Source organism: Streptomyces sp. NPDC058812, assembly GCF_042744565.1.
Taxonomy (GTDB): domain Bacteria; phylum Actinomycetota; class Actinomycetes; order Streptomycetales; family Streptomycetaceae; genus Streptomyces; species Streptomyces thinghirensis.
The window spans coordinates 1-225,821 of the sequence record NZ_JBHYOB010000002.1 but is presented as its reverse complement, the minus strand read 5'-3'; the positions used below and the strand labels follow the sequence as shown (position 1 = coordinate 225,821).

Annotated in this window: 210 protein-coding genes and 7 pseudogenes (2 of these 217 only partly in view); 121 read left to right on the top strand and 96 right to left on the bottom strand. The window is 70.9% G+C overall.

Going from position 1 to position 225,821, the window contains the following annotated elements; genetic code table 11:
• A protein-coding gene (locus tag ACFW48_RS05085) for a hypothetical protein (RefSeq protein WP_386311110.1) crosses the window boundary here: on the top strand, nt 1-6 show its 3' portion. Its footprint begins 798 nt before the window's first position; only the last 6 of its 804 coding nucleotides appear in the window; the start codon falls outside the window, past its left edge; its stop codon occupies nt 4-6.
• Here the strand turns inward: ACFW48_RS05085 and ACFW48_RS05080 are convergent.
• From ACFW48_RS05080 to ACFW48_RS05060, 5 genes are all read right to left on the bottom strand, one after another.
• Nucleotides 1-1,285 carry the 5' portion of a DUF6986 family protein gene (locus tag ACFW48_RS05080; RefSeq protein WP_386310569.1) on the bottom strand. The gene continues 14 nt to the left of window position 1, outside the view, so only the first 1,285 of its 1,299 coding nucleotides appear in the window; it begins with the start codon at nt 1,283-1,285; the stop codon falls past the left edge of the window. The two genes, ACFW48_RS05085 and ACFW48_RS05080, sit on opposite strands and share 20 nt — an antisense overlap.
• Before the next feature lie 158 nt (nt 1,286-1,443).
• On the bottom strand, nt 1,444-2,406 hold the full coding sequence (locus ACFW48_RS05075; RefSeq protein WP_386310567.1) for an electron transfer flavoprotein subunit alpha/FixB family protein: 963 nt from the start codon (nt 2,404-2,406) through the stop codon (nt 1,444-1,446).
• A gap of 55 nt (nt 2,407-2,461) precedes the next feature.
• On the bottom strand, nt 2,462-3,250 hold the full coding sequence (locus ACFW48_RS05070) for an electron transfer flavoprotein subunit beta/FixA family protein (RefSeq protein ID WP_121750475.1): 789 nt from the start codon (nt 3,248-3,250) through the stop codon (nt 2,462-2,464).
• A gap of 220 nt (nt 3,251-3,470) precedes the next feature.
• Nucleotides 3,471-3,980, bottom strand: coding sequence for a flavin reductase family protein (locus tag ACFW48_RS05065; protein WP_386310565.1), 510 nt, complete (start codon nt 3,978-3,980; stop codon nt 3,471-3,473).
• 146 nt (nt 3,981-4,126) lie between these two features.
• Nucleotides 4,127-4,549, bottom strand: coding sequence for a TlpA family protein disulfide reductase (locus tag ACFW48_RS05060; protein ID WP_386310564.1), 423 nt, complete (start codon nt 4,547-4,549; stop codon nt 4,127-4,129).
• 263 nt (nt 4,550-4,812) lie between these two features.
• Between ACFW48_RS05060 and ACFW48_RS05055 the strand changes: the two genes are divergently transcribed.
• Complete coding sequence (locus ACFW48_RS05055; RefSeq protein WP_386310562.1) at nt 4,813-5,541, top strand: lysophospholipid acyltransferase family protein; 729 nt, start codon at nt 4,813-4,815, stop codon at nt 5,539-5,541.
• Between the two features lie 10 nt (nt 5,542-5,551).
• On the opposite strand, the gene ACFW48_RS05050 is transcribed toward ACFW48_RS05055, so the two are convergent.
• From ACFW48_RS05050 to ACFW48_RS05035, 4 genes are all read right to left on the bottom strand, one after another.
• Complete coding sequence (locus ACFW48_RS05050; RefSeq protein WP_386310560.1) at nt 5,552-6,124, bottom strand: transglutaminase family protein; 573 nt, start codon at nt 6,122-6,124, stop codon at nt 5,552-5,554.
• An 85-nt stretch (nt 6,125-6,209) separates the two neighbouring features.
• Complete coding sequence (locus tag ACFW48_RS05045; protein WP_386310558.1) at nt 6,210-7,280, bottom strand: threonine aldolase family protein; 1,071 nt, start codon at nt 7,278-7,280, stop codon at nt 6,210-6,212.
• Nucleotides 7,277-8,023, bottom strand: a complete 747-nt coding sequence (locus ACFW48_RS05040) for an SDR family NAD(P)-dependent oxidoreductase (protein ID WP_386310556.1) — start codon at nt 8,021-8,023, stop codon at nt 7,277-7,279. The genes ACFW48_RS05045 and ACFW48_RS05040 overlap by 4 nt, the downstream gene beginning before the upstream one ends.
• A 47-nt stretch (nt 8,024-8,070) precedes the next feature.
• On the bottom strand, nt 8,071-9,474 hold the full coding sequence (locus ACFW48_RS05035; RefSeq protein WP_386310554.1) for a DUF6421 family protein: 1,404 nt from the start codon (nt 9,472-9,474) through the stop codon (nt 8,071-8,073).
• Nucleotides 9,475-9,702: 228 nt separating this feature from the next.
• Between ACFW48_RS05035 and ACFW48_RS05030 the strand changes: the two genes are divergently transcribed.
• Nucleotides 9,703-10,386 carry a glycerophosphodiester phosphodiesterase gene (locus ACFW48_RS05030; RefSeq protein WP_386310552.1) on the top strand — a complete coding sequence of 228 codons (684 nt, stop codon included), beginning with the start codon at nt 9,703-9,705 and terminating at the stop codon, nt 10,384-10,386.
• A 19-nt stretch (nt 10,387-10,405) separates the two neighbouring features.
• Here the strand turns inward: ACFW48_RS05030 and ACFW48_RS05025 are convergent, their stop codons facing one another.
• The gene (locus ACFW48_RS05025; RefSeq protein ID WP_386310550.1) at nt 10,406-10,945 is read right to left on the bottom strand and encodes a GNAT family N-acetyltransferase; all 540 of its coding nucleotides are present in this window, start codon (nt 10,943-10,945) and stop codon (nt 10,406-10,408) included.
• Nucleotides 10,946-11,071: 126 nt separating this feature from the next.
• Between ACFW48_RS05025 and ACFW48_RS05020 the strand changes: the two genes are divergently transcribed.
• A complete protein-coding gene (locus ACFW48_RS05020; RefSeq protein WP_386310548.1) occupies nt 11,072-11,464 on the top strand; it encodes a VOC family protein in 393 nt (130 codons plus the stop codon).
• A gap of 102 nt (nt 11,465-11,566) precedes the next feature.
• Nucleotides 11,567-12,331, top strand: coding sequence for a VOC family protein (locus ACFW48_RS05015; protein WP_386310547.1), 765 nt, complete (start codon nt 11,567-11,569; stop codon nt 12,329-12,331).
• A 52-nt stretch (nt 12,332-12,383) separates the two neighbouring features.
• Here ACFW48_RS05015 and ACFW48_RS05010 read toward each other — a convergent pair whose 3' ends face one another.
• Nucleotides 12,384-12,941 carry a MarR family winged helix-turn-helix transcriptional regulator gene (locus ACFW48_RS05010; protein ID WP_386310545.1) on the bottom strand — a complete coding sequence of 186 codons (558 nt, stop codon included), beginning with the start codon at nt 12,939-12,941 and terminating at the stop codon, nt 12,384-12,386.
• Nucleotides 12,938-14,626: an FUSC family protein gene (locus ACFW48_RS05005; RefSeq protein WP_386310544.1), complete on the bottom strand. Its 1,689-nt coding sequence runs from the start codon at nt 14,624-14,626 to the stop codon at nt 12,938-12,940. Before ACFW48_RS05005 ends, ACFW48_RS05010 begins: the two co-directional genes overlap by 4 nt.
• A gap of 212 nt (nt 14,627-14,838) precedes the next feature.
• Between ACFW48_RS05005 and ACFW48_RS05000 the strand changes: the two genes are divergently transcribed.
• From ACFW48_RS05000 to ACFW48_RS04975, 6 genes are all read left to right on the top strand, one after another.
• Nucleotides 14,839-15,399 carry a DUF5134 domain-containing protein gene (locus ACFW48_RS05000; protein ID WP_386310542.1) on the top strand — a complete coding sequence of 187 codons (561 nt, stop codon included), beginning with the start codon at nt 14,839-14,841 and terminating at the stop codon, nt 15,397-15,399.
• 112 nt (nt 15,400-15,511) lie between these two features.
• Nucleotides 15,512-16,447, top strand: a complete 936-nt coding sequence (locus ACFW48_RS04995; protein WP_386310540.1) for a M56 family metallopeptidase — start codon at nt 15,512-15,514, stop codon at nt 16,445-16,447.
• Between the two features lie 64 nt (nt 16,448-16,511).
• Nucleotides 16,512-17,183 carry a phosphatase PAP2 family protein gene (locus ACFW48_RS04990; protein WP_386310538.1) on the top strand — a complete coding sequence of 224 codons (672 nt, stop codon included), beginning with the start codon at nt 16,512-16,514 and terminating at the stop codon, nt 17,181-17,183.
• The gene (locus ACFW48_RS04985) at nt 17,180-17,707 is read left to right on the top strand and encodes a hypothetical protein (protein WP_386310536.1); all 528 of its coding nucleotides are present in this window, start codon (nt 17,180-17,182) and stop codon (nt 17,705-17,707) included. The genes ACFW48_RS04990 and ACFW48_RS04985 overlap by 4 nt, the downstream gene beginning before the upstream one ends.
• A gap of 9 nt (nt 17,708-17,716) precedes the next feature.
• Nucleotides 17,717-18,448, top strand: coding sequence for an HAD family hydrolase (locus tag ACFW48_RS04980; RefSeq protein ID WP_386310534.1), 732 nt, complete (start codon nt 17,717-17,719; stop codon nt 18,446-18,448).
• A gap of 145 nt (nt 18,449-18,593) precedes the next feature.
• Nucleotides 18,594-19,268 carry a TetR/AcrR family transcriptional regulator gene (locus ACFW48_RS04975; RefSeq protein ID WP_386310532.1) on the top strand — a complete coding sequence of 225 codons (675 nt, stop codon included), beginning with the start codon at nt 18,594-18,596 and terminating at the stop codon, nt 19,266-19,268.
• On the opposite strand, the gene ACFW48_RS04970 is transcribed toward ACFW48_RS04975, so the two are convergent.
• Entirely contained in the window at nt 19,256-20,758 is a 1,503-nt protein-coding gene (locus ACFW48_RS04970) for an LVIVD repeat-containing protein (protein WP_386310531.1), read from the bottom strand. The two genes, ACFW48_RS04975 and ACFW48_RS04970, sit on opposite strands and share 13 nt — an antisense overlap.
• A gap of 191 nt (nt 20,759-20,949) precedes the next feature.
• Here ACFW48_RS04970 and ACFW48_RS04965 point away from each other — a divergent pair, with 191 nt between their 5' ends.
• Nucleotides 20,950-21,606 carry a DUF305 domain-containing protein gene (locus tag ACFW48_RS04965; protein WP_386310529.1) on the top strand — a complete coding sequence of 219 codons (657 nt, stop codon included), beginning with the start codon at nt 20,950-20,952 and terminating at the stop codon, nt 21,604-21,606.
• 18 nt (nt 21,607-21,624) lie between these two features.
• Here the strand turns inward: ACFW48_RS04965 and ACFW48_RS04960 are convergent, their stop codons facing one another.
• Nucleotides 21,625-22,080: a DUF6214 family protein gene (locus tag ACFW48_RS04960; RefSeq protein WP_386310527.1), complete on the bottom strand. Its 456-nt coding sequence runs from the start codon at nt 22,078-22,080 to the stop codon at nt 21,625-21,627.
• Between the two features lie 236 nt (nt 22,081-22,316).
• Here ACFW48_RS04960 and ACFW48_RS04955 point away from each other — a divergent pair, with 236 nt between their 5' ends.
• Nucleotides 22,317-23,690, top strand: coding sequence for an FAD-dependent oxidoreductase (locus ACFW48_RS04955; RefSeq protein ID WP_386310525.1), 1,374 nt, complete (start codon nt 22,317-22,319; stop codon nt 23,688-23,690).
• Nucleotides 23,691-23,706: 16 nt separating this feature from the next.
• Here the strand turns inward: ACFW48_RS04955 and ACFW48_RS04950 are convergent, their stop codons facing one another.
• Nucleotides 23,707-24,069: an ArsR/SmtB family transcription factor gene (locus ACFW48_RS04950; protein ID WP_386310524.1), complete on the bottom strand. Its 363-nt coding sequence runs from the start codon at nt 24,067-24,069 to the stop codon at nt 23,707-23,709.
• Nucleotides 24,070-24,221: 152 nt separating this feature from the next.
• Here ACFW48_RS04950 and ACFW48_RS04945 point away from each other — a divergent pair, with 152 nt between their 5' ends.
• Both ACFW48_RS04945 and ACFW48_RS04940 read left to right on the top strand, forming a co-directional pair.
• Complete coding sequence (locus ACFW48_RS04945; RefSeq protein WP_386310523.1) at nt 24,222-25,301, top strand: NADH:flavin oxidoreductase/NADH oxidase; 1,080 nt, start codon at nt 24,222-24,224, stop codon at nt 25,299-25,301.
• A gap of 201 nt (nt 25,302-25,502) precedes the next feature.
• The gene (locus tag ACFW48_RS04940; protein WP_386310521.1) at nt 25,503-26,306 is read left to right on the top strand and encodes a pectate lyase; all 804 of its coding nucleotides are present in this window, start codon (nt 25,503-25,505) and stop codon (nt 26,304-26,306) included.
• Between the two features lie 33 nt (nt 26,307-26,339).
• On the opposite strand, the gene ACFW48_RS04935 is transcribed toward ACFW48_RS04940, so the two are convergent.
• Complete coding sequence (locus tag ACFW48_RS04935; RefSeq protein WP_386311108.1) at nt 26,340-27,092, bottom strand: PaaX family transcriptional regulator C-terminal domain-containing protein; 753 nt, start codon at nt 27,090-27,092, stop codon at nt 26,340-26,342.
• Nucleotides 27,093-27,194: 102 nt separating this feature from the next.
• On the opposite strand from ACFW48_RS04935, the gene ACFW48_RS04930 reads away from it, so the two are divergent.
• From ACFW48_RS04930 to ACFW48_RS04910, 5 genes are all read left to right on the top strand, one after another.
• Nucleotides 27,195-28,877: a DNA alkylation response protein gene (locus tag ACFW48_RS04930; RefSeq protein WP_386310520.1), complete on the top strand. Its 1,683-nt coding sequence runs from the start codon at nt 27,195-27,197 to the stop codon at nt 28,875-28,877.
• 79 nt (nt 28,878-28,956) lie between these two features.
• The gene (locus ACFW48_RS04925; protein ID WP_386310519.1) at nt 28,957-30,111 is read left to right on the top strand and encodes a WD40/YVTN/BNR-like repeat-containing protein; all 1,155 of its coding nucleotides are present in this window, start codon (nt 28,957-28,959) and stop codon (nt 30,109-30,111) included.
• A 70-nt stretch (nt 30,112-30,181) separates the two neighbouring features.
• A complete protein-coding gene (locus tag ACFW48_RS04920; protein WP_386310517.1) occupies nt 30,182-30,859 on the top strand; it encodes a uracil-DNA glycosylase in 678 nt (225 codons plus the stop codon).
• Nucleotides 30,856-31,845, top strand: a complete 990-nt coding sequence (locus ACFW48_RS04915) for an N-acetylglucosamine kinase (RefSeq protein ID WP_386310516.1) — start codon at nt 30,856-30,858, stop codon at nt 31,843-31,845. The genes ACFW48_RS04920 and ACFW48_RS04915 overlap by 4 nt, the downstream gene beginning before the upstream one ends.
• A 135-nt stretch (nt 31,846-31,980) precedes the next feature.
• The gene (locus ACFW48_RS04910) at nt 31,981-32,904 is read left to right on the top strand and encodes a sirohydrochlorin chelatase (RefSeq protein WP_386310514.1); all 924 of its coding nucleotides are present in this window, start codon (nt 31,981-31,983) and stop codon (nt 32,902-32,904) included.
• Nucleotides 32,905-33,079: 175 nt separating this feature from the next.
• Here the strand turns inward: ACFW48_RS04910 and ACFW48_RS04905 are convergent, their stop codons facing one another.
• Both ACFW48_RS04905 and ACFW48_RS04900 read right to left on the bottom strand, forming a co-directional pair.
• Nucleotides 33,080-34,114 carry a lactonase family protein gene (locus ACFW48_RS04905; protein WP_386310512.1) on the bottom strand — a complete coding sequence of 345 codons (1,035 nt, stop codon included), beginning with the start codon at nt 34,112-34,114 and terminating at the stop codon, nt 33,080-33,082.
• Nucleotides 34,115-34,250: 136 nt separating this feature from the next.
• A complete protein-coding gene (locus ACFW48_RS04900; protein WP_386310510.1) occupies nt 34,251-35,741 on the bottom strand; it encodes an FUSC family protein in 1,491 nt (496 codons plus the stop codon).
• A 238-nt stretch (nt 35,742-35,979) separates the two neighbouring features.
• Here ACFW48_RS04900 and ACFW48_RS04895 point away from each other — a divergent pair, with 238 nt between their 5' ends.
• From ACFW48_RS04895 to ACFW48_RS04880, 4 genes are all read left to right on the top strand, one after another.
• On the top strand, nt 35,980-36,456 hold the full coding sequence (locus ACFW48_RS04895) for an Lrp/AsnC family transcriptional regulator (RefSeq protein WP_055420586.1): 477 nt from the start codon (nt 35,980-35,982) through the stop codon (nt 36,454-36,456).
• 38 nt (nt 36,457-36,494) lie between these two features.
• On the top strand, nt 36,495-37,220 hold the full coding sequence (locus tag ACFW48_RS04890; RefSeq protein ID WP_386310508.1) for an HAD family hydrolase: 726 nt from the start codon (nt 36,495-36,497) through the stop codon (nt 37,218-37,220).
• Nucleotides 37,221-37,302: 82 nt separating this feature from the next.
• A complete protein-coding gene (locus ACFW48_RS04885; protein WP_386310506.1) occupies nt 37,303-40,131 on the top strand; it encodes a beta-L-arabinofuranosidase domain-containing protein in 2,829 nt (942 codons plus the stop codon).
• Nucleotides 40,132-40,293: 162 nt separating this feature from the next.
• A complete protein-coding gene (locus ACFW48_RS04880; RefSeq protein WP_386310504.1) occupies nt 40,294-41,034 on the top strand; it encodes a DUF4142 domain-containing protein in 741 nt (246 codons plus the stop codon).
• Between the two features lie 21 nt (nt 41,035-41,055).
• On the opposite strand, the gene ACFW48_RS04875 is transcribed toward ACFW48_RS04880, so the two are convergent.
• A complete protein-coding gene (locus ACFW48_RS04875; RefSeq protein WP_386310503.1) occupies nt 41,056-41,859 on the bottom strand; it encodes a LysR substrate-binding domain-containing protein in 804 nt (267 codons plus the stop codon).
• 109 nt (nt 41,860-41,968) lie between these two features.
• Between ACFW48_RS04875 and ACFW48_RS04870 the strand changes: the two genes are divergently transcribed.
• A complete protein-coding gene (locus ACFW48_RS04870) occupies nt 41,969-42,367 on the top strand; it encodes a DUF5997 family protein (RefSeq protein WP_386310501.1) in 399 nt (132 codons plus the stop codon).
• Between the two features lie 43 nt (nt 42,368-42,410).
• Here ACFW48_RS04870 and ACFW48_RS04865 read toward each other — a convergent pair whose 3' ends face one another.
• From ACFW48_RS04865 to ACFW48_RS04855, 3 genes are all read right to left on the bottom strand, one after another.
• Entirely contained in the window at nt 42,411-42,938 is a 528-nt protein-coding gene (locus tag ACFW48_RS04865) for a DUF1360 domain-containing protein (protein ID WP_386310500.1), read from the bottom strand.
• Between the two features lie 86 nt (nt 42,939-43,024).
• Nucleotides 43,025-43,411 carry a DUF2267 domain-containing protein gene (locus ACFW48_RS04860; protein ID WP_386311107.1) on the bottom strand — a complete coding sequence of 129 codons (387 nt, stop codon included), beginning with the start codon at nt 43,409-43,411 and terminating at the stop codon, nt 43,025-43,027.
• Nucleotides 43,412-43,484: 73 nt separating this feature from the next.
• The gene (locus ACFW48_RS04855) at nt 43,485-44,564 is read right to left on the bottom strand and encodes a galactosyldiacylglycerol synthase (RefSeq protein WP_386311105.1); all 1,080 of its coding nucleotides are present in this window, start codon (nt 44,562-44,564) and stop codon (nt 43,485-43,487) included.
• Nucleotides 44,565-44,815: 251 nt separating this feature from the next.
• On the opposite strand from ACFW48_RS04855, the gene ACFW48_RS04850 reads away from it, so the two are divergent.
• From ACFW48_RS04850 to ACFW48_RS04835, 4 genes are all read left to right on the top strand, one after another.
• A complete protein-coding gene (locus ACFW48_RS04850) occupies nt 44,816-45,670 on the top strand; it encodes an SDR family NAD(P)-dependent oxidoreductase (protein ID WP_386310498.1) in 855 nt (284 codons plus the stop codon).
• Between the two features lie 27 nt (nt 45,671-45,697).
• Entirely contained in the window at nt 45,698-46,624 is a 927-nt protein-coding gene (locus ACFW48_RS04845; RefSeq protein WP_386310497.1) for a DMT family transporter, read from the top strand.
• A 41-nt stretch (nt 46,625-46,665) separates the two neighbouring features.
• Nucleotides 46,666-47,472, top strand: a complete 807-nt coding sequence (locus ACFW48_RS04840) for a polysaccharide deacetylase family protein (protein WP_386310495.1) — start codon at nt 46,666-46,668, stop codon at nt 47,470-47,472.
• Between the two features lie 271 nt (nt 47,473-47,743).
• Nucleotides 47,744-49,519, top strand: coding sequence for a glycoside hydrolase family 15 protein (locus ACFW48_RS04835; RefSeq protein ID WP_386310494.1), 1,776 nt, complete (start codon nt 47,744-47,746; stop codon nt 49,517-49,519).
• A gap of 775 nt (nt 49,520-50,294) precedes the next feature.
• Here the strand turns inward: ACFW48_RS04835 and ACFW48_RS04830 are convergent.
• Genes ACFW48_RS04830 through ACFW48_RS04815 form a run of 4 tightly spaced genes read right to left on the bottom strand, consistent with a single transcriptional unit; the run spans nt 50,295 to nt 55,153 of the window.
• Nucleotides 50,295-51,425, bottom strand: coding sequence for an XdhC family protein (locus ACFW48_RS04830; RefSeq protein WP_386310493.1), 1,131 nt, complete (start codon nt 51,423-51,425; stop codon nt 50,295-50,297).
• Nucleotides 51,418-53,568, bottom strand: a complete 2,151-nt coding sequence (locus tag ACFW48_RS04825) for a xanthine dehydrogenase family protein molybdopterin-binding subunit (RefSeq protein WP_386310491.1) — start codon at nt 53,566-53,568, stop codon at nt 51,418-51,420. Before ACFW48_RS04825 ends, ACFW48_RS04830 begins: the two co-directional genes overlap by 8 nt.
• Complete coding sequence (locus ACFW48_RS04820) at nt 53,565-54,557, bottom strand: FAD binding domain-containing protein (RefSeq protein WP_386310490.1); 993 nt, start codon at nt 54,555-54,557, stop codon at nt 53,565-53,567. Before ACFW48_RS04820 ends, ACFW48_RS04825 begins: the two co-directional genes overlap by 4 nt.
• On the bottom strand, nt 54,554-55,153 hold the full coding sequence (locus ACFW48_RS04815; protein ID WP_386310489.1) for a 2Fe-2S iron-sulfur cluster-binding protein: 600 nt from the start codon (nt 55,151-55,153) through the stop codon (nt 54,554-54,556). Before ACFW48_RS04815 ends, ACFW48_RS04820 begins: the two co-directional genes overlap by 4 nt.
• A gap of 278 nt (nt 55,154-55,431) precedes the next feature.
• Between ACFW48_RS04815 and ACFW48_RS04810 the strand changes: the two genes are divergently transcribed.
• Entirely contained in the window at nt 55,432-56,022 is a 591-nt protein-coding gene (locus tag ACFW48_RS04810; RefSeq protein ID WP_386310487.1) for a TetR/AcrR family transcriptional regulator, read from the top strand.
• On the opposite strand, the gene ACFW48_RS04805 is transcribed toward ACFW48_RS04810, so the two are convergent.
• Together ACFW48_RS04805 and ACFW48_RS04800 are read right to left on the bottom strand one after the other, a co-directional pair.
• Nucleotides 55,985-56,803 (bottom strand): response regulator, encoded by an 819-nt coding sequence (locus ACFW48_RS04805; RefSeq protein WP_386310486.1) that lies wholly within the window; start codon nt 56,801-56,803, stop codon nt 55,985-55,987. The genes ACFW48_RS04810 and ACFW48_RS04805 overlap by 38 nt on opposite strands.
• Nucleotides 56,800-58,446, bottom strand: a complete 1,647-nt coding sequence (locus ACFW48_RS04800) for an ATP-binding protein (RefSeq protein WP_386310484.1) — start codon at nt 58,444-58,446, stop codon at nt 56,800-56,802. Before ACFW48_RS04800 ends, ACFW48_RS04805 begins: the two co-directional genes overlap by 4 nt.
• A gap of 290 nt (nt 58,447-58,736) precedes the next feature.
• Here ACFW48_RS04800 and ACFW48_RS04795 point away from each other — a divergent pair, with 290 nt between their 5' ends.
• From ACFW48_RS04795 to ACFW48_RS04785, 3 genes are read left to right on the top strand one after another with little or no spacing between them, the layout of a single operon-like run.
• Nucleotides 58,737-59,723, top strand: a complete 987-nt coding sequence (locus ACFW48_RS04795; protein WP_386310483.1) for a Bug family tripartite tricarboxylate transporter substrate binding protein — start codon at nt 58,737-58,739, stop codon at nt 59,721-59,723.
• Nucleotides 59,720-60,304, top strand: coding sequence for a tripartite tricarboxylate transporter TctB family protein (locus tag ACFW48_RS04790; protein ID WP_386310482.1), 585 nt, complete (start codon nt 59,720-59,722; stop codon nt 60,302-60,304). Before ACFW48_RS04795 ends, ACFW48_RS04790 begins: the two co-directional genes overlap by 4 nt.
• A 1-nt stretch (nt 60,305) precedes the next feature.
• On the top strand, nt 60,306-61,805 hold the full coding sequence (locus ACFW48_RS04785; protein WP_386310480.1) for a tripartite tricarboxylate transporter permease: 1,500 nt from the start codon (nt 60,306-60,308) through the stop codon (nt 61,803-61,805).
• Nucleotides 61,806-62,025: 220 nt separating this feature from the next.
• On the opposite strand, the gene ACFW48_RS04780 is transcribed toward ACFW48_RS04785, so the two are convergent.
• Entirely contained in the window at nt 62,026-62,616 is a 591-nt protein-coding gene (locus ACFW48_RS04780) for a hypothetical protein (protein ID WP_386310479.1), read from the bottom strand.
• Between the two features lie 443 nt (nt 62,617-63,059).
• Here ACFW48_RS04780 and ACFW48_RS04775 point away from each other — a divergent pair, with 443 nt between their 5' ends.
• From ACFW48_RS04775 to ACFW48_RS04710, 14 genes and pseudogenes are all read left to right on the top strand, one after another.
• Complete coding sequence (locus tag ACFW48_RS04775) at nt 63,060-63,623, top strand: hypothetical protein (RefSeq protein ID WP_386310478.1); 564 nt, start codon at nt 63,060-63,062, stop codon at nt 63,621-63,623.
• 97 nt (nt 63,624-63,720) lie between these two features.
• Nucleotides 63,721-64,485 carry a hypothetical protein gene (locus ACFW48_RS04770; RefSeq protein ID WP_386310476.1) on the top strand — a complete coding sequence of 255 codons (765 nt, stop codon included), beginning with the start codon at nt 63,721-63,723 and terminating at the stop codon, nt 64,483-64,485.
• 25 nt (nt 64,486-64,510) lie between these two features.
• Nucleotides 64,511-65,008 carry a hypothetical protein gene (locus ACFW48_RS04765; RefSeq protein ID WP_386310475.1) on the top strand — a complete coding sequence of 166 codons (498 nt, stop codon included), beginning with the start codon at nt 64,511-64,513 and terminating at the stop codon, nt 65,006-65,008.
• A gap of 976 nt (nt 65,009-65,984) precedes the next feature.
• Entirely contained in the window at nt 65,985-66,650 is a 666-nt protein-coding gene (locus ACFW48_RS04760) for a hypothetical protein (protein ID WP_386310474.1), read from the top strand.
• Nucleotides 66,651-66,745: 95 nt separating this feature from the next.
• Nucleotides 66,746-68,534 (top strand): annotated as a pseudogene (locus ACFW48_RS04755) (type IV secretory system conjugative DNA transfer family protein).
• Nucleotides 68,531-68,761 carry a hypothetical protein gene (locus ACFW48_RS04750; protein ID WP_386310473.1) on the top strand — a complete coding sequence of 77 codons (231 nt, stop codon included), beginning with the start codon at nt 68,531-68,533 and terminating at the stop codon, nt 68,759-68,761. Before ACFW48_RS04755 ends, ACFW48_RS04750 begins: the two are co-directional and overlap by 4 nt.
• Nucleotides 68,758-69,942 carry a DnaB-like helicase N-terminal domain-containing protein gene (locus tag ACFW48_RS04745; RefSeq protein ID WP_386310471.1) on the top strand — a complete coding sequence of 395 codons (1,185 nt, stop codon included), beginning with the start codon at nt 68,758-68,760 and terminating at the stop codon, nt 69,940-69,942. The genes ACFW48_RS04750 and ACFW48_RS04745 overlap by 4 nt, the downstream gene beginning before the upstream one ends.
• Nucleotides 69,939-70,205 (top strand): annotated as a pseudogene (locus ACFW48_RS04740) (hypothetical protein); the annotation flags it as partial. The gene ACFW48_RS04745 and the pseudogene ACFW48_RS04740, both read left to right, overlap by 4 nt.
• Nucleotides 70,206-70,326: 121 nt before the next feature.
• The gene (locus ACFW48_RS04735) at nt 70,327-71,223 is read left to right on the top strand and encodes a DNA cytosine methyltransferase (protein WP_386311104.1); all 897 of its coding nucleotides are present in this window, start codon (nt 70,327-70,329) and stop codon (nt 71,221-71,223) included.
• A 93-nt stretch (nt 71,224-71,316) separates the two neighbouring features.
• Complete coding sequence (locus tag ACFW48_RS04730) at nt 71,317-71,916, top strand: DUF4913 domain-containing protein (protein ID WP_386310470.1); 600 nt, start codon at nt 71,317-71,319, stop codon at nt 71,914-71,916.
• Entirely contained in the window at nt 71,913-72,680 is a 768-nt protein-coding gene (locus tag ACFW48_RS04725; protein WP_386310469.1) for a glycosyl hydrolase, read from the top strand. Before ACFW48_RS04730 ends, ACFW48_RS04725 begins: the two co-directional genes overlap by 4 nt.
• On the top strand, nt 72,677-73,153 hold the full coding sequence (locus tag ACFW48_RS04720) for a hypothetical protein (RefSeq protein WP_386310467.1): 477 nt from the start codon (nt 72,677-72,679) through the stop codon (nt 73,151-73,153). Before ACFW48_RS04725 ends, ACFW48_RS04720 begins: the two co-directional genes overlap by 4 nt.
• Nucleotides 73,150-73,815 (top strand): hypothetical protein, encoded by a 666-nt coding sequence (locus ACFW48_RS04715; protein ID WP_386310466.1) that lies wholly within the window; start codon nt 73,150-73,152, stop codon nt 73,813-73,815. Before ACFW48_RS04720 ends, ACFW48_RS04715 begins: the two co-directional genes overlap by 4 nt.
• Nucleotides 73,812-74,564: a large ATP-binding protein gene (locus ACFW48_RS04710; protein WP_386310465.1), complete on the top strand. Its 753-nt coding sequence runs from the start codon at nt 73,812-73,814 to the stop codon at nt 74,562-74,564. Before ACFW48_RS04715 ends, ACFW48_RS04710 begins: the two co-directional genes overlap by 4 nt.
• Before the next feature lie 189 nt (nt 74,565-74,753).
• On the opposite strand, the gene ACFW48_RS04705 is transcribed toward ACFW48_RS04710, so the two are convergent.
• The 4 genes from ACFW48_RS04705 to dnaE form a co-directional block, all read right to left on the bottom strand.
• The gene (locus ACFW48_RS04705; RefSeq protein WP_386310463.1) at nt 74,754-75,908 is read right to left on the bottom strand and encodes an acyl-CoA dehydrogenase family protein; all 1,155 of its coding nucleotides are present in this window, start codon (nt 75,906-75,908) and stop codon (nt 74,754-74,756) included.
• A gap of 460 nt (nt 75,909-76,368) precedes the next feature.
• A complete protein-coding gene (locus ACFW48_RS04700) occupies nt 76,369-77,547 on the bottom strand; it encodes a MalY/PatB family protein (RefSeq protein WP_386310462.1) in 1,179 nt (392 codons plus the stop codon).
• Between the two features lie 187 nt (nt 77,548-77,734).
• Entirely contained in the window at nt 77,735-77,998 is a 264-nt protein-coding gene (locus ACFW48_RS04695; RefSeq protein ID WP_386310461.1) for an MbtH family protein, read from the bottom strand.
• A 301-nt stretch (nt 77,999-78,299) separates the two neighbouring features.
• Nucleotides 78,300-81,839 carry a DNA polymerase III subunit alpha gene (gene dnaE, locus ACFW48_RS04690; RefSeq protein ID WP_386310459.1) on the bottom strand — a complete coding sequence of 1,180 codons (3,540 nt, stop codon included), beginning with the start codon at nt 81,837-81,839 and terminating at the stop codon, nt 78,300-78,302.
• A 358-nt stretch (nt 81,840-82,197) separates the two neighbouring features.
• Between dnaE and ACFW48_RS04685 the strand changes: the two genes are divergently transcribed.
• Together ACFW48_RS04685 and ACFW48_RS04680 are read left to right on the top strand one after the other, a co-directional pair.
• Nucleotides 82,198-82,434 carry a hypothetical protein gene (locus ACFW48_RS04685; RefSeq protein WP_386310457.1) on the top strand — a complete coding sequence of 79 codons (237 nt, stop codon included), beginning with the start codon at nt 82,198-82,200 and terminating at the stop codon, nt 82,432-82,434.
• A 182-nt stretch (nt 82,435-82,616) separates the two neighbouring features.
• Complete coding sequence (locus tag ACFW48_RS04680) at nt 82,617-82,991, top strand: aminotransferase class I/II-fold pyridoxal phosphate-dependent enzyme (RefSeq protein ID WP_386310455.1); 375 nt, start codon at nt 82,617-82,619, stop codon at nt 82,989-82,991.
• Between the two features lie 4 nt (nt 82,992-82,995).
• Here the strand turns inward: ACFW48_RS04680 and ACFW48_RS04675 are convergent, their stop codons facing one another.
• Nucleotides 82,996-83,823: a transposase family protein gene (locus ACFW48_RS04675; RefSeq protein ID WP_386310453.1), complete on the bottom strand. Its 828-nt coding sequence runs from the start codon at nt 83,821-83,823 to the stop codon at nt 82,996-82,998.
• Nucleotides 83,824-84,989: 1,166 nt separating this feature from the next.
• A pseudogene (locus ACFW48_RS04670) lies at nt 84,990-85,709 on the bottom strand (transposase); the annotation flags it as partial.
• Nucleotides 85,710-85,781: 72 nt separating this feature from the next.
• On the opposite strand from ACFW48_RS04670, the gene ACFW48_RS04665 reads away from it, so the two are divergent.
• Nucleotides 85,782-85,907: a transposase gene (locus ACFW48_RS04665; protein ID WP_386310452.1), complete on the top strand. Its 126-nt coding sequence runs from the start codon at nt 85,782-85,784 to the stop codon at nt 85,905-85,907.
• A gap of 162 nt (nt 85,908-86,069) precedes the next feature.
• Here ACFW48_RS04665 and ACFW48_RS04660 read toward each other — a convergent pair.
• From ACFW48_RS04660 to ACFW48_RS04640, 5 genes are all read right to left on the bottom strand, one after another.
• A protein-coding gene (locus ACFW48_RS04660; RefSeq protein WP_386310451.1) for an IS5 family transposase occupies nt 86,070-86,914 on the bottom strand; the annotation gives its coding sequence in 2 pieces (ribosomal slippage) (nt 86,070-86,575 and nt 86,575-86,914; 846 coding nt in all).
• 413 nt (nt 86,915-87,327) lie between these two features.
• Entirely contained in the window at nt 87,328-88,551 is a 1,224-nt protein-coding gene (locus ACFW48_RS04655; RefSeq protein WP_386310449.1) for an aminotransferase class I/II-fold pyridoxal phosphate-dependent enzyme, read from the bottom strand.
• A gap of 22 nt (nt 88,552-88,573) precedes the next feature.
• The gene (locus ACFW48_RS04650) at nt 88,574-89,896 is read right to left on the bottom strand and encodes a hypothetical protein (RefSeq protein ID WP_386310448.1); all 1,323 of its coding nucleotides are present in this window, start codon (nt 89,894-89,896) and stop codon (nt 88,574-88,576) included.
• 45 nt (nt 89,897-89,941) lie between these two features.
• The gene (locus ACFW48_RS04645; protein WP_249954478.1) at nt 89,942-90,586 is read right to left on the bottom strand and encodes a hypothetical protein; all 645 of its coding nucleotides are present in this window, start codon (nt 90,584-90,586) and stop codon (nt 89,942-89,944) included.
• A gap of 21 nt (nt 90,587-90,607) precedes the next feature.
• Nucleotides 90,608-91,429, bottom strand: coding sequence for an aspartate 1-decarboxylase (locus ACFW48_RS04640; protein WP_386310446.1), 822 nt, complete (start codon nt 91,427-91,429; stop codon nt 90,608-90,610).
• A gap of 883 nt (nt 91,430-92,312) precedes the next feature.
• Here ACFW48_RS04640 and ltrA point away from each other — a divergent pair.
• Together ltrA and ACFW48_RS04630 are read left to right on the top strand one after the other, a co-directional pair.
• The gene (gene ltrA, locus ACFW48_RS04635) at nt 92,313-93,665 is read left to right on the top strand and encodes a group II intron reverse transcriptase/maturase (protein ID WP_386310444.1); all 1,353 of its coding nucleotides are present in this window, start codon (nt 92,313-92,315) and stop codon (nt 93,663-93,665) included.
• Between the two features lie 89 nt (nt 93,666-93,754).
• Nucleotides 93,755-95,062 carry a hypothetical protein gene (locus tag ACFW48_RS04630; protein WP_386310443.1) on the top strand — a complete coding sequence of 436 codons (1,308 nt, stop codon included), beginning with the start codon at nt 93,755-93,757 and terminating at the stop codon, nt 95,060-95,062.
• Here ACFW48_RS04630 and ACFW48_RS04625 read toward each other — a convergent pair.
• Nucleotides 95,059-95,703 (bottom strand): class I SAM-dependent methyltransferase, encoded by a 645-nt coding sequence (locus ACFW48_RS04625; protein WP_099970846.1) that lies wholly within the window; start codon nt 95,701-95,703, stop codon nt 95,059-95,061. The two genes, ACFW48_RS04630 and ACFW48_RS04625, sit on opposite strands and share 4 nt — an antisense overlap.
• 125 nt (nt 95,704-95,828) lie before the next feature.
• Between ACFW48_RS04625 and ACFW48_RS04620 the strand changes: the two genes are divergently transcribed.
• A complete protein-coding gene (locus tag ACFW48_RS04620) occupies nt 95,829-96,323 on the top strand; it encodes a hypothetical protein (RefSeq protein WP_249954481.1) in 495 nt (164 codons plus the stop codon).
• Between the two features lie 54 nt (nt 96,324-96,377).
• On the opposite strand, the gene ACFW48_RS04615 is transcribed toward ACFW48_RS04620, so the two are convergent.
• Nucleotides 96,378-97,088 carry a TylF/MycF/NovP-related O-methyltransferase gene (locus ACFW48_RS04615; RefSeq protein ID WP_386310441.1) on the bottom strand — a complete coding sequence of 237 codons (711 nt, stop codon included), beginning with the start codon at nt 97,086-97,088 and terminating at the stop codon, nt 96,378-96,380.
• Between the two features lie 257 nt (nt 97,089-97,345).
• A complete protein-coding gene (locus tag ACFW48_RS04610; protein WP_249954483.1) occupies nt 97,346-98,227 on the bottom strand; it encodes a methyltransferase domain-containing protein in 882 nt (293 codons plus the stop codon).
• Between the two features lie 250 nt (nt 98,228-98,477).
• Between ACFW48_RS04610 and ACFW48_RS04605 the strand changes: the two genes are divergently transcribed.
• From ACFW48_RS04605 to ACFW48_RS04560, 10 genes and pseudogenes are all read left to right on the top strand, one after another.
• Nucleotides 98,478-98,630 (top strand): hypothetical protein, encoded by a 153-nt coding sequence (locus ACFW48_RS04605; RefSeq protein ID WP_332425640.1) that lies wholly within the window; start codon nt 98,478-98,480, stop codon nt 98,628-98,630.
• 57 nt (nt 98,631-98,687) lie between these two features.
• Nucleotides 98,688-99,902, top strand: a complete 1,215-nt coding sequence (locus tag ACFW48_RS04600) for a cytochrome P450 (protein WP_180304072.1) — start codon at nt 98,688-98,690, stop codon at nt 99,900-99,902.
• A 47-nt stretch (nt 99,903-99,949) separates the two neighbouring features.
• Entirely contained in the window at nt 99,950-101,359 is a 1,410-nt protein-coding gene (locus ACFW48_RS04595; protein ID WP_386310440.1) for a serine hydrolase domain-containing protein, read from the top strand.
• Nucleotides 101,360-101,366: 7 nt separating this feature from the next.
• On the top strand, nt 101,367-104,600 hold the full coding sequence (locus tag ACFW48_RS04590; protein ID WP_386310438.1) for an amino acid adenylation domain-containing protein: 3,234 nt from the start codon (nt 101,367-101,369) through the stop codon (nt 104,598-104,600).
• Between the two features lie 41 nt (nt 104,601-104,641).
• Nucleotides 104,642-105,463: a tryptophan 2,3-dioxygenase gene (locus ACFW48_RS04585; protein ID WP_249954487.1), complete on the top strand. Its 822-nt coding sequence runs from the start codon at nt 104,642-104,644 to the stop codon at nt 105,461-105,463.
• Nucleotides 105,439-105,615: pseudogene (locus ACFW48_RS04580) on the top strand (hypothetical protein); the annotation flags it as partial. The gene ACFW48_RS04585 and the pseudogene ACFW48_RS04580, both read left to right, overlap by 25 nt.
• Nucleotides 105,616-105,692: 77 nt before the next feature.
• The gene (locus ACFW48_RS04575) at nt 105,693-106,118 is read left to right on the top strand and encodes a transposase (RefSeq protein WP_386310437.1); all 426 of its coding nucleotides are present in this window, start codon (nt 105,693-105,695) and stop codon (nt 106,116-106,118) included.
• Nucleotides 106,010-106,285 (top strand): transposase, encoded by a 276-nt coding sequence (locus tag ACFW48_RS04570; RefSeq protein ID WP_386311103.1) that lies wholly within the window; start codon nt 106,010-106,012, stop codon nt 106,283-106,285. Before ACFW48_RS04575 ends, ACFW48_RS04570 begins: the two co-directional genes overlap by 109 nt.
• A 371-nt stretch (nt 106,286-106,656) precedes the next feature.
• Nucleotides 106,657-107,322, top strand: a pseudogene (gene istA / locus ACFW48_RS04565) (IS21 family transposase); the annotation flags it as partial.
• 45 nt (nt 107,323-107,367) lie between these two features.
• Nucleotides 107,368-108,266: pseudogene (locus ACFW48_RS04560) on the top strand (IS701 family transposase); the annotation flags it as partial.
• A 267-nt stretch (nt 108,267-108,533) separates the two neighbouring features.
• Here the strand turns inward: ACFW48_RS04560 and ACFW48_RS04555 are convergent.
• Both ACFW48_RS04555 and ACFW48_RS04550 read right to left on the bottom strand, forming a co-directional pair.
• The gene (locus ACFW48_RS04555; protein ID WP_164612141.1) at nt 108,534-109,475 is read right to left on the bottom strand and encodes a hypothetical protein; all 942 of its coding nucleotides are present in this window, start codon (nt 109,473-109,475) and stop codon (nt 108,534-108,536) included.
• Nucleotides 109,472-111,187 carry a non-ribosomal peptide synthetase gene (locus ACFW48_RS04550; RefSeq protein WP_099965363.1) on the bottom strand — a complete coding sequence of 572 codons (1,716 nt, stop codon included), beginning with the start codon at nt 111,185-111,187 and terminating at the stop codon, nt 109,472-109,474. The genes ACFW48_RS04555 and ACFW48_RS04550 overlap by 4 nt, the downstream gene beginning before the upstream one ends.
• Nucleotides 111,188-112,314: 1,127 nt before the next feature.
• Here ACFW48_RS04550 and ACFW48_RS04545 point away from each other — a divergent pair.
• From ACFW48_RS04545 to ACFW48_RS04530, 4 genes are all read left to right on the top strand, one after another.
• Complete coding sequence (locus tag ACFW48_RS04545; protein ID WP_386310435.1) at nt 112,315-112,584, top strand: acyl carrier protein; 270 nt, start codon at nt 112,315-112,317, stop codon at nt 112,582-112,584.
• Nucleotides 112,581-113,735: an acyl-CoA dehydrogenase family protein gene (locus tag ACFW48_RS04540; protein ID WP_099965361.1), complete on the top strand. Its 1,155-nt coding sequence runs from the start codon at nt 112,581-112,583 to the stop codon at nt 113,733-113,735. Before ACFW48_RS04545 ends, ACFW48_RS04540 begins: the two co-directional genes overlap by 4 nt.
• Nucleotides 113,735-115,207: an AMP-binding protein gene (locus ACFW48_RS04535; protein ID WP_386310434.1), complete on the top strand. Its 1,473-nt coding sequence runs from the start codon at nt 113,735-113,737 to the stop codon at nt 115,205-115,207. Before ACFW48_RS04540 ends, ACFW48_RS04535 begins: the two co-directional genes overlap by 1 nt.
• A gap of 81 nt (nt 115,208-115,288) precedes the next feature.
• A complete protein-coding gene (locus ACFW48_RS04530) occupies nt 115,289-115,990 on the top strand; it encodes a methyltransferase (protein WP_386310432.1) in 702 nt (233 codons plus the stop codon).
• A gap of 62 nt (nt 115,991-116,052) precedes the next feature.
• On the opposite strand, the gene ACFW48_RS04525 is transcribed toward ACFW48_RS04530, so the two are convergent.
• The gene (locus ACFW48_RS04525) at nt 116,053-116,196 is read right to left on the bottom strand and encodes a hypothetical protein (RefSeq protein WP_386310431.1); all 144 of its coding nucleotides are present in this window, start codon (nt 116,194-116,196) and stop codon (nt 116,053-116,055) included.
• Between the two features lie 799 nt (nt 116,197-116,995).
• On the opposite strand from ACFW48_RS04525, the gene ACFW48_RS04520 reads away from it, so the two are divergent.
• Nucleotides 116,996-117,484 (top strand): hypothetical protein, encoded by a 489-nt coding sequence (locus ACFW48_RS04520; protein WP_386310430.1) that lies wholly within the window; start codon nt 116,996-116,998, stop codon nt 117,482-117,484.
• Between the two features lie 4 nt (nt 117,485-117,488).
• Here the strand turns inward: ACFW48_RS04520 and ACFW48_RS04515 are convergent, their stop codons facing one another.
• Nucleotides 117,489-117,752, bottom strand: coding sequence for a hypothetical protein (locus tag ACFW48_RS04515; RefSeq protein WP_386310428.1), 264 nt, complete (start codon nt 117,750-117,752; stop codon nt 117,489-117,491).
• Between the two features lie 218 nt (nt 117,753-117,970).
• Between ACFW48_RS04515 and ACFW48_RS04510 the strand changes: the two genes are divergently transcribed.
• Entirely contained in the window at nt 117,971-118,318 is a 348-nt protein-coding gene (locus ACFW48_RS04510) for a DUF317 domain-containing protein (protein WP_359901214.1), read from the top strand.
• Between the two features lie 125 nt (nt 118,319-118,443).
• On the top strand, nt 118,444-118,785 hold the full coding sequence (locus ACFW48_RS04505; RefSeq protein ID WP_386310427.1) for a MarR family transcriptional regulator: 342 nt from the start codon (nt 118,444-118,446) through the stop codon (nt 118,783-118,785).
• 51 nt (nt 118,786-118,836) lie between these two features.
• Here the strand turns inward: ACFW48_RS04505 and ACFW48_RS04500 are convergent, their stop codons facing one another.
• From ACFW48_RS04500 to ACFW48_RS04490, 3 genes are all read right to left on the bottom strand, one after another.
• Nucleotides 118,837-119,043, bottom strand: coding sequence for a hypothetical protein (locus ACFW48_RS04500; RefSeq protein ID WP_386310425.1), 207 nt, complete (start codon nt 119,041-119,043; stop codon nt 118,837-118,839).
• Between the two features lie 130 nt (nt 119,044-119,173).
• Nucleotides 119,174-119,605, bottom strand: coding sequence for a hypothetical protein (locus ACFW48_RS04495; protein WP_224354190.1), 432 nt, complete (start codon nt 119,603-119,605; stop codon nt 119,174-119,176).
• Nucleotides 119,606-119,739: 134 nt separating this feature from the next.
• Nucleotides 119,740-120,141: an ATP-binding protein gene (locus tag ACFW48_RS04490; protein ID WP_386311101.1), complete on the bottom strand. Its 402-nt coding sequence runs from the start codon at nt 120,139-120,141 to the stop codon at nt 119,740-119,742.
• Between the two features lie 248 nt (nt 120,142-120,389).
• Between ACFW48_RS04490 and ACFW48_RS04485 the strand changes: the two genes are divergently transcribed.
• Nucleotides 120,390-121,637, top strand: coding sequence for a helix-turn-helix domain-containing protein (locus tag ACFW48_RS04485; protein WP_386310424.1), 1,248 nt, complete (start codon nt 120,390-120,392; stop codon nt 121,635-121,637).
• A gap of 51 nt (nt 121,638-121,688) precedes the next feature.
• Here ACFW48_RS04485 and cutA read toward each other — a convergent pair whose 3' ends face one another.
• From cutA to ACFW48_RS04435, 10 genes are all read right to left on the bottom strand, one after another.
• Nucleotides 121,689-122,015, bottom strand: coding sequence for a divalent-cation tolerance protein CutA (cutA, locus tag ACFW48_RS04480; protein ID WP_386310422.1), 327 nt, complete (start codon nt 122,013-122,015; stop codon nt 121,689-121,691).
• A 222-nt stretch (nt 122,016-122,237) separates the two neighbouring features.
• Nucleotides 122,238-122,762, bottom strand: coding sequence for a hypothetical protein (locus tag ACFW48_RS04475; protein WP_386310421.1), 525 nt, complete (start codon nt 122,760-122,762; stop codon nt 122,238-122,240).
• Complete coding sequence (locus ACFW48_RS04470) at nt 122,759-123,304, bottom strand: hypothetical protein (RefSeq protein WP_382681695.1); 546 nt, start codon at nt 123,302-123,304, stop codon at nt 122,759-122,761. Before ACFW48_RS04470 ends, ACFW48_RS04475 begins: the two co-directional genes overlap by 4 nt.
• Nucleotides 123,289-124,293, bottom strand: a complete 1,005-nt coding sequence (locus tag ACFW48_RS04465) for a hypothetical protein (protein WP_386310419.1) — start codon at nt 124,291-124,293, stop codon at nt 123,289-123,291. Before ACFW48_RS04465 ends, ACFW48_RS04470 begins: the two co-directional genes overlap by 16 nt.
• A 151-nt stretch (nt 124,294-124,444) precedes the next feature.
• Nucleotides 124,445-125,470, bottom strand: a complete 1,026-nt coding sequence (locus tag ACFW48_RS04460; protein WP_386310418.1) for a DUF955 domain-containing protein — start codon at nt 125,468-125,470, stop codon at nt 124,445-124,447.
• Nucleotides 125,470-126,384: a hypothetical protein gene (locus ACFW48_RS04455; protein ID WP_386310417.1), complete on the bottom strand. Its 915-nt coding sequence runs from the start codon at nt 126,382-126,384 to the stop codon at nt 125,470-125,472. The genes ACFW48_RS04460 and ACFW48_RS04455 overlap by 1 nt, the downstream gene beginning before the upstream one ends.
• Before the next feature lie 66 nt (nt 126,385-126,450).
• Complete coding sequence (locus tag ACFW48_RS04450) at nt 126,451-127,392, bottom strand: hypothetical protein (RefSeq protein ID WP_386310415.1); 942 nt, start codon at nt 127,390-127,392, stop codon at nt 126,451-126,453.
• A 493-nt stretch (nt 127,393-127,885) separates the two neighbouring features.
• A complete protein-coding gene (locus ACFW48_RS04445; protein ID WP_386310414.1) occupies nt 127,886-128,548 on the bottom strand; it encodes a hypothetical protein in 663 nt (220 codons plus the stop codon).
• A 137-nt stretch (nt 128,549-128,685) separates the two neighbouring features.
• Nucleotides 128,686-130,209 carry a recombinase family protein gene (locus ACFW48_RS04440; protein ID WP_386310413.1) on the bottom strand — a complete coding sequence of 508 codons (1,524 nt, stop codon included), beginning with the start codon at nt 130,207-130,209 and terminating at the stop codon, nt 128,686-128,688.
• A gap of 98 nt (nt 130,210-130,307) precedes the next feature.
• Nucleotides 130,308-130,730, bottom strand: coding sequence for a YjbQ family protein (locus ACFW48_RS04435; protein WP_386310411.1), 423 nt, complete (start codon nt 130,728-130,730; stop codon nt 130,308-130,310).
• Between the two features lie 139 nt (nt 130,731-130,869).
• Here ACFW48_RS04435 and ACFW48_RS04430 point away from each other — a divergent pair, with 139 nt between their 5' ends.
• The gene (locus tag ACFW48_RS04430) at nt 130,870-131,949 is read left to right on the top strand and encodes an NAD(P)-binding domain-containing protein (RefSeq protein ID WP_386310409.1); all 1,080 of its coding nucleotides are present in this window, start codon (nt 130,870-130,872) and stop codon (nt 131,947-131,949) included.
• A 12-nt stretch (nt 131,950-131,961) separates the two neighbouring features.
• On the opposite strand, the gene mltG is transcribed toward ACFW48_RS04430, so the two are convergent.
• Nucleotides 131,962-132,828 (bottom strand): endolytic transglycosylase MltG, encoded by an 867-nt coding sequence (gene mltG / locus ACFW48_RS04425; RefSeq protein WP_386310407.1) that lies wholly within the window; start codon nt 132,826-132,828, stop codon nt 131,962-131,964.
• A 43-nt stretch (nt 132,829-132,871) separates the two neighbouring features.
• Nucleotides 132,872-134,674 carry an ABC transporter ATP-binding protein gene (locus ACFW48_RS04420; protein WP_386310405.1) on the bottom strand — a complete coding sequence of 601 codons (1,803 nt, stop codon included), beginning with the start codon at nt 134,672-134,674 and terminating at the stop codon, nt 132,872-132,874.
• A gap of 141 nt (nt 134,675-134,815) precedes the next feature.
• Between ACFW48_RS04420 and ACFW48_RS04415 the strand changes: the two genes are divergently transcribed.
• The gene (locus ACFW48_RS04415) at nt 134,816-135,277 is read left to right on the top strand and encodes a MarR family winged helix-turn-helix transcriptional regulator (RefSeq protein WP_386310403.1); all 462 of its coding nucleotides are present in this window, start codon (nt 134,816-134,818) and stop codon (nt 135,275-135,277) included.
• Between the two features lie 16 nt (nt 135,278-135,293).
• Here the strand turns inward: ACFW48_RS04415 and ACFW48_RS04410 are convergent, their stop codons facing one another.
• Nucleotides 135,294-136,052 carry a hypothetical protein gene (locus tag ACFW48_RS04410; RefSeq protein ID WP_386310401.1) on the bottom strand — a complete coding sequence of 253 codons (759 nt, stop codon included), beginning with the start codon at nt 136,050-136,052 and terminating at the stop codon, nt 135,294-135,296.
• A gap of 183 nt (nt 136,053-136,235) precedes the next feature.
• Here ACFW48_RS04410 and ACFW48_RS04405 point away from each other — a divergent pair, with 183 nt between their 5' ends.
• The 4 genes from ACFW48_RS04405 (at nt 136,236) to ACFW48_RS04390 (ending at nt 141,200) form a co-directional block, all read left to right on the top strand.
• Nucleotides 136,236-138,131 (top strand): ABC transporter ATP-binding protein, encoded by a 1,896-nt coding sequence (locus ACFW48_RS04405; RefSeq protein ID WP_386310399.1) that lies wholly within the window; start codon nt 136,236-136,238, stop codon nt 138,129-138,131.
• Nucleotides 138,128-139,909 carry an ABC transporter ATP-binding protein gene (locus ACFW48_RS04400; RefSeq protein ID WP_386310398.1) on the top strand — a complete coding sequence of 594 codons (1,782 nt, stop codon included), beginning with the start codon at nt 138,128-138,130 and terminating at the stop codon, nt 139,907-139,909. The genes ACFW48_RS04405 and ACFW48_RS04400 overlap by 4 nt, the downstream gene beginning before the upstream one ends.
• 484 nt (nt 139,910-140,393) lie before the next feature.
• Nucleotides 140,394-140,864, top strand: a complete 471-nt coding sequence (locus tag ACFW48_RS04395) for a DUF5709 domain-containing protein (RefSeq protein ID WP_386310396.1) — start codon at nt 140,394-140,396, stop codon at nt 140,862-140,864.
• A 63-nt stretch (nt 140,865-140,927) separates the two neighbouring features.
• Nucleotides 140,928-141,200: a type B 50S ribosomal protein L31 gene (locus ACFW48_RS04390; RefSeq protein ID WP_310874615.1), complete on the top strand. Its 273-nt coding sequence runs from the start codon at nt 140,928-140,930 to the stop codon at nt 141,198-141,200.
• A gap of 23 nt (nt 141,201-141,223) precedes the next feature.
• On the opposite strand, the gene ACFW48_RS04385 is transcribed toward ACFW48_RS04390, so the two are convergent.
• Nucleotides 141,224-142,018, bottom strand: a complete 795-nt coding sequence (locus ACFW48_RS04385) for a metal-dependent hydrolase (RefSeq protein WP_375916079.1) — start codon at nt 142,016-142,018, stop codon at nt 141,224-141,226.
• 145 nt (nt 142,019-142,163) lie between these two features.
• Between ACFW48_RS04385 and ACFW48_RS04380 the strand changes: the two genes are divergently transcribed.
• Together ACFW48_RS04380 and ACFW48_RS04375 are read left to right on the top strand one after the other, a co-directional pair.
• Nucleotides 142,164-144,677, top strand: a complete 2,514-nt coding sequence (locus ACFW48_RS04380; protein ID WP_386310393.1) for a DEAD/DEAH box helicase — start codon at nt 142,164-142,166, stop codon at nt 144,675-144,677.
• A gap of 19 nt (nt 144,678-144,696) precedes the next feature.
• Nucleotides 144,697-145,563 (top strand): acyl-CoA thioesterase II, encoded by an 867-nt coding sequence (locus tag ACFW48_RS04375; protein WP_337305086.1) that lies wholly within the window; start codon nt 144,697-144,699, stop codon nt 145,561-145,563.
• A gap of 1 nt (nt 145,564) precedes the next feature.
• Here ACFW48_RS04375 and ACFW48_RS04370 read toward each other — a convergent pair whose 3' ends face one another.
• Nucleotides 145,565-146,503, bottom strand: coding sequence for a DUF6397 family protein (locus ACFW48_RS04370; protein WP_386310391.1), 939 nt, complete (start codon nt 146,501-146,503; stop codon nt 145,565-145,567).
• Nucleotides 146,504-146,640: 137 nt separating this feature from the next.
• On the bottom strand, nt 146,641-147,054 hold the full coding sequence (locus ACFW48_RS04365; RefSeq protein ID WP_055420617.1) for a roadblock/LC7 domain-containing protein: 414 nt from the start codon (nt 147,052-147,054) through the stop codon (nt 146,641-146,643).
• Between the two features lie 106 nt (nt 147,055-147,160).
• On the opposite strand from ACFW48_RS04365, the gene ACFW48_RS04360 reads away from it, so the two are divergent.
• On the top strand, nt 147,161-147,589 hold the full coding sequence (locus tag ACFW48_RS04360) for a PPOX class F420-dependent oxidoreductase (RefSeq protein WP_121750410.1): 429 nt from the start codon (nt 147,161-147,163) through the stop codon (nt 147,587-147,589).
• Nucleotides 147,590-147,749: 160 nt separating this feature from the next.
• Here the strand turns inward: ACFW48_RS04360 and ACFW48_RS04355 are convergent, their stop codons facing one another.
• From ACFW48_RS04355 to ACFW48_RS04335, 5 genes are all read right to left on the bottom strand, one after another.
• Nucleotides 147,750-148,355, bottom strand: a complete 606-nt coding sequence (locus ACFW48_RS04355) for an ATP/GTP-binding protein (RefSeq protein ID WP_386310389.1) — start codon at nt 148,353-148,355, stop codon at nt 147,750-147,752.
• Nucleotides 148,356-148,419: 64 nt separating this feature from the next.
• Nucleotides 148,420-148,833 (bottom strand): DUF742 domain-containing protein, encoded by a 414-nt coding sequence (locus ACFW48_RS04350; protein ID WP_386310387.1) that lies wholly within the window; start codon nt 148,831-148,833, stop codon nt 148,420-148,422.
• A gap of 18 nt (nt 148,834-148,851) precedes the next feature.
• A complete protein-coding gene (locus tag ACFW48_RS04345; protein WP_386310385.1) occupies nt 148,852-149,289 on the bottom strand; it encodes a roadblock/LC7 domain-containing protein in 438 nt (145 codons plus the stop codon).
• Nucleotides 149,286-151,883, bottom strand: coding sequence for a nitrate- and nitrite sensing domain-containing protein (locus ACFW48_RS04340; protein WP_386310383.1), 2,598 nt, complete (start codon nt 151,881-151,883; stop codon nt 149,286-149,288). The genes ACFW48_RS04345 and ACFW48_RS04340 overlap by 4 nt, the downstream gene beginning before the upstream one ends.
• Nucleotides 151,884-151,946: 63 nt before the next feature.
• Nucleotides 151,947-152,720, bottom strand: coding sequence for an MHYT domain-containing protein (locus ACFW48_RS04335; RefSeq protein WP_386310381.1), 774 nt, complete (start codon nt 152,718-152,720; stop codon nt 151,947-151,949).
• Between the two features lie 152 nt (nt 152,721-152,872).
• Here ACFW48_RS04335 and ACFW48_RS04330 point away from each other — a divergent pair, with 152 nt between their 5' ends.
• Nucleotides 152,873-153,472 carry a class I SAM-dependent methyltransferase gene (locus tag ACFW48_RS04330; protein ID WP_386310379.1) on the top strand — a complete coding sequence of 200 codons (600 nt, stop codon included), beginning with the start codon at nt 152,873-152,875 and terminating at the stop codon, nt 153,470-153,472.
• A gap of 82 nt (nt 153,473-153,554) precedes the next feature.
• Here ACFW48_RS04330 and ACFW48_RS04325 read toward each other — a convergent pair whose 3' ends face one another.
• The gene (locus ACFW48_RS04325; RefSeq protein WP_386310377.1) at nt 153,555-154,310 is read right to left on the bottom strand and encodes an alpha/beta fold hydrolase; all 756 of its coding nucleotides are present in this window, start codon (nt 154,308-154,310) and stop codon (nt 153,555-153,557) included.
• A gap of 159 nt (nt 154,311-154,469) precedes the next feature.
• Between ACFW48_RS04325 and ACFW48_RS04320 the strand changes: the two genes are divergently transcribed.
• A complete protein-coding gene (locus tag ACFW48_RS04320; RefSeq protein ID WP_386310375.1) occupies nt 154,470-154,994 on the top strand; it encodes a PadR family transcriptional regulator in 525 nt (174 codons plus the stop codon).
• Here the strand turns inward: ACFW48_RS04320 and ACFW48_RS04315 are convergent.
• The gene (locus ACFW48_RS04315; protein WP_386310373.1) at nt 154,980-155,876 is read right to left on the bottom strand and encodes an oxygenase MpaB family protein; all 897 of its coding nucleotides are present in this window, start codon (nt 155,874-155,876) and stop codon (nt 154,980-154,982) included. The genes ACFW48_RS04320 and ACFW48_RS04315 overlap by 15 nt on opposite strands.
• Nucleotides 155,877-155,974: 98 nt before the next feature.
• On the opposite strand from ACFW48_RS04315, the pseudogene ACFW48_RS04310 reads away from it, so the two are divergent.
• The 3 genes and pseudogenes from ACFW48_RS04310 (at nt 155,975) to ACFW48_RS04300 (ending at nt 158,998) form a co-directional block, all read left to right on the top strand.
• A pseudogene (locus tag ACFW48_RS04310) lies at nt 155,975-156,270 on the top strand (hypothetical protein).
• 139 nt (nt 156,271-156,409) lie between these two features.
• Nucleotides 156,410-157,363: a hypothetical protein gene (locus tag ACFW48_RS04305; RefSeq protein ID WP_386310371.1), complete on the top strand. Its 954-nt coding sequence runs from the start codon at nt 156,410-156,412 to the stop codon at nt 157,361-157,363.
• Between the two features lie 177 nt (nt 157,364-157,540).
• Complete coding sequence (locus ACFW48_RS04300) at nt 157,541-158,998, top strand: tannase/feruloyl esterase family alpha/beta hydrolase (RefSeq protein ID WP_386310369.1); 1,458 nt, start codon at nt 157,541-157,543, stop codon at nt 158,996-158,998.
• A 4-nt stretch (nt 158,999-159,002) separates the two neighbouring features.
• Here ACFW48_RS04300 and ACFW48_RS04295 read toward each other — a convergent pair whose 3' ends face one another.
• Nucleotides 159,003-159,185 (bottom strand): hypothetical protein, encoded by a 183-nt coding sequence (locus ACFW48_RS04295; RefSeq protein ID WP_386310367.1) that lies wholly within the window; start codon nt 159,183-159,185, stop codon nt 159,003-159,005.
• Between the two features lie 258 nt (nt 159,186-159,443).
• On the opposite strand from ACFW48_RS04295, the gene ACFW48_RS04290 reads away from it, so the two are divergent.
• The gene (locus ACFW48_RS04290) at nt 159,444-162,311 is read left to right on the top strand and encodes a DEAD/DEAH box helicase (RefSeq protein ID WP_386311100.1); all 2,868 of its coding nucleotides are present in this window, start codon (nt 159,444-159,446) and stop codon (nt 162,309-162,311) included.
• Entirely contained in the window at nt 162,308-163,579 is a 1,272-nt protein-coding gene (locus tag ACFW48_RS04285; RefSeq protein ID WP_386310365.1) for an SWF or SNF family helicase, read from the top strand. The genes ACFW48_RS04290 and ACFW48_RS04285 overlap by 4 nt, the downstream gene beginning before the upstream one ends.
• Before the next feature lie 525 nt (nt 163,580-164,104).
• Here the strand turns inward: ACFW48_RS04285 and xylA are convergent.
• Nucleotides 164,105-165,268 carry a xylose isomerase gene (xylA, locus tag ACFW48_RS04280; RefSeq protein WP_386310363.1) on the bottom strand — a complete coding sequence of 388 codons (1,164 nt, stop codon included), beginning with the start codon at nt 165,266-165,268 and terminating at the stop codon, nt 164,105-164,107.
• Between the two features lie 231 nt (nt 165,269-165,499).
• On the opposite strand from xylA, the gene xylB reads away from it, so the two are divergent.
• The 5 genes from xylB to ACFW48_RS04255 all read left to right on the top strand — a co-directional run bounded on the left by xylB (nt 165,500) and on the right by ACFW48_RS04255 (nt 172,644).
• The gene (xylB, locus tag ACFW48_RS04275; protein ID WP_386310361.1) at nt 165,500-166,945 is read left to right on the top strand and encodes a xylulokinase; all 1,446 of its coding nucleotides are present in this window, start codon (nt 165,500-165,502) and stop codon (nt 166,943-166,945) included.
• 442 nt (nt 166,946-167,387) lie between these two features.
• Nucleotides 167,388-168,596 carry an ROK family protein gene (locus ACFW48_RS04270; RefSeq protein WP_386310359.1) on the top strand — a complete coding sequence of 403 codons (1,209 nt, stop codon included), beginning with the start codon at nt 167,388-167,390 and terminating at the stop codon, nt 168,594-168,596.
• A gap of 402 nt (nt 168,597-168,998) precedes the next feature.
• Entirely contained in the window at nt 168,999-169,604 is a 606-nt protein-coding gene (locus ACFW48_RS04265) for an N-acetylmuramoyl-L-alanine amidase (protein ID WP_386310357.1), read from the top strand.
• 120 nt (nt 169,605-169,724) lie between these two features.
• Nucleotides 169,725-170,984, top strand: a complete 1,260-nt coding sequence (locus ACFW48_RS04260) for a GAF domain-containing protein (protein WP_386310355.1) — start codon at nt 169,725-169,727, stop codon at nt 170,982-170,984.
• Between the two features lie 136 nt (nt 170,985-171,120).
• A complete protein-coding gene (locus ACFW48_RS04255; protein WP_386310353.1) occupies nt 171,121-172,644 on the top strand; it encodes an aldehyde dehydrogenase family protein in 1,524 nt (507 codons plus the stop codon).
• Between the two features lie 272 nt (nt 172,645-172,916).
• Here ACFW48_RS04255 and ACFW48_RS04250 read toward each other — a convergent pair whose 3' ends face one another.
• The 5 genes from ACFW48_RS04250 to ACFW48_RS04230 form a co-directional block, all read right to left on the bottom strand.
• Nucleotides 172,917-173,387 carry a MarR family winged helix-turn-helix transcriptional regulator gene (locus ACFW48_RS04250; RefSeq protein ID WP_386310351.1) on the bottom strand — a complete coding sequence of 157 codons (471 nt, stop codon included), beginning with the start codon at nt 173,385-173,387 and terminating at the stop codon, nt 172,917-172,919.
• Nucleotides 173,388-174,250: 863 nt separating this feature from the next.
• Nucleotides 174,251-176,302, bottom strand: coding sequence for a beta-galactosidase (locus tag ACFW48_RS04245; RefSeq protein ID WP_386310349.1), 2,052 nt, complete (start codon nt 176,300-176,302; stop codon nt 174,251-174,253).
• A 51-nt stretch (nt 176,303-176,353) separates the two neighbouring features.
• The gene (locus ACFW48_RS04240; RefSeq protein WP_386310348.1) at nt 176,354-177,691 is read right to left on the bottom strand and encodes an ABC transporter substrate-binding protein; all 1,338 of its coding nucleotides are present in this window, start codon (nt 177,689-177,691) and stop codon (nt 176,354-176,356) included.
• Between the two features lie 109 nt (nt 177,692-177,800).
• Nucleotides 177,801-178,745, bottom strand: coding sequence for a carbohydrate ABC transporter permease (locus ACFW48_RS04235; protein ID WP_386310346.1), 945 nt, complete (start codon nt 178,743-178,745; stop codon nt 177,801-177,803).
• Nucleotides 178,746-178,750: 5 nt separating this feature from the next.
• Nucleotides 178,751-179,677 (bottom strand): carbohydrate ABC transporter permease, encoded by a 927-nt coding sequence (locus ACFW48_RS04230; RefSeq protein WP_386310344.1) that lies wholly within the window; start codon nt 179,675-179,677, stop codon nt 178,751-178,753.
• 262 nt (nt 179,678-179,939) lie between these two features.
• Between ACFW48_RS04230 and ACFW48_RS04225 the strand changes: the two genes are divergently transcribed.
• Nucleotides 179,940-180,932 (top strand): LacI family DNA-binding transcriptional regulator, encoded by a 993-nt coding sequence (locus tag ACFW48_RS04225; protein ID WP_386310342.1) that lies wholly within the window; start codon nt 179,940-179,942, stop codon nt 180,930-180,932.
• 48 nt (nt 180,933-180,980) lie between these two features.
• Here the strand turns inward: ACFW48_RS04225 and ACFW48_RS04220 are convergent, their stop codons facing one another.
• On the bottom strand, nt 180,981-181,373 hold the full coding sequence (locus ACFW48_RS04220; protein ID WP_386310340.1) for an SgcJ/EcaC family oxidoreductase: 393 nt from the start codon (nt 181,371-181,373) through the stop codon (nt 180,981-180,983).
• A 218-nt stretch (nt 181,374-181,591) separates the two neighbouring features.
• On the opposite strand from ACFW48_RS04220, the gene ACFW48_RS04215 reads away from it, so the two are divergent.
• The 6 genes from ACFW48_RS04215 to ACFW48_RS04190 all read left to right on the top strand — a co-directional run bounded on the left by ACFW48_RS04215 (nt 181,592) and on the right by ACFW48_RS04190 (nt 188,563).
• Complete coding sequence (locus ACFW48_RS04215) at nt 181,592-182,695, top strand: MerR family transcriptional regulator (RefSeq protein WP_386310338.1); 1,104 nt, start codon at nt 181,592-181,594, stop codon at nt 182,693-182,695.
• A 349-nt stretch (nt 182,696-183,044) separates the two neighbouring features.
• Entirely contained in the window at nt 183,045-184,214 is a 1,170-nt protein-coding gene (locus ACFW48_RS04210) for an AAA family ATPase (protein WP_386310336.1), read from the top strand.
• A 129-nt stretch (nt 184,215-184,343) separates the two neighbouring features.
• Nucleotides 184,344-185,381, top strand: a complete 1,038-nt coding sequence (locus ACFW48_RS04205) for a LacI family DNA-binding transcriptional regulator (protein WP_386310334.1) — start codon at nt 184,344-184,346, stop codon at nt 185,379-185,381.
• Between the two features lie 223 nt (nt 185,382-185,604).
• Nucleotides 185,605-186,744 carry a cellulose binding domain-containing protein gene (locus tag ACFW48_RS04200; RefSeq protein ID WP_386310332.1) on the top strand — a complete coding sequence of 380 codons (1,140 nt, stop codon included), beginning with the start codon at nt 185,605-185,607 and terminating at the stop codon, nt 186,742-186,744.
• A gap of 211 nt (nt 186,745-186,955) precedes the next feature.
• Nucleotides 186,956-188,038, top strand: a complete 1,083-nt coding sequence (locus ACFW48_RS04195) for a lytic polysaccharide monooxygenase (protein ID WP_386310331.1) — start codon at nt 186,956-186,958, stop codon at nt 188,036-188,038.
• Nucleotides 188,039-188,173: 135 nt separating this feature from the next.
• Nucleotides 188,174-188,563 carry a luciferase family protein gene (locus tag ACFW48_RS04190; RefSeq protein WP_386310329.1) on the top strand — a complete coding sequence of 130 codons (390 nt, stop codon included), beginning with the start codon at nt 188,174-188,176 and terminating at the stop codon, nt 188,561-188,563.
• A gap of 54 nt (nt 188,564-188,617) precedes the next feature.
• On the opposite strand, the gene ACFW48_RS04185 is transcribed toward ACFW48_RS04190, so the two are convergent.
• A complete protein-coding gene (locus tag ACFW48_RS04185) occupies nt 188,618-190,219 on the bottom strand; it encodes an MFS transporter (protein WP_386310327.1) in 1,602 nt (533 codons plus the stop codon).
• A gap of 126 nt (nt 190,220-190,345) precedes the next feature.
• On the bottom strand, nt 190,346-190,819 hold the full coding sequence (locus ACFW48_RS04180; RefSeq protein ID WP_386310325.1) for a MarR family winged helix-turn-helix transcriptional regulator: 474 nt from the start codon (nt 190,817-190,819) through the stop codon (nt 190,346-190,348).
• Between the two features lie 123 nt (nt 190,820-190,942).
• On the opposite strand from ACFW48_RS04180, the gene ACFW48_RS04175 reads away from it, so the two are divergent.
• A complete protein-coding gene (locus tag ACFW48_RS04175) occupies nt 190,943-191,311 on the top strand; it encodes a DUF779 domain-containing protein (protein WP_386310323.1) in 369 nt (122 codons plus the stop codon).
• A gap of 33 nt (nt 191,312-191,344) precedes the next feature.
• Here ACFW48_RS04175 and ACFW48_RS04170 read toward each other — a convergent pair whose 3' ends face one another.
• From ACFW48_RS04170 to ACFW48_RS04145, 6 genes are all read right to left on the bottom strand, one after another.
• The gene (locus ACFW48_RS04170) at nt 191,345-191,539 is read right to left on the bottom strand and encodes a hypothetical protein (RefSeq protein WP_386310321.1); all 195 of its coding nucleotides are present in this window, start codon (nt 191,537-191,539) and stop codon (nt 191,345-191,347) included.
• 116 nt (nt 191,540-191,655) lie between these two features.
• Nucleotides 191,656-192,519: a phosphatidylinositol-specific phospholipase C/glycerophosphodiester phosphodiesterase family protein gene (locus ACFW48_RS04165; protein WP_386310319.1), complete on the bottom strand. Its 864-nt coding sequence runs from the start codon at nt 192,517-192,519 to the stop codon at nt 191,656-191,658.
• Nucleotides 192,520-192,707: 188 nt separating this feature from the next.
• Nucleotides 192,708-193,796, bottom strand: coding sequence for an acyl-CoA dehydrogenase family protein (locus ACFW48_RS04160; RefSeq protein WP_386310318.1), 1,089 nt, complete (start codon nt 193,794-193,796; stop codon nt 192,708-192,710).
• A complete protein-coding gene (locus tag ACFW48_RS04155) occupies nt 193,793-194,974 on the bottom strand; it encodes an acyl-CoA dehydrogenase family protein (protein ID WP_386310316.1) in 1,182 nt (393 codons plus the stop codon). The genes ACFW48_RS04160 and ACFW48_RS04155 overlap by 4 nt, the downstream gene beginning before the upstream one ends.
• A complete protein-coding gene (locus ACFW48_RS04150; RefSeq protein ID WP_386310314.1) occupies nt 194,971-195,951 on the bottom strand; it encodes an NADPH:quinone oxidoreductase family protein in 981 nt (326 codons plus the stop codon). Before ACFW48_RS04150 ends, ACFW48_RS04155 begins: the two co-directional genes overlap by 4 nt.
• Before the next feature lie 145 nt (nt 195,952-196,096).
• On the bottom strand, nt 196,097-196,675 hold the full coding sequence (locus tag ACFW48_RS04145; RefSeq protein ID WP_386310312.1) for a helix-turn-helix domain-containing protein: 579 nt from the start codon (nt 196,673-196,675) through the stop codon (nt 196,097-196,099).
• Between the two features lie 62 nt (nt 196,676-196,737).
• Here ACFW48_RS04145 and ACFW48_RS04140 point away from each other — a divergent pair, with 62 nt between their 5' ends.
• The 8 genes from ACFW48_RS04140 to ACFW48_RS04105 all read left to right on the top strand — a co-directional run bounded on the left by ACFW48_RS04140 (nt 196,738) and on the right by ACFW48_RS04105 (nt 205,148).
• A complete protein-coding gene (locus ACFW48_RS04140) occupies nt 196,738-197,700 on the top strand; it encodes an NAD(P)/FAD-dependent oxidoreductase (protein ID WP_386310311.1) in 963 nt (320 codons plus the stop codon).
• A gap of 686 nt (nt 197,701-198,386) precedes the next feature.
• Nucleotides 198,387-199,925: an ATP-dependent DNA ligase gene (locus tag ACFW48_RS04135; RefSeq protein WP_386310309.1), complete on the top strand. Its 1,539-nt coding sequence runs from the start codon at nt 198,387-198,389 to the stop codon at nt 199,923-199,925.
• Nucleotides 199,922-200,383, top strand: coding sequence for an NUDIX domain-containing protein (locus ACFW48_RS04130; protein ID WP_386310307.1), 462 nt, complete (start codon nt 199,922-199,924; stop codon nt 200,381-200,383). The genes ACFW48_RS04135 and ACFW48_RS04130 overlap by 4 nt, the downstream gene beginning before the upstream one ends.
• A gap of 111 nt (nt 200,384-200,494) precedes the next feature.
• Nucleotides 200,495-201,880 (top strand): NADP-dependent succinic semialdehyde dehydrogenase, encoded by a 1,386-nt coding sequence (locus ACFW48_RS04125; RefSeq protein WP_386310305.1) that lies wholly within the window; start codon nt 200,495-200,497, stop codon nt 201,878-201,880.
• 25 nt (nt 201,881-201,905) lie between these two features.
• Nucleotides 201,906-202,142 (top strand): DUF6213 family protein, encoded by a 237-nt coding sequence (locus ACFW48_RS04120; protein ID WP_030969080.1) that lies wholly within the window; start codon nt 201,906-201,908, stop codon nt 202,140-202,142.
• A gap of 92 nt (nt 202,143-202,234) precedes the next feature.
• On the top strand, nt 202,235-203,389 hold the full coding sequence (locus ACFW48_RS04115) for a type III polyketide synthase (protein WP_386310303.1): 1,155 nt from the start codon (nt 202,235-202,237) through the stop codon (nt 203,387-203,389).
• Nucleotides 203,386-204,606, top strand: a complete 1,221-nt coding sequence (locus ACFW48_RS04110) for a cytochrome P450 (protein WP_386310301.1) — start codon at nt 203,386-203,388, stop codon at nt 204,604-204,606. Before ACFW48_RS04115 ends, ACFW48_RS04110 begins: the two co-directional genes overlap by 4 nt.
• Nucleotides 204,603-205,148, top strand: coding sequence for a cupin domain-containing protein (locus tag ACFW48_RS04105; RefSeq protein WP_386310299.1), 546 nt, complete (start codon nt 204,603-204,605; stop codon nt 205,146-205,148). The genes ACFW48_RS04110 and ACFW48_RS04105 overlap by 4 nt, the downstream gene beginning before the upstream one ends.
• Nucleotides 205,149-205,164: 16 nt before the next feature.
• Here ACFW48_RS04105 and ACFW48_RS04100 read toward each other — a convergent pair whose 3' ends face one another.
• Nucleotides 205,165-206,418 (bottom strand): acyl-CoA dehydrogenase family protein, encoded by a 1,254-nt coding sequence (locus ACFW48_RS04100; protein WP_386310297.1) that lies wholly within the window; start codon nt 206,416-206,418, stop codon nt 205,165-205,167.
• Between the two features lie 169 nt (nt 206,419-206,587).
• On the opposite strand from ACFW48_RS04100, the gene ACFW48_RS04095 reads away from it, so the two are divergent.
• Nucleotides 206,588-207,244 (top strand): TetR family transcriptional regulator, encoded by a 657-nt coding sequence (locus ACFW48_RS04095; RefSeq protein ID WP_386310295.1) that lies wholly within the window; start codon nt 206,588-206,590, stop codon nt 207,242-207,244.
• 253 nt (nt 207,245-207,497) lie between these two features.
• On the opposite strand, the gene def is transcribed toward ACFW48_RS04095, so the two are convergent.
• Nucleotides 207,498-208,037 (bottom strand): peptide deformylase, encoded by a 540-nt coding sequence (def, locus tag ACFW48_RS04090; RefSeq protein ID WP_386310294.1) that lies wholly within the window; start codon nt 208,035-208,037, stop codon nt 207,498-207,500.
• 169 nt (nt 208,038-208,206) lie between these two features.
• Between def and ACFW48_RS04085 the strand changes: the two genes are divergently transcribed.
• The 6 genes from ACFW48_RS04085 to ACFW48_RS04060 all read left to right on the top strand — a co-directional run bounded on the left by ACFW48_RS04085 (nt 208,207) and on the right by ACFW48_RS04060 (nt 214,381).
• A complete protein-coding gene (locus tag ACFW48_RS04085) occupies nt 208,207-209,445 on the top strand; it encodes a MurT ligase domain-containing protein (protein ID WP_386310292.1) in 1,239 nt (412 codons plus the stop codon).
• Between the two features lie 23 nt (nt 209,446-209,468).
• Complete coding sequence (locus ACFW48_RS04080; protein ID WP_386310290.1) at nt 209,469-210,197, top strand: type 1 glutamine amidotransferase; 729 nt, start codon at nt 209,469-209,471, stop codon at nt 210,195-210,197.
• 165 nt (nt 210,198-210,362) lie between these two features.
• A complete protein-coding gene (locus ACFW48_RS04075) occupies nt 210,363-211,388 on the top strand; it encodes a 6-phosphofructokinase (protein ID WP_386310288.1) in 1,026 nt (341 codons plus the stop codon).
• Nucleotides 211,389-211,577: 189 nt separating this feature from the next.
• Entirely contained in the window at nt 211,578-212,528 is a 951-nt protein-coding gene (locus tag ACFW48_RS04070) for a cytochrome c oxidase assembly protein (RefSeq protein ID WP_386310286.1), read from the top strand.
• Between the two features lie 58 nt (nt 212,529-212,586).
• Complete coding sequence (locus tag ACFW48_RS04065) at nt 212,587-214,197, top strand: septum formation family protein (protein ID WP_386310284.1); 1,611 nt, start codon at nt 212,587-212,589, stop codon at nt 214,195-214,197.
• A 13-nt stretch (nt 214,198-214,210) separates the two neighbouring features.
• On the top strand, nt 214,211-214,381 hold the full coding sequence (locus tag ACFW48_RS04060; protein WP_225635017.1) for a hypothetical protein: 171 nt from the start codon (nt 214,211-214,213) through the stop codon (nt 214,379-214,381).
• 25 nt (nt 214,382-214,406) lie between these two features.
• On the opposite strand, the gene ACFW48_RS04055 is transcribed toward ACFW48_RS04060, so the two are convergent.
• From ACFW48_RS04055 to ACFW48_RS04040, 4 genes are read right to left on the bottom strand one after another with little or no spacing between them, the layout of a single operon-like run.
• A complete protein-coding gene (locus ACFW48_RS04055) occupies nt 214,407-215,612 on the bottom strand; it encodes a sensor histidine kinase (protein ID WP_386311098.1) in 1,206 nt (401 codons plus the stop codon).
• Nucleotides 215,613-215,620: 8 nt separating this feature from the next.
• Nucleotides 215,621-217,399, bottom strand: coding sequence for a cation acetate symporter (locus tag ACFW48_RS04050; protein WP_386310283.1), 1,779 nt, complete (start codon nt 217,397-217,399; stop codon nt 215,621-215,623).
• Between the two features lie 28 nt (nt 217,400-217,427).
• Complete coding sequence (locus ACFW48_RS04045; RefSeq protein WP_310874557.1) at nt 217,428-217,787, bottom strand: hypothetical protein; 360 nt, start codon at nt 217,785-217,787, stop codon at nt 217,428-217,430.
• Nucleotides 217,788-217,790: 3 nt separating this feature from the next.
• Nucleotides 217,791-218,549: a LytR/AlgR family response regulator transcription factor gene (locus ACFW48_RS04040; protein WP_386310281.1), complete on the bottom strand. Its 759-nt coding sequence runs from the start codon at nt 218,547-218,549 to the stop codon at nt 217,791-217,793.
• Between the two features lie 77 nt (nt 218,550-218,626).
• On the opposite strand from ACFW48_RS04040, the gene ACFW48_RS04035 reads away from it, so the two are divergent.
• The 3 genes from ACFW48_RS04035 (at nt 218,627) to rocD (ending at nt 221,328) form a co-directional block, all read left to right on the top strand.
• The gene (locus tag ACFW48_RS04035) at nt 218,627-219,154 is read left to right on the top strand and encodes an Lrp/AsnC family transcriptional regulator (protein WP_386310279.1); all 528 of its coding nucleotides are present in this window, start codon (nt 218,627-218,629) and stop codon (nt 219,152-219,154) included.
• A 126-nt stretch (nt 219,155-219,280) separates the two neighbouring features.
• Nucleotides 219,281-220,111: a dimethylargininase gene (gene ddaH, locus ACFW48_RS04030; RefSeq protein ID WP_386310277.1), complete on the top strand. Its 831-nt coding sequence runs from the start codon at nt 219,281-219,283 to the stop codon at nt 220,109-220,111.
• Complete coding sequence (gene rocD, locus ACFW48_RS04025) at nt 220,108-221,328, top strand: ornithine--oxo-acid transaminase (protein ID WP_386310276.1); 1,221 nt, start codon at nt 220,108-220,110, stop codon at nt 221,326-221,328. Before ddaH ends, rocD begins: the two co-directional genes overlap by 4 nt.
• A gap of 104 nt (nt 221,329-221,432) precedes the next feature.
• Here the strand turns inward: rocD and ACFW48_RS04020 are convergent, their stop codons facing one another.
• Complete coding sequence (locus ACFW48_RS04020) at nt 221,433-221,888, bottom strand: RpiB/LacA/LacB family sugar-phosphate isomerase (protein ID WP_386310275.1); 456 nt, start codon at nt 221,886-221,888, stop codon at nt 221,433-221,435.
• A gap of 154 nt (nt 221,889-222,042) precedes the next feature.
• Here ACFW48_RS04020 and proP point away from each other — a divergent pair, with 154 nt between their 5' ends.
• The 3 genes from proP to ACFW48_RS04005 all read left to right on the top strand — a co-directional run bounded on the left by proP (nt 222,043) and on the right by ACFW48_RS04005 (nt 225,707).
• Nucleotides 222,043-223,557 carry a glycine betaine/L-proline transporter ProP gene (gene proP / locus ACFW48_RS04015; protein WP_386310273.1) on the top strand — a complete coding sequence of 505 codons (1,515 nt, stop codon included), beginning with the start codon at nt 222,043-222,045 and terminating at the stop codon, nt 223,555-223,557.
• A gap of 194 nt (nt 223,558-223,751) precedes the next feature.
• Nucleotides 223,752-224,474: a lysophospholipid acyltransferase family protein gene (locus ACFW48_RS04010; protein WP_386310272.1), complete on the top strand. Its 723-nt coding sequence runs from the start codon at nt 223,752-223,754 to the stop codon at nt 224,472-224,474.
• 198 nt (nt 224,475-224,672) lie between these two features.
• On the top strand, nt 224,673-225,707 hold the full coding sequence (locus tag ACFW48_RS04005) for an NAD-dependent epimerase/dehydratase family protein (protein ID WP_386310271.1): 1,035 nt from the start codon (nt 224,673-224,675) through the stop codon (nt 225,705-225,707).
• Nucleotides 225,708-225,821: the final 114 nt, after the last annotated feature.

Here is a 225,821-nt window from a genome sequence, read left to right as displayed (position 1 = left end):
CCGTGAGGTCACCGCGCCGCGGGGACGAGAAGCCCTCCAGGTCGGCGCGGGTCAGGCCGGTCAGCCGGGCGACCTCGCCGATGTCGAGGGCGCCGCAGTCCAGGCCGCGCAGCAGGTAGCCGCTGAGGGCCTTCGCGGTGGCGGGCTCGTCCATGACGTCGCCGCCGGTGCGGTTGGCGTAGCGGGCGAGACGGGCGGCGGCCTGCTCGAAGCCCTCTCGGTAGAAGGCGAAGACCGCCGCGTACCGGGTGGGGATGTGGCCGGGGTGCATGTCCCAGCCCTGGTAGTAGGCGCGGGCGAGGGCGCGGCGGGTGAGGCCGAAGTGCAGGCGCCAGGCGTCGTGCACCTTCTCGGTGGGGCCGACGGGCAGGACGTTGGTGGAGCCGTCGGAGACGCGTACGCCGGTGCCGGCGGCGGCCACCTGCATGATCGCCTTGGCGTGGTCGGCGGCCGGGTGGTCGCTGGCCTGGTACGCGGCGGAGACGCCGAGGCAGGCGCTGTAGTCGAAGGTGCCGTAGTGCAGTCCGGTGGCGCGGCCCTCGGCGGCCTGGATCATGCGGGCGACGGCGGCGGTGCCGTCGGCCGCCAGGATGGACTGACTGGTCTCGATCTGGATCTCGAAGCCGATCCGGCCGGGCTCCAGGCCGCGCGCCTTCTCGAACCCCTCCAGGAGCCGCACCATGGCGGTGACCTGCTCGGGGTAGGTCACCTTCGGCAGGGTGAGGACCAGCCCGTCCGGGAGACCGCCGGCCTCCATCAGGCCGCTGAGGAACACGTCGAGCGTACGGATGCCCCGGGCGCGCACCGGGGCCTCCATGCACTTCATGCGGATGCCCATGTACGGGGCCGCCGTGCCCTGCTGGTACGCCTCGGCGATCAGCCGGGCCGCGCGGGCGGCGGCCTGGTCCTCCTCGGCGTCCGTGCGGTTGCCGTAGCCGTCCTCGAAGTCGACGCGGAGGTCCTCGATCGGCTCGCGCTCCAGCTTGGCGCGCACACGGGTGTACACGGGCTCGGCGAGGTCGTCGGTGAGGCCGAGGGCGGCGGCGAAGGAGGCGGCGTCGGGGGCGTGTTCGTCGAGGGCGGCGAGCGCCTGATCACCCCAGGAGCGGATCGTGTCGGCGGCGAAGACGTCACCGGGGACGTAGACGGTGTGGACGGGCTGCCGGGTGCCCGGGTCTCCGGGGTAGAGGCGCTCCAGCTCCGCGTCGACCGGCGCGAGGGAGGCACTGATCTCCTCGCCGACGCCGCCCGCGAGACTCGTCGCCACCTTCTCCTGCTGACCCATCCCACACCCTCCTGTTTTCCGCTGAACGGAATCAATAATCCGTAGAGCGAAGTTATCTGCCGGTCTCTCGCCGGTCAACACCATCCTGCGCAGACGCCGAGGCCCCCGCGACCAGGAAGGACGGTCGCGGGGGCCTCGGCCGGTGCTGCGAGCGGATGTCAGCCCTTGCGGGTCTTGACTTCCTCGGTGAGCTGCGGGACGACGTCGAAGAGGTCGCCGACCACGCCGTAGTCGACCAGGTCGAAGATCGGGGCCTCGGCGTCCTTGTTGATCGCCACGATCGTCTTCGAGGTCTGCATGCCGGCGCGGTGCTGGATCGCGCCCGAGATGCCGGAGGCGATGTACAGCTGCGGCGAGACGGACTTGCCGGTCTGGCCGACCTGGTTGGTGTGCGGGTACCAGCCGGCGTCCACCGCGGCACGCGAGGCGCCGACGGCCGCGCCGAGCGAGTCGGCGAGCGCCTCGATGATCGCGAAGTTCTCCGCGCCGTTGACGCCACGGCCACCGGAGACGACGATCGCGGCCTCGGTCAGCTCCGGACGGCCGGTCGACTCACGCGGGGTGCGCGCGGTGACCTTGGTGCCGGTCGCCTGGGCGGAGAAGGACACCGACAGTGCCTCGACCGCGCCGGCGGCCGGGGCGGGCTCGACGGCCGCGCTGTTCGGCTTGACCGTGATGACCGGGGTGCCCTTGGAGACGCGGGACTTGGTGGTGAAGGCGGCGGCGAACACCGACTGGGTCGCCACCGGGCCCTCGTCACCGGCCTCCAGGTCGACGGCGTCGGTGATGATGCCCGAGCCCAGACGCAGCGCCAGGCGGGCGGCGATCTCCTTGCCCTCGGCGGAGGACGGGACCAGCACGGCGGCCGGGGACACGGCCTCGTGGGCGGCCTGGAGGGCGTCCACCTTCGGCACGACCAGGTAGTCGGCGTACTCGGCGGCCTCGTGGGTGAGGACCTTGACCGCGCCGTGCTCGGCGAGGGTGGCGGCGGTGTCGGCGGCGCCGTTGCCGAGGGCCACGGCGACCGGCTCGCCGACGCGGCGGGCGAGGGTCAGCAGTTCCAGGGTGGGCTTGCGGACGGCACCGTCCACGTGATCGACGTAGACGAGAACTTCAGCCATGGGACTTCTTCTCTCCTGCTTGCGAGATGTGAGGGGCGGTCGGCGAATCCGGGGCTCAGATGAACTTCTGGCCCGCGAGGAACTCGGCGAGCTGCTTGCCGCCCTCGCCCTCGTCCTTGACGATCGTGCCCGCGGTGCGCGCCGGGCGCTCGGCCGCGGAGTCGACCTTCGTGTAGGCGTTCTCGAGACCGACCTCGTCCTCGTCGATGTCGAGGTCGGACAGGTCCCAGGACTCCACCGGCTTCTTCTTGGCCGCCATGATGCCCTTGAAGGAGGGGTAACGCGCCTCGCCCGACTGGTCGGTGACCGACACGACGGCCGGCAGCGACGCCTCCAGCTGCTCCGTGGCGGAGTCGCCGTCGCGGCGGCCCTTCACGGTGCCGTCCTCGACGGAGACCTCGGACAGCAGCGTCACCTGCGGCACGCCCAGACGCTCGGCGAGCAGCGCCGGGACGACACCCATGGTGCCGTCGGTGGAGGCCATGCCGGAGATGACCAGGTCGTAGCCGGCCTTCTCGACGGCCTTGGCCAGGACCAGGGAGGTGCCGATGGCGTCGGTGCCGTGCAGGTCGTCGTCCTCGACGTGGATCGCCTTGTCCGCGCCCATGGACAGCGCCTTGCGCAGCGCGTCCTTCGCGTCCTCCGGCCCCACCGTCAGGACGGTGATCTCCACGTCGTCGTCGGAGTTCTCCGAGATCTGCAGCGCCTGCTCGACCGCGTACTCGTCCAGCTCGGAGAGCAGACCGTCCACGTCGTCCCGGTCGACGGTCAGGTCATCGGCGAAGTGCCGGTCGCCAGTGGCGTCGGGCACGTACTTCACAGTGACAACGATCCTCAAGCTCACGCCGGCTCTCCTACTGCGTCGACATTTCAGTGCTGCCTCTTGCAGGCAGCATAGGCGCCCCAAGCGGCCGATCCCGGTCGGGGCGACCCGCGCTCCGCCCGGAATATTACTCGTCAGTACATCCAGTTCTTTCCCGCTAAGCAAGCGCTTTGAACTGTGACCTTCGCAACGCAGCGTAACCGGAACCCGACGGCTTCGCGGAAGCGCCCCCGGTGACCGGTCAGTCACGCAGACCGTTGTAACGCCCCTGGTGGTAGAGCAGTGGACTGCCGGCACCCGTGGGGTCGCCGAGGAGAACCTCGGCCAGCACGATGCGGTGGTCCCCCGCGGGCACCCGGCCGGCCACGCGGCACACGAGCCAGGCGAGGACGCCGTCCAGCACGGGCACGCCCTCGGGCCCCTCGCGCCAGGCGGTCGGCGCCGCGAAACGGTCGGCGCCGCTGCGGGCGAAGGTGGCCGCCAGGTCCTCCTGGTGGTCGCCGAGCAGGTGGACGCCGACGTACTCGGCCTCGGACACGGCGGGCCAGCTGGACGAGCCGGTACCGATGCCGAACGACAGCATCGGCGGCTCGGCGGAGACGGAGGTGAGGGAGGTGGCCGTGAAGCCGACCGGGCCGGCGTCACCGCGGGCGGTGATCACGGCGACTCCCGCCGCGTGCCGCCGGAAGGCGGACCGCAGCAGGTCGGCGGTGGCGAGCCGCGGCGCGGCGACGTCGGGTGTGACCGTCATACGGGGTGTCCTTCTGCGTTGCGCCTCGGTCCGGGGGGCGGGGAGCGAGGGCCTACGGGCAGGCTGACGACGGGTGGCACACACAGTCAAATACGTCCTGGGATGCGGAGGCTGTGGAGAACGCCTCACCGGTGACGTGGCGGTGGTCACACCGCCTCGCCCAGTGCGGCGATCACGTCCGCCTTGCGCGGCTGCCCGACGGCGCGCCGCACGACGCGACCGCCGGCGTCGAGGACCAGCACGGTCGGGGTCTTGAGCACCCCGAGTGCGCGGACGAGCTCCAGGCGGGCCTCGGCGTCGATCTCGACGTGACTGACGCCAGGGACCATGCCGGCCACCTCACCGAGAACCCGCCGGGTGGCCCGGCAGGGGGCGCAGAAGGCGCTGGAGAACTGCACGAGCGTGGCGCGCGCGCCGAGCTCCGCGCCCAGGTCGGCCGGGTCGAGCCGCGGACCGGAGGCGTCGAGCCGCGCGCCGGAGGCGTCTAGCCGCGCGCCGGAGGTGTCGAGTCGCCCGCCGTCGCCCTGCTCGCGCACCCGTTCGCCCCTGTTCCGCCGCCATCGCGGCACTCCTGGGCGCGCGTGACCCGCGCGCCACCACTCGGTCGTCCCCAGGTGCAGCGTTCGCGGGACGCCTGGGATTCCCGGCTCACCGTCGTGTTTCGGCCACGAAACGGCCGACGAAGTGATGAGGATCTCGCCGCGGGCGGGCACCAAGGCTGGTACACCGGCCGTTCTTGGGGCACGATCTGCGAAAGCCGTAAACCTACGGCTGCGTAACTTTCGACTGGGAGCCCCCTTCCCAGGCTGACAAGGAAGGGTCCGACCCGCCCATGGCAGAACTCGCCTACCGCCCGGCCATCGGTCTCGCTCGCACCCTGTTCAAGGTGTGGGACCTCAAGATCGACTGCCAGGGCTCGGAGAACATCCCGCGCTCGGGCGGCGCCGTGCTGGTGAGCAACCACATCAGCTACCTGGACTTCATCTTCGACGGCCTGGCGGCGCTGCCCCAGAAGCGGCTGGTGCGCTTCATGGCGAAGGAGTCGGTCTTCCGGCACCGGGTCTCCGGTCCACTGATGCGCAACATGAAGCACATCCCGGTGGACCGCAAGCAGGGCGAGGCGGCGTACGCGCACGCCCTGGACTCGCTGCGGTCCGGCGAGATCGTCGGAGTCTTCCCGGAGGCCACGATCTCCGAGTCGTTCACGCTGAAGAGCTTCAAGTCGGGCGCCGCCCGCCTGGCGCAGGAGGCGGGCGTCCCGCTGATCCCGATGGCGTTGTGGGGCACACAGCGGCTGTGGACCAAGGGCCACCCGCGCAACTTCAAGCGCAGCCACATCCCGATCACGATCCGGGTCGGCGAGGCCATGGAGGCCTCCCGCGAGCAGTACGCGGGCGCCATCACCCGCCGGCTGCGCGGGCGGGTGCAGGAGCTGCTGGAGGCCGCGCAGCGCGCCTACCCGGCGCGCCCCAAGGGGGCGGACGACACCTGGTGGATGCCGGCCCATCTCGGCGGTACCGCGCCGACGCAGGAGCAGCTGCGCACGGCCGAGGCGCGCTGAGCCGAGCGCGTCACAGGGCGGGCGGCAGCGTCGCCCACAGGTGGGGCCGGTCGGTGGCCGCCCTCAACACGTCCACCACGGCCGGATGGGGCGCGGCGTACAGGTCCGGGTAGTCCGCCTCGCCGGCCGCGGTGTCCGGCGTGAAGGCCAGCTGCTCCCGCCCCAGGGAGAACTGCGCGTTCACGCCGGGCTTGTTGCCGCGTGGGTCCTGCCGGTGCCAGGCACCGTTGAACCGCACGGCGACCAGCCCGTGCACCACGTCGAACCGCTGGTAGCACAGCGCGGTCGGGATGTCCTCGGCCCGTAGCAGCGCGGTCAGCGCGTGGGCCTTGGCGTAGCAGATGCCGGTGCGCTGCTCCAGGACGTCGGAGGCGCGCCAGGTGACGCGGGGGTCACCGGAGTCCTGTGAGTGCGGGATGGTGTCGCGCACGAACTCGAAGGCCAGTCGCGCATAGGCATACGAGTCTTCCGCCTCCTGAGCGAGCCGCCCGGCCACCTCCCGTACGCGCGGATGGTCGTGGTCGATGACCTCGTCGGCGGCCAGGTAGGCGGACAGATCAGGGGTTTTCTGGATCAGCTCCATGCCCGCAGAGCATAGGAAAGCGATCACCCGTAGTCAATGACTTTTCAGGTGACCGCATACCTATGCATAGCGCGAGGCAGGTCCGTCAGCGCGCCATCTCCTCCTTGAGGGCGGCGACGAAGGCGTCGACGTCGTCCTCGGTGGTGTCGAAGGCGCACATCCAGCGCACGTCGCCGGCGGCCTCGTCCCAGAAGTAGAAGCGGAACCGCTTCTGCAGGCGCTCGCTCACCTCGTGCGGCAGCCGGGCGAAGACCGCGTTGGCCTGCACCGGGTAAAGGATCTCCACGCCGTGCACGGCGCGCACACCTTCGGCCAGGCGCTGGGCCATCTCGTTGCCGTGCCGGGCGTTGCGCAGCCACAGGTCCTTGGCGAGCAGCGCCTCCAGCTGCACCGACACGAAGCGCATCTTGGAGGCGAGCTGCATGGACAGCTTGCGCAGGTGCTTCATGTGGCGCACGGCGTCCTGGTTGAGGACCACGACCGCCTCGCCGAACAGCGCGCCGTTCTTGGTGCCGCCGAGCGAGAGCAGGTCCACGCCGACCGCGTTGGTGAACGTGCGCATGGGCACGTCCAGGGAGGCGGCGGCGTTGGCTATCCGGGAGCCGTCCAGGTGCACCTTCATGCCGTGCGCGTGGGCGTGCTCGCAGATGGCGCGGATCTCGTCGGGCGTGTAGAGCGTGCCCAGTTCGGTGCTCTGGGTGATCGAGACGACCTGGGGCATCGCGCGGTGCTCGTCGTCCCAGCCGTACGCCTGCCGGTCGATCAGGTCGGGCGTGAGCTTGCCGTCGGGCGTGGGCACGGTGAGCAGCTTCAGGCCGCCCATGCGCTCGGGAGCGCCGCCCTCGTCGACGTTGATGTGCGCGCTCTCGGCGCAGATCACCGCGCCCCAGCGGTCGGTGACCGCCTGGAGGGCGACGACGTTGGCGCCGGTGCCGTTGAAGACCGGGAACGCCTCGGCGCCGGAGCCGAAGTGGCCGCGGATCACGCGCTGGAGGTTCTCGGTGTACTCGTCCTCGCCGTACGCGACCTGGTGCCCGCCGTTGGCCAGCGCCAGCGCGGCGAGCACCTCGGGGTGCGCGCCGGCGTAGTTGTCACTGGCGAAACCGCGGACCTCGGGGTCGTGATGGCGACGCGCGTCGGTCTTCGGTGGGTTCACGGCTTCTCGGTCAGCCACAGACGGTTTCCGTTCACTTCCGCGGCGGGCTTCTCCCAGACTCCGGCGACGGCCTCGGCGAGGTCACGCACGTCCGTGAAGCCCGCGAACTTCGCGTTGGGGCGCTCGGCGCGCATCGCGTCGTGCACCAACGCCTTGACCACCAGGATCGCAGCCGCGGACGTCGGCCCCTGCTCGCCCCCCGCCTTGCGGAAGAAGTCCGCCATGGCCAGCGTCCACGCCTCGGCGGCGGCCTTGGCGGCCGAGTAGGCGGCGTTGCCCGCGGTGGGGTTGCTCGCGCCGGCCGCGCTGATCAGGACGTAGCGGCCGCGGTCGCTGCGCTGGAGCGCCTCGTGGAAGGCGAGGGAGGTGTGTTGCACGGTGCGGATCAGCAGCTTCTCCAGGAGGTCCCAGTCGCCGAGGTCGGTCTTGGTGAAGGTCTGGCTGCCGCGCCAGCCGCCGACGAGGTGGACCACGCCGTCGACCCGGCCGAAGTCCTTCTCGATGCGGTCGGCCCACGCACGGGTGGAGTCGAGGTCGAGCAGATCGACCTTCTCGCCGGTGACCGAGGCGCCGCCGTGCGCGTAGCGCGCCGCGTCCACCGCCTCCGCCAGCCGCTCCGGGTCGTTGTCCGAGCCGACGACCGTCGCACCCGCCTCGGCGAGCCGCAGCAGCGCGGCCCGTCCGGCGGGTCCGCCCGCTCCGGCCACCGCGATCACCGCGCCGTCGAGCGTCCCGTTCCCCATGGTCCTCGCCTCCCGAGCCTGCTGTGTCTGCCTGTCCGTGCCGTCGCTCACGCGGCGGCCCGCTCGGCGCCGTCCGACGTCGCCGTGATGCCCTTGGTCGAGGCGATCACGTTCTTCAGCTTCTTGGACAGTGCCTCGTAGAACATGCTCAGCGGAAACTCGTCCGGAAGCACGTCATCGACGAGCTTGCGCGGCGGCAGCGTCAGGTCCAGGGCGTCGGGGCCCTTCGCCCACTTCGAGCCCGGGTGCGGGGCGAGGTAGGTGGAGACCAGCTCGTAGCCGGCGAACCAGTGGACGATCTTCGGGCGGTCGATGCCGTCGCGGTAGAGCTTCTCGATCTCGGCGCACAGCTGGTTGGTGACCTGCGGGGCGCGCTGCCAGTCGATGAAGAGCTTGTTGTCGGTCCAGCGCACGACGTCGTGCTTGTGCAGGTAGGCGAAGAGGAGCTGGCCGCCCAGACCGTCGTAGTTGCGCTGGCGCTCGCCGGTGACCGGGAAGCGGAACATGCGGTCGAAGAGGACGGCGTACTGCACGTCACGGGCCTGCGGGACGCCCTCGTCCGCGAGCTTCACGGCCTCCTTGAAGGCGGTGAGGTCGCAGCGCAGCTCCTCCAGGCCGTACATCCAGAACGGCTGGCGCTGCTTGATCATGAAGGGGTCGAAGGGCAGGTCGCCGTGGCTGTGGGTGCGGTCGTGGACCATGTCCCACAGGACGAAGGCCTCCTCGCAGCGCTTCTGGTCGTGCACCATCGCGGCGACGTCCTCGGGCAGCTCCAGGCCCAGGATGCCGACGGCGGCCTCGGTGACGCGGCGGAAGCGGGCGGCCTCGCGGTCGCAGAAGATGCCGCCCCAGGAGAAGCGCTCGGGCGCCTCGCGCACGGCGATGGTCTCCGGGAAGAGGACGGCGGAGTTGGTGTCGTAGCCGGCCGTGAAGTCCTCGAAGGTGATGCCGCAGAACAGCGGGTTGTCGTAGCGGGTGCGCTCCAGTTCGGCCAGCCAGTCGGGCCAGACCATGCGCAGCACGACCGCTTCGAGGTTGCGGTCCGGGTTGCCGTTCTGCGTGTACATCGGGAAGACGACCAGGTGCTGGAGGCCGTCCGCGCGGCTCGCGGCGGGCTGGAAGGCCAGCAGCGAGTCCAGGAAGTCGGGCACCTGGAAACCGCCGTCGGCCCAGCGGCCGAGGTCCGTCACCAGGGCCTCGTGGTAGGCGCGGTCGTGCGGAAGCAGCGGGGACAGCTCCTCGACGGCGCCGGCGACACGGCGCACGGCGTCCTCGGCGGCGGCCCGGTCGGGCGCGCCCTCGGCGTCGAAGTCGATCGACCCGTCCTTGGACTGCCATGGCCGGATCCGCTCCACGGCATCCTTGAGCACGGGCCACGCCGGGTGCTCCACCACCCTGCTCGCCGGAGGAATGTTCTCCTCCACACCCACCTGCACAAGAATTTCCGTCATGTCCCATCCTCCACGGGAGAAGCTCGCGTCAGGACACCGTACGCATACGAGGTTTCTCCCAGCAAGGGGGGCCTCCGTAAATTATCCTGCCCGACCCTGCCCTTCACCGCATTTTTTCCTGTGGGATGCCGGAGTCCGGATACCAGGCGCGGCAGAGGGGAAACGGTCCCGCAGGGCCGTTAGGCTGCCGCCCTGCCATCGCCGACGTCGACGGAAGCGAGTCGAGCCTTGAACTTCCTCACCATCGGTCACCGTGGAGTGATGGGTGTCGAACCCGAGAACACCCTGCGTTCCTTCGTCGCCGCCGAGCAGGCCGGCCTCGACGTCGTCGAACTGGACCTGCACCTGAGCAAGGACGGCGCGCTCGTCGTCATGCACGACGCGGACGTGGACCGCACCACCGACGGCACGGGCGCGATCGCCGAGCAGACCCTCGAGGAGCTGCGGGCGCTGGACGCGGGCCGCGGCGAGCGGGTCCCGGTCTTCGAGGAGGTGCTGGACGCCGTGTCGGTGCCGTTGCAGGCCGAGATCAAGGACGCGGCGGCGGCGCGCGCACTCGCGGAGGTGATGCACCGGCGGGACCTGGTGGACCGGGTGGAGGTGATCTCGTTCCACGACGAGGCCATCGTCGAGATCGCCCGGCTCGTGCCGGGGGTGCGGACCGCGCTGGTCGCGCAGTACTACGGCCCCGAGGTCGTCGACCGCGCCGTCGAGGCCGGCGCCGGCACGCTGTGCCTGGACATCAACCGCATCACCCTGGAGATCGTGGAGCGGGCCCGGAAGGCGGGCCTGCGGGTCTTCTCCTGGACCGTCAACACGCAGGACCACCTGCGGCTGGTGCGCGCCCTCGGCCTCGACGGCGCGACGACCGACTACCCGGAGATCAAACGCACCGGCCGCTTCACCGCGTGAGCGTCACGGCGCACGCACGTCACGCCAGCGGCTTGACCAGCAGCTCGAACTGAAGATCGGCGCGCTGCGGAATGCCGAAGCGCTCGTCGCCGTACGGGAACGGGGTCATCTCTCCCGTACGGCGGTAGCCGCGGCGCTCGTACCAGGCGATGAGGTCCTCGCGAACGGAGATCACGGTCATGTGCATCTCCGTCACGCCCCACGCCTCGCGGGCCTGCCGCTCCGCCTCCGCGATGATCGTCTTGCCCAGGCCCTCGCCCTGGAGCGCGGGGCTGACGGCGAACATGCCGAAGTAGGCGTGCGCCCCGCGGTGCTCCAGCTGGCAGCAGGCCACGATCCCGCCGTCCCGCTCGACGGTGAGCAGCCGGCTGTCCGGCGACTTGACGACCTCCAGGACCCCGTCCGGGTCCGTGCGCTGTCCCTGGAGGATGTCCGCCTCGGTGGTCCACCCGGCCCGGCTGGAATCCCCGCGGTACGCGGACTCTATGAGCGCGACGATGTCGTCCACGTCGGCGGCGGTGGCGTCGCGGTAGGTCAGTGGGCTGGCGGCGGTGTCCATGTGGGGCGTCTCCGGTTCGTTCTCGACGGTTCGTCTTCGGGCGCGGGTTCGTTCTCGGGCGCGGGTTCGTTCTCGGGCGCGGCGCGGGCACCGATGAGAGTAACGCCGCCAGTAGTCTCGGGACGCATGGTGCATGTACTCAGCAGCCGGATCCTGCTCCGCCCCACCGACCCCGACCGCTCCCGCGCCTTCTACGGCGAACAACTCGGCCTCGCCGTCCACCGGGAGTTCGGCACCGGGCCCGAGCGAGGCACCGTCTACTTCCTCGGCGGCGGCTTCCTGGAGGTCTCCGGCCGCTCCGAAGCCCCGCTCGCCCCCGCGCTCAAGCTGTGGCTCCAGGTCGAGGACGCGGCGGCGGCCCACGACGAGCTGCGCGCGAAGGGTGTCGAGATCGTCCGGCCGCCGGTCCAGGAACCGTGGGGACTGGTGGAGATGTGGATCGAGGATCCGGACGGCACGCGGATCGTGCTGGTGGAGGTGCCCGCGGACCATCCGCTGCGCTACCGGCCGGGAATCTGAGCCACCGGGGCGGTACCCGCCGGATGGCCGCGCTCCGGGCCCGGCCTTAGCGTGCTGGAGGGGGACGGACGGTCCCGGCTCTGCGGAAGGACGCCCCAAGCGATGAAGCTCCACGAACCGGTGACCGGCGGGCCCTGCTGGGCCGAGCTGGGGACCAGCGATCTGGAGGCGGCCAAGCGCTTCTACACCAAGCTGTTCGGCTGGCGCCCCGAGACGGACTCCCGGCAGCAGGCGGGCGGCTACACGATCGCCCGCCTCGGCGACGCGGCGGTCGCCGCCCTGACACCGCTGTACCAGCCGGCGCAGCCGGTCGCGTGGAACGTGTCGTTCGCCGTGCGCGACGCGGACGATGCGGTACGCCAGGTGACGGCGGCCGGCGGTGCGGTCCCGCAGGGCCCGACGGACGTCTTCGACTCGGGCCGGTTCGTGGTGGCCGCCGATCCGACCGGGGCGGTGTTCCAGCTGTGGCAGGCACGCTCGTTCCCGGGGGCCGGGCTGTTCAACGCGCCCGGCTCGCTGGGCTGGGTGGAGTTGCTGACCCGGGAGCCCGACCGGGCCGCCGACTTCTACACCACGGTGTTCGGCTGGAGCGTCACCACCTCGGACCGCTACCCGCAGTGGAGGATCGGCGGGGCGGACTTCGGCGGCATGGTGACGATGGACGAGAAGTTCCCGCACGAGGTGCCGCCGCACTGGCTGCCGTACTTCGCGGTGGCGGACGTGGACACCGCCGCGGTCGACACGACCGACAGCGGCGGCACCGTGCTCATGGAACCCACCTCGCCCCCCGACGGACCACGCATCGCGGTACTGCGCGACCCGCAGGGCGCGATGTTCGGCGTGTACCGGGCGGGCGACGAGCGCTGAGCCACGGGCCCCGGCCACCCGGTCCGGCAACCGAGGGCCCGGGGCCGGTTCGTCACACCCGCAGGGCGCCCAGACGGCCCTCCAGCTGGCCCAGCAGAGCCCCGAGCAGCGCCGCCAGCTCGCCCTGCTCCGGGCCGTCGACGCCGGACAGTACGGCGGACTCGTAGGCGAGCTGTTCGGGCAGGATGCCGTCGACGAGGTCGCGTCCGGCGTCCGTGAGGCGGACGTGGGCGACCCGCCGGTCGCGGGTGTCGCCGCGCCGCTCCACCAGGCCGCGCTCGGTGAGCTGCTTGAGGCGCTTGGTGACCGCGGCGCCGGAGGAGAAGGTCTCGCGGGCCAGGTCGCCGGGGGTCAGCTCGTGCCCGGTGCGGCGCAGCGCGCCGAGCAGGTCGAACTCGGCGCGACTGAGACCCTCCCGGCGCAGCGGGGCGTCCTCGGCCTGCTGGAGGAGGGCGGCGCAGCGGTTGATGCGGCCGATGATCTCCATCGGGCCGGTGTCGAGGTCGGGATGGACGGCCCGCCACTGCCGTACGACCGCGGCGACGGTGTCACCGCCCGGTCCGCCTCTCTCGTCGCCCCCGGTCGCCGAGCCCCCGTCGGTTGCGGTCATGGCCGTACGTCCTCCGTTCTCGTGCCCGTGTCCCGGTCCGGACGCGCTGCCTGGCGTCGGACCGTTGCGGCGAGCGTACGGTGTCCGGACTGTTCGGCGAGCACGACCCTCTCCTGGGGCAGGGCGCGCCCCCACCATTCGCCGGACGCCGCGTCGACGGTGGCCCGCAGGTCGGTGAGGGCGGCCGCCAGCTGCCGGCGGGCGGCCTCCAGGGCGCCGGGGGCGGGATCGGGCTCCGCCAGGAGGCGGGCGGCGCGTTCGCGGGCGCGGTCGGCGGCGGTCACCGCCTGTCCGACGCGGCTGCCGGCCCGCCGGTTGGTGACGGCCACGGCGGCCAGGAAGCCGACCAGGGCGCCGACGAGGGTGTCCACCACCCGCTCGGTGATCAGGTCACCGGGCGCCTGGTAGCCGGCGAACTCCGTGATGAGCAGCGCCATCGGGGTCACGCAGACACTGCCGAGCCAGTAGTTGCGGGTGATCAGCGCCTCGGCGCCGAAGTTGAGGGCGAGGCAGAGGACGACCAGGAGGGCCTGCCCGAGGTGGGCGAGCGGTGCGATGGCCGCGAACAGCAGCACCCCGGCGATGTTGCCGACCACGCGCTGGACGGCACGGCTCCAGGTCAGGGTCATGTTGGCCTGGTAGAGCGCGGCGGCGGTGACCAGGGCCCAGTAGGGGCGGCCGATGCCGAGGGCGAGGGAGGCGTAGCCGGCCAGGGCGCAGCCGAGGGCGGTGCGGGCGGCGATCGGGGACAGCGGGCCGAGCCGCCGCCACAAGGGGGCGGGAGGCGCGGCGAGTTCGGCGTCCACGCCGAGGAGTTCGGCGGTGGCGCCCGGGGTGTCGCCGGTGCGGGGGATCCGGCCGGTGCCGCGCAGGGCGCGGGCCCAGGTGCGCAGCCGCTCGGGGTCCGCGTCGGCGGGGGCGGCGAGCGCGACCTCGGCACAGACGACGAGGTGTTCCAGGGCGTGCCGGGTGGTGGCGCGGGCACCCGTCGCGGGGAGGGACAGCAGCGTCTGCCAGGCGCCCTGCACGGCGGCGTACCCGGCGGCGCGGGCGGTGACGTGGCTGTCGCCGGTGCCGCCGGTGTCGGCGTACGAGGCGGCGGCGTTCAGGGCCTGGGCGGTGGCCCGGCGCTCGGGGCCGTGCGGGCGGACCAGGGCGGGCGCCATGCCGACGAGCCAGGCCCAGGCGCCCGCGGCGGTGGCCAGCGCCAGGTGACCGGGGATCTGGCCGAAGGTCTGCGGGACGAACAGGGCGGCGGAGCTGATGAAGGTCAGGACCACGTTGCCCGGCGGGCCGACTCGGGTGACGTCGCACAGGGCCTTCTGCACGGCCGCCAGCAGGGCTCCGACGGTGACGAGGACGACGGCGTCGCGCGTGAACGAGGCGGTGACCAGGGCGACGGCGACGCCGCCGAGCATGCCGAGCACCACCCAGGCCAGGGTGCGGGCCCGGGCGGCGTAGGGGCGGTTGTGGGCGTAGAGGGCGCACAGCGACCCGGCCATGGTGTACATCGCCAGGTCGAGCCGGCCGAGCGCCAGCAGGACCAGGTTGGGCGGGGCGACGGCGGCGACCGAACTCAGGGCGGGCTTGAACCAGATCTCGGAGGGCCGACGCAGACGCAGCACACCGGTCAGGGGCAGACGTCGGCCGAGGGAGGTACCGGAGGTGGGGGTCGCACTGCTCATGGGATTGAGCTTAACAGGTGTTTTACTCGTAAAACATGTGGATCATTATCTTGTATCTGACGCCGACCTCCTCGCCCACCTGCGGTGATGCGCCGCGCTCCCCCGAAAACCCCCCGTGTACACCCTTGCGCTCGCGTGCGCGCCGCACGGCCCGGGCAGTTTCTTGACCGACTGTCGAGCACGACCGTCGAGCGTCGAGCGGGGAGGCACCTGTGCACGGACCGGCGTCGTCCGGCTGGCTGCTGGTCGCGCTCTGCGCGGCGACCGGTGCCTACTGCCTGCTGCGGATGCGCAGCAGCGTCGAGGAGCAGCGCCGCGCCGCGGGCGGCGAAGCCCTCATGGGGTTCGGCATGGCCGCCATGGCCGTGCCCGCGGCGGTGTACACCCCGCCGGAATGGGCCTGGCCCGGCTACGCGGTGGTGTTCGGTGCCGCGGGGGTGCACGCCCTGTGGTCGGCCCGGTCCGGGCGTCACCATCTGCACCATCTGGTCGGGGCCGCGGCCATGGTCTACATGGCGGTGGTGATGGCCGGCTCCCCCGCCCACGCCCACGGCACCTCCGGAATACCCGTGCTGACCGGGGCGCTGCTGCTCTACTTCACCGGATACGTACTGCTGACCGGCGTACGTCTGATGCCGGTCGTCGCCGGGGCCGGGGCCGGTTCGGCGGCCGGGGCCGGTTCGGCGGCCGGCTGGGGCGACCGGCCGGAGCTGGCGCGAGCCTGCCGGCTCTCCATGGGGATCGCGATGCTGGCCATGCTGCTGACCATGTGACCCCCGGCTGCCGCGCGCCGGCTACCCGGCATACCGGATACGCAACCGTTGCCTGCGTCACTTCGCGCGGCGGGCCGTACTGCCGACGGTGCGACGCTCATAGGCTGCCCCCATGACTCTCCCCGCGGCACTGCTGCTGCTCGCCGCCCTGACCGCCGTGCTCGCCCCCAGGCTGCTCGCCCGGGCCGACTGGCCGGACCGGGAACCGGTGGTCGCGCTGTGGGTGTGGCAGTGCGTGGTGGCGGCCGTGCTGGTGTGCTGCGCGCTGTCGATGACGTTCAGCGCGGCCGCGGCCTGGCACGCGGTGGGCGGGCACGTGTTCGCGACGGCGCCGCGCCCGGTGGTCGAGGCCTACGCGCTCGGCACCTCCGGCCTCTGGGCGGACACGACCGCCGTCACGCTGGCCTGCGGCGGACTGTGGAGCGCCGCGATGCTGACCCGGGAGGTCGTACGGGCCCGTACCCGGCGTCGGCGGCGCCGGGCCGAACTCCTGCTGCGCGCTCCGGTGTTGCCCGGCGAGGTGCCCGGTCCGGACCCGCTCGTCGTTCTGGAGGGTGAGCGGCCCGACGCCTGGTGGCTGCCGGGCACTCCCCCGCAGCTGGTCGTCACCACCGCCGCGTTGCGCCGTCTCAAGGGCCGGCAGCTGGACGCGGTCCTGGCCCACGAGAAGGGGCACGCGCAGGCGCGGCACGACTGGCTGCTGCACTGCTCGTCCGCACTGGCGGACGGATTCCCGCAGGTTCCGGTGTTCGCGGCGTTCCGCGACGAGATGCACCGCCTGGTCGAACTGGCCGCTGACGACGTGGCCTCCCGCCGCTTCGGCCGGCTGACGACCGCCCTGGCGCTGGTCGAACTCAACGAGGAGCGTGGCGTGTTCGGCCCGTGCCCCACCGCGCAGGCCCATGTCCCGCAGCGCGTGCACCGGTTGCTCACGCCGCCGAACCGGCTGTCGGCGGCCCGGCGGCTGCGGCTGACGGCGGCGGCCGCCCTGGTACCGGTGGTGCCGGTACTGGTGGCTTTCGTGCCGGGACTCCGGGCGCTGGGGTAGTCACTCGCCGCGCTCCCGCCCCGGAAATTGGCCCCGGGCCCCCCGGGTCGGCGAGTATCGCAGCATGCAGACGCCGCCCGTCGACTCCCCGCCCAGTCCACCGCAGCCCCGCACCGCCCTCCGCGTCACCTGGGCGCTGGCGCTGTGCTCCGCGCTGCTGCTCACCCTGGTGGCCGTGGAATGGCGCCCGTTGATCGGCCTGGACGACGACATCGCCGGTACGACGCACCGCTGGGCGGTCGACGAACCGGGCATCACGCACGCCATGCGGATCCTCACCGACTGGGTGTGGGACACGTGGACGATGCGACTGCTGTGCGCGGTGGTGGTGTTGTGGCTGTGGTTCCGGCGCGGGGACCGGTGGACGGCCGTGTGGCTGGGGATGACGTGTCTGCTGGGCAGCCTGTTGCAGCAGGCCCTGAAGGCGGCGGTGAACCGTGCCCGTCCGGTCTGGCCCGACCCCGTGGACTCCGCGCACTACGCGGCCTTCCCCTCGGGCCACGCCATGACCGCCACGTTCGTGTGCGGCCTGCTGGTCTGGCTCCTCCACCACTACGGCGCCGCCCGCTCCCCGCGCCTGACCGCACTGGCCGTGGCCGTGGTCTCCGTGGCCGGGGTCGGCGTGACGCGGGTGTGGCTCGGCGTCCACTGGGCCACGGACGTCGTCGGCGGCTGGCTCCTGGGCGCCCTGGTCGTGGCCGTCGCGGTACTGATCCACCGGCGTCGGCACCCGTGACCACGCCGGCGCACGGCCCCCGGCGCTCCTACCGCTACGTGGGGCCGCCCGAGCGGCGGGCGGCCGTCCGGCCCGGCACCGAGGGACACGCCATCCGCTCGCCCGCCGACCTCGACGCCTGGGTGACGGAGCGGGGCCCGGCGGAGGCCGCTGAGCCGTTCACCTACGTCGTCGGCCAGGACGGTCTGCCGCGACTGGCTCCGCGCCGCAGCGAACACGTGGCGTGTGCGGGCGGCCGGGACGTGCCGGGCGCGGGCGAGACCGCCTTCGGCCTCGTGGCCGGGTCGTGGACGGTCACGGAGATCAGCGACCACTCCACCGGCTACCGCCCCGACCTCAGCTCCTGGCATCCGGTCGCCGAGGCCCTGGCCGGGGCCGGTCTGTCCCACCCCGGCCGCTGCACCCACGAGGTCGTCTTCCGGCGCCGCACCTCCTGCGGGGAGTGCTCCGTCGTGCGCGAGGAGGACTTCGTCTGCGTCTTCTGCGGCCGGGATCTTCCCCCGGGGTGGAACATCACCTCGTAGGATCCGCCCATGGCTGCCGTCCTGTTCGACTTCTCGGGGACCCTTTTCCGCGTCGAGTCCACCGACGCCTGGCTGCGCGCGGCACTCGCCGGCACCGGACTGACGCTTTCCGCACCGGAGCTGGCCGAGACGGCTCGAGCACTGGAGGCTTCGGGTGCGCTGCCGGGCGGCGCGCCTCCGCTGCGGGTGCCGGAGGAACTGGCCGATACCTGGGAGGCCCGGGACCTGGGTTCCGAGTCGCACCGGGCCGCGTACACCGGGCTCTCCCGGCAGGTGCCGCTGCCGGACCCGGGGCTGCACGACGCGCTGTACGACCGGCACATGGCACCGGGAGCGTGGCGCCCGTACCCCGACGCCGCCGAGGTGCTGAGCGCGCTGCGCGGGGACGGGATCGCCGTGGGCGTGGTCAGCAACATCGGCTGGGACCTGCGTCCGGTCTTCCGCGCGCACGGCCTCGACCGGTACGTGGACACGTACGTCCTGTCGTACGAGCACGGCATCCGCAAACCCGACCCTCGGCTGTTCGCCACCGCCTGCGCGGCGCTCGGGGTCGAACCGGGGCGGACGCTGATGGTCGGTGACAGCCGGCGGGCGGACGGCGGTGCGGCGGCCCTGGGGTGCGGGGTGCACTTCGTGGACCATCTCCCGGTGACCGAGCGGCCGGCCGGTCTGCTGCCCGTACTCGATCTGGTGCGCCGACCGGATTTGCGCGGTGACCGCCCCCTCCGGCCGAGCACGTAGCCCGGGGCAACCAGCAGGGCGTCCGCCCGCCTCGGACGATCCCCCGTGTCGCCCGAGGCAGACGGTAGCCGGGCCTGGCCCACTGGGGTCCGCCCGCCCGCGCTGAGTATAGTTGGCTGCCAGCCAGTCAACGCAGGAGTACAGCATGTCCCCGCGCAGCGCCTCGGTCAATGAAGAGTTGCGGAGGCGTTCCAAGGAGCGGCTCCTGCAGGCCGCGGTGGAGCTGGTGGGAGAGCACGGGTACGAGACGACCACGCTGGGCGACATCGCCGACCGGGCGGGCTCGGCGCGCGGCCTGGTCTCGTACTACTTCCCCGGCAAGCGCCAGCTGGTGCAGTCCGCCGTACACCGGCTGATGCACCGCACCCTGGAGGAGGCGCTGGAGCGGGAGCCGCGCACCGCCGAGGGGCCGGAGCGGATGGCGCGGGCCATCGACGCGATCCTGGGCCTCGCCCGGGACCGGCCGGTGCTCATGCGCCAGCACATGGCGGGCCTGCTCCAGGCCGAGGTGGGCTTCGTGCCCTGTCCGGAACAGCGGCGGCTGGCGGAGCTGCTGCGGGACACCGTGGCCCGGCACGGCTCGCGGGACATCGACCGCGACTACCCGATGCTGCGCGCGCTGCTGATGGGCGCCGTCTTCGCCGCCCTGGTGCCAGGGGTGCCGATGCCCGTGCCGGTGCTGCGCGCCGAGTTGTTCAAGCGCTACGGGCTGGAGTGGGAACTGGGTGTCCCGCCGGACGCCGAGGCGCCCGACGGGACGACGTGCGACACGGATCTGTCGCGGTTCTTCTCGACCGGAGTGCCCGATCAGTCGAAGTAGTCCGGCTGGGTCTGCGTGTTGAGCTCGCGCAGATGGACCCGCTTGGCCGGGTCGGTGCGCCGGTCGCTGAGCTTGAGGACGTCGAAGCCCTTGGCGATGTCGTTCGAGTAGATGTAGCCGTTGTAGTAGTACGCGGACCAGGAACCGCCGGTGGTGATGCCGTCCGTGGTCAGCGGGCCACGCTCGAAGTAGGCGATCTCCTTCGGACGCTTGGAGTCGGTGAACTCCCAGACGGACACGCCACCCTGGTACCAGGCCTGGACCATGATGTCGCGGCCCTTGACCGGGATCAGCGAGCCGTTGTGGGCCACGCAGTTCTCGGTGTCCGCCTGGTGGCGGGGGATCTTGAAGTAGCTGCGGAAGACCAGCTCGCGGTTCTCGCCCCTGCCGACGATGTCGTAGATGCCGTCGGCGCCGCGGTTCGGGCCGATCTCCGCGTTGCAGGTGGCGGCTCCGCCGCCGCCCAGCTCGTCGGTGAACACGACCTTGTTCGCCTTCTGGTTGAAGGTCGCCGAGTGCCAGAACGCGAAGTTGACGTTGTCCTGGACCCGGTCGATGACCTTCGGGCGCTCGGGGTCCTCGATGGAGAACAGGATGCCGTCGCCCATGCAGGCGCCCGCCGCGAGGTCCTTCGAGGGCAGGACGGTGATGTCGTGGCAGCCGGTGGTCTTGGAGACACCCGGATTGGTGGGCCCGCCCGGGTTGCCGCCGCCGTCGGGGCCCTCACCGGGGAACAGCACCGGGAAGCCCACGACGGCCGCCCGCTCGGGCGCCTTGCGCGGCACCTTGATGACGGAGATGCCGTCGTGCGGCGGCCGGCAGTCGGGGTAGGCGGCGTTCGGCGAGTACGAGGAGACGTAGACGTAGACGTTCCTGCGCTCGGGCACCAGCGTGTGGGTGTGCGAGCCGCAGGCGGTCTCGACGGCGGCGACGTACTTCGGGTTCCGCTTGTCGCTGATGTCGAAGACCTTCATGCCCTCCCAGGAGGACTTCTCGGTCGCGGGCTGCGTGGTGCTGTTGCAACTGCTGTCGCTGCGCGAGGAGTCGGTCGACAGGAACAGCAGGTCCCCGGAGACGGAGATGTCGTTCTGCGAGCCGGGACACAGCACCTGGGCCACGGTCTTCGGCTTCTTCGGGTTCTTGATGTCGAAGATGCGGAAGCCGTCGTAGTTGCCGGCGAAGGCGTACCGGCCCTGGAAGGCCAGATCCGAATTGGTGCCGGACAGCGCGTCCTTGGGGATGTTGACCACGTGCTCGATGTTGTCCGAGTGGACTGTCTCGTCCTGGCCGGGTATCTCGCCGCTCTCGATGGCGTCGCGCACCTCGGCGCGCGCGCTCTTGGACACCTCCTTCGACGCGGCCGGGCTGTCCCCGGGGTCGGGGGTCGCCACGGCCGGGCCGGCGGTAAGCAGCGCGGACAGGAGTCCGGCGGCGGCAGCCGCGACTCCCAGGCGTCTGCGCCGCGTTCGCGGGTCGTTGAACAGGGTCACTGTTTCCTCCCTACGTCCGTTCCCTTCGGAACGGTTCACGCACCCCCGCAGTATCGTCTTCACCATGCACATATCAACAGGGGGCAACGAACTCGCAATGAAGTTTTTTGATCAGTGGCGCGCGGAAGCGTGCTAGGACGGTCATCGCACCCACAAGGTGCCTCGCATCCCGCCTGCCACAGGAGGTCGTTGTGCCCTCTCGTCCCACCTTGTCCCGAGCGTCCCTCGTCACGGCCTCGCTGACCTCACTGGCCGTGCTCGCGCTCGGGGCCTGCGACTCCGGTTCGGACACCGGGTCGGCGGCCACGGCCGGGCCTTCGGTGATCGCTCCCGGCGAGCCGGGCGAGGGCAACCGCACACTGTCCGCCGAGGAGGCCGAGAAGCAGCGCGCCGACGACGACTCCCCCAACTCGGCGGACGTCTCCTACGCGCGGATGATGATCCAGCATCACGCCCAGGCACTGGAGATGACCGAACTCGTGCCGAAGCAGGCCGAGTCGAGCCAGGTCGAGAAGCTCGCCGAACGGATCTCGGCCGCGCAGGGACCGGAGATCGAGGCGATGAAGGGCTGGCTGAAGAACCACGGCGAGAAGGAGTCCGGCAGCGGTCACGACCACGCCGCGATGCCGGGGATGGCGACCGAGGCCCAGTTGGAGAAGTTGCGCGCGGCGAAGGGCAAGGCCTTCGACCAGCTCTTCCTCAAGCTGATGATCACTCACCACGAAGGGGCGATCACCATGGCCACGGACGTGAAGTCGCAGGGCAACAACGTGCAGGTCGAGGAGATGGCCGACGACGTGGTCGCCCAGCAGACGAGCGAGATCTCGCGCATGCGCGGGATGCTGTGACGGACCGTCGGCGGCGCTTCAGCGCCGTGCTCGACGCGGGGCCAGAAAGCCCTCGTCGCGCGCCTGGCCGATCAGCCTGAGTGACTTCCGCCGGCTGTACCCGGTCGCGCGCATCACCGCGAGGACCGGGTCGCCGCCCACGTCCCGGGCCGCCCGGTACTCCTGTGCGACGAGCCGGCACCCCTCCCTGCCGCGCGGCCACGCGGGCCGGGCCCGCCGGGGCGCGGCCGGTGCGGCGCCGCCGGAGACCGGCACGCAGGCCTCGAAGAGCGGGTTCTCCAGCCACTCGGCGAGCACGGCCAGGTCGTCGAGGGACAGCGGTGGTTCGGCCCGTACGTCCTCGACCCGCACACCCTGACCGGACAGCACGGCGAGCGCCTCCACCCGAGCGCCGTCGGGGAACGTCAGCCGGACGTCGAACCACGAGGTGGCGGTGGAGCCCTCGCGCACCACCCAGGTGTGCCGCACGGACATCTCACCGTCGTCCGGACAGCGGTCGGAAAACTGAAGAGAACGATCAACGAAGGATGCCTCAAGCACACACGCAACGTAACCGCATGATCACATTCCATACGAACGGAACACGCACGAACATACTCCGTTCACCGGGCGCAGCACCCTGTCAGCGGAGCGGAAGCGGTGGGATGCTTGAAGCACCAGCGACCCCTCCGACTTCCGGACCATCCGTCTCCCGGACAAGGAGTTCCGCCGTGCTGCGTGTCGCCGTCGTCGGCTCGGGACCGAGCGGGTGCTACACCGCCCAGAGCCTCGTCCAGCTCGGCCGCGAGGTGCACGTGGACGTCCTGGACCGCCTGCCGTGCCCGTACGGGCTGGTGCGGTACGGCGTGGCACCGGACCACGAGAAGATCAAGTCGCTGCAGAGCACCCTGCGCACGGTCCTGGAGCACGACCGGGTGCGGTTCCTCGGCGGCGTCCCGGTCGGCCCCGGGGGCGTGCCGACCGCGCGGCTGCGCGAGCTGTACCACGCGGTGGTGTACTGCGTGGGCGCCGCCACCGACCGGCGCCTCGGCATCCCCGGCGAGGAGCTGCCGGGCAGCTGGTCGGCGACCGAGTTCGTGTCCTGGTACAGCGCCCATCCGGACGCCGTGGACGACGGCTTCCTGCGCGGTGTGCGGTCGGCGGTCGTGATCGGGGTGGGCAACGTCGCCGTCGACGTGGCGCGGATGCTGGTACGCGGCGTCGCCGAGCTGAGCGGCACCGACATGCCGCAGGCGGCGCTCGACACGCTCGCCGCCGGGCGGGTGGCCGAGGTGCACATGGTGGGCCGGCGGGGCCCTTCGCAGGGCCGCTTCACCACCAAGGAGTTGCGTGAGCTGGGCGCCCTTCCGGACACGGCCGTCCTGGTGGACCCGGCGGAGCTCGCGCTGGACCCGGCGTACCGGGATCCCTCCGGGCTGCCCGGCCCGCAGCGCCGCAACGTGGAGGTGCTGCGCGGCTGGGCCGGGCAGCCCGCGCCGGACGCCGCCCGCCGGATCCGGCCGCGCTTCTTCCTGCGCCCGGTGGAACTGACGGCGGACGGCGACGGCCACGTTCGCGCCGTGCGCTTCGAGCGGACGGCGCCGGACGGGCGCGGCGGCGTGACGGGCACCGGGCGGTACGAGGAGATCGAGGCCCAGCTGGTGCTGCGGTCGGTGGGCTACCGCGGAGTGCCGCTGGAGGGGCTGCCGTTCGACGCGGTGAGCGGCACGGTGCCGCATCGGGCGGGGCGTGTCCTGCGGGAGGGCGCGGTCGCCCCCGGGGAGTACGTGGCCGGCTGGATCAAGCGGGGCCCCACCGGTGTCATCGGCACCAACCGCCCGTGCGCGAAGGAGACGGTGACGTCCCTGCTGGCGGACGCCGCCGCGCTCGCGGGACGGGACCTTCCCGCGGACCCTCTCGCGCTCCTGCGCGCCGAGGGGATCGAGCCGGTCGAGTGGGCCGGGTGGCGGGCCATCGAGCGGGCCGAGGCGGAACTCGGCGCCTCGCTCGGACGGCACGTGGTCAAGCTGCCCGACTGGGAGTCGCTGCTGACGGCGGCGCGGACGACCGCGACCCGAGAGCGCGGACGACGACTGCCGGAGTAGCGGCCCCCCGCCGCGGTCAGTCGGCGCCGAGGCGGGCGGCCTGGCGGGCCGCCGCGGCCAGGAGGGCGTCGAGCAGCCCCGGGAAGAGGGCATCCAGGTCCTCCCTGCGCAGGCCGTTCATCTTGGCCGTCCCCCGATAGGTCTGGCGGACCAGCCCGCTCTCGCGCAGCACCCGGAAGTGGTGCGTGGTGGTGGACTTGGTGACCGGCAGGTCGAAGTACGAGCAGGAGAAGAGCTCGTCGCTGTCGGCGGCGAGCTCCCGCACGATGCGCAGCCGCACCGGGTCGGAGAGCGCGTGCAGCACTGACTCCAGCCGGATCTCCTCACGCGCCGGGTGCGGCAGGTCGCGGGGGCCGGCGGTGGCGGCGGCGGGGGTCACGGCGGCTCCAGTTGGTCCGGGAGGGTCCCACCGTTCAGGAGGGACCTCCATTGTACGAAGACCACCGTAGTTTGACACATGCCGTACTACGAGGACTATCGTACGAGCCGTTCCTCCTGTTCCTCCTGCCGCGACCAAGGGAGTACCCGCTCATGAGCGCCCTCTTCCAGCCCCTCCAGTTGCGTGACACCTCGATCCCGAACCGGGTCTGGATGCCGCCGATGTGCCAGTACTCCGCCGCACCGAAGGGCCCGTCGGCGGGCGTCCCCGGCGACTGGCACTTCGCGCACTACGGCGCACGCGCCGTGGGCGGCACCGGCCTGATCGTCGTCGAGGCCACCGGCGTGTCACCGGAGGGCCGCATCTCCCCGCAGGACCTCGGCCTGTGGAACGACACCCAGGTCGAGGCGTTCCGCCGGATCACGGGCTTCCTGCGGTCCCAGGGCACGGTACCGGCGATCCAGCTGGCCCACGCGGGCCGCAAGGCGTCGACCGCGCAGCCCTGGAAGGGCGGGGCACCGGTGGGCCCGGACGCGCACGGCTGGCAGCCGGTGGCCCCGAGCGCGCTCGCGTTCGACGAGCGGCACCCGGTGCCGATCGAGCTGACGACCACGCAGATCCAGGAGATCGTCGGTCAGTTCGCGGACGCCGCGCGCCGGGCCCTCGCGGCCGGTTTCGAGATCGTCGAGATCCACGGCGCCCACGGCTACCTGATCCACGAGTTCCTGTCACCCCACTCCAACCACCGCACCGACGCCTACGGCGGCTCGTACGAGAACCGCACGCGATTCGCCCTGGAGGTCGTCGACGCCGTGCGTGAGGTGTGGCCCGACGACAAGCCGCTGTTCTTCCGCGTCTCGGCGACCGACTGGCTGGAGGAGGGCGGCTGGACGCCCGACGACACCGTCCGCCTCACCCACGACCTCCGGGCGCACGGCATCGACCTCCTCGACGTCTCCACCGGCGGCAACGTCCCGCGCGTCCGGATCCCGACCGGGCCCGGCTACCAGGTCCCGTTCGCGGCGCGCGTGAAGGCGGACGCCCCACTGCGGGTCGCCGCCGTGGGCCTGATCACCGACGTCGAGCAGGCCGAGAAGATCCTGGCCAACGGCGAGGCCGACGCGGTGCTGCTGGGGCGCGAGCTGCTGCGCGACCCGTCCTGGGCCCAGCACGCGGCGCGGGAGCTGGGCGAGGACGTCCGCATGCCGGCCCAGTACGGCTGGGGCATGTGAGGGCGGCACATCATCGCGCGAAGCGTTGACTAGAAAGCGCTTGCCCTCTACCGTCCGTTCATCAGCATGACCGTCGCGAACGCGCGGAGTCGCCGAGCCCCCACCCGTGCGCCCTCCGCGTTCGCGGCTGCTTCAGCCTGACGCACCTCGTTCACGTACATGTTCCGTGCCACCCCCACCCCTCATGGAAGGGATCAGAACATGACTGCAGCGACACGGCCCCGCGCGCGGCGACGCGCCGCGACCGGCGCGTTGGCCGCACTCGGCCTCTCGGTTGGCATGCTCATGACCTCGGGAGCCTCCCCGGCCCACGCCGCCACCTGGCCGACCCCCAACGGCAGCCAAGGAGTCTCGTCGACCATCCCGGTCTCCGGCACCAAGGACTACGGGATGAAGCGCCTCTACGGCACCGGCGACCTCGGCTCCGGCGGCCAGGACGAGGATCAGGGCCCGATCCTGGAACTGGCCCCCGGCGCCGTCCTCAAGAACGTGATCCTCGGCGCCCCCGCGGCGGACGGCATCCACTGCAAGGGCAGTTGCACCCTGCAGAACGTCTGGTGGGAGGACGTCGGCGAGGACGCGGCCACCTTCCGGGGCTCCTCGTCGTCGAACGTCTACACCGTCTCGGGCGGCGGCGCCAAGGAAGCCGGCGACAAGGTGTTCCAGTTCAACGGCGCGGGCACGCTGAACGTCTCCGACTTCGCCGTCAAGAACTTCGGCACCTTCGTCCGCTCCTGCGGCAACTGCTCGACGCAGTACAAGCGGACGATCAACCTCAACACCATCGAGGTGAACTGGAAGGGCAGCCGGATCGCCGGCATCAACACCAACTACGGCGACAGCGCGACCCTGCGCAACATCACGATCGTCGGGGACAGCGACAAGAAGATCGTCCCGTGCCAGAAGTACATCGGCAACGACGACGGCGACGAGCCCGACTCGAACGGTTCGGGCCCCGACGGCACGCACTGCAAGTACTCGTCGTCCGACATCACCTACAAGTGACGCGGCGAACGAGGGTGGGCTGATCCCGCCGCTTCAGGTCCGGGTGTCCCGCACCCGGACCTGTCCGGCCTGCTCCCGCTGGTAGTCCCTGTAGGCGTCGCGCAGGGCCGTGCCCGGCCAGTGGGCCGGGAGGAGCTCCGGGGGCAGGACCGGGTCGGCGAGCAGGTGGCGCACGACGGCCGCGAAGGCGGTGAGCCGGTCGGCCGGCCGCCGGGCCCGGTCGACCTGGGCGAGCAGCGCCCGGGCGGTGGTGGACCAGGCGTCCAGCGGCCACAGGTCCGCGGCCAGTTCGGAGGCGGGACGGCCGGGGCGCGAGACCCAGCGCTCGGCCACCAGGTCGAGCTCGGCGGGCAGTGGGCGGCGCAGGTTGGCGGGGCGCAGCCAGACGCCCTCGCGGAGTTCGGCGAGGCGCAGGGCGGTCAGCCGGGTGCGCAGGTCGGCGCGTTCGGCGGGAGCGCGCCCCGACGCGGTGATCAGGATCATCTCCCAGTCGCCCTCCCACGCGCGCGTGTGCGGGCGGACGGCCTCGTCCTGGCGCCGTTGGCGCTCCAGCAGCCGCTCGCTGAGGCGGTAGCCGGTGTCCGTGCGCCGCAGGTCACCGGCGGCGACCATCCGGCTCAGTGCCGCGCGCAGGGTGGACCCGCCGACATCGAAGCCCTCGACGAGCCGCACCAGCTCCCGCACCGGCAGTTCGGGGCGACGGGTGCCGAGCAGCAGACTCAGGACGACCGACCGCGCGGACAGCGGGCGCAGCGTGAGCTCGCCGGGGGGCACGGAGTCGTTCATCCGCGTGGGCACGTGTCGTCCATCCACATGAGCACGTACTGTACGTGCGCCTTGTGTGTTGCACTATTGCTGCGGTCGCAGGAGTAGTGCAACATTCCTGTCATGACGACACTCGCGCAGGAGCCGTACGAGGAGTCCGCGGGCCATCACGAGGGGTACGCCACGCACGACGTCACCAATCAGCCCCCTCCCCCGGCCCCTTATGACGCCTCCGACGACACGGCCCTGCTGGAGGGGTTGCGGCGGGAGGACGCCGGATGGGCCGAGGAGGACCTGCGGCGGCTCGGCAGGCGGGCGGGGAGCGCGGAGGCGCAGGAGTGGGGCGACCTGGCCAACCGCCACGAGCCCGTGCTGCGCACGCACGACCGGTACGGCAACCGGGTCGACGAGGTCGAGTACCACCCGAGCTGGCACCACCTGATGCGCGTGGCGGTCGGCGAGGGGCTGGCGGGCGCGCCCTGGGCCGACGACCGGCCGGGCGCCCATGTCGCGCGGACCGCGGGCGGGCTGGTGTGGGGACACACCGAGGCCGGCCACGGGTGCCCGACCTCGATGACCTACGCGGCCGTCCCCGCGCTGCGTGCACAGCCCGAGCTGGCGAGGGTCTACGAGCCGCTGCTGACCGGCCGGGAGTACGAGCCGGGGCTGCGCACGCCCACGGAGAAGCGGGGCCTGCTGGCCGGCATGGGGATGACCGAGAAGCAGGGCGGCTCCGACGTCCGGACGAACACCACGGCGGCCGCCCCGACCGCCGAGCCCGGCGTCCACACGCTGCGCGGGCACAAGTGGTTCACGTCGGCGCCGATGTGCGACGTGTTCCTGGTGCTGGCGCAGGCGCCCGCGGGCCTGTCGTGCTTCCTGGTGCCGCGTGTGCTGCCCGACGGCAGCCGCAACACCTTCCGCATCCAGCGGCTGAAGGACAAGCTCGGCAACCGGTCCAACGCCTCTTCCGAGCCCGAGTTCGACGGCACGGTCGCCTGGCTGGTCGGGCCCGAGGGACAGGGCGTCAAGACGATCATCGAGATGGTCAACTGCACGCGGCTGGACTGTGTGATGGCCTCGGCGACGCTGATGCGCAAGACGCTCGTAGAGGCCGGGCACCACGTACGGCATCGCAGCGCGTTCGGCGCCCGGCTGGTCGACCAGCCGCTGATGCGCAACGTCCTGGCCGACCTGGCGCTGGAGTCCGAGGCCGCGACGACGCTCACCCTGCGACTGGCGGGTGCGGCGGACCGCGCGGTGCGCGGGGACGCCGGGGAGGCCGCGTTCCGGCGGATCGCCACCGCCGTCGGCAAGTACTGGGTGACCAAGCGGGGTCCGGCGTTCACCGCGGAGGCCCTGGAGTGCCTGGGCGGCAACGGCTACGTGGAGGAGTCGGGCATGCCCCGGCACTACCGCGAGGCTCCGCTGCTGTCGATCTGGGAGGGCTCGGGGAACGTCAACGCCCTCGACGTGCTGCGGGCGCTCGGCCGCTCCCCCGCCGCCGCGCACGCCCTCTTCGACGAACTCGCCCTCGCGCGCGGGGCGGACGCCCGGCTGGACGCCGCCGTGGCCCGGCTGGAGTCGGGGCTGGCGGCGGCGTCCGAGACCGGCGCCCGACGCCTGGTGGAACTGATGGCCCTCACCCTCCAGGCCTCCCTCCTGGTCCGGCACGCCCCGCCCGCCGTCGCCGACGCCTTCTGCGCGACCCGGCTCGGCGGCGACTGGGGGCACGCCTTCGGCACGCTGCCGACCGGGGCCGATCTCGACGGCATCCTGGCGCGGGCGCTGCCGGGCGAGGGCTGAGCGGCTCGCGGGGGCCTCTCGCCGGACCCGACGCCACCGCTCTGACCTGCGCCGACAGCCTTTCCAGAGGTGACTGTCAGTGCCGGGGTGCAGACTGGCCCGTGTCCGAGACAAAGGCGTCGACGACGACGCCGCGGAGGTGATCGGCATGACCGAGGTACTGCTCGCCGTGGGCACCCGCAAGGGCCTGTTCATCGGGCGCCGGCGGGGTGGCACCTGGGAGTTCGACGAGAGTCCCTACTTCAACGCACAGGCCGTCTACTCGGTCGCCCTCGACACCCGCGGCGACACCCCGCGGCTGCTGGCCGGCGGGGACAGCGCGCACTGGGGTCCGTCGGTGTTCCACTCCGACGACCTGGGCCGGACCTGGACGGAACCGGCGCAGCCGGCCGTCAAGTTCCCCAAGGAGACCGGCGCTTCCCTGGAGCGGGTGTGGCAGCTGCACCCGGCCGCCGCGGAACCGGACGTGGTCTACGCGGGCACGGAACCGGCCGCGCTGTACCGCTCGGAGGACCGCGGCGAGAGCTTCGAACTGGTCCGGCCCCTGTGGGAGCACCCCACGCGGTCCCAGTGGGTGCCGGGCGGCGGCGGCGAGGGGCTGCACACCGTGCTCACCGACGAGCGGGACCCGAAGTCGGTGACGGTAGCCGTCTCGACCGCCGGCGTGTTCCGCACGGTGGACGGCGGCGCGAGCTGGGCGCCGTCCAACTCCGGTGTCTCCGCGGTCTTCCTGCCGGACCCGGACCCGGAGTTCGGCCAGTGCGTGCACAAGGTCGCGCGGGACGCGGCGGCCCCGGACCGGCTGTATCTGCAGAACCACTGGGGCGTGTACCGCAGCGACGACGCCGGCGCGCACTGGACGGACATCGGCGAGGGGCTGCCTTCCACGTTCGGTTTCGCCGTGGCGGCCCATCCGCACCGCGGCGACACGGCGTACGTCTTCCCGATCAACGCCGACGCGGACCGGGTCCCGGCGGAGCGCCGCTGCCGGGTCTACCGCACGGCTGACGCGGGCAAGAGCTGGGAGCCGCTCACGGCGGGACTGCCCCAGGAGGACCACTACGGCACCGTGCTGCGCGACGCGCTGTGCACCGACGACGAGGAACAGGCGGGCGTGTACTTCGGCAACCGCAACGGCGAGGTGTTCGCGTCGGCCGACGACGGCGACAGCTGGCGGCAGTTGGCCTCGCACCTGCCGGACGTGCTGTGTGTGCGGGCCGCGGCCGTCGGATGAACCTGATCGGGGGGACCGGTCTTGGCCACCGGTTGATCGGCGTCACCCGTACGGCAGTAGGGTGACGCCCGTGGCACCACGACCCTTGCATGAAATCGTCGAAGCGGGCTGGGCGCAGGCCCTGGAACCCGTCGCCGGGCGGATCACCTCGATGGGTGACTTCCTGCGCGCGGAGATCGCCGCCGGACGCACCTATCTCCCGGCCGGATCGAATGTCCTACGGGCCTTCCAGCAGCCCTTCGACGACGTCCGGGTCCTGATCGTCGGACAGGACCCGTATCCGACCCCGGGGCACGCGGTGGGGCTGTCGTTCTCGGTCGCGCCCGAGGTGCGTCCGCTGCCCGGCAGCCTCGTCAACATCTTCCGGGAGCTGAACACCGACCTCAATCTGCCGCAGCCCTCCAACGGGGACCTGACCCCGTGGACCAGACAGGGGGTGCTGCTGCTCAACAGGGCGCTCACCACGGCCCCGCGCAAGCCCGCCGCCCACCGCGGCAAGGGCTGGGAGGAGGTCACCGAACAGGCGATCCGCGCCCTGGCGGCGCGCGGCAAGCCGATGGTGTCCATCCTGTGGGGCCGCGACGCCCGCAATCTGCGACCGCTGCTCGGCGACCTGCCGTCCGTGGAGTCCGCGCACCCGTCCCCGATGTCCGCCGACCGGGGTTTCTTCGGCTCCCGTCCGTTCAGCCGGGCCAACGACCTGCTGGTCCGACTCGGAGGTCAGCCGGTCGACTGGCGCCTGCCGTGACCGGCGGCTTCCTGGCAGTGGACTCCGGTGGCTCGGGTCTGCGTGTCGTCGTCGGCACGGCCGGCGGCGACGGACCCGGTCCTGACGGGCTCGGGCGGCGTGCGTCGCGGGAGCCCGTCCGCACCGGTGCGCGCGGCATCGACCCCGGGCACCTGATGGCGCAACTTGTCCCCATGGCCAGGGCGTTGACCGCCGAGACCGGTGTGACCGGGCTCGGCACCGTGGTCGTCGGGGCCGCCGGCCTGGCCACCCTGGGCGACGCCCTGCGCGCCGAACTGCCGGGCGCGCTGGCCCGGGAGCTGGGTGCGCGGACGGTCGCGCTGGTCGCCGACGCCGTCACCGCGTACGTCGGCGCGATCGGCCCCCGGGCCGGAGCGGTGGTCGCCGCCGGCACCGGCCTGATCGCCACCGGCACGGATCTGACCCGCTGGCGCCGGGCAGACGGCTGGGGACATCTGCTGGGCGACTGCGGGGGCGGCGCGTGGATCGGGCGGGCGGGGCTGGAGGCCGCGCTGCGCGCCCACGACGGGCGCGAGGGCGGCTCCGCGCTGCTGCTGGCCCGGGCCGAGGAACGGTTCGGGCCGGTGGCGGGGCTGCCCGGTCGGCTGTACCCGCGTACGGACCGCCCCGCCGTCCTCGCCTCCTTCGCGCCCGACGTCGCCGCCTGCGCCGCCGACGACCCCGTGGCGGCGGACGTCCTGCGGGCCGCCGCCCGGCACATGGCCGACTCGGCCGCCGCGGTCTGCCCCTCATGGGGCGAGCCCCGCGTCGCGGTCACCGGTGGCCTGCTGAAGATGGGCGACGCCCTCGTCGTACCGCTGGAGGAGGAACTCGCGAAGCGGCTGCCGCATGCGCGGCGGGTCGCCGCCGAGGGTGATCCGCTGCGCGGTTCGGCGCGGATCGCGGCCGCCCTGGCGACCGGGTCATTCACCCTCCCGAGTGACGACAGGATGCTGTGGGTGACGACCGTGCCGGACGGCCGATAAGCGGTGCGCCGGTGGGGTGAATCGTGCCGATGTCGGCCGATCCGTACATCACTCATCAGACAAAACCGGACGGATACCGCTCACCTGCACCCTCCCCGAACAGGGAAACCCAGGAAACCAGTAACATGCGGCGCCATGAGCTCCCCCACTGGGCCCGCGTCCGGCCTGCCAGTACGAATGCCGCGCCCCCGCCAGCCCGGACGGCACCGCCGTCCCGAACCCCTGGTGGCTCCCGAGGGCGCGCCGGCGCTCGTCCTCGCGGTGCCGGGGACGCCCAGTAGCGCCACCCGAGGCCTCGCCGACGAGGTCATCAGCATCGCCCGCTCCGAGCTGCCCGGCCTCGACGCCCGGGTCGGCCACCTCGAAGGGGACGACGAGGAGTTCCTCTCCCTGTCGACCGTCCTCGTGCGTGCCGCCGAGGAGCGCACCGCCCGCTACGAGCAGGCGCGCGCCGCCGGCATGGAGGTGAAGGAGCCCGACGGCCCCGTCGCCGTCGTCGTGCCGCTGCTCGCCGGCCCGGACAACGCGTTGCTGCGCCGGATCCGGCAGGCCGTCATGGACAGCCGGATCGCGGCCGAGCTGACCGACGTGCTCGGTCCGCACCCGCTGCTGGCCGAGGCGCTGCACGTGCGGCTCTCCGAGGCCGGTCTGGCCCGCGCCGACCGTGCCCGTCTGTTCACCGTGGCCACCGCCGCGGACGGCATCATCCTGGCCTCCGTGGGCGGTGACGAGGCCGTCCAGGCGGCCGGGATCACCGGCATGCTGCTCGCCGCGCGCCTCGCCGTGCCGGTGATGGCGGCGGCCCTGGACGAGGAGGGCTCGATCGCCTCCGTGGCGGAGCAGCTGCGTTCCTCGGGTTCGCAGCAGCTGGCGCTCGCGCCGTACCTGATCGGCCCGGAGATCGAGGCGTCCCTGCTGGAGGGGGCGGCCACGGAGGTGGGCTGCTCCACCGCCGAGCCGCTCGGCCCCTACCCCGCGATCGGCAAGCTGGCGCTGGCCAAGTACACGACGGCGCTGGGCATCTCGCCGCAGCAGCCGCAGGGCACGCCGGTCCGCTGACACGCGCGGTCGCGCGGGAACGCGACGGTCGCGCGGGACATGTGCGACTGACGGGACATGTACGACTGAAAGGGCCCGCTCCCGTGGAGGAGCGGGCCCTTCGTCATGCCCTTCTCGTCACGTGCGCGGGTTCGTCACGTGCGCAGGCTCGTCACGTGCGCGGGCCCCCGCCGGGTCAGCCGAAGACCACGCAGGACGCCGCCGGCACCGCGAGTGAACCGGAGCGCCGCGGCACCCCGGTCGCAGGGCCGAGGTCGAACCAGGTCACGTCTCCGGAACGCTCGTTGGCCACGTACAGGAAGCCGTCGGACTCGGCGATCTCCCGTGGCCAGTGCCCGCCGCAGGGCACGGTCCCGAACAGCCGGAGCCCGTCCGGCTCCACGACGAACACGGACAGGACGTCCTCGCCGCGGGTCGCGGTCCACACGAAGCGGCCGTCGGGCGAGACCACGATGCCGGACGGGAAGGCGTCGCCGGTCGGCGCCCCGGGCAGCACCGGCGCCTCGGTGAGGGGCTGCAGTACGCCGTCGGCGGCGTCCCAGCGGCAGACGGTGACGGTGGGCGCCAGTTCGTTGACCACGTAGGCGCGGGTGCCGTCCGGGTGGAAGGCCAGGTGGCGCGGGCCCGAGCCGGGACGCAGCGCAATCTCCCGGTGCACGGCGAGGGCGCCGTCCGCCAGGGTGCAGACCCGCACCGAGTCGGTGCCGAGGTCCACGCTGACGGCCCACCGCCCGCTCGGGTCGGGCCGCACCTGGTGGGCGTGGGGCCCCTGCTGGCGCTGGGCGTGCGGGCCCGAGCCGGTGTGCTGGAGGACGCCGGACGCGGCCCGGGCGAGGGCACCGTCGGGGCGGACCGGCACGGCGGTGACGCTGCCGGAGCCGTAGTTGGCGGTCAGGACGTGCCCGTCGTACAGGCTGAGGTGGGTGGGGCCGTCGCCTCCCACCGGTACCGGCCGCCCGGCGGGCTCGGGCTTGTCCCCGGCCACGCGATAGGCGGCCACCGCGCCCTCCGCCGTCTCACTGACGGCGTAGAGCATGTCCCCGTCGGGTGCCAGGGCCAGGTAGGAGGGGTCGGGCACGCGGTCCGTGCCGCTCAGGACCGTGAGCGCGCCACTGTCGGGGGCGACGGCCGCCGTCAGGATGCCGGGGCCGCCGGCCGCCGTGAACGACCCGATGTATGCCCGCCGCTGCCGCCTGCCAACGTCCGCCACCGTTGCTCCCTCTCGTCCCGTGTCGTCCCGTGTCGTCCCGCGCTCGGCGAGTGCCGACTGATCGTCTGCCCCGGGGCGACGGTAGCAGTCGATCAGCTGCGGTCTAGACCAAATGGGTGGCGCGGCGCCGGACGGCTCAGGCGCCGACGAGCGGCGAGCCGGAGGGGGCCCGCAGGGGTGCGGCTAGTTCGGCCAGGGCGCGTTCCAGGCCGTGGAGGTGGGCCAACGCGGGCTCGGTGGCGCGCGGACCGTCCGCGTGGGCGGGAACGGCCCGCCCGCCGGTGAGTGCCTCGACCGCGGTCTCGACACGCCAGCACGCGGCGGCCAGCCGGGCGTCGTGCGAGGCTTCGGGGTCGGCGGCGACGGCGACCAGGCCGCGGATCTCCCGGGCGCAGTCGTCGAGCAGGGCGAGTACGCGGCGGGCACGCCGCTTGCGGCCGTACATCGGGTTCAGCGGGTGCACGAGCGGGGCGATCGACATCCGTACCCGGCCGAGCAGCTGCTCCAGTTCGGCCACGCGCGGAGCCGGGTCGGCGCCCCCGGTGCCGGCGAGCCGGGCGGCGGCCTCGGCGGTGCAGGCGTGGACGCAGCGCAGGGCGCGCTGGATCCAGGCGTCGGTGACGGCGTGCGTGGTGACGGGCAGGACGACGAGCACCGCGAGTACGGCGCCGAGCGCTCCCACGCCGGTCTCGACGAGCCGCAGGGCGAGCAGGCCGGGGCTGAGGAGGTCCAGGAGGCCGTAGAGCAGCTCGGCGAGCAGGGTCACGCAGAGCATCATCCAGGTGTAGGAGACCGCGGCGGTGTAGAAGATGCCGAAGACGCAGGCGGCGACGAGCACGGCCGTGGGCACCGCGGATCCGGCCAGCGGGACGGCGATCAGGAAGCCGAGGCCGATACCGACGACGGTGCCGAGGACCCGGCGGAAGCCGCGGACCAGGGTCTCGCCGCGCGAGGTGGTGTTGACGAACACCCACCAGGTGGCGCCGACGGCCCAGTACCAGCGCTCGTCGGACACCAGCTGGCCCACGACCAGGGCGAAGCCGGCGCCGATGGTGGCCTGGACGGCCTGGCGGGTGGTGATCCGGGCGAGTCCGGTGCCGGCGGGCGGCGCGGGAGCGGCGGGCGGGGGCAGGCGGCGCTCGTAGCACCACAGGCCGAAGCGCATCGCCGCGGCGGCGGCCACGGACAGCAGGACGGCGGCGAACATCTCGGGCAGCCGGTCCGTGGTCGCGTGCAGGAACTGGGCGATGAAGAAGGTCATGAAGGCGAACACGCCGAGGCTGTGCCCGCGCGGGCCCCAGCGCCGGGCGTACACGCCCGCGCCGACGACGGCGAGGAAGGTGAGGTCCCTGGCCACGGGGAGGTCGTGCAGGGCGGCCGCGGCGGTCAGCACGGGCAGTCCGACGACCGGCAGCAGCACGGTGGTGACCGCCTGCCCGCGCACGGTGGCGTCGGTGACGGTGAACAGCGCGAGCAGCGCGGCGAGCCCGCCGATGACGGCGCCCACCAGAGAGGTACCGGCCAGGCCGCAGACGACGACGGCCAGCCCGATGCCGAGGACGGCCCGCGCGGCGAACCGCAGCCGGGACCGACCCGGGTCCGGGCTCACGAACACCCTCTTCAGCACTGATTACCGCCCCCTCGCACACTGGCGCACACTGACCCGAAGTCACTGGCACGTCACCGGCCATGTCACTGGCATGAAAAAGGCGCCGCGGGATCCGCAGCGCCATCGACCCTCCTATAGGAGCATCTCTGCCACCACTGGCTCAACAGGCTCGCGCTGGAGTGGTCCATTGGTACAGTGATCACGGCATTCCTACGGCCACCGAAGAGCCAATGGCCGACGAGGGGAGCAGGGCGCCATGGCCGTCGACGAACTCGACACCCGCATCCTGCGGCTGCTGCTGGAGCAGCCGCGCACCAGCGTGCGCGAGTACGCCCGCCTTCTCGGCGTCGCCCGCGGCACGCTCCAGGCACGGCTCGACCGGCTGGAGCGGGACGGTGTGATCACCGGCACCGCGCCGTCCCTCTCCCCCGCCGCGCTGGGCCACCCGGTGCTCGCCTTCGTGCACATCGAGGTCACCCAGGGCCACCTGGACGAGGTGGGCGAGGCACTGGCGGCCGTCCCGGAGATCGTCGAGGCCTTCTCCATCACGGGCGGCGGAGACCTGCTGACCCGGGTCGTGGCCCGGGACAACGCGCACCTTGAGGACGTGGTCCAGAAGCTGATCAGCCTGCCGGGGGTGGTCCGCACCCGCAGCGAGGTGGCGCTGCGCGAGCGCGTCCCGCACCGGCTGCTGCCCCTGGTGGAGTCGATCGGGCGCACGGCGCGAAAGTGATCGTCGACCCCTCGTGGATCCTTGGCATCCTGGACCCCATGAGCACTCTCGGCGGCCTCTCGGTCATCTTCGATCTCGACGGAACGCTCGTGGACAGCGAGCCGAACTATTTCGAGGCGGGCCGGCAGACCCTCGCCGAGTACGGCGTACCGGACTTCACCTGGACGGACCACGAGGGATATGTGGGCATCAGCACCCAGGAGACGGTCGCCGACTGGAAGCGGCGGTACGGGCTGCGCGCCCCCGTGGAGGAACTGCTCGCCGTCAAGAACCGCCACTATCTGGAGCTGGCCCGCACCTCCGCCCGTGCGTACCCGGAGATGCGGAAGTTCGTCGAACTGCTGGCGGGCGAGGGCGTGCCGCTGGCGGTGGCGTCGGGTTCCTCGCCCGAGGCCATCGAGGCGATCCTGTCCCGCACCGGCCTGGACGCGCATCTGCGCACGGTCCTCTCGGCCGACGAGGTCGCGCAGGGCAAGCCCGCACCCGACGTCTTCCTGGAGGCGGCGCGCCGGCTCGGGGCGCACCCGGCCGACTGCGTGGTGCTGGAGGACGCCGCCCCCGGGGCCGCCGCGGCGCACGCGGCCGGAATGCGCTGCATCGCGATCCCGTACGTCGCGGCGCAGGCCGACGCCCCGGAGTTCGCCGGCGCCGGGCTGCTGCTGCGCGGCGGGCAGGGCGAGTTCACCGCGCGGGCGGCGTACGACTGGCTCGTGCGCGCGGCGCGGCCCGCCCAGCCGGACGTCCGTGACCATACTCGTCGGTAACGTTGACGCTCCCCCACCTGCTGCCTATCTTCTGGACGATCTTCCGAACGCCGTTCGATATATCGAAAGAATCGAGGAGCACATGGCAGCGCCCCTCTCCCGGCGGACCCTTCTGCTGGCCACGGCGATCGCCGCGGGCACGCCCGCGCTCTCGTACGCGGCGAGCGGCCGGCCCGGCGCGACGCCCCAGGCACCGGCCGCGCTCGCGGGCCCCGGGGCACCGGCCGCCTGGTCCGTACGACCGTTCGGGCTGGAGGAGGTGACGCTCGGCCGGGGCGTCTTCGCCGACAAGCGGCGGCTGATGCTGGACCACGCCCGCGGCTACGACGTGAACCGGCTGCTCCAGGTCTTCCGCGCCAACGCCGGTCTCTCCACCCTCGGTGCCGTCGCCCCCGGCGGCTGGGAGGGACTGGACGGCGAGGCCAACGGCAACCTCCGCGGTCACTACACCGGCCACTTCCTGACCATGCTGTCCCAGGCGTACCGCGGCACCGGGGAACGGGTCTTCGCCGAGCGGATCGGCACCATGGTCGGCGCGCTGACCGAGGTGCGCGAGGCCCTGCGCCACGCTCCCGCCGTGCTGAGCACGCAGGGCCGCTTCGGCACCGCCGCCGAGAACGTGCGCGGCTCCCACCAGTACGTCGACCTGCCCGCCGGTGTCCTCGGCGACACCCCGGCGATCACGCTGGCCGCCTGGGTCAAGCCCACCCACGGCGGCGACTGGGCCCGCGTCCTCGACTTCGGCGACGACACCAACCGCTACCTCTACCTCGCCGCCCGCAACGCCGACGGCGTACCGCGCTTCGCCCTCACCGACAGCGGTGCCGCGGGCGAGCAGGGCCTCGACGGCACGGCCGCGCTGCCCCTGGACGAGTGGAGTCACCTGGCCGTGACCCTCGCGGACGGCACCGGCACGCTCTACGTCGACGGCACCGCCGTGGCCCGGAACACGGCCATGACCCTGACCCCGGCGGCCCTCGGCCCGCTCGCCCACCACTGGCTGGGCCGCTCGCACTACCCCGCAGACCCCGTCTTCGCGGGCGCTTTCGACGAGTTCGACGTCTGGTCACGCGCCCTGAGCGCCGCCGAGATCGGCGCCTTGCGGGAGCGCCGCGCCGCCGAGGCCCCGGCCGGCCGGGGCGACCTGGCGTCGTACGCCTTCGAGGAGACCACCGGCGGGACGTTCGCCGACGCCTCCGGCCGGGGGCTGACGGCCACCCTGCGCCGGACGTGGGGCGGGCCCAGCCATCCCGGGTTCCTCGCGGCGTACCCGGAGACGCAGTTCATCGAGCTGGAGTCGATGACGGGCAGTGACTACACCAAGGTCTGGGCGCCGTACTACACCGCGCACAAGATCCTCCGGGGTCTGCTCGACGCCCACCTCGCCACCGGCGACGCACGGGCTCTGGACCTCGCGTCCGGCATGTGCGACTGGATGTACGCGCGGCTGTCCGCGCTGCCCGCGGCCACCCTGCAGCGGATGTGGGGGATCTTCTCCAGCGGTGAGTTCGGCGGCATCGTCGAGGCGATCTGCGATCTGCACGCCGTCACCGGCACGGCGGAACATCTCGCACTGGCCCGCCTCTTCGACCTCGACCGGCTGATCGACGCCTGCGCCGAGAACACCGACCTCCTCGACGGCCTGCACGCCAACCAGCACATACCGATCTTCACCGGCCTGGTGCGGCTGTACGACGAGACGGGCGAGGAGCGCTACCTCACCGCGGCGAGGAACTTCTGGGGCATGGTCGTGCCGCACCGCATGTACGCCATCGGCGGCACCAGCACCGGCGAGTTCTGGAAGGCCCGGGACGTGATCGCGGGCACGATCGGGGCCACCACGGCCGAGACCTGCTGCGCGTACAACATGCTCAAGCTGAGCCGGACCCTGTTCTTCCACGACCAGGACCCGGCGTACATGGACTACTACGAGCGGGCCCTGTACAACCAGATCCTCGGCTCCAAGCAGGACGAGCCGGACGCGGAGAAGCCGCTCGTCACCTACTTCGTCGGGCTGACGCCCGGTCACGTGCGCGACTACACCCCCAAGCAGGGCACGACCTGCTGCGAGGGCACCGGGATGGAGAGCGCCACCAAGTACCAGGACTCGGTGTACTTCGCCGCGGCCGACGGCAGCGCCCTGTACGTCAACCTCTACAGCCGCTCCACCCTGACCTGGGCCGCGCGGGGAGTCACCGTCACCCAGACCACGGACTACCCCCGGGAGCAGGGCAGCACCCTCGTCATCGGCGGCGGCAGTGCCTCCTTCGCGCTGCGGCTGCGGGTGCCGTCGTGGGCCACGGCGGGATTCCGCGTCACCGTCAACGGGCGCGCCGTGCCGGGGACTCCGACGCCGGGGAGCTACTTCACCGTGTCCCGGACCTGGCGCCGGGGGGACACCGTGCGTATCCGGGTACCCTTCCGGCTGCGGGTGGAGAAGGCCCTCGACGACCCGTCGCTGCAGGCCCTGTTCTACGGTCCGGTCAACCTGGTCGGCCGCAATCCGTCGACCGACGTCCTGGAGTGCGGTCTGTACCGCAACGCGGGTCTCTCCGGCGACCTGCTGCCCACGCTGACCCCCGTGTCCGGCGAGCCGCTCCACTACACGCTGGACGGCACCGAGTGGGCGCCGTTCGCCGAGGGGACCGAGGACCCGACGCACGCCTACTTCCGCCGCTCGGAACCCCGGGTGATCCTCGGCGGCACCGACTCGGGCGTCGCCAACCCGGCGAAGGACGACGGCACCACACTGCTCGACGAGATATGGGCCGCGGCCCCGTTCCGCGCCAAGGGCGCGCTGGTGATGCACGTGCGGTCCACGGTGGACGCGTGGGTGGAGGCCGGGCTGCTCGGGGGCGACGAGGGCGAGCGGGTGGTGCGGACCGCTCGGAGGGCGTCGTACGCGGACTAGCCGTACGCGGACGAGCCGTACGCGGACTGACGGGACCGATGGAGTGAAGGGACCGACGGGAGCAAGTTTTTACGGAGCAAGTTTTTACCCGCGGAAGTGATCGGTCGGGCGTCCGCGTCCGTACCTCCTGGTGTCCGAGCCTGTCTTGCCCCAGGAGGCACGATGCGCATCACGCGCACCACGGCAGGGACCGCCCTCGTGGCCGGTGCCCTCGTCCTCACCCTCACCGCGCTCGCCTATCCGACCATGCTCGGGGTGCGGAACACGGCCAGTAATCAGGACCGTGTCATCACCAACACGGTGTACGGGCCGCTCACCGAGGCCGACCGGGACTTCGTGGTGAAGGTCCGTGCCGCCGGGTTGTGGGAACACCCCCTGGGGCTGATGGCGATGGAGCGGGGCTCGACACCGGAGATGGTGGAGGCCGGCGAGCACCTGGTCGTAGGGCATGCCCGGCTCGACGCGACCTGCCGCAAGATCGCGCCCGAGCTGGGCATCACCCTGCCCAACCTGGCCTCACCGCAGCAGCAGCAGTTCGTTTCGACCGTGGACGGGACCACGGGCAAGCAGTTCGACACCACCGCGGTCAACATCATGCGCATCACGCACGGCCAGATCTTCCCGGCCATCGCCAAGATCCGCGCCAACACCAAGAACAGCCTGGTGAGGCAGCTGGCCGATCAGGCCAACGACACCGTGCTGGACCACATCACCGTGCTGGAGAAGACCGGCCTGGTCAACTTCGACCAGGTCAACTTCCAGCAGTCGGCCCCACCGAGCCTGCCCAAGGCGCAGCTCACGCCGCCGGCGCCGCAGCCGGGTGAGCCGGTGCTCTCCCTCACCGCGCCGCCGGGGCTGGAGGTCAACACCTCGGCGCCGACGCCCAGTCCGACGGTCCGCTGACACGCAGCGCCGCCGACCGCGTCAACCGCGGCGGGGTTTGCCGCGCCTGCCGCTCTTGGTGCCGCCGCTCTTGCCGCCGCCCCTGCTACCGCCCTTGCCGCCGGTCCTGGTGGCGCCGCCTGCGTCGCGCCGGGCGCCGCCGGTCTGTTTTCCGGCCGGCGGTTTGCGCCGCGCGGGGGCCGTTTGCGTGCTCTCGCCCTTCGCCGGGGCCGGCTGTCGGCCCCGGGTGCTGTTGACGGTCCGGCCCCGGACGATTCCGATGAAGTCCTCCACCCGGTCCGTGTGCGCGTCCTCGGGCCAGGACAGCGCCACGCTCGACTCGGGGGCGTCCGTGACCGTCCGGTAGGTGAGGTCCTTGCGGTGGTGCAGCCGGGCCAGCGACAGGGGCACGAGCAGCACACCGATCCCGGCCGCCACCAGCTCGACGGCGTCCGCCGTGGTGGCCGGACGCTCCAGGGCGGGCCTGCCCGGCAGCCGCTCCCAGCGCAGGACGTCGTCCAGGGGGTGGAGCACGATCTCGTCGGCCAGGTCCTCCACGGCCACCTCGTCGGCCGCGGTGACGAGGTGGTCCTTGGGGATCACCACGACCGTGGTCTCGGTGTAGAGGGGGATCGCGCTGAGGACGGAGCGGTCGACGGGCAGCCGGACCAGCCCGGCGTCGGCGTCGCCGCCCAGCAGCACGCCGCCCGCCTCGGCGGGGGCGACCTGGGTCAGGGACAGCGGGACGTCGGGCAGTCGCTCGTTCCAGATGCGCGCCCATTTGTCGGGCGTCACCCCCGGGACGTACGCGAGCCGGAACGAGGGGGGTTCTTCCGAGCCTGTCACCCGGCCAGGTTACCGGGCGTGGTCGGGCCCGCGGTCACCCGGCGTGGTCGGGTCCGCGGTCACCCCGGCGTGGTCGGCGGTCGCGCAGACGATCGATACCCTTGACACCATGACGTCGCACCAGAACACCCAGACCATGAAGCCCGCGACCGCGGCGAAGAAGCTGGGTGTGTACCTCGAGGCCACACCCACCGAGTTCCGGGAGGGCGTCGTCACGCGCGCCGAGCTCAACGCGCTCCAGGCCGACCCGCCGGAGTGGCTGCGGGATCTGCGGCGCGACGGTCCGCACCCGCGGCCGGTGGTCGCGGCCAAGCTGGGTGTCTCCATCGCGGGTCTGCGCCGGGGCGGGGTCGCGGAACCGCTCACCACGGAGCAGATCGAGGCGCTGAAGCAGGAGCGCCCTCAGTGGCTGGAGCGGGAGCAGGCCGTCCAGGCCGACGTCCGCAAGGAGACGGCCCGCGTGAAGAAGCTGCACGCCGAGCGGGCCGAACAGGCGGAGCGCGACTGACCGCCCCGGCGGGCGCCATCGAGCGCCCGCGCTCCCCCCTCGGTCATTCCTCGGCCTTCTGCTCCGTCACACTCCACGCGTACTGCAGCCAGTCCGACACGGCCACGGCGCTCAGACCCGCGCACAGCAGCCGGGCGGCCCGGGGCGCGACGGCGTAGGTGCCGACGAGCCCGCCGGCCACCCAGGCGGAGGTGCAGAACGGGCAGGACACCAGGTCGCCGACGGCGCGGCGCAGGCCCGTACCGCGCGGCGCGTCCATCACCTCGTTGGCGTTGCTCTCGCGCTCACGTCGGGTGAACGGGGCCCGCAGAAAGCTGGTGACCTTGTCCTTGGTCAGCAGCCTGGACGCCTTGAACGTCGCCGCGCCCAGCAGCGCCACGTCCCAGGCCGGGACGGTTTCGGGCAGTCGCAGCCCACGGCGCCACGCGGTCACGGCGAACACCCCGGCACCCGCCGCGAAGGTCGTCGCGAGCGCCGCGTATCCCCCGAGAGGTGTGTTCCCCTCGTCGTCGTAACGGACGTCGGGGCGTCCGTCGGCGCGTTCGTCGTGTCGCTGCTCACCGTCCGTCATACATGCCTCCTGTGCGGGTGCCGCCTCTTCGGCCGGGACCGGGTGCCCGCTTCCGGCCGTCTGCAACGCGTGAGCGTGGGCCGCTCTCAGTGCGGCGCCGGTCCGCCGAAGAGGTCGGCGCAGTCCGCGGGCAGGTGGGCCAGGAGACGGTCGACGCGTTCGCCGGGCACCGCTTCGGTGAGGGTGGAGAGCACCGCGCCCGCGTCCCATTCCGCGGTGCGCGGCCGGGCGCCGGTCTGCTGCGCCACACGCCGCAGGAACTCCTCCCGGCCGAAGGACTCGGGACGCCCACGTTCCAGGCGCAGCGCGTCGTCCAAGGGCGCGGGCAGGGCGGCGGCCAGGCCTGCGGTCTCCTCCGGGTCGACACAGGACGCGATCACCCACAGGACGGCCGTACTGACCTGCTCGGCCTCCTCCTTGCTGTGGTACTCGCCGCGGTCGCGGACCAGGGTCAGGAATTCGTCGAGCCCCACGGCGTCGCCTCCGTCCACCGGTTCACGGTCCGGGCCGGGTGCCCACCGGCCGGGCCGGGAAACGGGCGCGGGCTCATCGGCGTGCGCGCTCGGCGTCGGCGAGGGCGCATGCCCGGGCCACCGCGTCGTCCGTGAACAGCGCGCGTCCGGCGGCGATCCGCTCCCGCCGGACCGGACCCGGGGCGGTGAGCCGCCGCAGTGCGCCGAGCAGCCCGGTCCCGTCCTCGGCGACGTCCGACACGCCCAGCGCGGCCATCCGCCGGACACCGTCCGCGCCGTGTCCGGGTATCGGGCGGTATCCCACGACCGGCAGTCCGGCGGCGAGCGCCTGTACGGCGGTCTGGCCGGCGGCGTTGTCGACCAGGGCGCGGGCGGCGTGCAGCAGGCCGGGCATGTCCGTCACCCAGCCCAGCGCGACCACGCCCGGTGTGCCGGACAGTGCACGGCGCAGCCGTTCGTTGTCGCCGCAGAGCACGACCGGCAGGAAGCCGTGGTCCGTCAGGAGCCGGACGGTGGCGTCCAGGTGCGAGCCCACTCCCCAGGCACCCGCGGACAGCACCACGGCGGGCCGCCCGGGACCGAGGTGGTCGAACAGCCCCCGCCACCCGGCCGCTCCAAGCGCGTCAGGCGCCTCGGCGAAGAATTCCGGAGCCACGACCGGACCGCACGTCCACGCGGGCATGCCGGTACTCTCCCGCACCTCGCGCGCCGCGCGCTCCGTGAGACACAGGTGGTGGTCGTTGCCGGGGTGGAGCCACTGCCGGTGGACGGCGAAGTCGATCACGAGGACGACGCTGGGCACCGGCAGCAGCCCCCGTGCGCGGAGATGGCCGGTCAGCTGGGCGCCGAGATGGAAGACGGGGACGACCACGTCCGCGCCCGTGCTCTCGGCCAGTTCGCGCAGCCGGCCCCCGGCGAGCCGGGCCAGGGGCGTGCCGCCGGGGCGGCGTCCGGCACCGGGGCGCAGGAACAGGCGGTACAGGGCGGCGTACGCCCAGGGGAAGTGGCGTACCGAGCCGCGGTAGAAGTGCCGCAGCACACTGCCCAGCCCGTACGGCAGCAGCGCGAGGACGTCGACGACCAGGGCGTCGTCACCACGTTCCCGGGCTCGGCGGACGAGTTCGGCGGCCACCGTGTCGTGCCCGGCGCCCATGCTCGCGCTGATCACCAGCAGACGTCTGCCCTCCCCGGGGGCGCACCTGGTCACGGGCCGGCGGGGCGTTGATGAGCTGCGAGGATGCACGGCGGTCCAAGTTGCCCTTCCGGAACGTTCCAAACCGCAGCACAAGCGGGCGTTTCGGGCGTTCTGCCAGGGATACTCCGTGACCGCCCGTCCGGTCGAACGCCGGAGCCCGACCGTCCGGTCGGTCTCTCCGGTGTCCGCCCCGAGCCAAGGTGGTCGCCATGGTCCACGCGTTCTCCCGCCCCCGGTCCGCCCCCGGACCGCAGCTCGTCGCGCCCGGCGCGGACCACGCCAGGACCCGGCGTGAGCGCGTCGGCGCCCGGGGCACGCGGACGCGCACGGCACTCGTCACGGGCGCGTCCTCGGGCATCGGCGCGGCTCTGGCCCGACGGCTGAGTGACGAGGGCGGCTGGCGGCTGGTGCTCAGCGGACGCGATCCGTCCCGGCTGCGCGAGGTCGCCGAGGACACCGCGGCCACCGCCTTCGCCGCGGACCTCGCCATGCCGGGCGCGGACCGGCAGCTCGCCGACTTCACGCTGGCCACGGTGGGTCCGGTGGACCTCCTGGTGGCAGGTGCCGGGGTCGGCTGGGCCGGGGAGTTCCTGGACATGCCCCCGCACACCATCGACGAGGTGCTCGACATCAACGTGCTGGCCACACTGCGGCTGGTGCGACTGGTGCTGCCGGGCATGGTGGCGGCGGGAACGGGGCGGGTGGTCCTCGTCGGATCGCTGGCGGGGAGTGTGGCGGTGCGCGACGAGGCCGTGTACTCGGCCGCCAAGGCCGCGGTCGGCGCCTTCGCGGACGCCCTGCGCTACGAGCTGCGGGGAACCGGCGTGGGGGTCACGCATGTGGTGCCCGGTGTCGTCGACACACCGTTCTTCGAGCGCCGTGGCACTCCCTACCTCCGGTCCAGGCCGCGTCCGGTGCCCGCCGAGCGCGTGGCCGACGCGGTACGGACCGCGGTGGTGCGGGGCCGGGACGAGGTCTACGTGCCCGGCTGGCTGCGGCTGCCGTGCCGGGTGCGGGGCGCGGCTCCGGGGCTGTACCGACGGCTGGCCGCGCGGTTCGGATGAGATCCGGATGAGCGGGAGCGCGCGGCGGTGAGTGTCCTCACCGTCGTCCTGGCCCTGTTCGCGGCGCTGTCCAACGCGGCGGCGTCGGTGCTGCAGCGCCGGGCCGCGGCGCAGGACGAGGAGCGGGCGGGCGCCGTCCACACGGTGGTGCGCTCGCTGCTGCGGCTGGTGCGCGACCCGTACTGGGTGGGCGGCGCGGCGCTGCTCGCCCTGACGACGGTGCTGCAAGGGGCCGCGCTGGCGGTGGGGAGCCTGGCCGTGGTCCAGCCTCTGATGGCCAGTGAGCTGCTGTTCACCCTGATGGTCGGGAGCGTGGTCTTCCACCGGCGACCCGACCTGCGGACCTGGCTGGCTTTCGTGGCCCTGGCCGTGGGGCTCGCGCTGTTCCTGGGCGCCGCCGCGCCGTCGGCCGGCCATGACACCGCGACTCCGGGCCGGTGGGGCTGGGCCGGACTGGCGCTGTTCGTCGTGGTGACGGTCCTCGCGTCGATCGGCAGCCTGCTCCGGGGCGCTCCCCGCGCCGCGCTGTTCGGGTCGGCGTCCGCGGTGGCGTTCGGCGGTACGGCGGGGCTGCTGAAGGAGGTCACCGGGCGGCTCCCGCAGGGGGTGGGCGCCGTCCTGACCCAGTGGCCGCCGTACGCCACGGCGGTGGTCGGGGTGATCAGCTTCCTGCTGCTGCAGAGCGCGTTGCGGGCGGGGACGCTCGCGGCGTCGCAGCCGGCGCTGACCCTCGGCGACGCGCTGACCAGCGTCGCCCTGGGCTGGGCACTGTTCGGCGAACAGATCGCCCTCGGGGTCAGGGTGCTGCCGGAGCTGGTCGGCGTGGCGCTGATCGGGCTCGGCAGTGTCGGACTGGCCCGCGCGCCGTCGGTCCACGGCGCGTGGGACACGGCACCGGCGGCGCGGGACGGGCCGGGGCCGGGCAGGCGGGGACAGGGACAGCGGGGGTCGTGACGAGCTGCGCGGAACCGCGGAGCGGAGCGGGAGACACACGGATGCGCGCAGGGTTCCATGCCGGACCGGCGGCGCGCGCCGTCGCGCCGGTCGTCGCCGCCGCCGCGCTGGCCCACATCGGTCCGGCCGCGACCTGGCTGCCGGAGCTGCGCCGACGCCGGTTCCCGGGCCTGGCCGGACAGGGCCGCCCCGACCACATCGCCCTCACCTTCGACGACGGCCCTGATCCGGCGTCCACACCACACTTCCTCGACGTACTGGACGCGCTCGGTGTACGCGCCACGTTCTTCGTCCTGGGCGAGAACGTCGTACGCCACCCGGAGGCGGCCCTCGAACCGGCCCGGCGGGGGCACGAACTCGCCGTCCACGGCTGGTCGCACGACCGCCCCTGGCTGCCGTCGCCGGCGCGGGACGCGCGCGAGCTGACGCGTGCCGTCCACGCGGTGGGCGAGGTCGCCGGGCGCGTCCCACGCTGGTACCGCCCGCCCTACGGCATCCTCACCTCCGGACGCTGGGCCGCCGCCCGCCGGGCCGGGGTGCGGCCGGTGCTGTGGACGGCGTGGGGCAAGGACTGGCGGCAGGACGCCACGTCCGCCTCGGTACGGGCGACCGTCGCGGCGGACCTGCGTGGGGGCGGCACGATCCTGCTCCACGACACCGACCACGTCTGCGCACCGGGGAGCTGGCGGGCCGCCCTCGGCGCCCTGCCCGACATCGTGCGCGACTGCCGCGAGGCGGGGTGGGCGGTGGGGCCGCTGGGCGAGCACGGGGTGATCGGGGCGGAGGGGTGGGGCAGTGGGGGGAGCGGGCACCGGCTCGGGCACGGTGAACGGGCACGAGCGCGGTGAACGGGCGGGCGGGGGTGGGGTGCGGTGCGGTGAGCGAGCCGGGTGAACGGGCGGCCGGCGCCGGTTGCGCCGCACGCGGGAGTGCGGGGGCGTCGGCAGCACGCTTCCGGGCGTGCCTGGGCGCCGGGCGGGACTGCCGAGCAGGCGCGGCCGCCAGTCGGGCGGGGCTTCGCGGGGCGACGCGCTCCGTGGGGCGTGCGGTCGGCGTGCGTCCCGGTGACGTCGGGGACGTCACCGTTTCGGTCACTGGCGCCGGGATAGCCATAGCGTCATGAAGGACGGCGACGATCAGCGCACGGCGGCTCCGGACCCGTCGTGTCCTCCTTGGGCCCTGCGCGAGTACGCGGTGCTCGCCGACGGCGAGCGGGGTGCGGTGCTGGATCCCCGGGGCCGGATCGTGTGGCTGTGCGCCCCGCGGTGGCACGACGACGCGGTGTTCTCGGCGCTCATCGGCGGGGCGGGGCACTTCAACGTGGAGCCGGCCGACCCCTGGCACGTCTGGGGCGGCTCCTACGAGGAGGGCACGCTGATCCGGACGAGCCGGTGGGTGACCTCCGAGTGCGTGATCGAGTGCCGTGAGGCGCTCGCCCTGCCGGCCCGCACCGACCGGCTCGTCCTGTTGCGCCGGATGCGCGTGGAGCGGGGCGAGGCACGGCTGTGCCTGGATCTGGACCCGAGGCCCGGCTTCGGGAACGGCCGGATGCGCGACCCCCGGCAGGAGCACGGGGTGTGGACGGCCGAGGCGGAAGGGCTGCGGATGCGGCTCGCCGGGGCGCCGGAGGCGGTCTGGCGGGCCGGCGGCGGGCTGTGCGGCGAGTTCCGGCTGCGCGAGGGCGAGAGCCACGACCTGGTGCTGGAATTGGCCGAGGGGCAGGAGACCGGGCCGCTCGACGCCGACGCGCTGTGGCGGTCCACGGAACGCGAGTGGCAGCGGGCCGTGCCGGACTGCTCGCGGCTGGCCGCGCCACGCGACGCCCGGCACGCGTACGCCGTGCTGCGCGGGCTGACCAGTGTCTCCGGCGGCATGGTGGCCGCCGCGACCACGTCGCTGCCGGAGCGGGCCAACAGCGGGCGCAACTACGACTACCGCTACGCGTGGCTGCGCGACCAGTGCTACGCCGGTCTCGCGGTCGCCGCGCACGGTCCGCACCCGCTGGTCGACGACGCCGTGCGCTTCGTCGCCGAGCGCGTGCTCGAGGACGGCGACAAGGTCCGCCCCGCCTACACGGTCGACGGGCTGCCCGTCGGCGGGGAACGCTCGCTGCGGCTTCCTGGCTATCCCGGCGGCACCGACCACGTCGGCAACGACGCGGGCGCCCAGTTCCAGCTGGACACCTTCGGCGAGGCGCTGCAACTCTTCGCCGCGGCCGCCGCGCACGACCGGCTGACCGAGGACGCGGAACGTGCCGCCGCCGTCGCGGTGGACGTCGTGGAGCGGCAGTGGCTGAAACCGGAAGCCGGGCTGTGGGAGCTGGAGAACCGGTGGTGGACCCACTCGCGGCTGAGTGTGGTGTGCGGTCTGCGGCGGATGGCGGAGGTGCTGCCCGGGGCGGCGGGGCAGCGCTGTGCCGCACTCGCCGACACCGTGCTGCGGGAGACCCGGCGCCGGTGCCTGGGCGCCCACGGTCGCTGGCGGCGGGCCGCCGACGACGACGGGCCCGAGGCCGCGCTGCTGGTACCGATGGCCCGCGGCTGCGCGTTCGGGGACGACGACGGTGCGGCCACCCGCGCGTACATCGAGTCCCGGCTGGCCGAGGACGGGTACCTGTACCGCTTCGAACACCCCGGGAAGCCGCTCGGTGACGCCGAGGGGGCCTTCCTGCTCTGCGGCTTCACGATGGCGCTCGCCACGCACCGGGTCGGCGACCGGACCGACGCGTTCCGCTGGTTCGAGCGCACCCGGGCGGCCTGCGGACCGCCCGGGCTGTTCGCCGAGGAGTTCGACGTGCGCCAGCGGCAGTTGCGCGGCAATCTCCCGCAGGCCTTCGTGCACGCGATGATGCTGGAGTGCGCCGTCCGCCTGGCCGGCGAGTCGGCGCTGCCCTGACCCTTCGGGAGCCCGCCCACCCTCCCACTCGTCCGGCCGATCCGTGCGGGGCGACCGCCCCGAGGAATCCGCGTCGGGCCGCTGCCCGGCCGGGCTCCGGCAGGCAGCCTGCCGAGCCGGTCACCGCCGGGCGGGACTCCGCGGGGGCCGCCGGACACATGCCTTCCGGCGAGCGGCCCGACCAGACGCGGATTCCTCGGGAAGGGGTCGGCCCCGGCTCAACGCCGGGCAGGCGACCCCCGCCCGTCTCGCCGGACGACCAGACGCACACCAGGCCGCGCCAGGCAACCACCACATCGGGCCGCGCCAGGCAACCACCGCGCCAGGCAGCCCGCCCCGGCCCGTCCCCGCCGGGTCGCCACCCGCCGGCCCCGGCCATGTCGCCGCCCCGGTCCGGTGCCGACCACGTCGTCGCCCCGACCCGATGCCCGTCAGGCAGCCGCCTCGACCCGGACCCGGCCACCTCGCCGCCCCGACCCGATGCCCGTCAGACAGCCGCCCCGACCCGATGCCCGTCAGACAGCCGCCCCGACCCGGACCCGGCCACCTCGCCGCCCCGACCCGATGCCCGTCAGACAGCCGCCCCGACCCGGACCCGGCCAAGCAGCCAACCGAGCCCAGACAGGTCCGACCATCCAGCCATCCCGGCCGAACCCGTCGCCGCCTCCACCCTGCCCCGGGTGGGCCCCGGCAGCCGACCGCCGACCCGCCTCCGACCCACCTCCACGGCCGCCCCAGCCACGCCCCTGTCAGGCAGCCGTCCCGGCCGGGCTCGTCAGGCAGCCGCCCCAGCCAGGCCCCGGTGGATCGGCGCCGCCCCGCCCGTCAGTGGCACGCCCGTTCCGCCGCGCCGGGACGCGACGATCTCCGCCGCGATGGACAGTGCGGTCTCCTCCGGCGTCCGGGCGCCGAGGTCCAGGCCGATCGGTGAGCGGAGCCGGGACAGCTCGCGCTCGGTCAGGCCCGCCTCGCGCAGCCGCCGGTCGCGGTCCTCGTGGGTGCGGCGCGAGCCCATCGCGCCGACGAACGCGACCGGCATCCGCAGGGCCTCCGTCAGCAGCGGTACGTCGAACCTGGCGTCGTGGGTGAGTACGCACAGCACCGTGCGCCCGTCGGTCGGCGTGCTCCGCAGGTAGCGGTGCGGCCAGTCGACCACGACCTCGTCGGCCTCGGGGAAGCGGGCCGGCGTGGCGAAGACGGGCCGGGCGTCGCACACGGTCACGTGATGGCCGAGGAACTTGCCGGCCCGCACCAGTGCCGCCGCGAAGTCGACCGCACCGAAGACGATCATGCGGGGCGGCGGCACGCTCGACTCGACGAGCAGCGTGAGCCCGCCGGGGCAGTGCGAACCGTCCTCCGAGAGGCCGACCGTGCCGGTGCGGCCGGCGTCCAGCAGGGCCCCGGCCTCGGCCACCGCCGTGCGGTCCAGGTCCGAGTGGCCGCCGAGACCGCCCTCGTGCGAGCCGTCGGGATGTACGAGCAGGGCCCGGCCAAGGAGTCCCGACGGGCCCTGGACGACCCGGGCGAGGGCCGCGGTACCGCCCTCGGCGGCGGTCGACAGCACCGCCCGGAACACCTCTCGCGAGGGCGAGTGCGCACCGACCGGCGTGACCATTACGTCGATCACCCCGCCGCAGGTCAGCCCGACCGCGAAGGCGTCCTCGTCGCTGTAGCCGAACCGTTCGCGCACCGTCTCGCCGCTGCGGAGGGCGTCGGAGCACAGCTCGTACACCGCGCCCTCCACACAGCCGCCGGAGACCGAGCCGATCACCGTGCCCTCGCTGTCGACGGCGAGGGCGGCGCCGGGCCCGCGCGGCGCGCTGCCGCCGACGGAGACGACGGTGGCGACGGCGAACTCCCGGCCCTCGGCGAGCCAGCGGCTCAGCTCGTCGGCGATGTCAAGCACCCGTCCCGCCCCCGACCGCGGGCACCGTGGCCGACAGCACGCGATCGGGCCGGATCGGCAGGCTCCGATGGCGTACGCCGGTCGCGTGCCAGACGGCGTTGGCGACGGCCGCCGCGGCGCCCACGATGCCGATCTCGCCGACGCCCTTGATGCCGACCGGGTCGTCCGGGTCGGGGTCGTCCACCCAGTCCGCCTCGATGTCCGGGACGTCGGCGTGCGTGGCGACGTGGTAGCCGGCGAGGTCGGGGCCGTAGAGGCCGCCGCTCGCCCGGTCCCGGACCGCCTCCTCGTGCAGGGCCATGGAGATGCCCCAGACCATGCCGCCGACGAGCTGGTTGCGGGCGGTGAGCGGGTTGACGATCCGGCCCGCCGCGAAGATGCCGAGCATGCGGCGCACCCGCACCTCGCCGGTGGCGGTGTCCACGGCGGCCTCGGCGAACTGCGCCCCGAAGGAGTGCCGTTCCTTCTGCGCGAGGGCGGCGAGGGCCTCGGTGCTGTCGGACCGTACGGTGATGCCCTCGGGCGGGATGCTCGTGCCCAGCGCGAGCCGCTCCCGCAGTTCGCCGGCCGCGATGGTGATCGCCCAGGCCCAGGAGCGGGTGCCCATCGAGCCGCCCGCGATCATCGCCGGTCCGAAGTCGCTGTCCCCGATGCGGACCCGCACCCGCTCGGGCGTGACCTCCAGCGCGTCGGCGGCGACCAGGGTCAGCGCGGTGCGGGCGCCGGTGCCGATGTCGGCGGCGGAGATCCGCACGGTGAAGGTGCCGTCCGCCTCCGCGGTCACGAGGGCCGTGGAGGGGGCGGCGCCCGCTCCGAAGGAGGCGGCTGCCGTGCCGGTGCCCAGCAGCCAGCGCCCGTCGCGGCGCACCCCGGGGCGCGGGTCGCGCTCGGCCCAGCCGAAGCGGCGGGCTCCCTCGTCGAAGCAGGCGGCCAGGTTGCGGCTGCTGAACGGCAGCCCGGAGACCGGGCCGGCCTCCGGCTCGTTGCGCAGGCGCAGGTCGATCGGGTCGACGCCGCAGCGTTCGGCGAGTTCGTCGAGCGCCGACTCGATCGCGAAGGACCCCGGCGCCTCACCCGGCGCCCGCATGAACGTCGGGGACGGCACGTCGAGCCGTACGACGTGGTTGGCCGTGCGGTGGGCGTCGGCGTCGTACATCACCCTGGCGACACCGGCGCCGGGCTCGACGAACTCGTAGACGGTCGACGTCTGGTTCAGCGAGCGGTGCTCCAGGGCGCGCAGCCGGCCGTCGGCGCCGGCGCCGAGCCGCACGCGCTGGGTGGTAGGGCTGCGGTAACCGGCCAGCGAGAACATCTGGCGCCGCGTCATGACCACCCGGACCGGCCGTTGCAGAAGGGTCGCGGCCATCACCGCGGACACCTGGTGGGCGCGCACGCCCTTGCTGCCGAAGCCGCCGCCGACGTGTTCGGAGCGCACCCGCACCGACGACTCGTCGAGGGAGAACATCTTCGCGAGTTCGCCCTGGATCCAGGTGGTGCCCTGGTTGGAGTCGACGACCTCCAGCCGGCCGCCGTCCCACAGGGCGGTGGCCGCGTGCGGCTCCATCATGCTGTGGTGCTCTTCGGGGGTGGTGTACTCCTCGTCCACGACGACGGCGGACGCCGCGAGGCCCGCGGTCAGGTCCCCCTTCTCGGTCTCCGCGGGCATGTGTCCGTCGGCCGGGTAGGCGTCGGGGCGGTCGGCGGAGAGCGTGACGTCGTGCGGTTCCGCGTCGTACGTGACGACGAGGGCCTCTGCGGCCTCCCTCGCCTGCTCGGGCGTCCCGGCGACGACGAGGGCGACCGGCCATCCCGCGTGCGGCACCCGGTCGTTCTGGAAGACGGCGGCGGTCGGGTCCGGCAGGATGCCCAGCATGCCGACGTAGTCGGTGTCGACGCGCGGGGCGTTGCCGTGGTGGAGGACGGCGAGCACGCCTGGCATGCCGAGGACGGCGTCGGTGTCGATCTCGCGGATGCGGCCGCGGGCGACGGTGGACAGCACCAGCCAGCCGTGCGCGAGGTCGGCGAAGGGGATCTCGCCTGCGTAGCGGGCCGCTCCGGTGACCTTGTCGCGGCCCTCCACGCGCGTGTGCGCGGTGCCGACGGCGCCCTTCACCGTCGTACGACCGGTCGTGGCGGTGGTCATCGGGCGGCCTCCTCGGCGAGTTCGGTCAGGACGGCCACCACGAGGTTGCGCATGAGGGTCACCTTGTATCCGTTGTCGGGCAGCGGCCTGGCGGCCGCGAGTTCGGCGTCCGCGGCGGCGGCGAAGGTCTCCCCGTCGGCCGGCCGGCCGATCAGCACGTCCTCGGCCGCGCGGGCCCGCCAGGGCCGGGAGGCGACCGCGCCGAAGGCCAGCCGTGCGTCGCGCACGGCGCCGTCCTCGACGTCGAGCGCGGCGGCGACCGAGCCGATCGCGAAGGCGTACGAGGCACGCTCGCGTACCTTGCGGTAGCGGGAACGGGCGGCGACCGGGGCGGGCGGCAGGGTGATGCCGGTGATCAGCGCGCCGGGCGGGAGGGCGGTCTCCCGGTCCGGGGTGTCGCCGACGGGGAGGTAGAAGTCGGTGAGCGGCGACTCGCCCGGACCGTCGGCGGTTTCGTAGGCGACGACGGCGTCGAAGGCCGTCAGGGCGACGCCCATGTCCGAGGGGTGCACGGCCACGCAGTGGTCGGAGGCGCCCAAAATGGCGTGGTTGTGGTGCTCGCCCGTGATCGCGGGACAACCGCTGCCCGGGGCACGCTTGTTGCACGGCTTGCTCACGTCGGTGAAGTAGCCGCACCGGGTGCGCTGGAGCAGGTTGCCGCCGACGGTGGCCATGTTGCGCAGCTGCCCGGAGGCGCCGGCCAGCACCGCCTGGGTCAGCGCCGGGTAGGAGCGGCGCACTTCGGGGTGGGCGGCGAGGTCGCTGTTGGTGACGGTCGCGCCGATGCGCAGACCGCCGTCGGCGGTCGGCTCGACGCCGTCCAGGGGGAGTCCGCGGACGTCGACGAGCCGGGCGGGGCGTTCGACGCCGGTCTTCATCAGGTCGACGAGGTTGGTGCCGCCGCCGAGGAAGCGGGCGTCGGGGTCGGCGGCGAGCAGCGCCACCGCACTGGGGACGTCGTCAGCACGCTCGTATCCGAACTCCCTCATGCCGCCGCCTCCTTCGTGGCCCCGCCCTGGTTCGCGTCGTCCTCGGGGGCCGCCGCTTCGTCGGCCCCGGCCGCGCGGGCGACCGCCTGGACGATGGAGACGTAGGCGCCGCACCGGCACAGGTTCCCGCTCATCCGTTCGCGGATCTCGTCCGGTGTCAGGGGTGGCGGTCCGGCCTCGGGCCGTACGTCCTCGGTGGCTGCGCTGGGCCAGCCGGCCGCGTGTTCCTCGATGACGGCGACGGCCGAGCAGATCTGGCCGGGCGTGCAGTACCCGCACTGGTAGCCGTCGAGGCCGAGGAAGGCCTGCTGTACCGGATGCAGCCGGTCGCCCTCGGCCATGCCCTCGATGGTGGTGATCTCGCGCCCCTCGGCGGCGACGGCGAGGTTGAGGCAGGAGACGGCGCGGCGCCCGTCGACCAGGACGGTGCAGGCGCCGCACTGCCCTTGGTCGCAGCCCTTCTTGGTACCGGTGAGGTCGAGGCGCTCGCGCAGGGCGTCGAGGAGGGTGGTGCGGTGGTCGACGGTCAGCTGGTGCTTCTCGCCGTTGATGTTCAGGACGACGGCGCTGGACGTCGACGAGGGCGCTGGGGCCATGGTCAGCCTTCTTTGTTGTCTGGTGACAGTCGATGTCTGGTGACAGTTGATGTCTGGTGACAGTTGATGTCTGGTGACAGTTGATGTCTGATGACAGTTGGTGTCGGTGACAGTGAAAACGGGCTGTAGGCAGTGGGTTCATCCGCGGTGGGGGCCGCCGGCCGTGTTCGCCGCTAGAGTGGGCCGCAACCGGACAACTGTCCACTCACTGAAAACGTAACGGACAGCTGTCCGCTTAGCAAGAACGGGATTCGGCCACGAACCCGGAAGGAGGACGAGTGCCGCAGCCGAAGAGGGACAGGCCGGACACTCCCCTGCGTTCGGACGCCCAGCGCAACCGCGAGCGGATCCTGAAAGTGGCCACGGAGGAACTGACGCGCTGCGCGGACGCCCCGTTGAGCGGCATCGCCAAGAAGGCGGGCGTCGGCCAGGGCACCTTCTACCGCAACTTCCCGCACCGCGAAGCGCTCGTCCTGGAGGTCTACCGCTACGAGATGCAGCAGGTGGCGGATGCCGCGCCCGAGTTGCTGGCCACGCGGGAGCCCGAGCGGGCGCTGCGTGAATGGATGGACCGCCTCGCCCGGTTCGCGATGACCAAGGCCGGTCTGGCGGACGCGATCCGGCTGGTCACCAGCGCGCCCGGCGGACCGGAGAAACCGCGCCCCACCCCCGTCATGGACGCGGCCCAGCTCCTGCTCCGCGCCAACGAGGAGGCCGGCACCATCCGGCCCGGGGTCTCCGCGGACGACTTCTTCCTCGTCATCGGCGGTCTCTGGCTGATCGATCCCGGCGAGGACTGGCAGCCGCGGGCCACTCGGTTCCTGGACTTCGTCATGGACGCGCTGCGGGCGGGAGCGCCAGGCCGGTGACCGCGCCCCGGAAGCGGTAGCGGCGTTCGGGGCGGCCCGCCACCCCGTAGCGCAGGGAGACCTCCGCGCTGCCGACGGTGTGGAAGTACTCCAGGTAGCGGCGGGCGCTGACCCGGGAGACGCCGGTCAGGGCCGCGCACTCGCTGGCGGACAGGGTGCCGTCGGCCTCACGCAGAGTGCGCTCGACCAGCTCGGCGGTCTCCACGCTCATGCCCTTGGGCAGCGCCGGGACCGGCGCGGCCGGTGACGCTCCCGCCAGTACGCGGTCGACGTCGGCCTGGCTGCGCACCACCGTGCCGAGCAGCCGGCCCCGCTGGACGGCGTAGCGCTCCAGCCGGACCCGCAGGTCGTCGAACTCGAACGGTTTGAGCAGGTAGTCGACCACCCCGTGCCGGACGGCGCCACGCACCGCGTCGGCCTCCCGGGCCGCGCTGATGACCATGACGTCGCAGTCGTGCCCGGCGGCGCGCAGCCGGGGGATGACGTCGAGGCCGAAGACGTCCGGCAGGTACAGGTCGAGCAGGACGAGGTCGGGGCGCAGTTCCCCGACGGCGGCGAGCGCCTGCTCCCCGGTACCGGCGACCCCGACGACCCGGAAGGGCTCGACGCGTTCCACGAAGGCGCGGTGGACCCGGGCCACCATGAAGTCGTCGTCGACCACGAGCACGCCGATCGCGGCGCCGACGGCACGGGCCGCCGGGCCGGCCGCCCCCGTCGTGGCGGCCGTTGCGGCCGTGGCGGCCGTGGCGGCCGTGGCGGCCGTGGCGCTCGTACCCGTCATGGTGCTGCTCCTTCCGCCACCGCGTCGGTGAGGTGGCTGACGGTCATGCGTGCGGTGAACATGGCCCCCTCGGGGGTGTTGGTCACCGAGATCTCACCGCCGTGACGCTCGCAGACCAGCCTGGTCAGCGCCAGGCCGATGCCGCGCTCGCCCTGCCGGGCGGCCTTGGTGGTGAAGCCGTGGGAGAAGACCTCGCGGGCCAGTTCCGGCGCCACGCCGGGTCCGGAGTCGCGGACCACGATCTCGACGCTGGAGGCGTCCTGGCGCAGCTCGACCTCCACCCAGGCGTCGTGGTCGTCATCGGGCGCCGCGGCGGCGTCCAGGGCGTTGTCGACGAGGTTGCCGACCACGGTCGCCACGTCCGCGGCGTCCTCCGGGGCGAGCCGGTCGAGCGCCGTGCGGTCGGACACCCGTAGGGCGACCCTGCGCTCGGCCGCCAGAGAGGACTTCGCCGTCAGCAGCGCGGCGACGGCGGTGTCGCGGACCCGGCGGCTGAGGGTGACGTCCAGGGACTGGCGGCGCTGGTTGAGCGCGCGGATGTAGCGCACCACCTCGTCCTGCTCGCCGATCTGGATGAGCCCGGAGATGGTGTGCAGTTGGTTGGCGAACTCGTGGGCCTGGGCGCGCAGCAGCTCGGAGGTGCTGCGGAAGGAACCGATCTCCCGTTCCAGGCGGGCCAGTTCGGTGCGGTCGCGCAGGGTGGTGACCGAGCCGAGCGGGCGGCCGTCCTTGGTGACGGTCATGCGGTTCATCACCAGGACCCGGCCGTGGCGGACCACTACCTCGTCGCGTGGCTCGGCCTCGTCCGCCGCGGCCCCGGCCAGGACGTCGCGCAGCCGTCCGTCGATGCCGAGGCCGTCCAGGCTCTGGCCCACGCAGTCGGCGGGCAGGTCGAGCAGGCGCCGGCCCATCTCGTTGACCAGGGTGAGCCGGTGCTGCGGATCGAGGGCGACCACGCCCTCGGCGATGCCGTACAGCATGGCCTCCCGGTGCTCGGCGAGCCCGGCGATCTCGTGCGGCTCCAGGCCGAGGGTCTGCCGTTTGACGCGCCGGGCGAGGAGCCAGGAGCCGGCCACGCCGAGGCCGCTGGCGATGCCGAGGTAGGCCAGGAGGTAGGACGAAGCGCCGTTGAGGCGCTGCCACACCGTCGGGTCGGCCTCGCCGACCATCACCGTGCCGAGGTGCCGGCCGAGGGTCTTGCGGTTGGCGCCGAGCACCGGGACCTGGGCGACGAGCTCACGGCTGCCCTGCACCGTCAGCGGGCCCGACCAGCCGCGTCCCTCGGCGGCGCCCTCGCCGCGCGGCAGCCGGCCGCCGATCAGCGTGGGGTCGGTGGAACTGACGACACGGCCGTCGGCGTCGGCCACCGTGACCGAGGTGACGCCGGACTGGGTCTGTGTGGAGTTCACCAGCGGGGCGAGGGCCTCCCGCGGCACGGGGCGCAGGAGCTGGCTGCGCACCAGGGGCGTGGCGGCGAGCTGCTCGGCCAGGGCGGCGACCCGGCGGCCCTCCACGCGGTTGAAGGTGGCCTTGGACTGGGCGAGCGAGACGGCGGCGACCGCGAGCAGGACCACCACGACGATGGCGAGCTGGAGGACCAGCATCTCGCCCGCGAGGGTCTGACGGCGGAAGGTGGGGGCCACGGCTGACTCGATCTCGGCTGACGGGGGCGGGCGGGGTGCCGGCTCGCCATCATGGCGCCCACCTGCGGCGAAGGAAAGAGATGTGCTGTCTTCGCAATGAACAGGGGATGTGTCGGCGACGAACCGGTGATCCACCGGGCGGCCCGGCGGCGACCGCAAAGACCACAACCTCCCTTGGTTCCGCAAGGAAGACAGGCCGCCGGTCCACAGGCACCATGTGGCCCACGTCACCCTCCCCCACAGGGGGCTCGCCCCTTACCGCTCTACCCAACCGACAGGTGGTGTCATACGTGCGCCTGCGCACCCCCCTTGCCCTCCTCGGGGCCGCCGTGCTCGTGCTCGCGGGACCGCCGTTGCTCTCCACGGGCAGCGACGCCGAGACCGGCACGCAGATCCCCGGCCTGCGCTTCATGGTTCCCAACACGCCGGGCGGCGGCTACGACATCACCGCCCGCACGGCCGCGAAGAACGCCGAGGACGCCGGGCTCACGCACAACATCGAGGTGTTCAACCTGCCCGGCGCGGGCGGCACCGTGGGCCTGAGCCGGCTGGTGAGCGAACACGGCAACGGCAAGCTCGCCATGTCCATGGGCCTCGGCGTGGTGGGCGCCGCCCGTTCCAACCACGCGCCCAAGACCCTCGCCGACACCACGCCGATCGCGCGGCTCACCGAGGAGCAGGACGTGGTCGTGGTCGGCAAGGACTCGCCGTACAAGACGATCGACGAACTGATCACCGCCTGGAAGAAGGACCCGGGCAGGATCCCCGTCGGCGGCGGTTCGTCGCCGGGCGGGCCCGACCATCTCGCGCCGATGCTGATGGCGCAGGCCGCCGGGATCTCCCCCAAGTCGGTCAACTACATCCCCTTCGACGGCGGCGGCGAGCTGCTCGCCTCGATCCTCGGCAACAAGGTCGGTTTCGGGGTCTCCGGCGTCGGCGAGTACCTGGACCAGATCAAGGCCGGTGAGCTGCGGGTGCTCGCGGTGACCGGCCCCGAGCGGGTCGACGACCTGAAGGACGCGCCGACGCTGAAGGAGTCCGGCTACGACGTGGACTTCACCAACTGGCGCGGCATCGTCGCCCCGCCCGGCCTGTCGGAGGCGGAGCGGAACAAGCTGACCCGTCTGGTCGAGGAGCTGCACGACTCGCCGGAATGGAAGAAATCCCTGGACCAGAACGGCTGGGACGACGCCTTCCTCACCGGTGACGAGTTCGGCGCGTTCCTGGACGCCCAGGACAAGCGTGTGGTGTCGGTACTGAAGGAGCTGGGACTGTGACGACGCGGACCGACTCTTCCCCGGACCCGGACCGGACCCCAGCCTCTGCGTCTGCCTCTGCCCCACCCCCCGCCCCGGCGGCCGAGCGGCGCTCGTGGCTGCGCGACCACTCCGAACTGGGCGTGTGCGTCCTGCTGCTGGCGCTCGGTGTGCTCGTCCTGACCGACGCGCTCACCATGGACGTCGACATCACCCAGCGCGGGCCGGTGGGCCCCAAGACCGTCCCGATCGTGGTCGGCGTCGGGCTGCTGGTGATCGCCGCACTGCTCGCCGTCGACGTCCTGCGCGGCGGCCGGGGCGAGGCGGAGGGCGGCGAGGACATCGACCTGTCCGAACCGGCCGACTGGCGCACGGTGCTGCTGCTCTCCGGGATCTTCCTCGGCGCGGCCGTACTCATCGAGCCGGCCGGCTTCCCGGTCGCCGGGGCGCTGCTCTTCTGGGGTGCCGCCTTCGCCCTCGGCAGCCGCCGCGTGGACCGCGATCCGCTGATCGCCGCGGTGCTGTCCCTGATCACCTACGTCGTCTTCGACAAGCTGCTCGGAGTGCCACTGCCCGGCGGTCCGCTGATGGGAGTGCTCTGACATGAACGCCCTGAACTCCCTCATGGACGGCTTCGGTACGGCCCTCACGCCGCTCAACCTGCTGTGGGCCGCCCTCGGTGTGCTGCTCGGCACGGCCATCGGCGTCCTGCCCGGCATCGGCCCGGCGATGGCGGTGGCCCTGCTGCTGCCGGTGACCTACGGACTCGACCCCGTCGCCGCGTTCATCATGTTCGCCGGCATCTACTACGGCGCGATGTTCGGTGGTTCGACCACCTCGATCCTGCTCAACACCCCCGGCGAGAGCGCCGCCGTGGTCGCGGCCATGGAGGGCAACCCCATGGCCAAGGCGGGGCGCGGCGCCCAGGCGCTGGCAGCCGCCGCCATCGGTCACTTCGCGGGCGGCATGATCGGCACGATCCTGCTGGTGGCGCTGGCGCCGACGGTCGCGGATCTGGCGGTGGACATCGGCGCGCCGGACTACTTCGCCATCATGGTGCTGGCGTTCATCGCCGTGACGTCGGTACTCGGTTCGTCCCGCATCAGAGGTCTGGCCTCCCTGCTGATCGGCCTGACGATCGGCCTGGTGGGCCTGGACCAGATGACGGGACAGCAGCGGCTCACCTTCGGTTCGCTGCAACTCGCGGACGGCGTCGACGTGGTGATCGTCGCGGTCGGCCTGTTCGCGATCGGCGAGGCGCTGTGGGTGGCGGCCCACCTGCGGCGCGGGGCGGCCGAGCCGATACCGGTGGGCCTTCCCTGGCTCGGCCGTGGCGATGTGAAGCGGACCTGGAAGTCCTGGCTGCGCGGCCCGTTCATCGGCTTCCCGTTCGGCGCCATCCCGGCGGGCGGCGCGGAGATCCCCACGTTCCTGTCGTACGTCACGGAGAAGCGCCTGTCCAAGAACAAGGACGAATGGGGCAAGGGCGCCATCGAGGGCGTGGCCGGCCCGGAGTCGGCGGCGTCGGCCTCGGCGGCGGGCACGCTGGTGTCCATGCTGACCCTGGGCCTGCCGACGACGGCGGTCGCGGCGGTCATGCTGGCCGCCTTCCAGCAGTACGGCATCCAGCCCGGCCCGCTGCTCTTCGAACGCGAACCCGAGCTGGTGTGGGGCCTGATCGCCTCCCTCTTCGTCGGCATGGTGCTGCTGCTCGCGCTCAACCTGCCGCTGGCACCGGTGTGGGCCAAGCTGCTGCGCATCCCGCGGCCCTACCTCTACGCGGGGATCATGTTCTTCGCGGCGGTCGGCGCGTACGCGGTCGGCGGCGAGGTCGTCGACCTGGTGACCCTGCTGATCATCGGCCTCGTCGGCTTCGGCATGCGGCGCTACGGCCTGCCGATCCTGCCGGCCGTCATCGGCGTCATCCTCGGCCCGAACGCCGAGCAGCAGTTGCGCCGCGCCCTGCAGATCAGCGACGGCAGTGTGACGGGCCTGGTCAACACGCCGTTCGCGGTGACGGTGTACGCGGTGATCGTGCTGCTGCTGGCGTGGCCGCTGCTGAAGCGGCTGGTGATCCGGGGACGGACACGGGCCGACGCCTGATCCTCAGCCCAGGAAGCTCAGCCGGACCTGGCGGTCGGGGTTGTCCTTGTTGGTGTCCGCCAACCTCCGTTAAGGCAACCCCAGCCTAAACGCACGCCTGCCCAGCCGTGGTGATCACCTCGCGAGGTAACCACCACGGCTGAAGCATCCGCTCGGCATGCGGTGGCGAGCCGTTCCCAGCCCCACCCCGTGAGCGTCACGCCTTCCTTGCCTACCCGGATCACGAGTCGTAGCGTTGGGTCACCACCATCGCCGTCCCTGCGAGTACTGCTCCCACTTGCGACTCAGCCCACTCGGCAAGCAGCAGCGGCTTCTCGTCCACGGACTTCAGCAAATGGGCGATCTCCTCGGCGGTCGGCGCGACCGGAAGGGCACAGCCGACCACGTCGTGGCCTGTCGCGCTTGTGTGGTGTCCGGGCTCCTCCTCGGGATCGTCCGGCACCCAACGGCCGACCTCGATCTCCCACAAAGCCTCGTCGTCGCCTGGTTCCGGCGCTTCGATCGTGAGGTAGAAGCCGTCGGAGTCGTACGGCTCCACGAAGAGGCGACAGCTGGGGTCGTCGAGTGAAGCCCACACGTCGCCGCCCTGGGAGTGCGCGGTGACCAGCACCCGGAGGACGGCGACCGCCTTCTCCCGTTCCTTCGGTGTGCATCCCGACTCACGTCGGTCGAGCTGCTCGCGCGTCTCGTCGCTCAGCGTGTCCAGCCCATCGTCGTACTTCACGAAGGGGTGCCCGAACTCCCAGCAGCGCTCGGTCTCTGGCTCCTCCTCCGAGGAAGTTCCCGAGAAGTCCGCGAGTCCTGTCTGCAACCCATGCTTCTCTGCCTCCAGTTCGGATCGGACCGCCCTACTGACTGAGCGTGCTCCACCTCTGCAAGGAGCGTGCCGAGGAGCACCGCAACACCGAAGGCTGGCACTACTCACACGAACTCGGCTCCAAGGGACCGGCGTTGGTGCGCGTCGGTGAATACCTCGCGCACCGAGCGGACACCGAACGGTCAGCGCAGACCGAGCGGGCTCGCGTCGCCCTGACCCGCTCGACGCACAACACCCCTGCCGTATCAGCCCCTTCGCCCCAGGTCCCGCCGGCATCGCAACCGTCGGCTCCCGGTCGCTCGCGGTGATCCCTAGCACGCAGTCACGGCAGCGCCAAACTGCCCGATCACCAGATCCTCATGGAACACCGCGCTCCTTCAAGCTCTACGCCCCGTCGGCTCCCGCCGTGCGGCGGGACGTTCGCAACGGAGAACTCCATGCACCACGAAACCCCGCCCCCTACCGCCACATCCAATCCGCGTCGCCTTCAAGCCGCCCTCTGCTCCGCGCTCGGGCAGCGCGGCCTGGAGGGCACCGTCGAGTACGGCCTCAGCGACTACATCGTCCACGCCGAGCTTCCCGACGGCAGTTCGCTGATCATCTCGCCCCCGCAGGAGCCACCCTCCGAGCACCCCGAGACCCCGGAAAGCTGGATGGTCACCCGCCACCGGTCCGCCGAGCCCGCCGTCTACGAGGTGATCTACGACTCCGAGCCGGACGGTCCGCATGCGCGTCACGGCGGCAGCGTGCCGGATCTCCTCTTCGCTGTCGACGCCCGCCTGGACCAGCTTGGCGTACCGACACGCCAGGAGCAGGAACGTTCCGGCGAGGCGCGCGCCGCCACCGTGCTCCCGCCCGACTCCGCTCCATCCCGGGCGAGGGTCGCTCTCGCCTCTTCGCCGTCGGTCGGCCAGCGCGTGCTCCCGACCGGTCCGCCGCCGGAGTCTTCCGCGCGGACCGCGCCGCCACCGGCCAGTTCCTCATCAGCTCCCCGTCTCTGACCGACCGCGATCCAGGAGTCCTCCATGCACCGCACCCTCAGAACTGATCCGCCCGTCGCCCGCACCTGCAACCGCACCCGCCTCGGATGGATCTGCCATGCCCAGCCACTACGACGTGCTGCCGGACCTGGCCTTCGGCCACCACCCCGTCCACGGCATCGTCGCCGCGAACCCGAAGAACCTCGCGGCCAGCACCTGGATGCTCAGGGGATTCGACTTCCATCCCGTCCCCGACCAGCCGACGTTGTACGCGCTGGCCGACCAGAACCGTGACGGACACGGCCGTACGAGCCGGGCCATCGAGCTGCTGCGCAAGGCCGGCTACCAGGTCGATGTGGACGTCGCACTTGACCCTGCACCGGCGCCCGACACGGCACAGGTACGCGACCGCGGCCCGCTCGGTGAACCAGACGTCGCCTTCGCCGATCACCCGCAGCTCGGCATCGTCGCAGCCTTCGACGACCGTGTCTCCGGCCTCAGCGGGCTGGCGCTGGTGGAGGACGGCTGGCGGCACAACTCGAGCCTGGACATCTACACGCTCCCCGCGGCCACCGATCGCGTCGAGGCGCTGGGGAAAGTCGCCGCCGCCACGGTGGCCCTGCACCGTTCGGGGCTCCAGGTCGCAGTGCAGCCCCGCCTCGCTCAAGAGGTGACGGCTCGGCCCCGCCCTGCTGCCACGCCGACCGCCGGCCGTGAGCGCGGTCGTGGTCCCGCCCGCGCGTCTCCGTTGAGCGCCGCCGCGCTCGCCGCCAGCCCGGCCCGTGCCGGTATCCCGGGCAGGGCGCCGGTCCCCGCCGCCGCCGTCTCCACACCGGCGGTCCGGCCGGTTGACCCCCGCGTCGCGTACTCCCGCGACCGCTGATCCAACTCCTCAAGGAGGTCCTTCCATGGCCGTGAAGACGATCTGGCCTATCGACCACACCTGCGGTCACCATGCCGACCGCGACTTGTCCGACCGACCGGCTGACCGCCGCGCCGGCTTCGCCGAGTGGCTCGCCAGGCAGGAGTGCACGGACTGCTGGCGCGCCTCGAACGAGGGCGACGAGCAGGAAAAGGCCGCCTGGCTCAAGGCGAAGCGCGCCGAGGAGCAGACGGCTTCCGAAGCCTGGTCCGAGCAGTACCGGATGCCTCCCCTGGAGGGGACCGAGCGGGCCGTTCCCTGGGGCGTGCGCTGTCGTCACCAGATCCTGACCAACGCCTACACCGCGCTGGTCGCCGAAGGCACGACCAGCGAAGCGGAGTGGGCGGAGATCGAGGAGAACGCTCGTACGGTGACCCGTGCCGGGTGGTGGATAGACCAGAGGTCGTCCGAGCCGGAGGACCTCGCCGAACTGCTCATGGCCGCAACTGGGGCCGACCGGCCGACAGAGAATCCCTTCTTCTGAACGACCGGGTGCCCTGCTTCGGCGGGGCGCCCGGCTGACCGCCGCCGTGCGGCCTCTACCAGCGCTTCTCGGCCGGACCAAACCTCGGATTTGCCGGACGCTCTGCCCACTGGCCCACTTCCGACGGGTCCTTCGCTCCCTCTGCCCCGGAGACTTCCGTGCCTACCTCGATCACCATCACGTCCGAGTTCAGCGGCAGCGTCGTTGCCAAGGGCGCTACTGATGACCTCTCCGCGCAGCTCCTCCGTCACGCCGGTTTCAAGCAGATCGACGACTGGCACGGCCGACGCCATCGCCTGCCCACCACCACTCCGCTCGCCGACCAGGTCGCCATCGCCAGCCATGCGGCCGAGATGCTTCGAGCCGCTCGCTATGACGTCACCCTTCCGCCGTCCCTCGACACGGCCCGGATGAGCCCTCCGGTGCATGCGCTGGGGCCCTACGCCGCCGGAGCTGAACTCCTCAGCATCACGGACCAGATCCGTGCGGCCGAAGACGGAGCCAGCCTTCAGCGGGCAGTCGACCACCTCCTTCACCCCGAGCACGGTGCGCTGGAGCGTGTCCGGGAGGCGCTGGAAGCAGCGGGAGAACAGGTCAACGACCTGGACGACGACGCGTATGCGCTCGCCGACCGGTTCGGCTTCGCCTCGGAGTTCGTCAGCTCGGCCCAGTCCGAACTCGTCGACTCCGAGGCCGAGCTACGCCGCGTCGGCGACGCTTCGACGAGCTACTCCCCAGCACGGACCGTCCGTGATCACCGTGGTGCCGCTCTCGCCACTTCTCCTGCGGCGAACCAGGCCAAGGTCTCCTCGGCGTCCAGTTCCCAGACGGCGCCCTGCTCTGCGACGGGTCACCCACCGCGCGCCTCAACCCCCCCGACGGTGACCCCGGCCGCCCTCTCCGCCGTCGGCCTCCAGTACGTCGCGCGCCTCCGCTCGACTCACCCGTCAAGGACCACTCACCCGAAGAGGCAAACGTGCCCGAGTACTACTCCAGCATCGGCGAGGCCGTCGGTGCGGCCATGCAGCACAACATCCGGCTCGCCCACCGCAGCGTGGCACCGGGCTCCGACAAGCCGCTGCAGGTCAGGGACCTGCCCAGCGCTTCCGCCGATCCGTACTCGGTCCGCGGAATGATCTCTCGCCTCCACGAGGACGCCTCGCCCGATGAGGTGGCGGGCATCATCGAGGAGGTCAACGGCGCACTGGTCGGGGCTCTGCCCGAGCTGACCGAACTCGTCGCCTCTGCCGCCGACTGGACTCGCGCCCGTCTCGACTTCGACGACCCGCATCACAATCCGACTTTCGAGACGTGGACCCGACTGGCAGCCGCGTACGGGATGCTCCAGGACGTCCGCGAGCAGTTGGAAGTCGCCGAGGACGGTCTCGCTGCCTGTCCCGCAGAGCGCACGGACCCCCGGCACCACCAGATGGTCAACGTCTTGCGCAGCCGGGAGTTGCTCGACGATGTCCTCGGTGCCGAGGCTGCTCCTGTGCCGTCCGCTGCCCGGAACGTCGATGCAGACCGGCAGCGGGCGGCCCGCGCCTCCTCGCCGCGCGCCGGAACATCGCCGTCGACCGGCAGTCCGCCGGCCACCGCAGCACCTCCGCCCGCGTCTCGTTCTGCCGGCCGACCCCGCTGAAACGTTCCGCCTCAGACGTCCAGGAGTACCCCCATGAGCTGCACGAGAGCCGAGCGCGCCCCGCCCCTGCCCGCTCGCACACCCAAGGAACCGCCGTGCCTTCCCCGCGCACCAGCGCGCCCTCGACCACCACCGGGTCGGACGCGCTCCTCTACCTCCTGTTCGGCATCCTCGGCTCCGCCATGGCCTTCGGCTCCCTGGCCTGGCTGACCGGAAATCTCACCAACACCTTCGTCGGGAGCGGGACATGGGCCCCTTTCCGCGTAACGGAAGCGCTGCTGCACCCGGAGGTGCTGTGGCCGGCCTTGAGCACCAGCATGCTGATGGTCGGCGCCCGCGTAGTCCCCGCCCTGTTCACCGTTGCCCTGGTCGTCACCGCTGCCGTGCTGTGGATGCGCTGGCGTGCCGGGTCCAAGTCCGGCCTCGCCCGGAAGGCGGACCTGGCGCCGCTGCTGGACAAGGAGATCGTCGCCAAGGCGAAGAGCCTGCGCCCGAGCCTGGGCGACCGGGAGAGTAAAAGAGGTCCTGCCCGCTGACCGCGGCATCCTGCTCGGCACCCTCGATCCCGGTCGTGCGGAGGTCCGCGCGTCCTGGGAGGACGTGATCGTCGCGATCATGGCCCCGCGTTCCGGCAAGACGTCCGGGCTGGCGATCCCCGCGATCCTCTCGGCACCGGGCCCGGTCCTGCTCACCAGTAACAAAGCCGCGAACGACGCCTTCACCACCACGGTGGACGCCCGTGCCGAGGTCGGCACGATCTGGACCCTCGATCCGCAGCAGATCGCCCATCACCCGCGCGAGATGTGGTGGGACATCCTCGCTGACGCCCGCGATCTCGCCGGGGCTAAGAGGTTGGCGGGGCACTTCGTGACGGCGAGCGTGGATGAGTCGAGCGGCTCCGACTTCTGGTCCACCGCTGCGAGCAACACCCTCGGTGCCCTCTTCCTCGCCGCCGCGTCCCACCGGCGGCCGATCACCGACGTCCTGGCCTGGCTCGCGATGCCGGCCGACCGCACGCCGGTGGACCTGCTCACCGACGCCGGCCACCATGCGGTCGCCGCCCAGCTCCAGGGCACCGTCTCCGGCGCGACCGAAACGCGCGACGGCATCTATGAGACCGCGAGGCAGTACGCGAGCTGCCTGCTCGACCCGGACGTCGCCGCCTGGGTCACCCCGAACGACGGCCTTCCCGAGTTCCAGCCGTTCGCCTTCGCCACGTCTCGTGACACCTTGTACCTGCTGAGCAAGGACGGCGGCGGCAGCGCGTCGGCGATCATCGCGGCGGCGGCCGACGCCGTGATGCGCGCGGCCGTGATCGTGGCCGAGCGCTCCGGCGGGCGGCTCGACCCGCCCGCCCTGTGCGTTCTCGACGAGGCGGCGAACGTCTGCCGCATCTCGGATCTCCCTGATCTCTACAGCCACTTGGGCAGCCGAGGCGTCATCCCGATGACGATCCTGCAGTCCTACCGTCAGGGCCAGCGGTGCTGGGGCGAGGCCGGTATGGACGCCCTGTACTCGGCCGCCACCATCAAGATCATCGGATCTGGCATCGATGACGCGGACTTCGCCGACCGGCTCAGCCGTCAGGTCGGCGACCATGACGTCCAGACCACCTCGGTGTCGACCAGCGAGGGCGGCAAGTCCACCTCGGTGAGCATGCGCACGGAGCGGATCCTTCCGCCGGACGCCATCCGCGCACTGCCCAAGGGCAAGGTTCTACTGCTGGCCACCGGCATCCGGGTCGCCATGCTCAACCTCAAGCCCTGGTACAAGGAGCCCTTCGCCAAGGTGGTCGGCCCGGCTTCCGCTCGCGCAACGAAGGCCATCACCGAGCGTGCTCTCGCGAAGAGCATCGGCCAGGACGATCTTGGACTGTCGGCATGAGCGCGTCCACACCACCGCAGGGGCGGTTGGCCCACGCTCCGGTCGTCCTGCGCGGTGGCCGGTGGTGGCTTGACGGCAGGGCAGGCTCGGTTCCCGCCTCCGATCCCGCCTTCACCGCCGTCCTGGACGACTTCGCGCTGTCGATGGCCGCTGCCGACCAGGCAGTCGCCAACCTCCTCATCCGGCAGGACGAGGCGTCCTCCGTTGATCCGGGAGGTCGGCGGTGAACCCGCTGATGAGTGCCGAGCAGGCGGTCCTCGGTGCCGCACTCCTCGACCCCGAGCAGCTCACGCACCTGGAGTGGCTCGCTGCGGACCACTTCTATCGGCCCGTCCACCAGGCGCTGTTCGCCGCGCTCCGCAAGCTGCGCAACGACGGGCATCCCGCGCTCTCGGCCGCTGGTCCGTTGCCGCTGTCGTGGGTGACCGACGCGGTCGAGGAGGCCGGACAGCACGTGCGCGGGCTGACCGCAGCGTACGCCCACAGCCTGATCCAGGCGTGTCCCCGAACCGAGCACGCCCCGGTGTACGGCCGCATGGTGCTGGAGGGGGCGATTCACCGTACCGTCACCCAGCACGCGATCCGTCTCCACCAGGCGGCTCGGGCCGACGCCGTCCAGGGCGAGGTCGAGGGAGCCTTGCACACCGCGGACGTCCTGACCGGCGTACTCACCGACCTTGCACAACGCTGGGGAACCGACCCTCGACCGGTCCCACCCACCGCTGGGCGCTCTGCCGCCACAGATATCCCGCCTCCGGCGCAGAGCGGCCAAGCCAGCGGCCAAGTCGCCGAGGACGAGCGGTTCCTCCTGGCCGTCCTCGCCGAACAGCCGGGGGCCATGGGCGAGGTGGTGGCCTGGCTGCGGCCGGGAGACTTCGCTGACCCGGCCCACGGGCAGCTCTACCGGTGCCTGGGCGCGCTGCACCACCGAGGCGAACCCATCGACCGGATCACCCTGCTCTGGGAGGCCCAGCGACGCGGTCTGCTGGCCGACGGCACAGTGTCGAGCGAGCAGCTGACCGCCGTATGCGAAGGCATGGTCCCCGGCAGCGCCGACTGGTTCGGACAGCGGGTGATGCGCTCCTCCGTCACCCGCACCGCCGCCGCCTCCGCGCGAGCCATCCGGACCCTGGCCCAGGACGAGGTTCTGGGGCCCGGCCGGCTGATCAACCACGCCCTGCACGAACTCGGTCCGCTCGACGAGGTATGTGCCCGCTGGGCCACCGCGAACAGCAGTCCGGCTCCGAAGACCACGGCATCCGCTCCGTCGGCGGCCGAGCCGCCGCCCGACCGAGTGAAGGCCGCCCGCGCCCGCAGCACACCCCGCCCAGGCGCGTCACCCCCAGCCCCGGTCAGCCGTCTCCCCACGCTGTCAGCAGCCCGACCACCCTCGCGCGGCCACCCGTGAGGCCCCCTCCCCACCAGCCTCTTCTGCCCCTGGAACTCGCCTTGATCTACCCCATCTCCGCAGCCGCGCCGGACCTACGCGTCACGGCCCCGAGCCTCGCCACCCCGTTGATCGGGTCTCTCTGCTCGGGGTACGGCGGCCTCGACCTGGGCGTGCAGTCCGCGCTCGGCGGCACGCTCGCCTGGCATGCCGAGGTCGAACCGAACGCCTCACGCATCCTGGCCCGCCACTGGCCCGGCGTCCCGAACCTGGGCGATATCACCGCCGTCGACTGGTCCACCGTCCCCCGGGTGTGCGTCCTGACGGCCGGCTTCCCCTGTCAAAGACGTCTCGGTCGCCGGCCGCCGGGCCGGACTCAACGCCCAGACCCGCTCCGGGCTCTGGCTGCACGTCGCCCGTGCGGTCGCAGCCCTCCGACCCTGCCTGGTTGTGATCGAGAATGTGCGCGGCCTCCTCACCTCCCCCGCCGGTTCCCCTGGCGACGTGGAACCCTGCCCGTGGTGTCTGGGAGACACCGCAGGTCAGCCTGCTCTGCGGGCACTCGGTGCCGTACTCGGATCCCTGGCCGACCTCGGGTACGACGCGAAGTGGCTCGTGCTTCGTGCCTCCGACGTCGGGGCCCCGCACCGCCGCGAGCGGACCTTCCTCGCCGCATGGCCCGCCGGGCACCCTGCTGAAGACGCCGACCAGCAACATCGGGAAGAACGGCGGCAGCCAGCATCCATCGAAGCGGAAGAGCGGGGGGCACGGTCCGAACCTGGCCGACGAGGTCGAGTGGCTGCTGCTGCCGACCCCGAAGGCGTCGGACGGAATCAAGGGCTCGCCGAACCAGCGGCACGGCAATGGCGACATGACCCTGCCCAGCGCGGCTGCGTCTCTGTTGCCGACGCCGAGGGCCAGCGACACGGGCACCCCGGGCCGCCGCCCCGGGAAGGGATGGCGGCCTCCCTTGTCGGCGGTGGTCCTGCCCCTCTGGGCGGAGGAGACGCCGGAGGCGGGGGCGCGGACCGGCGATGGGGAGCGTACGGATCCGCCATCACCCGATGGGAGAGCCTCACCCGCCCGGCCCCGGTCCCCACAGACGCGGCCGGTCGGCTCCGCGCGGACTTCGTGGAGTGGATGCAGGGCCTCGACGCCGGCTGGGTCACCGCGACTCCGGGGCTCGGCCGTCCGGCGCAGCTCACCGCGCTCGGCAACGGCGTCGTCCCACAACAGGCTTCGCACGCCTTGCAGTTGCTGGCACCACCCTTCCCCCGCTGTCCCCGCTGCGCCGACCGATAGCGCTCCACTACCGCGATTTTCCGGCCGGACCAAACCGCTGATTCTCCGGATCCTCTCGGGCATGTCGCCGTCTCACAGATGGAGCACACCCCCATGGCCGACACCAGCCCGACCTCCCCCGGCCCCGAGCCGTACCGCGTCCCCGACGCAGACCTCGACGACCTCGCCAGCGCCCTCGCCAAGACCATGGCCGAGGTCAGGCAGCACGGCGTCATCCTCGACCGCCTCGGCTCCGAGCCCGACCCCGGCGCCATCCAGCCGCCGGACGGCGCTCCGGAAGCCGAGGCGGCTGACGGGAAGAAGCCCGACGGCCCCGCCTCGGTGTTCATCCTCGCCCTGGGCGGCAAGGAGTACGCCGTCGAACTCGCTGCCCTCAGCGACTGGGTGAACTACCTCTTCCTGCCGGTGTACGGCCGGGAGATCAGCACGAGCCGTCCCTGGTGCGCGCACTGGCACGAACACCCCGAGGCCGTCGCCCGGCTCCACGCACTCTGGCTCGCCTGGCAGCAGTTCACCGACACGGAGGCCGGCCTGTCCGGCCCCTCGACCTGGCACCGCGACCACCTGGACCAGACCCTGGCGCACCTGCGTGCGCCCGACGGACCGTTCGCGGCCTGCACGACCAGCGCAACTCGCCCCAATCACCGGGTGCTGGCCACCCCGGCGCCCGAGCAGGCGGGGGTGGCGGCGTGAACGACGTTCTCGACTTCGGCCTCGACGATCTCTCGCCGGTCGACGACGACTCCGAGGAGGCGATGGAGGCTCTCTGGGCTGGCGACCTGACGGTGCTGTCCCAGCACCACACCACACCCAACGGTTCGCACAGCTTCGTCCTCGCCCACGACCGATCGGTCACCTGGGGGATACCCGGCGAGCCACAGCTCGTTGCGATCGCGGTCGCTCGGGATCTGCGGCAGTCCACGTTCACGTTCGAGACGAGTCACCACGCCACGGCGTCCTTCGCACAGAACTGGCTGGCAGAACGCGGCTGCCCGCTCGAACGGATCGCACTGCACGGTGGCGACTACATCGAGCCCGCCGACGACCTCACCCTCCAGGTGGAACAGCAGATCCAGAAGTCGGGCACCCGCTACGAGGTCCTCGACACCTACACCTCTGACGACAACCCCAGCGAGGCGTGGACACTCGTCAACGACTCCCAGGCCACCCAGGCACCGGTTCGCCTCTTCTACGAGGAGTGGAACCACGGCGCCGGCACGTACACGATGCGCGAAGGCGCCTTCCCCGACGTCGGCGTCGCCCAGACCTGGCTGGACGAGCGCAGTGAACCGCTGCCCGAGCCTCCGGAGTACAGCGACCACAACGGTGCTGTCGTCCGGGCTCGCATCGCCCGCATCGCCCTTTCCCGGTCCGCCGGAACCTCTCCGACACCGCAGATCGGGCTCGACGCGCCCCGCGCGTCGGCGGCGGTACCGGTCCAGGGGAGGCTGCTGTGAGCCGCGCCCGCTTCGCCTTCGCCGCGCATCCTGACGCCATTGCCGACCTGCGGGAACTCCCGTCTGAGATGCGCGATTTGGCCTTGCTGGAGCTGCAGAACCTGGTCCACGGAAGCGACGACTGCTTGCCGTTGAAGGGCCGCCTCGCCGGCTTCCACAAGGTGTACGTCGACCCGGAGGTCTCTTACCGGCTGGTCATCCAGTTCCGCCAAGCGCCACCGACCTCGACCCACAAGCGCGAGATCTACCTCGTGGCGGCTGGCAGCCGGAAGGACTACGCGGTCTACCGCGCGGCCCACCTACGGACCGAGCCCCAGCAAGGGGTCGGCCCGGACTCCGCCACGGAGGCCCGCGTGCAGGCCGCCCGGTCTCGCTCGACGCTCACCACCGAACGGCCGACAACGGGCCGCGCGGCTGCCCCGTCACCAGCGCCGCCCTCGGCCACTGCTTCTCGAAAGGCCACCCAGCGATGACCAACGACCGTACTGCGCGGACCCGTTCAGAACTGGCGGATCTCCTCACCGAGGCCGCTCAGAACGTCGGCGGCATCCCTGCCGCCGAGTACCCGACGGCCGCCGCCCGCTCCTACCTGCATCCCGTCTTGGGTCCGCTGGCCGCTGGGCCCCGCGTGATCACCGAGCTGAACGACCGGTTCGAGGGCTTCGTGGCCATAGAGCCACGCCCTGCTGGTTCGGCGGGCCTGTTCGCTCTGGCCTCCTACGCCTCCGCGCTGGGGTGGCTCACCGAGTCGTTCGCCGAGCTGACCTCCTCGGTCGACGAGATCTGTACCCGCGTGGGCATACCCACGGAGCCACGCGCCCCGATCGCCGCCGCGCCCGGTGGTACTGAGCGGGACGACGAGTTCGACTTCGCCTTCAACGCACTTGAGTTGGAGGCGGTCCGCAACGCAGCCGAGGCCGCCGGCCTCGCGCCGGACGACTACGTCGAGGTTCTCTCCCAGTCGCTGCTCGCCGCCGCCCGGATCACCGACGCCTGCATGGAGATCTCCAGCGGCCTGCTCGATGACGCCGATCTCCTCAGCGAAGTGAGCGACCGCCCTCGGCTCGACAACGATCCCGGGAGCCTGCCCGCTCTGGTCCGCTCCCTGCTCGCCCGGATGGAGACGACGGAGTGAACCCGTACGACGCAGACACACACCCTGGGCCTTATCTCGTCGTCGAAGTGCTCGGTGTCGGGGATGTCAGCGTGCACGCCCTCGCACATGGTCCGGAGGAGCCGCTGCACCAGGCCGCTACACGCGTCATCGAAGCCGCAGCGGCGCTGGACGAGCGACACGAGAGCGTGCTCGACGCGGTCCAGCGCGCTCAGCGGCTGCTCGAAGGCACTGGTCGCGGTGAAGTCGGCCGAGCCCAGGTGTCGTACGCGCTGCTGCAAACAGCTCTACCGGACCTCGGAGACGGCCTGGCCCAGCAGGACCGGGCATACAGCCAGCTCGTCGAGTCCCTGTCCGCCTACCGCCGGCTTCTTTCCTCGCCGGAGCCTGCTCAACACGCGAGCAACAAGAGCCATGGGCCGGGCCAGGAGACGAGGCCCCACCGGGACGACGACTGGGCCGTTGCCGGGGAGCGCGGGCTGGTAGCCCTCGGAGTGGTTGCGGCCGGAGGTGTTCGCTTTCGCCGCAACGCGATCGGCGAGGACCCGTACATCTCGCGGGAGAGGGCCCAGTGGCAGGACCCGGCGGTCTTCCCGCAGACCGTGCAGCGGCTGGTCGCCGACGGGCTACTGCATCAGGACATCACCGAGAACGTGTACCGGCCCGGCCAGCTCCTCTCGCTCACTGCGCAGGGGGAAGCCGACCTGCGTCACCGCACATCCAACCGCCACGACCGCCAACCCGGCGAACCCATGCGGTCAGAGCACTAGGGACCGCCACCAGCGCCCCTTGGCCCCGCTGCCACTGTCCGCAGACGGCGTCCGCCCGCCGAGGAAGGGGCGAAACAGGAGCACTTTCCAGTACTCCTGTTCAACCCCGGACCGAAGCCCCCATCTAACTACTGATCGTTGCCGCTCCCGTTGGCGAAGGCGACGTGAATGGAACCCCGGGGGTCGGCGTCACCCGACGAAGCCCAGCTCCCTGGCGATCAGCATGCGCTGCACCTCGCTGGTGCCCTCGCCGATCTCCAGGATCTTGGAGTCCCGCCACATCCGGGCCACCGGATACTCGTTCATGAAGCCGTAGCCGCCGTGGATCTGCGTGGCCTCGCGGGCGTTGTCGACGGCGACCGTGGAGGAGTAGAGCTTCGCGATCGCCGCCTCCTTCTTGAAGGGCTCCCCGCCGATGAGGCGCGACGCCGCGTCCCGCCAGCCGACCCGCGCCATGTGCGCCCGCATCTCCATGTCGGCGATCTTGAACTGAATCGCTTGGTTCGCCCCGATCGGCTGCCCGAAGGCGTGCCGCTCCTTGGCGTACTTCACGGACTCGTCCACGCAACCCTGCGCGAGACCCGTCGCTAGCGCGGAGATGGCGACCCGGCCCTCGTCGAGAATCCGGAGGAACTGGGCATATCCTCGACCCTCTTCACCGAGGAGGTTCGCCGCCGGGACCCGCACGTCCGAGAAGGAGAGCTCGCGCGTGTCCGAGGCGTTCCAGCCGACCTTCGAGTACGGCGCCGCGACCGTGAACCCGCGCGTCCCCGACGGCACGATGATCGAGGAGATCAGCGGACGGCCGTCCGGCTTGCGGCCGGTGACGGCGGTGACCGTGACCAGGCCCGTGATGTCCGTACCGGAGTTGGTGATGAAGCACTTGGAGCCGTTGATCACCCACTCGTCGCCGTCCCGCACCGCGGTCGTGCGGGTGCCGCCCGCGTCCGAGCCGCCGTCCGGCTCGGTCAGACCGAAGGCACCGAGCAGTTCACCGGAACAGAGCCGGGGCAGCCACTCCTGCTTCTGCTCGTCCGTGCCGAAGAGGTGTATCGGCATGGCGCCCAGTGAGACACCCGCTTCCAGTGTGATCGCCACGGAGGAGTCGACCCGCGCCAGCTCTTCGAGCGCGATGCCGAGCGCGAGATAGTCACCGCCCATGCCGCCGTACTCCTCGGGGAAGGGCAGGCCGAACAGGCCCATGCGGCCCATCTCGCGGACGATCTCGTACGGGAACTCGTGGCGCTCGTAGTAGTCGCCGATCTTGGGGGCAACGACGTCGTGCGCGAACGCCTCGATCGTGCTGCGGAGTTCCTCGTGCTCGGGGGACAGATGGTGGTCCATTCTTCTCCTCATTTGCGACTTGCAAGGTTTGGTCACTACATAAGTGCTGCATGTGAGGGAGTCGGCCGGCCCGCTGCAGCAGCTCGACATCACACGCAGAGAACCGCGACCGTCGCCCAGGCTCTTTTGCTGGTGGTCTGCGCGGTCACGTCTGTCTCGCTAGCCCTGTCTTCGCTGATTGTTCTATCCCTTCGTTCTCCAGGCATGGCCAGGTTCCGTGTGGCGCTCGGAGCGCGGCTGCGGGGCCCCCGACAGCCGATCCGGGCGGCCGCCGCCGCGCGAATACACTCTTCGCCGGCCTGTAGCGGGATGCCCAGCGGTCTCTTGACCCGCCCCCGTCACGAGCGCCCGGCTGCGTCCTCGCCGGGCCCGCGGCGCGGCAGGCGTGGACGCGGGAGAGGGGCGGTCGTTCCCTGTGCGTAGCGGGGGTGCCGCTGCGCCCGAAGCTCGCGGCGTCGGGTTACTTCACCGGGCCTCCCTTTATCGCGTCGGCTATCCGGTCGAGCGCCTGGAGGAGAACGGGCCATGAGGTTGCGAAGCCCAGCCGGACGAAGTCCTTGCTGACCGGCCCGAAGTCGGCACCCTCCATGGCCGACACTCTGGCTGCCCGCGAGATGAACTCCGCAGGGCCTGCGTTGCCCTGGCCGAGCCACTCAGGCAGTTCCAGCCACGACAGGTACGAAGCCTCTGGCTCGACGTAGCCGATGACGGGCAGCTCGGTGCGGGCGAAGAGGCTGACGACGTCGCGGTTTCCGGCTAGATAGTCGATCACCGAATCCAGCCACTCTGCGCCGTCGAGATACGCGGCCATCGCCGCGACAGCCCCCAGGGTGGAGGTTGAGTTCGACGTCGAGCGCAGCATCTCGGAGGCATCCCATGCTGCCACGGCGTTCCGGTGCGGCAGGATCACTTCTGCACACTTGATGCCGGAGATGTTCCATGCCTTGGACGCCGAGGTGATCGTGAAAGTGATGCTCGACGCTGATTCACCAGGCAGCGAGGCGAAGGGGAGGTGCGTGGCGGAGGGGTAGGCCAACGGGGCATGGACCTCGTCACTGATCACCATGCCGCCGTGCCTGCGCACCAGCTCCGCCAGCTGTACCAGCTCACCCTCCTTCAGAACGGACCCTGTCGGATTGTGCGGGTTGCACAGGACGACGAGACACGGGCCCTCGGTCTTCAGATGGCCCTCTACACGCTCCAGGTCGAGTGTGAAGGCGGAGGGTTCCCGGAGCAGCTCCACGCCAATGCTCCGGCGGCCCAGGCCATCGGCGATTTTGAAGAACTTCGGATACGCCGGCGTCATGACCATTACCGGCCACTCGGGGTTGATGTACTCCGGCCTGATCCGGAACAACGCGGTGACGACGTCTGGCACCAGCCGGACCATTTCGGGGTCCACAGACCACCCGTAGCGGGACTTCTGCCACTGGGCGCTCGCGACACGTGTAGCCAGTGACCGGGCCGGCGACAGATAACCGTGCACACCGGACCGCAGCGCGTCGTGGACAGCGTCGACGACGACAGGCGCGGTGCCGAAGTCCATCTCGGCGCCCCCGAGGCCAATGTTCGCGGGGCCCTGTTCAGTCCACTTGAGTTCCGCAGGCTTGAACGAATCCGCGTCGAACTCGACCGGCATGAGCTCAGGCTCCCTCGGTCCGGGCACGGCCAGCGATACATGCGCTCAGCCGGCCCTTGAGGTCACGGACCTCAGCGGCGTCGCGCCCGAGGACCACGGACTCAGTGAGAATTGAGGAGAATTTAAATCAGCTCTGCAGCTGGCCATCAGAGGTTTACCGAACGTTTACGGCGAGGCCAGGTGCACCCTACAGCCGATGCGTCTTCGCGAGGCTCCTGGGACGCATATCGGTCCAATGCTCGTCAATATGAGCCAGGCAGGCATCCCGGCTGCTCTTGCCCTTGGCCTGGGTCCAGCCAGACGGAATTGCTACGCGTGTCGGCCACAAGGAGTACTGGCCCTCGCCGTTGACCAGGACCAGAAACACATCCGATGGGTCATCAAACGGATTCGGCACGCTTCCCCCATGAATTCGACCGTTACTCGGCACTATTGGCACAGAGAGCCTCATAGGCGTTGGTCTGCGCCCATGCGGCTGTGTCATGGTCCTCCACCCGCGGGACGAGAGTCAATGGTCACCCCCTGCTCGGCGCGTGCCCGAGGCCGACGGCCTTCGTGTAGCCGAGCCCTCGAGCAGCTCATTGCGGAGCCTGGCAGCTGACGAGACGGGACGCGGCAGCCTGCTCCCGCAGGGGGCCGCTGCCATCACTGGCGCCTCCCCAAGCCAGCGGCCTCATCCGCGGGCCGCCGTACAGGAGTTCGTGAAGACAGCGCCTCTGCGGGACACCGCGCAGGGACATGCGTACCGGGTTTCAAACCAAGCAGGAGGATCCCAGCAGTGCTTTGAGGTCGGCGAAAAGCGCCGGGCTCGGTGTGACGCGGTGTCGGTCGAGACGCAGCACCGTTGTCTTCCGTCGGCCTTGGACCTTGATGCGTACTTCGCTGTTGCCGCGATGGTGGCTGAGGATCTCCCCGAGTCGGGTGACCAAGGGCGGGGTCACCCGGTTCTCGAGAATGCTGAGGATCACTGGGGCATCGATGCCTGCGTTCGACAGGTCGGGGACCATCATCTCCATGGCGACCAGGCGGGGGACGTCCTCGCGCTTGTCGAGGCGGCCCTTGACGAAGACGACGGTGTCCTCGACCAGCTGGGTGGAGACGAGCTGGTAGGTCGCGGGGAAGAACATGCAGTCGATGGAGCCGGCCAGGTCCTCGACGGTGGCGATGGCCCAGGCGTTGCCCTGCTTGGTCATCTTGCGCTGGAGGCCGGAGATGATGCCGCCGATGGTGACGACGGCGCCGTCGGAGTGCTCGCCGCCGGTGAGCTGGGAGATACCGGCGTCGGTCTTGTCGGAGAGCACGTGCTCCAGGCCGAAGAGCGGGTGGTCCGAGACGTAGAGGCCGAGCATCTCGCGCTCCTGGGCGAGCAGGTAGGACTTCTCCCATTCGACGTCGGAGAACTCCACGTCGAGGCCGAAGCCGGGCTCGTCGCCGCCGTCGTCGTCACCCATGCCGCCGAAGAGGTCGAACTGGCCCTCGGCCTCCTTCCTCTTCACCTGCACCACGTTGTCGATCATCGGCTCGTGGTGGGCGACCAGGCCCTTGCGGGTGTGGCCCATCTCGTCGAAGGCGCCGGCCTTGATCAGCGACTCGACCGTGCGCTTGTTGCAGACGACGGCCTCGACCTTGTCGAGGAAGTCGGGGAAGGAGGTGTACTTCCCCTTCGCCTTGCGCATCCGGATGATCGAGTCCACGACGTTCTGGCCGACGTTGCGGACGGCGGTGAGGCCGAAGAGGATCACGTCGTCGCCCCGGGCGGCGAAGTTGGACTCCGACTCGTTGACGTTCGGCGGGAGGACCTTGATGCCCATGCGGCGGCACTCGTTGAGGTAGACGGCCGACTTGTCCTTGTCGTCCTTCACCGAGGTGAGCAGGGCCGCCATGTACTCGGCGGGGTAGTTCGCCTTGAGGTACCCGGTCCAGTACGACACCAGTCCGTACGCGGCGGAGTGGGCCTTGTTGAAGGCGTAGCCGGCGAAGGGGACCAGCACGTCCCACAGGGCCTGGATCGCCTCGTCGCTGTAGCCGTTCTTGCGGGCGCCCTCCTGGAAGAGGACGAAGTTCTTCGCCAGTTCGTCGGGCTTCTTCTTGCCCATCACGCGGCGGAGGATGTCGGCCTCGCCGAGCGAGTAGCCCGCGATGATCTGCGCGGCCTTCTGCACCTGCTCCTGGTAGACGATCAGGCCGTAGGTGACCGACAGCACCTCCTGGAGCGGCTCCTCCAGTTCCTCGTGGATCGGGGTGATCTCCTGGCGGCCGTTCTTGCGCTCCGCGTAGTTGATGTGCGAGTTCATGCCCATCGGGCCCGGCCGGTAGAGGGCCGAGACGGCGGAGATGTCCTCGAAGTTGTCGGGCTGCATCTGGCGGAGCAGCGAGCGCATCGGGCCGCCGTCGAACTGGAAGACGCCGAGGGTGTCGCCGCGGCAGAGCAGTTCGAAGGTCTTGGGGTCGTCCAGCGGGAGGGAGAGCATCTCCAGGTCGATGCCCTTGTTGGCCTTCACCATCTTGATGGCGTCGTCCATGATCGTGAGGTTGCGCAGGCCCAGGAAGTCCATCTTCAGCAGGCCCAGCGACTCGCACTGGGGGTAGTCCCACTGGGTGATGGTCACGCCGTCGGTGTGCCGCGTCCAGAGCGGGGCGTGGTCGACGATCGGCTCGCTGGACATGATCACGCCGGCCGCGTGCACGCCCATCTGCCGCACGAGGCCCTCGACGCCCTTGGCGGTGTCGATGACCTTCTTCACGTCCGGCTCGTTCTCGTACATCGACCGGATCTCGCCGGCCTCGTTGTAGCGCGGGTGCGAGGGGTTGGTGATGCCGTCGAGGTCGATGCCCTTGCCGAGGACGTCGGCGGGCATGGCCTTGGTGAGGCGGTCGCCCATGGCGTACGGGTAGCCCAGCACGCGCGCGGAGTCCTTGATCGCGTTCTTCGCCTTGATCTTGCCGTACGTGCCGATCATGGCGACCTTGTCGGCGCCGTACTTCTCCGTCACGTACCGGATCACCTCGACGCGCCTGCGCTCGTCGAAGTCGATATCGACGTCGGGCATGGAGACGCGCTCGGGGTTGAGGAACCGCTCGAAGATCAGGCCGTGCGGGATCGGGTCGAGGTCGGTGATGCCCATCGCGTACGCCACGATCGAACCGGCCGCGGAGCCACGGCCGGGGCCTACCGCGATGCCCTGGTTCTTCGCCCACATGATGAAGTCGGCGACCACGAGGAAGTAGCCCGGGAACCCCATCTGGATGATGACGTCCATCTCGTACTCGGCCTGCTTGCGGCGGTCCTCGGGGACACCGCCGGGGAAGCGGCGCTCCATGCCGCGGCGGACCTCCTCCTGGAACCAGGTGACCTCCGTGAACCCCTCGGGGATGTCGAACTTCGGCATCAGGTCGCGCTTTTCGAACATGCCCGTGGTGTCGACCATCTCGGCCACCAGCCGGGTGTTGTCGCAGCCTTCACGCCAGACGTCTGAGTTGACCAGGGCGTACATCTCGTCGGTCGACTTCAGGTAATAGCCCCCTCCCGCCAGTCTGAAGCGGTCGGGGTCCGAGAGGTTCTTGCCGGTCTGGATGCACAGCAGCGCGTCGTGGGCGGTCGCCTCGTGCGCGTAGGTGTAGTGCGAGTCGTTCGTCACCAGCGGCGGGAGGCCGAGCTTCTTGCCGACCCGGAGCAGGTCGTCGCGGACTCGGTGTTCGAGGTCGAGGTCGTGCTCCATCAGCTCCAGAAAGAAGCGGTCCTTGCCGAAGATGTCCTGGTAGTCAGCGGCTGCCTGGAGCGCCTCGTCGAACTGCCCCAGGCGCAGCCGGGTCTGGACCTCGCCGGAGGGGCACCCGGTGGAGGCCACGATGCCCTCCGACCACTGGGCGAGGACCTCCTTGTCCATCCGCGGCCATTTCTGCAGCCAGCCCTCCGCGTACGCGTCCGAGGAGAGCTTGAACAGGTTGTGCAGGCCGGTCTTGTTCGTCGCCCACATGGTCAGGTGGGTGTAGGAGCCACCACCGGACACGTCGTCCCGCTTCTGGTGCGGCTGGCCCCACTTGATCTTCCGCTTGTTGCGGCGGGACTCCGGCGCCACATACGCCTCCATCCCGATGATCGGCGTGACGCCCGCCTTCTGAGCGGAGTGGAAGAAGTCGTACGCCCCGTGGAGGTTGCCGTGGTCGGTCATCGCGATGTGCGTCATGCCCATCTCGTTGCTGACCTTGAACATGTCGTTCAGCCGCGCGGCGCCGTCCAGCATCGAGTACTGGGTGTGGACGTGCAGATGTGTGAATGGCGGCTTTGCCACGGCTTTGGCCTCCAGGCGCGAGGGGGACTGTTGAGGGGAGTCCCGATAGGCTAGCTGCAACCGGTGGGCGGGCGCATTGCTGTTGGAGGTGGCGTCCGGGTCACGTCCGGGGCCAGGTGCTGGTGCTGGCGGTGCAACAGGGAGGCCAACACGTCGGGCTCTTGGTCGATTTTGCGTCAAACGCCACACATGAGCACGGCGTTTGAGGCTTTTGTCGCCCTTGGTCTTGGAAGGCCGGCCTGAAGGCGTCATTGCCGCAGGCCTCGGCGCGGTGCACCATGCGGTCGCTACTACGATCGATGCAGCTACCAACGAAAGGCGCGGGGGCAGGATGTAGACGTTTCACCAGTACGGAAACGTGAAGAAGATGCAGGCGCTCAGCAATCACAACTGGGACTACGCCCTGGAGGAAGGCGTCCACGGATGCGTGCTGGAGCCGAGCAGCGGAGGGCTGCTGCGCACGCCCGAGGACAGAAGCATCGTCAATATGTCGTCCTACTCATATCTGGGACTTGACGAACACCCCAAAATCATTGCGGCGGCCGCTGCTGCCGTTCAGCGCACCGGGTCCTCAACAGCTCGCTGTCGCGCGTAAGGATGACCATGCCGCTCCTCGAGGAGGCCGAAGCAGAGCTGAGCGACCTGTTCGATGCGGATACCGGGACCATCAACTCGTGTGCGGCGGCGGCCTGAGCGACCTTGCCCGTTCTGGCTTCGGGCCTGCTGACAGGGGAGAATCCTCCTGTTGTCGTCTTCGACAAGAGGGCGCACTTTTGCATGCCGGCGCTGAAGGCGGCCTGTGCTGACGAGACGCAGGTTATGACCGTGCCGCACAACGACATGGAAGCCCTCGAGGAGATATGCCGCGAGCATGAGGCCGTTGCATACATATGTGATTCTGTTTACAGCACCGGTGGGACCGTCGCGCCCATCCGCGAACTCATGCGTCTTCAGGCGGAGTACGGATTGTTCCTGTATTTCGACGAAGCCCACAGCACGTCGGTAGTGGGGGCAAACGGGCGCGGCCACGCCCTGGACGTGATGGGTTCGACCAACGAGCGCACGATGATCATTACCTCGCTGAACAAGGGATTCGGAGCCTCGGGGGGAGCCCTTGAGCCTTTGCCAGTAATGGATCACGACGGTGTGTGATTGTTCAGATGGTGCGGTCGTACTCGAGCTGGAGCAGGACGAGGGCCGCGGCGGCGATCTTCGTGATGCGGCTGGGGTCGAAGCTGACCCTGCGCAGTGCCTTGAAGGTGGTCTTGAGCAGGGAGTTGGGGCGCTCGCAGACGCCGTGGATGCCGCGGATGACCTTGTTGTACGTCTGCTGGGCCTCGGTCAGCTCGCCTCCGGCGGGCTTCTTGTGCGGGTGCCGGAAGCCGTCGCCGACGTTCTCGTAGCCGAGGTCGACCAGGGTCGGCATGTCCAGCTCGGCCGCGATGCGGTTGAGTGCTTCGACCAGCCCGTGGTGGCGGGCGCAGGTGATGTCGTGTTCCCGGCCCGGCCGTACGGGCGAGACCCAGATCGGCCAGCCGTCCGGAGTAGCGATGACCTGCACGTTCCCGCCATGGTGCTTGTGTTTTCCGGACCACCAGAGGTCTGCGCCGTTGGGACCCGGGGCGGCGACGCGGTCGGTACGGATGACCGTACCGTCGAGGTTCAGATGCGTCAGCCCGGCTGCCTTCGCGCGCTCCAGCGCGGTGGACAGATCCGGTGCGCCGGCGGCCAGGACGGCCAGTACCTCGTAGAGGTAGTGGTATGCAGTTGAGGTCGACAGGCCATTGTCACGGGCGAGTTGGGCCAGGCGGGTGCCGTCGAGGAACCAGCGCAGCACGAGCACGGCCTGCTTGAAGCAGCCCAGCGCGCGTCGCCCCTTGCGGGTCCTGGTCACGATCCGGTGGTCGCGCAGGAGGCCGGCCAGGTACTCGGCGGTGGACCGCTTCACATCGCGCACGGCGGTGTATGTGACACTGGTCGGCATGTGAGGCCCCTCGGTCGGATCTTTCTGTCGCAAGATCGTTCCTGCCAGGGGCCTCACGCCTGCCCGGACTTGGGGATACCATGGACCGCACGACACGCCGCTCGCTCACGGACGGTGGCCGACGGTTACTGGGAACAGCTCATTGCCCCGAGTTGTAGCCTGCCGTCCATGTTGAACGAAAAATGGAAGGCCTCGGAGAGTCGCTCTCGCCAATTGATGGCCCTTTGCGCTGCTGCTCCCTACGGAACTCAGCCTGGGCCGGCTCCCAAGTCGACACCCTCAACAGTCGAAGACCGGTGGTCTCTGCTGGTGTACGCGATCGCCGGAAGCACCGCGCTCGATCCCGGGGACATCGGACTTCGACATGTGCGTTTCCGAATATCCCAGTCGGCAAGCCCGGATGCCCTTGAAGGCTGGCTGTGTGCTTGCTTGCAGCGCTTGGGACACGGAGTGCGCCGCGGATCACCGATCTCCATCGAGGAGAACGACGAGTCCGCCGAACTTCTCAGGAAACTACTGATCCGGAGCGCCACCAAGGATGCGACCGCAGACGAAGACCCGGTACTTCGCGCCTGGCACGCTGTGGAGTTCGTCGACGCACACGTGAAGGAGCGCCCGGATGGACCAGCCACAGGCACGATTGAGACCCGGCGCTTCGCAAGCCTGCAACCCATGACTGCCGCCATCGATCTGGCGCTGACGGCTGCTGGCGGTGGTTACGCCCTAGGTGCCGCCATACGGTTCCGGTCGGGCACTGAATCACTTGCCGGAATCGTGGAATCACCTCTGTGGAGCCTCGACTCGGATACACAGACAGTTAGCGCAGGCCCCCCAAGCGGATACTTCGTCAGCGTAGTTGACGCTCACACCGGACTTCCGAGCGAGAAGACCATGACCATTTCGTCACGAGACGTATTCGTTCAGACTGATCCGGGCGAGGAGCCACGCCCTGAACGCCCGTGAAGTACGCGACTTTTGTGTATATGAGTATCGCGCATGCCTAGCCTCGAAGTTTCGTGACGGTCCGCCGACGGAGTCGGTGGATCGTTTTCGTGCTGTGGACTGAGGCTGTGCAGGCTGAGGTCCCGAGTGTCGTCTCGGGCGGACGCCGGGTTCCACTGCTCCGGGGTGGAGGGTTCTTTCGCAGGGACGGGTGAATCTGCTGATCAGCCGAGGTTCGGGAGGAGTGCGAGTCGGTCGAGAGCTGCGGTGATGTGGCTGGTCCAGGGCCAGTGCCGGGCCAGGCGGAGGATCCGGCGGCGGTCGGTGGTCACGAGCTGTCCAGCCGTGCTGAGCGGACGAAGCCGCAGGCGGCGGGGCTCCCAGAGTATGGCTTCGCCGGTCAGCGCGAGCATGGGCATCCAGGCCAGCAGGTCGAGAGCGATCTGCACGATCTCCAGCCAGACCCGGTTTTGTGCCATGCGCTTGAGGGACAGGTTGCGCAGACCGGTGGCCCGGGCGGCCCGGATGTGGTCCTCGGCCCTGGCCCGCAGCCGGTGACGAAGCTCGAGCTCGGCGATCGGCCGGCCGGGCGTGTTGGTGGCGAAGCAGGTGAGCCTCATGCCGTCCGCGTCCGTGAGCCTCAACTGGGCGCCAGGATGCGGACGCTCTTTCCTCACGATCAGCCGCACGCCCTCGGGCCGGCCGTCCAGGACGTCGCCGGTGAGCTCGGCGACCCAGGCCCCGTCACGGACCTCGCCGTCCGCCCCGACGGCCGGCGTCCAGGCCGACGCGGGAACCTTCAGGACGTGGCTGTGGATGACGTCGGTGATCACCATGCCGACCGAGTAGGACAGCCACCGTCCTCGCTGGGCGAGCCAGGCGACGAAGTCGTGGGTACCGCCCGCGGAGTCCGTGCGGACCAGGGTCCGGCGCCCACGCCGGTATGAGCTGTACTGAGGGTTGTGGAGTCCCTGATGCCAGGGTTACGGTCCTGGCGATGGAGAACCACCAGTAGCATGGCAGCACCCCGTAAATATCCGGACGAACTGCGCGAGCACGCGATTCGCGAGGTCCACACCACCGGCCGCCCGATCGCGCACGTGGCGAAGGACCTGGGCATTGTCAATCCCCTGGTTTCGTAGAGACCTCTCCTATGCGGCCTGGCACTTCTGGTCGCTCTTCTTGCGTGCTGCGGTGATGGTCCGTAGCACGGGCCGGTCCGAGAACGTCGTCCCGTTGCGCCGCCACCGCGACACCCAGCTGTGCAGCGTGCCCGGGTTGACGCCTAGGCAGTCTCGTTTGGATCACCGGGCGGACCAGAGGAAGATGCCCGCGATGTGGAGTCCGGCCAGGTAGATGGTGGCGGTCTTCTCGTAGCGGGTGGCGATGCCTCGCCACTGTTTCAGGCGGTTGATGCACCGCTCGACGGTGTTGCGCTGCTTGTAGGTCTCGCGGTCGAAGGCCGGTGGCCTGCCGCCCCGGCTGCCCCGACGTAGCCGGTGTCCGGGCTGGTCAGCGGGGACGGGGATCACTGCCCGGATGCCGCGCTTGCGCAGGTGCTCGCGGATCGCGCGCGAGGAGTACGCCTTGTCGGCCAGGACCACGTCCGGCCTGGTGCGCGGCCGTCCGCGCCGACGGGGAACGCGCAGGCGGGCCATGACATCGGTGAAAGCGGGTGCGTCGCCGGCCTGGCCCGCGGTGAGAACGAACGCCAGAGGCCGGCAGCGGGCATCGGCAGCGAGGTGGATCTCCGTGGTCAGCCCGCCCCGGGACCGGCCGATGGCATGGTCGTCCGGTTCGCCGGCCGGGGCCCCTTTTTGCGGGCCCCGGCAGCGTGCTGGTGAGCCCGCACGATCGTGGAGTCCACCGATACAGCCCAGTTGAGGTCCTCGTCCGCGTCGGCCTGGGCCACCAGGGCGGTGAAGACCCGCTCCCAGGTGCCGTCGACGGCCCACATCCGCAGCCGGTTGTAAACGCCTCGCCAGTTGCCGTATTTCTCCGGCAGGTGGACCCACTGCGTGCCGGTCTGGAACTTGTAGGCGATCGCATCGATCACCTCACGATGGTCGCGCCAGCGGCCACCCCGCTTCGGTGTCCGGTCCGGGAGTAACGGCTCGATCCGCGCCCACTGCGCGTCAGTCAACGGCACACCCGGACCAACGACCGACTGATCCAAACGAGACTGCCTAGCTCCTCGGCGACCTCCCGGGCCGGCCGCCCGGTCTCGACCACGATGCGCACCGCACTTTCACGGAACTCAGCGTCGTACGGCGGCTTCTTCTTGGACCCCATGAATCCCAACTTCCCCTGCAATCACGGGCTCCACGCTACGAGGGGGTGCGCCGTGAAGGTCTACGGCGTAACCGTGGCGATGCCGCAGGGGCATAGCCGGGCGCCTCACCCGTCGATCGATCAGCGGTGAACGTGGGAACCGTCCGCGATCTGCTCCCGACCCAAGTCGCCTCCAGCGGCACGGGACGGGATAGGTGCGTTGCCCGCCGAAGGGCGTGGGCGGGGCTGACGATCCGTCCGGTCACCGCGACCCAGCTCGGACTCGACCTCCTACTGCTGATCGACCCCGAGCTTGTGCCACACGTGTGCGAACTGCTCGATGTCCGCGGTCGACATGGAGGACCGGATTCGGGCGCGCAGGCCCGCCGCACCCCTGCTGACGATTGGGAAGAAGTCCGGCTCCACGTAGAATCCGTTGTCGAACAGGTAAGCCGACGTTTCCAGCGTATCGGCCTCGGAACCCAGCTCCAGGTATCGGATCGGGACGCTGTTTCCCTGGCCAGCGGCACGAACGAGGCCATCGAAAAGCGCAATGTTGCTCGACAGTTTGGCTTGCAACTCAGGCAGAGCCTCACTGCGGTGGAGCTTGGCGGACTCGATGATCGCGCCCAGTGCCGGAGTGTTCAAACGCTGGGACCACATCAACGGGCCGCTGCTGCGCTGGATGATCTTTCGTTTGCGGTCGTCGTCCCTGGGGCCGAACACGATGGCACCGCCTGATGCACCGAAACCCTTGTTCAGCGACGTGATGAGCATGGTCGAATCGTTGATCGCGCCCATCCGGTCCAGAACATAACCCCGGCCCATGTCACCGATCACCGACGTGCTGTGTGCTTCGTCGAAGTAGAGGAAGAGCCCGAACTCCTCCTGGAGCTCGAAGAGTTCCTCAAGTGGCGCTAGAGTCCCTCCCGTGCTGTAGACGGAATCGCAGACATAAGCTACGCGTTTGTTCTTCCTGCAGATGTCGGCAAGAGCCTCGACGTCGTTGTGCCTGATCGTCTCGACCCTGGTCTCGTCGGCACACAGGGACTTGAGCGACGCCATGCAGAAATGGGCGCGCTTGTCGAACACCATCACCGGGGCGACACCATCGGTGAGGAGACCGGAAGCCAGGACCGGCAACGTGGCCCACGCCGCTGCCGAGCACGAATTGAGGGTCGCCACATCCGCCCCGAACAGATCGCCGAGTGCGCACTCGGCTTCTTCGAGAAGCGGAAGGGTCATCCGGACTCGCGACAACGAACTGTTCAGGACCATGTTGCTCCGCAGCGCGGCGATCGCGGCGTCGATGATCCTCGGGCTCTCGTCCAGCCCCAAATAGGAGTAGGACGACATGTTGACCGCTACTCGACCGTCCGGCGCGCTGAGTCTTCCTCCCGGGACGGCCTGCAGCACTGCGCCATGAACTCCGAGCCGTGCCGCCGAGTCCCAGTAGCCGTCACTCAGGTGCCGGAGCTTCTTGACGTCGGAGAAGCCGTGACGCGAATTTTCCATCCCCACATTCCCTCTCACATCCTTAAGGCAACGTTCCGGCCGTCGTGGCGATCTCGTCCTTCATCGCTGTGAGCCGATCCCAGTCCTTGGAGAACACGAGCAGTTCGGCTCCCGGACCGAGATCCGAGTTGCAGCCGAGAACCACAGCCCCTTCACCTGAGTCCTTGTCGTACCTCACGCCCGCCCTCTCGATCGACCGGAGAAGGTCCGCGAGCCCCGCGGGCACAACATTGAGGATGGAAGAGAAGAAGTTGTTGCGGGCGTAGTCGTGCCCGAGGAGTCGTTCGGCGACGGTGTGGTAGATGAGACCGCCGCTCCAGCGAGCGTTGATCTCGTGGAAGAAGACCCGGCCATCGTCCAGCACGATGCCGTCGATGTTCACGTACCCGCGGTAGCCGATGGTCCGGACCAGTTCGATGAACTCTTCCGCGGGCTTCAAGGTCGCCTCGAACTCAGAACGTGACGGGGAGTCCAGTCCGATCCACTTGGCGCTGCCGCCAGAACCCTCCGGCAACTGCTCGTACTTCAGGATCGAGCTGTGCAGGAAACGTGCACGGTCGCCGTCGAGGTGGTACTCGAAGAAGAATCGTTGGTCTGCGCGGTGGTACGTCTCCACCGTGATGAACTGGTTCTGGGTGTCCGTCAGCTGCGACCACAGGGTGTCTGCGAGGGTATCGAGCTGGTCGTTGGCGTACGCCAGGACCTCGCGCGTTCCCGGGAAGGACGACTCCGGCGACGTCGATATTCCGATGTTGCCGTGGCCGCCACCACTCCTGTCCTGCTTGGCGATGACCATTCCGGTCTCAGCGATCAGTTCCTGGATCGCGCTCCGCACCTCAGCCGGACCGCGAGCGACGACGCCGTCCGTCAGCGGGGTACCGAGACCGGCCGCCAGCCTGCGGAACGTCGACTTCATGTTCAGCAGATCGATGCCGTTCTGCATGGCGAACTCGTAGCCGTCGAGCGCTGCGACGTTCAGCTTCCGGGTCAGCTGCGCGGCGGCGCGCGTCGACACGCAGGGGAACAAGCTCCATCCCGAGCCGGTTCCCGTGTGCGCGGCGAGCCGGTCGATGAACTCCGGATCCTGCAGGACCGCTTCGCTCAGCGGAGTCTGCGTCCGCTCCACGTGGACGCTCGTGCCGTCGATGCCGAGGGTGTCCGCAACGTAGCCAGGGAAGTCGGGGTCCACGGTGTCGGGTATGACCAGCACGTCCCCGTCCTCCGCGTGCCACAGGAACCTCGCCGTCGTGTCGGTCGACGACGCCGTCGCATCCGAGATTCCCAACCAGTCGCGAACCTGCTCCGAGTAGTCGGCCCGGAAGTTCGGAAGGATGATCTTTGGCACCCGCGATCTCCGCTCTCTGTGGATACGTCATGCCGGCCGGACGCGTCAGGGATTCTCGTGGCGGAAGTCGAGCTCCGCGTGCAGTTTCGGGATCCCGTCGGACGTGATGGTCACCACGTTGTGCAGATGCCCTGGTCCGTCGGAGGTGAAATCGTCGGTCATGATGACGTCGCCGCCGTGGTCGCGCAACAGGATCGCGCCCGAGAAGATCAGGTGACCGTCGACCCAACCAGCACCGGACGTGACCGCATCGATGTGGTTGCCCCGATCGTCGAAGTAGATCGACACGAACTGCTCGAGCTCGGGGCTCCAGCCGAAGATGTATCGGCAGTGCTGACCCGTCGGGTGCAGCTCGTTCGGTTCCTGGGTGTAGTCCCACTCGTACCACGTGCCCCGGAGGATCGGCGAGAGCTTGCCCCGGAACAATCCCTTCACCGGGGAATCCTCGCGTCCCGGAGGGTACACCGTGGATTCGCATCGCCAGTTGCCCAGGAAGGGGGTGAGGGGGCGCATCTCCTCGCGGGGTACGAACCCATCCGGCACGGGCAGGACGAGGCCCTGCGGGAGTTCGTGGGAGCTGGAGGTCTCGGACATCGTGTGCTGCTCCTGTCGATCGTCGTGCTGATGGGGATCTCGGAACACCGCGTGGTCGGCGTCGCGATGCGCCGGGCCCTCGCGCCGGCCGCTCATCGCGTCGAACGACGTGTGCAGCTACTGCCGGATCGCCGCAGTTCCGTCGGTCAGCACCAGCGACATGCGATGGTTCTTGTCGGCGAACCGGAACGACGCGACGCTGACCGTTGCTCCGAGCGGAGCGAATCCGGCCATGGCCCCGGTGGTCATGATCACGCCGTCGGGCATGGGCACGGCGTAGGTGTTCGTCCCGCCGCCGGCCGACGAGTTGTAGACCGTCACCATTGTGTGCCGGGACATGTTGGCTTCGCGCATCACGCTGCCCGGGATCTCCGCGCTCCCGAGCAGGCAGTCGTCCTTCGTGTCGTTGACGACGAGCCCCGTGATCAAGCTGTTGACCATCAGCCTGGGCATCAGCTCCTCCCTGAGCGGGTGTTCGTCCGGCACCGACCCCAGTTCCTCGTCACCGGTCAGGCGCTCGTACTTCAACGTCCCGGTGTCCAGCTTGTTGCCCGGGATGATGCCGTAGTCGACGATGGGCAGCGTTCCGTCCGCGTGGAGTTCCTGGCCGCGATCCCCGAGCCTGGTCTCCGATATGATGCACACCAGGTCGCCTGCGCTCAGGAAGTGGGCGACGCTGCCGCGGGCTTCCACCATGCCGGTGTCGGAATGCACGACGAACGTGTGCACCCGGTTCTCGATGTTGCTGGCGCCGATGCGAGCGACGATCACCGCCTCCCCGAGCACGAGATCGCTCACGGCGCACAGCTCCGGCGGCAGCGCGATGCCCTCACCGATGGCGGAGTCCGACCGCGCGCTCTCGTTCGTGGATCGACAGGCCGCATCAATGGTCAGGTTGTGGATCGCGCTCCGCTTGCACGGCATCTCGGGACCGATCACGGATGCTCCTCCGAATTCGTTGTTGACTCATTGCCAGGTTCCTGCGCGCCGATCACCTGTCGGACCGGCGCTGCGGGTGTGGATACCGGCCGACCCGTGGACGTCGGCTCGTGCGCATCGGTGCATCGTCGTCTGCGTCCTCGGACCGAAGCCTGCACTCCCATCTTCCGAATTCGAGTTCGTGCAGTCGGAACCCCACGAGATGTTCGACGATTCGCCCGCTTGGTCGGGCAGTCGGCACTGATTTTGATAACCGGCGCCAGCTATCCTGCTGCCGTCGTGGAGATGGTGCCACATCAGAAGCCCCCACTAGTGAGTGGCTGTGATGTTGGCCGGAATTCGACGGCGAGATGTACGCGAGGGCACGTGAAACGGACGCCGATGCTAACAACCATGTCCCCCTCTAACCAGACTTGAACTTCCGGGCGCTTGCTGGTTCTGTGTCGCGCGTGTCGCGCTTCAGAGTTCTTGGCAGAGCCCGTTGCCTACGGGTGTTCTACCGCCTGAGGAGAAGACCCGTGAAGGTCTACGGCGTAACCGTGGCGATGCCGCAGGGGCATAGCCGGGCGCCTCACCCGTCGATCGATCAGCGGTGAACGTGGGAACCGTCCGCGATCTGCTCCCGACCCAAGTCGCCTCCAGCGGCACGGGACGGGATAGGCGCGTTGCCCGCCGAAGGGCGTGGGCGGGGCGGAGCCGCCGTAGTACTCCGGGGCCGGGAGAGCCGGCCGCACGGGGAAGGGCGGCAGCGTGACAGACAAGGAGAGGACTGCAACGTCCGAAGATGCCCTGGTGAACACCGGGGTCGGGATGGCCGCCGCTTGGCGGCTGGGTGTCCCGGTACGGAAGATGCAGCTCAAGTTGCACCAGTGGGCGCAGGCGGATGCCTCGCGCCGATTCGACGATCTGTACAACACTGGTCTACGACCCGGGGTTCCTGATCGATGCCTGGCACAGGGTCGCGGGCAACACCGGGGCGAAGACGGCTGGGATCGACGGGCTGACCGTGGCCGCGATCGAATCCGGGCCGGGAGTACAGCCGTTCCTGATGGACATCAGGGACGAGCTCAAGGCGCGGATCTACCGGCCCGCACCGGTGCGGCGCACCCAGATCCCCAAGTCCAACGGGAAGATGCGTGATCTTGGCATTCCAACCGTGAAGGACCGGGGCGTGCAAGCCGCACTGAAGGCGGTCCTGGAGTCCATCTTCGAGGCCGACTTCCTGCCGGTCTCCTACGGGTTCCGGCCGGGCCGCCGAGCCCATGACGCCATCGCGGAGATTGTGTATCTGGCCCGCCGGGGCTACTCCGTAGTCCTGGAAGCCGACATCGAGGCGTGTTTCGACAACATCGATCACGTCGCCCTGATGGACCGGCTACGGGCCAGGATCTCCGACAAGCGCGTCCTGGCGCTGGTGAAGGCGTACTTGAAGGCCGGGGTCATGCACCACGGCATCGCCAAGGACACCCCCACCGGCACTCCCCAGGGCGGGATCCTCTCCCCGCTGCTGGCCAACATCGCTCTGACGGCACTGGACGAGCACTTCCACGTCCGGTGGCCCACCCGGATGGGCACCAGTTGGCAGCGCGAGAAGCGACGCAAGATCGGAACGGGAAACTGGAGATTGGTCCGCTACGCGGACGACTTCGTCGTCCTCGTCAGCGGCCCGGCCCACCGGGCCGAGGTGTCGGCCCTGTGCGAGCAGGTCGCCGAGGTCCTGGCCCCGCTCGGACCGCGGCTTTCACCGGAGAAGACCCGTGTGGTCCACATTGAAGACGGCTTCGACTTTCTCGGCCACCACATCCGCCGCCAGCGGAAACGCGACACGAACAAGCTCGTCGTCTATACCCGGCCCTCGAAGAAGGCCATCAAGGCCGTCAAGGACCGAGTCTCGGAACGGACCTACAGATACACCCAGAATCAGAGTCTGGCCACCCTCTTGGAGGGCCTGAACCGGACGATGACCGGGTGGGCGACCTACTTCCGACACGGCGCGGCGAAGCGGACATTCAACGCGGTCGACCACCACGCGTGGCACCGCGTCGCGATCTGGCTCCGCCGCAAACACGGCATCCCCAGCAGCCAGTTGAAGGGATTCTGTGACCAGGGATGGAGGTTCGCCGACAGCGGCACCGTGTTCCTCGGCGCATCCAGCGTCATGATCGAACGCTACCGCTACCGCGGAGCTCGGATCCCGACTCCGTGGACCATCGAACCGGCAGCCAACAACGGCTGACCACTGGCCAAGCCACGTGGAGAGCCGGATGCGTGGCCAACACGCACGTCCGGTTCGGGTCGGCGGCCCAGAGAAACGGAACGGCAGCAATGCCGTTCACCGCGCTCTGGGCCGACCGCACATGGTCAAAGCTGCCGCTGCGCCACGTCGAGCAGATCCGGCCGCACCTCGAACACGCCGTCCGGGTGCTGGGTGTCCAGCATGCCTGGGGCCGCAACGCAGCACCGGTTTCTGGCGCGGACGGCGGGCAGCCCCGCCCCTGGACGCTGCCGGTGTCCTACCACGAGATCCGGGGCCTGGTCACCGCGGTCCGCACCGCCTGCCTGATCCTCACCGCGGCGGCCAGCGGCATGCGGACGAGCGAACTGCTGGAACTGCGGGTCGGCTCCCGGCTGTCTCCCCGCATGGTCACCGGCGGCGGCCAGCGGTTCCGCCTGGCCAGCAAGGTCATCAAGGGCCGCCAGTTCGGCGGCGAGAACGACGAGTGGGTCGTCGTCGCCGAGGTCGACCAAGCGATCGCGCTCGCCAAACGCCTCCACGGCGGCGACATCGGCGAACCCGTGTTCGGCGCGATGGTCTTCCACACCAGCTACCCACGGCTGCGGAACTGGATCAACGGCCCCGCCGGGCATCAACTCGGTCTGACACCGATCCCCGCCGGCCCGCTCAACCTCCGGATGCTGCGCCGCACCCTTGCCCAGGAACTAGCCCAACGTCCCGGCGGACTGCTCGCGGCGAAGATCCACCTCAAGCACGTGTCGACTGCCACCACCGAGGGCTACGCCAACCGCCCCGGCGGATCACAAGCACTGTTCCACGCCCAGGTCCAGGAACTGGAAGAGGAACACCACCTGCACCTGCCCATCGACGCGTTCCGCCAGTTCCAAGCCGGACAGCTCCCCGCCGGACCCGGCGCTCGGGATCTCATCGCGACATTCACCCACGTCGACGGAGCGCTCCAGGAGGGCGCCTCGTTGGAGCCGTCGGTGCTGGACACCGACCGTCGAGTGGAGAACCTGCTCCGCACCCACGCAGGAACCCTGCATGTCGGCCCGGCCAACTACTGCTGGTTCCGCGACCCAACGAAAGCGCTCTGCCTGCGGCTGGCCGGGACCACCGAGGCGACTCGGCCGCTGATCGGACTCTGCGACTCGGCCCGCTGTCCGCAGGCCACCCATCATGCCTGTCACCGCCCGATCTGGGCCGAGCAGGCGGCCACCTTTCAAGCGTTCCTGGGCAACCCCAGAGTCCCCACAGGGGAGAAGACCCGGCTACGACGCGAGCACGACCGCGTCCAACGAGTGCTCGACAGCATCGACCAGGCCACCAGCACCGCTATGAGTACACCCGCATGTCCTTCGGTTCCGAGTGGCGAGCCCGACATATGCAGAAGTTAGGGCTTACTGCGTGCGAAAAGAATCGCTTGCTGAGCTTTCGCATCCGGGTCGAGCAGCATCTCGGCCTCGACCACGAATCCGGCATCGCGCAGCCAGGATGCCACCTGATCCGGCTGACGGCGGTACACATGGACCTTCATCGGGTGACCGCCATAGCCCTCCGTCTTCAACTGCGACTCGTCACCCACCTGAAACAGGAGCTGCAGCGGTCCGCCCGGACGCATTGCTCGGTGGAAGTGCCCGAACACAGTCGGCACCTCGTCGTCGGGGATGTGGATCAACGACTGCCAGGCGAGCAGGCCGGCCACCGAAGCAACGGGGAGGTCCAGTTCCGCCATCGAGCCCACCTCGAACCGCAGGCCGGGGTGGTCGCGCCGGGCCACGTCAATCATCCCCGGGGAGAGGTCGACACCGAAGGCGTCGACACCGAGCTCATGCAGGTGGGCGGTGACTTCACCGGGGCCGCAGCCGACGTCCGCGACCGGCCCGCCGCCAGCGACCCGCACGCTGTCGGCGAACAACGCCAGCGCCGCGCAAAGGTACTGGTGTCCGGCGAGGGCACCTCGCACTTGGTCGGCATAGCTGACCGCGACCGTGTCATAAGAGGTGCGGGTGTCAGCCAACCAGTCATCCGTGGTCATGACCGGCACGATATTCCATGATCACGACCTCGTGAACGGCCGACGCAGAGGGACCGATCATTGGCCCGCCAACTGGCCCAGACCTCCGCCACGTTTCCGCAGACCGCAATGCAGGAGTGCACATCATGCCGCTGACCACCGAACAGCGCCGTCGCAACGAGGCCAGCATCCGTGCTGCGATGGACCGCCTACTGCTGGGGCAGCTTCCAGCCCGCGGCGGTTGCAACCTCAAGACTCTTGCACGAGAAGCCGGCGTCGCCAGAACGGGCTTCTACGCACGCACCGACCCACAGGGCAACCAGCGGCCAGGGCCCTATCAGCACCTGGCCGAGGAGTTTCAGCGTCGGCTGGCCGATCTCCGCGAGGCGGGCACCGTCTCAGACCCGCGCGAACTCCAGATCACCCGTGACCATGTGCGGTCGGCCCAGAGCGCGGTGAACGGCATTGCTGCCGTTCCGTTTCTCTGGGCCGCCGACCCGAACCGGACGTGCGTGTTGGCCACGCATCCGGCTCTCCACGTGGCTTGGCCAGTGGTCAGCCGTTGTTGGCTGCCGGTTCGATGGTCCACGGAGTCGGGATCCGAGCTCCGCGGTAGCGGTAGCGGTAGCGTTCGATCATGACGCTGGATGCGCCGAGGTGGCAGCCCGCTCAGCGCGGTGATCGCCTGCTACGGATTACGGATCGATCTTGTGGAGGAAGGCTATGGAACTGTCCCCCGTACGTCGGATCCGGGCGGTCGAACCGGTTTCCGCCAGGAAGTCGTGAACAGCCCTGCTGCACCCGTCCCAGAAGTCGTAGTCGTCGAGGATGACCACACCGTCGACCTCGACGTGCTGGAACATGACGTCGAGGCACAGCTTGGTGGATCGGTACCAGTCCCCGTCGATGCGCAGGACCGCGATCGGATCACCGCAGTAGTTCGGGACGGTGTCGTCGAACCACCCCTTCTCGACAGAGACGTGGTCAGCGTGATCGCCCGAGGAACGGATGAGGGAGAGGAACTCGTCGTAATCCGCGTGGAGGTTGTCGAGGTAGAACGGATCGTCGGAGTCGGACTGCCAGGCGACAGCGTCGGGTCCATCGATGGTGGCCGCCGGAGGAAGTCCTTCGAACGAGTCGTAGAAGTGGTACTTGCGCCCGGGACCGCCGATCTGCATCATCGCCGCGGCCATCCCGCCCTTCCAGGTACCGCATTCGACGAACGCGCCTCGGAGTGCGCGCGATCGCTCATGGATCAGGGCGAGGTTGTCGCAGAAGGAGTCTTCGGGTATAAGCGTGTAGTTCGCAAAACGGTCGTAGATCTCTTCGTAATGGGTCTGGTGCTCTTCTTGGGACGACCGGGTGACAAATTGCCGGAACCACTTCCTCTTGATTCGTTCGGACATATCATCCGCGTCTCGCCACGACCCCATCTTGACAACGTATCAGCAAGGACAGATGGGGGGAAGGTGGCGTGAGCCGACGATATGTTGGACGCGGGTTGCCGGGGCGCGGGATGTCCGCTGCTCCACGGCTCCGAGCGGACGGGCCGTGGTCGTGGTTCTTGCGGCCTTCCCGCCGGTCAGGCCCTCGCCGGCGCGATCTGCACGGCGACCCCACCGCCCGTGCCCGTGTTCTCCCCCGAGCCGTGGCGGGCGCGCGTTCAGCTCTTGGCTGCCCGCACCAGGACGTAGTCGAGGCCGTCGATCTGCGCGTGCAGCGCCGCCTGGTCGCTGAGGTTCTCCCGGACGAGGTCGGCGAGCTCGGTACCGACGCGCTCGACGTACTCCGGGTCGTCGACGGTCCGGAGCGCAGCGCGCAGGTAGGGTGCGAACACGTCGCCGTGGATCGACCTGATCTCGACGTCGTCGAACCCGGCCGTGGCCAACCGGTCACGGTAGGTGTCGACGCCGTACCAGTTCGCCTCCGGTGCCATACCCGCGAACATCGACGTGCGCAGCGGGTCGTCGGTGCCGGTCGCCTGCGGATGCCGGGGCACGATGTCGGTCACGGCGAGCACCCCACCCGGGCGCAGCAGGGTGTGGGCCTGGCGGAAGAACTCCGCGCGCGTGTCGAAGTGGAAAGCCGCCTCCAGCGCCAGCACCCGGTCGAAGGATCCGGCGATGAAGGCCTGTTCGATCGCGGTCGCCGAGCACCGGTGGAAGGTGATCCGCTCGGTGAGGCCCTCGCGTTCCGCGCGCGATCTGGCGTGCGCGAGGTGGCTCGCGGTGATCGTCACGGCGTCGATGGTGCTGTGCGGGTACGTCGTGAGCCATCGGAAGTCCTGCGCGCCGAAACCGAAGCCCACGTCGAGGACACGGTCCCCGGGTGCGAGCCCTGCCGTGCGGGCGAGCGCGTCGGTGAGCGCTTCGCTGGCCCCGGTGAACGTGGTGGCCTCCGCCCAGTACCCGAAGTTGATGTAGGTGCTGTCGTGGGCGAACAGCTTCCCCGGGTCATAGAGCTCGTAGCGCCCGAGGGCCAGCTCCTCGGGCGCGGGCTCGGTCGTGTCGTCGACCAGTGGCGCGGCGCCGTCGGCGGTCGTCATGGTGCTGTCTCCTTCGCCTGGTGGGTGTCGCCTCGGCGGCCCGGTGGGCGGCCCGTGGCGGTACCGGGTCGGGGTCGATCACGATCTGCGCGACCGACCCTACCGACCCTACGTGCTCGGGCGTCGGCGTCCCGGGAATCTGCCAAAACAACGTGCCGCGGCAGGTGTTGCCCGCCGTGCACATCGGCGTCACCAGCACGTTCGGAGTTGGTCCGGCAGTTGTTCCGCAGCAGGTCAGACAACGACCCGAATGGAATCCGCAGCAGCAACGGTGACCCTCGACGCGGGCGATCCGCCCGCCATCGGACCGAGCTGTCCGTCCTCGATCGACCGTCGGAGCACGAGCCTGCTCGTGGGCCCGGGGCAGATGCGCACGTTGACGATCCCGATGTTCATCAAGTAGACCATTGCGTGTGAACAGCCACGCACTCGAACGCCGGCACGGTACGAGGAGATACTGATGGTGTCAGCGGACGGCGTGTGGCCCATCGAGCAGGATCTGGCGGACCCCTCTTTCATGGGCGGCACCGGAGCTGGCGACGATTTCTGGGCGGAGTCCCGCCGTCGGGGCGTCACCTGGCACGAGCCGAGGAGCGATCGTCCCGGATTCTGGGTCGTATCGCGCTACCGGGACGTTCGTGATGCGTACGTGAATGTCGACGGTCTGTCCTCGTCCCGGGGGACCGTGTTGGACGTGCTCCTCCGGGGCCCTGATTCTGCGGGCGGGAAGATGCTCGCGGTGACCGATCCGCCGCGGCACCGCGAGCTGCGCATCCTCATGGCCCGTGCCTTGTCGCCGGAGTACGTCCGCCGCATGGAGCCGACGTTACTCAGACGCAGTCGTCAACTGGTGCGGCGATGGACCGGGAGCGGTGAGTTCGACTTCGTCGAGTCGATAGCGGACCGTATGCCGATCGAGACCATCTGTGATGTGCTGCAGGTGCCGGGCAGTGATCGTACGATGCTGATGGAGTGGAACAAGCAGACGCTGTCGTCCACGAGCCTGGATGATACCCTGCTCGACGCCCTGAACGCCCGGAACGAGATCATCCTCTACTTCATCGATCTGGTGGAGGAGAGACGGGCGGCACCCGGAGATGACCCGATCAGCGCTCTGGCGCACGGGCGCGTACAGGGTGAACAGCTCAGCACAGAAGACGTCGCACTCAACTGCTACAGCCTCATACTGGGTGGTGACGAATCGTCTCGCATGTCCGCGACCTCGGCCGTGAGAGCGCTGCACGGCCACCCTGACCAGTGGCGGTCGTTGAAGAGCGGGTCGGTCGACTACGACACCGCCGTCGAAGAGCTCATCCGTTGGGCCACGCCGGCGATGCACTTCGCCCGCACCGCGGAGAAGGATGTCACCGTCGGTGGGACCCGGATCGCTCGCGGCGACGTCGTGAGCCTGTGGAACGTCTCGGCGAACCGCGACGAGGAGGCGTTCGACGATCCCGGCTCGTTGAACCTGTCCCGGCGTCCCAACAAGCACCTCGGCTTCGGCTGGGGTCCCCACTTCTGCCTGGGTGCCGCCCTGGGCCGGGCGAGTCTCAAGTACCTGCTGCAGGCGCTCGCCGAGTCCGTTGCGTCGATCGAGACCGAGGAACATCCGCAGCGCGTGTACTCGAACTTCCTGTACGGCTACAGGTCCCTCAGGACGACGCTCGTCCCCTAGGCGCCTCCACTCCACCTCCACCGTCACTGCGAAAGGAGCCGGCGGCGATGACCAGCAACACGTCGAACGAGGTTGCCGTGGAAACCGAAGAGAGGTTGCGCCGCGTCCGGGCTGCGCTCGACGATGTCGTCGACGCGGAGGGCCTGCCGGGTGGGGCTGTTGCACTCCTCGACGGCGACAGCACGTACTACACGTTCTCGGGCCACGGCGACCTCGACACCGCGCGGGACTGGTCCGACGAGTCCCGGCAGCCCATCGGTTGCCTCTCCAAGGTCCTCATCGCGTACGTGGCCATGATGCTCGTCGACCGGGGCGTCGTCTCGCTGGACGAACCGTTGTGCGACCGCGTTCCCGGGGCGTGCTTACGACGGGACGGCGTGAGCGCACCGATCACGCTGCGATCCGCGCTCAGTCATTCAACGGGGGTGGACCAGGCGTTCGAGGTCTGGAACCAGGTGAATCCTCGAACTCCTGCAGAGTACGTGGAGGGTCTCCAGGGTTATCGGCAGATCGCTGAACCCGGCCAGGTCTTCGCCTACAACAACATCGGTACGGCCGTGGCTGCCGTGCTGATCGAGAACATCCTGCAGGAGAGTTGGCAGCGCGCCGTCAACACGATGCTGCTCACGCCGCTCGGGATATCGGCGATCGCGGAGCCGGAGGACGGAGGCGGGCTCTCCGGACTCGACGAGACCGTGGTTACGGGGTACTCGGCGCGTGCGGGAGGCCAGGGATACCAACCCGTGGCGCCGGCTGATCTCGAACGGGTGGCCGACTGCTTCGGATCGACCACCATCTACATGACGCCGCACGAGATCAGCCTCTTGGCGCGGTGCGCGATGTCCGACGGTGTCGGCGGGAACGGCGTCCGGGTGCTGTCGGAGACCCTCGCTCGCGAGATGCGCTCGCCGCAGATCGGTATCCCCGGCCATCCGATGTACGACTCATGGGGACTCGGGTGGCTGCTCTTCGACGACGAGTCCTTCGGCTTCGAAGCTGCGACCGAGGGGCAGCACATCTTCCTGAGGATGTTCAAGGAAGAGGACCGTGGATTCCTGGTCATGACCAATTCGTTCCCGTCTTTCCCCCTGTACTCCGAGATCCTGCTGGCCGCGACCGATCGGCAGTGGCCGGCCGACGGAGCTGCCGCCAACACGTTGCAGGAATCCCACTGCGTGGGAACGTACGAGGCGGACGGCCACAAGCTGGAGATCCGGGCGGCGAGCGACGGCATGGAGTTCAAGCTGTTCCTGGGCGGCGGTTCCGAGAACTGGTACCTGCTGCACCAGGGTCAGTCGGCGTTCGCAGGAGGTGGGGCGCTCGTGCTGTCGTCGGTGAACAGGGGGTTCCAGAGCGCGGCGGTTCCGATCTGGGTGGGCGATCGGGCGGAGCCATCCTTCCTCAGATTCGGGATGATCGTCCTCGAGAAGGTCTCCTCGACCGATCCTGGGAAATGAGGGCACGATGAACGCGCACGCGAACCCGCCGTCGACCACGATCAACGATCTCCTCAGGGACCAGGCCGAACGAACCCCGGATGCTGTCGCGATCGTCTACGGCGACGACACGAGGCTCACCTACGCCGAACTCGACGCCGTCATCGTCCGACGGTCACGTGCGCTCGTCGACCGTGGGGTCGGGCGGGAGTCCGTCGTCGCTCTGGCGGTGCGGAACCCCCTGAGCTTCTGGACCACCGTGCTGTCCGTGCTCCGCGCGGGAGGTGCGTACCTGCCGATCGATCCCGACAGCCCGGGGAAGCGGATCGAGTTCATGATCGGCGATGCCTCGCCGTTCCTGATCGTCGCCGACGAGAGCGTCCGGTCGGCTCTGCCGCAGCGGAGCGGCATCGTGACGGTCGAGGCCCTCGACGCCGAGCGTCGTCCTCCCGACCCGGAGCGCGAGGCGGAGCAGCGTCGTGCGCCCGCGACGCGCGACGATCTGGCGTACGTCATGTACACCTCGGGGTCGACCGGCAACCCGAAGGGTGTTTTGGTCTCGCACGCGGGGATTCCCGGCCTCGTCTCCACGCTGGCGACATCGATGGACATCACGTCGCGGAGCAGGGTCCTCCAGTTCGCCTTCCCGACCTTCGACGCGTCGCTGTCCGAGGTGTGCGTCGCTCTCGCCTCCGGGAGCACCCTGGTCCTCGCCGACCGAGCTGACCTGTCTCCTGGGAAGTCGCTCTCCGACACCATCGCCCGTCACGGGGTCACCGCGGTGATGCTGACACCGCAGGTGCTCGCGGCGGCCGGCGACGGAACCCTGTCGACCGTCGAGTCGCTCCTCACCACCGGGGACAAGGTCTCGCTCGGCCTCGTCCGGACGTGGTCCGCGCGGCGCCGGATGGTGAACGGGTACGGGCCGACCGAGACGACGGTCTGCGCCACCGTGAGCCGTGCACTGTCGGCGGACGAGGTCGAGATCCCGATCGGGCCGGCGATGGCGGGCACCGACGCGTACGTCCTCGACGGCCGGCTGGAGCCGGTCCCAACGGGCGAGCCGGGCGAGCTCTACCTGCACGGCCCGCACCTCGCGCGGGGGTACCTGGGGCAGCCGGGCCTGACCGCGTCCCGGTTCGTGGCATGCCCCTTCGCCGAGCCCGGGGACCGCATGTACCGGACCGGCGACCTGGTCTCCTGGAACGAGGCTGGCGAACTGGTGTTCCGCGGCCGGGTGGACGGGCAGGTGAAGATCAACGGCGTCCGCATCGAGCCCGGCGAGATCGAGGAGGTCCTCGTCCAGCACCCTGATGTCGACCAGGCGGTCGTCCGCGCCGCGGGTGGTCGGTTCGAGGACGACGGGCGCCGGTTGATCGCGTACGCGGTGCCGGCGGGCAGCGCCGGGACGTGGTCGGGGGCCAGCGGGAGCGACCCGGGTGCGTGGCGGGACGAGCTGGCAGCGCGGTGCCGGACGTGGCTCGTCGACAGGCTGCCCGCGAGCATGATTCCCGCCGTCCTCGTGGTCCTCGAGCGCTTGCCCCTGATGCCCAACGGCAAGCTCGACGCGGCCGCGCTGCCGGTGCCGGAGTTCACGTCCGAGGCCTCCGCGTCGCCGTCCAGTCCGGCGGAACGCAGCGTGGCCGACATCTTCTGCGAGGTCCTCGGACGCGAGACCATCGGTGTCGACGATGATTTCTACACGGTGGGCGGGGACAGCGTCCGCGCGATGCGCGTCGTCTCGTTGGCTCGCGCCCGTGGCCTGCGGTTCAGTGTTCGACAGATGATCGAGCTCCGGACCGTGGCCAAACTGGCCGCTGTCGCCCGGACGACCGCCGTGAAGGTGCCGTCGTCCGACCGGGCGACCGGGCCGGCGCAGGAGAAGCGCATTCCGCTCCTCCCGGTCACGCAGTGGAACCGGGACGCCGGACCCGGGTTCGAGCGGTCCGCGCAGGCGGCCCTCTTCGAGGCTCCGGACGGCTTCCTCCGGACCGACCTGGTCCCTTTGCTGGAGAAGGTGGTTGAGCGGCACGAGCTGCTCCGATGCCGTCTGGATCGCGACGGCTGCCTGGTCGTCGACCCACGCGCGAACGTCCCCGTGGCGACATCGATCACAGTGGTCGACGTGCCTGACGGTGTCGAGGGCGCGGCATGGCAGTCGCTCGTGGTCGCGGAACGCGACTCGGCAGTGCAGAGGTTGGATCCCGCAGGGGGCGTGATCGGCCAGTTCGTCTGGTTCGAGTCTGCGACGACGCAGGCACGTCGGCTCCTGGCGGTGGTCCACCACGCGGTGGTGGACGGGGTGTCGTGGCGTGTCCTGCTGGATGATCTGGCCGCTCTCTCGGCGCCCGCAGCGGTGGCCGGCAGCCGAGAGGTCCCGCCGTTGCCGGCGACCGGGATGGGGGAGTGGGTCGACATCCTCACCAGGGAAGCTACTGCGCGCACGCGCGTCCAGGAACTCGAGTACTGGCGGTCGGTCGTCGACGGGCCCGACGAGCCCGTGGGGCGCAACCGCCTGGACCCCACGGTCGACCTGACGGACACGCTCGTCCACGCACGTCTCGTACTCCCTCCCGACCACACCGCATCGTTGCTGGCGGCCGCGGAACGGGGTGCGGGCGGCATGGACGGTCTGCTGGTGGCGAGCGTCGCGGTGGCGGTGGCCGAGTTCCGTCGGACCGATGCGACCGTGGGCTCGTCCGTGCTCCTGTGGCTGGAGGGGCACGGGAGGGAGGAGTCCGTCTTCCCGGGCGTGGACCTGACGAGGACGTTTGGGTGCTTCACCACCGCCTATCCCGTGCGTGTCGCCGTGCCGGGGTCCCCCTCCGTCTCGGCCCGCGCAGCTCACGCCAGTGCGGTCGACGCGCTGTCGGGTCTTCCCGACAAGGGCATCGGTTACGGGCTCCTGCGACACCTCAACCCCGAGACGAGGGCCGTTCTCGAGAAGCATCCCATCGGGCAGATCGGCGTGAACTACCTCGGGAGGTTCGGATCGAGATCGGGTTCGAGCTCGGGCTGGGACTTCTGCTCGGAGGTCCCGGAGCTGGGGGCACTCGATGTGCCGGAGCCGCCCGGCCGTTCGGCGTTGACGGAGCTGAACATCGACGCATGGGTGTTCGACACCCCGGGGCAGTCGACGTTCGGTGTCTCTCTCACGGCTCCGCGACGTGTGCTGTCGTCGGGCGACCTGAAGGTATTGGGGGGCCTCTTGGAGCACGCCCTCGCCGACGTGGCCCGAGCAGCACTCGACGACGAGGCGTGAAGCCCGACCAGGACGAGCCCCTCTCACGTCAGGTGGACGGCATGACTTCTCCGCACGGAACTGGTGCCCCTGCTCGGGATCACGGTTCGTACGCGCAGTACCTCCAGTTGGACAAGCTCCTGTCCTTGCAGGCGTGCATCACGAACGGCGCCGGCGAACCCCTGTTCCTCATCATGCACCAGGTCGCCGAGCTGACGTTGAAGCTCCTGGTGGGGGAGATCGACCGCCTGCAGCGCCACGTCGAGCAGGGAGACCTGCTCGACGCCATCACCCAGGTGGGGCGCGCGCAACGCGTCCACGGAGTGCTGAGGGAGACGTGGGAAGTCCTCGGCACCCTGAGCCCGGCGGAGTTCGGGGCGTTCCGCGGTGCGCTCGGTTCGGCCTCGGGTGCCCAGTCCGTCACCTATCGGGAGCTGATGACGCGCCTCGGGGAACGGGATCACACGTTCCTCCTCCGCGGCGGCGTGCCGGCCGCGGAGGCCCGACGTCTGCGTGAGCTGCTGTCCCGGCCCAGCCTCTACGACGCCGTCCTCGAGCAGCTGCACAAGGGAGGCGTTCCCCTGCCGGACCGGTGCCTCGACCGCGACTGGAGTGAGCCCTACGAGGAGCACCCGGACGTGGTCGACGCCTGGCGGGAGGTCTACCAGAACCGCCGCGAGCACCAGTCCCTCTTCGACCTGGCGGAAGCGCTCATCGAGCTGTCCTACGGATTCTGCCGGTGGCGGGCGGTTCATGCGCTCGTCGCGGAGCGGCTGATCGGCGCCAAGGTCGGCACCGGAGGCACGTCAGGCGTGAGTTGGCTGCAGCGGCGGGTCCAGCGCCGGGAGTTCCCGGAGTTGTGGACGGTCCGGACGCTGCTCTAGGGCCCGTCTTCAAAGGTCATCAGGTCGTGGATCATGGTGGGGTGGTACGCCGTCATGAACTCACTGACCAGGAGTGGGAGTTGCTCGCTCCGCTGATACCGCAGGCCGCGACGGGCCGGCCCCGGGTGTCGGACCGGCAGGTCATCAACGGGATGGTCTACAAGATCCGCACCGGGATCTCCTGGCGTGACCTGCCCGAACGCTACGGACCGACAGGCTGCTCGATCGGATGGCAGGCCGGTTCGCCCGTGTGGAGGCCCGCCGCCGTGCCGGGAAGTTCGTGTTCGCGCTGCTCGCGGACCTGCCGCGGAAGAGCTGCTGGAGCATCGCTGAACACGCGGGTGACGCCGATCCGCGCGGCATGCAGCACCTGCTCAACCGGGCGGTGTGGGACACAGACGGCGTCCCCCGACGACCTGCGCGAGCACGTCATCGGCGCGCTCGGCGACACCGACGCGGTGCTGGTGGTCGACGAGACCGGCGATCTGAAAAAAGGGCACCGCGACCGTCGGGGGGCAGCGCCAGTACACCGGCACCGCAGATCGGATCAAGAACGCCCAGGTCGCGGTCTACCTCACCTACGCCGGCGCCCGCGGGCACGCGGGCACGCGGGCACGCGGGCACGCGGGCACGCGGGCACGCGGGCACGCGATGATCGACCGCGAGCTCTACCTGCCCCGCTCCTGGATCCAGGACCCCGAACGTCTCCAGCGAGCCGGGGTGCCCGCCGAGATCGAGTTCGCGACCAAGCCCGCGCTGGCGACCGGGATGCTGATCCGCGCTGGCCGCGGGTGTCCCGGCCCGCTGGGTGGCCGCCGATGAGGTCTACGGCGCCGACCCCAGCCTGCGCGTCGAGTTGGAACGCCACCAGCTCGGCTACGTCCTGGCCATCGGCTGCGATCGCCGCGTCCCAGCCGGAACTGGGCCGGTCCGTGCAGATGCCCTGACCGCCGACCTGCCGCAATGGGCATGGCAACGGCTGTCCGCCGGCGCCGGATCACACGGTGTCGGCGTACACGTGAACGTGCATAGCTGCGTACGGATGAACGTGCAGAGTTCTTGATGTGTTGAGGGACGATGCCCGGCACTCTGCTGCCTGTTGTTGGGGTTGCAGAGAGGGGTGGGCCGTGGTCCTGGATCCGCAACGCTGGCTGGAGTTGCGGCGCTTTCGCGGTCTGGTCGAGTCCGGTGCCATGAGCCTGTCGGAGGTCGCCAAGGAGACCGGGCTCAACTGGAGGACGGTCAGCAAGTACCTGTCTGCCGACGGGCCCGTGTCGCCGCCGCGCCGGTCACCGAGCGGACGGTCCCGGGCGAGAGTGCTCGACGAGTTCGCGCCGCTGGTCGACTCGATGCTGCGGGCGGAAATCCTGATGAAGGCCGCCGTCATCCACGAGCGTCTGGCCACGGAGTACGGGTTCACCGGCAACTACCAGCGGACCAAGCTCTACGTCCAGGAAGCCCGCCCCAGGATCGCCGAGGAGCTTGGCATCACACCAAAGGAGCTGGCGGGCATGCACCGCCGCTTTGAGGTGATCCCCGGGGCCCAGGCCCAGGTGGACTGGGGCGACGAGGGCAAGGTCCTCGCCCACGTGGGCATCGCGAAGGTCTACTCGTTCCACATGACGCTGTCGTACTCGCGCGACCCGTTCTGCTGCTTCACCACCAGTCAGGATCTGCAGACCTTCTTCGACTGCCACCGCCGGGCGTTTGCCCACTTCAGCGGGGTGCCAATGACGATCGTCTACGACCGCACCAAGACCGTCGTCCGCCGCCACGTCGCCCCCGGCGAGGCCGTCCCGCTGCACCCGGAAGCAGTCGGTTTCGCCGGACACTACGACTTCGACATCGACGTGCTGGCCGCCTACCGGCCCACCGGCAAGGGCCGCGTCGAACGGCAAGTGCAGCTGGCCGAACAGGCCGGCCACCGCACGCCCGACGGCCTGCAGCACCTCCTCGCCGGATCGAAGTGGGAGCCCGACGACATCCGCGACGACCTGCAGCAATACGTCGCCGACAAGCTCGGCGAGAACGACGGCGTACTGATCATCGACGACACCGGGTTCATCAAGAAGGGCACCACCTCCGCCGGGGTCCAGCGCCAGTACTCCGGAACCGCCGGCCGGACCGAGAACTGCCAGATCGGTGTCTTCGCCGCCTACGCCTCCGCCCGCGGCCGGGCTCTGGTCGACCGCGAGCTCTACCTCCCGAAGTCCTGGACCGAGGACCGGGAACGCTGCCGCACCGCAAGGGTCCCCGACGAGCGGGAGTTCGCCACCAAGGGCGAACTGGCCCGGCACATGGTGCTGCGGGCCCTCGCCTCGCCGCTGCCCATTACCTGTGCGGCGACGGCGCGAAGGGGCCCCGCGTCTACCACTGGGCGGCAGTGCGGCTGCCGGCCGTCGCCGAGTTCGACTACCAGGGCGAGGTCCCCCACCGGATGCGGTGGGCACTGGCCCGGCGCAGCATCAGCAAGCCCGACGAGATCGCCTACTACCTCGCCTACGCACCCCTTCAGACCACGGTCCAGGAGCTGGTGCGGGTCGCCGGGTCGCGCTGGGCGATCGAGGAGTGCTTCCAGGCCGCGAAGAACGAGTGCGGCCTGGACCAGTACGAAGTCCGCCGCTACGTGGGCTGGTATCGGCACATCACTTTGGCCATGCTCGCGCACGCCTTCCTGGCCGCCACGGCACACCAGCCCTGGGAAAAGGGGGCGCAACCGGTGGGACAGCCGGGGCCGTCGAGTTCACAGTGGCGGAGGTTCGGCGACTCCTGGCAGCTTGTCGTGCCCGGCCCCCGCACCTGAGCGGACACCGCGGACGACACCACGCGCTGAGCTGGTCGAACTGGCGCCGCCGACGCCAAGCAGTCGCCCGCCGCTGTCACTACCTGCGGCGTTGTCGCACGATCGAGGGGCGGTCTCCGTGAGACCGCCCCCGCACGACCGAAGTCCCGCTACACTCCCGCCACCCGGCGAAAGACCAGGTAAGACAGCGAAAACCTGCTGGAGTACTAGGCGGCATCGTCCGCTGTGCGCCGGGTCCCAGGACGATCAGGCGGCTGCACCCCCGCCTCAGACGACCGAGAAAGCCATGCATCCCCACGAGTTGTAGCCCGAAACGATGGCCAGGATCCGATCGCCCGGCTCGATGATGCTCTCCGACGCCATCGCGGACACGTTGATGAGAGCGTCTGCCGCGAAGCAGTGGGAGTAGCCCGCCACGGTGCCCCGGTAGGTCCGGTCGAACGGCACCTCCGCCGCGTTCGCGAAGGTCCTCAGCGTGGGCTCGAGGTAGTTGTTGGTGACGAGGTAGGAGAAGTCTGCCGGACCGAGCCCGGTCCTCTCGTAGAGCGCCGCGGCTGCCCGGCGCACTCCGCGGGCCGTCGCCATGGCCATCGCCATCGGCTCGGACTCCGACGTCAGAGCATGCAGTCCTGCCTCGACGGTCATGGTCGTGCCGAGCAGCTGCAGACCGTGCTCGGGGCGACGGGTACTGACGACGCAGGTGGCAGCGCCATCGCTGAGCACCCCGATGCCGCCACCGAGCAGGCGTTGCCCCGGTCGGCAGACATCGGTGGTGGCGACCAGCGCGGTGGTGGCGTCGCCGCCGCGCAAGCAGGCCACCGCGGTGCGCACGGCGACGGCCAGGTTCGCGCAGTTGGCCAGGCCGACGCCGATCAGCGGGGTGCGGTTCAGTCCTATGGCCTGAAGGAACCGCGCCGCGTCCAGCTCGGGGTCGGCGCTGTCCCAGAACGTGTTGGTCGCGTAGACGACCAGATCGACGGCTGCGGTCGAGGAGGACGGATCGAGCGTCGACGTCGCGCTGTCTGCTGCCAGCTGCCAGGCCTGCCGGTCGGACTGCCGGAAGTGCGCCAGCCCGCCTCGCGTCAGCTGCTCCAGCGCCTCCGACGACAAGATTTCGGGCAGCACCGCGATGTCGTTCGACTCTCCGACCGCGACGCCGATCCGGGTCAGGAAGATGTCGGGCCAGGCTTCACCCGCCCCCGTGGTCATCGTCGAGCGAGGTGGCGGCGGCAGGCGGAGGCGAGTTCTTCGATCGTCTCCGCTCCCTGGAACACCTCGAACGGCAGCTCGGTCGCCAGCAGGCTGTCCAACCTGCTGGCGACGTCGACCGCCTGCAACGAGTCACCACCGAGGTCCTTGGTGAAGGAGTCCTGGACGCTGATGTCGTCGAGGTCGAGCACCTGCTGCCAAATCCGGAGTATCTCCGCCTCCATGTCGTCACGCGGCGCGACGATCGGGCGGGTCCGCTCCACCGGTGATTCGCGGGGCTCGGGAAGTGCTCCCCGGTCGACCTTGCCGTTCGTCGAGAGCGGAATCTCGGGAAGGTTGATGAACCGGGCGGGAACCATGTACTCGGGGAGTCGGCTCGCGAGGTGCTCGCGCAGTTCTCGGCGCCCGGCCCGGCCCACGACGTAGGCCACCAGCTGGCTCTGGCCCTCGGATTCGCGCACCACCGCGACGGCTTGACGAACGTCCGGGTGCGTCCCGAGGCTGGCCTCCACCTCGCCGAGTTCGATGCGGAACCCCCTGACCTTGGCGAGGTGATCGGCTCGTCCTGCTGAGGTCAGGAGACCATCCGCGTCCTGACGGACCAGATCCCCCGTGCGGAAACCCACCTCGGAGAACTGGCCGGCATTGAGCTCGGCCTGGCCGAAGTAGCCCAGGGTGACACCGGGTCCGCTGACGTGCAGTTCGCCGATCTCGCCCGGAGCTGTCGGAGTGTGGTCGGGGTTCAGCACGCGCACGTCGACGATGTCCGTGACCGGGTAGCCCATCGGTGCGGGGCGCTCCTCGCCCGGCTTGCACCGCCAGTGCGAGACCACCGGCACCTCGCTGCTGCTGAACACGTTGTGCAGCGCAGTCTCCGGGAAGATCGCGAAGAACCGCTGCTGCAGGGCCGGGGGCAGGGGTTCGCCCGCACACAGGACATGGCGCACCGCGGTGCAGCTCGCGGCCTCGGGCTGTTCGAGGAACAAGCGCATGACCGACGGGATGAAGGTGGAGATGGTGATCTGCTTCCTGGCCGTCAACCTCGCCAGGTAGCCGAGGTCGGTCTGTCGGCCCGGAGGGACGACCACCGTGCTGCCGCCGGTCAGCAGCGGCCAGAGCAGGCCGTGCACGAGGGCCACGAAGTTCACCGACATCTTGAGCAGGTGGCGATCGCCGGGGCCGACGCCGAACGCGTCGACGATCCACGGGATCTGGACCGCGCAGTTCTCGTGGGACAGAGTCACCTGCTTCGGCCGGCCGGTCGAGCCCGAGGTGCTGAAAATGAAGGCTGCGTCGCCCGGCACCGTGACGACGGCCGGCGCGGTCGTCGACACGCGATCGGACACCTCGAAGTGCGGGTGCGCGAAGTCGAGCCGCTCGGCCGCGGCGCGGGGCGCGATGAGCGCTGCAGCGGCCCCGTTCCGCAGGATCTCCTGGTTGCGCTCGGACGGCTCGTCCGGGCTCAGCGGGAGGCAGACGGCTCCCGCCTTGAGGATACCGACCACGGCCGCGGCGTACTCGACCGAGCGGTCGAGGCAGACGGCCACCGAGTCACCGTGCTCGACACCGCGGTCGAGCAGTGCTTCCGCCACCGCGTTGGCACGGGCGTCGAACTCCGCGTAGGTGACGGAAGCATCGTTGACATGAATTGCATCGAGGTCCGCGTACTTCCTCGCTGCGACCGCGAACAGGTCTATCAGCGTTGCTGTCACAGGCGTACCTCTTATTCGTGTGGGACGAACGACGAGCACGGCGGCGACCGGACTGGGAGCTCGCACGAACCACGGGGGTCCGGGTGTGCCAAATAATCGAGTGCGGGATGTTGGGGAACGCGACGCGCCGCATATCTGGGGCAGTTCACGAAATCAAAAGCATTATCGTGATGTCAAGGTCTCGGGCGTCGCGCAATGTCGCTCGGGTGCGTTCGTGACAGGCCGTCCCATTCCGTCGCCCACCCGTTCTCGGGCTGCGCGAAGAGCCGTCGATCACCGCGTCGATGCTCGACAGTGGGCCGGGGAACGATGCGTGGAGAGCGGTTTCCCGGTAGGGGCGAGGATGCACGGGCCGGACGAGAGCGGGGCGTCGCCAGGCGCCGCCGCCCGGACGTCCGTCGAGCCGTGTTCCGGGGACCGGGACGCGGTGCGGCGCGGCGGGAGCGGAGATCGACGGCGGATCCCGGTGCGTGTTCGCCGGCGCGCCGAGGAGGCCGAAGGCTCCGCCGGATCGCGGTCGCGACCACCGGTGAGCTGGTGCTGGGCGCCGGATCGGGCGGCACGGACGGCCGGGGTGACGGAGCCCTCCACGTCGTCGCCCTCGCCGGTCAGGAGCTCGGTCCGGGCCGCCGGCGCGACCGGCAGGACTTGACCGGGCGCCGCGGACGCGCCGATGCTGCGTCCCACCGCGGGTCGACGTGTCCTGGTGGGCCCACCGACGGCACGTCACCGCCTGCGTCGACCAGGACCGCGCCGAGCTGGGCGGTTCCGAACACCCACAATCAGCGGAACGGCCGCGAAGGCCAATAGATGCACGGCAGGATCACAGCGGACTCGGTGCGACAGATCGAGGGTGGACCCGTCGACGAGGCTTCCCGCCGGCGTCGATCGCGGCGTGCGAACCTGCATCATCGGTCACTGGTGGCGCGCCTCATCACGCCGACCCGGTTCCCTCGCGCCGGGCTGGCCCGGGCCTGCGTGCACCCCATTTCCCGAAGACCCGTAATGCTGTAGCCTGCGGTCCGGAAGGCAGGGAATCTGCGCGATTAGCCGCTGGTGGCTCTTCGGCCAGCCACCTCGACGAGTATCGGTGACGGCGTCCTGCGGCCACGGGAGGGATGTAGTCCTTGTCCAACGAATCTATCGCATCAATCCTGGATCGACTGCTCCGCGCGCACCTGCCGCATATCGGGGACGACATGGTCATCGGTCAGCACGAACCTCTTTCGAGGTTGGGTCTGGACTCCTTAGGCATGGTCCGGCTGGCGATGCGGATGGAGCGAGAGTTCCAGGTGGACCTCCCGGACGGGTTCCTGGTTCCCGAGACCTTCGAGACCCCCGCCTCCATCGCCGCTGCCGTCGCGGCCCTGCGCCCGGATCTGGACGTCGCGTCATGAACACCGTCGCGGCGCAGGCGACCTCCGAGGCCGTCACCGCGGTCGCGGACGTCGCCGCGGCGCACGCGGAGCAGGTCGACCGTGAGTCGCGGTTCCCGGTCGAGGCGGTGGAGGCGCTGCGGAGCGGTCGCCTGCTGTCCATGGGTGTCCCGGCCGGGTTCGGCGGCGGCGACCAGGGCATCGGCACGGTGGCGCGGACGACCACTGCGCTCGCCCGGAAGTGCGGATCCACCGGCCTGATCTTCGCGATGCACCAGAGCCAGATCGCGTCCTTGGTCCGGCACTCTGAGGACGAGGCGGTCCAGCGTGCTCTGCGGCGCATCGCCGCCGAGGAACTGCTGGTCGCGTCGGCCACGACGGAGGCGAGCGTCGGGGGTGACGTGCGCACGAGTTCCTGCTTCGTCGAGCGGGTCGGCACCCGCTTCCGGCTGGCGAAGCAGGCGTCCGTGATCTCGTACGGTGGACACGCCGACATCATCCTGGTGACCGCCCGGCGGGACGCGGCCAGCGATCCGCAGGACCAGGTCCTGGTCCTCTGCGACCGGGACGGCGTCACCCTGGAGCAGAACGTCGTCTGGGACGTGCTCGGCATGCGCGGCACGTGCAGCCACGGCTACGCGCTGCTGGCCGAAGGCGACGGGGACGCCGTCATGACCACCCCGTACGCCGTCATCAGCGCCCAGACGATGTTGCCGGTGTCCCACGTCCTCTGGGCGGCGGCGTGGCTGGGGCTGGCCGAGGAAGCCGTCGAGAGGGCCCGGCTGTTCGTCCAGGCGTCCGCCCGGAAGAAGCCGGAGGTGGTGCCGCTCGGCACGGTGCGGCTCGCCGAGGCGACAGCTCGGCTGCACCAGATGCGGGCACTCGTGGGCGCCGGGGTCGGCCGCTTCAAGGAACTCGCCGCCGTCCCCCACGAGCTCTCGCGCATGTCGACGGTGGTCGAGTTCAACAGCCTCAAGGTCTCCGCCTCGACGCTGGTGGTGGAGATCGCGGCAGCGGCCATGTCGATCTGCGGCATCGCCGGCTACCGCTGCGACGGCCCCTACAGCGTGGCCCGGATCCTGCGCGATGCGTACGGCGCTGCTCTCATGGTCAACAACGATCGGATCAACGGCAACAACGGGCAGCTCATGCTCGTGGGGAAGTCGTTCTGATGCGGTTGGAGGACCGGTTCCTGGCTGTGCTGGCCGACCACCGGGACGAACCCGCCATCGTGGAACCGCATCGTTCGTGGACGTTCGCCGAGGTCGACGCGCTCGCCCGGCACTGGGCCGCAGGGCTGCGCTCCCGAGACGGCAGCCGTCCCGCTGCGGTCGCCGTGCTCGCAGGACGCAGCGCGACCGGCTGCATCGGCGTGCTCGCGGCGTTGTACGCCGATGCCGCGTTCGTGCCGGTCAATCCGGCGTTCCCGGCCGTGCGCAGTGCGGGCGCGATGGCCGCGACCGGGGTGGGCGTGCTCATCGCCGATGTGACCGCCGACCAGGAGCTGGTCGCTGCGATCCTCGCCGCCCATCCGGTTCCGGTGCTGTGGGCGGATCCCAACGCACCGGTGCCGGTCAGCGACGCCGGACTCGGCCGGCGATTTTCCGAGATCGCGTACGTGCTCTTCACGTCCGGTTCGTCGGGGAGCCCGAAGGGCGTGCCGATCTCCCACGCCAACGTCGACGCGTTCCTCGACGCCGCTGTCGCCCGCTATCCGATGGGTCCCCCGGACCGGTCGGCTCTGACCTGCGACCTGACCTTCGACCTCGCTCTGGCGTCGCTGTTCCTGGCCTGGTCGCAGGGATGCGCGATCGTGCCGGCCTCCGTGTTCGCCATGGGGGATCCGGCGCGGTTCGCGGCCCGCTACGGGATCACCGTGTGGACGTCGGTGCCGTCGGCCATCGGCCTGGCGAGGGATGCCGGGTCGCTGGTCCCGGGTTGCCTGCCCGGCCTGCGGATCAGCATGTTCTGCGGTGAGGCCCTGACGGTCGACGCGGCCACCGCCTGGTCGCTGGCCGCACCCGGCTCCGCCGTCGTCAACAACTACGGTCCGACCGAGGTGACGATGTTCTGCACCGCGTTCGAGTTCCGCTCCGACCCACCGCTGGACGGCCCCACCGTTCCCATCGGACACCCCTTCGAGGGCGTCGAGATCGCTGTCGTCGACGCCGACGGCCGTCCGGCTGAGGCCGGTGAGCTCCTGCTGCGAGGACCTCAGATGTTCGGCGGCTACGTGGACCCCGGCCAGGACGACGGAGCGTTCACGGAGACGGACGCGCCGGGCGGTCGCTGGTACCGGACCGGCGACGTGGTCCGGTCGGGCGTCGACGGTCTCACCTACATCGGCCGACGCGACGATCAGCTACAGGTCGGCGGCTTCAGGGTGGAGCCGGCCGAGCTGGAACAGGCGATCCGTGCCCTGCTCGGAGTGGCCACCGCGGTCGCGGTCCAGCGGAGGAACACGATCGTCGCGTTCGTGTCGCCGGCGCCGGCGGCCAGGGATCCGCTCCTCCTGATCGAGGAGGTGCTGCCGCCCTACATGTGTCCGAAGCACCTGGTCGTCGTCGACGAGCCGCGGCTCAACGCCAACGGCAAGATCGACCGCCGCTACTACCGGGACCGTGCCACCGAGCTCGCGGTCTGAACCGGATCCCCAGGCATCGCGGCCGCTCCCAGGTCCCCGGCTCGCTGCAACCCGTAGCTCCGACCTCGCTAGGAGATTCCAATGAACACATCGGCCGAGTCGGTACCCGACGATGCGCTCGGCGTCAGCTCGTGGGAGGTGACCCAGGAGACCGAGGTCGAGTTCGGTGGCCTCGGCTGGACCGTGCTCCCCAGCGTGTATCCCATGCACCTGGTCCGATCGAGCGAGTTCTTCCGGCGGCAGCTGAGCGCTCTTCCGCCGGTCCACTCCTTCCTGGAGGTCGGCTGCGGCGCCGGTGCGCTGTCGGTGCTCGCCGTCAAGAACGGTCTCTGCCAGGAGGCCACGGGCGTCGACATCAATCCCAACGCACTGGCCGCGTCGCAGATGAACGCTCGTCGGCACGGCGTCGAGGACGCGACGACGTTCGTCTACAGCGATGTGTTCGACGCGGTCTCGGACTCGCAGTTCGATCTCATCTTCTGGAACTCGAACGGCGCCCTTCCGGATTCCGGGGAGATCCTCGACGAGGATGCGGCCATCTCGCACCACGAGAGAGCCATCTTCGATCCCGGCTACGCCAGTCACCTGCGGTACCTCGAACTGGGCCGGAACCATCTCCGACCCGGAGGTCGGCTCCTGATCGGGTTCTGCGGTAACGGGGATCTCGAGTTCATCAAGGAGAAGGCAGCGGGCCTCGGCCTGAGCCTGGAACTCCTGGCCACCGACGATGAAGGAAGTCACCCGCACTACCTCCTGGAGATCCGGGAGACCTCTCCCGCCTAGGGTGCTCGGTGCTCGACCTGCGCCGGCGGGGCGGCGACCATCGTGCTGGTCGCGGCGCGCGATCACGCGGAGAGGAGCTGCGCGGCGGGGACGTCGCGGTCGGCCGCCGTCGGGTCCGCGGTCGGCCTGACGACGACGGTCGGTGAGCGCTGGCCGACATGGAGTTCGCCGCGCTGATCTCCCCTTCGCGCCTGGTCCGTCGCCATGCCGCGGAGGTCCTCGGGCCCACGAGCTCAGCGCTGCCGCGGCCACCGGTGCCGATCCGCGGATCGCGGACGTCGCCCGACGGTGCCTCGACGGGTCCTGGGCCGGCGGCGCCGGGCGACCCGAGCCCACCGGCTCGCCTCGGCCGCCGGCAGCGGAACTCGACGGATCCCCCATCCGGACGACCGTGCCTGCCTCCGCCATTCGCCGTGATCTTGAAGGTGGCGTGCCGGAACAAGGAAAAGTGCCCCTGCGCTGGGGTAATGCGGTCTGCTGCGACTGCAGGACACCCAGGACGAGGAGCACTTTTCAGGTGCACGACAGCGCGTGGTCGAAAGATCTGACGGTCGACGTCGATGGGCACGGGGTCGCACACCGGGTCGGCGGTGCTGCGCCTGATCGCGGACAACACCGGGCTGACCGCCGGGTTGTCCCGGGCGGTGACCCGCCGCGGGTTCACCCCGGTCCACGACCGCGGCCGGGTCGATGACCCCTGTCGCTTCGGCCACGCCGATCGCCGAGGCTCAGGTTTCGCGCGCTCCGACTCCGCTGGACGTACGCCGCACCGCGGTGACCCAGGCCGTACACCGTGCCGCGCGGGCACCACGCACAGCAGCCGACCTCCGGGTGATGGCCGCGCAGAGCCGCTCCACGGGGGCGGCGCAGAAACGGACGGGACACCCCGCGCCCGCGACCTCTGCCCGGCTGCCGGCCAGCTCGCCGACGCCCCGGCGCGGACGCTGACTCCCACCCCAGGCCGCACTCCACTCGCGACCGTCCCCGCCCAACAGGAGTTCCACCATGCCCACCACCACCATGCTCGACCAGGCCACGGCCATGATCGAGAACACCTGGGGCCAGCCCATCGAAGCTCTTGAGGTCCTAGGGGTCCGCCGCCCCAGCGAGGACCCGCTCCTGCGCTGCGCCATGCACACCCGCGCGGCCCTGGCCATCACGGACAGCGCGGTAACCTTTCACCAGGACCGCCTTCACGCCCTGTCGCGGCATGGGTACGTGCCTGACTTCTACGAACTCGACCGGATCACCGAAACGGCGGTCAAGCTCCGCGTCGCCCACGCGGAGAGCCGTGCGTACCTCCAGGCGATCCGGCGCGTGGTGGAGGCTCGGGAGGCCGCCGGACCCGAGGTTGCGGCATCGGCGGTTCGGCTGGCTCAGGCCGCTGTCGCCCGCTCCGGGCAGACGCGGCACGCCCCGGGGGCCGTGCCCGAACCGTCCTCTCCGGCGGCGGTCGTAGGTCCGTCAGCGCCCACAACGGGGCCCCGACGTTGAAGGCTTAGCTCCGATTCTCGTCGCGGGGGCCCTCTTCGGCCCGGGGGCCCACCGCGCGGGCTAGCTCCTCCACCGTCAGCTCCACGCGCCGGCCTTCGGCGACCCGGCGCTCCACCGTCTCCTCGTCCGGCCACCGGTCGGGCTGTGCGCCGACTCCCCACTGGCCGTCGGCGACCATCGCGATGTCGCCCACGGTCCAGGCCCGTCCGGCGGCGCGGATCTTGCGTTCCAGTCCGGCGCCGTCCCAGTGTCTACTCGCCTCGGCCATCCCCTGCTCCCCTTCACCGACGTGCGGTCCCTCACCGCAACCCAGGTATGACAACCGCGGTCGCCGATCCATTCCCGTCCCGCCGACCGCTCGGCTGTGGTCTCCAGTTCGCCCACGGCAGACGGCATCCCCGGGGAAACGACTACGCACTTCGGCATGCTGCATGCCAACGTACGGGTGTCGGGAAACCCGCAGGTCAACGAATGGATCGTCCAACCGTGAACGCCTCTGCCACCCTCCTGCCCGCCGTCGTCCGCCCCGCCGTGGAAGACCGCCACTGGCTCTCCTCCGACCACTGCGCCGCTCCGGTGCTCGACCTCCTGGACGCTCTCGGCTGGACGATCGCCGAGACCCCGGAGGCCAACGTCCACGCGACCAGCCCGGACGGCGGCGTCTACGTCGGCTGGCTCCCCGAAGACCCCTCCGCCTGGGCGCGCGAGATCGTCTGGCGCGTCCAGGTGCTGCCCGCCGACGGCGAGGTGTGGGTGCAGGAGTTCGGCATCCACACCCCCTCCGAGGCCGTCGCCGGATTCCTCGCCGCCCTCGTCACTCACTCCTCGCGCTGACCGCCGAACTACGGGGGCGGGCCGACGACGGCCCGTCCCGTTCACCGCGCCCGTCCCGGCGGACCGACCGCTCCTGTTCTTCCTGACCGAGAGGCATTGAAATGACCATCTACTCCGATGACCTCGTGAGAATCGCGAACCACGTCGTCGGCTCCGGCACCGCCGTGTTCGCGGCCTACGACGCCATCACGGGTTCCGGCATGGCCTCGCGCGGCATCCCCCAGGTCTGCTGCGGGGTGCTGCTGCTGTACACCGCCGGGATCTTCCAGGACCACCTCCGCCGCCGCGACACCCGTGTCGTCGCCTACCTGTCCGGCAACCCCGACGCGCCCCTCTCCAAGATCAGCGCCGCCACGGTGCTGAACCAGGAACGGGTAGCCAGCTCACTGCAGCGTCTGCACGCCGACGGCCTGGTCGTCTCGGAGGAAGGCGCGGTTCCCCTCCCACCTCGCTACCGGCTGACCTAGTGGCTCCACTGTCGGCAGCATCTCGCAGACCACACCAAGGGCCCGAAGGCCCTACGCGACCTGCTCCGCCTCGACGCCCCCTGACGATGTCCCCGCCACCCCACGCCCCTGAACCTCACCAGCGGGCACGGCGAAGAGGTCGATCCCCTCTTCGCTGGGTGCCGAAGGGGCGGCCTCCCTGATGGCGAGGAGCGCTTCGCCCTGCTCGCGGTACGGCAGGAGGCGCGGCGCACGATCGATGTGTCCCTCGAAAGTCATGGTCAGCCCTCGGTCAGGTGTATTTGAAGGTGAAGACGAGCACGACGCTCACGGTGACGATCAGGGCGATCTGGGCGCTGATCTGCCGCCAGCCCCAGCCCTTCCTGTCCATCCAGCGCAGCGGACGCCTTCAAGTCGGCGCGACGGGCTCCTCGGAGATCACGAGGTGGAGAAACGCCCGGCAGTGCTCGCCCAGGTGTTTGATCACGGCGTGGTACTCGTCGTCATCGGAGCTGATGTTGTGCCGGTCGAGGACGAGCACGCCGTCGGCCAAGCCCTCTCGGAGCTGTCGCTCGGCTTCCCGCCAACCAGGTCGATCCCAAGGCGGCGTGTAGACGCCCTGGCTCGCACTGGATGCCGGGAGGTACGTCGTGGTCACCGGGACCGCCACATCGTGGAGCCGGGCGGTGATCGCGTAACCGAGCTGGTCGGCCTCAGCCTGTAGCGTCCCCCAGTCCTCGTCAGGTCGGGCCCTCGGACTCGGTACCAGGCTGTACGCCAGCACGCGCAGCGGCTGATCGGCCTGCGCGCCGACGGTCTGACGGTAGAAGTGCTGGCGCAAGCATCGGAGTTGGCCAGCTCGGGACCGGCGCTTCACCTGGGCAGAGGTGCGAGGCCAGCTGGGGTGGTCACGGCCAGCGGTCGGCGCCCCACCGCCCGTGTGCTTCTCTCGCCCCCGATCAAAGGCGACGAGGCTCAACACGTCGGCTCCGTGCTTGACTGCGTTGTGCGGCGACATGGGGGTGCCTCCGTGAGAGTGGGGATGACCGCGTACGTCGTCCGGCCGCCGTCCGCGACGCCCCACCGAAGCGACAAGCAGGCGACGAGGTGCAGCCCTCGACCGCCGAGGCCGGCGGCACTCGCACGTCGCCGCCTCGCCGGTGCCGTGCTGTCGTCGGTGACTCGGATTCGAAGCTCGTGCTCGTCGTGTCGCAGTCGCAGTCGGACCTCCCCGGAACCGTGAATGATCGCGTTGGACACCAACTCCGAGACGACGAGCCGGGCGTCCTCTGCCGGCGTCTCCGGCAACGACCAGTGCTTCAACACGGTGGCCGTCGTTCGTCGCGCTTGAGCGACGTGCACATCTACCGGCTCCATGGCCATCTCGAAGACGTGAGAGGCCAACGGACACCGAGCGGTCGAGGCGCCGACGGCGTGGGCGCCACCGTCGTCGCCCCGAGGTCGGGGCGGCGTTGCTGTCCGGTGCGTGGTCATGAGCACATCGCACCGTGGCTGCGCGATCCGGGACAGGGGAAACCGGAGGGGGGAAATCTTTGTCAAGGGGGGAAAACCAGGGGGGAGTTGAGGGGAGTATTGGCTTTCTCCCACGGATAGGGGTCAGACTCATGGCGGTGGACCCATTTGCCGAGTTGCTCCGTCACCTGCGGCGTAACGCGAATCGGACGCAGGACGAGCAGGCCGGTGCGATCAACGCCGCCTCCGGCCGGGCAACGGTGACCCGCCGGGAGGTGAACCGGTACGAGAACGGTGCGAACGTTCCGACGGGCCACACCCTGGGGAACATCGCTTTGGCCTGTGGCGTCCCGCTGGAGCCGCTGCTGCGCGAGGCGAAAGCCGCCCGCGCCAGGCGGCGAGAGAAGAACAAGGCCGAGGCGGAGGACCTGGACGACGTGAAACGCCGAACGCTGCTGGGAGGCGCAGTCGTCGGTGCGGCTGCGGCTGCCGAGCCGTGGGGCCGGCTGGCCTACGCACTCAGCAAAGGTTCCAAGATCGACCCTGAGTCCGCGGGGGTGCTTATTGATCATGCGGCCACGTTGCACGTGGACGAGCTGAACGAGAGTGCGCTCAGCCTGCAGTCCCGCGTCGAGGCGCACTTGGACGCGATCACCGCAGCCCTTCCCCGCGCCGGAGCCCATGAGCGAGCCCTGATCATCGCGGCCGGGGAGACTGCCGCTCTTGCTGGGTGGGTCGCCTGGGACCTCGGCGAGCAGGACAAGGCCACTTCCTATTACGGAGTGACCTCGGAGTGCGCGAAAAGGGCTGGACACCCTCCGCTGCGCGCTCTCGCTCTGGGCTACGCGAGCTACGGTGCCCCCAGCCCAGCGAAGGCGCTGGAGATGCTTTCGCAGGCAGCTCAGGACGTACGCGGACGTGGCAACGCAACCGCCGCAGCGTGGGCTCTGGGCCGGTACGCGGAGGAAGCCGCCCAGTCAGGCGATGACGCTGGCGCCCTTCGTGCTCTCGACCAGGCCAAGTTTGCTTATGACTTCGCCGACCATATGAGCGAGCAGGCGTGGGTCCGCTTCGTGACGCCATACCGCATGGACTCGTTAACCCTCTCGGTCTACGGCGAACTCAAGCGTCAGGAGCTGACCGCCACGGCCGACTCCGCAGTCGAGCGCCTCGGCGGCGAACTACCCGAGTCCGGCGTGGTCGTCCTGGGTGACCTGGCGTCCGCCCTTCTACGCGGCGGCGACATAGACCGTGGGGCCTACGTAGCGCACCAGTTCGCCGCAGCGGCGGAGTCGAAGCCCAACACCATGGGCCGGCAGCGGGCTCAGGCCATCGCCGCCGGGCTCCCCGACACTGAGCATGACCTGGCCAGCCACCTGCTGACGTTCGCGACGCTGTGAAGCGTCGAAGCGCACGGGCTCGGCGAGAGCAAGGCGTTGTAGTGGAGACCTTTACCCCGGGCGCGTCTCGTCGACGACCCAGGACAGGTACGCCTCCGACCCTCCGGTCACAGGCAGCGTGACCCACTGGGGGACGTCGTACGGGTGCCTCTCGTGCAGCCATGCCTCCAGCGCGGGGAGACGATCCGACGACGTCATGTAGGAGATCCGCCACTCCTGAGCCGCCTCGACCTTCCCCTGCCACCAGTAGAAGGCGGTGATGGGCGCATCGATGTGGACGCCCGCCGCCAGTTTGCTCTCAACAGCGCCTCTGGCGAGGGACTTCGCCTGCTCCTCGTCGTCACTGGTCGTCTGCGCGATCACGATCTCGGGGTCCATGCGGCTACCTCTCCAGCTCGGGTACCGCGACCCTATCCACTAGTCCGATGAAGGCGGGCGGGAGGTAGTTACCGGCAGGGCTTGGCGATTCGTTGCCCGGCAGACCGCTCGGACGATCAGTTGTTCAATGTGTCGGGATCGATCGCTTACGGGAACGCAAGCCAGTCATCCTTCATCAGCGCTCGTGCGAAACCAGCGAGCCGTAGGGAACCGGATCGCGCATCAGGCCCGGAGTAGCTGAAGTCGCCTGAAAAGGCGCCGAAGTACGAACGCAGGGATCAGGCGTCGGAGCCCGAAGCGGTAGCCAAGGGCGCGCTCCATCGTGGTCACGATGTGCTGCTGGTTCCCCACCCCGAAGCCACCCAGGTTCATCTCGGCGGCGGCGGTGACAGGTGTGGCGTTCCAGGCATCGCTACAGGCCTGCTTGAAGGCAGCGTCGAGGTTGGTGAGGCAGTTGTCGAATACCTCACTGAGTACCGTGCTCTCCGTCGCGATCCAGGCGCGGCTCTCTGCGAGGGTCTCCTGGAGGTCGTGTCCGGTGATTGCGAGCGAGCTCAGGACCTCGGGATCGTCGCTGGTGCGGCGGCGTATCCGGTAGGGGTACTCGATACGTGCGACCAGAACCTTCACCGCGGCGGCGTAGCGGTCTCGGCGGACGGTCGCTCCAGCGCGCAGGCCGGTGAGGATGTGTCCGAGGGCTCCCGCGACGACGGAGGAGCCTAGGACGAGCGCGAGGATCGTGATCACAGATGTGGATGCCGTTTCTGGTGCGGTGAAGGGTGCCGGGCCCATCGGCGAGCCTCCTGTTGTGTCTCGGCGGTACGCAGCGGGTGGGTGCCGTGGGCGGGTTGGCCATGTGGTGCGTCTTCTGCCGGCCAGGTGCCGGAGCGGCGCCAAGCCTCTTCGTAAAGCAGATGTCGGTGAACGAGAGTGATCAGCGCTTCCAGGCCGTCCTCGGGGATCCAGCGCAGGGCCGCGTCATCGCTGGGGTACTGCAGGCACAAGTCCCTCAGCGGCGGCGGGTTGCGATGCTTGAAGGCACGGTCGGCCGAGTCGAGCGGGAAGGCGTGCACGGTGTAGTCGGGTCGGATGACGAGGCGGACACGTTCGGTGGGGTAGTTCTCGCGTTCCAGGGCGGGCAGCGGGCGCAAGGTGAGTTCGAGGAGCGCGGCTCCGCCCGGACCGACGCGGCCAGCCGCCTGCTCCACGCCGTATACGGTATCGGCGTGGAGCAGGTGGTCGGCGGCTGCGCCTGGGTCGGCGAGCACCGCCTTCAGCGGGTACGCCATGACCGGGCCGGTCGCGCGGGCTGCTGCCCGTGCGGGGAGACGACGGCGCGTCCGGTGGAGGTGATGCTGCCGGCAGCCAGTGCGCGCAGCGCGTCGGTAGCGTTCTGGGACTTGGCCTGTGGGAACGGGTCTCCGATCAAGGTGTGCCAGATCTCGATGGCCGCAGCGTGCTGTCCGTCCTCTTCCAGACGTCGCGCCTCGGCCGCCCGTCGGGCGGTGGCGGCCAGCGTGGTGGCGTACGTATCGCGCTCGTCGATCGTCCACCCGGCGGTGAGATCGTCAACACCGGTCGGGTCGAGCACCGGGTGGGTGACCGCCTGGGCGGCGTGAGCCAGGGTGGTGGCGAGGGCCTGGGAGTGCTCAAGCGGGCCGGTGACGGCCGCGTAGGCGAAGGCCTCCCACAGCAGCCCGCAGGTGTCGTCGAGGACGGGGTTGCCCTTCTTGAACGACTTCAGCATGCGGACCTGGTGGACGAACCGTCCGCCGGTGGCCTGGTTGCGGGTGCTGATGATCCGGTTGAGCGTCCGGGTGTTGGACCACTCCCAGGTGTCGTTCTCCCTGTCAGCGATGTAGACGATCTCGCTGTCTTCAACGTCGAGCGCGGGGACCAGGTCGAAGGTGAAGTCCAGCTCGGCGAAGGTGACCTGGAGGGCGTGGGCAGGGGCGTCATCCACGTCGAAGAGGGCGTCGGGGTACTTCTCGGCGATGACCTCGCGGATGAGGCTCATCGCCTGGGCGGGGCCGCCGGGCTGACGCAGGGTCTTCTCCAGGCGCGGGTGCATCCGGATGACCATGTCGACGTCCTTGAGCGGCTTGAGCATCGTCTTGCGGGCGAAGCTGCCCTGCAGGAAGGTGGCGATGGCCAGGCCGGCGTTCACCAGGTGTTCGGTGATCTCGTTGTGCCGCTTTTGGGCGCTTTTGCGCTCGCGGCCATCGAGGTTGAGCTCCTCGTCGAAGGCATCGAAGGCGCCCTTGGTGCTGTCGTTCATCGTGCTGTCGCGCTCGTTCCTGCCGACCGGGTAGATCGTGGTGCCCGGTGCCGGCTCCGGGGTCCCGTACGTGGTGGGGCGCCCGGGGTGGGTGCCTTCACTGGGGACAGACGACGTAACTCGGCGGTAGCGCGACGGGTGTGACAAGAGTTCAGTCGCAGTCGCGGCAGCGGCTGCTGGCGCCGTCGAACATGGCCGCCGGATGGACGACGAAGCAGGCCGTGCACTGGCGCTCGAACACCTTGCGGTCGCAGCCGCAGCGATCGCAGTCGGGGCACGGGGCGGACTCGCAGCGGGCGCAGGCGCGGGCGAAGGAGGTGAAGTCCTCCCCGCAGTGTGCGCAGGTATAGCTGGCGGCCTCGGGGCCGTTGTATCGAACGGAGGGCGCGAAGGTCCTCCAGGGCGCGAGTTCGGTGACGGCGACGGCGAGGACGTAGCCGTCCATGGCCGCGGTCTGCAGGTACAGCTCCTCACCGGCGACGGCGCCGTCACGGTAGGCAAGCCGGCCACGTCCCTCGGCGTGTCCCTGGCCCGACAGGGCCGTGCGCAGGACCGGGACCTGGCTCTGGTCGCTGCCGCGCCGCAGTGGGGGCAGGCCGTGGGAGGCACCGAAGGCGAGGATGCCGTCGCGATCGAGGAGCAGGATGTGACCGGGAGCTGGGAGGCGTTCGCTGGCTTTCACGCACGCCGCCATACGGGAGGCATTGCTCACCCGCCACAGTGCGACTGCGGCGTCCGCCGTGGGGCCGGCGGCAGTGATATGGCGATCGGTGAGTGTGTCGGGCAGGAGGATGTCGGCGGCGAAGGCATCGCAGGCAGCATCCTCCAGGACGGCGCCACCGTCGGGCTCGGCAAGCAGGACGTCCATCAGCTCCACCACGGTCTGCTGCAGGTGGTGGCCCAGCTCATGGAGACCGGTGAACTCGCGGCGGGCCAGGCTGGCAGAGGTGGCGACGGCGAGGACGGCGGGAGTACCGGCGAAATAGGCACCGGAGACACTGCAGCCGCCGCCAGAGCGATCGTCGGGTACGTCCCTGACCTGAAGGCCGGGCCACTGCCGCAACTCGTCAAGGGCGCCGTCGCCCAGCCGCTGGGCAGCGCCGGGGTGGTCGCGCTGCAGGACGGTGAGCATGGCCTTGGCCTGGGTACGGGCCGCGGCGCGGCGCAGGTAGTCCATCACTCGCTCTCCGGGCCCAGGTGCACGTGGAAATAGCGGTCTACCCGAGCAGGCCAGTCCACTTCCGCAGGGCGCTCCTGACGCGCTGCCAGTGTGAGCGTGGCAAAGAGTGCCTGTCGGCGGGCTTCCTGTTCAGCGGTTCCGGTGAGGTGGGCGAGCCGACGGATCTGTTGGCGGCGGGCGGGGCGACTCAGCTCGTGCACCAAACGGTCGGGCAAAGGCGGATTGGCAGCCAGGATCGCGTCCGCAGACATGCCCAGAGTCGGTGCGAGGAGGTGAGCTTCGGGCGGGGTGAGAGGTGTCTGCGCGCGCAGCAGCGCGAGGGCGCGCGGTGGCCTGATGCTCAAGCGATGGATCAGTTCGGTGGGGCCCAGGCCGCACTGCTTCAGCAGGGCAGGCAGACCGCCGCTGCCCGAAGGCGCCCAGCGCGCCGTCGCCAGCACGTCCATGGTGTCGGCGAGGGTGGAGCGGAACTCGGCCGCCTGTGATGCGGGGCTGGGAAGGGGGCTGCCATAGCGGTACCCAGAGGCATCCGGGGCGGGTGAGCCGTCGGCTTCCAAGGGAACGGACAGCTCACTGACCTGCCGGTCCAGGACATACCACGGAAGACGCCTGCCCAGACCGCACCACAGGGCAAGCGGCTGCTCCAAGGTGGAAGCCTCGGCGGGCAGCAGCACCGTGTCGGGGTCGTTGAAGCGCGTCTCCAGGGAGACGGGCAAGGCGTGCACCGTGGTGTCATCGACCGCCGCGATAGCCACAACCTCGACAACGCCGTCCCACACAGCGCGCCAGATCTGGCCCGGTCGGGGATCACCCGGCGCTGCCGCCGCCGCGGTTCGGACCGCATCGGGAACATGCAGCTGGGCGGCTGCAGCGCGAAGCCGCTCATATGCGCTGCTCGATGCCTGGATCATCGGGCGGCCCCCATTCCTCTCGGCGGTCTGTTCCCACTATGGACAAACGACGTCACTCGCCGAACGTCAGGGGGGTTCACTGCTGCGGCGCAGCAACGCTGCGGCTACCTCTCGGGGATCACTACCCGCAGCGGTCAGAGCCAGCATGAGCTTCTCACTCAGCGCATCCATGATCGCGGACGTCTGTCGGCGCCCGAGTCCAAGCAGGGCGGAGACTTCCGCCGGATCGTCCTCCAGGAACGACAGCAGTTTCCGCTCCTGCGGGGACATGTCCGCCCAGATTTCCCCGGCTATGGTCTCGGCCTCCACGGGAACGGTCCCGTGCTTCTGACCGGTGGCAGAGTCGATGAGCGCGCCATCATCCGCGTACAGCGTCGTGTACTCGGCAGGAGCGAGCAGCTCGAAGCGGGCTTCAAGAACCTTGGCCAGTTCTTCTTCCCGGACCGCTCCACCTGCTGCCTCCAGCACTCCGGTGAGTACGGCCATCAGGGCGCGCACGGTTTCCCTGGGCGTCGGCCCGGAGTGGTTCCAGGCAGTGATCCATACTCCACGCACTTCCCAGGCGGCTTTGACCAGTTCATCAAGATCGCCTTGCCAGACGGCGCCGGGTGGGTGAGAGGCCAGGGCCCATCGGGGCGACGTACCAGCCACCGCGCGAAACCGGCTGTCCGCGCCAAGGCGCGCGGCGAAGCGCCGCCGCAGCTTCCCTCGCTCGGTACGTTTGGCTTCGTCGATCAGGAAATTCCTGATCGACGTGAAGAACATCTTCTCCAGGGAAGCGTCGTCGACCGTCTTCAGGAAGCAGGCTAGGAGGAAGTTCTCGCCCTTCCTGCTGATCATCTCGAACAGGAGCCCGTCGACGGCCTCGTCCGTCCACGCAGCATGACCTTCGGGCGGTGGGAATCCCTGGGATCTTGCCACCTGACGACCCACACGTCGGAGCAACTCAAGACCCAGATCACCAAGCTGGCCGTACTGCGCCAGCTCCTCATGCGCCCCGCCCGCCATCGACCACCTCGGCCTCACCCTGCGGACTGCGCTGTCCGCACTGGCCTCTTCCTATACACCTCCCGAGGCGCGGACGGAGGTCCGCCACGCCGTTGGCTCAGCACGAGAATGCTCGCCCGGCTGCGAACGGCGATGCGTGGCAGTTCCCCGCGGGTCATCCACCTGTCTCTCCATCCCAGGGACTTTTCAGGGACTTTCAGCGCTGTCCGAGGGACTTCCGAGGGACTTTTCGCGGCCTAACGCGGCAAGCCCCTGAAAGACCGGAAAGGGCCTCCGACGCAGGTCAGAGGCCCTTTCCGCGGCAAAGCCGCAGGTAGCGGCAGACGAGCCGAGCTATACGCCGGGTTTTGTTCTGCATGATGGCAGGACAGGTGACGAGCTCGACGGTGGGCACGGTGCAAGTTTCGCCACAGCATCCGGACGGGCACGTTCCTCCGGCCGGTCGCCTCGGCGAACTGATGGCGAAGCCCGGGCTACCTTGCTCCTCTCCCCCTCAGGCAGCGAGATGCAGACCGGCTTTCGTCACCGAAAGGCGTCGCACAGAGTGCACCTCCGGGTACGTGAACGAGACATCGACCCCCGACCTGGTCGCCAAGCTCTGCTCTCGAAGAACCAACTCCATCTGCACTGGTCCGGCAGTTCGCCCCACCTTGTGAGACACCGATTCCAACGATTCATACAACTGCCATGCCGACGACCGAAACGAGAACTCACCCAGCCCCGGAGCTGCCGCTAGGCTGAAGACCAGACAAACATCAGGCTTTGGTCCCGCCCCAGACCGCGCGGCCGCCCTGCGTTCAAAGGGGTTATCGGGGCACCCGCAAGGCGCCCCCTCGTCCAGCATCGGCGGAAGGTACCTCGAACCGTCGCAGGCGTGGACGAGGCCCCCTTCGTTTTCCAGAGCAAGCCAAGGCCTGACGTCGGCCACACCGGCGACAATCACCGCGATGCCTTCTGCGTGGAGCTTCCGGGTATAGCGGTCGCCTCCGGAAGCTGCACACACTACTTCTCCCTGATACAGCTCGGAAACGCGCTCCGCGACTTCCTTGCTCTTGGTGGTCAAAAGCCAGGAGCGACGTGCTGCCGCTCGCCCGGTCTTCCACTCTTCCGCCGTGATCTGACCGACGAGTTTTTCACGCCCGTGCATCTGGGCCATGCCAGAACTCCCACCCTCGGAATTTCGAGGATCCCATGGTCCACAGGTTCTGGAGTTTGGCTGCGCCGGTCTTCTCATGTAGTGCGAGGCCCCATGCAAGCCCTCGCATCACATGCGATGTAGCGGACCGCCAGACTTCATGCGACGCCCGCTGGATCCCGTGCAGGTCCATGCACTACGCCCGCCACCCATCGCACCGGTGCTGTCTTCGGATAGAGAGCGACCCGCACACCGAAGTCCATGAGGATCTCCTTACGTGCCTGAACATCCAGCGCTTTGTCCCAGCGGTCCTGCACGGTCTCTCCCGTCGGCCGCCGGACCATACCCGGCAGGCGTTCCGGCTCCAGTTCAAGTTCCGCCAGTTCTTGTCCCATCGCCGCATACTTCTCCCGGAACCAGGCGGCGTCATCTAGCGCGTCATAGAGCCCAGCCTCGCGGTCAGCGCGCAGGCGCTCCCGACTGGCCCGGAGTTCGGCGATGCGTTCCGCCACACCGTTCCCCTCGTCGTAGACCGTCTCGAAGATCATTCCGTCGCCGAACCTCTGCAGGAACCACTCCTCGACATACGCGTCCAGCAGCTGCATCCGTATCAGCGGCGCAGGCCGACAGTCCTTCGCGCTCAGCCATCCCTTGTTCCGGACAGTGCACACGTATCGAGGCGGCTGATCGCGGGACGTCTGCGTGTACAGCCGGTTGTGACACTGGCCGCACAGCGCCAGCTCCGTGAGCATGTAATCCCGGTTTGTGCGACGGCCGATCCAGGGTGTCCGCCGGGGAGCCAGCGCCTTCTTCAATGCCTCGTGAGCCGGACGGTCCCACAAGCCCTCACAGAGCCGCACGGGGTTTCCGTCTCGGTCGATCACTGGTTTGCCCTGGTGCATCAAGTAGCCCAGGGCCGCCTCAGACAGAAGGATGTTCTTCAGACTTGTCGGCTGCCAGGAGCGACCGCCTGCCGGCTTTCCGTACATGACAGCCAAGTGGTCAGCGGGTGACAGCTCTCCGGCACGGCTCAGGCGGGCCGCCTCACTGCTGGGTGTGACGTTCTCGGGATCAGCCAGGATGCGACGGGCGACGCTACGGATGACAGTCGAGGCATGCGGATGCAGGACGACGTGATCGATCTTGCCGCCCATGACGGTCCGCACGTACTGGAACCCGTAAGAAGGCTTCCCCTTCGGGCGTCCCGCTGCCCGCGTCTTCTCCGTAGCGCTGCGGTTTCGACGCTGGATGGCCCGCAGTTCCATCTGCGCACCCCATGCCTCCATGGTGAAGCGGTTCTCGTCGACCTGGTCATCCAGATCCCACGGACCGTCATGCCCGTAGGTGACGAGCAGCTTCCCCTCGTCACGCATCTTGTAGCCAGTGTTCAGGCAGTCCACGACGTTGCGGCCGAGCCGATCCACGGCTGCAGCCACCAGCCCGTCGTAAGGACCCCCCTCATCGCGAAGCCACGGGCCCAGTTTCGGCCGGGTCATCGGGTCGGTGGCGCCCGACACCTCCCAGTCATCGGCCCAGCCGATGATGTGGCCCCCGACAGACGCGGCAGCGGTCAGCACGTCCTCCCGTTGCCGCTCCGGCGACGATGTCGCGAGCTTCATCCGCGACAGACGTCGCACGCCTAGCAGGCACTTCCCGCATCCGTCGTAGGGGCGTTCGATCATGTTCAGGTCCGTACCGCGCAAGACATCTCCGTTTCGAACACGCAAGGTACGGAGATTTGGCGGCCACACCCAGGACGATCTTGCTCAAGCCAGCAAGCTCACCCCAGGAAGCTCAGTCGAACCTGACGGTTGACATTGTCTTTATTGGTGTCCACCAGGCACACCGACTGCCAGGTTCCGAGTTCCAGGCGTCCGCCGATCACCGGCAGGGTCGCGTGCGGGGGTACGAAGGCGGGCAGGACGTGGTCGCGGCCGTGGCCGGGGCTGCCGTGGCGGTGCTGCCAGCGGTCGTCGGCGGGGAGCAGGGTGTGCAGGGCGGCGAGCAGGTCGTCGTCGCTGCCCGCGCCCGTCTCGATGACCGCGATCCCGGCCGTGGCGTGCGGGACGAAGACGTTGAGGAGGCCGTCGCGGCCGGCCGCCGCCTCGCGCAGGAAGGACTCGCAGTCACCGGTGATGTCGGCGACACGCTCCGCTGAGCCGGTGGCGAGGTTCAGGACTCGGGTGGTGAAGGCATCTGGCATGTCTCCCATCCTGACGTACGCGGCGGGCCGGGCGCGGGAACGTCGGGTACCGGGATCGCCCTGGGCGGACTGGGCGGACTGGGCGGGCTGGACGGGACGGGGGGGGAAGATCGAGGCCCGCCGCTCCGTTGGTAGAAGCGTGAACAACACACGCGAGGTCGAGGTCGTCGTCATCGGTGCCGGACAGGCGGGGCTCGCCGCGGCGCATCACCTGCGGCGCACCGGGTTCGAGCCGGAACGCGACTTCGTGGTGGTCGACCACTCCCCCGCGCCGGGCGGCGCCTGGCAGTTCCGCTGGCCGTCGCTGACGTACGGCAAGGTGCACGGCATGCACTCGCTGCCGGGGATGGAGCTGACCGGCGCGGACCCGGCGCGGCCGTCCGCCGAGGTGGTCGGTGAGTACTTCGAGGCGTACGAGCGGGCCTTCGACCTGCGGGTACGGCGGCCCGTCGACGTCCGTGCGGTGCGCGAGGGGACGGATGGGCGGCTGCTCGTCGAGACGTCGGCGGGAACCTGGTCGACGCGGGCTCTCATCAACGCCACCGGCACCTGGGACCGGCCCTTCTGGCCGCGCTATCCGGGCCAGGAGACCTTCCGGGGGCGGCAGCTGCACACGGCGCGCTACGCCGGTCCCGAGGAGTTCGCCGGGCAGCGCGTGGTCGTGGTGGGCGGGGGAGCCTCGGGGACGCAGCACCTGCTGGAGATCGCCCCGCACGCCGCGGCCACCACGTGGGTGACCAGGCGGCCCCCCGTCTTCCGCGAGGGGCCCTTCGACGAGGAGGCGGGCCGGGCCGCGGTGGCGCTGGTGGAGGAGCGGGTGCGGCGGGGGCTGCCGCCGAAGAGCGTGGTGTCGGTGACCGGGCTGCCGCTGAACGACGCGATCCGGGCGGGGCTGGAGTCGGGTGCGCTGGACCGGCAGCCCATGTTCGACCGGATCACACCCGAGGGGGTCGAGTGGAGCGACGGGCGGCGGGTGGCCGCGGACGTCATCCTGTGGGCGACCGGTTTCCGGGCCGCCATCGAGCATCTGAGGCCGCTGCGGCTGCGGGAGGCCGGCGGCGGTATCCGTGTCGAGGGGACGCGCGCGGTCGCCGACCCGCGGATCCACCTCGTCGGCTACGGTCCGTCGGCCAGCACCATCGGCGCAAGCCGGGCCGGACGCGCGGCCGTACGGGACATCAGGCGGCTGTTGGCCGAGCGGGCGCCGGTCGCCGCGTGACGCCCCGCCCGGTCACGTGGCCTCGGCCTCCTTCGAGGCGCTCTCCTGGATGCGGTTGAACTCGGCGACGTTGCGCTGGTGCTCGGCGTAGTCGGCGGTGAAGCGGGTGTCGCCCGGCTTGACCGTGACGAAGTACAGCCAGTCGCCGGGTGTCGGATTGATCGCGGCACTCATCGCCTCGTCGCCGGGGTTGTCGATGGGGGTGGGCGGCAGCCCCATGCGCTGGTACGAGTTGTAGGGACTGTCGATCCTGGTGTCCTTGGTGGTGGTCTCCAGGGTGGAACGGCCCAGGGCGTAGTTGATGGTGGAGTCCATCTGCAGCGGCATACCGCGTTCCAGCCGGTTGAAGACCACCCGGGCCACCTTGCCCATGTCCTCCTTGGCGGCGGCCTCCGCCTGCACGATGCTGGCGATGGTGACCGCCTGGTAGACGTTCAGCGCGTTGCGCTGGGCGCCCGCGGCGATCGGCGCGCCGGTGAACTTCTTGTTCGCCGTGTCGACCATGGCCGTCAGCAGTTTCTCCGGCGTCGGGTTCTCGCCGAGCGGATAGGTCGCCGGGAAGAGATAGCCCTCGGGGTTGCCCTCGGCGTCGTTCGGCAGCTTGAGGTTGGCCTTGGCGAGGGACTTCTTGGTGGTGCCGGGGGGCAGGGCGAGGGTCTTGTCGACGGCCTCGTAGACCTGGGTCGCGCGCCAGCCCTCCGGGATCACCAGGGACGTGGGACGGGACTCGCCCTCGTCGTCCGTCGTCAGCAGCGGCACCGCCACGGCGGTACCGGCCACGACGGCGCCGGTCACGATCAGGGCGATGCGGCCCCGGCGCGTCAGTCGGATCGTTCTCCTGGTGCCTCTCGTGCTCCGTCGCGGAGTGTTCGTCTGCATGCGGGCACGGTAACCCCCATTCGCACACAAACCCGGCATATCGTCATCTTGTCGGCTCCAGACGGGCGTCCCGGCGGACCAGGGCCGCGTACCGCCCGTCCCGCTCCAGCAGTTCCTCGTGCCTGCCCTGTTCGGCCAGGCGACCGGAGTCGAGGACCACGATCCGGTCGGCGTCCCGGACGGTGGACAGGCGGTGCGCGATGGTGATCGTGGTGCGGTTGGCGGACAGGGCGTCGATGGCGTCCTGCACGGCGGCCTCGGTGCGGGTGTCCAGCGCGCTGGTCGCCTCGTCCAGGACGAGGACGGGCGGGTCGCGGAGGATGGTGCGGGCGATGGCCAGGCGCTGTTTCTCACCGCCGGAGAAACGGTGTCCGCGCTCGCCGACCACCGTTTCGTAGCCGTCGGGCAGGGCGTTGATGTGCTCGTGGATCTGGGCGGCCCGCGCCGCCGCCTCCAGTTCCGCGTCGGTGGCGTCCGGTTTGGCGAAGCGCAGGTTCTCGGCGACCGAGGCGTGGAAGAGGTACGTCTCCTGGGAGACGACTCCGACGGCACGGGCGAGGGTGTCGAAGTCGAGGTCGCGCACGTCGACCCCGTCGAGGGTGACCCGGCCGTCCGTCACGTCGTACAGGCGCGGCACCAGGTGACCGAGCGTGGACTTGCCGGCGCCGGTCGGGCCGACGACGGCGAGACTGCTGCCGGCGGGGACGGTGATGTCGATGCCGTCGAGGATCGGGCCGCTCTTGCCGTCGTAGCGGAACTCGACGTTCTCGAAGCGGACCTCGCCCTTGACGTGGTCGAGGTGGACGGCGCCGTCCCGCTCGGTGATGTCGATCGGCAGGTCGAGGTACTCGAAGATGCGCTGGAAGAGCGCGAGCGATGCCTGGATCTGGACGCCGGTCGACAGCAGGCTCACGGCCGGGCGGAACAGCCCCTGCTGGAGCGAGACGAAGGCGACGATCGTGCCGAGGGAGACGTCCGGGCCACCGAGTTGCAGCGCGAGGCCCGCGGTCCAGTAGATGACGGCCGGCATGGCCGCCATGACGATCGTGATGACGGCCATCCGCCAGCGGCCCGCCATGTTCGACTTCACTTCCAGGTCGACCAGGCTCTCGGACTCGTCGGAGAAGGCGCGGGTGAGCGAGTCGGAGCGGCCCATGGTGCGGCCGAGCAGGATGCCGCTGACGGAGAGCGACTCGGTGACCGTGGCGGCCATCGCGGCCATCTGCTTCTGCCGCCGCGTGGTGATCTTCCTGCGTTCCCTGCCGACGCGGCGGCTGATCCACACGAAGACGGGGAGCAGGAGCAGCGAGACGACGGTCAGGCGCCAGTCGAGGACGACCATGGCGGCGATCGTGGCGACCACGCTGGTGAGGTTGGAGACCAGGGAGGTCGCCGTGGAGGTGACGGTGGCCTGCATGCCGCCGATGTCGTTGGCGATGCGGGACTGGACCTCGCCGGTGCGGGTGCGGGTGAAGAAGGCGAGGGACATCCGCTGCAGCCGGCCGTAGACGGCGGTGCGCAGGTCGTGCATGACGCGCTGGCCGACGGTCGTGGAGATCAGCGTCTGCAGCACGCCGAAGACGCTGGTCAGGACGGCGCCGAGGATCATGCCGAGGGCGAGCAGGCTCAGCAGGCCCGTGCGCCCCTCGGGGATCGCGACGTCGAGGATCTCCTTCAGCAGGAAGGGGGTGGCGACCGAGACGAGCGACGCGGCACCGACGAGCAGTCCGACGACCGCGAGGCGGCCGCGGTAGGGCCGGAAGAGTCTCAGTATGCGACGCACCTGCCGCGGTTGTTCCTCCGCGTCGGCGGGTGCGGTCCAGGCGGTTTCGTGGTCGGGGTGCATGGGCTCCTACGGGGGGTCGGCTGGGGGGGGAGGCCGGCGACGACTGCGGATGGCAACCTTCGCAGAGTGCCGGCGACCTTTCGGATCGTAGCTCATTGTTACCTATACTCACAATGAACGTCGTCCTGTTATTGTTCCCGTATGACCGCCCCCGATTCCGACGGCCCGCTCGCCGAGCAGTTGCTGCGGCTCACCCGCCGGGTGCACCGCATCCAGAAGCGCCATCTCGAACACCGCGACCTCGGCATCACGCCGGCCCAGTCCCGGCTGCTGCGCACCCTGGCGCACTACGGCTCGCCGCCCCGCATGGCCGATCTGGCCGAGCGCCTGGAGGTCGTGCCCCGGGCGGTGACGACGCTGGTCGACGGACTGGAGGCGGCCGGGAAGGTGCGCCGGGCCCCGGACCCGGCCAATCGCCGGGTGATCCGGATCGAGCTGACCGCCGACGGGCGTACGGCCCTGCGGGAACTGCACGGCGCGCGCCGGTCCGCGGCGGAGGAGATCCTCGCCCCGCTGACGGACGAGCAGCGCGCGGTGCTCGGCGGGCTGTTGGACGCGCTGATCGACGGCCCCTGTCCCGGGCCGGGCCGTCGGACGGAGTGACCGGGAGTCGCGCCTCTCAGGCCTTCAGGTGCGCCCTGTCCCCCATGACCGCCACCGGGTGCCGGTCCGGGTCCAGCGTGCGCAACAGGTACTCCATCGCCGGCTTGGGCAGGCTGACGCAGGCCGAAGTCCCGCTGCCGTGGTCCATATGCAGCCAGATCCCACCGCCCTTGGACGCGCCCTCGGGGCGCGTCGGATCGTTCGGCGGGGTGCCCTTGACCCGGTTGTAGTCGATGGCGATGACGTAGTCGAAGTCGTGCCAGTACGACGTGTCCCACCACCTCGGTGCGGCGAAGGCGGCGGACCGGGTGTACGGCAGGCCGGTGCCGGGGGACGGGTCCGGGTCCGGAAGGACGCCGCCCGCGTCGCTCAGTGTGAACACGCCTACGGGGCTGCGCTTGTCGTTCTCGTGGTGGTCGGTCGTCCACCCCTTCGTTCCGTTGTGCGCCGCCCAACTGCGGGCGCGGTGCCAGGCGGAACCCCGCTTCGTGTACAGCACCACCGTCGAATCGGCGGAGTCGCTGCCGTCGCCGTACACCGCGACGACCTGCCCGGAGTCCGCCGGGATGCGGCGCTGGAGCCGGTCGCCGACGCCGGGGATCCGTGTCGGGTCGGCCGTGAGGGCACTGCTTCGGCCCGCGCCGTCGTCGGCGGGATCGCTCGCCGAGCCGTCCGCGCCGCGCCCGGACGGGCCACCGCATGCGGACAGCGCCGTCATCAGGGATCCAAGGGCCACCATCGCGACCGCCGTACGCCGTGCACCACCGCTCCGCATCGGTCAATGGTCGCACTCGCACCGGTCCAGCGCCGGAGCGGTGCGACGGGCGGCAGCCGGATTCGTACCCCACCGCGGAAAACCGCTTGATTTTGGGCACTCCGCGACGCGAACCTTTCACGGTTTGCAGCCTCTCGATGCCGTGTTGCAACGGCACCCCCTGACACGAGCCACTGGGACGTCATGCAGATCCAAGACCTTCCGTTTCCCGACCCGGGTGTGCCGGACGCACGCTCGGGGCCCCGATTCCTGTGGTGGCTGTTCCGCAACCAGCTGGGTGGACAACTCAAGTCGCTGGCCTGGGGCCTGCTGCACTTCGCCTCCGTCTCCGCCCTGCCGTTCTGCGTCGGTCTCGCCATCCAGGCCGTCGTCGACCGTTCCGGCACCCGGCTCGCCCTCGCGGGCGGCGTCATGGTGCTGTGCTGCGCCGGCAACGCGATCGGCGACACCTTCCTGCACCGCGCCGCCGTCACCAACTGGATCACCGCCGCGGCCCGCGTCCAGCAGTTGCTGGCCCGCAAGACCGCGCTGCTGGGATCGGCGCTGACCCGGCGCGTCGCGGCCGGCGAGGTCGTGGCCGTCTCCACCGGCGACGTCGAGAAGATCGGCTGGTTCGTGGAGGCCGTCTCCCGCTTCACCGCGGCGGCGCTGACCATCGTGCTGGTCTGTGTGGCCCTGGTCGTCTACGAGCCGGCGCTCGGCGTCGTCGTGATCCTGGGCCTGCCGGTGCTCGCCCTCGCGGTACTGCCCCTGCTGCCCCGGGCCACCCGGCGGGCCGACGTCCAGCGCGAGAAGGCGGGCCGCGCCACCGAACTGGCCTCGGACACCGTCGCGGGACTGCGCGTGCTCCGCGGTATCGGCGGTGAGGAACTCTTCCTCGACCGCTACCGCAGCGCCTCCCAGGAGGTGCGCCACGCTGCCGTGCGCAGCGCCCGCATGTGGTCCCTGATCTCCGCGATCCAGGTAATGCTGCCGGGACTGCTGCTGATCGCGGTGGTGTGGCACGGCGTCCACCTGGCCCGCGAGGGCCGCATCGGTGTCGGTGAACTCGTCACGGTCTACAGCTCCGTCATGATCCTCACCTACCCGCTCAGGCACTTCGAGGAGATCGCCATGGCGTACTCCTTCTCCCGGCCCTCGGCCAAGCGGGCCGCACGGGTGCTCGCGCTGGAACGGGCCACCGACACCGCGGGGTCGCGCGCCGCCGAGGTCCCGACCGGGGACCTGTACGACCCCACCACCGGTCTCCTCGCCCCCGCGGGCCGGTTCACCGCCGTGGTGTGCGGCGACCCCGACGAGGCCGGGCGCCTGGCGGAACGACTCGGTGGGCACCCGTCGGAGGAGGGCACGTCGGCCCTGCTGGGCGGGGTGCCGCTCGACGAACTGCCGCTGAAATCCGCGCGCACCGCCGTCCTGGTCCAGGACAAGGACCCGGTACTCCTCTCCGGCACACTGCGTGAGCTGCTCGACGTACCCGCTTCCGGTGCGGTCGGCGCCGAGGACGCGCTGGCCGCCGCCCAGTGCGACGACGTACTGGCGGCACTCGCACAGGGATCACTCGGCGCCGACGACCCGATGGACGCCCGCATCACCGAGCGGGGCCGCTCGCTGTCGGGCGGCCAGCGCCAACGGCTGGCGCTGGCCCGGTCGCTGATCACGGACCCGGAGGCACTCGTCCTCGACGAACCGACCTCCGCCGTGGACTCGCACACCGAGGCACGGATCGCACAGGGGGTGCGTACCTTGCGCGCGGGACGCACCACGGTGGTGTTCACCTCGTCTCCGCTGCTGCTGGACCGCGCGGACCGGATCGTGTTCCTGCACGACGGCGGGGTGGCGGCGGTCGGCGCGCACCGCGAACTGCTGCACACCGAGCCCCGGTACCGGGCGGTGGTGACCCGCGAGACCGACGAGGAGACCGCGACGCGCGGGGACGGGACGCACGGGGACGGGACGCACGGAGACGGGACGCCGGCCGGGGACCAGCCGGCCAGGGCCCTGGGCAAGGCCCTGGACGACGACGTCCTCGGCGACGACCACGTACTGCACCGACTGGAAGAGATCGAGGAGACGGCATGATCGGCGTCGCGCCACCGTCGTACGACCCGGCGGCCCCGACGACGGCGAGCACCCTGCCCGTCGGCGCGCCCGCGACCGTACGCGCGTACGCGGGAGAACTGCTGCGCCGGCACCGCCGTGCGTTCCTCTTCCTCGTCAGCGTCAACACCGTCGCCGTGATCGCCTCGATGGCGGGTCCCTACCTGCTGGGCGGGCTCGTGGAACGAGTGTCGGACGACGCACGTGAGTTGCACCTCGGCCTCACGGCCACGGTGTTCGTGCTCGCGCTCGCCGTCCAGGCCGTGTTCGTGCGGGAGGTGCGGCTGCGCGGGGCCATGCTCGGCGAGCGGATGCTGGCCGATCTGCGCGAGGACTTCCTCGTGCGGTCGGTCGGGCTGCCGCCCGGCGTGCTGGAACGGGCCGGCACGGGCGACCTGCTCTCCCGGATCACGACCGACATCGACCGGCTCGCCAACGCCATGCGCGAGGCCGTGCCCCAACTGGCGATCGGCGTGGTGTGGGTGGTGCTGCTGCTCGGCGGGCTCGTGGTCACGGCTCCGCCGCTGGCACCCGCGGTGCTCATCGCGGTGCCGCTGCTGGTGATCGGCTGCCGCTGGTACTTCCGGCGGGCGCCCTCCGCCTACCGCTCGGAGGCCGCCGGGTACGCCGCCGTGGCCGCGGCGCTCGCCGAGACCGTGGACGCCGGGCGCACCGTCGAGTCGCACCGCCTGGACGCCCGTCGCATCGAACTGTCGGAGCGCCGTATCAAGGAGTGGACGGCCTGGGAGCGATACACGCTCTGGCTGCGGTCGGTGCTCTTCCCGGTCATCAACGTCACCCATGTGACCGTGCTCGCCTCCGTTCTGCTGATCGGCGGTGTGTTCGTGCTGCAGGGCTGGATCGGGGTCGGTCAGCTGACCACCGCGGCACTGATCGCGCAGATGCTCGTCGACCCGGTCGGCATCATCCTGCGCTGGTACGACGAGCTCCAGGTGGCGCAGGTGTCCCTGGCCCGGCTGGTGGGCGTGCGGGACATCGAGCCGGACGCCGGTGACCTTTCCCTGACTCCCGACGGACGACAGGTGCACGCCGACCGCGTGCACTTCGGTTACGTCGAGGGCGTCGACGTCCTGCGCAAGGTGTCGCTGGAGGTCGCCCCCGGCACGAGGCTCGCCCTGGTCGGCCCCTCGGGCGCCGGCAAGTCCACGCTGGGCAGGCTGCTGGCCGGCATCTACGGTCCCCGCGACGGCCGGATCACCCTGGGCGGCGCGGAGCTGTCCCGGATGTCGGCCGAACGGGTCCGCTCGCACGTCGCCCTCGTCAACCAGGAGCACCACGTCTTCGTGGGCTCCCTGCGCGACAACCTCCGCCTCGCCAGAACCGGCGCCACCGACGCCGAGCTGTGGGCGGCGCTGGGCGCGGTCGACGCGGACGACTGGTCCCGCGCTCTCGACGAGGGCCTGGACACCGAGGTCGGCTCGGGCGGCTTCGCGCTCACCCCCGCCCAGGCCCAGCAGATCGCGCTGGCCCGTCTGGTGCTGGCCGACCCGCACACCCTGGTGCTGGACGAGGCGACGTCCCTGCTCGACCCGCGAGCCGCGCGCCACCTCGAACGGTCCCTGGCCAGGGTCCTGGACGGCCGCACGGTGGTCGCGATCGCCCACCGTCTGCACACCGCCCACGACGCTGACGTCATCGCCGTCGTCGAGAAGGGCCGGATCAGCGAGCTGGGAAGCCACGACGAGCTCGTCGCGGCGGACGGCGCCTACGCGGCGCTGTGGCGGTCGTGGCACGGGTGATCACACTCCACTCGTCGACGGCCCGGGAGGGGCGACACGCGCCGCCCGGGCCGTGGCCGGCGTCGCCGGTCGTGGTTGGTGGCGGCTGGCTGCGGTTGGACGCGGTTGGCCTCTGATCGGGGCGCCGGGGCGTCGTCGGTGCTTGTCCGAGGAACTGTCGGTGCTCGGCCGGGAACTGCCGGTACTCGTCCAGGGAGCTGCCGTGTTCGTCCGGGGCCCGCGGATGCTCGGCCGGGGCCCACTGGTGCTCCGGGGCCCGAGCGGCCTCTGGCCGGCCCGGTGGGTCAAGGGTGCCGGGGCGCCGGTCGGCTGCCGTGCCGTTGCGCGGTCCCGAACGGGAGTGGAAGTCTGGGAGGAGGCACCGGCTCGGGGTAGGCCCGGGAACCGTGCGGTTCCGAGACGGGTGACGCCTGTGCCCCGTGCAGCGGCGGCCCGCCGCGGTCCACGGCGAGAAGGGGCCCGTCCCCACCCCCTGGAGGTACCCGTGAACAGCGCCGACGGATGGGGAGATGACGTCTACCAGCCCGACGGATCCGAGCAGCGGGAGGACACCGGTCTGCTCGACGGCGAGGACACCCTCGAGTACGACGGTGTCACCGATCCTCTTGACCGGGGCTGGTCCCCGCCCGAGCGCCCCTGGGCAGTGGAGCACACCGGTGTGACGGCCGCCGAACGGCACCGGGGCGAGACGCTGGAGCAGCGGCTCGCCGAGGAACGGCCGGACGTGCTCGCACCCGACGGCGACGGGCTGGGCGACTCCGAGGGCACCGACGGGGAACTGCTGGACAACGAGGTCGGCGCGGACCGCTCCGGCCGGCTCGTGGCACCCGACGAGGGGACGCACGAGGACGAGGAGCCGGCGCTGGTCGCCATGGACGTGGGCATCGACGGCGCGGCCGCCTCCGCCGAGGAGGCCGCGATGCACGTCGTCGACGAGGACTCCCTGCCCGGCTGACGCCACCGACGACGGCGTTCGCGTGCCGTCGCCCAGATGATCCGCGCCGTATGAGGAGCAGCCATGCAGCAGGACAAGCATCCCGACTACCGGCCCGTCGTCTTCCGCGACCGCGGCGCCGGGTACGCCTTCCTCACCCGGTCCACCGCGACCAGCGACCAGACCATCGCGTGGGACGACGGCGAGACCTACCCGGTGGTGGACGTGGAGATCTCCTCGGAGAGCCACCCCTTCTACACGGGCAAGGCGCGGACGGTGGACTCGGAAGGGCGTGTCGCCCGCTTCGAGAGGCGCTACGGCCAAGGCGAGGGGCAGGGTGCCGACGGGACCGGCTGAGCGGGCCGGACCCCGCTCATCCCTCAGATGAAGTTGAGTGCCGCCGCGCCGCCCACTCCCCCGAGCAGCATGAACGCCGGCATCAGCACCTTCAGCTCCACCCAGCTGCCCGCCCGGAACCGCATGGCCTTCGGCGGGCCGATGGGGTACCAGCGCTTGCGGCCCACGGGTATCGGCCAGAGTATGGGGCAGCCCGAGACGGTCAGCGCGTCCCCGATGTCGTGCACCAGCGCGCCGAGCACGATCGGCAGTCCCAGCCACAGGTACTCCTGGCCCGGCGCGGTGAACAGCCAGTCCGCGCCCCCGTCCGGCTTGTCCAGTATCCCGGCGAGGATCCACGCGCTGGTCCCGGCCAGCAGCCACACCAGTACGTCGCTGCTGGAGCCGCGGGTCGCCCGCCAGAGCAGACCCTCGATCGCGAGCACCATGTGCACGAAGAGGATCGCCAGGACCGCCCAGCGGCCACCCGTGATGGCCAGGACCGAAGTGCCCCCGCCGATCAGGACCGCCCACAGCCAGGTGTGCGTCAGCGTGCGGTGCCCGCCGGAGCGGCGCGGGTCGCCCTGTTTCTTCGTGGCCTTGTAGACGGCGTACGACAACTTGTCGACGATTTCGCACAGCCCCCGCGAGACCGGTCCGAAGGCCCGGGAGATGGTGGCCGCCTTGTGGTCGAGATCCGGGGCCAGCGCCGCTCCGGCACAGATCAGGGCTCCGGCGAGCAGCACCGGCCAGGGCATCGAGTGCCCTGCGGCGGCGGTCGCCGCCCCGACGCCGAGCCACGCCGCGGCGCCCGACAGTGAGTGTGCTGGTCCCATCATCGCCGTTGCCCGCCCCATTCCTCGTGTTCCGCTGTGCAGTTGTCCGCGTCCGCTGATGCCTCGTCGGCGACCCAGCGTAGCGTTCGTGATCTTCACGCGGACAGCCGATTCCCCCATGACGGCCGAGGCCAGGCAAGATGGGTGCGTGACCCTCATCGATCAGCTGCCGCGGACCGCCGACCCCGATGCCCTGTACGAAGCCTTCGAGGCGTGGGCCCAGGAGCGCGGTCTCACGCTCTACCCCCATCAGGAGGAGGCGCTGATCGAGGCGGTCTCCGGCGCGAACGTGATCGTGTCGACGCCCACCGGCTCCGGCAAGAGCATGATCGCGGCGGGCGCCCACTTCGCCGCACTTGCCCGGGACGAGGTCACCTTCTACACGGCTCCGATCAAGGCGCTGGTGTCGGAGAAGTTCTTCGAGCTGTGCAAGATCTTCGGCACCGAGAACGTCGGCATGCTGACCGGCGACGCCTCCGTGAACTCCGACGCCCCCGTCATCTGCTGCACCGCCGAGGTCCTGGCGTCGATCGCGCTGCGTGACGGCAAGCACGCGGACATCGGCCAGGTCGTCATGGACGAGTTCCACTTCTACGCGGAACCGGACCGCGGCTGGGCGTGGCAGATTCCCCTGCTGGAGCTGCCACAGGCCCAGTTCGTCCTGATGTCGGCCACGCTCGGTGACGTCTCCTTCTTCGAGAAGGACCTCGCGCGCCGCACCGGCCGCCCCACAGCGGTGGTCCGCTCGGCGACCCGGCCCGTGCCGCTCTCCTACGAGTTCCGCTACACGCCGCTCACCGAGACGCTCACCGACCTGCTCGCGGCCCGGCAGGCCCCCGTCTACATCGTGCACTTCACGCAGGCTCAGGCCGTGGAGCGGGCGCAGGCGCTGATGAGCATCAACATGTGCACGCGGGAGGAGAAGGAGCGGATCGCCGAGCTGATCGGCAACTTCCGCTTCACCACGAAGTTCGGCCGCAATCTCTCCCGCTACGTCCGGCACGGCATCGGTGTCCACCACGCCGGCATGCTGCCCAAGTACCGGCGGCTGGTGGAGAAGCTCGCGCAGGCCGGCCTGCTGAAGGTGATCTGCGGAACGGACACGCTCGGCGTGGGCGTCAACGTCCCCATCCGGACCGTGCTGTTCACGGCGCTGACCAAGTACGACGGCACGCGGGTGCGCACGCTGAGGGCCCGGGAGTTCCACCAGATCGCCGGCCGGGCCGGGCGCGCGGGGTTCGACACGGAGGGTTTCGTCGTCGCCCAGGCACCCGAGCACGTCGTCGAGAACGAGAAGGCGCTCGCCAAGGCCGGTGACGACCCGAAGAAGCGGCGCAAGGTCGTCCGCAAGAAGGCACCCGAGGGCTTCGTGGCCTGGTCGGAAAGCACGTTCGACAAGCTCATCACCTCCGAGCCGGAGCCGCTGTCGTCCCGCTTCCGAGTCACGCACACCATGCTGCTGTCGGTGATCGCCCGGCCCGGCGACGCCTTCAAGGCGATGCGGCACCTGCTGGAGGACAACCACGAGCCGCGCAAGCAGCAGCTCCGGCACATCCGGCGGGCGATCGCCATCTACCGCTCGCTGCTGGGCGGCGGCATCGTCGAGAAGCTCGACCAGCCCGACGCCGAGGGCCGCGTCGTGCGTCTCACGGTGGACCTGCAGCAGGACTTCGCACTGAACCAGCCGCTGTCCACGTTCGCCCTGGCCGCCTTCGAGCTGCTGGACCCGGAGTCGCCGTCGTACGCGCTGGACATGGTGTCGGTCGTGGAGTCCACCCTGGACGACCCGCGGCAGATCCTCGCCGCCCAGCAGAACAAGGCGCGCGGTGAGGCCGTGGCCGCGATGAAGGCGGACGGCGTCGAGTACGAGGAGCGCATGGAGCGCCTCCAGGACATCACGTACCCGAAGCCCCTGGAGGAGCTGCTCTTCCACGCCTACGACACGTACCGCAGGAGCCACCCGTGGGTCGGTGACCATCCGCTGTCCCCGAAGTCGGTCATCCGGGACATGTACGAGCGGGCGCTGACATTCACGGAGCTGGTCTCCCACTACGAACTGGCCCGCACCGAGGGCATCGTGCTGCGCTACCTGGCGAGCGCCTACAAGGCCCTCGACCACACCGTCCCGGACGACCTGAAGTCCGACGACCTGCAGGATCTGATCGAGTGGCTCGGTGAGATGGTGCGCCAGGTCGACTCCAGCCTGCTGGACGAGTGGGAGCAGCTCGCCAACCCGGCGGAGATGACCGCCGAGGAGGCGCAGGAGAAGGCCGACCAGGTGCGGCCGGTCACCGCCAACGCACGCGCCTTCCGTGTCCTGGTCCGCAACGCTATGTTCCGCCGTGTCGAGCTCGCCGCCCTCGACCAGGTCGACGCGCTGGGCGAGATGGACGCCGACGCCGGCTGGGACGCCGACGCGTGGGGCGAGGCCATGGACCAGTACTGGGACGAGTACGAGGACCTCGGCACCGGCCCCGATGCCCGCGGCCCCAAGCTGCTGGTGATCGAGGAGGAGCCGCAGAACGGCCTGTGGCGCGTACGCCAGATCTTCGACGACCCGAACGACGACCACGACTGGGGCATCAGCGCGGAGGTCGACCTCACGGCCTCCGACGCGGAGGGCCGCGCGGTCGTCCGCGTCACCGATGTCGGCCAGCTGTGAGCACAGGAGAATCCCACCCATGACGAATCCGGCCGAGAGCCTCGTCGCCCTGCTCGACCTGGAGCAGATCGAGGTCAACATCTTCCGGGGCCGCAGCCCCGAGGAGTCGCTGCAGCGGGTCTTCGGCGGCCAGGTGGCCGGCCAGGCGCTGGTCGCCGCGGGCCGCACCACTGAGGGCGACCGCCCGGTGCACTCGCTGCACGCGTACTTCCTGCGCCCGGGACGCCCGGGCGTACCGATCGTGTACCAGGTCGAACGGGACCGGGACGGGCGGTCGTTCACGACCCGCCGGGTCACCGCCGTGCAGCAGGGCCGCACGATCTTCACGCTCACCGCCTCCTTTCACAAGCCTGAGCAGGGGAGTTTCGAGCACCAGTTGCCTCCGGCCCGCAAGGTCCCGGATCCCGAGTCCCTGCCGACGGTCACCGACGAGGTGCGGGAGCACCTGGGCGCGCTGCCGGAGCAGTTCGAGCGGATGGCCCGCCGCCAGCCCTTCGACATCCGCTACGTGGACCGGCTGCGCTGGAGCGCCGAGGAGGTCGAGGGCGCCGAGCCCCGCAGCGCGGTGTGGATGCGCGCCGTCGGTCCGCTCGGCGACGACCCTCTGGTGCACACCTGCGCCCTGACCTACGCCAGTGACATGACCCTCCTGGACGCCGTACGCATCCCGGTGGAACCTCTGTGGGGTCCACGGGGCTTCGACATGGCGTCGCTGGACCACGCCATGTGGTTCCACCGGCCGTTCCGCGCGGACGAGTGGTTCCTGTACGACCAGGAGTCGCCGATCGCGACCGGTGGACGGGGCCTGGCGCGGGGACGGATCTATGACGCGGAGGGGCGCATGCTGGTGTCCGTCGTCCAGGAAGGGCTGTTCCGGGCCCTGTAGGTCAGGAGTCTCCGCGCCACAGCCGGCCCAGCAGGCCGCGGAACCGTCCGGGTTCCTCGGCCTCGTGCGGCGTGGGTTCCCGGCCCGGTGGGGTCGGCAGGGGGCGAAGGGCCGGGCGTGGCGCCGGACGCTGCTCGCGTGCGGCTTCCACCGCGCCCGCCAGGTCCGTGCGGAGCCAGTCGATCTCGTCCGGGTCTGCCGCCGTCATGATCTCCTCGGCGAGCTGCGCGGCCGGGGAGCCGGGCGAGCCGTGGGCAGGCGGTACCGGGCGGAACCGGTGCAGGTAGGAGCGCTCGTAGGGGTCCCTGACGACCCCGGAGACCTCGACCGGGTCGAGCACTGACGCGACGGCCGCCGCCCGGGCCCAGGGGTCGTCGGCCTGGCGGAGCAGGAACCCCAGGTGCCGTCCCCTCCAGTTCCGGGGACGCAGGTCCAGGCCCTCCGTCAGCTGGTCCCGCAGGCCCTCGGGCGTACGGCCCTTCAGCAGTGCCGCGTTCCTCTCGTCGGTCGCGAACTGCCGTAGCTCGTCGGCCAGATACAGCCAGACGACGGCGCGGTAGCGGTTGACGTAAAATTTCACGGGCACCAGGAGCCCCAGTCGTGCGAGGCGGGTGAACCGGGCCCTGGGCACCTCCATGAGGGCAGCGCCTTCCATGGTCCCGACGGCCCGGACGCTGTCCCTCAGCGCCTCGGGGAAGCCCTCCCCCGCCCGGATCCGTTCGATCTCGTCGCGCGTGACGCGTCGGCCGCCTCCTCCTCCCTCGTCGGGTACGGTGCGGATGCGCCCGAGGTGTACGGCGAGGTCGAACTCACTGCGCCTGAGACCCAGTTCTCGTGCCGCGCGGTTCGGCGCGAGCGAGGGGTCGAGGGTGGTGCCGCGAAGGGTGCCGATCGGCTCGGCAGTGGCCGTGATCTTGTGCGTGCTGGTGTTCCCGGACATGGTCTTCTCCCCCGTGGAGTGTGTGGTCGGTGCTGTCCGCGCCCGCCTGACACAAGACCGTAGCCGCTGCCGCGACATCCGTGGCAGGCCTGTGGAAAACTCCGCAGCCGTCTCCACGAAAGTATGGAAAACCCAGGTCAGAGATCTGTGGGTGATATCCGGCCCGGCTGTCGCGCGTCGACGTCGAGGTGCTCACCGACCCGGTTCACGAGCAGGGTCATTTCGTAGGCGATCTGCCCGATGTCGGTCTCCGCTCCGCTGAGCACGCACAGGCAACTGCCCGAGCCCGCCGCGGTGACGAACAGTACGGCGTCGTCGAACTCGACCATCGTCTGTCGTACCTGACCCGCGCCGAAGTGGCGGCCCGAGCCCTTGGCCAGGCTGTGCAGTCCGGACGAGACGGCGGCGAGGTGCTCGGCGTCCTCGCGTCGCAGGCCCGTACTCGCCCCGGTCACCAGCCCGTCGTTGGACAGGACCAATGCGTGCCGGACGTGTTCGACGCGCTCGGTCAGGTCGTCCAGCAGCCAGCCAAGTCCCTGGTTCTGCACCATGGTCCGGTCTCCCCGTGTTGTCCCCGTATGCGTGCTCTCCTCCTGGCCGGAGGATCTGCCCGCCAGCCTTCACCACGCTTGTGCTCCGGGCAAGGAGGATGGGGGCATGGCACAGAAGATGACCGATGAGGAATGGCGGGCGTTCGTCTCGGACGGCACCCGCACCGGGAAGCTCTCGACCGTTCGGGCGGACGGCAGCCCGCATGTGGCACCGATCTGGTTCCTGCTGGACGGGGACGACATGGTGTTCAACACCGGCAAGGACACCGTGAAGGGACGCAATCTGGCCCGTGACGGCCGGGTCGCCCTGTGCGTGGACGACGACCGGCCACCCTTCGACTTCGTCGTGCTGCAGGGGCGCGCACGGATCTCGGAGGACCTCGACGAACTCCGGCACTGGGCCGCCAGGATCGGGGCCCGGTACATGGGCGAGGAGCGCGCCGAGGAGTTCGGGGCCCGCAACGGCGTTCCGGGCGAGCTCCTCGTCCGCGTCACCGTGGACAAGGTCCTGGCTCAGAAGTCCGTGGCGGACTGAGGTCTGTCCCTCCGGCCGGAGGGGGCCCGCGGCCTGCCCGGCCGGAGGAGGCCGGTCCGGGCCGAGCCGGGCCTGTTCAGTTCGGTTCGGCTCGGTCCGGTCCGGTCCGGCTCGGTTCGGTTCGGTTCGGTCCGGTCCGGCTCGGTTCGGTTCGGTTCGGTCAGCGCACGGAGTCGAGCAGCCGGGCGGTGTGCATCCGTCCGGCGTACTCGACGAGCCGGATCAGCACCTCCTTCCCCGAGTCGCGGTCCCGGGCGTCGCACAGCACTACGGGCGTTCCCCGGTCGAGGTCGAGGGCCCGCAGAACGTCCTGGGCGTCGTAGCGGCGCGCCCCCTTGAAGCAGTTGACGGCCACCACGAACGGGATGCGCCGGTGCTCGAAGTAGTCGACCGCCGGGAAACAGTCCGCCAGGCGCCGGGTGTCCGCGAGGACGACAGCACCGAGTGCGCCCTGTGAGAGTTCGTCCCACAGGAACCAGAAGCGGTCCTGGCCCGGTGTGCCGAAGAGGTACAGAGAGAGGCCGGACCGGATGGTGATGCGCCCGAAGTCCATGGCGACTGTCGTGGTGACCTTGCGGTCGATGCCGTCGATGTCGTCCACCAGCCGCCCGGCCTCGCTGAGCATTTCCTCCGTGCGCAGCGGCCTGATCTCGCTGACCGCGCCCACCAAGGTGGTTTTGCCCACGCCGAATCCTCCGGCGACCAGGATCTTCAACGCCAGCGCGGTCGTGTCACCGTCCGTGGCGTCGGAGTGCTCGGAGACCATCGATCACTTCTCTCGGTCCGGGTGGTCGTGAACGTAACTGTCGATCATGGCCTTTCGGCCTCCTTCACAGTGCGCGGAGTCCGTCGATCACTTCGCGCAGAATCCGTTCGTCGGGCAACTGCGCGGGCGGTACGGGACGGCTGACGGTCACTGAGCCGAGTTCCACCAGGTCGCCGAGGAGCACCCTCACCACGCCCACGGGCAGATCCGCGTCCGCGGCGAGTTCGGCGACCGACTGGGTCTCCGTGCGGCACAGATCGATCAGGGTCCGGTGCTCCGGTCCGAGCACGGTGTCGTCGGTGCCCGGCGCGTCGGGGGCTCGCGTGACGAGGGCGATCAGGTCGAACCGCACCCCCGTGGGGCCGGGCCGGGTACGTCCGCCTGTCATCGCGTAGGGCCGGACGAGGGGTCCGGCCTCGTTGTCGTACCACTGGCTGCCCGGCCGCTCCCGGCCGCCGCCCGTGGTGTCATCGTTCATCCGCGCGGCCTTCCCGGGTCATCCGCCGGCGGGCGGCCGTGCGGCGGCGCGTGGCGCGGTGTGGAGGTGCTCGCCGACGCGTCTGACCAGCCGTGCCATCTCGTAGGCCACCAGGCCGATGTCGGCGGTCACGGCGGTGAGGACGGCGAGGCAGGAGCCGTCGCCCGCGGCGGCCACGAACAGGAAGCCGTCGTCCATCTCCACCATGGTCTGGCGCACGCCCCCGGCACCGAAGTGCCGGCCCGCGCCCTTGGCCAGGCTGTGGAAGCCGGAGGCGACCGCTGCCAGGTGTTCGGCGTCCTCGCGGCCGAGGCCGGTCGACGCGCCCACGGCGAGTCCGTCGTTCGACAGCACCACGGCGTGCCGTACTTCGCTCACGCATACGACGAGGTCGTCCAGCAGCCAGTCGAGTGCGCGGGTCCGCCGGGCGCTCCCGGTGCCGGGGGTGTGGATCATGCTGGGTCTCCTTCATTGCTGTTGCCGCTGGCCGGCGCGTCCGGCGGTGCTCCGCGGCCGGGTCTCCGGCCACCACCGCGCGACCAGCCGGCGCGGTATGCGGCCATGCGGTCCCGTACGACTTCGGGAGTGCGCTCGTCGTCTCCGGGCGGCGGGGGCGACCGCGCGGGGTCGGCGGGGCGCCCGTCGCGCAGTTGGGGAGCGAGACTGGCCTGCCGCACGCGGCGAGGGAGGTCGTCGGACTCCCCGGCGGCGTGCGGCAGACCGGGACCGTCGGACTCCCCGGCCACGTGCGGCAGGTCGGGACCGTCGGCCTTCGCGGGGTCGTCAGGGGATCGGTGCAGTCGCAAGGCGGGGGCTCCTGGTGGCCGACCGGGTGCCGTGGTCTGTGCCGTCGCCGGCACGGAGGCCGTCAGCGCCGGCCGGTCGGCCGACGCGGGGACGGGCTCTTGGTGCGGGGCGGCGCCGGGCACGCGCGCGTACAGGCGCTCCTCGGGCTGTGGTGCCTCGCCTGCTGTCCCGGGGGAATGTGCCGCCGTCCCGTTGTGCAGGAGTGCGGTGGGCAGGAGGACGACGGCGGTGGTGCCGCCGTAGGGCGAGGTCTTGAGGTGCACCTTGATGTCGTGCCGGGCGGCGAGCCGGCTGACCACGAACAGGCCGAGCCGGTCGCTGTCGAAGAGGTCGAGTGCCTCGGACCGGGCGATGCGGTGGTTGGCCTCGGCGAGGGTGTCCTTGCCCATGCCGAGCCCGCGGTCCTCGACCTCGATCGCGTAGCCGTTGCCGACGGGTTCTCCGGTGACGCGCACGCGCGTGTGGGGTGGCGAGAACTGGGCCGCGTTCTCGATGATCTCGGCCACGAGGTGGGTGAGGTCGGCGACGGCGGCGCCGATCACGGACGCCTCGGGAAGCTGCCGTACCTCCACGCGTGCGTAGTCCTCGACTTCGGAGACGGCCGCCCGAATCACGTTCGTGAGGGAGACCGGCATGCGCCAGGCCCGCCCGGGTGCCGCGCCGGAGAGGATGATCAGGCTTTCGGCGTGGCGCCGCATACGGGTGGTGAGGTGGTCGAGGCGGAAGAGGTCGCTCAGTTCGTTCGGGTCGTCGGAGCGGCGTTCCATGCTGTCCAGCAGATTGAGCTGACGGTGGACGAGGATCTGGCTGCGGCGGGCGAGGTTCACGAAGACCCCGGAGATTCCGCTGGCGAGTTCGGCGCGTTCCACTGCGGCCCGCAGGGCGGCCCGGTGCACGATGTCCAGCGCCTCGGCGACCTGGCCGGCCTCGTCCTCGGCGGGCGGGCCCGGTGGCGCCTCGGACCGGACGTCGATCTCCTCCCCCGTGCGCAGTCTGCGCATGGCCTCGGGGAGTTTGCGGCGGGCGATATCCAGGGCACTGTTGCGCAGGCTCACCAGCTCGACCACGAGGCCGCGGCCGATGCGGACGGAGATGACGAGCGACGCGGCGACGGCGAGGAGGCCGAAGAGGACCGCGGCCCCGGCCGGAGTGAGCACGCCGCGCGTGAACGGGTCGGCCCGGCCGGCGACTTGGCGCCCGGCGTCCTGTTCGATCGTCCGCATGCCGTCCCGCACGCGCGCGTGGGCCTTGTCCCACGTGGGCCGCGGTGCCGCTGCCTCGACCGTCCGGTCCTCGGGACCTTGGGCCAGCAGCTTCTCCTCGGCCGCCGCCACGGTCGCGTAGGCGCCGCTGCCGGCGAGGTCCTGCCAGGCGGCGCGCTCGGACCCGCGCAGGTCGGCGACGGCGGACTCGGTGAGGGTCCTGCGTCTGTCGACGGCGCCGGTGAACAGCCGCAGCCGCTCGCCGCCGAGTCCATCGGCGAGGCGGGCCCCGGCGAGCAGGGCGTCCTCCTGGGCCAGTGCCTCGCCCGCGCGGGCGAACTCGACCAGCACGCGCGCGTCGGAACCCAGATCGGCGTCCTGGATACCGCTCAGCGCGCCGCCCACCCGGAAGGCCGCCGAGATGGTCGTCGTGTACTGGCGGTAGGCCTTCTCCCAGTCCGCGCGGCGGTCGATGACGGCGGAGCGCAGCGATCCCAGCCGTTCCGCGCCGGTGACGAAGGCTTCGAGGCGGCGGGCCACTCCAGCGGGCAGTTCCTCGCTGTCGGCGACGGTATGGCGGTCGCCCAACCGCAGTCTCCCGACGGCGCGGTCGGTGTGTGCGGAAAGTTTCCTGTAGTCGCCGCTCGGCACCGCAGACGGGTCGGTGGCATGGCGGACGGCCGCGAGCCGCTCGGCCTGCAGGGCGGCGACGGCGGCGCTCACCGGAGCGCGCACCTGCGCGTCCACGCGCTGCACCTGCCGCAGCCGGGAGATGTCCTGGGCGGTCGTGACGGTCGCGTACGCCCACAGGCCCAGCAGGGAGACGACGGGCACCATCAGCAGGCTGACGATCCTGGCGCGCACGGTGCGGGGCCGTATTCGCCTGCGCCACGCGCGCGTGGCGGACGCGTCCGGTGCCTCGCCCGTGGGTTCCGCCTGGTCCTCGTCGGCCGGTGGTCCGGCGTGCGCGCGGCGGCCGCGCACGGGTGGCTGGGGCGGCGTCTCGGCGCCGGCCGCGGGGGTCGTACGGGGTGTGCGCATGGCCTCCTCGCTCGGTACGGGATCGGTGCGTTGTCGCCGGGCCGGTGACGGCCGGACCCGCCGTTACCGGGCGGTGCTCCCTATGGGCTGCTGGACCGAGACGGACGCCTCGCGCTCCCCCGCCGTCGGCGACAGCGCGACGAAGGCCGAGGTCAGGAAGAGGTAGGACCCGAGGCCGACGGCGAGGGGGAAGACGAACTGCATCGCCGTGGCCCCGGGCAGCGCCTCGCCGGAGGGCGTGACACGCACGCTCACCGCGAACATTCCGGTGTAGTGCATGCTGCTCACCGCGGCTCCCATGATCAGCGAGGCGAGCGTCACCGCGAGGGGCGACTTGATGTTGAGCGCCGCCCAGAGGGCCGCCGTGGCCGCGGCGACGGCGATGAGGACGGAGAGTGCGACGCGCATCGGGTCGTAGCTCACGTCACCGTGCAGGCGCACGGCCGCCATGCCGAGGTAGTGCATGCTCGCGACACCGAGCCCTGTGGTGAGTCCGCCGAGCAGGAGTGCTCGGCCGCGCTCGCGGCCGTAGCCGACCGCGAAGACGCCGGCGCAGACGACGATCATGGCGACGAGCAGGCTCGTGAGGGTGAGCGGCACGTCGTAGCGGATGTCGGTGCCGCTGACCCGGAAGCCGAGCATGGCGACGAAGTGCATCGTCCAGATCCCCGTGCCGATCGCCGAGGCCGCGGTGAGAAGCCAGTTGCGGCGCGCGTGCCCGGTGGCGGCGAGGGCACGCACGGTGCAGCGCAGTCCGAGGGCTGCGCCGGTACAGGCCATCGCGTACGACAGCGCGGGGGTCAGCCAGCCCAGGGCGGCGTGGTCCAGGTGTCCCATGGCCCCGGGACGCTAGTCCCGGCAGGGGCGCACAACAGGGGCGCATTTCGAAAGGTGTTGCTATCTGACGCAGGAAAGCGCTGGAACGATCGCGTCATGCTCGAACGTGTGCGCTGCGGCATCCTCTGTGTCATTGAGGGATCATGCGGAGCATGAGCTACGACCACACGCACGTCCAGGAGTTCTTCGGCGCCCGCGCCGCCGACTGGGACAGCCGGTTCCCCGACGACGGCCCCGCGTACGGGGCCGCGGTCGCCGAGCTGGGCCTGCGGGAAGGGGATCACGTGCTCGACGCGGGCTGCGGCACGGGACGGGCCCTGCCTGCCTTGCGCGCGGCCGTGGGACCGTCGGGCCTGGTTGTCGGGGCCGATCTGACGCCCGCCATGCTTCAGGCCGCCGCACGGGCCGGGAGGGACCGTGACGGACGCTTGCTGCTGACCGACGTCGCCGCGCTGCCGCTGCGGTCGGGGACGCTCGACGCCGTGTTCGCGGCGGGCCTCGTGGCTCACCTGCCCGATCCCACCGGTGACCTGCGGGAGTTGGCGCGCGTCGTGCGTCCCGGCGGTGTGCTGGCGCTGTTCCATCCGATCGGCAGAGCGGCACTCGCTGCGCGGCAAGGGCGGCGGATCACTCCGGACGACCTGCGTGCCGAGCCCAACCTCCGGCCGTTGCTCGCCGGTTCCGGGTGGCGCATGACGTCGTACGTCGACGAGGACGCCCGCTTCCTGGCCCTGGCCGTGCGCGAGGACTGACCGCTCGCGCGAGGACTCACCCTCGCGTGAGGACTCACCACGCGCGCGGGTGCCGGCCGCATGCGCCGCAAGCGATGACGGCTCAGCCCCGGCCCGCGACCGTGGCCGCGAACACGTCGGGCCGGTCGAGCATGACGTTGTGCCCAGCCCCCGGCACGGTCACCACGCGCACGCCGGCGGCCTCCAGTGCCTCCCGTCCCTCCAGTTCACCGCTGAGTTCGCCCTGCAGGTACACACGCTCGATCGGGAGCCCTTCGAGGAGGGTGCGCATTACGGGCTCCGACCCTCGGCGGAGCCCGACCGCGGAGCGGTGCAGGGCGCGCGGGTCGGCCAGCCGCATCGTCGCCGCCCACAGAGGGCCTACGTTCTCCAGCACGCGCGCGTGGCCGCGTTCGACGAAATCGTCCTCCTCGTAGGCGGCGATGCCGCTGCTGCCCGCGGTCGGCGGCGGGAAGGCGTCGAGGTTGGCCTCCGTGAGGACCAGGCGGGAGACCAGCTCGGGCCGCCGGTGGGCGAGGACGACGGCGACGGCGCCGCCCATACTGTGCGCGACCAGTTCGGTACCGGTCAGACCCGCCTCGTCCAGCGCGGCGGCCAGCGCGGCAGCATGGTCGTCGAGGGCGTAGCCGAAGTGCTCGGGTCGGTCGCTGATGCCGTGGCCGGGCAGGTCGACGAAGAGGCTGCGCCGGCCGGCGAGTTCAGGACGCGCCGCGATGTGGGCGTGGTACACGGACGAGATCGACCCCAGCCCGTGCACATACACGCGCGCGGGTTCCGCTCCCGGTGTCTCCGTCCAGCGGATGCGGCTTCCGTCGCCGTCGAACCGTGCCTCCTTCATGCCGTCCACCTTCAAGCTCCCTCAGCTCCTCGGCTCCGTCAGTGGGTTTCGACGCTCCCCCGGCCCGACGGGACAATACATCGCGACAGAGGTATTGAGTTACCGTGGTATCAAGAACTCGATGTACAGCAGTCACCGGACATGGGCGAGAATGTGGGCATGCTGGAGCTCGCCGTCCTCGGTTTCCTTTACGACGCCCCACTGCACGGCTACGAGCTGCGTAAGCGCATCACCGCGCTGACCGGGCACGTACGGCCCGTCGCCGAGAGCACGCTCTACCCGGCGATCAAGCGCCTGGAGAAGGCGGGCCTCCTCGCGCGCGCCACGCAACCCGGCTCCGTGGCCGCGCCGCGTCACGTCCTGACCCTCACGGAGGAGGGCCGGTGGGAGCTGCGCCGCCTGCTCGCCGAGCCCGCGCAGCGCGACATCACCGACGAGAACCGCTGGTTCACGGTGCTCGCTTTCCTCCGCCACCTGGACGACGCCGCCGCCCAGGCCGCCGTGCTGCGCCGCCGGCTGGCCTTCCTGGAAGAGCCCGCGAGCTTCTTCTATGACGGTGACCGGCCGCTGCGGGCCGAGGAGTTGGACGACCCCTTCCGGCGCGGCGTTCTGACCATCGCGCGAGCCACCTCCAGGGCTGAGCTCAACTGGCTGCGCGAGACGATCGGTTCACTCGACGGCTGACGTGTCGATGTGGCGGACCGGACACCCCCGTAGGCCGGGGACGGGGCGGGTGCCCAGCTCGGCCAGCCGGTAGCCGTTCGGGTAGCCCTTGATCTCCCAGTTCTGCCGGGCGTGGTGCGGAGCGCGCCTCGGCGGCATCAAGCGGACCGCGCGGCCGCGCAGCCGCACCGCGCGGCGTACCAGCGTGCGGGTGGCGGGGCTCGGCGGCGCGTACCGGAAAGCCCGCAGGAGGGGCTCGTCGAGCAGGGCGAGGATCCCGGTGCGCAGGACCGGAGCGAGGGGACTCGGATACCAGGAGGCCATGAGGTCGAGTGTCGCGTCCGAGACCCTGCGCGCACTTTCGTCCCAGGCGAAGTGGGCCGCCTCATAGGCGTCGAGGCAGGCTTCGAACTCCTCGTAGGACTCGGGGATGCCCTTGATACCCATGTGCCGTCCCAGCATGCCGTAGTGGACTGCGGACGCGATGGTCTCGTGGCGCGACATCCTGCGCCATCCGTAGGCGTCGATCCAGCGTTTGGGGGTCACGACGAACGTGCACAGCACGTACCGCATGTCGTCGTTGGTGATGTCGTAGCCGCGGTGCATCTGGTTGATGCGCCGGATGGCCGTGCGGCCCTGCTCGCTGCCGAAGCCGTGCTCGACGACGGCGTCCAGAAGCAGCGCCGTGTCGTCGTACCGCTTCTGCGCCCGGTCCGTGAACTCCGCCGTCTCGGCCAGCAGCCGGCCGATGCTCGGAACGGCGTAGGTGCGGTAGAGCGCCAGCTCGAGAGCACGGCTGAAGTCCCACGGAAACTCATAGGCCGAGGCCAGCCGATAAATCTCCGACGCGTCCTTGTAGGGGTCCATCTGCCGGATCTGTGTCAACCGTTCGAAGCGCTTCACCGTGGCCGTCCCCTTCTGCCGTCGAAGCTTCAACTCTACGTTGAGTGGCAGGAGATGCACGATCAGGCATGGCTGTCGGCAGGGGAGGGGTGATCCGCTTGTTCGGCAGGATCCGCGAGGCCTGGGACAGATCTCGCTCCGCTCGGCGCACGGAGGGGAGAACGGGAGGGGAGCAGCGCTCGCGCAATCTGTTCGAGGCCGCCGCCGCGTACATCTCGGCGTGCGCGGACGATGACCAGAAGCGGATCGACGAGGCGGCGGGCTGGGTGTCGCCGGAGGCCCTTCGTTCGGGGTGAACGAGCTGGCGTGCCGGGCCGTGATCGCGCTCGCGCGGGAACGCGACGAGTCGCCGCGGGACGTGGCCCGAGCCCTCCTTGGGCTGCCCGCGGCCTGACCCCGCCCGTACGTCACGAGCGGGCGATTCGCCCCGTCCAGCCGGAAAACTGCAGCTCGGGTGCGTCTGGGAGTCGTGACAAGGGCTTCCCTGGCGCACTAGGGTGCGCGCCATTGGACGAACCGATGGGGAGGCTGGGATGGCCGGGACGGACGAGGACGCCGTCGCCGCCGAGGACGATGCGCTCTATGTGCTCACGGCGGTGCTGCTGACGCCGGCGAAGTTCCCGAGTGTGCTGGGCGACGACTACCCGGAGGCGTGCGCGGCGCTCGGTCTGCCACCGCTGGCGGACGGCTACGGCCTGGTACTCGGCCAGGACGGTGACGGCGCCCGGTGGACCGTCGTCATCGACGACGTCTCGCTGGTGGCCGTCGCCGTGGCCTCCTGGGACTGCGGCATGGAGTACGACCTGTCGCCGGACGAGCGTACGGTCGTCGCCGCGCTGCCCGGCTGGCCCCTCGCGGTCGCCGTGGCGGCCCCCGGCGTGCCCGCGCCGCACGATCCCGACCTCGAGTCCGCCGACCAGCCGGCGCTGTCGCCGCCGGACACCACGGTGTGGGGGCCCGCGCAGCGGCGTCTGGGAGCCGACGAGATCGCCGCGCAGTGGGCGCAGTGGCGAGAGCAGATCGATGACGCGGACTTCCCGGTGACGGGCGGCGACGCCGGATCGGTGGGCGACGCGCCGGGCGACGAAGTGGAAGAGGACTCGGGCGCCGGCGAGGGCGCGGAGACCGGCGCCACGGAAGAGGCCGATACCACGGACGCCGGTACCGGTTCCGGTACCACGGACGCCGGTACCACGGACGCCGGTGCCGGGTCCTCCGGGCACGGCGGTGTCCGGCGGGTGCTCGCAGAGGCCCGCGCCTACGTCGACACGCCCCCGCCGCTCGGCCGGGTCCGGTCCTCTTTCGCGCCGGGGGACGCTCGGACGCTGCGTGCCGACGGCCCCGGTTGGTCGCTCGTCGCCAGAACCGACGACATCGCCTTCATCCTGCTCGACGAGGAACCCGGTGAGGTCCTGCCCGTGGGGCGGGGGCCGTCGCTACCCGGGCTCCTGGAGGCCCTCGACAAGATGGCCGTAAGGCCGAGCTGACCCGAGGACACCGAGGCCCGTTCCCGCTGGAGTCGGGCGCCCTCGCGTCCCCGACTGTCTTCAGCCTCCATGACCGGCTCTTTTCCCATGTGGCTCCCGCCCATGGAAGAGGTCGTAGCGGACCCGCACGATGGGGCAGCCCTCAGATCCACTCCTCCATCGCGCCCGGAGTCCCCCATGCGTCTGCCCTGTGGTGTCCCGTTCCTCGCCGCCGTTGTGACGGCGGTCTCGCTCATCGGGCCGTCGCCCGTCGCCGCGGCAACGGGCGACGGAGGCGGCCACTGCGCCCGCCAGGAGCGAGTACGAGTGCCGGGCGCGGCCCTGCAGCGCAGCGCCTGCCTGGACGATCTGACCACCACCGGGTTGGCGGGCACCACCTACACCGACATGGCAGACCAGGCCGGGCTGACGGCCGGCGGCACCAGGACACCGTCCGGAGTGCCCGGCATCCAGGTCGACGGGTACTTTCCGGACTCCTCCCGCTTCAACAACACGCACGGCTGGCGGCACGACGGGCAGTTCGTGATCCGGTTGCCGGACCACTGGAACGGCGGCCTCGTCGTGACGGGGGCGCCGGGCACCCGCAAGCAGTACGCCACGGACAAGGCGATCTCCGACCGGGCCCTCGCGCAGGGGTACGCGTACGCCGCGACCGACAAGGGCAACAGCGGAACGGACTTCTACCGGGACGGCCTCCGGCCCGGAGACGCGGTCGCCGAGTGGAACGCACGCACCACCCAGCTCACCCGGGCCGCCCGCCGGGTAGCCGCCCAGCGCTACGGGCACGCGCCGCGTCGCACCTACATCGCCGGCATCTCCAACGGCGGCTATCTCACCCGCTGGCAGCTGGAGAACCACCCGGAGCTGTACGACGGCGGCGTGGACTGGGAGGGGGCGCTGTGGACCGCGAACGGCCCCAGCCTCCTCACGTCCCTGCCGGTGACGGTGGCTCGGATGTCCGGCGCGGCACGGGACGAGGAACTGTACGCGGCGGGCTTCGCGCGCGGCTCCGAGTTTCTGTGGCCGTATCACGAGAAGGCCTACTGGGGCTTGACGCAGAAGATCTACCGGGCCGAGTTCGACCCGGTCTACGATCCCGCCTGCCCGGGGCCGACCGCCGGATCCACCCTGGAGGAGATCCTGGCGCCGTGCCCCTCCGACGCGACGTACGACTACGCGGAGCGCCCCGTGTCAGTCCACCGCGCGGTGACCCGGGTCGCCCTGACGGGACGCATCGGCAAGCCGCTGATCACCCTGCACGGCGATCTGGACGCGCTGCTGCCCAAGGCCGCCGACTCCGACGTGTACGCGCGCATGATCGACAGGCGGGGGCGAGGTGCGCTGCACCGCTATTACACGGTCGCGGGCGGCACGCACGTCGACGGGCTGTACGACACGTATCCCGACAGGCTGCGGCCGATCCTGCCCTGCTTCCGATCTGCCTTCGACGCACTGACCGCCTGGGTGGAGCAGGGCGCCACGCCACCCGCGGACCACACGATCGGCAAGCCCGCGAACGGCGACGTGGTCAACTCCTGCGCCCTTACCGAAACGGCCGAGACGGGCGAGACCGCCGAGACAGGCGAGGTTGCCGCGACAGGCGAGGCTGCTGAAACGGCCGAGACCCGACGTTAGCGCGTCAGCGGCCGATCTCCTTGCGCGTGACGCGGCGCAGCCTGCGCCGCTGCGCGCGGTCCAGGGTGAGGTACGCGGCGGTCGGGACTCCCAGCACTATGAGCAGGGCGGCCCACCAGGGCAGCCAGATCAGCAGGATGAGCCCGACCGCCACGCCCCCCGCTGCGACTTTGGCGTTCTTCGACATGGTGTCGCCTCCTTCGCGGCCACTGCCGCTCTCTCCTGAAAACGGGCCCACGCTCCCGGCGGTTCCGTACCGCGACCCTGAGTCGTCCCTGAGACCGGACCCTTACGCACCCCTGAGACCCCGCCGGCGACTCCCTTCGAAGAAGCACCTCCTCATCTGAATAGTGACTCACGCCACAGCCCGGCCGCACCCCCCAGCCTCGGGAATCGTGTACAGTCGGCGACCGCGCCCCGACTAGTCAAGTTTGAGGAATACGTCATCGTTGCGCAGACCACTCTCCCGGCCACACCCTCCGAGATTGCCGAACTCGCCCACTGCTGTGCTGTTTTCGTGCCCGGGGAACCCGCCCGGACCGGCAGAGTGGCGTTCTGGCGGCCCGACGGCGAGGCCCCTGCGGCCATCTCGTCGGGGGCCACGGAAAATCTGACGGTCGCACTCCCCGACGGTGACGGCGTGGGGCCGGTCGGCGTGCCCGCGGTGCTGCTGCCGGTGCGGACGGCCCTGCCGCTTCTCACGCGCGCGCGCGACTGCGCGGACGGCCACCGGGCGACCGTGTTCTGGGGCGCGGTCGCCGTCGAGGCACTGCACCTCGTGGCACGCGGCCTGCTGCTGCCCGGCCTGTCCGCGGCCGACCACGACGCCTGGCGCACCGGCCCGCTGGGACCGGTGGAGACTGAACGGATCCGCCACCTCGCCGCCGTCATGCCGCCCGAGGCGCACGCGGTCCCGGTCGACGATGCCGGGGCCCTGCGGCTGCCCGACCCGGAGCGGCTGGTGCGTGCCTTCCTGGACGCGGTCGCCGACACGCTGCCCCGCTCCCCCGCCGCCGAACTCGTGACGGCCGGGCCCGCCTACGCCTCGCGGAAGCCGCAGCGGATGCCCGAACTGCGCGAGTGGGCGGCCGATGTCGCCGCGGGGCACGACGCGGGAGTACGGCTGTCGCTGCGGGTCGAGGTGCGGGGCCTGACGGCCGCGGCTTCCCAGGAGGCTCGACCCGCGTTCCGGGCCGTGCTCCAAGTGCACGGCGTGAACGATCCCGCGCTCGTAGCGGACACCGCCGAGGTGTGGGCCGGCACCGTGGGCGACGCGTTCGGCACACGCGCACGGATGGACGCCCTGCTCGCGCTCCGCCGTGCGGCACGGGCCTGGCCCGCGCTCACGCCGCTGCTGTCGGCCGCCGTGCCGGACGCCGTCGAGCTCGCCGACGAAGAGGTCACCGAGCTCCTCGGAGCGGGCTCCCGAGCGCTCGCCAGCGCGGGAGTCGACGTGCACTGGCCTCGAGAGCTGGCCCGTGATCTGACCTCCCGCGCGGAGGTCGGACCGCCCGACGACGAGCCGTCGCCGCGCACGACCTCGTCGGACACCGGCCCGTCGTTCCTGTCCGCCGACGCGCTGCTCGCCTTCAACTGGTCGTTCGCCCTGGGCGAGCAGCGGCTCACGCGCGAGGAGCTGGATCTGCTCGCCGAGGCCAACCGACCCGTGGTGCGCCTGCGCGACCAGTGGGTCCTCGTGGACCCCGAGGAGGCCCACCGCGTCCGCGCCCGCCAGGACCGCAAGGTCACACCCGTCGACGCGCTCGCCGCGGCCCTGACGGGCTCGACGGAGGTCGACGGGCACCGCGTCGAGGTGCGCCCCACGGGATGGCTTGCGGCCCTGCGGGAACGGCTCGCCGACCCCGAGGCGCAGGATGCCGTCGCGCAGCCCGCCGCCCTCGACGCCACGCTGCGCGACTACCAGCGTCGGGGGCTCAACTGGTTGGCCCGCATGACGTCGTTGGGCCTGGGCTGCTGTCTCGCCGACGATATGGGGCTCGGCAAGACGATCACGCTGATCGCCCTGCATCTGCACCGGCAGAGCGACGAGTCCGCCGCCGGACCCACCCTGGTGGTCTGCCCGACCTCCCTCATGGGCAACTGGCAGCGCGAGATCGAGCGATTCGCCCCCGGCACCCCCGTACGCCGCTTCCACGGCACCCGGCGCGACCTGGAGGGTCTCGCCGACGGCGAGTTCGTGCTCACCACCTACGGCACCATGCGCCTGGACACCGACCGGCTCTCCGCCGTGCCGTGGGGCATGGTCGTGGCGGACGAGGCTCAGCACGTGAAGAACCCGTACTCGGACACCGCGCGGCGACTGCGTTCCATCGGCGCACGCGCGCGTGTGGCACTCACCGGTACCCCGGTGGAGAACAACCTCTCCGAACTGTGGGCGATTCTCGACTGGGCCACGCCGGGGCTGCTGGGCCGGCTCGGCACCTTCCGCAGGCACTACGCACAGGCCGTCGAGGGCGGTCAGGACCCGGCGGCGGCGGAGCGGCTGGCGCGGCTCGTACGGCCGTTCCTGCTGCGACGCCGCAAGTCGGACCCAGGGATCGCGCCGGAGCTGCCTCCGAAGACCGAGACCGACCATCCGGTGTCCCTGACCGCGGAGCAGACGGGGCTGTACGAAGCGGTGGTGCGCGAGGCGCTCACGGAGATCACCGGGGCCGGCAGCATGGCGCGACGCGGCATGATCGTGAAACTGCTGACGAACCTCAAGCAGATCTGCAACCATCCGGCGCAGTTCCTCAAGGAGGACCGGCCGAGGATCACGGGCCGCTCGGGGAAGCTGGAGCTGCTGGACGAGCTGCTCGACACCATCCTCGCCGAGGAGGCGAGTGTGCTGGTCTTCACGCAGTACGTGCAGATGGCACGCCTCCTCGAACAACACCTGGCCGCCCGCGGCGTCGCTTCGCTGTTCCTGCACGGCGGCACGTCCGTCACGGCGCGGGAGTCCATGGTGCGGCGGTTCCAGGACGGTGGGGTCCCGGTCTTCCTGCTGTCGTTGAAGGCGGCGGGCACCGGACTGAACCTCACGCGCGCGGAGCACGTCGTGCACTACGACCGCTGGTGGAACCCGGCCGTCGAGGCGCAGGCCACCGACCGCGCCTACCGCATCGGGCAGACCCGCCCGGTGCAGGTGCACCGGCTGATCGCCGAGGGGACCATCGAGGACCGCATCGCGGCCCTGCTGAACCGCAAGCAGGATCTGGCCGACGCGGTGCTGGGAACGGGCGAGGCGGCGCTCACGGAGCTGACGGACGCGGAGCTGGCCGATCTGGTCGAGCTGCGAGGGGGTACGCGATGACCCGGTACGACGAAGACACGGAACGGACGTTCGCCGCGCTGCCGCCCGCGCACGGACGGGGCTTCGCGCAGACCTGGTGGGGCCAAGCCTGGCTGAAGGCACTGGAGGACGCGGCCATGGACGCGGCGCAGGTGAAGACGGGCCGTCGGCTCGCGCGCGCGGGAGCGGTCGGTGCGGTGTCCGTACGTCCGGGGCGCATCACCGCGGTCGTGCACGACCGGGACCGCACGGCACATCGAGCCGATGTCCTGCTGGAGCAGCTGTCCGACGCGCAGTGGGACCGTTTTGCCGACATGGCCATCGAACGGTCCGGGCATGTCGCGGCGCTGCTGGACCGCGACATGCCGCCGCACCTCGTGGAGGACGCCGCGAGCGCCGGCATCGATCTGCTGCCGGGCCTGGGCGACTTGGAACCGGAGTGCGACTGCGGCGCCTGGGACCACTGCGGGCACACCGCGGCGCTCTGTTACCAGGTCGCCAGGCTGCTGGACCAGGACCCTTTCGTCCTGCTGCTGATGCGCGGACGGCCGGAGGGCGCCGTACTCGACGCCCTTCAGACGCGCGGCGACACAGCCACGGAGGACGCCGCCTCCCGTCCGGACGGTGTGGACGCCGCCGAGGCGTACGCGGCGGGGCACGTGCTGCCTCCGCTGCCCGCCCTGCCCGACCTCGTCAGGGAGGGGCCGGGCGTACCGCCGTCGCTGGACACCGAGACCGCGCCACCTCCGGGCGTCGACCCGGCCGCCCTGGCTTTCCTCGCCTCCCGGGCCGCGGCGGAGGCCCACCGCCTGCTCGCCGAGGCGCTGCGGAGTGGACACGGCCGGCAGCCGGTGGGCACGGAACCGACCGCCTCTCAGGATGCGGTGCGCCTGGCAGCGGGCGATCCCGGAGCGGACGTGCTGGAGCGCCTCGGCGACGGCTCGGGGCGCACCCGGGAGGCGCTGGCCGTCACCGTACGCGCGTGGCGGCTCGGCGGCCGAGCCGCACTGGCGGTGCTCGAGGAGGAGTGGACGGTGGAGGGCGACACGCTCGCACGCGCGCGTGCGGCGCTGGAATCGGCCTGGGGCGAGGACGAACGGCCGTCACTGCGGGCGCGGGCCAACCGGTGGACCGTCGTCGACGCGCCCCACCAGCTCCGCCTGGACCGCGACGGCCGTTGGTGGCCGTACCGCGAGGAGGGCGGCCGCTGGGTCCCCGTGGGCGGCGCTGCCCAGGACCCGGCGACGGCGCTGGCCACGGCGGTACTTGCGGCCGGGGACGAGTGCTGACGCCTGCCCCGACGTCGGCGGGGCACTGACGACGCGGATGCCGGGGCCGGGCGAGGAGCGGCCCAATGCCTGGGACGAGCGCCGGTGCCGGGCCGTCCCGACTTCGGCATCACATCTCATCGCGCGCGTCGCGTCGCTCGCACTGACACCGGAACCGGGACCGGGGCCCGCCTCGGCCTCGGCAACAGGTGCCGCGACGCGGCGAGGAGGAGTGCCTGCGGCCCGCGCGGATGCCAAGCCGGGACGGTCCGGCATCAGTGACTTGCATGGTGGGGCGAGGGCACGGCGAGCCCCAGCGCCGACCGGGCGGGCTTGCGGTGAACGACCCGAGGTGGCTGCCGCCCGGACGAGCGCGGCTTCGGGCCGACGGACAACGCGGACGCTTCGACGCACCGGCCCGTCCGCCCAGCAGCGAGACCCACGGTGGCATTCGTGCGGCTGCCGCGCGGGATCCGACAGCCCGACGGGCTCCGGCCCCGTCCGTGAACCGGAAGGAGCCGGAGACCTCGCACAGTGGTGGACCGCTCAGCGGGCACCGAGGAGGTGGTCCATGGCGAGCTGGTCGAGGTGCTCGAAGGCCATGCCGCGAGCGGCGGCCGCGTCCACGTCGAAGGTGTCGTAGGCGGCCGGGTCGGCCAGCAGGGCCGCGAGACCGTCCTCGGCGGTCGGCAGGGCCAGTTCGTCCAGCCGGGCCGCGGCCAGGGCCTCCTGCACCTGCGGGTCCGCACGGAAGGCGGCAGCACGGTCCTTGAGGATCAGGTAGTTGCGCATGCAGCCGGCCGCCGACGCCCACACGCCGTCGAGGTCCTCGGTCCGCGGCGGCTTGAAGTCGAAGTGCCGCGGACCGGCGTACCCGGCCCTCTCCAGCAGGTCGACGAGCCAGAACGCGGCCCGCAGGTCGCCCGCCCCGAAGCGCAGGTCCTGGTCGTACTTGATACCCGACTGGCCGTTGAGGTCGATGTGGAACAGCTTGCCGGCCCACAGCGCCTGCGCGATCCCGTGCGGGAAGTTCAGCCCCGCCATCTGCTCGTGGCCGACCTCCGGGTTCACGCCGTACAGCTCCGGCCGCTCCAGCCGCTCGATGAACGCCAGCGCGTGCCCCACCGTCGGCAGCAGGATGTCACCGCGCGGCTCGTTCGGCTTGGGCTCGATCGCGAACTGGAGGTCGTAGCCCTGCTCGGTGACGTACTCGCCCAGCAGGTCGAAGGCCTCCTTCATCCGGTCCAGCGCGTCCCGTACGTCCTTGGCCGCACCGGACTCCGCGCCCTCCCGGCCGCCCCAGGCGACATACACACTCGCGCCCAGCTCCACCGCGAGATCGATGTTGCGGATCGTCTTGCGCAGCGCGTACCGGCGCACGTCCCGGTCGTTCGCGGTGAACGCGCCGTCCTTGAACACCGGATGCGTGAACAGGTTGGTCGTCGCCATCGGCACCTTCATGCCCGTCGCGTCCAACGCCTGCCGGAACCGCTTGACATGTGCCTCGCGCTCGGTGTCGCTCGACCCGAACGGGATCAGGTCGTCGTCGTGGAACGTGACCCCGTACGCGCCCAGCTCGGCCAGACGACGCACCGACTCCGTCGGGTCCAACGCGCGCCGGGTGGCATCACCGAAGGGATCCCGGCCCTGCCAGCCGACCGTCCACAAACCGAACGTGAACCTGTCCTCGGGAGTGGGCTGGTAGTTCATTCCGCGGCTCCTCACTCGCTGCCGATCAATCGCTGCCGACTATTTCGTCATGGCGCTTTACAAATTAGTATGCACACACGGTCCTGGGAAGGGACAAGGTGTCCCCGAAGGAGTGACGTCCGGGTCACGGGGACCCGAGGAACCACGAAGTCCCTGTTCAGTGCAGGTCCGTCCAGGCAGTCCAGGCAGTCCAGTCAGATCCCGCAGAGCCGCGGAAGAGGGAGAAGCCCGATGTCAGCAGCCGAGGGTCCGCTCGTCGTCGGCGTGGACACGTCCACCCAGTCCACCAAGGCGCTGGTCGTCGACGCGGCCACCGGCCAGGTCGTCGCGAGCGGTCAGGCGCCCCACACCGTGTCCTCCGGGGCCGGCCGCGAGAGCGATCCGCGCCAGTGGTGGGACGCGCTCCACGACGCCCTGCACCAGTGCGGTGACGCCGCGCGGGAGGCCGCCGCGGTGTCCATCGGCGGGCAGCAGCACGGACTCGTCACACTGGACGCCCAGGGCGAGCCGGTGCGCCCGGCCCTGCTGTGGAACGACGTGCGCTCGGCCCCGCAGGCCCGCCGTCTGATCGAGGAGCTGGGCGGCCCCAAGGCCTGGGCGGAACGCACGGGCAGCGTGCCCAGCGCCTCGTTCACGGTCACCAAGTGGGCCTGGCTGACAGAGCAGGAGCCGGAGGCGGCCCGCGCGGCGAAGTCCGTACGCCTTCCGCACGACTACCTCACCGAGCGGCTCACCGGCGAGGGCACCACCGACCGCGGCGACGCGTCCGGCACCGGCTGGTGGGCGTCCGGCACGGAGGCGTACGACGACGAGATCCTCGCGCGCGTGGGGCTCGATCCGGCGCTGCTGCCCCGGGTGGTCCGGCCCGGCGAGGTGGCCGGCACCGTGCGGGACGGCCACGGCCTCCCGTTCTCCAAGGGCACCCTGGTCGCCGCCGGCACCGGCGACAACGCGGCCGCCGCGCTGGGCCTCGGGCTGCGTCCCGGCGTGCCGGTGATGAGCCTCGGCACGTCCGGCACCGCGTACGCCGTGTCGCGCCGACGGCCCGCCGACCCGACCGGCACGGTGGCGGGCTTCGCCGACGCACGCGGCGACTGGCTGCCGCTGGCCTGCACCCTCAACTGCACGCTCGCCGTCGACCGGGTCGCGGCCCTGCTGGGCCTGGACCGGGAAGCCGTCGAACCCGGCACCGACGTCACGCTCCTGCCCTACCTGGACGGCGAGCGCACACCGAACCTGCCGCACTCCTCCGGCCTGCTGCACGGGCTGCGCCACGACACGACCGCCGGTCAGCTGCTCCAGGCCGCGTACGACGGCGCCGTGCACTCGCTGCTCGGCGCGCTCGACCTGGTCCTCGAAACCGACGCGGACCCGTCCGCGCCGCTGCTGCTCATCGGCGGCGGCGCGCGCGGGACTGCCTGGCAGCAGACGGTACGACGGTTGTCCGGGCGTCCTGTCCAGATCCCCGACGCCAAGGAACTGGTCGCACTCGGCGCGGCGGCGCAGGCCGCCGGCCTGCTGACCGGCGAGGACGCCGCAGCGGTCGCCCGGCGCTGGAACACGGCCGCAGGACCGGTGCTCGACGCCGTGGAACGGGACGAGGCGACGCTGACCCGGATCACCGGGGTACTCTCCGACGCGGCACCGCTGCTGGAACGGAACGCGGACTCGCGCTGAGGACACGTTCACGCGGCGACGCCACCGACGGGCACCATCACGGACCGTTCCTGCGGTACGCCACCGGCACGAAGGCGTCGCCGGAGGCGCGTCGGCGCGAACCTCGACCGAATCGCACCGTCGGAGGGACTGTTCATGGACCGCGACGACGCTCGCCGAAGGAGGAGTACCCGTGGACCGCGGACGCTCACCGGAGGAGGACGGGCGTCCCCGTGGACAGCGACCGACACTCGCCGGCGCACGGCGAGGCGGGTCCGTGGGACGCGACTCGACCCCCTGCCGGAGGGCGCTCCAGAGACAACCGGCATCCGAGGGCCGTCCCCCAGGGGCATCTCCGGCTCCGCCCCTGAGATGCCCCTGGACGCCGTCCGCCGGGATCGCGTCTCTGGGCACGTGAGAGAAGACCGGATCGACCCAAGACCGACCAAGGGCTGACGGAGGCATGACCGCACCGCCGCACGAAACACATCCGGCCCGCCCCGGGCGCGCGCTGCCGGACACCCAGCAGGGGATGCGCCGCCGCAACCTCGCCCGGGTGATGCACACCGTCAGCGCCGAGGGCCCGCTGTCCCGGGCCGCCGTCGCCTCACGGATCGGGCTGACGCGGGCGGCGGTGTCGACCCTCGTGGACGAACTCATCCGCTCGGGCCTGCTGGAGGAGCTGGGCCCCGAGCGCCCCGGTCGGGTGGGGCGGCCCGGGTCGGCGCTCGCCGTCAGCGCGCACGGCCCGGCCGGCATCGGAGCGGAGATCGGCGTCGACCACCTCGCGGTCTGCGCGGTCGACCTGCGCGGCCGGGTGCGGTCGCGTGTCGTGCGGTACGGGAGCAACAGGGGCCGATCGCCGGAGCCGGTACTCGAGCAGCTCACCGGTCTGGTGCGGCAGGTCGTTGCGGAGGTGGAGGCCGAGGGGCTGTGGCCGGCCGGGCTCGCGGTGGCCGTTCCGGGCCTCGTGGCGCGAGACGCCAGGACCGTCGTACGCGCTCCGAACCTGGACTGGCACGACGCGGACCTCGGCGCGCTGCTGCCCGGGGACCTGCCGCTGACCGTGGCCAACGAGGCGAACTTCGGCGCACTCGCCGAGCTCTGGCTGGGTGACGGCACCCCGCGGGACTTCCTGCACGTCTCGGCCGAGATCGGCATCGGCGCGGCCGTGGTCGTCGACGGGCGGCTGCTGCGCGGTACCCGCGGATTCGCCGGCGAGCTGGGTCATGTGCCGGTCCGTCCCGACGGTCCGGAGTGCGCCTGCGGCGGGCGAGGCTGCCTGGAGCAGTACGCCGGCGAGAAGGCGGTACTGCGCGCGGCCGGCGTGGAGCCGGGCGAGGATCGCGTCGGACTGCTCGCGGGGCGTGCCGCTGAGGGCGACGAGGCTGTACGGCGTGCCCTGCGCGAGGCGGGTACGGCGCTCGGCATCGCGCTGACCGGGGCGGTCAACCTGCTCGACCCCGAGAGTGTGGTGCTGGGTGGCGCGCTGGCCGGTCTCGCACCCTGGCTGCTGCCGTCGCTGCGGGACGAACTGGCCCGGCGCACGGCAGGTCCGGTCTGCCCGGTCTCCGTGTCGGACCTGGGACCGCAGGGTCCCCTTCTCGGCGCCGCACACTCGGTGATGCGTGCCGTCCTGGACGACCCGACGATGGTGGCGGAGCGGGCCTGAACCCGATTCGGTGACGGACACGGCGCGGACAGCGGTGGCACTGGCAACCGCAGCCGCAGCGGCAGCCGCTGCCGCAGGGACAGGGGCAGCGACCATGGCCGTAGCCGTGGCTGCGGCAGCACCGACCCGAGCCAGGAGACTTCCGTTGCCCTTGCTGCTCCACTCTCCTCACTCGTTCGAGTGAGCGCGGTGTCCACAAGGCGGGGGCTGTCCACGGAACGGCGCGGCGCCCTTCTGCGCAACCCCCGCTGACCGTACGGTGATTGCACGCGGACGCACCTCGCACAGACGGCGCCAGACGTCCGCGTCAGCGTTCGTCAGCGTTCCCTTCTCAGCCGCTTCGCACAGCTGAGCCCCCCACACACAGGGGCCCGAGGGCCCCACCGACGAAAGGGCAGTCCCATGGAAAGGGAAAGGACAGCGCCGGTTCCGACCAGGCGGCGGCTCCTGAAGGGCGCCGCACTCGCCACCGTCCCGTATGCGCTGCTGTCCGGCACACGGGCCGCCGCACAGCCCCGGGCAGTCGACCGCCCCTCCACCGAATGGCAGCCGGCGAGCACGTCCAACTACACCCGGTCGAGCCGCCCCACGGCCTATCCCGTCGACTACGTGGTCATCCACGTCACACAGGAGACGTACGCCGACACCCTCTCCATCTTCCGCAACCCCGACAAGCAGGTGTCCGCGCACTACGTCGTCCGGTCCTCCGACGGCCACGTGGCGCAGTGCGTCCGCGAGGCGGACATCGCCTGGCACGCGGGGAACTGGGACTACAACACCCGCAGCATCGGCATCGAACACGAGGGCTGGGTGGACCGGCCCGAGTACTTCACCAACGCCATGTACGAACAGTCCGCTCGGCTCACCGCGGCGATCTGCACCACCTACGGCATCCCCAAGGACCGCGCGCACATCATCGCGCACCACGAGGTACCGGGCAGCGACCACACGGACCCGGGGCCCCTGTGGGACTGGACCCGCTACATCAGACTGGTCAACTTCGCCTGACTCTCGCAGACCACCGCGTCCCGGTGATCCGGCTGGTCGAAGTGGTTGTCCACGCGTATTGGCGGAGTGACGATGTCCCCAAGCGCATCGCCGTCAGCAGCACCGTCCGGGGAGACCGAGTTGACTGATGCATGGCTGGCTCTGGAACCGGGGGCCGACCCCGTCGAGCGTGCCCGGACGCTGCGGCGCGCGCACGAGACGTTCACCAAGGACGGGACGGTGCCGCGGCCCGTGCGTGGCGTGGTGGCGGAGTCGTGGCGGCGGTCGGTCCGGGCGGGTGTCGGCCCCGACGGCACGGCGAGTGTGGAGCTCATGGACGGTGACCTCGGCGCCTACCGGGCCGAGCATCCGCTGGCGCGGGTGATGCCGCTGGTCCGGGAACTCCTGGGCACCTTCGCCGCCGACGGCGAGCATCTGCTCGCGGTGTGCGACGCACACGGCAGACTGCTGTGGGTCGAGGGACATCCCGCCACCCGTCGCCGGGCGGGACGGATGAACTTCGTGCCCGGTGCCAGGTGGGCGGAGTCCGCGGTCGGGACGAACGCGCCGGGCACGGCGGTGGCCGTCGGACGGCCGGTCCAGGTCTTCGCCGCCGAGCACTTCATCCGGCGGGTCCAGCCGTGGACCTGTGCGGCGGCTCCGGTGCACGACCCACGCACCGGGCGCGTACTCGGCGCCGTGGACATCACCGGTGGGGACGGACTGGCGCATCCCCACAGTCTGGGCTTCGTCCAAGCGGTCGCGCGTGCCGCCGAGTCGCAGCTGGCGCTGCTCGCCCCGGAGCGGCCGCCGGCCGATTCGGCCGAGCTGACCGCGTTGGGCCGTGACGAGGCGCTGCTGAGCGCGGACGGCCGCAGAGTCCGGCTGAGCCGGCGGCACAGCGAGATCGTCGTGCTGCTGGCCCACCACCCTGAAGGCCTGACCGGCGACGAGCTGCTGTGCGCGCTGTACGAGGACGAGACGGTGCCGCCGGTGACCCTGCGTGCCGAACTGGCCCGGCTGCGCGGGCTCCTGGGGCCGGGCCGGCTCGCGTCCCGACCGTACCGGCTCGCGATGCCCGTCGAGTCCGACGCCACCGTTGTCGAGCGTCGTCTGCGGGCCGGTGCGGTCACGGCGGCCGCGGCGGCGTACGCCGGTCCGCTGCTGCCCGGCTCCCGGGCTCCGGCGGTGGTACGGCTCAGGCGCCGGATCGCCGACGGCGTGCGCGCCGCACTGATCTCCTGTCGCGATCCCGACCTGCTGGCCGACTGGGCGCACGCGCCGTGGGGCGAGGACGATGTGGACGTGTGGCGCGCACTGGTCGCGGTCCGGCCCACGGCGGCGGCCCGGTCCCGGCTCGCCGCGCTGGAGTCCGAACTGGCGGCGCCGAACGCGTGGTGACCGCCCGCCCCTGAGTGGCGGCACAGGACCGGGCTTCGGCCTCCCGCAGGCGCAACGTCCCTGCAACGTCCCGCTCCCTAGCCTCGCGCGCAGAGCTGTCCAACGGCGGGCAGCGCTCGATGAGGAGGCAGACAGGATGACCCGTTACGCGGCGCCCGGCACCGAGGGCGCGATCGTCTCCTATCAGTCGCGCTACGACCACTTCATCGGCGGCGAGTACGTGCCGCCGATGCGCGGGCAGTACTTCGAGAATCCGTCACCGGTGAACGGTCAGCCCTTCACGGAGGTCGCGCGCGGTACGGCGGAGGATGTGGAGCGGGCGCTCGACGCCGCGCACGAGGCCGCCCCGGGCTGGGGCCGCACCTCGGTGACCGAGCGTTCCGACATCCTGCTGAAGATCGCCGATCGCATGGAGGCGAATCTGGAGCGGCTGGCGATCGCCGAGAGCTGGGAGAACGGAAAGCCGGTGCGCGAGACGCTGGCGGCCGACATCCCGCTCGCCATCGACCACTTCCGCTACTTCGCGGGCGCGATCCGCGCCCAGGAGGGTTCGCTGGGCGAGGTCGACGACGACACCGTGGCGTACCACTTCCACGAGCCGCTGGGTGTCGTGGCACAGATCATCCCGTGGAACTTCCCGATCCTGATGGCGACCTGGAAGCTCGCCCCGGCACTGGCCGCCGGCAACGCCGTGGTCCTGAAACCCGCCGAGCAGACCCCGGCGTCGATCCACTACTGGCTGAGCCTGGTCGCGGACCTGCTGCCGCCCGGTGTCCTGAACGTCGTCAACGGATTCGGCGCGGAGGCGGGCAAGCCGCTCGCGTCCAGCCCGCGGGTGGCGAAGGTGGCGTTCACCGGGGAGACCACCACGGGGCGGCTGATCATGCAGTACGCCTCGGAGAACATCAAGCCGGTCACGCTGGAGCTGGGCGGCAAGTCACCGAACATCTTCTTCGACGACGTCTGGGCCCAGGACGACGACTTCCGCGACAAGGCGCTCGAGGGCTTCACGATGTTCGCGCTCAACCAGGGTGAGGTCTGCACCTGCCCGTCCCGGGCGCTGGTCCAGCGCGGCGCCTACGCCGAGTTCATGGAGGCCGCCGTCGCCCGCACCGAGCTGATCAAGCCGGGCCACCCCCTGGACACCGACACGATGATCGGCGCGCAGGCGTCCAACGACCAGCTGGAGAAGATCCTCTCCTACCTGGACATCGGCCGGCAGGAGGGCGCCAAGGTGCTCACCGGTGGCGAACGCATCGAGCACGACGGCGAGTTGAAGGGAGGGTACTACGTCCAGCCGACCATCTTCGAGGGCCACAACCGTATGCGGATCTTCCAGGAGGAGATCTTCGGCCCGGTCGTGTCGGTCACGCCCTTCAACGACTTCGACGACGCGATCAAGACCGCCAACGACACCCTGTACGGTCTCGGCGCCGGGGTGTGGACCCGCGACATGAACACCGCCTACCGCGCGGGCCGCGCGATCCAGGCGGGGCGTGTCTGGACGAACTGCTATCACGCGTACCCGGCGCACGCCGCCTTCGGCGGCTACAAGCAGTCGGGGATCGGCCGGGAGAACCACAAGATGATGCTGGAGCACTACCAGCAGACGAAGAACCTCCTCGTCTCGTACTCGGCGAAGAAGCTCGGGTTCTTCTAGGGGCGCAAAGAAGGCGCCTGAGCTGGGCTTTTGCCCGTCAGGCGCCTTGCTTCGGCAAGGTCTGCAACGGCCCGGGCCGGCTCAACGGATACGCGGCCCCGCTCGGCACATCGGCGTTCAACCTGTACGAGGACGACGGGTGGACCCCCGCCTGCAGGTCCGGTGCCTACGCCCGCCACCGCGTCGATGTCTCCGCTCCCGCCTCCGGGACCGGAGACGTCACCATCGCCGTGTGCACCTGGCCCATCGCGTTCCGGGTGGGGGCCGGCGGCCTACGCCTTGGTCGCCCGGTCGTAGGCGGCCACCGCCCGCCCGAGGAACGCCGCCACCGTGGCCCGCTCCTGCGCTGTCATGGACTCGACGATCTCGCCGATGCCCGCGACAAGGGGCTCGACGTGTTCGAACGCAGCCTCCTCCCAGTGCTCCGCCGGTGTCACGAGCACCTTGCGCCGGTCGCTCGGATGCGGCCGCCGGCTCACGTGTCCGCCGTCCGCCAGGCGGTCGATGACCAGCGTCATCGCCGCCGTCGACGTACTGAGTTCGCGTGCCAGTTCGCTCGGCGTCGCCGGCCCGGCGCTGACGAGATGGTCCATCACCGCAAGCCCGGCGGGATCGACGTGCATCTGCCGGCCCAGGTACCGCTCGAACCGCTGCTGGCGGCGGGTCAGGTTCCGCAGCTGGTCGCGGATGGGGTCCTCCGCCGGGGCCGCGGGCACGGGACCGGTGGGCTGATTGGCAGTCATGGCGTGGAAGCTGCTCCTGGATCGCTGAAGGCGTCGGCGACCAATGATGCGTGAGATTTACAGGCTGTAGTCTGCCGCCCTCCCACACGGCGGGGCCACGCTCAACCACCGTGGCCGCGAGGCCGTTGCGGTGCGGCCAGTGGGCCAGGTTCGGGCCGGCGATGACCGCTCCCTCGACCAGGACACTCCGATGGGTCCTAACGCACCCTCTCGTCCTTCCTGACGTGCCCTCCACGCGCGCCGGCCCGGGGATCACACAGTGACGCCCTGCTTCGCACCGGAGCCGGCAGAACTGCTGTCGGAGGCAGCGGGGGTGATGCCGTGCTGCTCCTCCTCGGGCCGGCCCTTCTTCGGCAGCAGGAAGGTGATGGCCTAACGGTGATGGGCCACTCCCTCGGCGCCGCCGTTGCCCTGTCCTGTGACTCATCCCGGATCGACCGGCTCCTCCTGGCTTCCCCCGGCGGACTGACCAGGCTGAGGCTGACTCCCGCTGTACTGGCTGCCCCGGTGCCTCGGTTGCCTCGGCTGCCTGGATCCTGCGCCCCACACCGACGCACAGCGCCCGGCTTCTGCGCGCCATGCTCGCGCCCGGCCATCCGCCCCGTGAAGCACTGGTGGACTGGCTGACACTGGTCGCCGTACGGCAGGAGGAGTATGTGGCCCGGTTCTGAATGTGTACGGATCACCGTCCGTCCCAGGACGGCGATTGCGATCCGGGGCGCGCCAACCACCGACTGTAGACGCGTTGTCGGGGCGGGCCAGGTCGGAGACGATCACCGTACACGGCTGCCCGCGCGTGGGCCGCGCCGGACTGCGACGCTTTGTACGCGCCTCGGCACGGTCCACACGCGCGACCACGTCTGTCAGTGTGCCGCTTGGCGGACGACCACGACTCCACGGGGCGGCAGGACGACGGACTCGTCGGCCTTCGCGCCGACGAGTACGTCGCCGGTGAAGCCGGGCAGCGTCACCGGTGTGTCGCTCCGGTTGACCAGGAAGACGTAGCGGTTGTCCGCGTCACGCCGGACGACCTGTTCCACCTGGCCCCGGGCCTCCTCGGGAAGTTCACTGGTGATCCCGGTCGGGGCGAGCAGGTCCGGAAGCAGCCCTAGGAGGCCCGGAACACCGAGGCGTGTCGAGACATACGTGGCGGAGCCCTGGCTCGTCGTCCGGCGGGTCACCGCGGGACGTTCCGCGTACGGACCGGTGCGGTAGCGGGCGAGAACCTCGACGTCGTGTCCGGTGACGGTGATCCGATCGGTCCACAGGCTGCCGGTCGCGGCATTGTCGAGGTCCACCGTGGCGCCGTCGGGCAGTGGCCCGAACTCCTCGATCCGGAGGCCGAGGAGTTCGCGCAGGGCGCCGGGATAGCCACCGAGCCAGATGTGGTCGTTCGGGTCGACGATGCCGGAGAAGTAGGTGGTGATGAGGTGGCCGCCGCCCTCGACGTATCGAGTGAGCTCCTTGGCGAGTTCCTGGGGCACCACGTGCAGGACGGGGGCGATCACGACGTCGTAGGAGGGGAGGTCACTGTGGTTCACGGGTACGACGTCGGCGCGGACTCCGAGACGCAGCAGCGCGGAGTACCAGTCGAGGGCCTCCTGGTGGTAGTCGAGGTGTGAAGTGGGGTGTGAGTCCTGCTCGCTCGCCCACCGCGAGTCCCAGTCGAACAGTACGGCGACACGTGCCGGTTCGCGCTCCGTCCCGGCGAGCGGCGACAGCGTCCGCAGTGTCCGGCCCAGGTCCACGACGGAACGGAAGAGATCGCTGTCGGCACCGGCGTGCGGCACCATGGCCGAGTGGTACTTCTCGGCGCCGGCAGCGGACTGACGCCACTGGAAGAAGCAGACGGCGTCGGCGCCGTGCGCGACGTGCAGCAGCGAGTCCCTCGCCAGTTCCCCCGGCAGCTTGGGCGTGTTGACCGGCTGCCAGTTCACGGCGCTCGTGGAGTGCTCCATCAGGAACCACGGCTGGTGGCTCGCGATGCCGCTGGTCAGGTTGGCGGAGAAGGACAACTCGTCGCGGTCCTGGGACCCGGGGATGACGTAATGGTCGTTCGAAACGAAGTCGACCGCGCCTGCGTCTGTCCAGTCCGCGTAGTCCATCCCCTTGATGCCGCGCATCACCATGTAGTTCGTGGTGACGGGTACATCGGGGGTCAGCTCCCGCAGCACGTCGCGCTCGGCCAGCAAATGATCCTTGAGCGCGTCGGAGGAGAAGCGCTTGAAGTCGAGTTGCTGCGTGGGATTGGGGTGCGAGGCCGCGAGGCGCGGCGGCAGGATCTGGTCCCAGTCGCTGTAACGCTGGGACCAGAAGGCGGTGCCCCACGCGTGGTTGAGCGATTCGAGCGTGGTGTACCGGTCGCGCAGCCAGTCCCGGAAGGCGCGGGCCGCGTCGTCGGAGTAGTCGTAGGCGTTGTGGCACCCGAGTTCGTTGTTGACATGCCAGGCGACGAGGGCGGGGTGACCGGCATAGCGCGACGCCAGTTTCCGTACGAGCCGGAGTGCGTGCGTGCGGAACACCGGTGAGGTGGGGCGCCAGTGCTGGCGTGCGCCGGGCCACAGGGTCTCACCGGTGGCGGTGACCGGCAGGATCTCGGGGTGCGCGGTGGTGAGCCACGGCGGCGGGGAGGCGGTGGCGGTGGCCAGGTCGACGCCGATACCTGCCGTGTGCAGCAGGTCCATCGCCTCGTCGAGCCAGGTGAAGTCCCAGGTGTCGGCGGTGGGCTGGATCCTGGCCCAGGAGAAGATCGCCAGAGAGACGATGTTCACGCCGGCCTCTTGCATCAGCCGGATGTCCTCCGCCCACACCTCCCGCGGCCACTGCTCGGGGTTGTAGTCGGCGCCGTAGCCGAGCCGTCGGGTGCCGTCGCTGCCCTTGGGATGGGGAAAACGGGAGGTGAGGGGGGCGGTCATGGATGTCCTTTCACGGGCCTGTTGTCAGTGGGAGCTGCCAGGGCTCCCGCACTACTTGTCGATGGTGAAGCCCTGATCGCTGCCGTACTCGAGGGAGGCTTCCTGCCAGTCCGCCAGCCCCTGGGACAGCTTCGTGCCGGAGACGTAGGCCTTGCCGACGGTGTCGTTGAAGATCGAGTTGGCGTACACCTGGTAGGGCAGGTACTTCCAGTCCGTGGGTACGCTCTTGGCGGACTCGGCGAAGACCTTGTTGGCCTTCTGGCCACCGAAGTAGGGGAATTCGGTGTTCTGGAACGCCTCGGAGTTCAGGTCCTTGGTGGTCGCCGGGAAGGCGCCGTTCTTGATGCGGGTCTGTACGCCCTCACCGGAGTTGGCGTATTCGACGAAGGCGTAGGCGAGTTCCTTGTTCTTGCCGAGTTCGGGCAGCGCGAGCGAGCTGCCGCCGTTCTCGGAGCTGGTGTCGGCGCCCTTGGTCCACTGGGGCAGCGGGGCCACGCGCCAGTCGCCTGATCCGTCCTTGACCCCGGACACGAAGTTCGCGGGCATCCACGCGCCGATGGGCAGCGTGGCGATGGTTCCGTCGCCCAGGCCCTTGTACCAGTCGTCGCTCCAGCCCACGACGGGCATGAGGAGCTTCTCGTCGATGAGCTTCTGCCAGGTGTCGGTGTACTTCTTGGCGCCTGCGTCGGTGAAGTCGATGTCGACCTTGGTGCCGTCGACCTTGTAGGGGTGTGATCCCGCCTGCCACAGAAGGCTGGTGGCCAGGCCGGCGTCACCGACGTCGCTCGTGATGTACGCCTTGGGGTCCGCCTTGTGCAGCTTGCGGGCCGCCTCGACGTACTCGTCCCAGGTGGTCGGCACCGCGATCTTGTGCTTGTCGAAGACCTTCTTGTTGTAGAAGAGCGCCATCGGCCCCGAGTCCATCGGCAGGCCGTAGACGCCGTCGCCGGACTTCACGGAGTTCCACGGTCCCGGCGAGTAGGTGCCGGCCAGTTTGTCCGCGCCATACGTCTTGAGGTCCGTGACGTCCTTGGTCAGGGCGTACTGGCCGAGCGCGTAGTACTCGATCTGCGCGACATCGGGGACGCCCTTCTTGGCGGAGATGGCGTTCTGCAGGGCCTTGTACTGGTCGTTGTTGGTGCCGGCGTTGACGAGGTCGATGTCGACGTTCGGGTACTTCTTCTCGAAGTCGGCGGCGACCTGCTCCAGGGTGGGCTCCCACGCCCATACGGTGACGCTGCCGCCCTTCTTGAGGGCGGCCTGGATGTCAGCGGCGCCCACCGCCTTCTGGTCGGAGTTGTCGTCGTCGGAGCCGCAGGCGGTCGCTCCGAGCGCCAGGACGCAGAGGAGACCGAGGCCGCGCAGCAGGCGGCGGGAGTGCTTGGGCATAGTGGTTTCTTCCAGTTCCTTTGGTTCGGCAGGGGCGTGCGGGCCCGGAAGCGGCCCTGCGGTGACTCTCCTTGACGCTTGCGGCGGCACTCCTTGACGCTTGCGGCGGCTACTCCTTGACGCTTCCCGCGGCGAGACCGGACTGCCAGTACTTCTGGAGCAGGAGGAAGGCCGCGATGAGCGGCGCGATGGTGAGCAGCGAACCGGTGACGACGAGATTGAAGACGGCCTCACCGCCGGCTGTGGCAGCCTGCTTGTTCCAGGCGTCGAGACCGAGAGTCAGGGGATACCAGTCGGGGTCCTTCAGCATGATCAGGGGCAGGAAGTAGTTGTTCCACGTCGCGACCGTGGTGAAGAGCAGCACCGTGACGGTTCCCGGCGCGAGGAGCGGCAGCGCGACCTGGAAGAAGGCGCGCAGCTCGCTCGCGCCGTCGATCCGGGCGGCCTCCATCAGCTCGGTGGGGACCGCCTCGGCGGCGAATACCCACATCAGGTAGAGGCCGAATGGCGAGATCAGGGACGGGAGGATGATGGCCCAGGGGGTGTCGGTCAGACCGATCTTGCTGAACATCAGGAAGGTCGGGACGGCGAGCGCCGTGGTGGGTACGGCGACTGCTCCGATGACGACGGCGAACACGGCGCGTTTGCCGGGGAAGTCGAATTTGGCGAGCGCGTAGCCGCCGAGGACGGCCAGGAGGGTGGCTCCGCCCGCCCCGACGACCACGTACAGGAGGGTGTTGAGCACCCAGCGGCCGAAGACGCCGTCCTGATAGGTGAAGGTCTCGGTGATGTTGTCCCAGAGGGCGAAGTCCCCGTCGAACCAGAGACCGAACGACCGGGCGAGGCCCTGTTGCGTCTTGGTGGCGCTGATCACCAGCCACAGCAGCGGTACGAGGCTGTAGAGCAGGATGATGCCGGTGAGCACGGTCAGCAGGATGCTGCGGCGGGGACGGCCCGGGCTGTGTGGGCGGCGTGCCGTGCGCAGTCGGGGGACCGCGGCCGGCTCTGGTGCGGCCGTGGGCCGCGGTGCGTCGGTGGTCCCGCTCATCGTCATCGCGCTCACGCTCCCTTGCGCATGCCGCGCAGCTGGACGACATAGGCGACGATCATGGTGACCACGCCCATGACGATGGCGACCGTCGCGGAGTAGTTGTGCTGCTGGCCCGAGAAGGACAGCGAGTAGGTGTAGTAGTTCGGGGTGTAGTCGGTGGTGATCGCGTTCGGCGCGAGCTTCTGGAGGATGGCGGGCTCGTTGAAGAGCTGGAAGCTGCCGATGATCGAGAAGATCGTGGCGATGACGAGGGCGCCACGGATCGCGGGGAGCTTGATCGCGGTGATGACGCGCCACTGTCCGGCGCCGTCGATCTCGGCGGCCTCGTAGAGCGAGTGCGGGACGACGCGCAGCGCGGAGTAGAAGATCAGCATGTTGTAGCCGACGAATTCCCAGGTCACGATGTTGCCGATCGAGGCCAGGATCAGATCGGAGGAGAGCGGGTCGGGCAGCTGCACGCCGAAGGCGTCATTGATGTCGCCGACCAGGCCGAAGCGCGGGCCGTACATGAAGCCCCACATCAGCGTCGCGACGACGGCCGGCACCGCGTACGGCAGGAAGACGGAGATGCGGAAGAAGTCTTTGCCGAACAGACGACCGCTGTCGATCGCCAGCGCCACGAGCAGGGCGAGGCCCAGCATGATCGGCACCTGAACCAGTAGGAACAGGCCGACGCGCAGCACGCCGTCCCAGAACCGGCCGTCCTGCAGAGCCTGCTCGTAGTTGTCGAGGCCTACGAAGGAGGTTCCGCCGATGAGCTGCGTTCGAAAGAGGCTCAGATAGATCGAATACGCGAGTGGCGCCAGGAAGACCAGCGCGAACACGAGCGCGAACGGGCCGATGAAGCCCCATCCCGTCCAGGAGCGGCGCGTCCGCCGCGCCGGTGGCCTGGCCGGGCGGGCCCCTGCGGCCGCCGGCGATTGCAGCGTCGTCATCTCGCGTCCCTCGTTCGTCCTTGCCGAACTCGAGGTTTACGCAAACGCCGGGTCTCGAAGGGAGATCAGCCGACCTTCCGACCAGGTATTATGTTTACGTAAACATCTGATGGCGGCATGTCTACACTGCGTCCGTAGGGGCGGTCAAGGGTCGCTCGCGAAAGCAGGAGAGGAACCGGTGGACGGAACAGGCAGGAACTCCCCGGCGCCAGGCACACCGCTGCCCGAGACCCGGTCCCCACGCCGTCGGCGGACCGTGTCGATGGCGGACGTCGCCCAGCTCGCGGGCGTCTCCTCGCAGACGGTCTCCCGCGTCTCCAACGGTTTCCCCGGCGTGAACGAACAGACGCGTCGACAAGTCCTCACGGCCATGAAGGAGCTCGGTTACCGCCCCAACAGTGCGGCGCGCGCTCTCAAGCGCGGAGAGTTCCGCACGATCGGCGTGATCACGTTCACGCTCGCGACGACGGGCAACGTGCGCACACTGGAGGCCATCGCCACATCGGCCGCACAGGAGGGGTACGCGGTCACGCTCCTGCCGGTCGCGGTACCCACCCAGGACGAGGTGCGCGGTGCCTTTTCCCGGCTGGGCGAGCTGGCGGTCGATGCTGTCATCGTCATCATGGAGGTCCACCTCCTTGACGCCGCCCAGCTGTCCCTGCCGCCGCACGTGAAAGTCGTGGTCGCGGACTCGGACGCCGGGGACCGCTTCACGGTGGTCGACACCGACCAGGCAGGCGGGACGCGGGACGCGGTGCGCCACCTGCTCGAACTGGGGCACCGCACGGTCTGGCACCTCGCCGGTCCCGAGGAATCGTTCGCCGCCCAGCGCCGAACGGACGCCTGGCGCACCGAGCTCGAGTCCGCCGGCCGCAAGCCGCCGCCCCTCGTACGCGGTGACTGGTCGGCGGAGTCGGGCTACCGCGCGGGGCTCCACCTGGCAGAGCAGCAGGACTGCACCGCGGTGTTCGCCGCCAACGACCAGATGGCTCTCGGCCTCCTGCGCGCACTCCACGAGCGCGGCCGCAGGGTCCCCGAGGACGTGTCCGTCGTGGGGTTCGACGACATTCCCGAGGCCGGTTCGTTCCTGCCCCCACTGACCACGGTGCACCAGGACTTCGCCGAGGTCGGCCGCCGCTGCGTGGAAGGTGTCCTGCACCAGGTGCGGCAGAACGATCCGGAACACGGCACACGGCTCGTCCCCACCCAGCTCGTCGTGCGGAAGAGCACCGCGCCTCCGCCTCGCCGGGGATGACGGCGCGCCGGTCCCGGCGGCCCATGGTCGACCGGCGACTTCCCCTAGCTAGTCGGCCCGGACTTCGGTGTTCTGGCAGGCATGCAACAGCCAGCTCCCGTCGTCCTGTTTGGTCATGACGTACAGCGGCGCGCCCTCCGTGTCCCCCTCGGCCGAGTGGTAGACCTGCCTGACCTTGACGGCCGCCACGTCGGGCCGCAGAAACTGGATGTGCACCACCTTGTAGGTGACGTCACCGTCCCAGACGGAGCCGGGCAGCACGGCACGGGTGAACTCGGCGATCGCGTCGAAGCCCAGCAGGACCTTGCCGTGGCCGGTCGTCCAGAGGGCGTCGGAGTGGAAGAGGGCGAGGAATCCCTCGGCGTCCTTGGCACGCTGGGTGCGCTCGACGGTGGCCACGACCTGCTCGATGGCCTTGATGTCTGCGGTGTCGGTGTTCATACGGGCCACTCTGGGACCTCGAGCATGCTTGAGGTCAAGGGCCGAGCGGCAGAGAGGGCACGGGCGGGGGCGGGCGGCCGGGGCGGACCGGGACACGGCGGTGGCGTGCGGTGGCGGGCTGCGGCGTGCTGACGCCGACACAGGGGGCCGCCGCGGCCGAGGCCGGAATTGACCCTCGACCTGGTCAAGGGCTCAGGGTTGCGGACGTGGAGAGCGAGATGCGCAGCATTGGGGAGATGGCCCGCGACAGCGGCCTGGGCGTGAGCGCCCTGCGGTTCTACGACCGTGCCGGTGTGCTGGTCCCCGCCTGGGTGGATCCGGTGAGCGGCTACCGCTGGTACGCACCCGAACAACTGGACGACGCCCGGCTGCTGGCCCGGCTGCGGCGGTCCGGCATGCCGCTGGCGGACATCCGGCTGGTGCTGGCCGGCTGGTCCAGTGCGGACACGGATCTGGTGCGCGGGCTTCTCCAGGCGCACCTGCGCCGTCTCGAACTGGGGCTGGCCGATGCCCGCAGCGAGTTCTCCACGCTCCGAGCAACACTCGATCACAGGGAGAACCCCATGGCCGCTTCGCCGTCCACTGCCACCTTCCGCCTGTCCGTCCCCGCGTCGGAGTTGGCCGCCGCGCTGGACGCGGTCCGTTTCGCGGTCGGTGCCGACCCCGAACTGCCGATGCTCGGCGGGGTCCTGTTCGACGTGGAGGGCGACGCGCTCCACCTCGTGGCCACCGACCGGTACCGGATGGCCGTCGCGCGCGCGGGTGTCGCCGGACCCGGCGGGCCGGGGGCACGGGTCCTCGTGCCCGCCCCGCTCGCCGACGCGATGCGCGCGCTGCTGAGCGACGACGAGCCCGTCGGCTTCACCGTGGACGGTGACCGGGTGACGCTGGAGGCCGGGGACCGTCAGGCGGCCGGACAGTGCCTCGCCCACGACTTCCCCGACTACCGCCGCCTCGTCCACCTGCCCTCCGGACGACGTGCCCTCATCGACGTGCCCGCCTTCCGGAAGGCGTTGGAGACCGGTCCCGTCCGCGCGAGCGAGGCGGCGCAGGAGGGCGAGGGGCGCGGACAGGGTGGCACGTCGCACGACCTCAGTGTGCTCCGGGTGGCCGACGACGGCACGGTGACCGTCTGCGAGGACGGTGACGACGACCCGACCAACGTCGCCGTCAACCGCGGGTTCCTGCTGGACGCGCTCGCCGCCGGGGGCCGGGACCGGCTGGTCCTGGAGTTCGGCGCCCCCACGGCTCCCCTCGCGATCCGCCGGACGGACGACGAGACGACGTTCTCACTGCTGATGCCGGTCCGCCTGGACGACTGACGGCGGCCGCTTGCCACCGGCCGTCGTTTCCACAGGCGGCCCTTGGCACGCGCGGCGTTGTCAGTGGGCGGGCCTAGAGTTTCCAGCACTTGATCACTGCGGTGCGGGGGGGCTCTCATGAGGTGGGCGACGGCCGGGGACTACGAAGTCGCCCCGGAGGACGGGAAGGTGGTGTGCCGCAAGGCCGCCGGGCGGCGGCCCGAGTCGGTACCGGTCGAAGTCGGTGCCGGTCGAAGTCGGTACCGGCCCCAAGTCGGTTCCGGCCCCAAGTGGGTGCCGGCCGAACTCGCGGTCGCCCACCGCACGAGCCGGCCATGACCGCTGTCCGAGCCCACCGGAAGATCCGTCGATGACCACCACCCTCTCCCCCGAGCCCGCCCGCCAGATCGTGCCGCCCGAGGATCGGTACGCCACCGAACTGGCCTTCCTCGCCGCCTACGACGACGGACCGCGCCCGCCCGCCTGGCGGCTCACGCCCCGGGCCGTCGTCACGTTCGTCATGGGCAGCGACGACCGGGGTTTGCGGCTGCCCGAGGACGCCGAGGCACCCGAGGGCGTGCCGCGCCGTCTGGTGGTGCGGGGCAAGTTCGTCGGCGACCGCGCGCTGGTCGAGCGATGCGTCGTCACCCTCGCGGGCGAGCGCGGCCTGCTGCTCGTCGGCGAGCCCGGCACGGCCAAGTCCATGCTGTCCGAGCTGCTGTCGGCCGCCGTGTGCGGCACCAGCGGCCTGGTCGTGCAGGGCACGGCGGGCACGACCGAGGACCAGCTCAAGTACGGCTGGAACTACGCCCTGCTGCTGGCCCAGGGGCCCAGCCGGAAGGCACTCGTGCCCTCCCCGGTCCTGACGGCGATGGCCCGGGGCGGCATCGCCCGCGTCGAGGAGGTGACCCGCTGTCTGCCGGAGGTGCAGGACGCGCTGGTCTCCCTGCTCTCCGAGCGACGCATCGCGATCCCCGAACTCTCGGGCTCCGGTGACGCCCTGGCCCACGCCGCACCCGGTTTCAATCTCATCGCCACCGCGAACCTGCGCGACAAGGGCGTCTCCGAGATGTCCGCCGCCCTCAAGCGGCGCTTCAACTTCGAAACGGTCGGTCCCATCCCGGACCTCGACGCCGAGACGGCGCTGGTCCGCAGCCAGGCGCGGGCCTCCGTCGAACGGGCCGGCGCGCAGTTCCGGGTCGACGAGGCTGTCCTTGACGCCCTGGTCACCGCGTTTCGCGACCTGCGCGAGGGCCGTTCGACGGAGGGCTGGGAGGTCGAGCGGCCGTCCACCGTGATGAGCACCGCGGAGGCCGTGTCCGTCGCGGGCGCGCTCGGGTTGGCCGCGGCGTACTTCCCGGGCGACCGCGACGTGCTGGGGCTGCTCCCGGGGCATCTCCTCGGCGTGGTACGCAAGGACGACCCCGCCGACGCGGCGCGGCTGCGCGGTTACTGGGATGGCCCGGTCCGGCGGCGCGCGGAGCAGGGTTCGGCCACCTGGCGGACCCTGTGGGACCTGCGCACGGTCCTGGGGGGCTGACCCGTGTCCGGCTCCTCGTCCTCCTCCTTCCTCTCCCCTCCTCTCCTCTCCTCTCCTCTCCCTCGCGATCTGCCCGCCGAGCCGAGCAGACCACCGTAGTATCGGATGATCTCGTGGCGGGAGGTGGACATGGGCAGGCAGCGTCCCGGTACGCCGACGCTGGAGGAGGTGGCCGCCCGCGCCGGTGTAGGGCGGGGCACCGTCTCGAGGGTCATCAACAACGCGGTCGGCGTACGGGAGTCGACGCGCCGTGCCGTGCAGCAGGCCATCGCCGAACTGGGGTACGTCCCGAACCTCGCGGCACGTACCCTGGCCGGGCACCGCGCGGACGCCATCGCGCTGGTCATGACGGAGCCGGACTGGCGGCTGTTCGGGGAGCCGTTCTTCACCGAGATCGTCCATGCGGTCGGCGACGCCCTCACCGACACCCCGGTGCAGTTGCTGCTCACCCTTGTCCGCACCGACACCGAGCGGCAGCGCTTCGTGGAGTACGCGCGCGGCGGCCGGGTCGACGGCGTGCTGCTGATGTCCGTGCACGCCGAGGACCCGCTGCCGGACATGCTCGCCAAGGCGGGGCTGCCCACCGTCATGCTGGGGCGGCGTTCCGGCGACGAGGGCATCACCTACGTCGACGCCGACAACGCCGGCGGCGCGCGCGGCGCGGTCACGCACCTGCTGAACGGCGGCCGGAGCACGATCGGGGCCATCAGCGGTCCGCTCGACATGTACGTCGCCCAGTGCCGGTTGCGCGGGTACCGCGAGGCCCTGGAACTGGCGGGCGTCGAGGTCAGGTCCTCGCTGGTCGTCGAGTGCGGCGACTTCACGGAGGAGAGCGGGCTGCGGGCGGCGACCGATCTGATCGCCCGCCACCCGGAGCTCGACGCGGTCTTCGCCGCCTCGGACACCATGGCCGCCGGGGCGCTGCACGCGCTGCGCGCTGCGGGACGGCGGGTGCCGCAGGACGTCGCGGTGATCGGTTTCGACGACTTCCAGCCGGCCCGGCCCACGGATCCGCCGCTGACGACGGTCAGGCAGCCGTTGGAGGAGATCGGCCGCACGATGGTGCGGCTGCTGCTGGAGGAGATGGAGAACTCGCTGGAGGACTCCCCCGTCGCCTGGCGGCACGTCATCCTCCACACGGAACTGGTACTCCGGGACTCCGCCTGATCGACCCGGCCGAGATGACCGCCGGGAGCGCTCCCGGCCAGACGTCTCCCACCTGGGGCTTCGAGATTCTTTCGACAACTCCCGCGCGCACAGCCTTGTCAGGAACATGAACCGCTTCTACAGTCACCCGCAACCGGTAAGTGGGAGCGCTCCCATCAGTGGGGAGTTGGGAGCGCTCCCGCCCCGGCCCCAGCCTTCCCCCGCACCCCCCGAAGAGGCCCCCATGAGACCGTTACGGCCCCAAGTCCGTACCCCGCGCGGCCTCTTAGGCGCGCTGCTCGCGACCCTCGCGGTCGTCGCGTCACTCATGACCGCGGCGGCGCCGGCCCAGGCGGACACCACGATCTGCGAACCGTTCGGGACGACGACGATCCAGGGTCGGTACATCGTCCAGAACAACCGCTGGGGCTCCAGCGCCACCCAGTGCGTCACCGCCACCGACACCGGCTTCCGGGTCACCCAGGCCGACGGCTCGGCACCCACGAACGGGGCCCCGAAGTCGTATCCGTCGGTCTTCAACGGCTGCCACTACACGACCTGTTCGCCGGGCACCAATCTCCCCGCCCGGCTCGACACCATCTCCGAGGCACCCTCCAGCATCTCGTACGGCTTTGTCGGCGACGCCGTCTACAACGCCTCGTACGACATATGGCTGGACCCGACTCCCCGGACGGACGGGGTGAACCAGACCGAGATCATGATCTGGTTCAACAGGATGGGCCCGATCCAGCCCATCGGTTCCCAGGTCGGCACGGCCGCGGTGGGCGGACGGACCTGGGAGGTGTGGACCGGCAGCAACGGTTCCAATGACGTGCTGTCCTTCGTCGCCCCCTCGGCCGTCACCGACTGGAGCTTCGACGTCATGGACTTCGTCCGGGCGACCGTGGCACGCGGACTCGCCGGAGACGACTGGTACCTGTCGAGTGTTCAGGCCGGCTTCGAGCCGTGGCAGAACGGCGCCGGGCTGGCCGTCAACTCCTTCTCGTCCACCGTCGAGACCGGCGGCACCCCGGGCGACCCCGACCCCGGCGACCCCGGCGACCCGGCGGCGTGCGAGGTGGCGTACGGCACGAACGTCTGGCAGAACGGCTTCACCGCGGACGTCACCGTCACCAACACCGGCGCGGCCCCCGTCGACGGCTGGCAGCTCGCCTTCACCCTGCCCTCCGGCCAGCGGATCACCAACGCCTGGAACGCCTCCGTCACCCCGTCCACCGGCACGGTCACGGCGATCGGCATGGGGCACAACGCCCGGATCGCTCCCGGCGACAGCCAGACGTTCGGCTTCCAGGGCGCCTACAGCGGCGCGTTCGCCGAGCCGGACGGCTTCCGCATGAACGACGCGCCCTGCACCACGGCTTAGCGGCCGCGCACGGACCACGGCCCCCACGCCCCCCTCGCCCGTCCGGTCGACCCGCACTCCCCGGACGGGCGAGGGTTCCATGATTGTCATGAACTGATCATGAACAGCCGGAGGGTCCAGAAGGACCCGAAGACCAAGCGGACCCGAAGACCCAAAGGACCTGAAGACCCAAAGGACCCGAAGACCCAGCACCCGGAAACAGGAGACCCCTATGGCTCGACGCAGCAGATACATCTCTCTCGCGGCGGTACTGGCCACCCTGCTCGGCGCGCTCGGCGTGACCTTCCTGCTCGGGCAGGGGCGGGCCGACGCGCACGGCGTGGCGATGATGCCGGGCTCACGCACCTATCTCTGCCAGTTGGACGCCAGGACCGGCACCGGCGCCCTGGACCCGACGAACCCGGCCTGTCAGAACGCCCTCGACCAGAGCGGCGCGACGGCGCTGTACAACTGGTTCGCCGTACTCGACTCCAACGCGGGCGGGCGCGGCGCCGGTTACGTGCCGGACGGCACCCTGTGCAGCGCCGGTGACCGGTCACCGTACGACTTCTCCGCCTACAATGCCGCCCGCGCCGACTGGCCCCGGACGCACCTGACCTCCGGCTCGACGATCCAGGTGAACTACAGCAACTGGGCGGCCCACCCGGGTGACTTCCGGGTCTATCTGACCAAGCCGGGCTGGTCGCCCACGTCCGAACTGGGCTGGGACGACCTGGAGCTGATCCAGACGGTGACCAACCCGCCCCAGCAGGGCTCGGCGGGCGCCGACGGAGGCCACTACTACTGGGATCTGGCGCTGCCGTCGGGCCGCTCGGGTGACGCGCTGATCTTCATGCAGTGGGTGCGTTCGGACAGCCAGGAGAACTTCTTCTCCTGCTCGGACGTCGTCTTCGACGGCGGCAACGGCGAGGTGACCGGCATCGGCGGCTCGGGCGGCACGCCGACGCCGACCCCGCCTCCGACGACCCCGCCGCCCACGCACTCCGGTTCCTGCATGGCCGTCTACAACGTGGAGAACTCCTGGAGCGGCGGCTTCCAGGGCTCCGTCGAGGTGATGAACCACGGGACGGAGCCGCTGAACGGCTGGGCCGTAGGGTGGCAGCCGGGCAACGGGACAACGCTCAGCAGTGTGTGGAACGGCTCGCTGTCCAGCGGCACGGATGGCACGGTCACGGTCCGGAACGTGGACCACAACCGCGTCATTCCACCGGACGGCAGCGTGTCCTTCGGCTTCACCGCCACGTCCACGGGCAACGACTTCCCCGTGGGGACGATCGGCTGCGTGGCGCCGTAGCGCGACCGGAGGGAGGCGCCGCGCGACCGGGCGCGGCGCCTCCCCCGGGTCTCCGGTGGGTGTTCCGACCTCACGTGCCGGTTACAAATCGCTCAACCTCTGGTTGCGGCGCGGTGATCGGGCGACGATGGGGCCATGACTCTGGCCCAGCGCGCCTTTGAGCGGCTGCAAGCCTGGCCCGACCTCATCTCGGGTCCGGCCAGTTGCGGAACCGGACGGGCGCTGCGCTCCGTCCGCGACGAGATCGTCCACTTCCACTCGGACCGGGACGTGGACCTCCACCTCACCCACCGGGCCATCCAGCGTTTCCAGTACGACCTCGGCGGCTCCAGTGCCATCCGCATGGTCCCGGGCTCCCGGTGGGTGACCGTGCACCTGGACTGCGACGCGGACGTCGACCTGCTGCTGAGCCTGGTGAGCATCGCGCTGAAGGCGCATCAGACGCGTCCCCCGGCGGACCTGCCCTCGGAGTGCAACTTCCACCGTGTCACGGTGCTCCCCCGCTCCACGGTCGGCGACCTCTGAGCCGCACCGACGGCGGTGCCCCGCACCTGAAGGGGGGCACCGCCGCTCACCGCCTCAGCGGTCCGCCGGCTGCTCCGCGCCGCGCCGGATACCGGTCGCGGCGAGGACCGCGCCGAGCACGCAGAGGGTGCCGGTGACGATCACGGCCACGTGGACGCCGTTCATGAAGGCCTGTCCGCTGCCCTCCACCACGGCGGCCCGCAGGCCGGCCGGCATGTCGCCGGAGACGGGCGCCACGCCCATCGCCACGGCGTCCTTGGCCTCCTGCAGACCGTGGGCCACGGCCGAGGGCACGCCCGCGCCGGTCAGCTCCCCGGTGAGTGTGGCACCGACCTTGCCGCTGATCAGGGAGACCAGCACGGACGTACCGAGCGCGCCGCCGATCTGCAGGGTCGTCGCCTGCAGACCGCCGGCCACACCGCCGTCCCGGACGGGGGCGTTGCCGACGATCGCGTCGGAGGAGGCGGACATCACCATGCCGACGCCGAGGCCGAGTGCGATGAACGGCGGCCACATCGTGGTGTAGGAGGAGTCGGTCTGCCAGGTGAGCATTCCGAAGCAGGAGGCCGCCTGGAGCAGCATGCCCAGCGGCATCGTCAGCCGGGGCCCGTAGCGCTGGGTCAGTGCCGCGCCCAGCGGGGAGGCGACCAGCGAGGCGAGGCTGAGCGGAAGCGTCCGCACGCCGGCCTCGACCGGCGTGAAGCCGCGCACGTTCTGCAGGTAGAGCATGACGAAGAAGATCACGCCGAGCATGACGAAGAAGTTCAGCGCGGTGATGATCGCGCCGATGGTCAGCGCTCGGCTGCGGAACAGGCGCATCGGCAGCAGCGGGTGCTCGACGCGGGTCTCGTACCAGCCGAACACGAGCAGGAGCACCAGTCCGGCGGCCACGGCGCCCAGGGTGCCGGCGGAGGTCCAGCCCCAGGTCTCGCCCTTGACGACGCCGAAGACCACGGCCAGCAGGCCGAGGGCGAGCAGGACGAGGCCGGGGATGTCGAAGCGTTCCCGCCCGCCGGCGTTGCGGCTCTCCGGGAGGACGAGGACGCCGAAGGCGATGGCGAGGACGCCGATGGGGGCGTTGATGTAGAAGACGGACTCCCAGTTGACGTGCTCCACGAGGAGGCCGCCGACGATGGGCCCGAGGGCCGTCGCGACCGCGGAGACCATGGCCCAGATGCCCACGGCCATGCCGAACTTCTTCGGCGGGAACACGGAGCGGAGCAGGCCGAGGGTATTGGGCATCAGCAGTCCGCCGAAGACGCCCTGGAGGGCGCGGAAGGCGACCACGCCCTCGATCGAGGAGGACAGGCCGATGGCGACCGACGCGAGGGTGAAGCCGGCGACGCCCACGAGGTAGTAGGTGCGCCGGCCGAACCGGTCACCGAGCTTGCCGCCCAGGATGAGGGTGGCGGCGAGCGCGAGCAGGTAGGAGTTGGTCACCCACTGCAGCTCGGCGGTCGACGCGTGCAGGTCGCTGCCGATCGCGGGATTGGCGATGGCGACGACGGAGCCGTCGAGCTGGACCATGAACAGTCCGAACGCGACGGCGAGGAGGGTCAGCCACGGGTTGGACCGCTTGGGCCGCCGGCGGCCGGCCGACGGTGGGGCGGTCTCGGCCGCGGGCGTGGTGGAGTGATCCACGGACGTGGACGGCATGGATGAGCCTTCTTTTCCAGGTTCTGGGGGTGGTGCGGGGGCGGGGCGGCCCACGGGCGCACGGCGGGCCGGCCGCGGGCACGACGGTGTGCCCGCGGCCGGCGGGAAGGCCTGGTCCCCGCCCGGTCAGCGGGCGGCGGGGTGGAGGTGCCGCGTCAGCGCGTCGAGGGCGTCCAGGGCGGAGCCGAGCGCGCCCTGCTGGCCCTCGGTGAGGGAGGTCAGGGCGTGGCGGATGAACGCGGTCTCCAGTTCCCGCACCTCGGACAGCCGCTCACGGGCCGTGGCCGTGAGGTGGAGGTGGGCGACCCGCTTGTCGGCGCTGTCCCACCTGCGCTCCAGGTCGCCCTGCTCGGTGAGCTGGGAGACCAGGGCGCTGACGTTGTTCGGCTTCATCAGCAGGGCCTCGGCGGCCTCGCGCACCGTGGCACCCTCGCGCCGGGCGACGAACCGCAGCAGCGCGAGCTGGCCCTCCGGGGGCTTGGGGTGCGGGTACTGGGCGGTGACCTGTCGGTCCAGCGCCCGGTGCAGCGCGGGAAGGCACGCCGCGAGGCCGGAGGCCAGACGGTCGATGTCCCGGCGAGGGGTGCTGGAGTCGGTCACCCGAGGATAATAGGTATAAGAAGATAGGTATGTCAAAGGAGCAAACGCCGCCGACACGGACACCGGCAGGCCGCCCACCCCGCGCAACGCACTCGCAACCTTCCCCGTGCTGGGATGCGCGCCATGGGCGACACATACGAGGAGACCCCCCGCGTCGAGCTGACCCCCGAGGCCGCCGTACTGCTGCGGCGGCTCCGCGAGGCGCACGGGCCGCTGATGTTCCACCAGTCCGGCGGCTGCTGCGACGGCAGCGCGCCCATGTGCTACCCGGCCGGCGAGTTCCGCACCGGCGACGCGGACGTCCTGCTCGGCGAACTGGTCGTCGAGGGCGTCGAGGAGCCGGTGGAGTTCTGGATGTCGCGCAGCCAGTACGCGGCGTGGAGTCACACCCGGTTGATCGTGGACGTCGTCGCCGGCCGGGGCAGCGGCTTCTCGCTGGAGGCGCCCGAGGGAGTGCGCTTCCTCATCCGCTCACGGATCGTGGGCGCCTAGCGGTACGCCCAGCGGCACGGTCTACGTCTACGTCTACGGTCTGAGGCTGCCCACGATGTCCGCCGTCGCGGTCAGTCCGCTGCTGATGGTCGGGGCGATGCTCGTGCTCGCCAGGTAGAAGCCGAGCAGCAGGCACACCACTGCGTGCGAGACCTTCAGCCCGCCGTTGCGCAGGAAGATCACCGCCAGGACGGACAGCAACAGCACCACAGAGATGGAAACGGCCATCGTCAACCTCCTCCGCCACGTCCACTTCGCGGCGTTCGGCCGCAAGTGTGGCGTAGCGGAGGGTTCGTCCGGGCGGCTGACCTGTCCTCCGAACGAGTGGTGTTCCCGCCGGTGTCCTACGCGTCCCGGTGCGCGTCGAGGAACGCCTCGAGACCGGCGAGGTCGTCGGTGTTGAGGTGGTCGACGCCGGCGGCGAGCAGTTCGGCCCATACGGCGTCCCGTGCGGGGCCCGCCACGTCGGGCGTGGCCCAGAACCGCACCCGCTGTCCGCGGGAGTGCGCCGCGTCGACGATGTCCCTCAGCCTGCGCCGCTCGGCCGCCGGGAAGGCGCCCACGCCCCGCCAGGTGAAGTTGAGTGTCCAGTTGTCGCTGATCAGCGGGACGAAGGAGGCCGGTGCGGAGCTGCCGAGGTCGGTGAGCCGGCCGTCGTAGAAGGCGCGGCGGGTGCGCTGGGCCTCCATGGGCGCGCGGGCCGCCCGGTCGCCGGAGATCACCGCGGTGACCGCACCGGGGAACACCCGTCCGTGGGCGTAGGTGGTGAACAGGTGCTGGTAGCGCCGCAGATGGCGGTCGAGTTCGAGGTACGTCGACGATCCCTCGGTCTTGATGTCGATCAGGAGCTGCAGGGCGCGGCGGTCCCGCCGGTACACCCGGCCGTGGTGGGCGCGGACGCGGGCGGCGAGGGGGTCGAGGTAGAGGGATTCCAGGGTGCGGGACGGGTCGAGGTCCTCGGGGTCGTGGGCGACGAGGAGTTGGCCGCCGACCAGGTGGATGTCGGCCTCGACGCTGCCGAAGCGGTGGTCGAGGGCGTCGAGGAGGGGGCGGGGGTGCTCGTAGTCGTTGTGGGCGTGGGCGCGCCACAACGGGCGCGGCCCGTGCCTGCCTTCGCCGGCCAGCGCGGTGCCGGCGGGCAGGGCTACCGCGCCCGCGAGGGCGGCGCCGAGTGTGGTGAGGGCTCTGCGTCGGGTGGTGAGGGCCATGCTCTGCCTCCCTGGAAGTGCCGTACGGGACGCCTGTGAGTATGCGGTCCCGAGGCCGCCAGGAAGCAGAGCCGTGCGCGGAGTTGGCCGGCGCGCCGCCGGTCGTTCATTTCGCCTCGGTGACGGGCACGGAAAATGCCCGCCCCCGGTGGGACGGGCATCGCCCGGACAGGATGGACGGACGGACGTCAGGGTGCGCGGAGGTCGACCAGTTCGGCCAGCGTCTCCCGGTGGGTGCCCGCCGCGCCGTAGGCGATCGAGTCGGCCTTGGCCCGCTTCAGGTACAGGTGGACCGGGTGCTCCCACGTCATGCCGATGCCACCGTGCAGTTGCAGCGCCTCCTCGGCGGCGTGGACGGCGACCTGGCCGGCGTACGCCTGTGCCACGGCGACGGCCACCTCGGTGTCCTCGCCGGTCGCCAGCGCGTCGGCCGCGTTGCGGGCGGCGGCGCGCAGACCCGCGACCTCCAGCCACAGCCCGGCGAGCCGGTGCTTGAGCGCCTGGAATCCGCCGACCTGGCGGTTGAACTGCTTGCGCTCCTTGAGATAGCGGACCGTCTCGGTCAGCAGCCAGTCGGCGAGGCCGAGTTGCTCGGAGGCGAGCAGCCCGGCGCCGGCCCGCAAGGCGCGTCGTACGGCGGCTTCGGCGTCACCCAGCCGGTGCCCGGAGACGCCGTCGAGGGTCACGCGCGCGACCGGCCGGGTCAGGTCCAGGGACACCTGCGGAGTGACGGTCACGTCGGCGGCACGTACCGCGTACAGTCCCCCGCCGTCCGCCGGCACCAGCAGCACGTCGGCGACGGCCGCGTCGGCGATCCCGGTCAACTCGCCGTGCAGACGCCCACCTTCGAGCCGTACGTGCGGGACGGCGCCGCCCGGCGCGACGTGCAGGCCGACGGCGAGGGCGGCGACACTGGTCGCGGACGCCAGCTCGGTGAGCAGGTCGTCGGCTCCGCAGGCCAGCAGCGCCTCGGTGGCGACGACGGCGCTCGTCAGGTACGGCACCGGCGCGACCGCGCGGCCCAGCTCCTCCAGGACGACCGCGGCTTCCCGGTGCGTGGCGCCCTGACCGCCCAGTTCCTCGGGGATCAGGAGGCCCGCGAGGCCCATCGAGTCGGCGAGGGCCTTCCACAGCGACACGTCGTGCGGGGTGGCCGACTCGGTGCGGGTGATGACGCCCGCCGGGTCGCAGTGGTCGGTGAGCAGGTCCCGGACGGCGGCGCGCAGCGCCTCCTCCTCCTCCGAGTAGAGAAGACCGGGTTCCGACTGTGCGCTCATCGGGCGAGATCCTTCCATGCGACGTCCTTGTCGGTGCGCGGTTCGGCGGGCAGGCCCAGGACGCGCTCGGCGACGATGTTCAGCAGGACCTCGCTGGTCCCGCCCTCGATGCTGTTGCCCTTGGAGCGCAGGTAGCGGTACCCGGCGTCGCGGCCGGTGAAGTCCACATGCTCGGGGCGGCGCATGGTCCAGTCGTCGTACAGCAGGCCCTCCTCGGCGAGGAGTTCGACCTCCAGGCCGCTGATCTCCTGGTTGAGGCGGGCGAAGTTGAGCTTCATGCCGGCGCCCTCGGGGCCCGGCTGGCCGGCCACCAGCTGCTGGCGCAGGCGTACGCCGGTGAGGCGGGCGACCTCGGCCTCGACCCACAGGCCCAGCAGCCGCTGGTGCAGGTCGTGGGTGCGCAGTTCGGGGCGTTCCCGCCAGGTCGCGGCGATCTTGCCGATCATGCCGCCCTCGCGGGGGATCGGGGTGCCGCCGATGGCGACGCGTTCGTTGTTCAGCGTGGTCTGGGCGACCCGCCAGCCGTCGCCGGTCTCGCCCAGGCGGCGGGAGTCGGGGATGCGGACGTCGCTGAGGAACACCTCGTTGAACTCGGCCTCACCGGTGATCTGGCGCAGCGGCCGGACCTCGACCCCGGGGTCGGTCATGTCGCACACGAAGTAGGTGATGCCCCGGTGCTTGGGCACGTCCGGGTCGGTGCGGGCGATGAGGATGGCCCAGCGGGCGAGGTGCGCGCTGGACGTCCACACCTTCTGTCCGTTGACGACCCAGTCGTCGCCCTCCCGGACGGCCCGTGTACCGAGCGCGGCCAGGTCGGAGCCGGCACCCGGCTCACTGAAGAGCTGGCACCAGACCTCCTCGCCGGTCCACAGCGGGCGCAGGAGGCGGCGCTTCTGCTCCTCGGTGCCGTACTGGAGGATGGTCGGGGCGGCCATGCCGAGGCCGATGCCGATACGCCGGGGGTCGTTGTCGGGGGCGCCCGCGGCCGTCAGTTCGGCGTCCACGACGGCCTGGAGGGAGCGGGGTGCGGCGAGTCCGCCGAGGCCCTCCGGGTAGTGCACCCAGGCCAGTCCGGCGTCGAACCGGGCCCGGAGGAAGTCCAGGCGTTCGGTGCCGGCCGGTGGGTGCGCGGCCAGCAGCTCCTTCGTACGACGGCGCAGTTCCGCTGCGTCGGTCATGCGGCGGCTCCCTTCTCCAGCTGTTCCGGTACGACGGCCACCCGGCCGGTCGTCCTGCCGTCGGCGACGCGCTGCACGGCGTCGGCGGCCCCGCCGAGCGGTACCCGCTCGCTCACCAGCGGCTTGATGGCGCCCCGTGCGGCCAGCCCGGTGAGCTGCTCGTGGCAGTGCTGGACCAGCCCCGGGTTCTTGGTGTTGTACAGGCCCCAGTGCAGGCCGAGGATCGCGTAGTTCTTCACCAGGGCGTGGTTCAGCGCGGGGCTGGGGATCGTGCCGCTCGCGAAGCCGACGACGACGATCCGGCCCTCGAAGGCGACGGCCTTGGCGGACTGGGCGTAGGCCTGGCCGCCCACCGGGTCGTAGATCACGTCGGCGCCCCGGCCGCCGGTGGCTTCCTTGACGGCGGCGACGACGTCCTCGCCGTGCCGGTCGACGACCACGTCGCAGCCCAGCTCGCGGGCGACGGCCGCCTTCTCGGGGCCGCCGACGACACCGATGACGGTGGCGCCGGCGGCCTTGCCGAGCTGCACGGCCGCGCTGCCGACCCCTCCGGCGGCAGCGTGGACGAGCAGCGTCTCGCCGGCCTCCAGCCGGGCCCGGCGGTGCAGGCCGAACCAGCCGGTCTGGTAGCCGATGTGCAGGGCGGCGGCCTCGGCGTCGTCCAGGGCGTCCGGCGCGGGCAGCAGGGCGCGGGCGTCCGCGACGGCGTACTCGGCGAAGCCGCCGTGCGGCAGCGCGGGGTTGGCGATGACGCGGCGCCCGTCCTCGGTCTCGCCGCAGATCTCCACGCCCGGCGTGAACGGCAGCGGCGGCTTGACCTGGTACTGGCCCCGGCACATCAGTGCGTCCGGGAAGTTGATGTTCGCGGCGCGGACCCTCAGCAGGACCTGGCCCTCGCCGGGCGTCGGCGGCGCCACGTCCGCGAGGCGCATCACCTCGCCCGGCTCGCCGTTCTCGTGCACCTGCCATGCCTGCATGCGGGGCCTCCACCGACTGCGTCGTCCGACCGGGTCACTCGCATACTAAGCGGTCGCTTGCCAATCAGGGAACAGCTTGACGGCAGTCGTCGAGTCACGACCGGTGAGCCGTCACGACGGGCGCGCGACGCGGCCGGGCGGGCCGTCACGCCTGCGCTGCGGGCCGCGCCCTCACATGCATGCGCTCCCCCTGCGGGCCGAACAGGCTGAGGAACTCCACCGGCCCCTCCCCCGTCGACCCGAACCAGTGCGGCACCCGGGTGTCGAACTCGGCGGCCTCCCCCGCCGACAGCACCACGTCGTGGTCGCCGAGCACGAGCCGCAGCCGGCCGGAGAGGACGTAGAGCCACTCGTACCCCTCGTGGGTCCGCGGATCCGGGTGGTCCTCCTCGCGCTGGGGCACCAGCACCTTGAACGCCTGGAGCCCGCCCGGCTGACGGGTGAGCGGCCAGTGGGTGCGGCCGTGGCGCACGATCGGCTTGGCGCGCACCCGGGGGTCGCCGACCGGCGGGGCGCCGACCAGTTCGTCCAGCGGCACCTGGTGGGCCTGGGCGATCGGGAGCAGCAGTTCGAGGCTCGGCCTGCGCAGGCCCGACTCCAGCCGCGACAGGGTGCTCACCGAGATGCCGGTCGTCTCGGACAGCGCCGCCAGGGTCACCTCGCGCTCCTTGCGCACCTGGCGGAGCCTCGGCCCGACACCGGCGAGAACATCGTCTGCAGTCATGCCCTTATTGCAGAACCGGCAAATGTATTTGTCAATCCCGTAGTGTCCGAGCGACCTTCTACGTGGAGGTGGTCACCGTGACCCAGAACAAGGACCTGACCGAGAAGTACGACGTCGTGGTGGTCGGCGGCGGTGCGGCCGGACTGTCCGCCGCGCTCGTCCTGGGCCGCGCGCGGCTGCGCACCCTGGTCGTCGACGCCGGTGAGCCGCGCAACGCGCCCTCGGACCACATGCAGGGCTACCTGACCCGGGACGGCATGTCGCCGGCCGAGTTCCTGGCGCTCGGCCGGGAGGAGATCGCGCGGTACGGCGTGGAACTCGTCCGCGACCGGGCGGTGGACGTGACGCGGGGCGCGGACTTCGCCGTGGAGCTGGTCGGCGGGCGGACCGTGCACGCCCGCCGGCTGATCGTCACGACCGGGCTCAAGGACGAACTGCCGGCGGTGCCCGGTGTCGCCGAGAGGTTCGGCCGGGACGTGCTGCACTGCCCGTTCTGCCACGGCTGGGAGGTCCGCGACGAGCGCTTCGGCGTCCTCGCCACCGGCCCGCTCAGCGTGCACCAGGCGCTGATGGTGTCCCAGTGGTCGGACGACGTGACCCTCTTCCTGCACACGGTCGCCGAGGAGGAACTGACCGACGACGACCTGCGCCGGCTCGCCGCGGCCGGAGTCAAGGTCGTGCCCGGCGAGGTCGCGGGCCTGCGGGTCGAGGACGACCGGCTCACCGGGGTCCGGCTGGCGGACGGCACGGCCCACGACCGCTCGGTCGTGTTCGTCGGCCCCAAGGCCGTACCGCAGACGGGCCTGATGGAGCGGCTGGGCGCCGAGCTGCAGGAGACCCCGTTCGGCGCGTACCCCGTGGTGGACCCGACGGGCCGGACCACCGTGCCCGGCGTGTGGACCGCGGGCAACGCGATGGGGTTCGCCGAGCAGGTCGTCCACGCGGCGAGCGGCGGCTACCGCGCGGCGACGGCGATCGTCGGCGACCTGATCATGTCGGACCTGGACGCGGCCATCTCGGGCTAGGGGCCGCCGACCGAGAGGGCCGCGGGGGCGCCGCGGTGCCGGATCGGCGTGGGAAGAGGGGCGGGCTCGCGCTCCCACGCCCTTCCGCCGTAGGAGAGGGGGCGGGTTCACTCCCACGCCCTTCCGCCGTAGGAGCAGGCACGCCGGACACCGCGCGGCCACGGCACGGACCGCGCGAAGAACGCCAACGGCCACCCACCGGCCCGCCCCAAACGGCCACCCGCCAGCCCATCCCCAACGCCTAACCACCGGCCCGCCCCCAATGCCCCCCGCCGAACGACACCGACACCACAGACGGACCCCACACACGTCCCAGGGCGCCCCCAGCCGCGGCACACCCGGCACGGCAGCCGCGGCGGCCACGGCACGGTCCGCCAGATGGCATCCGCCCGGCGCACCACCGGCCCGCCGGGCGGATGCGAGGGACGGCCCGGCGGTCCTCCGCCCGGACGACGCGGGTGCTCGGCGGTGGGGCGGGGGGGCGCCGGACGACCGAAGGCCCCGGACAGCCGAAGGCGCGGGCGCCCCGACGGCCCCCGCGCGGGCCGACGAGACGGGCCGACGAGACGGACGGGCGAGACGGGCCGACCAGACGGACGGGCCGACGAAGCGGGCCGCCGAGACGGACCGCCGAGCCGGGCCACCTGCGGGGTGTGTCCCCGCTCTCTCCGGTGCACCATGGCTGCATGCTGCTTGCCCGGTTGGCCCACGTGTCCCGGGAGGTCGCCGCCACCTCGGCGCGGTCCCGGAAGACCGCCCTGCTCGCGGAGCTGTTCCGGGAGGCGGAGGCGGCGGACGTGCCGGTCGTCATCCCGTATCTGGCGGGACGGCTCCCCCAGGGCCGGATCGGCGTCGGCTGGAAGGTGCTCAGCCGCCCGGTCACGCCGGCCGCCGAGCCGACCCTGACCGTGCGTGAGGTGGACGCCCGGCTCACACGGCTCGGTGCGGTGTCCGGCGCCGGTTCGCAGGCCGAGCGGACGCGTCTGGTCGGCGAGCTGATGGGCGCGGCCACCGAGGACGAGCAGCGCTTCCTGATCGGGCTGCTCACCGGAGAGGTCCGGCAGGGCGCCCTGGACGCGGCCGCCGTCGAGGGTCTGGCGGCGGCGACCGACGCCCCGCCCGCGGACGTACGGCGGGCGGTGATGCTCGCGGGCTCCCTGCAGACGGTGGCCGAGGCCCTGCTCGCCGACGGGCCCGGCGCCCTGGAACGGTTCCGGCTCACCGTCGGCCGACCGGTCCTGCCGATGCTCGCCCACAGCGCCTCCTCGGTCGCCGAGGCGGTCGGCAAGCTCGGCGCGGCGGCCGTCGAGGAGAAGCTGGACGGCATCCGCGTCCAGGTACACCGGGACGGCGACACCGTCCGGCTCTACACCCGCACCCTGGACGACATCACCGACCGGCTCCCGGAGGTCACCGCCGCCGCCCTCGCACTGCCCGGCGAGCGGTTCATCCTGGACGGCGAGGTGATCTCCCTCGACGAGGGCGGACGCCCCCGCTCCTTCCAGGAGACCGCCGGGCGGGTCGGCTCCCGCGCGGACGTGGCCACGGCCGCGCGGGCGGTGCCCGTCTCCGTCGTGTTCTTCGACGCGCTGTCGGTCGACGGCCACGACCTGCTCGACCTGCCGCTGTCCGAGCGGCACGCGCGGCTGGCCCGGCTGGTTCCCGAGCCGACCCGGGTGCGGCGCACGCTGGTGCCCGGACCCGAGGAGACGGAGGCCGCCGAGGAGTTCCTCGCCGAGACGCTGCGACGCGGCCACGAGGGCGTCGTGGTCAAAGGGCTCGACGCCGCCTACAGCGCGGGCCGGCGCGGCGCGGCATGGCTGAAGGTCAAGCCCGTCCACACACTCGACCTGGTCGTACTGGCCGCCGAGTGGGGCCACGGCCGCCGTACCGGCAAGCTCTCCAACCTCCACCTCGGCGCCCGCACCGCCGACGGCTCGTTCGCCATGCTGGGCAAGACCTTCAAGGGCATGACCGACGCGCTGCTGACCTGGCAGACGGAGCGGCTGAGCGAGCTGGCCGTCGAGGAGCACGGCTGGGGCGTGACCGTACGCCCCGAACTCGTCGTCGAGATCGCCTACGACGGCCTCCAGCGCTCCACCCGCTACCCGGCCGGCGTCACCCTCCGCTTCGCCCGCGTGGTCCGCTACCGGGAGGACAAGCGCCCCCAGGAGGCGGACACGGTGGAAACCCTGCTCGCCGCGCACCCCGAGACGGCCCCGTGAAGCGCAGCGCGGGCCTCCTGCTGCACCGGCGCGGCCCCGACCAGGACCTTCAGGTACTCCTCGGCCACATGGGCGGCCCTTTCCACGCCCGGCGCGAGGCCGGCGCGTGGACCGTGCCCAAGGGCGAGTACGACCCCGCCGAGCCCGCCTGGGAGGCGGCCCGGCGGGAGTTCGAGGAGGAGCTGGGGCTGCCGCCGCCGGACGGCGAGGCCGTTCCGCTCGGCGAGGTCCGGCAGGCCGGCGGGAAGGTCGTCACGGTGTGGGCGGTCGAGGCGGACCTCGATCCGGCGACGGTCGTCCCCGGCACGTTCCGCATGGAGTGGCCGCCGAGGTCGGGACGGATCGAGGAGTTCCCCGAGCTGGACCGGGTGGCGTGGTTCACGGTGGGCCGGGCCCGTGAGGTGATCGTGAAGGCGCAGGCCGCGTTTCTCGACCGGCTGGCTGAGCACTCGCACTGACGAGAAGCGACGAGGACCTCGGGACGGCAACCCGCGGGACCCGTCCGCGTTGCGGCACCCCGCGCCGCGCGCCAAGGTCGAAGCACGAGTCCGCACCCAGGGAGGTCGGCCATGCCCATCGCGACGGTGAACCCGGCGAACGGCGAGACGCTCAGGACGTACGAGGCCATGGGCGAGGAGGAGATCGAGCGCCGGCTCCAGCTCGCGGAGGCCACCTTCCGCACGTACCGTACGACGGCCTTCGACGAGCGGGCCCGGCTCATGCACCGTGCCGCCGACCTCCTGGAGGAGGACCAGGAGGCGATCGGCAAGGTCATCACCACCGAGATGGGCAAGCCGGTCAAGCAGGCCCGCGCGGAGGCCGCCAAGTGCGCCAAGGCGATGCGCTGGTACGCCGACAACGCGGCCGGGCTGCTCGCCGACGAGGAACCCGCCGAGTCCGACGTGAAGGACTCCGGCGCCTCCCGGGCCCTGGTCCGTTTCCGGCCGCTCGGCCCGGTGCTCGCGGTGATGCCGTGGAACTTCCCCCTCTGGCAGGTGATCCGGTTCGCGGCACCCGCGCTGATGGCGGGCAACGTCGGACTGCTCAAGCACGCCTCGAACGTGCCGCAGACGGCCCTGTACCTGGAGGACCTGTTCCACCGGGCGGGCTTCCCCGAGGGCTGCTTCCAGACCCTGCTCATCGGCTCCGCCGCGGTCGACGACATCCTGCGCGACGAGCGCGTGCGGGCCGCCACCCTCACCGGCAGCGAGCCCGCCGGCCGCGCGGTCGCCTCCACCGCCGGGGAGATGATCAAGAAGACGGTGCTGGAGCTCGGCGGCAGCGACCCGTTCGTCGTGATGCCGTCCGCCGACGTCGACCGGGCCGCCCAGGTGGCGGTGACCGCGCGCACGCAGAACGCCGGGCAGTCCTGCATCGCCGCCAAGCGGTTCATCGTGCACACGGACGTGTACGACGCCTTCGTCGAACGCTTCACCGAGGGCATGAAGGCGCTGACGGTCGGCGACCCGATGGACGAGGACACCGAGGTCGGCCCGCTCTCCAGTGAGCAGGGCGTGGACGACCTCGTCGAGCTGGTCGACGACGCGGTGCGCGGCGGCGCGCACGTGCTGTGCGGGGGCGAACGCCCGGACGGCCCCGGCTGGTACTACCCGCCGACCGTGCTGGCCGGCGTCACCCGCGACATGCGCGTCCACCGCGAGGAGGCCTTCGGCCCGGTCGCCACGCTGTACCGCGCGGCCGACCTGGACGAGGCGGTGCTCATCGCCAACGACACGGACTTCGGGCTCAGTTCCAACGTCTGGACCCGCGACGACGCCGACGTGGACCGCTTCGTACGGGATCTGGAGGCGGGCGGTGTGTACGTCAACGGGATGACCGCGTCCCATCCGGCGTTCCCGTTCGGCGGGGTCAAGCGGTCGGGCTACGGCCGTGAGCTGTCCGGGCACGGAATCCGCGAGTTCTGCAACATCACCACCGTATGGCACGGAGCGTGAGCCTTCCGCGACTACGATCCCCTTTGTGAACCGCGAAGTGACCCTGCCTCTGATCGTCGACGACCGCGGCACCCTGCAGGTCGCCGCGTCCGACGTGAGCAAGCTTCTGCGCACGGTGGGCGGGCGATGGCTGCGGCTGGTGGAGGCCGGCGAGGAGAGTCTGGACGAGGACACGGTCGCCGCTCTCACCATCGAGCTCGCCAAACTGGCCGACCGCATCGACGTGGCCTGCATCGCCCACAGCAGCGGCCAGTCCTCCTGACCCGACGCCCCTGGCGCCTGCCCCCGCCCGCCCCCCTGTCCCCGAGATGGAGTAACCCGGCGAGAGATCGCCGCCGCCGTGAGTGACCGTGGATGAGCGCCCCGAAACGGGCGCACCACTTTCCGGTCGGGGGGCGAGAGCCTTCCGCGAGGCGAAAGCAGGCACGGTTCATGGCGACTTTGTGCAGACCCTCGGTGTCCGTTCCAGAGCACGTGATCACGATGGAGGAGACGCTTGAGCTGGCGCGCGAGCGCCACACCGACCATCCCCAACTGCCTCTCGCCCTCCGGCTGATAGAGAACACCGGGGTACGCACCCGGCACATCGTGCAGCCCATCGAGGAGACGCTGAAGCACCCCGGCTTCGAGGACCGCAACCGGCTCTACGAGCGGGAGGCGAAGGCCCGGGTCCCCGCGGTGATCCAGCGGGCCCTCGACGACGCGGAGCTGCTCACCACCGACATCGACGTGATCATCTACGTCTCGTGCACGGGCTTCATGATGCCCTCGCTGACGGCGTGGCTGATCAACGAGATGGGTTTCGACAGCACCACGCGGCAGATACCCATCGCCCAGCTGGGGTGCGCGGCCGGCGGTGCGGCGATCAACCGGGCCCACGACTTCTGCACCGCCTACCCCGAGGCCAACGCGCTGATCGTGGCCTGCGAGTTCTGCTCGCTGTGCTACCAGCCGACCGACATCGGTGTGGGCTCCCTGCTCTCCAACGGCCTGTTCGGCGACGGCATCGCCGCCGCGGTGGTCCGCGGACAGGGCGGCACCGGTGTCCGCCTGGAGCGCAACGGCTCGTACCTGATCCCCAAGACCGAAGACTGGATCATGTACGACGTGAAGGCGACCGGCTTCCACTTCCTGCTGGACAAGCGGGTGCCGGCCACCATGGAGCCGCTCGCACCGGCCCTGCGGGACCTGGCGGGCACCCACGGCTGGGACGCCTCCGACCTGGACTTCTACATCGTCCACGCCGGCGGGCCCCGGATTCTGGACGACCTGAGCAAGTTCCTCCAGGTCGACCGGCACGCGTTCCGGTTCAGCCGGGCCACGCTCACCGAGTACGGCAACATCGCCAGCGCCGTCGTCCTGGACGCGCTGCGCAGGCTCTTCGACGAGGGCGGCGTCCACGACCGGGCGCGCGGGCTGCTGGCCGGTTTCGGGCCCGGCATCACCGCGGAGATGTCCCTGGGCCGCTGGCAGACCGCGGACGAGACGCAAGGCGTGAGGCAAGCGTGAGTGAAGAGACGATCGACCGGGCCGACACCGCTCCGCCCGTCCGGGACTGGCCGGCCCTCGACCTGCCCGGCACCGACTTCGACCCCGTGCTGACCGAGCTGATGCGTGAAGGTCCCGTCACACGTATCTCACTGCCCAACGGCGAGGGCTGGGCCTGGCTGGTGACCCGGCACGACGACGTCCGCCTGGTCACCAACGACCCCCGGTTCGGCCGCGAGGCCGTCATGGACCGGCAGGTCACCCGGCTCGCCCCGCACTTCATCCCGGCGCGCGGCGCGGTCGGCTTCCTCGACCCGCCCGACCACACCCGGCTGCGCCGCTCGGTGGCGGCCGCGTTCACGGCCCGGGGCGTGGAGCGCGTGCGCGAGCGGTCCCGCGGCATGCTCGACGAACTCGTCGACGCCATGCTGAAGGCCGGCCCGCCCGCCGACCTCACCGAGGCCGTGCTGAGCCCCTTCCCCATCGCGGTGATCTGCGAGCTGATGGGCGTCCCGGCCACCGACCGGCACAGCATGCACACCTGGACCCAGCTGATCCTTTCCTCGTCGCACGGCGCGGAGGTCAGCGAACGGGCCAAGCACGAGATGAGCGCCTACTTCGCCGACCTCATCGGGCTACGGTCGGACAGCACCGGCGAGGACGTCGCCTCGCTGCTGGGCGCCGCGGTGGGTCGGGACGAGATCACCCTGGAGGAGGCCGTCGGGCTCGCCGTCCTGCTCCAGATCGGCGGTGAGGCGGTCACGAACAACAGCGGGCAGATGTTCTACCTGCTGCTGACCCGCCCCGAACTCGCCGAACGCCTGCGCTCCGAACCGGAGATCCGTCCCCGGGCCATCGACGAGCTGCTGCGCTGGATTCCCCATCGCAACGCGGTCGGGCTGTCCCGGATCGTCCTGGAGGACGTGGAGGTCAGAGGGGTGCGGATGCGGGCGGGCGACGCGGTCTACGTGTCGTACCTGGCCGCGAACCGCGACCCGGAGGTCTTCCCCGACCCGGACACGATCGACCTCGCCCGCAACCCCAACCCGCACGTGTCCTTCGGCTTCGGCCCGCACTACTGCCCCGGCGGCATGCTGGCCCGGCTGGAGTCCGAGCTGCTCGTCGACACGGTCCTGGACCGGGTGCCGGGGCTGAAGCTCGCGGTGCCGCCCGAGGACGTGCCCTTCAAGAAGGGTGCGCTGATCCGCGGGCCCGAGGCCCTGCCGGTGACCTGGTGAGCGGCCTCGCGGCGGTGTCGGAGGGGCTGCTGGTGCCGCCGGGGCACGGCAGGGTCGTGCAGGCGCCCGCCCAGCACGTGACCTTCAAGGTGACCGGTTCGCACTCGCGCACGGCCTCCACCTTCGAGGTGATCGTGCCGCCGGGTTTCGACGTCGGCGCCCATGTGCACACCCGCAGCGAGGAGCTGTTCTACGTGCTGGAAGGCGAGCTGGACGTGCTCGCCTTCGAGCCGAGGATCCGCACTCCCGACAACTGGCAGAAGTGGGAGTCGGCTTCGGGCAACCGGGTGGTGCGCGCGACCCCGGGCACGGTCATCGTCGTACCTCCCGGCTGCCCCCACGCCTTCGCGAACCCGACGGGCGAGCCCGCCAAGATGTTCTTCCAGGCGAGCCCGCCCCCGGACCACGAACGCTACTTCGAGGAACTCCTGGAGATCCTCGGCGAGGACGGCCCCCCGGACCACGAGGCCATCGAGGCGCTGCGGGCCAAGTACGACATCGAGCAGCTGACGCCGCTCAGGCACCGACCGGGCCCGCCCTAGGTGTGCTGTCCCGGCCCTAGCGGATCGGCATCCCCGCCAGGGTCCGCGCGATCACCAGCCGCTGGATCTCGCTGGTGCCCTCGAAGATGGTGTAAATGGCGGAGTCGCGGTGCATCCGCTCCACCGGGTACTCACGCGTGTAGCCGTTGCCGCCCAGGATCTGGATGGCCTGGGCGGTCACCTTCTTCGCCGTCTCACTCGCGAACAGCTTGGACATCGATCCCTCGGCCGCCGTGAACGGCTTGCCGTTGATCGCCATCCAGGAGGCCCGCCACACCAGCAGCCGCGCCGCGTCGATGGACGTCCGCATGTCCGCGAGCTGGAAGGCGACGCCCTGGTTGTCGATGATCGGCCGCCCGAACTGCTCACGGGTCTGGGCGTACTCCAGGGCGACCTCGTAGGCGGCACGGGCCGTGCCCACCGCCATGGCTCCGACCGCCGGGCGCGACGCCTCGAACGTGGCCATCGCGGCGTTCTTGACGCTCCCCCAGCCTCCGGCCGGGGGGACCCCCACCCCGCCCTTCCTGGCCTTCTCCCGGGCGCGGGCCAGGCGCGCGTCCAGCTTCTCCTTGCCGCCGAGCAGGCAGGAGCCGGGGACGCGCACGTTGTCCAGGATCACCTCGGCGGTGTGCGAGGCGCGGATGCCGTGCTTCTTGAACTTCTGGCCCTGCGACAGCCCCGGGGTGTCCGGCGGGATGATGAAGGAGGCGTGGCCCTTGGAGCCCAGCTCCGCGTCGACGACGGCGACCACGACGTGGACATTGGCGATGCCGCCGTTGGTCGCCCAGGTCTTGGTGCCGTTGAGCACCCACTCGTCCTTGGCCTCGTCGTACACGGCACGCGTGCGCATGGAGGCCACGTCGGAGCCGGCGTCGGGCTCGGAGGAGCAGAAGGCGGCGACCTTGACGTCGCCCGCGTCACCGTACATCTGGGGGATCCAGGTGCCGATCTGCTCCTCGGTGCCGTTGGCGAGGACGCCGACGGCGGCCAGGCCGGTGCCGACGATGGACAGCGCGATGCCGGCATCACCCCAGAACAGCTCCTCCATCGCCATCGGGATGCCGAGGCCGGTGGGGTCGAAGTACTGCTGGGCGTAGAAGTCGAGGGAGTAGATGCCGACCTTGGCGGCCTCCTGGATGACCGGCCAGGGAGTCTCCTCACGCTCGTCCCATTCGGCGGCGGCGGGACGGATGACATCGGCCGCGAAGCCGTGCAGCCAGTCCCGGACCTCCTTCTGTTCGTCGTTGAGCTCCATGGTGAACTCGGCCATGTCCCCTCCAGTGACGCACGTACATGTTACTTGCGGTAACACGAGTCTGTTACCGGTGGGTAGGAAAAGTCAACTCCCGAGGCCCCGTCGCCCTCCCGTTCGATGTCCGGTGCCCACCGGGTGTTAGTTTGCGCAGGCGTCACCGAACCAGCACGGGTGGGGAGAGCACATGGACACCACGCAGCGGACCGATCAGCAGCGGTCCGCCGACCGCAGACGGCGCGAGCTGCTGGAGGCCGCCGACCGGGTGGTGCTGCGCGACGGTCCACAGGCCTCGATGAACGCCATCGCCGCCGAGGCCGGCATCACCAAGCCGATCCTCTACCGCCACTTCGGCGACAAGAGCGGACTGTACGCCGCCCTGGCCATGCGGCACACGGACGCCCTCCTCGCCTCGCTGCGGGCCGCCCTGGACGCTCCCGCGGAGCGGCGGGAACGCGTCGAGGCCACCCTGGACACCTACCTGGCGGCCATCGAGGCACGCCCGCAGGTGTACCGCTTCCTGATGCATCCGGCGGAGGGCACCACCCCGCCGGGCGACCAGGCCGACCAGGGCTTCGACGTCGGCAAGCACTCGGCTCCGCTGCTGCGCCGCATGGGCGAGGAACTGGCCCAGGTCATCGAGGAGCGCCTCGACGTCGGACCGGGCACCCAGCAGTTGGCCCGGGTATGGGGGCACGGAATCGTCGGCATGATGCACGCCGCCGGGGACTGGTGGCTGGGCGAACGCCCCTGCTCCCGGGCCGAGTTGGTCCGCACCCTGGCCGACCTGCTGTGGGGCCGCCTCGCCGCGGCCGGGGACAAGGCGGGCGGCCCGGGGTTCTGACGCCGCGGGCGGACCGCGCCCCGACCGCCGCCCACCGGCCCCGTCCGCCGGTCACGCACCGGCGGGCCTCGCGACCACGGCCTCCCGGCCGCATCCGGACGCGGCCCCACCACCACGCACCACTGCCCGCCGCACGGGGCCGCACGCCGACCCATCACATCCCACACCCGGACGCGGCCTCACCACCGCGCACCGGCCCGGTCTCGCCGGGCGCGCGGCGAGGCGGCCACCGGGCCACCGACCGGAAACGCGCTCAGCGGTGCCAGGACGCCCGCGCCACCTGCCGCATCAGCTTCCGGTGACGCCGGCCGGCCAGGCGATCGGCGTACACCCGGCCCTCCAGGTGATCGCACTCGTGCTGGAGGCACCGGGCGAAGAATCCGGTCCCGTGCACGGTGACCGGCTCCCCCGTCATCGTGAAGCCCTCCACGACCGCGTGGTCGTGACGCTCCGTCCCGGCCTCCAGTCCCGGCAGCGACAGACAGCCCTCCGGCCCGCGCACCACCACCCCGTCCGTCTCGACGAGCCGCGGGTTCACCACGTGCCCGAGGTGGCGCTCGTCCTCGTCGTCCGGGCAGTCGTACACGAAGACGCGTACCGGCTCGCCGATCTGGTTCGCGGCCAGGCCCACACCGTGGGCGGCGTACATGGTCGCGAACAAGTCCTCCACGAGCGCCGCGAGTTCCGGACCGAAGTCCGTCACCTCGTCGCAGGGTGCGTGCAGGACGGGATCGCCGAGGAGGCCGAGGGGTCGGACGCGCCCGTGGGCGCCCGGGATGGAGCCGTGTCGCATGGCGGCAAGAGTAAGGTCCCTGTGTCCCCCGGCGGCTCGCGCCCACCGCCGGAACCCCGTGGCCGGTGCCGCGATTCGGGAGTGCGAACGGATCTCGATAGGCTGAGGTCCACACCACGTGGCCGTCAGGCTTCAGGCGCGGCGCGTACGCAAGGAGGATCGAGAACTGATGGCAGGCAACTCGGACCCGCTCACGCCCCGGGCCAAGATCGCCGTGACCGCGGGCAAGGCGGTCGCGGCGGCATCTCGTGCCGCGGGGCGCGGCAGCGGTTCGGTGATCGGCGGCAAGGTCGCGCTGCGACTCGATCCCGACCTCCTCGCCCGGCTCGCCCAGCATCTGGACGTGACCCTCGTCTCGGCGACCAACGGCAAGACCACCACCACCCGGCTCATCGCAGAGGCGCTCAAGGCGGCCGGCCCGGTCGTCTCCAACGCCCTCGGCGCCAACATGCCGGCCGGCATCACCTCGGCGCTCGCCGCCGGCGCGGAGTCCCGGTACGGCGTCATCGAGGTCGACGAGAAGTACCTCGTCGGCGTCGCCCAGGCCACCGAGCCGAAGTGCATCGCGCTGCTCAACCTCTCCCGTGACCAGTTGGACCGCGCCGCCGAGACCCGCATGCTCGCCGAGAACTGGCGCGAGGGCCTGACCGGTTCGAAGGCCGTGATCGTCGCCAACGCCGACGACCCGCTGGTGGTGTGGGCCGCGTCCTCCTCCCCCAACGTGATCTGGGTCGCCGCCGGGCAGATGTGGAAGGACGACGCCTGGTCCTGCCCGGCCTGCGGCGGGGTGATGCAGCGCCCCGGCGACGACTGGTTCTGCGGCGAGTGCGGCTTCCGCCGGCCGACGCCGAGCTGGGCCCTGTCCGGCGACCACGTCCTCGACCCGCACGGCTCCGCCTGGCCGATCCACCTCCAGCTGCCGGGCCGCGCGAACAAGGCCAACGCCGCCTCCTCGGCCGCCGTCGCCGCCGTCTTCGGGGTGCCGCCGCAAGTCGCCCTGGAGCGCATGTACCAGGTACAGGCGGTCGCAGGACGCTACGACGTCGTGCAGTTCCAGGGCCGTGACCTGCGTCTGCTGCTCGCCAAGAACCCGGCGGGCTGGCTGGAGACCTTCTCCCTGATCGACCCGCCGCCGGCCCCGGTGATCCTCTCGGTGAACGCGCGCGGCGCCGACGGCACCGACACCTCCTGGCTGTGGGACGTGGACTACACCCGGCTGACCGGCCACCCGATCTGCGTGATCGGTGACCGGAAGCTGGACCTCGCGGTGCGCCTGGAGGTCGCGAACCAGCAGTTCCAGGTGTGCGAGGACCTCGACCAGGCGGTGCAGCTGTGCCCGCCGGGACGCATCGAGGTCATCGCGAACTACACCGCCTTCCAGGACCTGCGCCGCCGCGTCGGCAACTGACCGCGAGACTTCAGGGGACTTTCGTGAGCGACAACCAACTGCGGATCGTCTGGATCTACCCGGACCTGCTCAGCACGTACGGCGACCAGGGCAACGCCCTCGTCGTGGAACGCCGGGCCCGCCAGCGCGGCCTCGACGTGGCCCGCCTCGACGTGCGCAGCGACCAGCCGATCCCGACCTCCGGCGACATCTACCTGATCGGCGGTGGCGAGGACCGCCCGCAGCGGCTCGCGGCCGAGCGGCTGCGCCGCGACGGGGGTCTGCAGCGGGCGGTGGGGAACGGCGCGATCGTCTTCTCCGTCTGCGCCGGCTACCAGATCCTGGGTCACGAGTTCATCAACGACCTGGGCCAGCGCGAGCCGGGCCTCGGCCTGCTCGACGTGGTCTCCACCCGCGGCGAGGGCGCCCGGTGTGTCGGCGACGTCCTCGGCGACATCGACCCCCGCCTGGGTCTGCCACCGCTGACCGGTTTCGAGAACCACCAGGGCGTCACCCACCTCGGCCCCGGTTCCCGCCCGCTCGCCCAGGTCCACTTCGGCAACGGCAACGGCACGGGTGACGGCACGGAGGGCGCGTACAACGACACGGTCTTCGGCACGTACATGCACGGCCCGGTGCTGGCGCGCAACCCGCTGATCGCGGACCTGCTGCTGAAGCTGGCCCTCGACGTGAACGCCCTGCCGCCGACCGACGACCGCTGGTACGAGGCGCTCCGCAACGAGCGCATCGCTGCCGCGCAGCAGCCCGCGTGACCTTCGCGGGGCGGGCCCGTCTGATGACTCGTCCGCACAGGTGAGCGGGCACGTCCAGTAGGCGGACGCACGGTTCGGTCCCGCCCCCCGGTGCCGCTAGGGTGGCGGGGATCGAGCCGGACAGCGCGGTCCGGACCCGTGCCACTTGAGAAGGTATTTCGGGCTATGCGCATTGGTGTCCTCACGTCCGGCGGCGACTGCCCCGGCCTGAACGCCGTCATCCGGTCCGTCGTGCACCGTGCCGTCGTCGACCACGGCGACGAGGTCATCGGCTTCCGGGACGGCTGGAAGGGCCTCCTGGAGTGCGACTACCTCAAGCTCGACCTGGACGCGGTCGGCGGCATCCTGGCGCGCGGCGGCACCATCCTGGGCTCCTCCCGGGTCCGTCCCGAGCACCTGCGGGACGGGGTCGAACGCGCCCGCGGCCACGTCGAGGAACTCGGCCTGGACGCGATCATCCCGATCGGCGGCGAGGGCACGCTGAAGGCGGCCCGGCTGCTGTCCGACAACGGCCTGCCGATCGTGGGCGTGCCGAAGACCATCGACAACGACATAGCGGTCACCGACGTCACCTTCGGCTTCGACACGGCCGTGACCGTCGCCACCGAGGCCCTGGACCGGCTGAAGACCACCGCCGAGTCCCACCAGCGGGTGCTGATCGTCGAGGTCATGGGGCGGCACACCGGCTGGATCGCGCTGCACTCGGGCATGGCGGCCGGCGCGCACGCCGTGGTCGTGCCGGAGCGGCCCTTCGACATCGACGAGTTGACCGCGAAGGTCGGCGAGCGGTTCTCGGCGGGCAAGCGGTTCGCGATCGTGGTGGCCGCGGAGGGTGCCAAGCCGAAGGCCGGCACGATGGACTTCGACGAGGGCGGCAAGGACGTCTACGGCCACGAGCGCTTCGCCGGGATCGCCCGCCAGCTCTCGATCGAGCTGGAGGAGCGCCTCGGCAAGGAGGCCCGGCCGGTGATCCTCGGGCACGTCCAGCGCGGCGGCACGCCGACGGCGTACGACCGGGTGCTGGCGACCCGGTTCGGGTGGCACGCGGTGGAGGCCGTGCACCGGGGTGAGTTCGGGATGATGACGGCGCTGCGGGGGACGGACATCCGGATGGTGCCGCTGGCCGAGGCGGTGGAGTCGCTCAAGACGGTGCCGGACGCGCGGTACGCGGAGGCGGAGTGCGTGCTGTGATTTCGCGGGGCCGCTGAGAGCTCGAGACATGAGGTTCGTCGCGGGCTGCGGGCCGTATGTGGCTGCTCGCGCAGTTCCCCGCGCCCCTGACGGGGCGCTGTACCGCCCCCGGTGACGGAAGTTGCCGGGGGCGGTTCTAGTCTGGTGCGGACAGACAGCGCTCAACCCCCACGAAACAGGAGCCGGCGGATGGATCACGGCGGGCACGGCATGACGATGGATCTGCCGCCGTTCACGCTGGGGCGGGGTCTCGCGTGGTCGGCGGACCCCTTCTTCCTGATCGCCTGTCTCCTGGGACTGGCGCTGTACGGGTGGGGCGTCGTCAGGCTGACCCGGCGCGGCGACAAATGGCCGGTGGGCCGGACCGTGTCCTTCGTCGTCGGTGTGCTGAGCATCGGGCTGATGATGTGCACCAAGCTCAACGACTACGGCATGGTCATGTTTAGCGTGCACATGGTGCAGCACATGATGATCAGCATGGTGTCGCCGATCCTGCTGCTGCTCGGCGCCCCGATCACCCTGGCCCTGCGCGCGCTGCCCACGGCGGGCCGCGGCCGCAAGGGGCCCCGCGAACTGCTGCTGATGCTGCTGCACAGCCGCTACATGCGGATCGTCACGCACCCCGCGTTCACCATCCCGCTGTTCATCGCGAGCCTGTACGGGCTGTACTTCACTCCCCTCTTCGACTTCCTGATGGGGTCCAAGGTCGGGCACATCGGAATGATGGTGCACTTCCTCGCCGTCGGGCTGGTGTTCTTCTGGCCGATCATGGGCGTCGACCCGGGCCCGCACCGGCCGGGCTACCTGATGCGGATGCTGGAGCTGTTCGCGGGCATGCCGTTCCACGCGTTCTTCGGCATCGCGCTGATGATGGCGTCCTCGCCCATGGTCGAGACGTTCAAGAACCCGCCCGCGTCGCTCGGCATCGACGCGCTCTCCGACCAGAACGCGGCCGGCGGCATCGCCTGGGCCTTCAGCGAGGTCCCGTCCGTGCTGGTGCTGCTCGCGCTGCTGTTCCAGTGGTACGCCTCGGAGGAGCGGCAGGCCCGGCGCAGCGACCGCGCCGCCGACCGCGACGGTGACAAGGAACTTCAGGCGTACAACGCCTATCTGGCCTCACTGAACACACGCGGCGGCTGAACGGCGGCTGTGTTCAGTAGCATGTGGCGCGTCGGGGGAACCGCCCGGGGGGAGCGGTATGGCACGCCACGTGGGCCGGGTCGTCGCCGGCCGCTATCTGCTGCTGCGCCCGCTCGGCGACGGCGGGTCGGACCGGGTGTGGCTCGCGCACGATCAGCGGCTGGGCTGCGAGGTCGCGCTGAAGGCCGTACGCGCCGGGGCCCGGGGCCTGCCACGGCCGGGCGATCATCCGCACCTGGTGACCGTTCATGACGTGGTGGAGCACGAGGGCGTGCCATGGACCGTCATGGAGTATGTGGCGGGCGCCGTCGATCTGAGGGGACTGGTGGCCCGGCGCGGCCCGCTGGCCCCGGCCGAGTGCGCCCGGATCGGGCTCGCCGTGCTCGACGCGTCGGCCGCCGGTGACGAGCGGGGTGTGCCGCACCGGCCTGTGGGGCCGGCCGACATCCTGCTGGCGCCGGACCGCGGCGGCGCTCCGTACGGCAGGATCCTGCTCCTGGACCACGTCGTCGCGGGGCCCGGGGACGATGACGGCCTCCTCGCACTGGGCCGCACGCTCTACTACGCCGTCGAGGGCCGCGAGCCCTCCGGCCGCGAGGTGGCCGTTCCGCCCGTGCGGGCCGGTGCGCTCGGGCCGCTGCTGGAGAGACTGCTCGGCGCAACCCCGGGGCCGCGTGTCACGGCGGCCGAGGCGGAGGCGGAACTGGCGTGGATCGTCACGCCGCAGACCGAGGCGTACGTCCGGCCGCGGGCCGACCCGGGATCGCAACCGCCCTGGTCCGCGCCGCCCACGCCCGTGCCCCGCCCGGCTGCCGCCGCCGATCGGCAGGCTGCCGCCACCGGGCACCGGCGCCCGCGTTCGCGGGCCCTGCGTGCCGCTCTGGCCGGCGGGCTCGGTCTGGTCCTCGCCCTGGGCGCCGTCTGGTACGCCCTGGCCGACCGGGCGGCCGACGGGACCGGGGCACCGTACGGCGACGCCGTGGGGCTCGTGGCGCCGCTGGAGGACGGGGACTGCGTCCGCGCCCGGTGGCCGGGCGGCACCCGGTTCGCGGGGACGCCGCGCCTCACCGTGGACCCGGACTGCCGGGGCGGGGCGCCCGACGGCCAGGTGATGGCGTTCGTGCCCGCCTCCTCCGCCGAGGAGGCCCGCGAACTGGGGCCGGCGCGGTGCGAGGAGCGGACGCGGGAGGTCCGGGACCGGCTGGCCGGGGTGCGCGCTGTGGCGGTGGTGCCGGCCGACGACGGATTCGAGACCGCCCGGAGGCGCACCGCCTGCCTGGTGCTGGGGGCGCACGGGCCGGTGTACGGGCCGCTCGGGCGGCATCGCGAGCCGGGTTCGGTGTTCGCGGACACCGCGACCATGCAGCGCCGGGACTGCCTGGACGTGCGCTCCACGCGGGAGGCCCGGCTGGTGTCCTGCGCGGGCCGGTACGACGCCCAGGTCCTCGGATTCACCCGTTTGGCCTCCGACGTCACGCTCGCCGAGGCGCCCGGGGCGGCGGACCGGGCGTGTGCGCGGAAGGTGCCGCCGCGCGACTACGGATTCGACCCTTCCCTGCACGAGGCCGGGTCCCGGACGGCCGTCGGCGCGTGGAAATCCGGCTCACATCTCGTCGTCTGCACCGTACGGAGGCAGAACGGGGGCACCATGGAGGGGAACGGACCATGAGGAGGGTGTCGCGATGCCCGGTTCCACGGACAGTTCCACGAAGACGATGGGGGCGCTCACCATCGGCGGCCTGGTCGCGGTGACGGCCTACACGGTGGCGCTCGGGAGCAACGGCTGGCTGTGGTTCGGCTGGGTCGTGCTGGGTCTGATCACCGTGGGGATGGTCGCCACCCGCAGCACCTGAGCCCCGCGCCGGGGCGTACCGGATCTCACTCGCGGCCGAGTCTGCCCGCCGAGTGCACGCCCGGCTGGTACTTCGGCAGCCGGACCGTGATCTTCATGCCCGCGCCGACGGCAGTCTCGATGACGAGGCCGTGGTCGTCTCCGTAGACCTGGCGGAGCCGGTCGTCGACGTTGGACAGCCCGATGCCGCCCGACGGGCTGACCTCACGCGCCAGGATGCGGCGCAGCAGGTCGGGGTCCATTCCGGCGCCGTCGTCCTCGATGACGACCAGGGCCTCGGCGCCCGCGTCCTGCGCGGTGATCTGGATGCGGCAGCGGTCGGACTTGCCCTCCAGGCCGTGTTTGACGGCGTTCTCGACGAGCGGCTGGAGGCAGAGGAAGGGCAGGGCGACCGGCAGCACCTCGGGGGCCACCTGGAGGGTGACGGCGAGGCGGTCGCCGAAGCGGGCCCGCACCAGTGCCAGGTAGTGGTCGATGGCGTGCAGTTCGTCGGCGAGGGTGGTGAAGTCGCCGTGCCGACGGAACGAGTAGCGGGTGAAGTCGGCGAACTCCAGGAGCAGCTCGCGGGCGCGCTCGGGGTCGGTGCGCACGAACGAGGCGATGACCGCGAGCGAGTTGAAGATGAAGTGCGGGGAGATCTGGGCGCGCAGGGCCTTGATCTCGGCCTCGATGAGCCTGGTGCGGGACTGGTCGAGGTCGGCCAGCTCCAGCTGGACGGAGACCCAGCGGGCGACCTCGCCGGCGGCCCGGACCAGGACGGCGGACTCGCGGGGCGCGCAGGCGACCAGGGCGCCGTGCACCCGGTCGTCGACGGTGAGCGGGGCGACCACCGCCCAGCGCACCGCGCAGTCGGGGGTGTCGCAGGTGAGCGGGAAGGCCTCGCCGCGGCCGGTCTCCAGCGGGCCCGCGAGGCGTTCCATGATCTCCGAGCGGTGGTGGGCGCCCACGCCGTCCCAGACCAGGACCTCCTTGAGGTCGGTCAGGCACAGTGCGTCCGTGCCGAGCAGGGAGCGCAGCTTGCGGGCCGACTTGCCGGCGGTCTCCTCGGTCAGGCCCCCGCGCAGCGGGGGTGTGGCCAGGGAGGCGGTGTGCAGGGTCTGGAAGGTGGCGTGCTCGACCGGGGTGCCGAGTCCGCCGAGGTTCTGCGGGCGGGCCGTGCGGCGCCCCAGCCAGAAGCCCGCGGCCAGCAGGGGGAGCACGGCGACGACCAGGCCCGCGAGGAAACCGCCCATGGAGCCGCTCACGGGGCCGCCTCCTCGCGCAGGTCCTGCGCGGCGCGCAGTTCGTCTCTGCGCAGGTCCTCCGTGCGCAGTTCCTCCGCGCGCAGCTCTTCCGGCAGGTGGAAGCGGGCCAGGATCGCCGCCGTCCCGGCCGGAACCCGGCCCGGGGTGGCCAGGGAGACCAGCACCATGGTGAGGAAACCCAGCGGCACCGACCAGAGCGCGGGCCAGGCCAGCAGCGCGTGCAGCGCGCCGCCGCCACCCGGGAAGCCGCCCATGGTGGCGGCGACGGCGAGCAGGGCGGAGCCGCCCCCCACCAGCATCCCGGCCGCCGCGCCGGGCGGGGTCAGCCGCCGCCACCAGATGCCGAGGACGAGCAGTGGGCAGAAGGAGGAGGCGGACACGGCGAAGGCGAGGCCGACGGCGTCGGCGACCGGCAGCCCGCCGACCAGCGCGCTCGCCGCCAGGGGCACGGCCATGGCGAGGAGGGTGCCGAGCCGGAAGTGCGGTACGGCGCGGGACGGCAGCACGTCCTGGGTGAGGACGCCCGCGACGGCCATGGTCAGCCCGGACGCGGTCGACAGGAACGCGGCGAAGGCGCCGCCCGCCACCAGGGCGCCGAGCAGGTCGCCGCCCACTCCCCCGATCACCCGGTCGGGCAGCAGCAGGACGGCGGCGTCGGCGTCGCCGGTGAGGGTCAGCTCGGGGGCGTACAGGCGGCCGAGGGCACCGTAGACGGGCGGCAGCAGGTAGAAGGCGCCGATCAGACCGAGCACGGCGACGGTGGTGCGGCGGGCGGCGACGCCGTGCGGGCTGGTGTAGAAGCGGACCACGACGTGCGGCAGGCCCATGGTGCCGAGGAAGGTGGCGAGGATCAGTCCGTACGTGGCGTACAGCGGGCGCTCGGTGCGGCTCTCGGCCCGGGAGGGGGACAGGGCGTCGTCGGCGCCGCGTCCGGCGGCCGGGACCGGGGTGTCCTTGGCGAAGGTGAGCCGGGTGCCGGCCTCGATGCGGTGGGTGCCGGCGGGCAGGCCGAGCCGGGTGCCGTCGTGGACGCGGCCGTCCACGGTGCCGTCGACGGTGACGGTCAGCGGACGGTCGAGCTTGAGGGTGAGGCTGTCGTCGACCCGGACGGAGCGTTGCTCGCGGAAGGTGGCGGGTTCGTCGAAGGGCCGACCGGGGGCACCGTCGCCCTGCCAGGCCAGCACCAGGAAGAGCGCGGGGACGAGCAGGGCGGTGAGTTTCAGCCAGTACTGGAAGGCCTGGACGAAGGTGATGCTGCGCATGCCGCCGGCGGCGACGATGGCGGTGACGACGACGGCGACGATCACCCCGCCCAGCCAGTCGGGTGCCCCGCTCAGTACGGTCAGGGTCAGTCCGGCGCCCTGGAGCTGGGGCAGCAGGTACAGCCAGCCGACGCCGACGACGAAGGCCCCCGCGAGCCGCCGTACCGCCTGGGAGGCGAGCCGGGCCTCGGCGAAGTCGGGCAGCGTGTAGGCGCCGGAGCGGCGCAGCGGGGCGGCGACGAAGAGCAGCAGGACCAGATAGCCGGCGGTGTAGCCGACGGGGTACCAGAGCATGTCGGGGCCCTGGACCAGGACCAGGCCCGCGATGCCGAGGAAGGACGCGGCGGAGAGGTACTCGCCGCTGATGGCGGCGGCGTTCAGGCGGGGGCCGACGGTGCGGGAGGCGACGTAGAAGTCGGAGGTGGTGCGGGAGATGCGCAGGCCGAAGGCGCCGACGAGGACGGTGGCGACCACGACGAGGGCGACGGCGGGTATGGCGTAGCTGGAGTTCATGGCGCCTTCACGGACTCGCTCGACACGGTCATCGGTCCTCGACGAGGCGGACGAAGTCGCGTTCGTTGCGTTCGGCGCGGCGCACGTACCAGCGGGCGAGGAGGACCAGCGGGGCGTACAGGCCGAAGCCGAGGACGGCCCATTCCAGGCGGCGGGCGTCGGGCATCGCCGCGAACAGCAGCGGCAGCGGTCCGACGAGGAGTCCGAGGACCGCGAAGGCGGTGAGGCCGGCGCGCAGCTGGCTGCGCATCAGGGACCGGACGTAGGTGTGCCCGAGGGTGGTCTGCTCGTCGATCTCGGTGCGCGGGCGGTAGTAGCCGGAGGCCCGCCGGGTCCGCCTGGGCGGGCCGGTGACGGTGACGCGGCGTTCGGTGGGGTCCTGGGGCATGGCTCACGGCCTCCGCATGAGCAGGTCCCGCAGCTCGCGGGTGTGGCGCCGGCTGACCTGGAGTTCCTCGGTGCCGACCAGGACGCTGACGGTGCCCGCGTCCAGGCGGAGTTCGCCGATGTGGCGCAGGGCGACGAGGTGCCGGCGGTGGATGCGGACGAAACCGCGGGCGCGCCAGCGCTCCTCCAGGGTGGACAGGGGGATGCGGACGAGGTGGCTGCCCCGGTCGGTGTGCAGGCGGGCGTAGTCGCCCTGGGCCTCGACGTGGGTGATGTCCTCGACGGGGACGAAGCGGGTGACGCCGCCGAGTTCCACGGTGATGTGGTCGGGGTCGGGTTCGTGCACGGGTATGCGCGGAGCGGGGGTCGTGGTGCCCCGGCGTTCGACGGCGCGGCGGACCGCCTCGGCGAGCCGTTCCCTGCGGACGGGTTTGAGGACGTAGTCGACGGCCTTGAGGTCGAAGGCCTGCACGGCGAAGTCCTCGTGCGCGGTGACGAACACGACCAGCGGCGGCCGGGCGAACCCGCTCAGCAGCCGGGCCAGGTCGAGTCCGTCCAGGCCCGGCATCTGGATGTCGAGGAAGACGACGTCGATGGCGTCCGGCCCGTCGGGGCCCGACTCCAGGGCGCGGTTGATGCGGCGCAGCGCCTCGGTCGCGTCTCCCGCGCCCTCGGCCGTACCGATGCGGGGATCGGCTTTCAGCAGGTACACGAGTTCCTCGAGCGTGGGGCGTTCGTCGTCGACAGCCAGGGCGCGCAGCATGAGGCTGGAGTGTAGGAGCAATCCGTACGCCTGCACACGTGCCCGTCGCGGACGTATCCGCTGGATACAGTGCCCGCATGAACAGCAGGTCCACCCCGTTCGACGAACTCGACCGGAAGATCGTCACCGCCCTGATGGCGAACGCCAGGACGTCCTTCGCCGAGATCGGCGCGGAGGTCGGGCTGTCCTCGACGGCGGTCAAGCGCCGGGTGGACCGGCTGCGCGAGACCGGCGTGATCACCGGGTTCACGGCGACGGTGCGCCCGTCCGCGCTGGGCTGGCGCACCGAGGCGTACGTGGAGGTGTACTGCGAGGGTGCGGCACCGCCGAGGCGGCTGGCGGAGGTCGCGCGCGGCTATCCGGAGATCACGGCGGCGATGACGGTGACCGGCGGGGCGGACGCGTTGCTGCACGTGCGGGCGCGGGACGTGGAGCACTTCGAGGAGGTGCTGGAGCGGATCCGGGCCGAGCCGTTCATCCGGAAGACGATCAGTGTGATGGTGCTGTCCCATCTGATCCAGGACGCTCCGGAGGCCGGCGCTAGCCTCCCGGCGCCCGAAGGCGCGGCACCCGGCCCGGCCGAGGGCGCAGCAGACGTGCGCTGACCTGGCCCAGGACGCAGCGATGCTGCGCCAACACGCAGCTCTTGTCGCTTGTCGTCCGTCTCCTTCGCTTTCTACCGTGGTGTCATCCCTCAGTCACAAACCGTTAGGAAGCGGAGGAACCCCTCTGTGCCCGAATCACGTGTGCCGCGCCGGCGGCGCTTCCTGGTCTGCGAACCCAGACACTTCGCCGTGCAGTACGCGATCAACCCGTGGATGAGCACCGGCCGACCGGTCGACGTCATCCGCGCCCTGGACCAGTGGCAGGCACTGGTCGACGCCTACCGCGCCCACGGCCACACCGTCGACACGGTCGGGGCGGTCCCGGGCCTGCCCGACATGGTCTTCGCCGCGAACTGCGCGGTCGTCGTCGAGGGCCGGGTCCTCGGCTCCCACTTCCACGCGCCCGAGCGCCGTCCCGAGTCCGTGCCCTACGAGGCGTGGTTCAAGGCGGAGGGCTTCGAGGTCCACCACCCCGAGGCGGTCTGCGAGGGCGAGGGCGACCTGGTCCCGGCCGGCCGCTGGATCCTGGCCGGCACGGGATTCCGTACGACCCGTGAGGCGCATCGAGAGGCGCAGGAGTTCTTCGGCGTGCCGGTGATCTCGCTGACGCTCGTGGATCCGTACTTCTACCATCTGGACACGGCCCTGTTCGTGCTCGACGACGGGGCCGCCGGGAACGTCGCCTACTACCCCGGGGCCTTCTCGCCCGGCAGCCGTGAGGTGCTGGAGCGGCTCTACCCGGACGCGGTGATCGCCACCCGCGAGGACGCCATGGCGTTCGGGCTGAACTCCGTCTCCGACGGACGGCACGTGTTCATCTCGCCCGGGGCGCGGGGACTCGCCGATCAGCTCGCCGGCCTCGGCTACGTCCCCGTCCCCGTCGACCTGTCCGAGTTCCACAAGGCGGGTGGCGGCATCAAGTGCTGCACCCAGGAGATCCGGGAGATCCGCTCATGACCGCACCCGCCCGCAACCGCGGCTCCGAGGAACTGATCCGCGCGGAGGAGCCCGTCCTCGCGCACAACTACCACCCGCTGCCCGTGGTCGTGGCCCGCGCGGAGGGCGCCTGGGTCGAGGACGTGGAGGGCCGCCGCTACCTGGACATGCTGGCCGGCTACTCGGCGCTCAACTTCGGCCACCGCCACCCGGCGCTGATCGACGCCGCCCACCGCCAGCTGGACCGGCTCACGCTGACCTCGCGCGCCTTCCACAACGACCGGCTCGCGTCCTTCGCCGAGCGGCTTGCCGCGCTGACCGGCACGGACATGGTGCTGCCGATGAACACCGGCGCGGAGGCGGTGGAGAGCGGCATCAAGGTGGCCCGCAAGTGGGCCTACGACGTGAAGGGCGTCCCGGCCGACCGGGCGACGATCGTGGTCGCGGCGGACAACTTCCACGGCCGTACGACGACGATCGTGAGCTTCTCCACGGACGAGACGGCCCGCTCGGGCTTCGGTCCCTTCACTCCCGGCTTCCGGGTCGTCCCGTACAACGACCTGGCGGCCATGGAGGCGGCGGTCGACGAGACGACGGCGGCCGTGCTGATCGAGCCGATCCAGGGCGAGGCGGGCGTGCTGATCCCGGACGACGGCTATCTGGCCGGCGTGCGGGAGCTGACCCGCCGGGCCGGATGCCTCTTCATCGCGGACGAGATCCAGTCGGGGCTCGGCCGCACGGGGCGCACCCTCGCCGTCGAGCACGAGTCGGTCGTGCCGGACGTGGTGCTGCTCGGCAAGGCGCTGGGCGGCGGCATCGTCCCGGTGTCGGCGGTGGTCGGCAGCCGGGAGGTGCTCGGTGTGCTGCACCCGGGCGAGCACGGTTCGACGTTCGGCGGGAACCCGCTGGCGGCCGCGGTCGGCACCGCGGTGGTGGAGTTGCTGGAGACGGGCGAGTTCCAGCACCGGGCGGCCGAGCTGGGCGCGGTGCTGCGCGAGGGTCTGACCGCCCTGGTCGGCAGGGGCGTCGTCGGTTTCCGTGCCCGCGGACTGTGGGCGGGCGTCGACGTCGACCCGGCGCTCGGCACGGGCCGCGAGATCAGCGAACGTCTGATGCGCGAGGGCATCCTCGTCAAGGACACGCACGGCTCCACGATCCGCCTGGCGCCGCCGCTGACCGTCACCGGTGAGGAGCTGGAAGGGGCGCTCGGGACGCTGGAGAAGGTCCTGACGTCCTGACCCCGTCCCTAGGGCCTGTCGTTCGGATCGGGTCGGCTGAGAGAGACCGCGCCTTCAGCCGACCCCGGCAAGATCCGAACGACAGGCCCTAGCTAGGTGTGCCGTCACGGAGCGGTTCGGCCCCGGTCGAGCCGCTCCACGTGTGTCACGTTGTCCCGGTCCTCGGCGTCCTCGCCGGGCCCGCCCGCGAACCAGGCGTCGAGGATCTCCCGCAGCAGCGGCGCCGACGTCAGCCGCAGACTGAGCGCGAGTACGTTGGCGTCGTTCCAGCGGCGGGCCCCGTCCGCCGTGTACGCGTCGGCGCACAGGGCGGCCCGTACTCCGGGCACCTTGTTCGCGGCGATCGACGCGCCGGTGCCGGTCCAGCAGCACACCACCGCCTGGTCGGCCGTGCCGTCGGCGACCTCGCGCGCCGCCCGCTCCGAGCACACCGCCCACCGCGGGTCCGCGCCGGGCCGCAGCGCGCCGTGCGCCAGCACCTCGTGGCCGCGTCCGCGCAGTTCCTCGACGAGGAGACGGGCGACGGGTTCGTCCATGTCGGAGGAGACGGAGATACGCATGCGCGCAGCGTACTCACCGCGCCTGTCCCGCGCGCCGCTCACCTCATCGGCTCAACCACATGACTGAAGTCACGACCATACCCAGGATGATCGGGGGAACGGTACGACCTGAGAAACGTACGACCGAGCAGCACTCCGCCGGGAGCGACTGCCCGTGGAAAGGGAGCCCGCCACGTCCCCCACCGAGAACGGCCAAGAATCCGACGCTGCGGCGATCCGCCGCCACCCGGCCCTCTTCCGGGCGATCAAGCGTCGGCAGAACCCCCGCCTGCGCCGGTCGGACATCACCGTCACGGACGAGGCCGCGGTCAAGAGAGCGGTGAAGGCCGCCTCTCTGGGCAATGCCATGGAGTGGTTCGACTTCGGCATCTACGCCTATCTGGCCGGCACCATCGGCCGCGTGTTCTTCCCGTCCGGGAGTGACACCGCGCAGCTGCTCTCCTCGTTCGCCACGTTCGCCGTGGCGTTCCTGGTGCGCCCGCTCGGCGGCATGGTCTTCGGTCCGATGGGTGACAAGGTCGGCCGCAAGAAGGTGCTCGCGCTGACGATGATCCTCATGGCGATCGGCACCGCCGCCATCGGGCTCATCCCCAGCTACGACTCCATCGGCTTCTGGGCCCCCGTCCTGCTGATCCTGTTCCGCCTGCTCCAGGGCTTCTCGACCGGCGGCGAGTACGGCGGTGCGTCCACGTTCATCGCCGAGTACGCGCCCGACAAGCGGCGCGGTTTCTTCGGCAGCTTCCTGGAGCTGGGCACGCTGGCCGGGTACACCGGCGCCGCGAGCCTGGTCACCGGCCTCACGGCCTGGCTCGGCAGCGACACCATGGACGCCTGGGGCTGGCGCATCCCGTTCCTGGTCGCGGCGCCGCTCGGCATCGTCGGTATCTATCTGCGGCTGAGGCTGGACGACACGCCCGCGTTCCTGAAGCTGGAGGACTCCAACGTCCACATCTCGGAGGCGGCGACCGCGGTGGAGACCACCGCGCGGGGCGACCTGGCCAAGATCTTCCGCACGCACTGGCGCTCGCTGGTGCTGTGCATCGCGCTCGTCGGCGCGTACAACATCACCGACTACATGCTGCTGTCGTACATGCCCACGTATCTCTCGGACGAGCTGGACTACAGCGAGAGTCACGGCCTGATGATCCTCGTGGCCACCATGGTGCTGCTGATGCTGATCATCAACCAGATCGGCCGCCTGTCCGACCGCTACGGCCGCAAGCCCCTCCTGATGACCGGCATGATCAGCTTCTTCGTCCTGTCCGCCCCGGCCTTCGTACTGGTGCAGGACGGCAGTCTGCTCGCCGTCTCGGCCGGCATGCTGATGCTCGGTCTCTCCCTGGTCTGCCTGCTCGGCACGATGTCGGCGGCGCTCCCGGCGATGTTCCCGACCAACGTCCGGTACGGCTCCCTCTCGGTCGGCTACAACCTGTCCGCCTCGCTGTTCGGCGGTACCACGCCGCTGGTCATCACCGCCCTGATCAGCGTGACCGGCTCCGACATGATGCCCGCCTACTACGCCATGGCCGCGGCCCTGGTCGGTGTCGTGGCGGTGGCCTGCATGAAGGAGACGGCCCAACAGCCCCTCGAGGGCTCCCCGCCCTCGGTGCAGAGCCAGGAGGAGGCGGCGGAGCTGGTCGAGTCGCAGGCCCCCACGCCGAAGTTCTGACCACGCGTCGGTGGGGCGGTGGGGTCGGCCCGCACCCCACCGCCCGGCCGACGTCACCGCGTGGAGCGCGCCGGCCGAAGAGCGGCCGAACCGGCCCCGGCCGGGCCGGCACGGTCCGGGCTACGATCGATCACCGGACGCGGACGTCCGGCGCGGAACCGTGCCTTGCCTACCGGGAGAGCGGGAGACACACCGTGTTCTACTACGTGCTCAAGTACGTACTGCTGGGCCCGCTGCTGAGAGTCGTCTTCCGCCCCCGCATCGAGGGCCTGGACCACGTGCCGGCGTCGGGGGCGGCCATCGTCGCGGGCAACCACCTCTCGTTCTCGGACCACTTCCTGATGCCCGCGGTGCTCAGACGCCGCATCACCTTCCTCGCCAAGGCCGAGTACTTCACCGGCCCGGGCCTCAAGGGCCGGCTGACCGCGTTCTTCTTCCGCAGTGCCGGGCAGATCCCCGTCGACCGCACCGGCAAGGAGGCGGGGCAGGCCGCGATCCGCGAAGGGCTCGGCGTGCTGGGCAGGGACGAGTTGCTCGGCATCTATCCGGAGGGCACGCGCTCGCACGACGGCCGGCTGTACAAGGGCAAGGTCGGCGTCGCCGTGATGGCGCTCAGGGCCGGGGTGCCGGTCGTACCCTGCGCGATGATCGGCACCTTCGAGGCGCAGCCGCCGGGCCGGAAGATCCCGAAGCTGCACCCCGTGGTGATCCGCTTCGGCGAGCCCCTGGACTTCTCCCGCTACGCCGGCCTGGAACGGGAGAAGGCCGTGCTGCGCGCCGTCACCGACGAGATCATGTACGCGGTCCTGACGCTGTCCGGCCAGGAGTACGTCGACCGGTACGCGGCCGACGTGAAGGCGGAGGAGGCGGCGAAGGCGGCGAAGGCGCCGCGGTTCCCCCGGCTGCCGCACCGCTAGGGCCTGCCGTTTGGATCAGGTCGGCCAAGAGAGACCGCGCCTTTCAGCCCACACACCCCGCGACGCCGGCAAGATCCAAACGACAGGCCCCAGAAGCCGTTGCCCGCCGTCGGGGCCCGTTGCCCGGCTTGGGCTCCCCTTGTCTGCCGTCGGCAGAAGGCGTGGCCGGGCGGCCGGACGTGCGCCTACCGTCGCCGTATGACACGTGCTGTGGTGGTCGGAGCGACGGGACAGATCGGACGGGTGGCGGTGGGAGCGCTGGCCCGCGACGGCTGGGAGGTGACGGCCGTCTCGCGGGGCGGCGAGCGGGACGGGGGCTGGCCCGAGGACGTACGGGTGGTGCGGGCCGACCGGGAGGACGACGCGGCCCTGTCGGCGGCGGTGGGTGACGGCTGCGACGTCCTGGTGGACATGGTGGCCTACGGGGAGGGACACGCGCGGCAGTTGGTCCAGCTCGCCGGGCGGGTCGGCTCGGCGGTGGTGATCTCCAGCCTGTCGGTCTACGAGGACGACAAGGGCCGCAACTTCGACACGCAGGCCGAACCCGACGGCTTCCCCCACTACCCCGTGCCGCTCACCGAGGAGCAGCGCACGGTCCGCCCGGGCGACACCTCGTACCCCACCCGCAAGATCGCGCTGGAGCGTGAACTCCTCGCGGCGGGCGACCGGTTGCCCGTCACACTGCTGCGCGCGGGCGCGATCCACGGGCCGCACTGCCGGACCCCGCGCGAGCTGTACTTCGTCAAGCGCAACCTCGACGGCAGGCGTCGGCGCGTCCTCGCGTACGGCGGTGCGAGCCGCTTCCATCCGGCGAGCGTGCACAACATCGCCGAGCTGATCCGGCTGGCCGCCCCGCGGCCGGCTACGCGCGTCCTGAACGCCGTCGATCCGGACGCGCCGACGGTGGCGGAGATCGCGGCGGCGATCGACGCGGTGATGGGCGTGGAGGCCGAGGACGTGCTGGTGGACGGTCCGCCGCCCGTGGACGGCGTGGGCGACACACCGTGGTCGGTGCCCGTGCCCGTCGTGAGCGACATGACGGCGGCGGAACGGCAGTTGGGCTACCGCCCGGTGGTCCGGTACGCCGAGACGCTGCCGGCCACGGTCGCCTTCCTCGAGGAGCGGCTGGCCGGCCGGGACTGGCGGGAGGCGTACCCGAAGATGTTCCGGGCGTACGGCGACCTCTTCGACTACGCGGCGGAGGACACCTGGCTGGCGGCGCGGCAGGGCTGAGGACGGCGGAGGGGGGGGGGGGGGGGGGGCCGCCCCCCCCCCCCCCCGCCCCCGGGGGGGGGGGGGGGGGGGGGGGGGGTGTTATTAACCAAAGAACGGGGCGCCCTCAGGAGT

Coding starts and splice junctions, on each gene's coding strand:
- ACFW48_RS04135 (WP_386310309.1), top strand. CDS start 198,387: ATGCTGCTTGCCCGGTTGGCCCACGTGTCCCGGGAGGTCGCCGCCACC.
- ACFW48_RS05065 (WP_386310565.1), bottom strand. CDS start 3,980: ATGACGGTCACACCCGACGTCGCCGCGCCGCGGCTCGCCACCGCCGAC.
- ACFW48_RS04185 (WP_386310327.1), bottom strand. CDS start 190,219: ATGCCGTCCACGTCCGTGGATCACTCCACCACGCCCGCGGCCGAGACC.
- ACFW48_RS04405 (WP_386310399.1), top strand. CDS start 136,236: ATGCAGATCCAAGACCTTCCGTTTCCCGACCCGGGTGTGCCGGACGCA.
- ACFW48_RS04885 (WP_386310506.1), top strand. CDS start 37,303: ATGGCAGCGCCCCTCTCCCGGCGGACCCTTCTGCTGGCCACGGCGATC.
- ACFW48_RS04880 (WP_386310504.1), top strand. CDS start 40,294: ATGCGCATCACGCGCACCACGGCAGGGACCGCCCTCGTGGCCGGTGCC.
- ACFW48_RS04935 (WP_386311108.1), bottom strand. CDS start 27,092: ATGAACGACTCCGTGCCCCCCGGCGAGCTCACGCTGCGCCCGCTGTCC.
- ACFW48_RS04075 (WP_386310288.1), top strand. CDS start 210,363: ATGCGCATTGGTGTCCTCACGTCCGGCGGCGACTGCCCCGGCCTGAAC.
- ACFW48_RS04085 (WP_386310292.1), top strand. CDS start 208,207: ATGGCAGGCAACTCGGACCCGCTCACGCCCCGGGCCAAGATCGCCGTG.
- ACFW48_RS04125 (WP_386310305.1), top strand. CDS start 200,495: ATGCCCATCGCGACGGTGAACCCGGCGAACGGCGAGACGCTCAGGACG.
- ACFW48_RS04210 (WP_386310336.1), top strand. CDS start 183,045: ATGACCACCACCCTCTCCCCCGAGCCCGCCCGCCAGATCGTGCCGCCC.
- ACFW48_RS04460 (WP_386310418.1), bottom strand. CDS start 125,470: ATGGACTACCTGCGCCGCGCCGCGGCCCGTACCCAGGCCAAGGCCATG.
- ACFW48_RS04335 (WP_386310381.1), bottom strand. CDS start 152,720: ATGGGACACCTGGACCACGCCGCCCTGGGCTGGCTGACCCCCGCGCTG.
- ACFW48_RS05025 (WP_386310550.1), bottom strand. CDS start 10,945: ATGGACACCGCCGCCAGCCCACTGACCTACCGCGACGCCACCGCCGCC.
- ACFW48_RS04115 (WP_386310303.1), top strand. CDS start 202,235: ATGAGCGCCCCGAAACGGGCGCACCACTTTCCGGTCGGGGGGCGAGAG.
- ACFW48_RS04345 (WP_386310385.1), bottom strand. CDS start 149,289: ATGATCCACACCCCCGGCACCGGGAGCGCCCGGCGGACCCGCGCACTC.
- ACFW48_RS04870 (WP_386310501.1), top strand. CDS start 41,969: ATGACGTCGCACCAGAACACCCAGACCATGAAGCCCGCGACCGCGGCG.
- ACFW48_RS04765 (WP_386310475.1), top strand. CDS start 64,511: ATGGCCGTGAAGACGATCTGGCCTATCGACCACACCTGCGGTCACCAT.
- ACFW48_RS04360 (WP_121750410.1), top strand. CDS start 147,161: ATGGCACAGAAGATGACCGATGAGGAATGGCGGGCGTTCGTCTCGGAC.
- ACFW48_RS04435 (WP_386310411.1), bottom strand. CDS start 130,730: ATGCCAGATGCCTTCACCACCCGAGTCCTGAACCTCGCCACCGGCTCA.
- ACFW48_RS04645 (WP_249954478.1), bottom strand. CDS start 90,586: ATGAGCGGCCGGCGCGAGGGCCCGGCGCATCGCGACGCCGACCACGCG.
- ACFW48_RS04855 (WP_386311105.1), bottom strand. CDS start 44,564: ATGGGCGCCGGGCACGACACGGTGGCCGCCGAACTCGTCCGCCGAGCC.
- ACFW48_RS04525 (WP_386310431.1), bottom strand. CDS start 116,196: ATGGCGACGGACCAGGCGCGAAGGGGAGATCAGCGCGGCGAACTCCAT.
- ACFW48_RS04490 (WP_386311101.1), bottom strand. CDS start 120,141: ATGGAGCCGGTAGATGTGCACGTCGCTCAAGCGCGACGAACGACGGCC.
- cutA (WP_386310422.1), bottom strand. CDS start 122,015: ATGGACCCCGAGATCGTGATCGCGCAGACGACCAGTGACGACGAGGAG.
- ACFW48_RS04385 (WP_375916079.1), bottom strand. CDS start 142,018: ATGATGGGACCAGCACACTCACTGTCGGGCGCCGCGGCGTGGCTCGGC.
- ACFW48_RS04100 (WP_386310297.1), bottom strand. CDS start 206,418: ATGGCCGAGTTCACCATGGAGCTCAACGACGAACAGAAGGAGGTCCGG.
- ACFW48_RS04190 (WP_386310329.1), top strand. CDS start 188,174: ATGACTCTGGCCCAGCGCGCCTTTGAGCGGCTGCAAGCCTGGCCCGAC.
- ACFW48_RS04365 (WP_055420617.1), bottom strand. CDS start 147,054: ATGGTGCAGAACCAGGGACTTGGCTGGCTGCTGGACGACCTGACCGAG.
- xylA (WP_386310363.1), bottom strand. CDS start 165,268: ATGAACTACCAGCCCACTCCCGAGGACAGGTTCACGTTCGGTTTGTGG.
- ACFW48_RS04200 (WP_386310332.1), top strand. CDS start 185,605: ATGAGACCGTTACGGCCCCAAGTCCGTACCCCGCGCGGCCTCTTAGGC.
- ACFW48_RS04585 (WP_249954487.1), top strand. CDS start 104,642: ATGACTTCTCCGCACGGAACTGGTGCCCCTGCTCGGGATCACGGTTCG.
- ACFW48_RS04035 (WP_386310279.1), top strand. CDS start 218,627: ATGAACAGCAGGTCCACCCCGTTCGACGAACTCGACCGGAAGATCGTC.
- ACFW48_RS04415 (WP_386310403.1), top strand. CDS start 134,816: ATGACCGCCCCCGATTCCGACGGCCCGCTCGCCGAGCAGTTGCTGCGG.
- ACFW48_RS04695 (WP_386310461.1), bottom strand. CDS start 77,998: ATGAGGCTCTCTGTGCCAATAGTGCCGAGTAACGGTCGAATTCATGGG.
- ACFW48_RS04215 (WP_386310338.1), top strand. CDS start 181,592: ATGCGCAGCATTGGGGAGATGGCCCGCGACAGCGGCCTGGGCGTGAGC.
- ACFW48_RS04485 (WP_386310424.1), top strand. CDS start 120,390: ATGGCGGTGGACCCATTTGCCGAGTTGCTCCGTCACCTGCGGCGTAAC.
- ACFW48_RS04320 (WP_386310375.1), top strand. CDS start 154,470: ATGCTGGAGCTCGCCGTCCTCGGTTTCCTTTACGACGCCCCACTGCAC.
- ACFW48_RS04325 (WP_386310377.1), bottom strand. CDS start 154,310: ATGAAGGAGGCACGGTTCGACGGCGACGGAAGCCGCATCCGCTGGACG.
- ACFW48_RS04410 (WP_386310401.1), bottom strand. CDS start 136,052: ATGCGGAGCGGTGGTGCACGGCGTACGGCGGTCGCGATGGTGGCCCTT.
- ACFW48_RS04175 (WP_386310323.1), top strand. CDS start 190,943: ATGGGCGACACATACGAGGAGACCCCCCGCGTCGAGCTGACCCCCGAG.
- ACFW48_RS04850 (WP_386310498.1), top strand. CDS start 44,816: ATGGTCCACGCGTTCTCCCGCCCCCGGTCCGCCCCCGGACCGCAGCTC.
- ACFW48_RS04195 (WP_386310331.1), top strand. CDS start 186,956: ATGGCTCGACGCAGCAGATACATCTCTCTCGCGGCGGTACTGGCCACC.
- ACFW48_RS04820 (WP_386310490.1), bottom strand. CDS start 54,557: ATGAGGGAGTTCGGATACGAGCGTGCTGACGACGTCCCCAGTGCGGTG.
- ACFW48_RS04680 (WP_386310455.1), top strand. CDS start 82,617: ATGCCGGCGCTGAAGGCGGCCTGTGCTGACGAGACGCAGGTTATGACC.
- ACFW48_RS04375 (WP_337305086.1), top strand. CDS start 144,697: ATGACGAATCCGGCCGAGAGCCTCGTCGCCCTGCTCGACCTGGAGCAG.
- ltrA (WP_386310444.1), top strand. CDS start 92,313: ATGCCTCGCGCCGATTCGACGATCTGTACAACACTGGTCTACGACCCG.
- xylB (WP_386310361.1), top strand. CDS start 165,500: ATGTCAGCAGCCGAGGGTCCGCTCGTCGTCGGCGTGGACACGTCCACC.
- ACFW48_RS04975 (WP_386310532.1), top strand. CDS start 18,594: ATGTCCCCGCGCAGCGCCTCGGTCAATGAAGAGTTGCGGAGGCGTTCC.
- ACFW48_RS04270 (WP_386310359.1), top strand. CDS start 167,388: ATGACCGCACCGCCGCACGAAACACATCCGGCCCGCCCCGGGCGCGCG.
- ACFW48_RS04890 (WP_386310508.1), top strand. CDS start 36,495: ATGAGCACTCTCGGCGGCCTCTCGGTCATCTTCGATCTCGACGGAACG.
- ACFW48_RS04520 (WP_386310430.1), top strand. CDS start 116,996: ATGCCCACCACCACCATGCTCGACCAGGCCACGGCCATGATCGAGAAC.
- ACFW48_RS04715 (WP_386310466.1), top strand. CDS start 73,150: ATGACCAACGACCGTACTGCGCGGACCCGTTCAGAACTGGCGGATCTC.
- ACFW48_RS04455 (WP_386310417.1), bottom strand. CDS start 126,384: ATGATCCAGGCATCGAGCAGCGCATATGAGCGGCTTCGCGCTGCAGCC.
- ACFW48_RS04515 (WP_386310428.1), bottom strand. CDS start 117,752: ATGGCCGAGGCGAGTAGACACTGGGACGGCGCCGGACTGGAACGCAAG.
- ACFW48_RS04150 (WP_386310314.1), bottom strand. CDS start 195,951: ATGCAGGCATGGCAGGTGCACGAGAACGGCGAGCCGGGCGAGGTGATG.
- ACFW48_RS04540 (WP_099965361.1), top strand. CDS start 112,581: ATGAACACCGTCGCGGCGCAGGCGACCTCCGAGGCCGTCACCGCGGTC.
- ACFW48_RS04600 (WP_180304072.1), top strand. CDS start 98,688: ATGGTGTCAGCGGACGGCGTGTGGCCCATCGAGCAGGATCTGGCGGAC.
- ACFW48_RS04960 (WP_386310527.1), bottom strand. CDS start 22,080: ATGTCCGTGCGGCACACCTGGGTGGTGCGCGAGGGCTCCACCGCCACC.
- ACFW48_RS04255 (WP_386310353.1), top strand. CDS start 171,121: ATGACCCGTTACGCGGCGCCCGGCACCGAGGGCGCGATCGTCTCCTAT.
- ACFW48_RS04895 (WP_055420586.1), top strand. CDS start 35,980: ATGGCCGTCGACGAACTCGACACCCGCATCCTGCGGCTGCTGCTGGAG.
- ACFW48_RS04420 (WP_386310405.1), bottom strand. CDS start 134,674: ATGCACCCCGACCACGAAACCGCCTGGACCGCACCCGCCGACGCGGAG.
- ACFW48_RS04205 (WP_386310334.1), top strand. CDS start 184,344: ATGGGCAGGCAGCGTCCCGGTACGCCGACGCTGGAGGAGGTGGCCGCC.
- ACFW48_RS04265 (WP_386310357.1), top strand. CDS start 168,999: ATGGAAAGGGAAAGGACAGCGCCGGTTCCGACCAGGCGGCGGCTCCTG.
- ACFW48_RS04770 (WP_386310476.1), top strand. CDS start 63,721: ATGCCCAGCCACTACGACGTGCTGCCGGACCTGGCCTTCGGCCACCAC.
- ACFW48_RS05005 (WP_386310544.1), bottom strand. CDS start 14,626: ATGAGCAGTGCGACCCCCACCTCCGGTACCTCCCTCGGCCGACGTCTG.
- ACFW48_RS04575 (WP_386310437.1), top strand. CDS start 105,693: ATGGCAGGCCGGTTCGCCCGTGTGGAGGCCCGCCGCCGTGCCGGGAAG.
- ACFW48_RS04220 (WP_386310340.1), bottom strand. CDS start 181,373: ATGAACACCGACACCGCAGACATCAAGGCCATCGAGCAGGTCGTGGCC.
- ACFW48_RS04225 (WP_386310342.1), top strand. CDS start 179,940: ATGGCGGACGTCGCCCAGCTCGCGGGCGTCTCCTCGCAGACGGTCTCC.
- ACFW48_RS04020 (WP_386310275.1), bottom strand. CDS start 221,888: ATGCGTATCTCCGTCTCCTCCGACATGGACGAACCCGTCGCCCGTCTC.
- ACFW48_RS04655 (WP_386310449.1), bottom strand. CDS start 88,551: ATGGAAAATTCGCGTCACGGCTTCTCCGACGTCAAGAAGCTCCGGCAC.
- ACFW48_RS04910 (WP_386310514.1), top strand. CDS start 31,981: ATGAGCTCCCCCACTGGGCCCGCGTCCGGCCTGCCAGTACGAATGCCG.
- ACFW48_RS05040 (WP_386310556.1), bottom strand. CDS start 8,023: ATGGGGAACGGGACGCTCGACGGCGCGGTGATCGCGGTGGCCGGAGCG.
- ACFW48_RS04450 (WP_386310415.1), bottom strand. CDS start 127,392: ATGGCGGGCGGGGCGCATGAGGAGCTGGCGCAGTACGGCCAGCTTGGT.
- ACFW48_RS04990 (WP_386310538.1), top strand. CDS start 16,512: ATGCAGACGCCGCCCGTCGACTCCCCGCCCAGTCCACCGCAGCCCCGC.
- ACFW48_RS04535 (WP_386310434.1), top strand. CDS start 113,735: ATGCGGTTGGAGGACCGGTTCCTGGCTGTGCTGGCCGACCACCGGGAC.
- ACFW48_RS04355 (WP_386310389.1), bottom strand. CDS start 148,355: ATGGTCTCCGAGCACTCCGACGCCACGGACGGTGACACGACCGCGCTG.
- ACFW48_RS04005 (WP_386310271.1), top strand. CDS start 224,673: ATGACACGTGCTGTGGTGGTCGGAGCGACGGGACAGATCGGACGGGTG.
- ACFW48_RS04445 (WP_386310414.1), bottom strand. CDS start 128,548: ATGGCCCAGATGCACGGGCGTGAAAAACTCGTCGGTCAGATCACGGCG.
- ACFW48_RS04620 (WP_249954481.1), top strand. CDS start 95,829: ATGCCGCTGACCACCGAACAGCGCCGTCGCAACGAGGCCAGCATCCGT.
- ACFW48_RS04400 (WP_386310398.1), top strand. CDS start 138,128: ATGATCGGCGTCGCGCCACCGTCGTACGACCCGGCGGCCCCGACGACG.
- ACFW48_RS05075 (WP_386310567.1), bottom strand. CDS start 2,406: ATGGCTGAAGTTCTCGTCTACGTCGATCACGTGGACGGTGCCGTCCGC.
- ACFW48_RS04675 (WP_386310453.1), bottom strand. CDS start 83,823: ATGCCGACCAGTGTCACATACACCGCCGTGCGCGATGTGAAGCGGTCC.
- ACFW48_RS04465 (WP_386310419.1), bottom strand. CDS start 124,293: ATGAACGACAGCACCAAGGGCGCCTTCGATGCCTTCGACGAGGAGCTC.
- ACFW48_RS04440 (WP_386310413.1), bottom strand. CDS start 130,209: ATGATCGAACGCCCCTACGACGGATGCGGGAAGTGCCTGCTAGGCGTG.
- ACFW48_RS04065 (WP_386310284.1), top strand. CDS start 212,587: ATGGCACGCCACGTGGGCCGGGTCGTCGCCGGCCGCTATCTGCTGCTG.
- ACFW48_RS04840 (WP_386310495.1), top strand. CDS start 46,666: ATGCGCGCAGGGTTCCATGCCGGACCGGCGGCGCGCGCCGTCGCGCCG.
- ACFW48_RS04980 (WP_386310534.1), top strand. CDS start 17,717: ATGGCTGCCGTCCTGTTCGACTTCTCGGGGACCCTTTTCCGCGTCGAG.
- ACFW48_RS04775 (WP_386310478.1), top strand. CDS start 63,060: ATGCACCACGAAACCCCGCCCCCTACCGCCACATCCAATCCGCGTCGC.
- ACFW48_RS04050 (WP_386310283.1), bottom strand. CDS start 217,399: ATGAACTCCAGCTACGCCATACCCGCCGTCGCCCTCGTCGTGGTCGCC.
- ACFW48_RS04730 (WP_386310470.1), top strand. CDS start 71,317: ATGGCCGACACCAGCCCGACCTCCCCCGGCCCCGAGCCGTACCGCGTC.
- ACFW48_RS04305 (WP_386310371.1), top strand. CDS start 156,410: ATGGCCGGGACGGACGAGGACGCCGTCGCCGCCGAGGACGATGCGCTC.
- ACFW48_RS04630 (WP_386310443.1), top strand. CDS start 93,755: ATGCCGTTCACCGCGCTCTGGGCCGACCGCACATGGTCAAAGCTGCCG.
- ACFW48_RS04750 (WP_386310473.1), top strand. CDS start 68,531: ATGAGCGCGTCCACACCACCGCAGGGGCGGTTGGCCCACGCTCCGGTC.
- ACFW48_RS04590 (WP_386310438.1), top strand. CDS start 101,367: ATGAACGCGCACGCGAACCCGCCGTCGACCACGATCAACGATCTCCTC.
- ACFW48_RS04340 (WP_386310383.1), bottom strand. CDS start 151,883: ATGCGCACACCCCGTACGACCCCCGCGGCCGGCGCCGAGACGCCGCCC.
- ACFW48_RS04285 (WP_386310365.1), top strand. CDS start 162,308: ATGACCCGGTACGACGAAGACACGGAACGGACGTTCGCCGCGCTGCCG.
- ACFW48_RS04055 (WP_386311098.1), bottom strand. CDS start 215,612: ATGGGCGGTTTCCTCGCGGGCCTGGTCGTCGCCGTGCTCCCCCTGCTG.
- ACFW48_RS04530 (WP_386310432.1), top strand. CDS start 115,289: ATGAACACATCGGCCGAGTCGGTACCCGACGATGCGCTCGGCGTCAGC.
- ACFW48_RS04300 (WP_386310369.1), top strand. CDS start 157,541: ATGCGTCTGCCCTGTGGTGTCCCGTTCCTCGCCGCCGTTGTGACGGCG.
- ACFW48_RS04145 (WP_386310312.1), bottom strand. CDS start 196,675: ATGACTGCAGACGATGTTCTCGCCGGTGTCGGGCCGAGGCTCCGCCAG.
- ACFW48_RS04940 (WP_386310521.1), top strand. CDS start 25,503: ATGACTGCAGCGACACGGCCCCGCGCGCGGCGACGCGCCGCGACCGGC.
- ACFW48_RS04040 (WP_386310281.1), bottom strand. CDS start 218,549: ATGCTGCGCGCCCTGGCTGTCGACGACGAACGCCCCACGCTCGAGGAA.
- ACFW48_RS04170 (WP_386310321.1), bottom strand. CDS start 191,539: ATGGCCGTTTCCATCTCTGTGGTGCTGTTGCTGTCCGTCCTGGCGGTG.
- ACFW48_RS04155 (WP_386310316.1), bottom strand. CDS start 194,974: ATGACCGACGCAGCGGAACTGCGCCGTCGTACGAAGGAGCTGCTGGCC.
- ACFW48_RS04390 (WP_310874615.1), top strand. CDS start 140,928: ATGCAGCAGGACAAGCATCCCGACTACCGGCCCGTCGTCTTCCGCGAC.
- ACFW48_RS04240 (WP_386310348.1), bottom strand. CDS start 177,691: ATGCCCAAGCACTCCCGCCGCCTGCTGCGCGGCCTCGGTCTCCTCTGC.
- ACFW48_RS04250 (WP_386310351.1), bottom strand. CDS start 173,387: ATGACTGCCAATCAGCCCACCGGTCCCGTGCCCGCGGCCCCGGCGGAG.
- ACFW48_RS04930 (WP_386310520.1), top strand. CDS start 27,195: ATGACGACACTCGCGCAGGAGCCGTACGAGGAGTCCGCGGGCCATCAC.
- ACFW48_RS04945 (WP_386310523.1), top strand. CDS start 24,222: ATGAGCGCCCTCTTCCAGCCCCTCCAGTTGCGTGACACCTCGATCCCG.
- ACFW48_RS04045 (WP_310874557.1), bottom strand. CDS start 217,787: ATGCCCCAGGACCCCACCGAACGCCGCGTCACCGTCACCGGCCCGCCC.
- ACFW48_RS04350 (WP_386310387.1), bottom strand. CDS start 148,833: ATGAACGATGACACCACGGGCGGCGGCCGGGAGCGGCCGGGCAGCCAG.
- ACFW48_RS05020 (WP_386310548.1), top strand. CDS start 11,072: ATGGTGCATGTACTCAGCAGCCGGATCCTGCTCCGCCCCACCGACCCC.
- ACFW48_RS04230 (WP_386310344.1), bottom strand. CDS start 179,677: ATGACGACGCTGCAATCGCCGGCGGCCGCAGGGGCCCGCCCGGCCAGG.
- ACFW48_RS04835 (WP_386310494.1), top strand. CDS start 47,744: ATGAAGGACGGCGACGATCAGCGCACGGCGGCTCCGGACCCGTCGTGT.
- ACFW48_RS04595 (WP_386310440.1), top strand. CDS start 99,950: ATGACCAGCAACACGTCGAACGAGGTTGCCGTGGAAACCGAAGAGAGG.
- ACFW48_RS04865 (WP_386310500.1), bottom strand. CDS start 42,938: ATGACGGACGGTGAGCAGCGACACGACGAACGCGCCGACGGACGCCCC.
- ACFW48_RS04995 (WP_386310540.1), top strand. CDS start 15,512: ATGACTCTCCCCGCGGCACTGCTGCTGCTCGCCGCCCTGACCGCCGTG.
- ACFW48_RS04555 (WP_164612141.1), bottom strand. CDS start 109,475: ATGACCACGGGGGCGGGTGAAGCCTGGCCCGACATCTTCCTGACCCGG.
- ACFW48_RS04095 (WP_386310295.1), top strand. CDS start 206,588: ATGGACACCACGCAGCGGACCGATCAGCAGCGGTCCGCCGACCGCAGA.
- ACFW48_RS04805 (WP_386310486.1), bottom strand. CDS start 56,803: ATGACGGGTACGAGCGCCACGGCCGCCACGGCCGCCACGGCCGCCACG.
- ACFW48_RS05035 (WP_386310554.1), bottom strand. CDS start 9,474: ATGACGGAAATTCTTGTGCAGGTGGGTGTGGAGGAGAACATTCCTCCG.
- ACFW48_RS04700 (WP_386310462.1), bottom strand. CDS start 77,547: ATGCCGGTCGAGTTCGACGCGGATTCGTTCAAGCCTGCGGAACTCAAG.
- ACFW48_RS05050 (WP_386310560.1), bottom strand. CDS start 6,124: ATGGAGCTGATCCAGAAAACCCCTGATCTGTCCGCCTACCTGGCCGCC.
- ACFW48_RS05015 (WP_386310547.1), top strand. CDS start 11,567: ATGAAGCTCCACGAACCGGTGACCGGCGGGCCCTGCTGGGCCGAGCTG.
- ACFW48_RS04625 (WP_099970846.1), bottom strand. CDS start 95,703: ATGACCACGGATGACTGGTTGGCTGACACCCGCACCTCTTATGACACG.
- ACFW48_RS04060 (WP_225635017.1), top strand. CDS start 214,211: ATGCCCGGTTCCACGGACAGTTCCACGAAGACGATGGGGGCGCTCACC.
- ACFW48_RS04295 (WP_386310367.1), bottom strand. CDS start 159,185: ATGTCGAAGAACGCCAAAGTCGCAGCGGGGGGCGTGGCGGTCGGGCTC.
- ACFW48_RS04605 (WP_332425640.1), top strand. CDS start 98,478: ATGGAATCCGCAGCAGCAACGGTGACCCTCGACGCGGGCGATCCGCCC.
- rocD (WP_386310276.1), top strand. CDS start 220,108: ATGACCGCACCCGCCCGCAACCGCGGCTCCGAGGAACTGATCCGCGCG.
- ACFW48_RS04470 (WP_382681695.1), bottom strand. CDS start 123,304: ATGGCGTACCCGCTGAAGGCGGTGCTCGCCGACCCAGGCGCAGCCGCC.
- ACFW48_RS04785 (WP_386310480.1), top strand. CDS start 60,306: ATGAACGCCCTGAACTCCCTCATGGACGGCTTCGGTACGGCCCTCACG.
- ACFW48_RS04825 (WP_386310491.1), bottom strand. CDS start 53,568: ATGACCACCGCCACGACCGGTCGTACGACGGTGAAGGGCGCCGTCGGC.
- ACFW48_RS04245 (WP_386310349.1), bottom strand. CDS start 176,302: ATGACCGCCCCCCTCACCTCCCGTTTTCCCCATCCCAAGGGCAGCGAC.
- ACFW48_RS04235 (WP_386310346.1), bottom strand. CDS start 178,745: ATGACGATGAGCGGGACCACCGACGCACCGCGGCCCACGGCCGCACCA.
- ACFW48_RS04165 (WP_386310319.1), bottom strand. CDS start 192,519: ATGGCCCTCACCACCCGACGCAGAGCCCTCACCACACTCGGCGCCGCC.
- ACFW48_RS04370 (WP_386310391.1), bottom strand. CDS start 146,503: ATGTCCGGGAACACCAGCACGCACAAGATCACGGCCACTGCCGAGCCG.
- ACFW48_RS05055 (WP_386310562.1), top strand. CDS start 4,813: ATGGCAGAACTCGCCTACCGCCCGGCCATCGGTCTCGCTCGCACCCTG.
- ACFW48_RS04665 (WP_386310452.1), top strand. CDS start 85,782: ATGGCAGCACCCCGTAAATATCCGGACGAACTGCGCGAGCACGCGATT.
- ACFW48_RS04070 (WP_386310286.1), top strand. CDS start 211,578: ATGGATCACGGCGGGCACGGCATGACGATGGATCTGCCGCCGTTCACG.
- ACFW48_RS04610 (WP_249954483.1), bottom strand. CDS start 98,227: ATGACGACCGCCGACGGCGCCGCGCCACTGGTCGACGACACGACCGAG.
- ACFW48_RS04705 (WP_386310463.1), bottom strand. CDS start 75,908: ATGGACCACCATCTGTCCCCCGAGCACGAGGAACTCCGCAGCACGATC.
- ACFW48_RS04500 (WP_386310425.1), bottom strand. CDS start 119,043: ATGACTTTCGAGGGACACATCGATCGTGCGCCGCGCCTCCTGCCGTAC.
- ACFW48_RS04160 (WP_386310318.1), bottom strand. CDS start 193,796: ATGAGCGCACAGTCGGAACCCGGTCTTCTCTACTCGGAGGAGGAGGAG.
- ACFW48_RS05010 (WP_386310545.1), bottom strand. CDS start 12,941: ATGACCGCAACCGACGGGGGCTCGGCGACCGGGGGCGACGAGAGAGGC.
- ACFW48_RS04815 (WP_386310489.1), bottom strand. CDS start 55,153: ATGGCCCCAGCGCCCTCGTCGACGTCCAGCGCCGTCGTCCTGAACATC.
- ACFW48_RS04615 (WP_386310441.1), bottom strand. CDS start 97,088: ATGTCCGAACGAATCAAGAGGAAGTGGTTCCGGCAATTTGTCACCCGG.
- ACFW48_RS04330 (WP_386310379.1), top strand. CDS start 152,873: ATGAGCTACGACCACACGCACGTCCAGGAGTTCTTCGGCGCCCGCGCC.
- mltG (WP_386310407.1), bottom strand. CDS start 132,828: ATGCAGACGAACACTCCGCGACGGAGCACGAGAGGCACCAGGAGAACG.
- def (WP_386310294.1), bottom strand. CDS start 208,037: ATGCGACACGGCTCCATCCCGGGCGCCCACGGGCGCGTCCGACCCCTC.